The sequence below is a fragment of the Aliiglaciecola litoralis genome (genome assembly GCF_039523355.1).
Classification (GTDB): Bacteria; Pseudomonadota; Gammaproteobacteria; order Enterobacterales; family Alteromonadaceae; genus Aliiglaciecola; species Aliiglaciecola litoralis.
In genome coordinates this window covers 1-220,001 of the sequence record NZ_BAAAFD010000009.1, presented here as the reverse complement: position 1 = coordinate 220,001, position 220,001 = coordinate 1, and the positions used below count along the sequence as shown (strand labels likewise).

Sequence of the window (220,001 nt, the reverse complement as noted above, 5' to 3'; positions counted from 1 at the left end):
GGAAGATCTGCCCTGCGAACAGCCTCTTTGCGAAAAGTTTCAGTATAAGGTTGTGCTTTCTTTTTGCGTTCCATAAATCACCTCTTATCTAACTATAAGAGATGTCCACTTTTTTTGGGTAAGTTCTACACCTAACGCCCCACTAAGAGGCAAATGATAGTTGGTTAAAATAAGCGACGAAGGAGCAAAAGCCAACTGTTATTTGTCCTACTTGAGTGACTTGTTATGTAGCTATTGTTGCCACTACCTTTTTATCATGATCTAGAATTGTGACATCTTCTTTCGTTAAAACGGAAACACAAGCATCTAAACCGATAATTAAATACTCTTTGTATATATTTGATGAGTGCTGTAATAAAAATCCATCTCTCTTTGATTCTTGCTCAAACCAGCCTCCCGAAGTAACTTTATATAGCCAACCACCTGACATGTTTATAGCTTGCCAGTTTTCACTTAAGTCTGATTCATCCAGTAATCTTAAAGCACAAGGACCAAATTCGTTATTGAAACGCACCTTTAGTTCTTTCTTCTCGCTAGGAGAATAAATATCAATAGTTGCTTCATCAAAATTCCAATTTAAATTGGTAATTTCAACGTTTTCACCTGTAAATGGAATTTCAGTAATAGCTAATGCTTGAATCATACTCTTGCTACATAACGCCTCATTAAGAGGCAAAAAATGGTTGGCTAAAATTAGCGACGAAGGAGCAAAAGCCAACTGTTTTTTGTCCTTTTGAATGACTTGTTATATTCACGAGAACACCAAATCCATTTTTTCACGATCGTAATTTAGCAGCCAATCATTATGCTTATTATACAAAGATATAAGTTCATTTTTACTAGCGCTTATTACATCCATGCCACGATCATCGTATAAATTCACGATGATATTTTTAGATTTATTAATGAAGAAACATTCTCCTGATATTGATGGGGAACGACAACTAAAATCGGTATGAATTAATGAAAGCAGTATATTTTTATAGTTGATAGATTTAAGACTGAGGCTTGGCAAATTTACTCTTTTCCAGCACTCTGATTTGTAATTTAGATCGTAAATATCACGGACATCTGAGTATTTAGCTAAGTCGTTTTTAGTAGGTTCTATTTGTTTAAAGATAAAACTACCTTTCCTGATTTTTTTACGGCCATCAGAATATTGTTGATAAATTAATTCTATTTCATCGTTGTGGCCAAATACAGATTCGAAAATTGAAACTGCACGTACATGCGCAGCATTAAAGTATTCGTCACTTGCTTCTAATTCATCTTGCCCAATTTCAAATCTTAAACCGATAGGCCAATTGTAGAACAAAGGCTTTTCAATTTTTAACTTTGGGAAATTTTCATCTAAATATGAATTCATAGCATCCTGCTAGCTAAGTGAATATAACGCCCCTAATAGACTGCACAAACACGTGGCCTACACTTTGTGAGGCACGAACAATGGCCGCGAGTTTGTGTCAGGTTGATTGGATTGTTATATGTCATGTGCGCCACGTTTAGACTTGCGTAACAAAAGCACCGCTAATACTAATAACAAAACACCGAGAGTATAAAAAACAATATCTCCATTAAAACCGTCTTGTGCGATTACTACTTTATAATAAACATCTTCGCCTGAAGTTTGATTAAAAAAATCAACTGGCATAACGTCACGAACAATTTGGAAGTAGCCCTCTAAGAGTAAAGCAATTCCAGCAATAAAAAGTGCTTTAACTTTAAACATAATAAATAACCAAACCTAGTGACATATAACAGCTTATTATGTAGGTACCTTCGTATCTCCAAGCCACCTACAGTTAATATTTTTTCTAATCTAACCAATTATCAATACATTGCAAAGTGATCTAAGTACTAAAGTTATTTTTCTTTGCGGGATTTACTATGAAGTATTGGTATTTCATCGGTCTGTTTAATCATTAAATTAGCCAAATCAATACCCTGACTTAGCCATTCTACTTCTATTATTGATGTTACTAAGTCTTCTTAGTAATTCATGGAATAAATGATAAGGATATTTTTATGGTACTCTCTCCCTTTTTGGAAAGCATTAGACAGATATTGCGTACGAAGCACTATTCAATTCAAACTGAAAAAGCGTACTTAGTTTGGATAAAGCGATTTATTTTATTCAATAAAAAAAAGCATCCGCAGGATATGGGGGAGCACGAAGTTACCAACTTTTTAACCCATTTAGCCGTTGATCGTCACGTTACTTCCTCAACTCAAAATTTAGCGTTGTGTGCCATTGTGTTCATGTACAAACATGTTTTACATCGCGAATTAACATTGCTGCCCGATACGGTAAGGGCGCGAGCGCCCAAGAGGATGCCAACTGTCTTATCCCACGATGAGGCAATGGCGCTGATTAATTTAATGTCTGGTCACTATAAACTTATGTTCTCTTTATTGTATGGTTGCGGTCTGAGAAAGGCTGAGCTATTGAGGTTGCGCATTAAAGATATCGATTTTGACTCGAATAATGTCTATGTATTTCGAGGTAAAGGTGGCAAAGATCGCGTAACCATCTTACCCGATAGTCTGATTGAGCCACTTAAATCCCAAATCGCAAAGGTTCGCAATATCCATGATAAAGATATTGCTGAAGGTGAAGGCAAAACCAGCCTTTCTTCTAGTCTTGCAAAAAAATACCCCTATGCTGTTGTAGAGTTCAAATGGCAATACCTTTTTCCATCTACGGTAAGAAGTAAACATCCCATAGAGGGTTACTATTGCCGTCATCACCTACACTGGACGTCGCTGACGAAAGCACTAAGGAAAGCGGTAACACAAACTGGGATTTGTAAGCACGTCACCGCTCATACTTTTCGCCATTCATTTGCCACTCAACTGCTCAAACGAGGAACGGATATCCGAACAGTTCAAGAGTTGCTAGGGCATACAGATTTAAAAACAACTCAAATTTATACTCATGTTATTGGTCAACACTCATCGGGCACAACAAGTCCGATAGATAAAATCTATTGAAATTAAGTCAACCGGATACCAAGCAAAATCGCTTGATGGTCATACTACTTCACCATAACAAAGTGTTTTGTTCGCACCTCCGGTTTTGCAAAGCATTATTCCAGTGCGATCAAAGTACAGAAAAACGGACAGTTTTGCTTAAGTCGATTGCTAATACCTAGCCCTGCGCCTAGGATCATTATTATTGAAACTAACAATAGGACCGTGTTTTGGAACAGGCAGACAAGGAATTACTTAGCCAAGTTTTTGGGTTCAAAGAATTCAAATTAGGCCAACAACTAGCAATAGAGACATTGTTAGCCGGCCATTCATGCCTAGCTATCTTTCCCACCGGTTCGGGCAAGTCTCTGTGTTACCAATATACCGCGTTAAAATTGCCTCATTTGACCTTGGTCGTTTCTCCACTATTGGCGTTGATGCAGGATCAATTGGATTTCTTGCACAGCAAAGGCATTGCGGCGGCGAAAATTGATTCAACGCTGAGCTATGACCAAGTGCGTGACATTATGGCACAAGTTAAAGCCGACCAGCTTAAGATACTGATGGTGTCGGTTGAGCGCTTTAAAAATGAACGTTTTAGACAATTTATTCAAGCGGTGAAAGTGTCACTGTTGGTGGTTGATGAGGCCCATTGCATCTCTGAGTGGGGCCATAATTTTCGTCCGGATTACCTCAAACTGCCTGATCACCAGCGTACTTTGGGTATTCCGCAAGCGTTGTTACTTACTGCCACGGCAACCCCTGCAGTCAAGCAAGACATGGCGCAAAAGTTCGCCATCAATGATGAGCACGTTGTACAGACGGGGTTTTACCGCGAAAACTTACATTTGGCCGCTGAGTCAGTTGCGGAATCTGAAAAAGCACAGCGTCTGACCAGCCTATTAAAACAGTTTTCTGGGGCCGGTATTGTTTATGTAACCTTGCAAAAGCAAGCGGAAGAACTCGCGGCCTTGTTGCGCCAGCAAGGTATCAATGCAAAGTGTTATCACGCTGGACTTCCGGATAATCAGCGCTTGCAAGTACAACAGGCTTTTATGCAAGATACGTTAGATGTCGTGGTAGCCACTATTGCTTTTGGTATGGGGGTAGACAAAGCCAACATTCGCTTTGTGGTGCATTATGAGCTGCCAAAGTCGATTGAAAGTTACAGTCAGGAAATTGGCAGAGCAGGGCGCGATGGTAACCAGGCCGACTGCGTTACCTTGGCAAATTTAACGAATTTAACCAGATTGGAAAACTTTATATTTGCCGATACGCCAGAACCGCGGAGTATCAAACACCTATTGCAGATGGCCGATAATGAAACCATCGCCGAGCAATGGGAGGTGCAACTTGTGCCGCTTTCAAATCAGACAAATATTCGGCCATTGGCGTTAAAAACCTTATTAGTACAATTGGAATTAAGGCAAGTAATTGAACCCTTGTTCGGCTATTTTTCATCTATTCGATTTCGCTTGATAGCATCACAGCAGGAAATCGAGGCACAATTCAGTGATGAAAGGCTAACCTTTGTACAAGCGATTTTTGCCCATTGCGAGCATAAAAAAGTCTGGTCAGTGTTGGACCAAGGTAGCTTACAAAATCACTATCCGTCTTATCGAAGCAGGGTGTTAGATGCGTTGGAGTTTATGCATCAAAAGCAGTGGATAGAACTGCAATCTCAGCGGCATACGGATGTGTATAAAGTCAATCAGCAAAAATTAACAGAGCCGGAACTTGCCACCCATTTACAGCAATACTTCAAACAACGTGAGGAAGCTGAAATCGACAGGATTGGGAAAATGGTTGCGTTTTTTCAAAGCCCACAATGTTTAAGCAGACAATTGAGTGAGTATTTTGGAGATACTAGCCAAACTCAAGATTGCGGTCATTGCAGCGTTTGCAATGGTAATATAATCAGCTTGCCGAAACCGCAAAATAATAATCAAATTAATAGCCAGCAATTGCATGAAGTAGGCACTCGCCTTCATCACTCACTACTAAGCGCTACGGGATATGGTCTTTCCGCTGAGCTGTTTAGTCGTTTCTTAGCTGGCATGAGCAGCCCATATTTGACAAAAATAAAGGCCAAAACTTTGTCAGGTTTTGGCCTTTATGAAAGCGTTCACTATCGACAAATGCTCAAGGTGTGTGAAGTGGTCTGTGAGAGTGTTGTTACTGATGACAGCCCAACACCTCAAGCTTCTACCTAAGCCCTTGGCCGTTAGTTCTTAGCGTTGGTACTTTCGAATATTTTATCCGCAGAGGTGGCAACAAACCCTTGGTACAATTCACCGTTAGCCATTTTATAGCGCTGAGCGAATTCGTAGAAACAGCTAGGAATACGCTTTTTAGTATCTGAGAACTGTACTTCAATGTGATCTGCCATGGTTGAAGATTGCGCTAGGTGCACTTCAGGTCCACCTTTAATCTCACCACCAGAGGTATTGAGCACAAAACCCGCTTCTTTAAGTTGGCTATTCACGTCGGCCAGCACTTGAAAGTGTTGTAAGTGATTTACCGAGACCGTGAAATGATTGGCTCTAAAGCCCCACGCTGCCATCCATGCTGCATATTCAGACGCGTCTAACAAGGTCTCGTAGTCTTCACTAGATACTTGCCAATGCGTTCCTGAATACAGAAAGTCATCTTGCTGAGCAGCGTTAGGATCAATATTCTCTACCATGCGATGAATAATTGATTGGACGTTTTCAGGAAACGCATCCACCAAAAGTTCACTGATGAAGACCTTTGGTTTGTTAGTATCGGCATGTTCGAAATGCTTAGCCTTTAACTTCTTTTGCTCAAAATCGTACTGACCTTTCTCTTCATAACCGAGGGCTAAAAAGTGTTTGGCCAGTTTGTCGAGATTGATTTTGTCAATATTGAACGTTCTGAAAGCAACATGATCGTTGATCAGCTCTGCCTGTCCGGCGAACTCACCTAATAATTCATGGACCTTTTGCGCCGAAGGCGTAATGGCAACATAATCTTGCCAAAGGTTGGCAAACAACGTGTCTATATTCGTGTGCATAAAACAGCTTAATCTCTGAGTAGGGTTACTAAAGGGTTAGAGCCATAGGGATAGTTCCCTATGGCGTCAAGTTTCATTAAAAAGTGAGTCCTGGACTCAAGGTTCCAGGTAAGGTGACCTTGTCCAATTCAACAGACGCCACTGGGAATGCACAGTAGTCTGCAGCGTAGTACGCACTTGCTCTGTGATTACCGCTATCACCAATGCCACCAAAAGGTGCGGCACTGCTGGCGCCAGTAATAGGGCGGTTCCAGTTAACAATACCGGCCCGGATCCGTTTGAAAAAGTGTTGGTAGTCTTCTTGGCTATCACCTAGAAAACCAGCACTTAAACCAAAACTGGTGTTGTTTGCATGATCAATCGCTGCATCAAAATCGTCGTAACGACACACTTTCAGAAGAGGTCCAAAGTGCTCTTCATCTGGCATGCTATCGATGATCTTAGTAACATCAATGATCCCTGGCGAAACAAAGCCCGATTCAGTATCCATATGTTGCAGCTCAACCAATGAAACGCCACCAAGTTGTTGCAGTTCGGCTTGTGCTTTTGCCATGCCGCTGGCAGCTTGTTTGGAAATCATTGCGCCCATGAAGGGTTGTTCGTCATCGTCATATTGACCAACTTTAATCTGCTTAGTCACTTCAACTAAACGATTCAGTAATGCGTCGCCTTGAGCATCGTTTTTAATGAACAAACGGCGAGCGCACGTACAGCGTTGTCCTGATGTGACAAACGCAGACTGCACGATGTCATGAACCGCAGCATCAATATCTTTTACATCCTTCACGATCAATGGGTTGTTACCGCCCATCTCCAACGCAAGAATTTTACCTGGATGTCCAGCAAATTGTTCATGCAGTAATTTACCCGTGCGCGAACTGCCAGTAAAAAACAAACCGTCAATATCATGGTGAGCAGCGAGCGCTTTACCGGTTTCCACTTCACCTTGAACAAGGTTAAGCACGCCTGCAGGCAACCCTGCTTGCTCCCATAGCTGCACCATTTTTTCAGCAACTAACGGGGTTAAATCACTGGGTTTAAAAACAATCGTATTCCCCGCTAATAATGCCGGAACTATGTGGCCATTAGGCAGGTGGCCGGGGAAATTGTAGGGGCCAAATACTGCCACAACGCCATGTGGCTTGTGTCGAATAAAGGCTTTGCCAACAGGCATAGGATTCTCAACCGTGCCGGTACGATCCTGATAGGCTTTTTCTGAAATGCCTATTTTACCAATCATGGCAGCAACCTCAGTTGCTGTTTCCCACAATGGCTTTCCAGTTTCTTGTGCAATCGCCAATGCTAACGCTGGCTTGTTGTCGGTCAGTAACTGCGCATAACGTTTGGCAATACTTAAACGCTCTTCAAAGGTCGTATCACTCCAACCAAGAAACGCTTGTCTTGCGCTTTTAACCGCAAGATCAATTTGTTCGCTGGAAGCTGATTTTGCGCTCCATATTACGGCTTTCTTAGCCGGATCAATCGATTGGATATCATGACCAAGGCCCGCGGTCCATTGACCCGCGATAAAATGTGCTTGTGTGCTCATAAGATGTATCCTGTATTAACTTGAACAGTCTAGACGTGTTGGCGCAAAGCGGATGCTGTCACCGTTCTCAACCAGTAATGCTTGTGCGCACTTTTGTGATAAATAAGCAACCTGCTGCTCTTTATCAACGGCAAGGGCAGTCGTTTTTGCACGAAACTGTTTGATATGTGTATTGATTACGTAATAAAGCGGCGCTTCTTCGGCCTTTTTATCATCTATTACCACCTGCATTTTGCGACTGGCTTGGGCGGTACGGATATGTTGAAGGTTTGCCTCAACGGTAGGTCCGGCATCAAAGATATCGACATACCCTTGGCAACTAAACCCTTCTTGTTGCAATAACTTAAGCGCTGGCTGAGTTTTTTCATGCACTTTACCAATAACCGCCTGCGCTGCTTTGCTCAACAGGCTGACATAAATTGGGTATTTGGGCATTAACTCGGCGATGAATACTTTGTCTCCAATACCCGTTAAATAATCGGCAGTGGGAAAGTCCATTGAGAAAAAGTGTTCTTCAAGCCATTGCCAGAATGGCGATTGACCATTGTCATCGCTCACGCCGCGCATTTCAGCAATAACAGTCTCAGCAAATCGAGTTTGATGCTCCATCATAAACAAGAATCTGAATTTGGACAGCAGCCTACCGTTGCTGCCTTTTCTGGCGCTTTCTCTTAGAAACAAGGTACAGATTTCAGACACGCCAGTGTAGTCATTGCACAGGGTCAAAATATCAACGGTGTTGTGCACCTTCAATTCACGTGACGCATGCACAACTTTGCCCAAATGATAATGGTAAAACGCATCGTCGAGGCCGACGGTGGCTTCTATGCCACTGGTACCAACCACTTCTCCGGTTTCAATATCTTCCATTACAAACAGGTAGCCCTCATTGCCAGGTTGATCCACCTGTTTGTCAAATGCATGTTCAGAGCGCTCTATTTTACTGCGAAGCAAAGCCTCATTAACGGGCAATGAGGTAAATCCGATCCCTGATTCCACGGCAAAGCTATGCAATGCTTGATAATCAGTTGACGCAATTGGACGTATCACTTTCATCGTGGCGTACTCTCTTTTGAAACTACCAAAAATTAGGCACTCACTACCTGTGCAACCGCTTTTTCAAATCGCGCTAATCCTTGTTTGATATCTTCATCAGGAATAACTAACGACGGAGCGAAACGTACTACATTTGCGCCCGCTACCAAGCACATTAATTTGTGTGAAGCTGAGGCAACTAGGAAGTCTCTCGCTCTACCTTTATACTTTTCATTCAGTGCACAACCAAGCAACATGCCTTTACCACGTATTTCATCGAACACATGATATTTGTCATTAATTGCTTTTAGTCCATCGCGAAATAATTGCTCTTTATGCAATACACCTGATAAAACTTCAGGTTGATTGATGATATCTAGTACTTTTTCCGCTACCGCACAGGCGAGAGGGTTTCCACCATAGGTACTACCGTGAGTTCCGGGTTTGAGACTCGCGGCAATTTTAGCCGTGGTCAACATAGCGCCGATTGGAAAACCACCACCCATTGATTTTGCCGTGGTAAGAATATCGGGTGTTACGCCAAATCCCATATAAGCATATAAATGACCAGTGCGGCCCATGCCTGATTGAACTTCATCAAAAATAAGCAGGGCATTGTATTTGTCACATAACGCGCGAACGCCTTCAACAAACTCTTGTGTTGGGCTAATAATGCCACCTTCACCTTGAAGAGGTTCCATCATTACTGCACAGGTTTTGTCAGACATCATGGCTTCTAGAGCACTTAAGTCGTTGAAGTCTACGTGCTCCACTGCGCCAGGCTTAGGACCAAATCCATCAGAGTAGGCAGCTTGGCCACCCACAGTCACGGTGAAAAATGTTCTACCGTGGAAACCTTGGTTAAACGCAATGATTTGATTTTTATCTGCAGAGAAGTGGTCAATGGCATAACGACGAGCTAATTTAAGCGCCGCTTCGTTAGCTTCGGCACCAGAATTGGCAAAATAGACGCGTTCTGCAAAGGTTGCCATTGTCAGCTTTTTAGCTAAACGGATAGCCGGTTCGTTGGTGAACACATTACTTAGGTGCCATAGGGTTTCGCCTTGTTCTTTCAAAATAGCGACAAGCTCAGGATGACAGTGGCCTAGCGAGTTGACCGCGATACCACCGGCAAAGTCAATGTACTCATCCCCATTTTGATCCCAAACACGAGATCCCAAGCCCTTAACTGGCACAATAGCCGCAGGGTTGTAATTGGGTACCATTACTTCGTCAAACGTTTCGCGTGTTACTTGCATTTTTATACCTCACTGTTGTTCTGGTCTGACACTACTGGAAAGCCATGTTGGCTTGAAATTAGTCATCATTAGTGCAGAAATACGACCGATTTGGACGGCGTATTATGCCAGAATGCAAACAGTAAGTCTCTATCAACTACAGCGTAACGCCTTAAAATTAAAGGGCTTAAGCTATTTTTGCAGTAAATATGAATAACTATTTAGTTTCACATTGAGGCAATTTTGTCTCGCTTGGAATGGGTGTCTCGGTAAGCGGAAAATAGGGTGTTGACTCTACGCTCGATTGATTAACAGGCAAACAGCAGTGAGCGGCTGGCTCCCCCCATTGAGGCGCATAATCGGGCCTGCATTTGGTTGTCAATTTAGGTCGTTGAAAAATGTCAGATTGAGTTATTAGCGGATTGTTTAGCTAGGAGTAACAAGCCCTGCACAAATAAATCGCCGAGCTGGGTTTTAACCTTGCATGAATATGTAAAAATAATGTAGAAAAAAATGTCTGATTTTGTCCTGAAAACGAAAAACGAGCCTCAGAAAATATCCATATTGATATCTAATTCGCGCAAATCGGTTGTTTTTAATACAGATAAAGCGCCTTTCGGGAAATGAAATTGGCTCAAAAAATCTTTTGCTTCATCGACACTGATCATTCGGTGTTGTTTTAACGTGCGATATCGGTTGTAGGCGACTGCTTGAGTTAAAAGTTTGGCCAATGGCGACATCTCATTAAGCGCTTTTTGCTGTGCAAATTCTTGCATTGGAGCAGCAACAAACAATCGTTTAAATCGCATTTTATGCACCAGTTCAGCAGACAGAGCATAACCATATTGCTCGATAATACCCATCAGATATTCATCCGAGGGCTCTATTTCTAGCAATGCACTGTGCTCATCTCGCTTTCGTTCATTTTGTGCTTCAGCAATAGCTTCACGTTGTACTTCATCAAACAAGATGAAAAACAAACGTACGATCACCGCTTTGCCAATATCGTGCAAAAAGCCCAACATAAAACAGGTGTATTCATCTAGTTCGCTAATGCTTGCCAATTTTTTGCACGACATCGCTGTGCCAATGGCCGCATCAAAAATACGGGTTTTAATTTCTGGAAATGGGTCGGTAATTTGCGGCAAGCTGCGCCTTAGCGCTATAGATGGAATGATCATTTTGAGGTTTTCGATCCCCAAATAACTCAACGCTACTCGTAAACTATCTACATTAACAACTTTGCCTTTATTGTCCATGCGACGATATTTCGGTGTGTTGATCAGTCTAATTAACTCATCATAAAGCCAAGGCATGCTTGCGGCTATGGGTTCAATGCGTGAAATCGAACTCGCTCTGACTGACAGCAAATCCAATAACTCAGGAAGTCGACTATCGAACCCGAGTACGTGGTAGTAGAGGTGATCTGGGTTGCGCAGTTTTTCTTCTAATCGTTTGGTGATTTCGAGATGCAGCATTTCGCGAATACTGTTGACGAAATTGATATGAGACCGCTCATTGAGCGCCTTGTCTCGAATCGCTTGTTTCTCTACGCGCAGTAATTTCCTGCGTGCGTCACCTTGCTCGGTTTGCTCAAACGTTAAGCTTTCCGTTGCCAACCCCATTGCACGTTGTGCTAGTCGAAGACTGACGGTCATGTGATTGAAGCGAGATGTTATCTCATTTTTTAATTGTGAATGATCAGTCATGAAACTTAGTCACGCCTTTTCTTATAAAGGGCAGCCTTACGATAAGGTATCAGTAAGTCTGTGAAAATTAAACCTTAAGTAACTCTATTATCAGAACTTTGATACCAGCTATCGGCCAGCGAGATAAAATTTTGTAGAATTTTATGTCCATCAGGCGTTAGCAATGACTCTGGATGAAATTGCACCCCAACAATAGGTAAGCTTTTATGTTCAATTGCCATAGGTTCAATGTCACCGAGTTCATCACACCAACAGGTCATCTGAAATTGCTCCGAAATACTTGCCGCATCGAGTATTAATGAGTGGTATCTGGTGGCTTGAAACTGTGTCTCAATGTTGTTAAACAGCGGGCTATTACTGTGCTGTAACATCGACGTTTTGCCGTGCATGATGTGGCGCGCAACAATGACATTGGCACCAAAAACTTGACCTATTGCCTGGTGTCCTAAGCACACGCCTAACATTGGGATGTTGCCCGCAAACGCCTTCACTGCACTGAGTGTTACGCCGGCTTCATTAGGCGTGCAAGGTCCAGGTGAAAAAACCAAATACCGTGGTGCGATCTCAGCAATTTGGGCAACAGTGATTTGGTCGTTACGGACTACTTCGACCTGCTGTCCTAGCTCGCGAAAATAGCGAGCTAGGTTATGGGTGAAGGAATCATAGTTATCAATTAGTAACAGCATGCAGCCTTTACTCAGCCCTGTTTAAGGTTTAGCTAAAAAACCCACAGCTTGATAGACGTTTTGTAGGGTTTGCTGTGCACGTTCGCTGGCTTTTAGCGCGCCATCTCGCATAACCTCATCAAGATATTGACGATCATTACGGATCGCGTGATATCGTTCTTGCATTGGCTCTAACAAGGCAACCACCGCATCGGCAACATCGGTTTTCAAATGCCCATACATCTTGTCTTCATACGCCGGAACTAAAGATTCAATGGATTGACCCGTTGCACACGACAACAATGATAATAGGTTAGAGACGCCCGGTTTCTCTGCGACATCGAAATAGATCCGTGCTTGCTCATCAGAGTCGGTGACTGCTCGTTTAATTTTCTTCGAAATTTTCTTCGGCTCTTCTAATAAACCAACGAAGTTGTTTGGATTGTTATCTGACTTTGACATCTTTTTGGTTGGTTCTTGCAAACTCATAATGCGGGCACCAAACTCTGGAATATAGGGATCAGGGATGGCAAATACGTCACCGTAGATGTTATTAAAGCGTGTTGCTACATCACGGGTTAACTCTAAATGTTGCTTTTGATCATCACCCACTGGCACCTGATTTGCCTGATACAACAGAATATCCGCAGCCATTAACGTGGGGTAACTAAACAAACCGACATTGATGTTAGATACGTTCTTAGCTGACTTATCTTTAAATTGCGTCATGCGATTTAATTCACCCATTTGCGTATAGCAATTGAGTACCCAAGCGAGTTGCGCATGCTCCGGCACATGGGATTGCAAGAAAATAGTGCTTTGCTTGGGGTCAATACCACAGGCTAAATACAGTGATAAACCGTCTAAGCACGCGTCATACAACGCCTTGGGATCTTGGCGAACCGTGATGGCATGCAAGTCGACCAACATGTACAAACAATCGTAAGAAGGTTGCATATCAACCCACTGGCGCAGTGCTCCCATATAGTTGCCGATGGTAAGTTGTCCAGATGGCTGACAGCCGCTCAATACGATGGGTTTGTTCATAGTTTTAATGTTCTTCTGGTTATAAAAATAGGTTTATGTATTATTAACTTGGCTGATTTAAGCCACCGATATTTTACTTAATTCAGCACGCATTTGGTCGATAACGTGCTTGTAATCCGGTTGATTGAAAATGGCTGAGCCGGCGACAAAGGTATCTGCCCCTGCTTCTGCAATGCTGCGAATATTATCGACTTTTACGCCACCGTCAATTTCAATTCGAATTTGCTTACCTGATTCCTGTATGCGTTGCTTGACTAATCTTATTTTGTCTAAGGTGTGCGGGATAAATTGCTGCCCGCCAAAGCCCGGATTGACCGACATAAGAAGCACAAAATCCAGTTTATCCATAACATGCTCTAAACAATCCAAAGACGTTGCTGGATTGATCACTAAACCGGCTTCACAACCATTATCGGTAATTAATTGCAAACTACGATCTACATGGCGAGTGGCTTCAGGGTGAAAACTAATGCGGTTAGCCCCTGCAGATGCGAAGCTTTCAATCATTTGATCAACGGGCTCTACCATCAAATGCACATCAATCGGTTTGCTAACTCCGTAATCCACGAGCGATTTACATACCAATGGACCAATGGTTAAGTTTGGCACGTAATGGTTGTCCATCACATCAAAATGGATCAAATCCGCACCTGCTTGAATGACCTTGTCGACTTCCTGACCGAGAAAGGCAAAGTTGGCAGAGAGGATAGATGGCGCAATAAGAAAAGGTAACATGCTTGACTCCGTGGTTTTTGCGCACACTTTAACTAAATTCGAGTAGAGACTAAAGCGCTTCCAACGCACCAACTTAGTGCTAGTGGCTCACAGTGGTGCGATACGTCGCTGATTTAGCTGAGTGTCCGATTTTAAATAATGCCTTAAAATAATTTTAAAACCAAATAAAACAATATGTTAGTCAGTTTTGTGGCAGATTTTCATTAGCGGCATTAGAATTGCCTTAATTAAGGCAGCAACAGAAAATAACTCACAATAATAATTACTAATATATTGATTACACCAAAAATTCGGAGAACACGTATGAAATCTATGAAATTGGCCGCGTTGGCTGTAGCGGTATTATCTGCTTCCAGTTTTAGTTCAACTGCATTGGCTGGGGTTGAAGCCAATATAGGCGTAACGAGCAACTATTTGTGGCGCGGGGTAAGCCAAAGTTCAGACGATGTGTCTGTATCTGGTGGTATCGACTATTCCCATGATAGCGGGTTTTACGCAGGTACTTGGATCGGCTCGATTGATTTTGGTTCTGGCGCTGGAACGGAGAATGACTACTACTTAGGTTTTGGTGGGGAGTCAGGTGATTTCGGATATGACCTTGGATACATTTATTACGCCTTTCCTACCGATGGGTTTGAAGATTCAAACTTCGGCGAAGTCTACTTTAATGGTACCTACAAAGCGTTTGGTTTTGGCGTCGCATACACCGTTAACAGTCAAGTAGCAGAAGGCTCAATTTTTGACACCGGCGACTTATACTACAGTGTCAGTTATGGCTTTGATCTCCCAGAGGAGTTTTCACTGGGGCTGAGTTATGGATACTATGATTTCGACGCGGGTAGCGATTCAGATTATGGTCATTTCCAATTAGATTTAGCCAAAGGTGATTTTACCTTTACTATTTCTAAAGCCGATGAAGAAGCGGCAGGGGCAGGCAAAGGTGATGACACTAAATTTGTGGTCAGCTGGGGGACAAGTTTCTAAGTTGAGCCAAGTGAACAAAATATACCCAAAGCCAGCTTTTGAGCTGGCTTTTTTTCATTTACAGCGTACAATTTGGCCAATCATGCGATAAATGGCAGGATACGAAGTTAACAAGCGTTGCTGGTTTTTTAAACAGGCGTATACTAACTTCATTAGAGTGTAACTAAGAGTGAGCATATGAACAGGAAGTTAAAAGCCAGTGTGTCAGTATTTGGCAGTGCCCTATTTGCCGTTCTCGTAATGGCGCAAACACAGTTTGCCAGTGGCGATGGATTTTGTGCGAACGTTGAGCAAGTTGCCTTTAACGCGAGTTTCCCAGTGAGTCACCCAATGAATCGCTGTGCATTCAATAAACCAGAAACTGGCGTCAGCTGGACTAAATGGTTCTCTGGTCGCTCACCGAGTTTTCAATTCCATTATTTAGATTTGCTTGAATTATTGTCAAGAACCACTGAAGATTCAAACGATCACCGTAGCGGCAATCAGTAAGTTGTCGCAAGGTAAATCAAATAACTCCCTTTGGAACGTGTTCAAAAGTGTCGCCGCCAGCGTGTTTGGGGTGCAATCTCAGCAAAACTACCAACATGATTTTCAACAAAAATCGTTCGTCCCCTATTTGATAGTTGGGATAATCTTCGTTGTTGGCTTAGTGGTAAGCTTGGTCGTTTTGGTTAAACTCGTACTTCCTTAATTGTCCCTTTATCGTTTTTAATCCCCATATTTCCGGAGCAAGGTCATATTTACTGCACGCCTTTTACAGTGACTATGAAGGCAAATACAAGGCTAATAATTCACCTACCTTATTACGAGTCCCCGCATTTTGACTGATGGTGCGGCTGACCATAATTTGGCTCATATCTGACTGACTATAAATTTCCCGAGTGAAGGGGGTATCGTGATTGCTTATCAGCACAGTTACTTTCTTTTTATTGGCATTATGTTCAGCCAATTTGGCCAGTATTAGTTGCTCATCTAGCGAAAAACCATTGATACTGTAATTGGTAAAGTTCGCCGTCAAACTAATGGGAGCGTAAGGGGGATCGCAGTACACCAAATCGGATTTTCTGGCGCGCTTAAATGACTGTTGAAAGGGTTCACAGGTAAAGGTCGCTTTTTGTGATTTTTCGGCAAAGTAATAGAGTTCTTTTTTAGGGAAATAGGGCGCTTTGTACCGGCCAAATGGCACGTTGAAACCGCCAGATAGATTGTAGCGACATAGGCCATTGTAGCCGTGTCGATTCAGATATAAGAACAATAGGGATTTGAGTTGGCGATCTTGGGTTTGGTTAAATTCCTTGCGAAGTTCGTAGAACCGTTTTTCCTGATTATTGGCCGCACAAAACAGCTTTTCAGCTTCGCAGATGAAGAACTCAGTGTTGTTTTTAAGCTCAGTGTAAAGGCCGATCAAATCTGGATTAATATCATTTAGTATGTAGCGCTCATAGTCAGTGTTAAGAAACACCGAACCTGCACCCACAAAGGGTTCGATCAGCTTTTTACCTTCTGGCAGTCGGCGGCAGATTTCCTCAACCAAACCGTACTTTCCACCCGCCCACTTCAAGAAGGCTCTGTGCTTGATTTTCTTCATTTATTCACTCGTAATTCAGCCGTTTCATCTCACTGTTGTGGAGCGTCGGCTAATAATTCTTGCTTAATCTGTTGGCTAGATTTAGCGAAAGGTTGGCTTTGATCAATGGTGCTTGGTAAGGATGAAATGTAACTCCTTGCTTGGGCAACGCTTTCAAAGGTTTGCGCAAACAGTATCACATGCCAATCGCCACCAAACCTTTGGGTGGTGTATGTCCAGCTGTTGTCCTCAAGAGCGTGTTCGACAATGTAGTCATCTCTTATATTACTATCACCCATAGCAGCCAGTTGTAACAGGTAGCGCCCATCGGGGAGTGACAAAAGCGGATTGGCATCGGACAGCTCGGTTGGTTGGGGGTCTTCCGTAACTTCCTGTGTTACTTGTTTAGGTTTAGTTTGTTTGATTTTATCGACTTCGGTTTTCCAGTCAGTCACCAAGGCCTCCGATTGGGACGTTAGATCCTGTGTGTCTATCTTAGTTTGTGCTTGACTCTGTGAGACCTCAATATTTTGCTTAGTGTCGTCAAGTTTGTCACTGGGCTCAGTTGATTTAGTTATCGCCAGCGTGTTGTTAGTTTTGCTTGTATCTTTCTCTGCGATATTGCTACTGGCTTGCATTTCATGCTCAGTGGACTCTGCATTGATATCGTTTCTAGTGCCAGGTTCATCGCTTAAAGCTGATTGCTGCACACGCTCACTATCGATGTCTTGTTGCTGAGTTTCGGTAAAAGACGGTTGTAAGAAACGCGATATTTCTTGAGGATATTGCCAGAATAAAATGGCACCAAAAAGGCCAACAAACAGCAGCATTGCAAGTAACTTGAACCAGCCTTGCTGGATCACTGAATTGCTCGTTTCTAACTCGTCCGTTGCTGAATTGGATTGGGCCTGCAGCTTTGCCTGAATTCGTGCGCGATTAACGCTAATCGATTCATCTAACGGCGATAAGCCAGTTTCAGATGAAACTGTCTCAGTGCTCAATAGAATAGGGATGTGGGCGTTTCTTTCAGATAAATTAATTTTGGCATTATGGGTCCATTGCGCGTCACCAAAAAGCAATACATTTAAATGCCGACCATTGCCGTATTCTTTGTTTTGGATGACTAAATCCCAAAGTTCACTGACAATTAAATCGGATAAGTGTTGCGCAGCACAAATACAGATCAAAACAGGTCCTGATTGCTCTGGAAGTGTTTTTATTAAATGCGCATTTAACGGTGACTGTGAAAATCCGGTCTGATTGAGCAGTTGTTGATATATTTGTGCCCGGCATTGTATGTCAGTGAATTCCGCATGCGCATTGATGTAGGCGACATCGACGTTATCATGCTGACTGGATAAAAATTGTTGTAATGCATTCTGTTGTTGAGAGGCACTGTCGCAACCAATAAAAATAAGTTGAGAAGAATAGGAAACTAAATATTCAAGTCTACTTTGCAACTCATTCATCGCCATTGAATTTGCTCTCGTTATCCAAGTAGTGTGCGCAGAATCGACTGCTCAACATCCTTGGTCACCACGGCACAACCGATACCCTGAGGTATGATAAAACGAATTGCGCCTGCTAGCACTTTTTTGTCGTGTTGCATATGCTGCATGAACGTATCGCAGTCCATCTGTGCAGGTGGTGTTATCGGTAAATTGAATGACTCGGTAAGGGCAATAATACGGTCTAAATCCTGTTGTGATAACCAGCCTTTGTGAAGTGCCACTTTAGCGGCAATGACACTGCCACAGGCTACCGCTTCACCATGCAGCCAGTTACCATAACCTTGTTCCGCTTCAATCGCGTGGCCAAACGTATGACCAAGGTTTAGCAATGCTCGAACCCCTTGTTCGCGTTCGTCTTTGGAAACAATTTCTGCTTTAATTTCGCAGCATCGTTGAATAACATATTTTAAATGTTCTGCTGAGTAGGCTTTGAGTTGCGCTGCGTGTTCTTCCAACCAGGTGAAAAAGTCAGCATCATAAATAATGCCGTACTTAATCACTTCCGCCATACCTGCGGAAAACTCCCTTTGCGGTAAAGTCTTGAGTGTGTCGATATCAATAATCACAGACTTTGGTTGATAAAACGCGCCTATCATATTTTTGCCAAGCGGGTGATTAACCGCTGTTTTTCCGCCCACCGAAGAATCCACTTGAGACAGCAGGGTAGTCGGAACTTGAATAAATGGCATGCCTCGTTGAAAACTTGCCGCCACAAAGCCTGTTAAATCACCAATAACTCCGCCACCTAATGCAATTAATGTGGTGTCGCGTGCTGCTTGTTGGCTAAGTAGTTCTGTGATGACGTATTCAAATTTGCTGAGGTTTTTATGCTGTTCGCCATCAGGTAAGGTGATGACGCTGACATCGATCCCTTCGAGGGATGCTAGAAGGGCTTCTGAATAAAGCGGTGAAACCACGTCATTGGTTACCACTACTGCACGTTTACTTGGAATATCGGCGCTAAAAGATCCGGGACGGGTCAACAGGCCTGCATCAATGTGGATAGGATAACTACGCTCACCCAACTCGACTTTTACTGTTGACATGAGCGCTTCACCTCGACGTTATCAGAATTACAGACCGATTTTTTCTATGATTTGGTTTGCCACCGCGCGAGCACTTTGGTCGTCGGTATCTACAACGTAATCAGCTACTTCTTCATACAAAGGATTACGCGAGCCGGCTAAATCTCTTAATACGGCTTCAGGATCATCATTTTGTAACAATGGACGACGTTTGTCTCTTTGAGTACGTGCCACTTGCTTGTCGATAGTCGTTTGCAGATATACCACGATACCTCTTGCTGACAAACGGTTACGGATATTTTTGCTGACGACTGAGCCGCCGCCCGTTGCCAATACGATCCCTTGTTTATCGGTCAAGTCGTTGATCACACCTTCTTCTCTCAGGCGAAAACCGTCTTCACCCTCAAGGTCAAATATCCAAGCGATATCAGCACCTGTGCGGCGTTCAATTTCCTGATCTGAGTCAAAAAATTCAAGATGAAGTTCGTCGGCGAGATGCCTTCCTATCGTGCTTTTGCCAGCTCCCATCGGGCCAACAAGAAAAATATTACGTTTTTCAGCCATTTTTGCTTTTATCACAACTCAAGTTCATTGGGTTTTCGTGCCCAATTTTGAAAGATACCGTTCCGTTTCATTGTAGAACGGTGTAAACCAAACCTCGTCGAAAATTTCGAGAGCGGGATTATCTCAGTTAAAGGCAGAAATTTGCAAGTTTTGTTGTGCAGTAGTGGCAAGTCTTTGCAAAAAAACACCGATTCGACGTGTTTAACGACGACGGATCGGTGTTTTGGAGGATGTTTACAGGTTTTCTGCGAGGATCTTCGGTGTTACAAAAATTAATAACTCACGCTTTTCGTTAATTCGTTGAGTGTTTTTGAACAAATGTCCAACTACAGGTAGATCACCCAGTAATGGCACTTTAGCAACATCGTCGGTGGAGGTTTGTTGGAAAATACCGCCAAGCACGATTGTCTCGCCATTCTCAACCAACACTTGAGTACTAATTTCTTGAGTATCTATTGCGATGGCAGGTCCAGTTGATGTGGATACCGTTTCGCCACGTGTATCTTGAGTGACAACCAAATCCAAAATGATGCGGTTATCAGGAGTGATATGTGGTGTTACTTTCAAGCTTAATACCGCTTTTTTGAATTCGACTGATGTTGCACCACTAGAGGTGGCCTGCACATAAGGAATTTCAGTACCTTGTTCAATATAGGCTTCGCGCTGATTCGCCACCGTGATACGCGGACTAGCAATGATTTCACCTTTGTTCTCAGACTCCAACGCACTGAGTTCCAAATCAATGATGGTACCATCGACTAAACGTGCAATTTGCAATCCGATACGTCCTGCTGGGTTCGAAACCGGTAGATTTACGTTAAGACGGTCCGATAAAGAAGGGAAACTGCCGCCTGCGACGCCATCTGCACCTTCCAATGAACCTGATACGCCGCCATCACTTGTACGGTCGCTGAAACCCCAGCGCACGCCCAGTTGCTCGTCAACGTTGTCACGCACAGTTACCATGCGTGATTCAATTAGCACTTGTCTAATTGGAATGTCCAATGCTTCGATCAGTGCTCGGGCTTCATCAATCGAAGCTTGAGTATCGCGCAGTAACACCGTATTGGTGCGCTCATCGATTGCCACTGAGCCTCTCGGGCTAAGGATACTAGAATCAGCCGATTTTAATATGCTCGCCATCTCTGATGCTTTGGCATAATTGATTTGGATATTAACCGAATTAAGCGGCGCTAAATCAGCAACCTGTTGCTGCGATTGCAATTGTTGAGTCTCTCTTGCGGTTAGCTCTTCAGAGGGCGCAATAAGTAAAATATTACCTTCAAGTCGTTTGTCTAATCCCTTTATTTTCAGGATCATTTCAAGCGCTTGATCCCAAGGAACACCAGACAAACTAATAGTAACATTACCCGACACTGTGTCAGTGGTGACCAAATTAAAGCCGTTTACTTGCGCAATAATCTGCAGCACTTGGCGCACAGGTACATCTTGGAAATCTAATGAAATAGGCTCACCGCTAAAGCCGTTGCTTGATGTGCTGGCCGTTTCTTCAGGGGCTTTTTCAATTTCTATAATTAAACTATCGTCGTTTTTCTTGTGGGAAAATACCGCTTTGCTCAGCAAGTTAAATTCCACGCGACTGCCATTAGTATCTTGATAAGTTTCTATTTCTGTTACCTGAGTTGCAAAATCAGCGACGTCTAACTTGAACAACTGATCGGCACCTAATTTTACCGCAGGCAATGAAAGGATCAGTCGATTCGCCGTTTGCGAAATTTGCATTTGATAGTCAGTATTGCTGAAATCCAAGGTCACTCGTGCACCACCTGTGGATGTGCGCTTAAAATCCAGCTCAGTCATATTTGAGCGAAAAACACTCGCGACTTGCTTGTCAGTATCAACGAGCACGACCTGAGTTTCTTGACTCAAAGACTTAAACGATACAAATGACATTCCAACCACGGCTAACGCAAGCCAATACCAGGTGCGATTCGCTTTGTTTAGCTTTTTATTAAAGATAAAACGTTCAGACATTGTCATTTTCTCCTGCCTGTGAGGACATGCTCAAAGTTGCGTTGTTTTCCTGCCAGCAACCGGCGCCATCGGGCAGCATTTCAGTTATCGAAATTTTGCCATCATTGATTGATGTAATTTTTCCAAAAAACAAACCTAAATAATCTCCTGAAGTAACGCGATGTAGCGACCCATCGTTTGCCGTTACCAATGCCCATTGTCGCCCTTTACTTGTAAAAGTGCCTGAGATTGATAATGCATCCAGGCCAAATGCCTCGAGGGGTTGTTTCTTTCTATTAAAATTCGGTTGCAAGCAGTTGTCTCGCTTAGCCTCTGTAGTTTGCACCGCAACATTTCTAGGCCGTTTAAATGGGCTACGCAAATCACCAGCCTTGTATTCAAAAGCCGGTTGAGTTTTAAACTCTGGATAAGGTTCGATACTTACCGGCGTACTTTGTTTCACTTCTACCACATAGGTGACCAAATCATCGGTTTGCGCTTCGCAGCCACAAAGTAAAGCAGCAGCGATAATGACGGTTAACTTTTTCATTTTGACTGCTCCGATACCGCAGTGCGATAAGTTTTTGCTTGTAGTTGGAGCTTCAATTGACCACCGTCTCGGGTAATATCAAAATTATGCAGGGTGACGATCCGCGGTAGTCCGGCAATATTTGACACAAATTGACCAAACTCATGATAACTGCCAGTGACTTCCATCTGAATTGGCAGCTCGGTATAAAATTCCTTAGGGATCTCATTTTGCCAATTTATCAGTCTAAACGTCAGTCCTGCGGTCGTGCCTACAAAGGTAATATCGTCTATTAAACCAGGGGTCTCATTGCTAGTAGGCAATGATTTTAACATCGACGAAAAGTCGTCTTGGATGCGCTTAAGTTGCTCTTCATAGGCCTCAAGGTTTACCGCAATCCGATATTTCGCAGCAAACGTTTGCTTTAGTTCTGCTTCTTTAGCTTGTACTTTGTCGAGTACTGGAAGCTTAGAAGAAATTAAACCGTAATAACCGCCAACTGCTACTAACACAACGATAAACAACGTCACTACTGTTTTAACTTCAAACGGCCAATTAGCCACTTGTTCGAAGTCGAGTTCGTTCATCTCTTTGAGTTTATTTACATCAAACTTCATTTCTGAACCTCCTGCTCGGCTTCAGAAAAATCAGGAGCCACTTCAGAGTTGATAGAAAATGTCAGCTTGAATTCACTCACCGCATCTGTTGCAGAGGTATCGGCAACAATCGAAGATAGCTCGCCATTGCCAAATATTTTAGATTCTTCAATGTTTCGCATGAAAGAAGACAACCGATTGTTCGATTCGCTCACACCGGAAACCTGAATGATATTGCCTTGACGCGAGAACGAACGGAATGAAACGCCTGGTGGCAACATTCTGGCAAGTTCGTCAAATACAATTGGCGCGACATTTCTGCTGGTTTGCAGTTGTTCGATCAACGCCATGCGTTGTTCGATGGCTTTCTTACTCTCTTTGATATCTTTAATCTTGGTGATTTCTGCATCTAATACCGCAATCTGTCCTTCAAGGAATGAATTACGCTGGTTTTGATTAGCGATTTGGCTATCTATTAACATGCCTACCAGCCATACGAGGATCATCACAAACAAGGCAACCGCGAAAAGCAGAGTCAAAAACTCTTTTTTCTGTTGCTGGCGCATTACTTCACGCCACGGTAATAAATTTACATGTGACATGGATTGAAGCTCCTTGACGCTAAACCTGCTGCTATGGCAAGTTGCGGGGCTACTTTATCAAAGCCTTGCTGAGCCGCTTTTTCTGACACTTGCATATTTGCAAATGGATTAAAGATACTCACGCTGACACCCAATTCATTTTCTAAGTCAGTGGCAATTTCTTCAATATTGGCACCACCGCCACATACTAAAATATGTTCAGGGCGATCTGCATGAGTTGAGCTGATATACATCTGCAATGCGCGGCTAATATGTTGATTCAAATTGGCTAAAAAGATAGGGAAAGTGTCTTGACGCCAAGTCGCAGGTAACTCTCCTGCGACCAGCTGTTGCTCTGTTTCTTGTTTATCTAAGGTATGAATAATACTTAAGTCCTGGATCAGGCTGTCCATACCAAAGCTGTGCTCTTTGCTATAGATCACTCGGTCGTCTTTTACCACGCAAAGTTGCAGTTGAGATGCACCTATATTAATGCAGACACTGGCTTTGCCTTCTTCTGTGTTAGCAAATTCACGCACTGCATTGCCTAATGCATATCCTTCTATGTCCATTACTTTGGGTTCGAACTCTACTTCCCTTAATAAGGTAATGCGGCTATCGACCATATCTTTATGAGCAGCACTCAGTAGCACATCGACTTTACCAGTGTGCGTTTTGCTTTCACCGATTTCTTCGAAGTCCATGTAAACTTCTTCTAGCGGGTAGGGGATTAAGCTGTCGGCTTCGATCTCGATTTGGCTCTCTAATTCGAAATCTTGTTGATCTGGATCCATGAAAACGACTTTACTGAGCACCGAAGAGCCTGACACGGCAACAGCAACATCTTTTTTCTTGGTTTTCAATGCCAGCTTCACTTTTTTAAGCGCATTGCCTACTGCATCGAAATCTCTTATCTCTCTGTCAGTAAAGGCATTGCCGTTTATCTGCTCGCATGCGAAACTCTGTACCTTAATTTGGTCACCTTCGCTTTCAAACAGCACGGCTTTTACATACCGTGTGCCGATATCGAGACCGATAATTTGAGATACCTTTTTCTTGAAAAGTTCTTTAAACACAATTAGTTCCGAACCATCTTAGTTGCCTTAGTTTTACCATTATTACTTATTTTTTAGTTTTTTATGGTTCTAATAACGGTACATAGGTATAAAATATAAATCATTTCGTCAATTTTGCTCTGGTAGTATTAATTTTGTGAAGTACATCAAACTGTTATTTATAATGAGTATAGCCGCATTTTTCGTTGGTACGATAGCGATTGTGGGTATGTATTTTTATATCAAACCCGATCTGCCCAGTGTAGACGTCCTTAAAGACGTGCGCTTGCAGACGCCAATGAAGATCTACACAAAAGACGGTAAGCTAATTTCCCAGTTTGGCGTGAAGCGTCGTATCCCGCTGCAACTTAAAGATGTACCTCAATCCCTCGTCAACGCTGTCCTTGCTACAGAGGATAGTCGATTTTACGATCATCCTGGTATAGATCCTATCGGCATGGCGAGAGCTTTTGTTAATTTGCTGGTGACCGGCGAAAAAGGACAGGGCGGTAGTACGTTAACCATGCAACTCGCGCGTGGGTTTTTTCTTACTCGAGAAAAGAAATTCATACGTAAGATCAAAGAGATATTTATTGCGTGGCACATGGAAGGTTTGCTAACTAAAGACGAGATCCTTGAGTTATACCTTAATAAGGTAGAGCTAGGACATCGAGCGTTCGGGTTCGGTGCGGCTGCTCAAGTCTATTATGGCAAGTCGGTTAACGAGCTAACCTTAGCTGAAATTGCAACTATTTCAGGGCTACCTAAAGCCCCATCAACGCTCAACCCTATTAGTAACCCCCAGCGCGCTAAACAACGCCGTCGAGTTGTGTTGTTGCGAATGTTAGATGAAGAATATATCACCCGTGCAGAGTTTGATCAGGCCGCTAATGCGCCCGTTATAGCGAAGAAGCACGGCGCCGAAATTGCCTTAGATGCGCCTTATTTAGCGGATTTGATTTACAATGAAATGATTGAGCTTTACGGCAAAGAAGAAGCGGAAACTGGCGGCTATCAGGTTTATGCAACGGCGCCTTCAGACATGCAATTAGCCGCTCAACAAGCGGTTACACTCAACCTTCACGATTACGACGAGCGTCACGGTTACCGAGGGCCAATTCGAGTACTATGGCAAAAATTGGATGCGACGCAGCAATCTGCTGCAGCGCAATTAATTGACCAGCAAGGAGCTCAGGTGTCTTATGACACAGAGGCATGGACGCAACAGCAAATCCTTGATTTATTGCAAACCTACAATCCTATCGGGGCTCTATATCCCGCGGTTATAACTGCTGTGGAAGAGCAAAGTATTCAAGTCCTGGATCGCCAAGGCGAGACCCTTACGATCGACTGGAAGGGGCTGCATTGGGCTCGTTCTTTTATCGATGATAATCGCCAAGGTCCAGATCCTAAACTAGCGACTGATATTGTTAACGAAGGCGAACTCATTTGGATCCGCTTTAATCAAGAAGCCCAACATTGGCAGCTTTCCCAATTACCGCAAGTCAGTGGCGCATTTGTCGCGTTAGATCCAAGCAACGGTGCTGCTCAAGCTGTTGTTGGTGGTTATAGCTTTTATCAAAGTCAATTTAATCGAGCGACTCAGGCCAAACGACAAGTGGGTTCTAATATTAAACCCTTTATTTATTCTGCAGCATTGGATAATGGCTACACCATTGCGAGTATCATTAATGACGCTCCTATCAACCAATGGGACGCCAACACAGGTGTCGCGTGGCGTCCTCAGAACTCTCCCGCAGTTTATGATGGACCAATCCGCATGCGTGTTGCTCTAGGTAAATCTAAAAACGTAGTGTCAGTGCGTTTATTAAGGGCGATTGGTATTGAAGCGGCGGTAAACCATTTGACTAAATTTGGTTTCGATCGTGACGAAATCCCCAAGGATGAAACCTTGTCATTAGGGTCAGGTTCTCATACTCCTTTAGAAGTGGCGACTGCCGTAGCGGTGATCGCTAATGGTGGGTATTTCGTTCGTCCACACTTTATTCAACGCATTGAAGATGAGACTGGAACGCTGCTATGGGAAGCAAATCCAGCAGTGGTATGTGAAGATTGTGAGCTGGTTGATTCTGATGACGCTGTTGAACAGCAATCGACCACTATTGAGAATGATGAATTAACAGATAAACAAATTGAAGCATTGCTGGCGGCCGAATTGAACGGCTTAACTGAACCTAAAGAAGAGGCACAGCCTAAAAAGCCCAGAATACTCGCACAGCGTGTGATATCTGCTCAAAATGCCTTTTTGGTGGGCGAGATGATGCGCACTGGTGTGCGAGGTAATGGACGTTGGAGTAACGATCCTGAGCGCAACACTTACTGGTTAGGCACTGGGTGGCGAGCTAGAAATATTTTAGGAAGAACAGATTTAGCCGGCAAAACCGGTACAACAAACGATTCTCGAGACGCATGGTTCAGTGGTTTCGCTCCGGGTCTGGTTGCCACGTCATGGGTAGGCTTTGATGATATGAGCCGGATGTTGGGCAGAGCTTCGCGCAATCAAAATTTGATCAACGAGAATCCTGAGAAATTTAACTGGATGGGGAATGCAATGATCGGCGCTGAGGATGGAGCCAAGGCATCGCAACCTGCTTGGATACGATTTATGCAAGTTGCGTTAAGCGATGTACCGGAAACACCCAAACCCATTCCTGAAGATATTGTGACAGTGAGAATCGACCGTGATACTGGTAAGTTGACCACACGCACTGACTATACCTCAATGTTTGAATATTTTGTTGCCGGTTCTGAGCCAGAATCTTCGGTTAAGTCTGATTCAGTAATCAATCCTTTTGAGACGGAATCAGAGAGCAAAGTTGAGCCAGAAGATATTTTTTAGTCTGATTGTCGCTAAGCACCTCTGACCAGATAAATTGATACTGAGTTTCTTGGCACATCAGCTACACTTGCGCGCACATCAGCGCTTTACATTTTTTCGCAATACACTGGCTTTGCACTATAGTGTGTTGACGCATTTTAGTTAAGATTTGCATCTTTTATTTGACTAACTTTAATTACGGGTCCTATGAGTAATACATCAAAATATCTATATATTCCCCACGCAGGTCCTGCACTGCTTGAAACGCCGCTGCTTAATAAAGGCAGTGCGTTTACCGCCAAAGAAAGGGAAGTTTTCAACTTAACTGGATTACTCCCGCCAAGATATGAAAGCATCGAAGAACAAGTTGAAAGGGCATACATGCAGTATTCGAGTTTTACTGCCCCAATCAACAAGCATATCTATTTGCGTGCCATTCAAGACAATAACGAAACCTTATTTTATCGTTTGGTGCAATCCCATATCGACGAAATGATGCCAATTATCTATACCCCAACGGTAGGAGATGCTTGTGAGCAATTTTCCGATATTTATCGCAGCTCTCGAGGCTTGTTTGTGTCTTACTCTGAGCGCAGTCAAATGGACGATATCCTCAGAAATGCCACCAAGCGAAAGGTTAAAGTCATAGTAGTGACAGACGGCGAACGCATTTTAGGTTTAGGTGATCAAGGGATCGGCGGTATGGGGATCCCTATTGGTAAATTGTCTCTATACACCGCGTGTGGGGGCATCAGCCCAGCCTATACGTTGCCCGTTATGCTGGATGTTGGCACCAATAATCAAAAGCTACTTGATGATCCTATGTATATGGGCGCCAGACACAAGCGTATTGAACAGGACGAGTATAACGAATTTGTTGATACCTTTATTCAAGCAGCACAACGTCGTTGGCCCGGTGTCATGATCCAATTCGAAGACTTTGCTCAACCTAATGCAATGCCATTGTTGGAGCGTTATCGAGACCAAATTTGCTGCTTTAATGATGATATCCAAGGTACCGCGGCCGTTACCTTAGGTTCGATTCTGGCGGCATGTCGCAGTAAAGGTGTGCAACTTCGCGATCAAAAAGTGGTATTTGTTGGTTCGGGATCTGCAGGTTGCGGTATTGCCGAGATGATAGTCAGCCGCATGTGTTATGAAGGCTTAACCGATAGCGAAGCACGCCAACAGGTCTTTATGATCGACCGCTATGGTTTGCTTACCGAAGGTATGGAAGGCTTAAGAGATTTCCAGCAAAGATTGGTTCAGCAACCTGACAATATGGCTGATTGGTCTTACAGCGGTCAATGGGCCTCATTATTAGATGTGATTAACTGCGCCAAGCCAGATATTTTAATCGGCGTGTCAGGCCAAGCCGGTTTATTCACGGAAGCGGTAATTCGTGGCATGAAACAAAATTGTGAGTTGCCCATCATCTTTCCATTAAGTAACCCCTCAAGACAAGTGGAAGCGCGCCCGGAGCAGGTCATTGAATGGACTGATGGCAAGGTGATTATCGCGACTGGAAGCCCGTTCCTCCCAGTAGTATATAAAGGTAAGACTTACCCAATTGCCCAGTGCAACAACAGCTATATCTTTCCAGGTATTGGGCTAGGGGTGATAGCTAGCAAAGCTAAGTTGATCAGCGAAGAGATGTTAATGACCACCTCTGAAGCCTTGGCGGATGCTTCTCCTTTGGCAAATGGCGGTGACGGAGCGCTATTGCCTCCGCTAACCGAAATAGCTAGCTTAAGTCGTAAAATTGCCTTCGCTGTGGCCAAAGTCGCTCAGCAACAAGGACACGCATTGGAAACCACTGACGAAGCGCTCAAAGCCAGTATTGACAGTAATTTCTGGCAACCTGAATACCGTGAGTATAAGCGTGTGAGTCTTTAACTAAATCGATTTGAACGCAGTGCGTTTACTCACTTCATAGCCCGACTCGTTCGGGCTTTTTTTGTCGTGAATTAAGACCGAGGTTGACTGGTATTCAACACCAGTCTCAGGTGTTCGAATTCAGCAATTAAAGTGGGTGTCCTTGTAATTTCGCCCGACTTGCTCGGGATTTTTTTTATCGCAAATTTAGGCTGATTCTGAGTGATATTCAGCACCACACTCGGGTGTTCGACTTCAACAATTAAAGTGGGTGTCCTTGTAATTTCGCCCGACTTGCTCGGGATTTTTTTTATCGCAAATTTAGGCTGATTCTGAGTGATATTCAGCACCACACTCGGGTGTTCGACTTCAACAATTAAAGTGGGTGTCCTTGTAATTTTCGTTTACTCACTTCATAGCCCGACTCGTTCGGGCTTTTTTTATCGCAAATATAGGCTGACTCTGAGTGGTATTCAGCACCACTCTCGGGTGTTCGACTTCAATAATTAAAGTGGGTGTCCTTGTAATTTCCCACTCGGGTGTTCGACTTCAACAATTAAAGTGGGTGTCCTTGTAATTTCTTCGAATTCAGCAATTAAGGTGGGTGTCCTTGTAATTTCTTGTTAGCGAAGTGTAGGGTTATTTTACACTTGGAAAATTAACCCTTGGATCTAAAGCTGAGCTTTTTTATAGAGTGTTTTATTAGTCGAAGATAAATAAAAAAATAATCGGTGTTAGAGTGCTGCTTAGTTGTAGTTTGGCTGTATAAGCAAACTCAATCCTTTGATTATATAACGTTTTTTGGTTTTGTTATGTAAATTTCAAGCGTGTCGTCCTTTGGTTTTTTGCCATTTTATGGAAGTTAACTATCAATATTGTATGTTTGAAAAAGTAAATTTTTGGGTGTTTAAGTTACCCTGTGTGGCTAATTTTGTCGCATTTACACTGTCAGGAAAATTTACACTTTGCGCAATTTTCCGCCTATAAAAACACCCGCAATTTTACAAGTGGTTAAAATATAGCCATTTTGTTGTTCGGGCTTATTATATGCATATCCATATTTGCTTGAGTCTATATTTTTAAAGAATACCAGAGGGTGTTGGTTGTAGCTGGTACATAGTTAGTTACTTTTCAAAGGGAAATTACGATGAAAAAATTGATGAAAACGATGCTGTTACTGTCCAGTATAACTTGGACAACAAGCGCATTTTCAATGCCTTTTTCTGTTCTATGGTGGGATTCTACGCCTACCTATGGCAGTCAGGCTGCTGACATACTCAGACAGGAAATGTCTGACTATTTGACAAACTTTAATGGCGGTGGGGTTTTCAACTCAACTTATGTAAGCAGCGAAGTTCCTGGTACTTTAGCCACTCAACTTGGTAGCAATAGCTATGACGTAATTGTGTTCGATGCAACGAGTCAGGGGCCGAAATTCAATGCGAGTGATTTAACCGCAGTGCAAAATCACTATGCGTCTAAGTCAAATCTATTGCTGGACGGTTCACTGTATATTCGCAGTATTGCGTACAATGCTACTACCGACTTTCCCGGACCAAACGGTGCCCTTGGGGGACTCACTGTAAATGAAATTAATCAATTAGCCACACGCGGAGGCGGAATCATGATTGGTACTGATCATAATTGTTGCCAAGTTGATGCTAACCAAATCCTATCAAGTGTTGTACCTGGAGCAAGCTTTAGCGGCTCCACGATCCCGTCTACCGACGGCGTATTTTACGGGGGTGATATGCTCAATGACGCAGTAGCCATTGCTGCGGTTGATGTGTTTAATCATTGGGATTCGGTACCTTCACAGGCTATCGCTCCTACTGGTGATTTCACTGATTTCTTTGGCAATGATATTACCTTGTATAGCCAAGTTGACGTGGCAGACAAGCCCGGTGGTGGACCTAAGTTTTCTTACATTTCTACTAGTTGGGAGCCCGGCTCAGGTACAACCGATGTTGACGATGACACTATCGGCGGTGATTCAGGTGATCCTGGGCAAATACCCGAGCCATCTGTTGCCGCGTTAATGATGTTAGGTGTGTTGTTACTTAATCGAAAACTTAGACATAAAAGCGAAACAATCTAATCATTAGGTTAGACAAAACTGATTTTATCTGTGGTTATTGCGCCTCACATCAGTGAGGCGCAATTTTGTAAACATACAAGGAAACGTGTCGATGAATAGAATTCGGGTACTTGGTGTAATCTTGGCTTGGTGCATGTGTATCCCAGCTTACGCTGGCGTTGTCGGTGAAAAATCCTTCGACCTGATCTTTGACCCTAATCATGCAGATACTAAAACTATTGAGTTAGTTATTGAAGGACTAGAAGCATTAAACCAACACAAATATCGCCAAGCAAAAACGCATTTTCGTCAGGCTGCTGAACTGAATGAACAAGATCCTATTCCGATGCTGGGGCTGGCAAAAGTTGCCATGTTGGAACAACAGCAAGGCATGGCCAAACGATACCTTAACCAAGCGTTAACGATTGCCCCCCAATCTCCTGAAGTGCATGCGTCATTAGGGCGATTCTATGCGTTGCAGAGCAATTATGAAGAAGCACAACGTCACCTTTCCAAGGCTGTAGATCTGCATGCAAACTCACATAGTGTATTTAGTGATCTCGGATTTCTTTATTTAAATCACCTTAGGGAGCCAGAAAAAGCCAGGAAAACCTTTACAGACGCACTTGCAGTGGCATCTGAAAATCCTCAATTGCATTATGGGTTAGCACTGTCATATGCAAACTTAGCTCGCTTTGCAGAAGCTGAAGCTGAATTATTAATTGTCACTCAATTATTGCCCAATGACGCCACCGCCTATCAAACGTTGGGGCGACTCTATGCTCAACAACACAAATTCACTGCATCGTTAGCTACAATTGAGCGCGCTATCGAATTGAACGATGCTTTCGTGCCACTCAAAATGGACAGAGCTGATGTGCTAGCCGCAAGTGGCAAGCTCGACCATGCGATTGACCAATACAAAAAGATCGTCAAATTGACACCAGATAGCGCATTGCCATTAGTCCGCTTGGGTGCATTGTATGAAGCAAAGCAACAACAATATGATGCAATTCAAGCTTATCAAAAAGCCATTGCCTTAGATCCGAATCAAGCAATTGCTTACAATGCGCTTGCTTGGCTTTACGTTGATGATCCGATCAATCGTGCACAAGCTATTCGTCTGTCAAAAAAAGCCGTCGCCTTATCTCATGGGGAACCGGCATTTATAGATACTCTGGCTTGGTTGCATCGAGCTGATGGAAATTTAGTTGAAGCCGAACGCCTTTTAAACACGGCAATTGCCAAACAGCAAACACCCGCCGCTATTCTCTATTACCATTTGGGCTTAGTGCAGCATGAGTTACGTAATACTCACTCCGCGATAGCGTCATTAAACAAGGCTGTTGAGATAGACAGAAATTTTGAATACGCAAACAATGCGCAAGAATTGCTGCGATCAATGCGCAATCAATGACATTTTTGAGTGAATATGATTAGGCTACTCCATTAAGACTAGCCTGATCTCTGGGGAAATTGCGTCGGGCCACAATAATACGCTATTGGCAGCCATTTTGAGTCGTCCAAAACTGCCCAATAATCTTTACCTCAATTCCAGCCGAAATACTTTTGAATTTCGCTGAAAGTTATATAGCTCTTTTTTAGATTGAGGCAATGCACTGAGTTCTGCTTGTATGAAACCCTGCTCTTGAAACCAATGTGCGGTCACAGTGGTTAATACAAAGATGGAGTCCAAACCCTGTTCCATGGCGCTTTGTTTGATGGCTTCCATTAGGCGCTCACCACGATTTTTACCGCGGTAATCAGGATGGGTAGCGACACAAGCAAGCTCACCGGTTTTATCGTCTGGATAGGGATAGAAAGCCGCACAGGCCACAACCATTCCGTCGCGCTCAATCAGGGTGAATTGTTCAATCTCTGCTTCTAATAACTCTCTGGAACGTTTAACCAAAATGCCTTTTTCTTCTAAAGGATTGATTAACTGCAAAATCCCGCCAACATCTTCAATATTAGCTTGTCTAAGTTGTTCGTAGTGTTTCTTGGAAATAAGTGATCCCGAGCCATCGCGGGTAAATAGTTCTTGTAATAAGGCTCCATCTCGTTGGTAGCTAACACAATGGCAACGGGGAATGTCTGCTTCTAGCGTTTGGCTGATTGCAGTTAGCACTGGGTGTTGAGCGTTAAGGGCATCATTGAGCAACAGATCAGCTAGTTGCGTCGAGTCGATATTCCGTTTTAATCGTCCATCTTGGTCAATAATGCCGTCATTTTCGGTGAAAATGATCAGTTTATCGGCTTTTAGTCCTATTGCTGCTTGGGTGGCAACGTCTTCATGGGAGAGGTTAAACACCTCACCCGTGGGTGAGTAACCCATAGGTGAAAGCAACACAATAGAGCCATCTTGCAGGTGACCGTTAATGCCTGTCACATCAATTCGCCGCACTAAGCCTGTGTGTTCATAATCAATGCCATCGCGCACCCCCATTGGCATTGCCATCACCATATTTCCTGAGCAGACACGGATTTGTGAACCATGCATAGGTGAGTTTGCCAAGCCCATAGTTAATAGCGCTTCAATTTGCGAGCGCACTGAACCGGCTGCATCTTTGACCGACTCCAATGTCTGTTTGTCGGTTAAGCGGATATTATTGGCGAAGCGTTTCTCGACGCCTCTTAGCTCAATACGTTGATCTATCTGAGGGCGGGCGCCATGGACTAAAACCAACTTCACGCCAAGACTATTGAGCAAAGCAATGTCGTTAATAATATTGGCAAAGTTTTCATTTTCGATGGCTTCGCCGCCAAACATCAAAACAAAGGTTTTTCCTCTGTGCGCATTGATATATGGCGCAGAGCTGCGAAACAATTTAACGCTATCACTATCCGACATCATCATAAGCGGTGCTCTTTAATTCCTTGATCGGTGTAGCTAGATTTCTTTGAGCGCGGCATCGAGTGCGTCAAATACTGGTTTCGCTCCGGTACCACCTAAAATACTGCGCTTATCCACTAGGTATTCAAGTTCCAGTACGGCATAAACGTCATTATCTATTTTCGCACTGAAGGTCTGTAATTCGGCCAGCGTGAGCTCTTCTATGGCCTTATTTTGCTCAATAGCGCAAAGCACAATCTGACCGGATATATCATGGGCGGTTCGAAACGGAATACCTTTGGAAACTAGGTAATCAGCCATTTCAGTGGCATTGGCGTAACCTTGTTTAGCCGCTTGGGCACAGCGTTGCGCATCAAGTTCAATGGTGTCTACCACTTCGGCGGCAATACATAAGCATATGTGCCACTGATTGACCGCATCAAACGCGCCTTCTTTGTCTTCTTGCATGTCTTTGTTGTATGCCAGTGGCAGGCCTTTCATAGTCACAAATAAGCCCTGCAAAGCGCCAAAAATACGACCACATTTACCGCGTAAAAGCTCTAATGCGTCAGGATTTTTCTTTTGCGGCATGAGTGAGGAGCCAGAGGTAACGGCATCGCCGAGGCTGATAAAACCAGCCTCCCCAGAATTGAAGAAAATCAAGTCTTCGGCCATACGTGACAAATGCATCATGCTGGTACTAGCGCAAAACAGTAATTCGAGAACGTAATCTCGATCCGAAACGGCGTCTAGGCTGTTTAAACAGGGAGAAGCAAAGCCCAATTCATCGGCTATTTTTTGGCGATCTATGTCATATACGGTACCTGCCAGAGCACCACAGCCTAACGGGCTTTGGTCCATGCGCACCAGTAAATCATCGACCCGACTGATGTCACGTTTGATCATCTCGACGTAGGCTAAACACCAATGGGGATAACGTACAGGTTGTGCCCGTTGCAAATGGGTATAGCCAGGCAAAATAACTTGCCGATGCTTATCGGCACTTTGTACCAATGATTTCTTAACACCTAACAGATCTTGCTTGAGGCTTTGTAAGTGTTCTTTGCACCAGAGACGAAAATCAGTGGCGACTTGATCATTGCGACTGCGTCCGGTGTGTAATTTGCGACCTAAATCTCCCAACTTATCAATAAGCGCAGCTTCAATAAAACTGTGGATGTCTTCCTCACTGCTATTATCGAAATCCAGTTCGCCAGACTCTGCTTTTTCAAGCAACTCATTTAAGGCAAATTCTAGTAATTGTTGCTCATTTGCCCCCATCACACCGGCTTTTGCTATAGCGCGAGACCACACAATCGAGCCACGAATATCTTGGCTGGCAAGCACTTTATCAAAGGGCAGGGAGTCATTGACCTGCCGAAACATGTTGCTGCTACCTTGTTGAAAACGTCCTCCCCACAAACCCATTAGCGTCTTTCTCCATTGTTTTTCTTTTCGCCATCCAGCGCAATCGGGTTTTCATTAAGTGCTTTGATGCGGCTAGATAAACTGAATAAACGAATGAAACCTTCGGCATGTTTTTGGTCGTAAACATCATCTTCACCAAAGGTAGCAAAGGCTTCAGAGTACAAACTATTTGGTGAGCGGCGTTGAACAACTGTCGCTTTACCTTTGTACAATTTCACTACGATGTCGCCTGTTACCAGCTTGGCAAAGCTTGCCGCGCCTGCTAGTAAGGAGTCTGACAATGCAGTAAACCAACGTCCATCATACATCACATGCGAAAATTCTAACCCAAGCTGTTCGCGATGTTTAAACGCTGACTTATCCAGTACTAGACATTCAAGTGCTTTATAGGCGGCCATGATCACCGTACCTCCAGGGGTTTCATAACAGCCCCGCGATTTCATACCTACTAAACGGTTTTCAACAATATCGATCCGACCTACGCCGTGGGCGGCGGCTATCTCATTGAGCTTAACTAACGCATTGTAAGGCGATAAATGCTCTTTGTTGACGGCGACTAGTCTACCCTGATCGAAGCTAAGTTGGACGCGTTCGGGTGTATTGGGCGCATCTTCTGGGTCAACTGTCATGGTCCATATTTGCTTGCTGGGTTCACACCATGGATCTTCTAATTCGCCACCTTCGTGGGAAATGTGCCATGCATTTGCGTCTCGACTGTAGATCTTAGTCGCGGATGCGCTGGTTTTAATATTTCGTTTGGCCAGATAGTCGAGCAGATCTTCCCGAGACACCATATCCCATTCACGCCACGGTGCTATCACCTGTAGGTCCGGTGCCAACGCTGCAAATGCGCTTTCAAATCGTACTTGATCATTGCCTTTTCCCGTACATCCATGACAGAGCGCATCAGCACCGACCTTGCGGGCAATTTCAACCTGCGCCTTGGCGATTACCGGTCGTGCCATTGATGTACCGAGTAAATAGTCATCTTCGTATACTGCGCCAGTGGTTATGGTGGGAAAGATGTAGTCAGAGACAAACTCTTCTTTTAAGTCGACGATGTAACACTCGCTCGCCCCCGTTTTAATCGCCTTGTCATGCAAACCTTGTAACTCTTCGTCTCCTTGGCCAACATCTGCTGCAAAGGCCACCACTTCACAATCGTAGTTTTCTTTAAGCCAAGGAATAATGGCTGAGGTATCCAAGCCACCGGAGTAGGCTAGTACCACTTTTTTCACTGTTGGTTTAGACATGCTATTTCCTAATTCTGCTGTTAACTTTTATGTTAGTTAAATATTAATATAAATCTTTTGCGACACAACGCACTCAGTTTAAAACTCAATTGTTATGTGAACACTTACTTACGCCATTAGGCTGGCTAGTATGGCGTTTTGTGCGTGCATTCTGTTTTCAGCTTGTTGCATCAGTAACGATTTATCACTGTCAATCAAGGCGCCACTTATTTCAAGATCGCGATGTGCCGGCTGACAATGCATCACATACTTTGCCCCGCTTAATTGCAGCAAGTTTTCATCCACTTTGTAAGGATCAAAAACCTGCTTTATCTTGGCCAGTGGCGTGTCATCCCCCATTGAAATCCACGTATCTGTGTAGAGCACATTTGCGCCCTTCGATGCGCTTATGTCATGACTTTGGGTAATAGTCGCACCACTTTTTTTGGCGAGCTGGCACGCAACGTCAAATAGCGCTTGGTCTACTTCGTATCCCTCTGGTGTAATACTGATCACGTTGACCCCCAGAATTGCGCCAACAATCAGCAACGAATGCGTCACATTGTTGCCGTCACCTACATAAGCTAATGTCAGATTATTAAGGCTACCGTAGGTTTCACGCAAGGTTAAATAGTCCGCGGCTGCCTGGCAGGGATGATACTTATCACAGAGAGCGTTGATCACTGGCACTTTCGAAGCCTGACTAAATTGCTGTAGGGTTTCATGGGAATAAACCCGAGCGATAATCGCATCGGCCCAGCAGGCTAAATTTGCCGCTGTGTCTTTGGCGTCTTCTCGTCCGGCGAGTTTGCCCGCTTGGCTATCCAAATACACCATATGACCGCCCAATTTATGAATGCCAATATCAAAACTAACTCGTGTTCTTAGCGACGGCTTTTCAAACAGCGCGACCACCGATTTGCCTTTTAGCAAGGTATCGTAGTCAGCGGGCTTAGACTTAATCTTGATCGCTAATGCGAGCAATTCATTAAGTTGCTCGCCAGACCAATCTTTAAATGTAAGCAAGTCCTGTTTCATAGTGCTTTCCTTTCTTCTTTTGATAATGGTTTATCTGGCATTATGGTGGTCCCAGCAAATGCTCTTTGTTTGTCAGCCAATGAACCTAACAATTGAGAATTTCGCCAGCTAGCAATGTGAACCGGTTGACCTATTGCATTGGCCGCATCAAGAGCCGCTATGACTTTTACACTCATGCCGTCTTTAATGGTACCTGCATCTATCAAGTCACTAATGTGTTGATGGGTAAGCTGCGGAATAAGCGCCTTACTATCATCTAATACGCCGGCAACATCGGATAACAGCACCAACGGAGACCCAAGCAGTTTGGCGATCACCACGGCAGCTTGATCGGCATTTACATTGAGAAGCTCGCCGTCTTTATCGGCTCCAATAGAGCTAATGATGGGGAGATAATCTGCGCTTAATAAGGTGCTTAATAAGCGTTTATCGGTACAACTTACCGAGCCAACGTTGCCTAATTGTGGACTGACTTTGGTTGCCTGAGTCATGTTGCCATCAAACAAGCTAAGGCCCACAGGATTAAGTTTGGCCTGCTGTGCCAAAGCGCACAACTGCTTATTAACAGTGCCTGCGAGCGCGCCGACCACATACTGGATTTGTGATTTGGGGGTGACACGCAGTCCGTCTATTTTTTCACTTGGTAACTTTAAATCATTAAACAGTCGCTCGACCGCATTGCCACCGCCATGCACTAAAACTATCTGTTGCTGGCTAGCTCTTATAGCCTCAAAAAAGGCCGAGGCAATGGCCGTATCGTCGAGAAAGGCCCCCCCCACTTTGACAACCAACACATTCATGATTCAGTTCCAGCAATCAGTCCTAGGGCTGAATTATAGCCGAAAGTTAAATTGGCACATTGGATTGCTTGCGATGCTGCGCCTTTAAGTAAGTTATCAATGGCGCTACCAATAACTAAGTAACCGGATTGCGCATCCAGTTTCCAATGTAGATCACAAAATGGGGTTTTGACCACATCGTCTAATTTAGGAAAATGCGGAAGCAAGCGGATCATGGGGTGTTCGGCATAGGCTTGTTGAAACGCGCTGTCGACCTGTTGTGGCGTTACCCCAGCGTGTACTTTAACGGTGATGGTTGCCAATATTCCGCGTTTAAAATTACCCAAATGTGGGGTGAATATAACGTCAGTCCCTAAGTAGGCCGCTATTTCTGGCTGATGTCGATGACCTAAAACGCCATAGGCTTGTAGGCTGACTTCACAAAAGCTGCTGGTGAGTGAGGCTTTGCGACCTGCACCACTGACGCCTGACACCGCGTTGATGACAGGGCGCATTGAGGGATCCAACAATTGGTTTTCCATCAGTGGTTTGAGCGCGGTTAACGACGCGGTAGGGTAACAGCCTGGCACAGCAATGATTTTGGCCTGCTGAATTTGTTCGCCATACCATTCCGCTAGGCCATATTGTGCACTGTGCAACTGTGAAAGATGACGGTGTTCAAATCCGTAATATTGTGAAAAAACCTGTGTATCTTTAAGCCGAAATGCACCAGATAGATCAAATACTTTGGCATTGCCAGTTGTCAATATTGGCATCCAATCGTGACTGGCCTCATGGGGAGTGGCTAAGAATATCGCATCCATGTGTTGGCTTAGGTGAGCTAATTTACTGTTCGTTAATGCCTGAAGTTGACCCTTTACCTGACCATTCAGGTATGGATGCACTTGGCTGACACATTTATTGGCGTCTTCACTGTGTTGTGACACACATAATTCAGCGATAGAAAATTTAGCATGACTGGCTAGCAGTCTGACAAGCTCGGCTCCAGTATATCCACTTGCACCCAATACACACGCTTTTAACATGACTCATTATCCAGATTGATGATTAAAAATAGGGGAACAAAAAAATCGCTCCTCACCTTTAAAGACTAGTTGAAATTAAAGGTGAGGAGCGTGCTACGCGATTAAAAATTTATCTTCGTCGAAATGACGTATAGACGTAGCTAGGCTGGGAGGAAATCGTTGTCATGATTGTCATTAATTCTCTTTTCTATTGTCGTCCAGCAGTGCATGCTGAGATACAATTTAGGTTAATTTGTTTAATGGCCTATGTTGAATTATGTTTCAGCATAGAACCCGATAGACCAAGCATGCCACTAATGATATAAATATGCAATAATTGTGAATAAATATATTTTAAGGTTTTTATGCGAAATTATGCTTTCTTAGAAGCTTATGAAAAAATCATCTCCATACCGACTATCAGTGCCTTGGATGAATCCATGGATATGTCCAATGAACCTCTCATCGGCTGGTTAGGCAACGCTTTTGCGGATCTTGGTTTTAGCATTTCTATTCATAAGGTTCCCCATGCCAGAAATAAGTACAATCTTCTTGCGCAAATTGGCAGTGGCGAGGGCGGCCTGCTGTTAGCAGGTCATTCAGATACCGTACCTTTTGACGAGGGGCGCTGGCAAAGCGATCCTTTTACACTCAAGCAAAAAGACCATCGCCTGTATGGTTTGGGCACCTGTGATATGAAAGGGTTTTTCGCTTTCGTGCTAGAGGCAATAAAAACCGTGCCTTTGGCGAAGCTGCATAAACCCCTCTATATTCTAGCTACTGCCGATGAAGAAACTTCTATGGCAGGAGCACGCTTTTTTGCGCAACAACAATTGATCAAACCTGACATGGCCATCATTGGTGAACCAACCGAACTTCGTCCTATTGGTAAGCACAAAGGACACATGGGCCAAAGTTTACAAATAACCGGTAAAGCAGGGCATTCCAGCGATCCAGACAAGGGCGTTAATGCGATTGAAATCATGTATGCCGCCATTGAGCGCTTGTTAGCCCTGCGAGATCATTTGGCTAAACAGTATCGGGATGATAGTTTCAGTGTCCCGCAAGCAACGCTGAACCTTGGACATATTCACGGTGGCGATGGGGAAAATCGAATATGCGGACATTGCAAACTCAATTTTGATGTACGCTGTGTCCCCGGGTTAACTGACGACGATGCAATAAAGTTGATTGATGAAGCGCTGGCACCGCTGAAACTGCAATATCCACAGCGGATTGATGTGCAATTGATGTACCCCACGTCTCCAGCGTTTTCTTGTCAAAACCAACATGCGATTATTGAACTGGCTGAATCCTTAACCGGATTCGCTGTGCAAAATGCTAACTACGCCACAGAGGCGCCATTTATTAATCAATTGGGATGCGATACCTTGGTACTTGGACCGGGCAGTATTAATCAGGCCCATCAGCCTGATGAATTTATTTCGTTGGATTATGTTGAGCCTACAGTCACATTACTGCGAAATATGATCAAGCATGTATGCTTTGAGACAGCTAAGTAAGGCTTTTGGTGAGAACATTGATCTTATATAAGGAAAATTGATGGCTAATTTTGTAAAAAAGACAATCGCCTTGGTTGCCCATGATCATATGAAGAAAGACTTGGTAGAATGGAGTCGCGATCATATTGAGCAACTTAAGCAGCATGACCTAGTCGCGACAGGCACTACAGGTGCATTGATCGCCGATACACTTAATTTGTCGGTGCATCGATTTAAAAGTGGTCCCTTAGGCGGGGATCAACAGATAGGTGCATTAATCGCTGAGAAAAAACTCGACTGTTTAATTTTCTTTTGGGACCCTCTAAATCCCGCACCACACGATCCAGACGTAAAAGCATTACTACGTCTTTGTTCAGTATGGAATTTACCTGTTGCCTGTAATCGTGCCACTGCAGACTTAATTATTACCTCACCGCATTTTAGTAGTGACGAATACCATAGGTTTGTCCCTGATTATTAAGATAACCTGAATTCAGGTTATCTTAGATAAACACTAAAAGACCCGCATTTAGCAGGTCTTTTAATATTTACAGTTGTTGATGATGCTGGCGATTTCTATCGCGCTTTTTATCCTGTTTATGCTTGCGCTTGTTCTCCATTTTTAACATTTTAGCTTGCTGTTGTTGATCAAGCGTATTCCATATTTGATGGCGAGCATGGGCAACTGATACCGCAAGCTCCATTTGGTTTTGTTGCATCTGTTGATAGGATGCTAACCAAGACGTTTGATCGAACTCATCGTTTTTAATCAGTTGCGCTTGTTGTTGTCTAAATTGGCTTAAGTTTGCTTTAGATAGTTGACGTTGGCTTCTTTGCGCTTCGATTAACGCTGAAATTTGACTGTGTTGCTCGTCGCTTAGGTTGAGACGAGCAAATCGTTTCATCGGATCACGAGCACGTTTATCTTGCTTTTGTTGTCGCTGTTCAAGTACTAATGTATCAAACTGTTGTTGTTGATCTGCTGAAAGCGTATTCCATATCGTGTGCTTGTTATTCGCTCGCGATAACGCTAACTGAGCATCAATATGTTGTTTTTGTTGAATAATCGTCGTGGCTCGTTGCTGATCCCACTGGTCTGCGCGTATGACCTCGTCCATTTGCTGTTTAAGTGATTTAAGATCTATTTTAAAAACTTGCCGGTCTTGCTTAGATTGCTGCATCAATGCACGTAGATCTTGGCGCTGTTGTTGATCTAAATCTAGCTGTTGCAGCATGGCCCGAATTGGCTGCTCGTGACGAGAGTGGGCGGATGCACCGGCCGCACTAAAAAGTGCAGTGGCCGAGACGAAAAATACAATGTTTCTGATACTATTTCTATTTTGCATAATATTAGCCTGTGAATTTGATGAATTAAATCTACGTAATCTGAGTTCAGGATAAGTATAAAGAGGTCAATGCAAAGAAGTGTCTGGCAAGTGTAAAGCTTGTGTAAAGTTAACTGTATTACTAGTCGGGCCATTTAAACTGGTGCAAACCGCTAGAAAAAGAGAATCTATGCAAACCAAATCCATACTCATTATTGACGATGACATCGAACTCACGAAGCTGCTTGTGGAGTACCTCACGCCACAAGGCTATGACATTGATGTTGCCTGTGATGGCGAACAGGGATTAAAAAAAGCGACCAGCGCAGTGCATTATGATTTGATCCTGCTTGATGTGATGCTGCCTATTTTCGATGGCTTTGAAGTATTAAAACGATTACGTACCAGCCATTTAACTCCAGTGCTAATGCTGACTGCCAAAGGAGATGATTTTGATCGTATATTTGGCTTAGAGTTGGGAGCCGATGACTATCTGCCCAAACCATTCAACCATCGAGAACTATCTGCACGGATTAAAGCCATTGTAAGAAGAATGGATTATCTTCCAACGGCTTCATCTCAGCAGATGCTGCACATTGATGATGTGCAATTAACGCCATCAACACAAACGGTGCAATGCAATGGCCACACGGTCGAGCTCACTGCTACGGAATTTCTGATTTTACAAATGCTCATGATTAACCAAGGTCAGATCGTCAGTAAACGCGATATCAGCGAAAAGGTATTAGGCCGCAAACTGGTGGCTTTTGATCGCAGTATCGATATGCACTTGAGTAATATTCGCCGCAAATTAATGCAGCACAGTGATAAAGAAAAAATTAAAACGGTTCGAGGCACAGGCTATTTGTTTGTGACAAGTCAATGCGCTGGTTAACTAAACTCAATCCCATCAACAGTTTGTTTGGCAAAATATTCTTATGGTTTTGGGGGGCCGCCATTTTGTTGGTGTTCGCAGGTGCTTGGATTGCCAAATTAACTAATGACAGTTATTCAGTGCGTCCTTTAGAGGCAAAAGCTGAACAGCGACTTGATAGTATTGCTAAACGCATAGAGCTGGTGGCACAACGTCGGCCCGACGCTGATCTTTCACTATTACTTGGCCGCGCTGGTCAACGCAATAAACAAGCGTTAATGTTGATAAATCCTCGTACTCAAGAATTCATTTACGGCTTTCCTCGTGGACTGGGTCCCTTAAAAGATCCTTTTATTGAACTCATCGCACAACAGCAAGCATTCCGTATTCGTACCGCAGGGGGCATGTTTGATGGCCCTAAGGCGCTGGAGATTGATGGGCAATTATTTTATTTGTTTGCCGGAAAACCGTTTAGCCAAGGGGCTCTGAAACGATTTTTGCGCACCAACCCGATGTTATTGGCCAGTAGTGTGCTTGTGATCAGTGGTATGTTGTGCGCCTTATTAACTTGGTCACTGGTGAAGCCTATTCGTGCGCTACAAAAAAGTACGCGTCAGGTGTCTACAGGGAACCTATCTCAGCGGGTTGAATTTGCCGATACTCGCGGTGATGAATTGGGTGCATTGGGTCGCGATTTCAATGCCATGACCCAACAATTGGAAGTCTTGCTGAGCAGTCAAAAACGTTTAGTCGCCGACATTTCTCATGAGTTACGTTCACCATTGGCACGTTTACAGTTGGCCATCGGCATAGCGCAAAGCCACCCTCAGCCTTTGCCTGAATCCATTCAAAAGCAGCTTGCAAGAATCGAAAAAGAAGCTCAGCAAATTGACTTTATGATTGAACAAGTGCTGAAATTATCAAGATTAGAAGCGAATGCATCGATAGAGGCAAAGCAGCGAGTTGCATTAAGTGAGCTGCTCAGTGAGACCATTGATGATGCATTATTTGAAGCACAAAATCTCGGCGTTGAGATGGAAGTCGCTACAATCCCAGATATCAATGTGGATTGCTTCCCTAATGTGTTAGTCAGTGCGGTACACAATGTGCTGAGTAATGCGATCAAATATTGTGAGACTAAAGTTGAAGTGTCTTTTACGTTAGATGCAGATACACTAACGTTGCTGGTCTGCGATGATGGTCAGGGCGTACCGGAACAAGATTTACACAGTATGTTCGCACCTTTTTATCGCTTATCCGTTTCAAGAAGCCGTGATTCTGGTGGTGTTGGGCTTGGCTTGGCTATCGTCAAACAGGCCATGAAGTTACATAGGGGTAAAGTGTTTGCGACCAATCGAAAAACATCCGGGCTTGCAGTGAGTTTAGTCATTCCTATGCGTGAATAAGAGTAATCTATTGTGTTAGCAGTGAACGAGCAAAAATCGACAGATCAAACCTGTGATGATGACCTCTTAGCCTTGCGTTATGAGCAACATATTGTGCCCTTTTGGAAAAATAACGTCGCCAATGGTTATTTCAGTGGTAAAGGGAATGTGCAAATCGCTTATGCTTATGCAATACACCCCAACCCGATTGGCAGTATCGCTATATCGTCTGGTCGAATTGAAACCTTACTGAAGTATAAAGAATTGGTGTTTAACCTGTTTCATGCCGGCTACAGTGTGTTTATTCACGACCATCGAGGCCAAGGGTTATCAGGTCGCCTGACACCCAATTCGCATCAGGGATACGTTGACAACTTTAACGACTATGTCACCGATTTCAAATTGTTTTTTGATAAAGTGATTACACCCAATAGCCAGCACCAGCCGATATTACTCAGTCATTCTATGGGAGCAGCCATTGCCAGTTTGTATTTGCTTGCGCATCCGGATGATTTTGCTAAATGTATTATGTCTGCACCTATGTTTGGTATTCGACCGGCGTTACCTAATTGGTTAGCGCGCATCATCACTTGGATGTTGCTTGTTGCAAACAAAGTGACAGGATCTTTACCTTGGTATTTTTTAGGACAGGGGAATTACCTCGCCAAACCCTTTGAAACTAATGAATTGACAAGTAGTGAAGCTCGGTATCGACTTTTTCGAAGCGAATATACACAACACCCAGAGTGTCAATTGGGCGGCGTAACCACCAAATGGCTAGCAGCAGCACTTGCCGCAATGCGAACTATTGATAAACATGCGCATACTATTACAACCCCGATTCTGCTGCTTCAGGCGCAAAATGATACTGTCGTGAACAATCACCGACAAAACAAAGTAGCCGCCAAACTGCCAAATTGCAAAATGGTCTATCTGGCAAAGGCCAAACATGAATTGTTCATGGAGCAGGATGAAATAAGGGATAAATGTCTACGAGAAATTTTAGCGTTTCTTAGCTAGTTATGTAACCTGAACTGAACGATAAAAAATACCCCTCAATAACGCCCTTTTTACGCTTATCTGCATTAAGTTTTCTAGCAATTAGCCAGATTGGTCGACACATCTTAGCCAGAGTTCGGGTTATTTGGTGCTGATTATGCGTTTATTTGACACTATTTTGGGTGACTTAGTGGCCCTGCATATTTTTGAAGTGTTCTAGTAATACTCTTGAATAACGCTGCTTATCTTGACTATTTGCCTTGTGCGGTTCGTTTAGATAATTCGAAAACCCGTCTACATCTGCCAATATTTCGGGACTTACTGGTTTGAAGCCCATTTGCCAGTCTGGAAAACTACGTTTTTCAATTGTATCTAGCCATAACATCACGACGTCAGTATGGCGCGGATCGGTTTTAATTTTTTCATACAGTGCAATGACGGCTTCTCTTTCGCCTTCTATTACCTGAATAAACATGTCTATGCCGTTGTACAGGAGTAAACCAGTAATACCTTTTTGCAGGTTGTTTGCTCTTGCCTTCTTTAATAAGTCGGTCAACTCTTGTTCGTTAAAATCCTGAGTTGTCTGACTTAGATACACTAACTCCTGCATATTTCGACCTTTTCAACATCGATATTATTTTTAGTATAAACATTTTGGCAGCTTAGAGAAGTTTTTTGCTAAACTATCCGCCTTATTTTATGACCTGCAAATACCGATGTTAGATATTGTTTTGTACCAACCCGAAATACCGCCCAACACTGGCAACATAATTCGACTGTGTGCCAACACCGGTTACGATTTGCATTTGATCGAGCCATTAGGCTTTGATTGGGATGACAAAAAAGTGCGCCGAGCAGGCTTAGATTATCATGAGTTTGCGCAAGTTAAGCGGCACGCTAATTTACAAGCTTACATAGACAGCCAGCAGCCGAAACGGATCTTTGCCTGCACCACAAAGGGCAAATCCAATTTTACCGACGCACACTTTATGGCTGGTGATGCATTATTGTTTGGCCCCGAAACACGTGGCTTGCCTGACGATATTATCGAAAGTTTACCGCCAGAGCAGCGTTTACGTATTCCCATGCTACCTAACAGTCGCAGTATGAATTTATCAAACGCAGTGGCCGTTTTCGTATATGAATCTTGGCGACAGTTGGATTTTAACGGCGCAGTGTAGCAATGCTTAGCTCAGATGATGGGTATAAAAGGTAAGCTCACGTCGTGAGCTTAACCTTATGTCTCTTGCGCGCGTTAGTTTTCCGCTGTTGGTTGGCGTCCAAGTAGACTAAGCGCTGCTTCCCTGGCGGGCTTACCTTTGTATAACACTTGGTAAATTTGCTCAGAAATCGGCATTTCAACCCCCAGTTTGTCGGCAAGTACTTTGACTTCTTCGGTGTTACGGTAGCCTTCAACTACCTGACCAATACTTTCTATCGCCTCCTCAACGCCCATGCCTTTACCCAAAGCCAATCCAAAGCGTCGGTTACGAGACTGGTTATCGGTGCAAGTCAGCACAAGGTCACCTAAACCGGCCATCCCCATAAAGGTCTCTTGTTTGGCGCCAAGTTGCAGCCCCAGTCGAGTAAGCTCAGCTAATCCTCGGGTGATTAACGCCGTTCTGGCATTGGCGCCAAAACCGAGTCCATCGGCCAGACCCGCCCCTATAGCGATCACATTTTTCACTGCACCGCCTAACTGAACACCAATAAAATCAGGGTTCATATATACGCGGAAGCTCTTTGAACAATGCAGTTTAGCAGTGAATTCTTTCGCTAACGCTGGATCCGTCGCCGAAAACGAAATTGCGGTAGGCAATCCTGCTACCATTTCTTTTGCAAACGTGGGACCGGATAACACTGCCATTGGAATATCATTGCCTAAATGTTCAATCGCTACTTCTTGTAACAATCTGCCAGTATGCGGCTCCAGACCTTTAGTTGCCCAGATTAAACGATGTTCGCGAGTCAGCAGTGGTTTAATTGCAATCAGGGTTTGCGCAAACGCGTGGCTTGGTACTACTACTAGAATATCTTGGCTTTTGCCAATTGCCGCTTTCAAATCGGCTTCTAATATCAAGGCTTCTGGGAAAGTCGCATCGGGCAAATATTTAGCATTACAGCGGCTAATTGCCATATCACTGATTCGCTGAGGATCGCGTCCCCACAAATAGGTGGTAACCCCGTTACGGGCCAAGCAAAAGGCAAGAGCGGTGCCGTAAGACCCCGCTCCTAAAACTGTGACACTAGAACGATCCAGTTCAGCCATTTTCTAATTACGCGTCAAGCTTAGGCGCTTGTCCTTGCTGATTTTGTGCAACTTTTTGCATATATGCATTGAACACTGCATCAAAATTAACAGGCGCAAGGTTTAGTGGCGGGAAAGTACCACGATTAACCAAATTTGAAATGGTTTCGCGTGCATAAGGGAACAAGGTATTCGGACAAAAAGAACCCAAAGTATGCGCTTTATTCGCTTCTGGCATTTCACCTACTAAGAAAATACCGGCTTGTTGTACTTCACACAAGAATGCCGTTTCTTCACCCAAAGTCGCAGTAACGGTAACTGATAGCACCACTTCATATAGGTTAGGTTCTAGTTCCGTGGTCTTAGTATCAAGATCTAGCTTAACTTCAGGCGTCCATTCTTTCTTAAACACAGCTGGAGAGTTCGGTGTTTCGAAAGAGATATCTTTAGTATAGATACGTTGAATTGCGAATTGTGGGCCTTGTTGAGAAGCTTGACCTTCTGCATTTGCTTGATTTTCATCTGCCATGTTGAATATTATCCTATTGGTTTAGCGCGCTATGCGCTTAAAAGTGTGTCTAATTTCTTTTGTGATTCAAGTGCGAACATGTCATCGCACCCGCCGATGTGTAGATCATTAATAAAAATCTGTGGAACTGTGTAGCCACCATTTGCGCGATCTATCATGGTGTCTCTTAATTCTGGCTGCTGGTCAATGGGGTATTCCTCATATGACACGCCTTTTTGCTCAAGTAAGGCTTTCGCTCTATGGCAATAAGGACAGTAACCTTTTGTGTAAATCTCTACTTTGTTCATATTGGTACTCTACTGCTGATTATTTTGCTACAGGTAAGTTTGCGCTTTGCCAGGAACTCATCCCACCTTTAAGCACAGAAACATTAGCAAAACCGTCTTTGAGTAACGCCGAAGCGGTTTTCTTGGCTGACATTCCCATTGCGCAGACTACAATAATGGGTTTATCTTTGTGTTTTTCAAGTGAGGTAAACTCAGCCTTGGTGATTTGCTCAGGTTTGAGTTGTTTAGCCCCTAAAATATGACCTTTCTTGAATTCCGCTGCGGGTCTGATATCCAGCACATAGGCATCTTCTTTATTCATCAATAACGTTGCTTCGTGGGTACCCACTTCTTTAACCGCAGACAAGCTGCTCGCGATAAAGGTATACAAAATTGCAATAACTAGTGCAACCCATATGCCTGCTAGTACTCCATTGTTGCTAGCAAACTCGATAATTTGATCCATTACTTCTTGGCCCCTTGGCGTACAAAAAAGAGTGCAAAGTATATAGAAAATCGAAGCAGAAACCAGTCCCTTAGGGAGCAGAATGTCTAATTGAACGCTAAGCTAAGGGTAACTTTGTTTAAGATGTGGCGATGTGGTGCAAATTTCCGTTGTCTTTCATCCATATAGAGTGTCACTGGCGTATTTTAAAAAGGCAACCAATTCAGATAGTCGCATAATCAAGGGCGCAATCTAATTCAAATATTTTCGAAAAACTGACGGTTTTTACATCAATTTATTCACCATCCCCACAACGAATGCGCTGACAAAGGGTGACTTTGTGCTAATAAACCCATAAGTGTGGTGTTTGAGGGTGCTTAACTGCGTAAATCAGCTAGAAGTGATGTTAAGCACAGGATAGACTACTGGCTTCTGTACCGATTGAATTTACAGCACACTGGGAGTGAATAATGACTGAAGCGAAAAAGACACTGGCACTACTTATTCTAGATGGTTGGGGACACAGCGAAGAGACGCAAAATAACGCCATTGCTAATGCTAATACGCCAGTGCTAGACAAGCTCACTCAAGCATACCCAAATACGCTTATCTCTGGTTCAGGGTTAGACGTTGGGCTTCCGCCTGGACAAATGGGAAACTCTGAAGTGGGTCACGTTAATTTAGGTGCGGGAAGGGTGGTATATCAAGATTTCACTCGCATCAGTAAAGCGATTGAAGATGGCCAGTTTGAGTCAAACCAAGTGCTTTCTACGGCGGTGAAAAAGGCCGTTGATAACGATAAAGCAGTTCACATTATGGGCTTGTTGTCTCCCGGTGGCGTGCATAGCCACGAAGATCATATAGTGGCGATGATCAAAATGGCTGCTAATCAAGGGGCCAAACAAATTTATCTGCATTGTTTTTTAGATGGCCGTGATACTGCGCCCAAAAGTGCTCAAGCATCATTGCAAAAAGTTGAACAGGTTTTCAGCGACATCGGCGTTGGCAAAATTGCGTCTTTAATTGGTCGCTATTATGCAATGGACAGAGATGAGCGTTGGGAACGAGTACAAACTGCCTATGAACTCATTTCGCAAGGTAAGGGTGAATATCAAGCTCAAAGCGCCGAGGCTGGTTTACAGGAATCTTATCAGCGTGGTGAAAATGATGAATTCGTCAAAGCCACGGTGATTGGTGATCCAGTCACATTACAAGATGGTGACAGTCTCATTTTCATGAACTTCAGAGCGGATCGCGCTCGTGAGATCACCCGAGCATTCGTTGAGCCCGATTTCGCTGGCTTTCAACGTGAACATCAGGCATCTCTGAGTGAATTTGTGATGTTAACGCAATATGCTGATTCCATTGACGCACCTTCAGCCTATCCACCAGAGCCATTAATAAATGTAATGGGTGATTGGTTAGCACAACATGGCAAGACTCAGTTGCGTATATCCGAGACCGAAAAGTATGCTCACGTTACCTTCTTTTACAGTGGTGGCAGAGAAGACGAATATGAAGGGGAGCAGCGCATCCTGATCCCAAGCCCCAAAGTGGCGACCTATGATTTACAGCCAGAAATGAATTCCAAGGAGCTTACCGATAAGCTAGTTGAAGCCATCGAATCAGGAAAGTTTGATGCCATTATTTGTAACTATCCTAATGGTGATATGGTTGGCCATACCGGTGTGTACGAAGCCGCGGTTAAAGCTGTTGAAGCCGTCGATGCCTGTATTGGTCGCGTTATTGAAGCCTTGGCTAAAGTGGGAGGGGAGTGTTTGATCACGGCCGACCACGGCAATGCTGAAAAAATGGTCAATCTGGAAACTGGCCAAGCACATACTGCACACACCAGTGAATTAGTGCCGTTTATCTATTTTGGACGAGATGCCACGGTTCGCCAAGGAGGCACATTAAGTGACGTGGCACCCACCATGTTGCATCTAATGGGAATGCAGCAGCCCAAAGAAATGACAGGCACACCCATTGTTACACTCAAGTAAATGGCACTGTGGGCTTCACAAACCCATGGTTTTATAAACTGATGAGTCTGCTTCGTTTTGTCGTCCTTGCGCTTGGCGTTATCGTGCCTCTTTGGTGCGCTAACGCTGATGCCCAGCAAACCGCTGAGCTAGAAGATATTCAGGCGCAAATCAAACAAAAACAGGCTCAGATAGAAAAGCAGTTGCAACAAGCAAAAGAGCTGCAACAACAACTAAAATCTGCAGAATTAAGCATCTCCAACACCGCCAAAAAATTGGATAAAACCCAAAAAGAATTGGCCAGCAATCATGCTCAACAAGCGACCTTAAAACAACAGCAAACGCAATTGCAGGTTAAAGTTGATCAGCAAAAACAAGCGCTTGCTAGCCAGATCCGCAGTATGTACATGGCGGGTGATTCCGATTTCGCCAAAATGTTATTCAACCTTGAAGATGCGGTGAAATTAGAGAGAACCATCAGTTATTATCAATATTTATCCGCGGCCAGAAAACAGCAAATTGACAATTTCACTGCGCTGGTGGCTGAGCTAAGCGCAGTTCAAGCTAGCTTGGAGACTAAACAACAAGAATTGTTGGTTTTAGAAAACGAGCAGCATCAACAGCAACAACAGTTGCTGCAACAACAGCAAATGCGTGAAATCACGCTGGCTAAAATTGAATCCAAAATTGACTCTGAGGCAGCCCAAATAGAGCAACTGCAAATTAACGAACAAGCCTTACTAAAAGCCATTGAAGATGCTCAACGAGAATCGCAACAAGGTCCTGTTACGCTCAGTGGTTTGGCCAAGCTCAAAGGCCAACTGAATAATCCTACCCAGGGACGAATGCGCAATATGTTTGGTCGAACCCGCCAAGGACAAATCAAATGGAAAGGTATTTTATTCAGTGGAAATACCGGTGCTCCGGTAAGGGCTGTGCACGACGGTAAAGTACTTTACGCTGATTGGCTCAGAGGGTTTGGATTAGTCACTGTATTGGATCATGGTGATGGGTACATGAGTTTGTACGGTCACAATCAAGCACTACTCAAGCAAGTAGGCGATAGTGTGCAAAGTGGCGAGACAATCGCTTTGGTGGGGCAAAGTGGCGGTCAAAGCTCCCCCAACCTGTATTTTGAAATACGCCATAAAGGGACGCCTGTGAACCCTAGCCAGTGGTTAAAGCGCTAACAATAGTAAGCCATAACGCACCATTTTGTAGTGCTGAAAATGGGATGTTTTATCGGCAGTCAGCATGTTTAGCATGAAAGGTATAAGCAATATACTCAAGGTGTTGAATCCGCTATCGAAATGCCGTGAAGATTGGTTATACTAGGCAAAGTAAGCTAGATTGTATGCCCTTGTTATTCTAATGATAGCGGGTTGAATTTTCATGATTATGTGTAAATAACAACAATAAGAAGCTCAAATATCGTGACAGTCAGTTCTATTAAATATCTAGTCAACAAAGCCTTTGTGCTGCTATTCACAGTCTTAAGCCTGTGTGTACATAGCGCCGAAATAGCGCTTATTATTGACGATATGGGAAATACTTCACGAGACGCTGCCGCTTTTGAATTACCGACGCAAGTGGCTTTTTCTATTCTGCCAATGACGCATCTTTCTAAACGCTATTCCCGTCAAGCCGCCCTGCAACAACGTGAAGTAATGCTGCATATTCCGATGGAGTCCTTAGCGGGCAACCAATTGGGACCGGGTGCGATTACCTCTGATATGTCGCCTCAATCTATCCGACTGACACTGCTCGAAGCTTTAGCCAGTGTGCCAGATGCCATTGGCGTAAATAATCACATGGGCAGTAAGTTAACCCAGTTAAGCGTGCCCATGGAAGTGACCATGCAGTTCTTGATTGAGCACAATTTATTCTTTGTAGATAGTCGTACTACTCGATTTAGTAAAGCCCAGCGTATCGCTCAAGATAGCGGTGTGATGAGCTTAAAGCGTAATGTATTTCTTGATCATGATGCCACCCCGGAACAGATTGACGCACAGTTTCAACGCTTACTTCGACTCGCCAAAAAATACGGTTATGCAGTGGGAATTGCCCATCCTTATCCGCAAACGGTTAAGTACCTTCGGCAAGCGTTGCATAACATTGAAGAGCAAGGCGTACAGCTTGCAACTGTCAGTGAGTTGGTGGAATTACAACAACTGACTCTGAACCAAAACATGAGTCAAAATACCGGTGCGATTGCACTGGATTAATCTAACTTAAAAAGGATATTTGATGGCCGCTTCCAGTCTATTAGCGTTATTTGATGACATTGCTACGATTTTGGACGATGTCGCTGTGTTGTCCAAAGTGGCCGCCAAGAAAACGGCTGGTGTACTGGGGGATGATCTGGCCTTAAATGCCGAGCAGGTATCAGGCGTAAAGGCCAACAGAGAACTACCGGTAGTCTGGGCAGTCGCCAAAGGCTCTTTTCTTAACAAGCTTATATTGGTCCCGTCAGCATTGGCGATCAGTGCTTTTGCACCTGCGCTTATCACCATATTGATGGTCATCGGTGGCCTATTTCTGAGCTATGAAGGTTTCGAAAAAATAGTCCATAAGTTTTTTCATTCCGACGCTGAATTAGAGCAAGAACACCTTGAAAAACTGCAAGCGATTGCCGACCCCAAAATTGATTTGGTGGCGATGGAAAAAGACAAAATAAAAGGCGCCATCCGAACCGACTTTATCTTATCGGCGGAAATTATTGTGATTGTGCTGGGAACTGTACAAAACGAGCTGTTCAGCACCCAAATTGCGGTGCTATCAGGTTTAGCGATTTTGTTTACCGTGGGGGTTTACGGCATCGTTGCTGGCATTGTTAAACTAGATGATTTGGGGTTGTATTTACTCCGACGTTCAGTAACCAAACGCTTCTACGGTATTCAGCGGGCTGTCGGCAGAGCGATCCTGATTATCGCGCCTAAGCTTATGAAAACGTTATCAATAGTAGGTACTGCAGCGATGTTCTTAGTCGGCGGTGGTATCCTCGTTCATAGTATCGAATTCTTTCATCATATTGTGCATAACATAGTGGCATGGGTTGAAACCACGTTAGGCTCGATGGCGCAAACTATTGCTCCATTTATACTAGAAGGGCTTACCGGTATTTTAGCCGGAGCTGTGGTATTGGCGGTGGTCAGTTTGGTGAAAAAACTATTACCTAAACGTGGATAAAGGAGAAAGGAATGAATTGTCCAAAATGTGATCATGGGAATCTTATACCGAGTTATTTGGAATTGTTTTTTTGCGCACATACTTGCAACCAATGCGGCGGTAACTGGATACTGATTGAAGACTACGTTAATTGGAAAGAGCAGCACCCTGAATACGAATTTGTTGATGTTGAAGTGAATGACGACATTGATGATTCTAAAAGAGCGATGTTGTGTCCCATGTCAGGTCTTATCATGCGTAAACTCAAGATTGCCAAAGAGACCTCACATCGACTCGATTACAGCGCACCTGTGGGCGGCGTTTGGATGGATAAAGGCGAATGGGAGCTGCTGAAGCAGGCAGGCCTAGCCGGTTCAATTAATACCATTTTAACCGAACATTGGCAGCATATGATCCGTGAACAGCGCACGGAAGAGACCTTTGATATGCTGTATCGGGCTAAATTTGGGGAAGCCGATTACGATAAAGTAAAAGAACTTAGAGCCTGGTTAATCGCCCATCCCAAGAAAGCCGATATTCGTTCTTTTTTGCTAGCGAACGATCCTTATTCAGCCAAGCGTTAAAGCGTGTTTATATCCAGCTCCATTATTTTGCTAATATTAACCTTACTGAAGCTGGATTTTGGTGAAAGCTAAGTGTAAGTCAGTTTAGATTCGGCACATGGATCATGAGTGGCTATACTTAACCTAGTGCGATGTATAAACCCACTGGCGAGTTCTATCGCGGTTCAAATAGTCAATTAAGGAGAGCACAATGGATCTAGGACAATTTTCTGTCAGCTTGGCAGTAAAAGACATTGTTGAATCAAAAAAGTTTTATGAGTCTTTGGGATTTGAAGCCCACCCTGAGTGCGGTAGCATCGAAGACAAATGGCTTATTTTGCAACTGGGCACAACGGTCATCGGCTTGTTCCAAGATATGTTCGAAGATAATATTTTGACCTTCAATCCATTGGATGTGCGCACTGTAGAAGCCAAGCTAAAAGAGCAGGGCATTGATATTCAGACGCCAACTAGCGGAGATTCAGGGCCTGCGCATTGTATCGTTAAGGATCCCGATGGTAACGTGATCATGTTTGATCAACACTAATAAGGAAATTCATGTCATGAATCCTACGCTTACTTGTTGGAAATGCGGTGACACGCTCAAAGGGGTTATTTTCCCCGTTTCTCGGCGCGAAGAATGCCCCAATTGCAGCGCCGATCAACACGTGTGCAAAATGTGTAAAGAATACGACGGCCGAGGCGGCTGCAATGAAGAGCGGGCCGAGCGCGTAAGTGACACAGAAAAAGCCAATTTTTGCGACTACTTTTCTCCATCTGGCCAGCAGTTTGAAAAAACCGGAAATCAGAAAGCACAAGACGCCAAAGCAAAATTGGCCGCGTTATTCGGTGAGCCAGCCAGTTCAGAGGAAGTGACGAAGTCTAACGATGAGCTGACCCCAGCAGAAATCGCTGAGCGTAAATTGCGCGAATTGTTGGGAGATTAGCTCAACTTTTCAATTAAAAGGCGGTATTTGACAGCGGCCAACCAAAGTATTTGTCATTATCCTGTTTATTCCTAATATTTTAAGCGCCAAAAAGCGCAAGCGTTTAGGCGCTGTTATTGAGTAACTATCTTTCTAATCCTGCGCTAAAAATCAAAACCTCTACCTTTTAGAATTTCTAGCACTTCGCCATGGCCTAGCAAATAGGCGGAGAGTCGTACTTTGTTGCCAGATTTAAATTTGAGGGTATACCAGTACATAGATGCATTAAACTTGGCTGACATGAGGTCATCCCAATTTTCGTCCTTTGTACCTGTCCATGGCGTGTGGAATTCGATTCTTTGTGAATCAAAATGGCCCTTCACTTTGAAATATTCAGCAAAACATGCAAAAGCGCACAATCCAAAACCGAAAAAAAGCCCTAACACAGATATAAATTCACTAGTGTCATTGTGTATATCTTCAACGGTAAAAAATGCCCATGCGGCAAACATCGAAAATATAAAACAAGTGAGGGCTAGAAAGAAAATGAACAAACCATGTTTAAGTTCACCGTTTGTGGTTTTTCGCTTAGCTGCTTTAGTAATACTTAATCCAATAATGACGGCTATCAAACCCCCAACGATCCCTGATGAAATTCCCGAATCCAAATTAATCTCCTTGACTAAAAATAATTAAATTATGTGGTCCTTACTAATCGTATATCAATTACCCGACAATTTGCGGTGGCAGATAAATAGTAAATTCGTTTATTGGCTCTATTAAAACGCTATAAGGTGAGCTTTGCTCTGATACATCGACAATACCTAAATCAGATAAAAGTGTAAATTTAGCAGACTTCAATTTTGCTGGTTTAACCTTTAGCTGTTTATGCCAAACCCGATATGTTCCCAATTTTCCGTCTCTGCGATGATAAAATCCTGCGAGTGGGTGAGTAAGATATACCAGCGCCGATTCAGTGTCTGGAAAGCCTGAAAAATCAAAGAGATCGTGTTGAGACTGCGTTAACTCGACAAAAGCCGCTGCCCAATCGGACTGTGTCTCCATACGGTACTTTTCATACATTCCGCTGCTTTTGTTAAAAGAGCAGTCAAAATTAACCTTGCCTGCATGCCATGGCAGATTCCATACATATCTTGGTATGGCTAACGTCCAAGAATCTAAGGTTGTGCCTAAAAACCACACGCAGCGTTCATTGGTTTGGCTATCAATGATGTAGATGCGGTAGTTGGTTTGCCCCATGGTAAATTTGGGGAAGGGGAAAACGGCGGAGGTGAAATCCACATCTATAAATGGAACCACGGATATTAGGCCCATTTTTTGGCCTTCGATTTCAACCGTATCTAATTGAAATCGTTCGGGGAAAAGCCCTTGAAAACGATCCTCAGGAACCGCATAGGTGATAATCGCGAAATGTTGCAAACTACAAAGTACATCGATCCCCTTGGGTTTGGGGCGTTCAATTAAGTAGTCTTTCATCTTCCGTGATTTTTGCACAATCCTTCCTTGAATCTTACCGTTTACGCGAATTGTCGCGCTTGTTGTATATTTGCCGCAGACCAGCGCGTGAACTTCCGCACAAAATCGATTGGATGCGTATTATATGATGTGCTTACACTAGCAACTTTAGTCGTTCGCATCTAGGGTAATTGTATGTTTAGTCTCGCTGCTTAGGCGGGCCAAAGCGCACGGTATAGATTTTTTACAACAGCACAATAGTTAGCGATTTACACCATCACTTTTTCAGACCATAGGCAGAGCATAAAAGACCGTCTATAGTTAACGAAGTTTGGATACAAAAGGCAGAATGGAATGCGTATCATCTTTTTTATACTCACTATATTTTCGACGGTCAGTAGCGCCAATGTTGCGCCTGCAGATCTCGTTATCTACAACGCGAAATTATTTATTCAGGATAAGATAAGCACTGAATATGATGCCGTCTCGATTAAAGCCGGGAAGATCAGCGCTATCTTCGACAGCAGCCATTCGCCAGTGTCACCAGCATCAAAACAGATAGATGCACAAGGCCGATTGCTTATCCCCGGTATTATTGATGCGCATCATCATTCTATTACGGCCACTGGGGTTGGTTTCCATATCCCACTGGGCACCATGGATCCGTCCAAGCTGCAACTCGCTGAGGCTCTCAAAGAAGCCGCGGTAAGTAACCCCCCTGGAACTTGGATATTCGCGACCGTTGGAGAGCAAATCGCAGATGATGAATCAATAGACGCTGCTTTTTTAGATAGCATTGCACCGCAACATAAAGTGTGGATTTCGGCTTATTATGGCCATGGTGATATTTTAAATTCGCCCGCGATGGAAGCACTTAACATTCGCGAATTACCGGAGCAAGACTGGGGAGGGCACTATCAACGAAACGCTAATGGGCAGCTAACGGGCAGAATCTTTGAATATGCGCAATGGATCCCCCGCGCCGAATTATTTAATAAGCAGGACGATGAAGCAGTAATTGCTATGTTACAACAGCAGGCGCAGCAGGCTGCGAGTTTTGGCATTACGGGTTGGCACGATATGCCCATGTTAAACTTTTCTCGTTACATAAGCCTACTTCAAAAAGCAGACTTACCTATCAGGGTCACCGCTATTCCAATGCCCTTTATCTCGGTGGCAAAGAACGAGTCTTTACCAAAGCCTCAGAAACTCAATGAAAAAGTGTGGGTTCAAGGCGAGAAATGGATATTGGACGGCACGCCTATTGAACGCGGAGCGGCATTGAGTGCTGGTTATGCTGATCGTCCAGGATGGTCAGGCCGTCTGAATTTTTCCGAACAGAAAGTGAAAGCAATTTTGACTCAAGCAATGTCTAAGCAGTCACAATTACTACTGCATGCTGCTGGTGATAAAACGCTTGATCAAATACTTACGCTGATGGAGAGTATTACTGGCAACTGGGAGCACTTACGAGTGCGCATTGAACATGGCGATGGTTTTAACCCTGAGTTAATCAATCGAGCCAAAAAGCTCGGGGTGATCGTGGTACAAAACCCATCACATATGATGAATCCTGCGATTAGCGCGACCCGTTATAGCGCTGACTATCCGGTGATGTACTTGAAAACATTAATTGAAAGCGGATTGCCCGTTGCACTCGGGTCCGACGGGCCAATGAATCCTTATTTAAATATAATGTTTGCTCGGGTACATGCAATGCGCCCGCAAGAAAGTATTGATGTTGCCACCGCTTTACAACTCTATACTCGAGGTAGTGCTTATGCCGGAAAGGCCGACAAGCTGCGCGGTGAAATTAGAGTAGGATTAGATGCCGATTTGGCATTGCTATCACAAAATATTCTTGAGATCCCCGCTGAAGCACTACCTGGAACTCGCAGCGTGCTGACGCTTGTAGGAGGCAACGTTGTTCATAACGAATTATGAACTAACAGCTACGCGCTGTTCATGTGAAACTCAAGCACTGGAAACTCTTAGCGAAGGCGCAGCATGTTTATCAATGCGGTTATACAGTTAAAAATGCTGCGGACGTTTCATTGTATTTTATTACCGCTTTTCTTAATCGGCTGCGGCGGAAGTCAAAGCAATTCAGTCACTGTTCAACCCGCTGTATCAGTATATGGCATAGATAAAGCGTTCGAAGCGCCGCCGTGGACGGGTGAATACAATGTCGCGACAACAACCTATGCGTGGCTAGATTCTTCACGAGAAGAGCCGCATAGCGCTGATAATAATGATTATCGCGAAGTGCAAGTCAGACTATTTTATCCAACCGATCAAGCGTATACAGACAATAGATTGTCGGTTTTACCTGCTCATTTTTGGCAGCGCCTAGGTAGTGATGAAGCGATATCAGGAAAAAGGTTACGTCAATCTAATTACAGCAACCAAAGGTGGTATGTTGAACTTGATGCTAACATCAGTGCCGCAAAACAAAGTTATCCTTTGATAATCTTCTCTAATGGTTATGGCTTTACCCCAGAAAATCATGTCAACATTGCTGCCGATTTAGCTAGCAGAGGCTTTATTGTAGCGTCGATAAACCACCCTTATGGCTCTGGTGTTTCAACCCTAATGGATGGCAGTACAGTATTCGCGCAAAAACTCCCCGACGATGATCTAGGCCGTGATCTCACGTTATGGTCTGACGATCAATTATTTGTCTTAGACCAACTTCAAAATTTAAATCTTACGTCTGACAGCAAGGTGTACGGCCGTTTAGACTATCGTATCGGTACAATGGGGCATTCTTACGGCGGCGCAGCCGCATATTATTCCGCTTGGCAAGACGATCGTATACTCGCTGTGATTAATCTTGATGGCACTGTATTTGACCGCCAAGGCAAAAACATTCATCAAGCATTTATGTATCTGCAGAACGGCTCTGGCTATGACCTTGATATTTTTGAACAGGTTGAAAATGAAGGATATGCCGTGTTGTTTCATAATCAAATTAGCCACCACTCTTTTGCTGATTACGTGTTGTTTTGGGCATGGGACTTCCCTAACCACAAACCGTTCGGACCAATGGACAGTAAAACGGCACTGGTATTGGTATCAGATTTAAGTGAGCAATTTTTTGGCAAGTATTTTGATGTTAGCAGCGCCCCCCTTTTAGAAGGCCAAGCGCCGCTATCAGAGCAGATAGAAGTTATTCAGTTTTAGACAAGGAAATGCAATACCAGCTGTGTTCATAGGTGTTGACCAGATTAGATTTTAACCCACTATTGTTAATCTTCGGCCAAAATATGAGCCGGTATAATGCAGTGTGTTAGCACCGAAAGCTCTTTGGTATCCTTAGGTACCTTTAAACAGGTCCTTCAGTTTATCACTGGCTTTGTCTAGCAATTCATCCTTTTTCTCATCCAGTTTTTCGTTAAGTTTTCGCTTCGCCTCTTCAGCTAAGCGCTTCTTAGCTTCGGTCTTAGCTGCAGCAATCACGTTATCGAGCATCGCGTTAACCACCGCCACGCCAACTTGATCTGCAGGCAGCCCATTGGGTTGGCCAATTGGCCCGGCATTGAAGGTGGGTAAGGTGATTTCATAAGCTTTTTGATCAATTTTCAGTTCGCCAGTGGATAATTGTTCAAAATTCAATTTTAACCTTACATTACTGACAGTTACACTTTGTACAATCACTAATGGATTGGCTTTATCTTTGTCTGCTGATTCTTTTTCCGACTTAGGTAGATTCACTTCCAAGTTGTTTTTCAAGGCGATTAAGTTGCCTTGGCCGCTGGCGTCCATTTCATAAAGTATTTCAGGCGAATCGATACTTACAGTCTGAACCACATAAGGTTCTTTGAGTACCTCGCCTAAATCCAGGGTAATTTCAGCAACACTGAAAGCGCTTTCATTGCTAAAGCCTTGAGGGTTTTTCACATCTAAATTGTTGATGGTCAAGCGACCCTCCGTCAATGCTAAGTCAACATTTGAAACGGTAACAGTCGCACCAAGGTACTTAGTTCCTTGCTGCTGTATTTGCGCACGAATGAAATCGCCTGCGCCACTCAAAAAATACCAAGCAGCTCCGGCAATAAGTAATATGATAAATCCAAAAATCATCAAGCCTTTTTTCATGGTCTTCTCTTTTTAGCTAGTTGCGTAATACTATTATTGTATCAGAACATATTAATTACTAGGCTAGGGTTAAACTAGTTACCTTGCCACTTTTCAGGATAAAAAGTGTTTACATGCTTTTGAAAATTCTAACTTTTGAATTCAGTAGATTTATTTCTCTTTGTCGTCTGTTCCAGACCAAGCTTTACTGAGTAGATGCATAGCCGCAGCCACACGATTGATCGGGCGGATCAAATCACTGGTATCGGATTGCTGCACATCCACTTTGATGGCTTCAAGCGATTGTGCCATCAAGGCAAGTTGGTTAACGGCCTGCTGAGTTGGGTCGCCGTCAGTCTCAATGCGCTTTTTACTGCTATAGGTGCTGCAAATTTGCTGCCAACGTGCCTGTTGCGCTTCGTCCATGGTGCCGCGCAGTTGCGCTAGCTTTAGTAGGTTTTCTTCGGCGCCAGAGGTTAAGGTTTGCGCCTCACCAGTATAGTGATCACCAATTAACTGCATCAGCTCAGCATGATTCATAATGGCCGACACTTTTTCCGCCATTTTATTCATATTGCGATAACTTCCTTGCAATTTAAACGGTGGTTCGGTGCGATAATCTTCGGCGGTGGCGGCCGATTCAATATACTGTAGGTTAACCTTCAATATCACGTCTTGGATGGTAAATAGGTGCTTAAGTACGCTGGTAATCTCGTTGATCTCGGCACCGCTGTATTGATGATTAAGATCAGTGGCGGCAACTTCTTTACCTTTAGCCATGTCAATTAGCTTGTAAGTATCTTGCATATCGCGCAGGGCAAGGGGAGCTAAAACTGGATTAGAAGTTAAGCTGTTTTCGATATAGCTCAGCGCAAATTGATACTCTTTGCCACCTAGCACATCGCCTAGATTGTAAATATCAGCACGGTTAGCCAGCATGTCGGGTACTTTGAACACGTCGCCTGATTCAGTATAAGGGTTACCAGCCATTACCACGGCAAACTTTTTACCACGCATATCATAGGTTTTACTTTGTCCTTTATACACACCCTCAATGCGTCTGGTGCCATCACACAATGAAATAAACTTTTGCAGGAATTCAGGATGAGTGTGCTGAATATCATCTAAGTACAGCATCACATTGTTACCCATCTCTAAACTCAGGTTCAACTTTTCGAGTTCTTGTTTGGCGGTGGCGTTAGGCGCGTTTTGTGGATCTAACGAAGTAACGTCATGGCCAAGCGACGGACAGTTAATTTTCATGAAAATCAAACCAAGTCGGTCGGCTACGTATTCCATTAACGTGGTTTTACCATAACCTGGCGGTGAGATAAGCAACAATAGTCCCATTAAATCGGTACGTTTGTTGTCGCCCACTGTACCCATTTGTTTGGCTAAATTGTCACCAATCAGTGGCAAATACACTTCGTCGATAAGTTTGTTTCGAACAAATGAACTAAGTGGCTTAGCGGTATATGCATCAAGTTGCAGTTCACTTTTACTTTGCTGCATGTAGTGTTGGCGTAGTTGATGATATTGATTAAATTGACTGACATGATGAAATTGGTAGTGACTTAAACGCTGCATATACTCATCAAGTGACAAATCCATACTGCCATTATCGATTCTGTTATGGTCGCTGATAAGCTCACTAACCTGTGCCCTCAATTCAACGCTGGTCTCACGAAATTCAACTTTTTCCTGACAAATAGCTAGCGCCGCCGCTTCAGGCACATAGTGCTCTGCGCTCACCGATCCCGCTGATGAATTGTGCTGTACTAGCGCCAATAACCACGCATTGGCAAGTTGCCATTGTTCATTTAATCCCGGCAGTTTTTTTGCAGTTAGGCCATCATCATTATGCTCAAACATGTTAGAAAATTGCGCCATGGCAGTTTGAAAATCTTTGCCATGGCCCAAAGTCTCTAGTTGTTTTTGTAAGTCGGTTGATAATGTTTTAGCGGCTTTGCTGATACTAAATGAAAAGCGTGATTGGGCCAGCTCTTGGGCAAGATAGTCTGCCGCTTGTGTAATATCGTTAGTATCGAATTGCAATCCAGCGAGGGTTATAAAATCGCCAATATCTCGTTGCAAATTTGTCAGAAGCTGGCTAAATCCCGCTCGACTATGCATTGCGTTAGCCAGCAATTGAGCGCTGATCGCATGACTTTTCCATACCTTTTGCTGAGCAGGTTGCTTTGCTTTTGGTGCGAAGCTATAAAACAACATGGCTAGGGCACGGTGAAGAGGTGCAAATCTGAGCAAGCCGGCTTTTTGATGAATGGGCAAGATAGCCTGCAATAAGATTACCGTATCATGATCGTGCACGCCTTTCTCATAACCTTCCTGATAACGTTCGGTGACGTAACCTTTCACCAAGGCAGATAACGCTTTTCTATCATCGACGATAGAATACAGGGATGGCAACGACAGGTCGTTCTTCTGCTGCTGCGCGTCATTTATAATCACAGCTGCTAAATACTCTACGCGACTGACTTGGTCATTTTCAGAGACTAAGCTTTGCTGCCAATAAGACTTAAGTTCAAGTAATTGCGGATCATTGATTGCCTCAAAAAAATCAGTTCCAACTAAGTGCCGGTACAAGCCGTCATCTCTGGGTAATAGCGTGAGGTCGAGCGCTTGGGTATTTACGCTGAATTTGTGCTTTCCAAGTTTAATAATCGCCCCGCCGTCTTCGAAGATATCTTGTTTATCCCTTAAACTACGGATGCCCTGTTCTTTGGCCGCTTTAAGCTGGGCTTCGAGATCGTCAGCTTTCAACGGGTCATTAATCTGTTGCAATTGGCCAACAAGCTCACCGACTTTCAAAACCATAGGATCGGAAGCAAAGTAGGTATTTAACTGATCTAAGTCTGAAAACGTTTTGGCGCGCCTGATAATCCCTTTAATGATCCGCTGAGCTGCGCTGAAAATATTTTGTGTCTTGCGCTGTTGCTCTTCAAGTAAACCTTGTTTGCGAGATTCAAAGGCGCTGTGCAATTCCTCACGCTTGCCCATGATGTCGTCTAGAAACTGGTCGTAATCGCTAAACTTGGATTCGAGTTCTTCCAGTTGGATCATCAGTCTTGATAGTTGCTCGTCGGCTTTATCTGGCGTGTCAGCCATGGCTAGTGCGCTATTTATGCTTTGTGAGAACAAGCGAAACTGCGCGGCAAATTCAGCGGTGGCTTCACCTGAGCCGAGCTGTTTGTGGCGGTTTTTGGCTTGTGCTTTGACTTGATTCAGTTTGCTATAAATCTCTGAAATATCATCTAGTATTTGGGTGCGCACGGTAGCGTCATCTACCTTCAAACCATTTAGAATTTCGGTTAATAAATCCAACCCCAACGACAGACTGTCTAGCTCCTCAATCAACGGCTTTATATCGACCACTAAGGATACCTGAGAAAGCGTATTTTCAAGGGTGACAATTTTGTCGTGGTAGGGTTGCAGAGCTGAATCACTGGATAAGAACTCGACGGTTGCGGAGCTGACGTTTTCGAATTGTTCAGTGACCTCCTTATCCATGAGCTGGATAGCCTCTAAGTCAATATATCTTTGCTCTTGCAAGCTAATTAAGTGGCCGCGCTGTTGGCGCAATTCGGTTAGGCATTGCACATACTGTTCAGGAGATAGCCAGTCACCAATCTGGATGTTAGCGAGCACTTCTTGTTGCTTAGTCTGAGCTTTGCTTAGGGCTTTTTGAGCTTGCTTACGAATTTGCTCTACTTTTTCAAACTCATCTATGACTAGCTCGGCCGTCGCGGTGATCAGTTTAATTTGCTCGGACAGTCCGCCAGCTTCAGGCTCATTGAGCCAAAAATAGCTATCAAATAGGGTACGGCAACTTTTGATGAGATCTTCGTACAAGTTTCGATTCGGGTTGGCATGGGTAGCCGCTCTATGCACCGCAGTTAATTCTGAGATGCCCCTTACCAGTTCTTTGTTGCCAATGCGGCTAAAGAAACTGTCTGACGCGGGTTGTTTGGCGGCATGTTCGTCGCTGAAAAATGGTGTTTGCCAGATTTGCATAGGATGAATACGAGTTGCTTCGTCTTCGGCGTTGAAAATCACCGCAATGCCGTTGTCGAAGAAACTAAATCCATGGGCGTAAATTGGGTTTTGCAGTGCTTTGCGGATCAGGTTGTATGAATACAAACCGGCCAATCCTGACTCAGGTTCGTAAAAAATAAACATCACATCCTCACCATTAGGAGAACGGATCATGCGTTTAAATGTGAGGCCGTCAATCTGATCTGGGAAGGATTTAGTTTCACCATTTTCCAGATAATAGCCGCCAGGAAATATGATTCCGTGATCTTCCGGTAAGGACACACAGGCCAAACCAATAGCGTCAATGCGGTTCACTTTTTGGGTTCGCGTATTAAAAACCAAATAGCGATAGTGCTTTTCACGGTATGGCAACACTTTTAACAGAATCAGAGTGCCTACTTTGGCATATTGCACGTCAGCATCCGCTAAGCTTTGGGTGTTATCATCCACCGGCTCGCTGTATATCCCCAGCCCGTCTTCGGTGTTGTTTTCCACCTTAACGGTCAGGTTACCGCTTATGGTTTCTACGAATACTTCATCCAGAATATTAATATGCGGGTGGCTACCCGATTCGTGTTGTTCACGAGTCGCAGTTTGCCATTCGAAATCGTGGGAGGGTGGGTGTTTAATTGCACGCTCACCGCGATTATCAATATAGCTGGCACTGCCATCTTTGTTAACGCGCCATTGAAAAACCCGTACATCTTGGATTTTTCGGCCAATTTGAAATACTGCAAACAGCGTTTGATTTTGTACTTTTAGTTGGCTTAAGCGGGCTTCTTTATAGTAAACGTAGAGTTCTTGGAATTCTTTTACAAACTGTGGATCTTCTAAAAAACTACCGGCAAGAGGCAATGGCTCTAAATCAAATTTGGTTTTATCACTATCATTACTGGTTAAGTTGTAAAGGCTAAAAACATCACTGACTTTAGTTTCTTTCTTCAAACCAATAAACACGTTGTAGCCAAACAACAGGGATCGACCAACAGGCACAATATCACGAGCGATACAGTTGTGTTCGGTGCGCACTCTGACTCTGCCCAGCACGGTCATTTGTGCTTGGCCAAACTCGGCAATACGCGCTTCGTTTAGCTCATCCGTGTGGTTTTTAAGCGCCGTTGCTTGCGCTAGTAAACGTTCGCGAATAACCTCATAAGCGCCACCTTGGGCTACCGCGTTATCTACTTGTTCCTGTGCATCAGCCATATACTGCTCCTCACCAAAATGCGACCATTGCCGCTCATTGGGCAATGGTATTATGCCAATAGATTTACTTGGTGGTTGAATTTTTGCTAGAAGATTGCATCGCGCTACCTAATATCTCTAGCAGTTGCGGATTGTCTTTGCTTTCTTTTAGAAACTTAGCCACCAGAGCAGTAATCGCAGTGTCTTTGGCATTACCGGAGGCTCCGCCAAAGCCGGCTACCAACTGTTTGGCGTCATCGACGAAGCTGGCATCACCGTTGAAATGATCTTTGAACGCGGTGCTTAAAGTTTCGCTCTTGTTGATAGCGCCATCGATGGACTTACCAACCGAAATAGACTTTATGAAACTGTCTAGGTAACCGGTATCACCGCCAACAATATCAATGTTGGCTTCTTTAAGTGCTTCTGAAAGCACAAGCGCTTGTTGCTTGGCAATTTCAACGTTGGTACTAATTGATTCCATTGCTTGCTCGTGATGTTTATCAAGACGCATACGGAATTCTTCGTGATCCCGTTGTTGATCTGACATCGTTGCCATCGCGGCAAATTTCTTGGTCATGCCATCAGCTTCAGCAGCCGCTTTTTTGGCTAATACCTCAGCCTCAGCGACACCGGTTTTCTCAATTGCCTCTGCCATAGATTCTTGCACTCGCACATCCGCCATGCCTTCTTGTTCTTTGGCGGTGGCTTTGGCTTCCATTACTTTGGCTTCGGCTAAACCGGCAGAGGCCAACAAGGCTTCTTTACCTTCAGCGTCTTTGCGACTGGCCAGCGCGCGTTTCTCCGCAACGCCAAGATCCGCTTCTGCGGTTATCGATTTCTCTTTGGCAAGGTGACTTGCTGCTTTTTCTGCGGCTTCGGCGGCTTTAATATCTTTTACTAAGGCTTCTTCGGCTTGGGCTTCGGCAGCAATGATTTGCGCTTGTTTGCTGCGATCTGCTTCAGAGACGACTCTAAGCTCTTTTATTTCCTCTTCACGTTGAGCGACGGTTTTGTCTACTTCCACACGACTGCGGATAACCTCCGCAATTTCACGTTTCTCATGTTCAAGGAGTTTTTCGTTAGCAATACGTTGTAAAGAGGCTTCCTTTTGACGATCAATTTCTTCAAGCTCACGGGCACGGATCACGCGCTCTTCCTCAATGGCAACGGCCCTAAGACGGTTATTCTGCGCTACTTCAATTTCACGTTGCTTGTTTTGTTCTTGTACTTGAATTTCTTGTTCAGCTTGTACTCGGGCTTGTTCAGCTTTGAGCTTTTCTTCGTGTTGGACTCGTTCTGTTTCGGCTACTTCTCGCGCTCTTACGGTTTGTACTTCGCGCGATTGCTTAGCTTCGGCATCTGCTTGTTGGCGTTCTAGTTCAAGTATCGCTTCACGGGTTTCAACGTCTTTACGTTTGATTTTCATCTCTTCATCACGTTGAAACACATTAGTTTGAATGTGCTGCTCGGCGGTTAACTCGGTGATTTTGCGAATACCTTGTGAGTCCAAGATGTTGTTGGGATCAAGTTTGCTTAGCGGTGTTTGCTCTAAATAATCGATTGCGACATCTTCCAATACATAACCGTTTAGGTCGGTACCAATGTTATCAATGATCATGTCGCGAAAATTATCCCGTTTCGCATAGAGCTCTTCAAATTCCATTGACTTACCCACGGTCTTAAGAGCTTCGGAGAACTTGGCGTTAAACAAATCTTCCAATGTCGCGGGATTAGATGCACGTTCACAGCCAATCGCTTGAGCCACTTTAAGCACATCATCGCGGTTTTTGTTTACGCGAACGAAAAATCCAACCTTAATATCAGCGCGGATATTGTCTTTACATATCAGACCATCGGAGCCGCTTCTATCCACCTCAATGGTTTTCAGCGAAATATCCATGATCTCCATTTTGTGGAATACCGGCACAACTACAGAGCCGGTAAAGGTTACTGTGGGCTCGGCGCGCATGGTGTTAACAATCATCGCTTTGCCTTGTTCAACTTTTTTATACAGTCGAGCTAGCATCAATACGATACCAATTACTAGGACGAAAATGCCGACGGCCAAGGATAAGTAAAAAATCACATCGCTTTCTGAGTTCATATAACTACTCCATTACTTCATGTTGCTAATTTAAGTCCGGTTTAACGATCAACTGTGACTTTGTCTTAGGTATTATTATTTAAAATTTTGCTACGGCTACGGTGGGCTAGCTACTGAGCGGTTCGGTTGAGGAAGACATGGCCATGAGCTCCGCCTCACTGACCACTGTGTAGGTATCGGTCACACTATCAAAATCGATTAACGCAACGCGGGCACCTTTTATCATGTCATTTGGTGTGCTTGCTCGCACACTTAAACTCTGCCCATCTTCGGTAATGGCTTGGCCAAAGTCTTCAGTGACTTTACCGGTAGTTAAAGTACAGATATAACCAATCATATGTTGCTTATTAGTACCTTCATGGGTTTCAAAAAAGCGTCTTAGCGGCTTTATGCATAATGCGGCTAAGGGAACCGCGACAACGACGGCTAATAGCGCCATAATACCGCCAATCGCAGTGGCTGAAATGACACCGTCGAACAGAGGTGTAAGGTATTTTCGCATCAAATAAACAAGTGCGAAGGCATAAAGATCAATAAGCGTCAGGGCTACCGTCAGTGGCACACCATCTAAACCAAGGGTTTCTAGAAAACTTGTACCTGAAGCGCTTGCTTTGCCATCAATAGTGGAGTCAGGGTTAATGTCGGAATCTAAATCAAAGATTTCCATATCAACCAGACCTGCAAAGGCGAGTAGCCAAAACAGCATCAACACAATTAACGGGATAGTAAAAATAACGGTTGGGAAGCTAAATACTTCGGAAAGAAAAAAATCCATTTTTGAGTGCTCCTATGTTTTGGTTATACTACTTTAGCAACCAAAATTACGAGTCTGAACTTAGCAAAATAAACGCTTATTTGTCAATCAATATTGGCGGCTTTGCGGCGAAAGCCAACATGAGTAGTTATGGCAGTTAGTAAAGACGCTTGTCGGCAATTCCATTGTTTTCTGGCAAGATAACGAGATCAATCAAACTGGACGATATTATGAATAGCAAGCTTGTTGCGATAGTCATGGGGCTGCTGCTTACACTGAATAACGCATATGCTGAGGATCAAACCGCCGAGGTTGAACGCGTGTTGGACTTACTGCATGAGTCAGCCAGCAAAGCTCAAATGCAACCTTATTTTTCTTTGTTTGCTGAGCATGGTGTTTTTATTGGTACCGACGCCTCTGAGCGCTGGAACAAAGAAGCTTTTGCCGCCTTTGCGAAGCCGTATTTTGACTCAGGTAAAGGCTGGACGTATGTGCCACTTAAGCGCAATGTCAGCTTTTCGAAATCAGGTAAGGTCGCTTGGTTTGATGAAATACTGCAACATAAAACGTACGGAGAATGTCGAGGCACCGGAGTGCTTGAACTTGGCGAGGCTGGCTGGCAGTTAACGCAATATCATTTGACCTTTCCGATCCCCAATGCCATCGCAGCGGACATTACCCAACAAATTAGAGCCCACAAAAAAGCACAATAGTATTTGCAAATTTACTGAAATGTTATAGTATAACGTTCTGTTTCGAGAGAGGCAGGCTTGAATCTATGGCAACGTAAAATGAGTGATTATTAGAGATGATGGTTAAGCAAACTAAAAGAGTAATGGATAGGGTAGGGATCTGGACTTCCAGTCTTTGTGCTTTGCATTGTTTGTTGCTGCCAATCCTTATCCCCATTTTACCTTTCGTCAGTGCTGCTTTTTTTGCCCAAGATTGGTTTGAAAAAATGATCCTTTCGTTATCGATGATCATTGGTTTTTGGGCCTTGCTAGCTGGATTTTATCGTTATCACCGTCAACTTTATCCATTGTACAGCTTACTGCTAGGTGGCTTGATCTATTGGAATAAAGACATGTTCGGTGAAGCCTATGAGCCATTCACGATAGCGATAGGCGCAATGTTGATTGTGGCTGCCCACGTAGTGAATATTAAGCTGTGTAAAAGTTGCAGCGAGTGTCATAGTTGTGAGAGCGAATCATAAATCGCAGCTACGCCGGTTGTTGCAATGAGCTGTTATTTCGAACTAATCTAACCCCAGTGCTAATCTAGCATTACGCGGGTTATTACAAAAAACCGCATCTACGCCCCAGTCTCGCAATGTCATTAAGTCTTCAGGCTGATCAACCGTATACACCCCCATTTTCAACCCCCTTCGTTTAGCATCATAGACAAAGTTTTTGTCGACAAAGGTCACATCCGCATTAATAAATTCGGCCCCTAATAGTTGCGCAAAATTAGCGTAATCTATTGGTTTTCCCGCAGTCAGAGCACCTATGCGTGCCTCAGGCTTGATGGATTTAAGCGCATGCAGTACATGGTGATCGAATGACGAGAATAAAATAGAGTCAAATGATATCTGATAAGATGAGCAGGCTCGCTCAACATAGCCTATTAAGCCTGGTATGTTGCTCACCCCTTTGAGTTCGATATTCATTTCACAGCGTTGACCGATACAGGCCATGGCTTCGTTCAATGTGGGAACATGTTGTCCTTGGCCTGCGTCAAGGTGACGTATTTGTTCAAGTAACAGTGAATCAATAGTGCCAATACCGTTGGTGGTGCGGTGTAACCAGCGGTCGTGAATTAAAATGAATTCTTGCTGATGTTGATAAACGTCGAACTCGATACCATCGGCACGGTGTTCAATGGCCATTTCCAATGCCAGTAGGGTGTTTTCAGGAGCCAAAGCACTGGCTCCACGATGCGCGTATATAAACACAGTGTCTATTCCTCAGACTCTTTTCGACGATGTAATTTTTGTGCGTTTACAGTTTCGTAGATAGCGGCAGAAATTACCAGAATGCCACCTAAAAATGTTTGCCAATTAGGCGATTCATCGAGGATCACAATAGCTAATATGACGCCGTAAAAAGGCTGCATACAAGCCACTAGCGCAAAGGTTTTTACCCTAAGGTGCTTTAAACTGGTGGCTATCAGTGCGTGGGGCAAGGCTGTTAGAAAAATACCTAATACTATTAGCCACATATAAGTATCGCTGGTGGCGGTGAGTAAATTGTCGGATACGAAAAACAACAAACTCACAAAAATGATCAAGGTTTGGTAGGCCATTGCGTGGGCGCCACCATAATGGGAAAAGTATTTTCGGTGGCACAAATTACGCAAGGCATAGAGCACAGCAGAGAACACGCCAATCAATATTCCAAGGGTGACTTCGTTTTCCAATGACACTTCAGGCACGATCAGGATAATGCCAATGAATACTACTAAAGCGGACGCTAAATCTTGCCAAACCAAACGAATGCCTTCAAAGAAGGGTTCCAGTAATACAGCAATCACCGGGAAGGTAAATAGCGCAACCATGCCAACTGATACTGAAGAATATTGCATGGCTGCAAAGTAGGTCACCCAGTGGGCCGACATGAGCACGCCTAAGGCAAGTGCGATAAGGTAGTCTTTAGTGCTACGCAGTCGCATTGACTCACCGCTGAGTTTAACCACTATCACCAGCACTATACAGGCAATAATAGAACGACCAAAGGTGATATCAATGGCGGATAATGGGATGATTTTTGACATCAACGCGGTGGCGCCGAGTAGCGCCACGGTCAAATGCAACGACCATAAACTTCGTTTAACAGGATGCACAGCAATTAGTCTTTTAAGCTGGCAAAAATCTCACCTAATCGGGTTACGTCGCCACTGGACTGGCCATTAAATTCAATCATACCGGGCTCGAAACATGCCACTATGGTGGATCCCAATTTAAATAAGCCCATTTCTTCGCCTTTTTTCAGGCTTATGGTGTTTTCGCTATCTTGCGGGTAGCGCCAATGTTGCACATTCTGTCCGGCAGGTGGGGTCACAGTACCTGCCCAAATTGTTTCAATGCTAGCGACTATGGTGGCGCCAACCAGCACTATGGCAAACTTGCCTTTGGGTGAGGTAAATACACAGACCACACGCTCATTACGAGCAAATAGGCCGGGCACATTTTCGGTGGTCAGAGGGTTTACTGAAAATAACTCACCTGGGACATAAATCATGTCCGTGAGCACACCGTCCAGTGGCATATGAATGCGGTGATAGTCTTTTGGAGATAGATAAATGGTAGAGAATTTGCCGCCTTTAAACGGCTCTGCAATATCAGGATTGCCACCTAATAAGGTGGTCAGGCTGTAATCGTGGCCTTTGGCTTGAAAAATAGTGTCATAATCGATATCGTCAAGTTGACTTACAGTGCCATCAACGGGCATGGCTAGGTGGTTGGGATCTTCACAGATCGGTCGCACGCCTTCTTTTAACTCGCGGGTAAAAAACTCATTGAATGTACGGTAGTAGCCCGGATCTGACTCTTTGGCCTCCGACATATCAACATTATATTGCTTGATAAACATTTTGATCAGCCACGTTGTTAAACCGCCTGCTTCAGAGGCAGCCAACTTGCCGACTAAACGAGACACTAAGTGTTTTGGCAACACATATTGAAATTTTATTTTAAACCAATTAATCAAAGCCAATCTCCACAAAAAAACGCCCGAATTGTACCGTAATTTTTGCGCTAAGTGTGAGAATGAGTCGGTCTAAGCCATACTTTTTTGTTTCACCGGTGCGCAATTGCAGTGAGGCTTATGTATGCGCACCAACAGCGCATAAACGACACGCGTATCATATTTTATTCAGGCTGACTAATGAGGTATCGCACGATTAGGACGATTGTCTTCCATACCGGCTAAAATCTTGTGGTAGCTCTGATAGCGCTGCATGCTGATTTTGCCTTCTTCAGCAGCTTCTCTTATGAGACATCCTGGGTCATCTAAATGCTTACAATCACGGAATTTACAACCGCCCAGATAGTCTCTAAATTCGATAAAACCAGAGGTGACTTTTTCCACTGGCAAGTGCCAAAGTGCAAATTCACGTACTCCAGGTGAATCAATTAAGTCGCCACCCGCCGGAAAGTGCAACAGTTTGGCTGCAGTCGTAGTGTGTTGGCCTAAGCCTGAGTTGTCAGAAACATCACCAATGGCTTCATCTGCATCAGGTAATAATTGATTGATAATACTTGATTTACCGACACCTGACTGACCAACAAACACACTGGTTTTGTCTTTTAGCACATCTTCTATCTGCTTGATGCCCTCGGCGGTGACGCAACTTGTGAGTAGTACTTGATAGCCAATATCTCGATAGATTTGCAATTGTTTTTCTACTTCAACTCGTTCTTGCTGGTCGAGTAACTCCACTTTGTTCAACAGTAAAACGGGTTGGATTTGCACGTCTTCGGCCGCCACCAAATAACGATCGATAATGTTCAAAGAGAGCGCTGGGATCACAGAGCTGACAATAATTATTTGGTCGATGTTTGCAGCAATGGGCTTAACCCCATCATAGAAGTCAGGGCGGGTCAGTACCGATTGGCGGTCATGAACAATGTCGATAACCCCATTCACTGTCACCGTTGCATCAACGCCTGGTCGAAAATCAACGTTATCGCCACAGACTACACTGCCGATGGTTCGACGAATATGACATTTGGTAATATTACCTTCTGTGTCTTGTACATTGGCATGCTTACCAAAGCGGCCTACTACTACCCCTGGACGACTATCGCCAAGTTGGGCATCCGTGTGCGATGAATCGGATGTTTTCATTCGCTTTGTGCGATTGCTAGAAACCTGTCGTTTCTGTTTATCTGTTAGTTTTGGTTTTTTAGCCACATTACTTACTTTATTGAATCAACTGACGGTTACATGGTAACGTCATGCGCAATAATTTGATAATAGTTTATCAGTGCTTATTAGCCTAATAATCAAAGTACCTAAAGGTTTCACTATGACAATGAATAACGATAATCTGGTTTGGATCGATTTAGAAATGACCGGGCTTGAGCCTGAAACAGACGTCATTCTTGAAATTGCTACTATCGTCACTGATAAAGACCTCAACATATTGGCAGAGGGGCCGGTATTGGCGATTCATCAACCGGACGCGGTGTTAGACAATATGGATCCTTGGTGTGTCGACGTGCATGGGAAGTCGGGATTGACCGCTCGGTGCCGCGCCAGTGAGGTAGATGAGCAAGAGGCCGTTAAGCAAACCATTCAATTTTTAGAAAAGTATATTCCCACTGGTGTATCTCCATTGTGTGGCAATACCATAGGACAAGATCGCCGGTTCCTAGTGAAGTACATGCCAGATTTAGAAGCGTATTTTCACTACCGTAGTATCGATGTCAGTACCATCAAAGAATTAATTAAACGTTGGAAACCAGAAGTGCTCGATGGTTTTGAGAAGAAGGGAACGCATCAGGCGCTTGATGACATTCGTGAATCGATTGAAGAGTTGGTTTTTTATCGCAAACAGGTGTTTACTATTTAAGCCACTGATCGCGTTCCGAACGCTGGTTTTACTTGTGGCGGCTATTATTTAGTCGCTTAACACGAGTTTTTACATTAATTTCAAAATAATACTTGCGTCACCCAATTATTTTTGTACAATGCGCACCCGGTTTAGGATGAACCGCAAGCAACACACTCAGGCATGAGAGCAACACCACCAAAATGCGGGAATAGCTCAGTTGGTAGAGCACGACCTTGCCAAGGTCGGGGTCGCGAGTTCGAGTCTCGTTTCCCGCTCCAATTTCTACATCAATAGTCAATACAAAAAAGTCGATGTTTGCGGGCGACCCCTTCGAGTGGTCACGACTGCGTGGCAGCCAGTTGAGTCTCGTTTCCCGCTCCAATTTCTACATCAATAGTCAATACAAAAAAGTCGATGTTTGCAGGGACCCCTTCGAGTGGTCACGACTGCGTGGCAGCCAGTTGAGTCTCGTTTCCCGCTCCAATTTCTACATCAATAGTCAAAACAAAAAAGTCGATGTTTGCAGGGACCCCTTCGAGTGGTCACGACTGCGTGGCAGCCAGTTGAGTCTCGTTTCCCGCTCCAATTTCTACATCAATAGTCAAAACAAAAAAGTCGATGTTTGCAGGCGACCCCTTCGAGTGGTCACGACTGCGTGGCAGCCAGTTGAGTCTCGTTTCCCGCTCCAATTTAGAATTAATATACACGCTAAATAAATCGGCTATTCAACTCTTCATACATGCTTAATCTAAATTTCATGCATCTAAAACTTATTTTATTTTCCCTAAACAATACACCTGCTTATACCTTTTTAACCTGATTTTAATGTTATGTACTAGGTTTTTAGTAGGTTGGCGAGGTGACCATTATTGGTGCAAGCTTGATTGATTTTGGGTAATACCGTGTTTTTTCATCGTTAACTGCTATGTTTTTAATGAAGAGTCTGCACAGCAGCGGTGCGTGAGAATGAACTTAATGCTACTTAATTGGCGATTTTTGCGTATTTACTGAGTGAATAAAGCGTTTTGCTTATTTAATAGACTAAAATGGACGGGTTAAACAAAGTAGATCAGGCACGGATTCTGCTGGGATAAGAAGGGAAATAATAACAATGAATTAAAAAGTATAATTTCAGCAAGGCAGTTTAAAAATATTTTATACGATTAATTGCCAGTGCTCCGGGAGAACACAATGAGAACACAATTGACACCTAGACTAAAACTGTCGGCGCTATCTATGGCGTTTGCAGCTATATCAACTCAAGGGGTGGCTCAGGAAGCCGCTATAGGTGCGGAAGACGATGTAGAGCGAATCGCAATAACCGGGTCGCGCATCGTGCGCGATGCTAATCTAGGCTCGGGAGCACCGGTTCAATCTATCTCCGCAGAAGATATTCGCTCATCGGGTGAGTTTAATATTACCGATGTGGTAAATGACATTCCCGCACTTTTTTCCTCGCAATCAACAGCAGCATCACAATCACTTAACGGCGAGGGGTTTGCCGATGGCGCAAATATTCTAAGTTTGCGCGGCTTAGGGGCGAATCGAACCTTAGTATTAGTTAATGGTAAGCGTCATGTAGGGGGCTCACAAGGTTCCGCGGCGGTTGATATAGGTTCAATTCCGACTAATTTGATCCGCGATGTTGAGGTGCTCACTGGTGGCGCATCTGCGGTCTATGGTGCTGATGCAGTAACCGGAGTTGTAAACTTTATCCTTAAAGATGAATTCGAAGGATTCGAGTTTGATGCGCAAGTGGGCGCATCCACTGAAGGTGATGCTCAGCAACTTAAGCTCAGCGCCTTGTTTGGCGAGTCATTTGACAACGACAAAGGGAATATCGTGATTAGTGTCGAATATGGTACTTCCGATGGACTTCGGGCCTCTGAACGTGATGGTGGAGTATTTGTAGGCTCTGGCAGAGACTGGACCAATCCCGCTAAACGTTTCCAACAAGGTGACATTAGTGCCAATAACATGCCCAACTTTGCTCAATACTTTAGCCCAGATAATGATCGTTCCAATTTCGGTTTAGCCGTGCCTGGCAGTGCCGCGGATTTCATCAATGATTTTAATGCGGCATTTGGTAATGAGCCTAATTTAACTCAGGCAGAATTAGACTTTATTGCAGCCGCGGCAGCAGCCCCACAGCGAGCCGTGCTACCCGGTAGAACCTTTCCTTTTACATCTGGCTATGGTCTGATTGTGCCCGGTAATGGCTTTACCTTTGGTGGGTTTGATCCAGCAACCGATATCGATCTGAACAATAATGGTGTACCCGATTGTTATGATTCTTCCACTGGGTATCAATCGGTGTTCGGTGCTGAATCTTTTGGCGCTATTGGCGGTTGCTGGAACGTTCTAGCGGATGGCAGTGTTAGACCGGTGCAAGATGGTCTCGTATCCAGTGCCACTCAAGGCTTTGGCGGTGACTCTTTCAATACCATTCAACGTGGTGATTCTTACCTGATTATCCCTGAAGAAAAGATAACCATTAATTTACTCACCAGCTACGATATTGGCGACGATTCGCAGTTGTTCGGCGAAATCAAATATTCAGCCCAAGAAGTAAAGAACAACCAACAGCCAACGTCATTTTGGGATTTACTATTGGGTAAACCAGACAACCCTTACTTGCCAGAGTTTATTCGTGACGTCGCCCAAGATACCGGCGGTGTAAGCATCACTATTGATCCAATCGGCATTGGCAGCGGCGACACCAAAAATAAACGCGAAACATTCCGAGTGGTGGGTGGAATAAAGGGAGTTTTAGAAAACGATTGGAATTATGAGATTAGCGCGGTATACGGCCGCTATGATTTTGAAGCCACTCGCGAAAACTCGGTGGTAAATGACCGCTTTTTTGCCGCCATTGATGCCGTGATCGATCCCCAGAGCGGCAATGTTGCTTGTCGTGTGGATGTTGATCCAGACACCGAAGCGCAAACCACGCCATTTAATATTCCCGACTATGATCCTGGCTACTTCAGCTTTACTCCAGGCTCTAATCAGTGTGTCCCGCTGAATATTTGGGCGGGTACATCAGGTATTACCCAAGAAGCGGTCGATTGGGTAACAGTCACCGAAAAAGATAAAATAACCTTAGAACAAACGGTACTGACAGCTAGCTTGGCTGGGGATTCAAGTGAGTATTTCGAATTGCCTGCCGGCTCCATTGCATTTGCGGTGGGTGCTGAATATCGAAAAGAACAATCTGAGGCACGCTTTGATCCTTGGCAACGGGGTGAGATCCCTGAAGGCTCAGTATTAGCGGCAGGCAGCAATATTGCGGATGTGTCCAACAACACCAAGTTGACGTTCAGACCGGCAACCCTAACCGTCGATGAAACCGGTGACTATGATGTCAGTGAAGTGTTTGCTGAGGTATCTATTCCGCTATTAGAAGGTGAATTCTTAGCGGAAGAGCTCACCTTGGATTTAGCGGGGCGCTATTCAGATTATTCCTCTATTGGCACTACCACCACTTGGTTGGCTCGTGCCGTTTGGGCTCCGTATGAAGATTTACGCTTTCGAGTGAACATCTCCGAAGCGGTGCGCGCGTCTAATATTACCGAGTTATTTGGGCCGCGAGTGGGCACTACTTTCCGTCCTGCGGATCCTTGTGATGCGGCTCAACTTCAGGCTTTGCGAGATGGCGGACAAACCGAGTTAGCCAATAACACTCAAGCAAACTGTGTGGCATTTTTCCAGCAAATTGGATTTGATCCAACAGACGGCTCGGGTAACTATACCTTTGCTGATCCGTTAACGGCCTCTTTCGGCGGTATAACGGGCGGTAACCCGAATTTGCAAGAGGAAACGGCGGAAACCACCTCTTATGGCTTCGTGTTCACGCCAAGTTTTATTGACGGTTTCAGCATTAGTATTGATTACTGGGATATCTCGATTGACGATGCCATTAATGCAGTGAGTGGTCAGAATATTGTGGATGGTTGTTATCAAGGTAATAGTTTAAATCAACAATTTTGTACCTTACAAACTCGAAACTCGAGCAACGGTGGATTTAACTTTATTGAGTCTGTTGCAATTAATTTCGCGAAACGTGAAACCAGCGGTTACGACTTCTCTGTGGGATATACCTTTGATGTTGATGCCCATACATTTGACCTTAAAATAAGTGGCACTAAAGTGAACGAGCTGGATGACTTCACTAATCCGCTAGATTTGACTGAAGTCGATCCGGAATTAGGCGAAATACGTCGTCCAGAACTGGCCGGTAACGTCAACTTGTCTTGGAGCTTCGAAGGACTCAAAGTAGCGCTGCAAAGCCAATACGTGGATGAAATGTTAGTCGGCTTTATTGAAATTGAAACCGCTCGCTCACTTTATGGTGATGCAGTGTTTATGGATGAAATGTGGATCCACGATTTGTCGTTTAGTTATGATATTGATGACTCACTGCAAGTGTATGGTGGCCTAAATAATATTACTGATGAAGAACCCTTTATCACTAACTACGCTTATCCGGTCAGCGCCGTTGGACGTTATGCTTTCGTAGGCTTCAATGTCAGAATGTAGACTTTACTGTTGTTAGGTTAGCCCGGCGTGTCCGGGCTTTTTATTACTTGAATAATTTGTGCTAACAGTTCACACTTGCTGGTCCAACCAGATGTGAGAAACCCTATGGCCGTGCATAATCCGCTTAGAAAATTCGTCGATAAAGTAAATCAATATCCACAGTGGTTAAGTCGCTTTTTAATGACCCGTGTTTTTCGTCATACGGTAAAGTTGGCCGGTACCGTTAAACTCGACATCATTGAGACAGACGGCAAGCAAGTCACCTTCAGACAAAAGAACATTCGCAAAGTGCGCAATCATATTGGCACCGTCCACGCTGCAACCATGGCGTTGTTGGCCGAGTCGGCGACAGGCTTTATTGTTGGCATTAACCTGCCAGGAGATAAATTGCCGCTGATCAAAACCATGAACTTAAATTACGTTAAACGATGTAGTGGTGATATTACCGCGGTAGCTTCTTTAACCGAGGAGCAAATCGCCTTAATGCAAACCCAACCTAAAGGTGAAGTGGTGGTTAAAGTACAGATTACCGATGGTGCGAACATCGAACCAATGCTGGCCGAAATGATTTGGGCTTGGGTGCCGAAAAAATAACTTGTGTTGGCGTAAAAATTTGCTAAATGACGGTTATTTAAGTGAAAAATCTAAAGTTAGCGAGATTGGATGTAAATCAGCCTAAAAATGACAGTTAAAATTTATTGACAGCAAGGCCGTTTGGTTCTATTTAACCACTTGAACTTATATTTGTTGTGCATTTTTTTATTTGGGATGTTTACTATGGCAAATGTTACACGCGATTCACTGACTAAACGCAGGTTTAGCGATCCAAAAAACTATCCTTACGGGTTTTCCCGTTCTGGTGATTTTTCTATAAATGAAAGCAATGCATTAGCTCAATATGGAGCACTTTTTGCTGCATTGGTAGATGGTGTCATTGAAGGAGAAACTGAAGAAGACAAGCATTTTTTAGCGACGGCTTTTGGTCAAGCTGAACCTGAGAGCATCGCTGAGCGTGCTTGGTTAAAATATCAAAAACGCATTAATCGTCCAAAGCTCGGCAGCATCTACGGCAACAAGCCAAATGTGATGACCGATGACGATGATGACGTTGAAAGTGATACTGATGACGTCGAAATGGAAATGGACGTCGACTAAAACCTAATACCGCTATTTCGGGTTGTGCCAAAATTAATTTGTTTTGCGCACAGCCTATCCTCCAATATGTGAATTTTTTGTAAAAACGTCCTATAAAAACTTTCTAAAATTGCAACCACTAGGATGCTCATCCTAAAATGTCCATATATTGGGATATGTATCTCACTTTATCCTCGTTTGTTGTTTTATCTTCCTATTTGCTCACGTATAGTCCTAATCAGTAGACTTATTAAACAGCCGCAGGAGGATGTCTAGTGGAAATGATGTCAGGTGCAGCTATGGTAGTTCGCGCCCTTAAAGATTCAGGAGTTACGCACGTGTTCGGTTACCCAGGTGGTGCCGTACTCGACATTTACGATGCTTTATATGCGCAAGAAGATGTCAAACATGTGCTGGTGCGACATGAGCAGGCTGCCGCCCATATGGCTGACGGTTATGCGCGTTCTACAGGCAAAACCGGTACGGTTTTGGTTACTTCCGGTCCGGGGGCTACCAACACCATTACGGGGATTGCAACAGCATACATGGACTCAATTCCAATGGTGGTGTTATCAGGACAGGTGCCATCAATACATATTGGAGAAGATGCCTTCCAAGAATGTGACATGGTGGGAGTCTCTCGTCCTATCGTCAAGCATAGCTTTCTCGTTAAGCGTGCCGTCGACATTCCTATGGCCATTGCCAAAGCCTACTATATCGCGAATACCGGTCGTCCCGGACCTGTGGTCGTTGATCTGCCCAAAGACATTGTTAACGTACTTGAATCGCATCCGTATGAATATCCTAAGGATGTCACAATGCGTTCTTACAACCCGACATTGAAAGGGCACAGTAAGCAAATTAAGAAAACCGTCGACACTTTGCTCAAAGCTAAACGTCCGATTTTATATGTGGGTGGAGGAGCGATTGCCTCTGAAGCATCGGCACTGATTACCGAATTAGCAGAACGGCTAAATGCGCCTGTTACTTCTACTCTAATGGGCTTAGGTGCGTTTTCTGGCGTGCATGAACAATTCGTCGGTATGTTAGGCATGCACGGTACTTTAGAAGCCAATAAAAGCATGCACAATGCCGATTGTATTTTTGCTCTAGGTGCGCGCTTTGATGATCGCGTGACAAACAATGTCGATAAATTCTGTCCTCACGCCACCATCATTCATGTCGATATTGATCCTGCGTCTATTTCAAAAACAGTAGCCGTTCATGTGCCGGTTGTTGGCTCTGTCGATAAAGTTGTTGAACAAGTGTTAGCCCATTTGCGAGTGCAAGATCTGTCTGCCCAAAAAGAAAAATTAGCAGATTGGTGGAAGCAAATTAACCAATGGCGTGAGCGCAAGAGTTTGGCGTATAAAACGGATCCTGAGTTAATCAAACCTCAGCAAGTTGTCGAAGCGGTGTACAAACATACTAATGGTGATGCCTTTGTGAGCTCTGATGTAGGTCAACATCAAATGTTCGCGGCGCTTTATTATCCCTTTGCTAAACCAAGACGATGGATAAACTCGGGAGGACTGGGCACCATGGGCTTTGGATTGCCCGCTGCAATGGGGGTACAAATGGCGAATCCTGATGCGGTTTCACTGGTGATTACCGGTGATGGCAGCATTCAAATGAATATCCAAGAGCTGTCTACCTGCTTGCAATACAATTTACCGATTAAAATTATCTCTCTAAATAATCGCGCATTGGGCATGGTTCGCCAATGGCAAGATATGATCTATAAAGGACGCCATTCCAGTTCTTACATGGATTCAATGCCCGATTTCGTAAAATTGGCAGAAGCTTATGGGCATGTGGGGATTAAAGTCGATCATCCATCACAGTTAGATGAAGCCATGGCAAAATGTTTTGCGACTAAGGACCGCTTAGTTTTCATGGATATTGCTATTGATCAAAACGAACATGTATATCCTATGCAAATCAAATACGGCGCAATGGACGATATGAGATTGAGCAAGACGGAGCGAACCTAATGAAAAGAATTATTTCAGTACTTATGGAAAACGAACCAGGTTCATTGTCACGCATTGTTGGGGTGTTTTCGCAGCGCGGATATAACGTCGATTCCTTATGCGTAGCGCCCACAGCCGATCCTAGCTTATCTCGGCTTACGTTGGTCACACATGGCAACGATAAGGTAATTGAACAAATCACAAAACAAGTAAACAAACTGATTGATGTGATAAAGGTTGCCGATTTAACTGATGGTAGCCATGTTGAGCGTGAATTAATGCTGATCAAGGTGGCCGCTAAAACCGAATTGGTGCGTTCAGAGATCAGTCGTACGGTAGATATTTTCCGCGCGCAGATTATTGATGTGAATGCCAAAAATTACACCATTCAAATAACCGGAACCAGTGACAAATTAGAAGCGTTTGCACAGGCCATGGCGCAACAAAGCGATATTATCGAATCCTCGCGCACTGGCGTATGCGGTCTAGCTCGCGGTGATAAAGCTTTGCGACTATAGTCATATTTGCTCGCTAAACTGGTAGCTATTAACTGCAGCTGTTACGCAGTTATTAATAAAGGGATAGTCCTGTGACTATCCTTTTTTGTTTTTTCACTGTCACTTTTGGTCCTTTATAACCGTTCCCCTTGCAAAATTGTGGATTTGTAACTGTTAGGTTGAGCCTAAATTATTGATTTCATTTATATATCATTAACAATTGGGAAATTTAAGGGTTTAATTTTTACCTATACTGTAATTAAATTACATGTTTTTAATACTGATTAATTATCTACTTATCTTATTTGGATCTATGTGTTTTTATTATAGTTGTTATTTATCAATGCCTTATTCTTTGGTGGTGTTTGCTCTATGTCTAATTAACAAATCTTTCAACTTGTTTAAACAGTAATAAAACAACAAAAAAGTTGTAAGTGCATACAATATATCTCGTCGATTAAGGTTAATCGACAAAGTCACTCTTCTCACTTATGAGGTATTAATATGAAAAAGTTAGTTTTAGCAACAGTACTGTCTATGTCGTTCACTGGTTTCGCGGCAAATGCGCACGATGAAAAGATAAAGTATGCTGGCGATCTGGAATACGCGTCATTTTGTAAAGCCGTCGTCAATAATGATCAAGCTTTATTTAAATCAAGTCTGAATCGTTTCGTTGGCGAGTTAGGTTCAAATAGGAAACAAGTTTTAAATCGTGTTCTTGAAAACGATAGCGTGAAATGTGCGGGTAAAGGATTAGTTAAATTCTCATCTGAGCGTAACGCGACTGAAATTGTCACTTTTTTGAATAATCAGGCGTAAAAGTGCGGCAACGAAAACGAGCTGACGGTTATCAGTAAGTCAGCTCGTTAATTTTCTTGCATGTAAAGGCTATTTGGTCAGTAAGGCCGCCATTCCTCGATTGAAATGTCCCATCCAAGTTTTACAGTATTGTCCTTCAGGTGTTCTATTAATTTCAACCACTGCTTTCTTTTTGGGCTGCTTAACATTACCTGTGTGAGCTCGAAAATGGGTTAAGGCATCAAAACTATCAAGTATTGCCAACAGTTTTGCACCATCGCAAATATCATCTCCTTTCACCCCAAGAGGGTAACCGGTTCCGTCGATGCGTTCATGATGTTGCATGACCATTTTTCTGGCACCATTCCACTGATCTAAGTGCTCTAACAATCGAGAGCTTTTGTACACATGAGAGCGCATCAAATTAAACTCATTTTCGTCTAGGGTGTTTCTTTTGTGTAATATTTTCAGCGGCATAAATGCCATACCAAAATCATGTACATAACAGGCAACAGCAAGTTGATCTGCCGCAATCGGGTTTCCAGCAACGTTATTTATATAAAACGCAAGTTTAGCTATGCGATCACCACGTCCTTCCCAATACATAGAGCGCTTTTCAATCGGTTTCATCAATTCTCGGAAAAACAAAATATCCATTTGTTTTTCATTGCTCAAGCCTTTGGGGATACCGGTGTTGGCTAGGGTAATTGAACGAGAAGGAGTGGACTCTCCTGCGGCATCCTTTTCGGCGCTGGTATCCCCTAAATCAAGGCTAGGGTCCAATAACAACACCGCATCAGCAAGCAGCTTCTCGTGTATTTCGCCATTGTCAGTATTGATTTTTGATACATGATTAACCAGCAATTTAAACAGTTCAGGATCGTATTCCGCTGATCCATTTTTGAAACAGCTTTCGACAAATATTTTGACTCGATCCATGGTCAATAAGACCAAATCGCTCATGGTGCTGGTGTATTTGATCTGGCCTTTACGAAGGTAATCGAGCAAATCTTCCACGTGTTGTAGAAGTGGCATCATAGGCGTGAAATTGACTAAGCCTAAGTCACCTTTTATGGTGTGTACAGAACGAAACAGCGAACGTTGTAGCTCATTATCTTCTGGGCGTAATTCAAGCTCAATGAGTGTCTGTTCGCTGGCTTCATAGAGCTCGTTTATCTCCTCAAGTAAGTCATTAAGGATATCGTCATCAAGATCTTCAGGCGTAAATGTTTGCATCTGAAAGAATTACCTCGGCTTGCTGCTTAATATTTGTGTCATTAGTGTTTATCGACCAAAATTAACCTATCTTCATAAAAACAAAATACTTTTGTGGATAAAATCGTAACCAGTAGGTGTTGAATATAGGCTTGATAATCCGAATCGAAAAACACACTGATCTGACTAGCTTAGGTTAACATTTGGCATTAGCAAGAAACATTGTATACTCAGCGCCCATTTTTTACTTGAGGGTACACGTGTTAGCCATAATTCGGGTTATTTTAATCTTTATATATTTTATCCTAGCAAATGCTTTGCTCATTTTATTATGTCTGGTGAGACCATTTCATCGCAATAACGTCTACACCATCGGAATTGTGTACGGCTTTATGTCGAAGATGCTGGGGTTGAACGTGATTGTTCGGGTGCCTGAGAGCGTCAAAAGCGGTGGTCCCTACGTGTTTGTAGCAAACCATCAAAATAGTTATGACTTGATAACCGTATGTCGTGCCGCGATGAAAGGGGTAGTGACTGTCGGTAAAAAAAGTTTGGTTTGGATACCGGTGTTTGGTTGGCTTTATTGGTTATCGGGTAACATCCTTATTGATAGGAAAAACAAAGGGCGCGCTCACGATACGTTGAAGCAAACAGTGGATAAAATTAACCAAAGACGCTTATCGGTATTTTTCTTTGCAGAAGGGACTCGAAGTCGTGGCCGTGGTCTATTGAAATTCAAAACCGGCGCCTTTCGTATTGCTCAGGCAGTAAGTGAACCTGTGGTAATGGTCTGTACCAGTAATTTGCATAACAAGATAAAAATCAACCGCTGGGATAATGGTACTTTACTGATTGATTTAAGTGAGCCTATTACGCTTGATACCAGCAAAGATGCTAAACATTGGGCAGATGAGATCCGAATTAAAATGCAACAGCGAATCGAAGAGCTAGACGCAGAAGTTGCGCAAATCGAAAAACTTTCTTAAATTGACCAACAGTTAATAATCACATTTTGTGGGGCCCGATATGATAGATGAACAAGAAAAACAAGAATGGTATGAGTTTAATCAAGAGACAATTGAGGCACTGATTGCAGATGGCAGTAATGCTGATGCCCCGCATACCATCGAATATCATTTTGCCCATGCCGATTTTGACATTTTGGAAAAGGCCGCAGTAGACGCATTTAAAGCAGGCTTCGAAGTGGGGGACGCTGAAGAATTAATGTTGGACGATGGCGGTACGGTTTTTTGTTTCGATGCCGTGGTTGAACGTATGTTAGATCCGGATTTAATAAACAAAGATACCGATGCGTTGGTGCAAATTGCCAACAAACATAAAATTCATTATGACGGTTGGGGTACTTACTTTATTGAATAGATCGTCATCGAGTTTGTCTGTATTCGTTTTGCTCGTTGCTAACATGTTTGCTGCAACGAGCAGAGCTCTACGCTTTATATTGCCTTGTAAAGATGAGAATATGGCCTTTAAAGCGCTGCTTTAAATAATCAGTATGAATTGGTTTGTGATGTGTCCCTGCAAAGCCAAATTCGACCATGCGATTGGTTAATTTATTTTTTCTACCCCTTCCCGGATCGACAATAATAACTTCACATGCCGGCTTCGCATGATTTTCTATAAAGCCTGCAAGTAACTCGATATGTTGGTCTTCATACAGCAAATCACTGCCAATTATCACATCAAAAAGACCTAAGGTATCGGTATTATTAGCCCAATCGGTTTGCTCAAACGCAATTTCCTTGCCGCCGTTGAGTAGCGCATTTCGTTGTAAAAATGTTTCTACTTCGGGGTGGTAATCGGTAGCGGTAATGTCTACTGACAGTTTACTCAATAGCAAGCTGGACAGCGCCATACCACAACCAACTTCTAATATTCGTTTAGCGCCAGTTGGATATTCAAACATGAAATGTGCGAGCACGATACTTGAAGGCCAAATGACACCAAAAAGAGGCCAACTTGCGGAGCAAATTCCTAATCGTTTAGCCACTGAGTCAGGATCTTGATATTCCTGCTTATCTCGCAAAGTACAAAGATGGATGTCAGTCGCGCCAAACTCTATGGTTTGGTAACTTAAACGAAGTGTCGTCATTTGGCAGCCTCATTGATTGGGCGCTCGGTCAGGTACCAAGGATAAATGACAAAACGTAAGGGTAAGTCACAGTATAGCTCTAAAGTAACACGACTAGGCACTTATCTGTTGCCGTTTCTAGCTCAGAGCGTAGATACGGCATTAAATTGGGGCGAGCTGACTCAGGTTAGTTAAATTCCTGACTTCGTTCAGGATAGGGGCCTCGATACAGTGGATGGCTTTTACCAATTTGCCACCATGTTGATAGCAATTCATGCATAGTTTGCGCAGAAACATTGCTCGAAATTAAAACCGCTAAAATGGCATTATAGAGTTCTTTTGGCATGCCATGTCCCAAATCACCCTTTGTGTTGTTGAAACGGCTGGGTTCAAAGAAATACATGTCGAATTTGTTGATAGATTTCATATTGCCAGGCAACGAGACGCTGCCCCCTTGCAGTAATTTATTTAATTGCATGCACAAGGTTTGCATAGGAAAAGGCGACCCCATGTGGAAGCTCACAGATACAGAAGGTGTCTTGCCTGGCGAGATAACCTCATGCATGGCCCCAGACGGTATAAACAAGATTTGTCCAGGTGCCATATCAAAGTCAATCGGCTTAGTTGCCATTCTTCCTTCAAAATCAGCGTGATTGAACACCACTTCTTGACGATATTTTTTCGGCAACGGCCACACCCGAACACGTTTGTGACCCGACATATGCAACAAGTAGCCATCAAAGGGATCGCAATGGGCATCGTAACGGTGTTCACCACAACTCATCCACATAGTTGAGCGCACATAACTACCCATTGGATGACGCTGTGTTAAACCCTCACCAAAGTGCGCGTTGTAAATTTGCCAAGCCCAGTCGGCGTTGTTACGCACGGTTCCATCACCGGCACAAAAGTCGATCAGCGGCAGACTTCCATGCACAGGTTGTGCGCTATGGATACGTTGTCTGAATTTTTCAAAGCTGTTGATGTCTGCTTGGTTGAAATACAAAAGTGGAGACTCAGCTCCACCTGATGTGGGATCTCGGTACTGCATATCGGCATCACTGAGATTGGCCGCAAACATATCCAGTGCCCAAGTAATAGGATCCGTGGGTAATGCAATATCATTAGGAAAGTTAGACACGCAAGGCGTGTGTGTTTGCAAAGAGTCACTAAGCTTGGTCATAGTGTTTCCATTGTGGGAGAAATGTTAAACATTTCAAAAAACACTCTGTCGAAACGTTTTGAGAAAGTGAATTGAGCGCTCTAGGTCATTTCCACTAGAACGTTGCGACTTTATCAGAATTTAACGCTTACCAATATAGCAATCAGGTTATTCAGCCTTAAAGTGAAAAGGGCCGAGTTAGTTTTTGTTTAATTAGATTCTTAATATTTTTTGGCAAATTGATGCTGGACTCTATAATCTGGCGTATAAGCAAACTTTAAATTTGAAATTAATTATGAATAAAATAGTCTTCTCAGCGCTAGCTGCACTTGCGTTACTGGCATTTCAAGCGAACGTTCATGCACATCAAGATCCTGAGCAGGCAGGTTATATTGCCGTTGATGGTGGACGAATTTGGTATCGGATAAACGGCTTAAAGCATGTGGGTAAAACGCCCGCCATTATCATGATGCACGGCGGCCCAGGCGGCACTCATCGAGGCAATATGCCCTATGTGGCTCTGTCAGATACCTACCCAGTGATACTTTATGATCAGCTTGGGAGCGGCAATTCAGAGCGTCCTGGTGATCAAAAAAATTGGAATGTAAAACGCTTCGTTGATGAGATCGATCATATTCGTCAGGCTCTTGATCTTGACGAAGTTATTATCGCTGGGCATAGCTGGGGTGGCTCATTGTCGGCTGAATATGCGTCGCGCAATCCCCAAGGTCTCAAGGCAGCAATTCTTTCCAGTCCTCTTATATCAACGCAGCAGTGGAACAAGGATAATCAGGAGTGGGTGGATGAACTGCCGAAAGAAGCACAGGCGACGTTAAAAAAGAACAACTTTGCAGGCTCTTTGGAAGACCCAGAATTTAGGGCTGCAGTTGAACTGTTTTACTCCCGTCATATGTGTCGCACTGATCCATGTAATACTACGTCATATCGCGATGATGGCCCGTCCGGCAATGATGAGATGTATGAAACCATGTGGGGGGTTACCGACTTTAACGGTTACGGTACATTAAAAGATTATGATATTACCGACCAGCTTAAGGACATCAATGTGCCTAGTTTAGTTATCTGTGGAGAATTTGATGAGGCGCGCCCACGCACATGCCGACGCTATGCCGATATGATCAAAGATGCGACAACCGTTATTGTGCCAGACGCCGGCCACGCAACCATGTCAGCCAACGAATCCATGTATATGGAGGCTGTACGCACCTTCCTCGACAAAACGCTAAAATAGTGGCTAATGAGTTCAATGTACAAAGAAGGGGCGGATGACGGAGGGGGCATGCGGGGATGGCACATTTTACCGTCATCCTCGAGGCGCTCTTGATCGAGGATCTCTTTAACACCTGTTTGTATTCTGCTACGTCAGAGGGTTTGCGAGCTCTCCGCTAACAAGGTTAACGTCCTGCCACCGTTTAGTTAAGACTTCCTTCAGCTTTTATTCATCTTAGTCAGTCCAAAATCAATCCTAAATATACAGGAAGATTATTTGGAGGCCGCATGGCTCACTTGACAAAATTTGGTTTATTTTTTCTTATTGCTACACAGTTTGGTTTTCTAGTCCAAGCCGCTAACAGTGAAACATTGTCTAGAATCAGTGTGACCTCGACAGAGTCTCAAGCTGGAAACACATTAGCGGTAGTCAATAAAAAGGGGGGAGTGGGAGAAAAGCGCAAACAAAGTCTTGAAAATAGTGGCGCCAGTGGCGCGAGCAAGCTTGAATTACACCAAGCCAAACAACAGGCTACACCATTATCAAAGCCGTTCTCTGCAGATCAACGCATAACTCCTAATGATCCTGACTTCTGGATCTATGATGCTAGTGTCAGTCTCAATACCGATTACGATTATGATGGCTACTATTCTACTTTCACCCTGGAGTTTGATGCCGACACCGTTTATGTCGAAGCAGAGGTTTATGCGCGGCTTTATTTGGCCCGAGGTGAGGTCTTTGAAGAATATCACACCACCTCATTGTTCTGGATAAATGGCCAGTCTAGCGACGATAGCTTGATTGTTAAAAGCGAACTTTTAAGTGGTTTTCCTCCGGGGGACTACGAACTACTCATCGAATTGTATGATGGATTGGATGATCAGTTAGTGGCGGTTTTCGATGGATTCGATGATGTCGACTTGACCTTACTGACCCTCGAAAGTATGAGCTATGAAGAGCAAGAGACAGTGGTAATAGTCACTGAGCACGGTGGTAGTTTTGGATTTCTTATCTTGTTGTTAGTGCCGATGTTGTTACGCAAGGTAAATTTCAAATCACGCGTATAACGTGACTTAGTTTGCAGATAAGTATCAGCTAAAGATAAGATTTTCGGGGAGCCTTAGCTCCCCTTTTTTGTATTGTTAAATTGCGATGATTGACGTTACTCGAATTTGACGATATTAACTTGGTTTCTGCCACGGTTTTTGGCTGCGTATAACGCTTTGTCTGCAGCTTCGAGTAACGCATCTGGCGTGACAATACGTTGTTCAAAATTGTCTAAATTTGCGCCACCAATACTGATAGTCACGTGGTCACCTATTTGATTGAATTTATGCGGGATTCTAAGGTTGGCGACTGCTTTTCTTAGATTTTCTGCCACAGTGCGCGCACCCATAAGATCGCATCCAGGTAATATGCACACAAATTCCTCTCCGCCATATCGTCCAATAAAATCAATCTCTCTGCGAATCGTATTTTTCAATACACCAGCGATTTTGACCAAGGCTTCATCGCCTTTAGTATGACCAAGGTTATCGTTGTATGCTTTAAAAAAGTCGACGTCCAATAGCAGTACACTTAAAGCTAAATTATGTCGACTCGCTAAATTAAAGCTGCGGACTAGTTCTATATCGAATGCTCGACGATTTGCGATTGAGGTCAATCCATCTTGCATAGCTAAGTCGGAAAGCTCTTTCTTTTGTTGCTCAATTGTATCAAAAAACGTATCAAAGGTGCTTGCTATGTCGGTGATTTCGTCTTCAACACGCATGTTACTCATCTCGGTATTAAGGCTTTTAACACCTGATACTTTTTGATTTAGCAGTAATAGTCTTCTTATTACACGTCGTCTTAGAACCCATGTAATTAGCGCAAATAGACATATTGAAACGATAAAACAAATGCCAAGCAGTTGTAATTGATTCGCGATACGAGCTTGTTCTTGGGCCGCCTCCAACAATATTTGTTCGTTTACAGTGGCGCTTTTAAAATTGATTGACCTAGCAAAGTCGGAGACTAACTTTTCGGTAAAATGTCCTCGTCCAGTTGTTCGTCCTTCCATACGAAGTTGCAATATTTTCAGCGAAATCAGCCCTTTGTTTCCCAATACCAATTGTTCTAGCTGTGAATTAAGTGCTTGGGCTTGTTGTGCTAACTGAACAGGCATTTTCATTGATAGGGCGTTAATAGATTTTAACGTATCGAGGATGTCAGCGTTACTCTTTCGAATTTGATAAAGTTTGTCATAACTTAATACGTTGCCAGCTTGCACTGTGAGCTGTGAGAATTCGTCAAACCAAGCTGAAACATGAGTTCGTGCTGATTGTTGGTTTAGTTTTCGTGCTTCTTCAAATAATTCGTATAAGTCACGTTCGGTATTGTGCAGAGTATCCAAATTGTTCAGTTTTTGCTGCACTAAAGCAGTTAATTCTTGTAACTCGTATTGAATCGCATCGAATTCACGTAATGTCACTGAATCAGTTTTGACCTCGGTGAGCAGTTCCGCGACTTCTATACTACCTTGTAGCACTTTTTCCTTAGCAATCCTTAAAGCAGGTGGATTGGTCGCAGCTGATAGTTGCTCACTAAAAAGCGCAAGTCGAACACTGTTAGTCGCTATCTTGTCGTAGGTGATAATGGTCGGGATAGCTTCTTTTACGGTTAGGTCTAGGGCTTTTTTAAGGCTTATTAACTGTAAATAGCTAAAACTGGTAATCGTCAGAAACACGATAAAGAGAATTGAAAAAGCGACAGTAAACACGTTGCGAAGAGATAGTCTCTTGCGCTTCGTTACAAAGTTCCGTGTCATTCTAGTTTAAGCCTTCCGTTGATGTTTGAATATTGACGATTCGTCCTTGCTTGCTTAGTGACATGTTTTTCGATTTTACAATGGCACTTAACACTATATCTGAGACCATAATATTGCTGTCATATTTACTGGGTATTAAGCGAGATTTATTAAAATAACGGTATCCATCACCGCCATTATAAAGATAGTCGGTGGTGACAACGGTGTAAGATTTGTCCATTTGTATTGGCTTTTTACCTATATGAACTTCCACTAAGCGACTACCCTCAGGACGACTTCCATCAAAAATAACTTTCATGTTACTCACATGTGGGAATTTTCCTCGAAGCAACGGATAATCAGACAGACTATCTTCAAGTGTTTTGATGATATCAGCTCCACTGACTTCAAGCATCGCAGTACGAGTTCTAAAAGGCAGTTCTTCAATTAAGTCTTTGCGGGTGAATACTTGATTGGCAACATATTGTCGATCGCCACGTATTCCTCCACTGTTAAAGATTGCTACGTCAGCTCCTGTAAATTCACGCATAGCATCGGTAATCAAATTAGCAAATTCATTTTCACTGGTTCTAACCTGCTGACGGAAAGTATTGAAGGGCGTTTTGATAATGCTTATCGGGAGTTGCATCAATCTATCTAACCGACGTACATAATCGGCTTCACTGGCATGGGTCTCAGGATCTAAACTCACATCTGCTAATGTCTTTTTCTGCCAATCAATCACGTTGTGACCTTGGACATTTCTAGAAACCTCTACAATGGCAATATCACCTGCACCGCTGATCAGCACTTTATTGGGAATTTCTGAAGATTCGGATAGTGCGATATGGGGCGCAAATGGGTCTTTGACTAGCGTTAAATCAATCACACCTTGTTGTAGTAGATCATCAACCTCTGGAAATAGTGAGCCATGCATCACAATTAAAAAATCTGCACCATTGTCTCGCAGTCGTTTGCTCTGTTCGCGAATACTGTTTTCAATATTTTGTACTATGACGCGCTTCAATAGGTATTGTTGTTTAGCGTTGGGATCGACAACCGCCATTACTCCAATAGTAAATTCGCCTTTTTTTATCAATAACGATTTCACTAAACCATCTTGCATAGTGTCTTGTAAGGGGTCAAATACGTTAGTGGCGATTAATGGAAAAGCCGCTTCGAAGGCGCGCAACGACAGTTGCTCTTCATAGTAACTATATTCGCGTTTGGTGACGCCCATGGCTTCGGGGCCCAGGCCATTTAGAAGATCGATAATATGCGAGCCACTGTCAAACGCCGACATTGGGCTGGGCCCTATGCTATTGCCGCCAAACAAAAACAGCGTATTGGGATGAGTACTACGAGTGAGCTTTACCTCAGTGGCTAGGCTTGCGTAACTTCCCTGATCATGTTGGCCAATCACCGGCATATCTGCCGCAAATAATATGGTTAGTTCCGACTCTAGTGCGAAGCAGGGCAGCGACCACACTAAAGAAATCAAAATAGTAAGGCGTGAAAAAGTTAACTTATAGCTGGTCATAGAATTAATATTGCCAATAACAGACAATGAAGTCTATCAGCAGGTAGTATTTCTTGCCTAATTTTTAACATGAAAATTGTAAAAAGGTCGTGTTTGTTCTTTTAAAAAAATAAACCCCAGCGATTGCCGGGGTTTATATTGAGCCAGTAAATTGATCTAGAGTGCTTCTATGGTTTGTCGTTGCGCTTGCAACTTGTCCATTTGCATCTGGAAATCTTCTAGCTTGGCTTTTTCCTTATCAATAACGGCGGCAGGGGCGTTACTCACAAATTTTTCATTGCTAAGTTTGCCTTTGGTTCGCGCGTAATCTTTGTCGATTTTATCCAATGCCTTGGCTATTCGAGATAGCTCGGCATCTTTATCAATCAATCCGGCCATCGGGATCAAGATTTCCATTTCTCCTACTAAAGCGGTAGCCGAGGCGGGTGCGTCATCGGTTGCCTGCAACTGAGTAATCGACTCTAACTTAGCCATTTTTGCCAGGAAGCTTTGACTCTTATTCAAGCGATTTTGATCGTGCTCACCGACATTCTTCAATAACACCGACAGTGGTTTATTCGGTGAAATATCCATCTCACCACGTATGTTGCGGATCCCGACGATAAACTGCTTAACCCATTCGATGTCAGCCAATGCTTCTTCGTCTTGATATTTAGCGTCTTGCATTGGGAAGGGTTGACTCATGATGCAGTCACCTTCTAGACCACACATGGGGCCCACTTTTTGCCAAATCTCATCGGTGATAAATGGCATGAAGGGATGCATTAAGCGCAGCAAACTTTCTAATACGTTTATCAATGTATGGCGAGTCCCGCGCTTTTGTTGCTCGGTGCTAGTGTCTGAGTTCAATACCGGTTTAGAAAGTTCTAAATACCAGTCGCAGAATTGATTCCAAGTAAACTCATATAGAGTTTGGGCGGCAATATCAAAGCGATAGTCACGTACCGCGACTTCATATTCGGCTAAGGCTTTTTGAAACTTAGCCCAGATCCATTTATCGGCCAAACTCAGCTCTAACTCTCCGCCAGTGGCACCATTGTCTTGCTCTTCGGTATTCATCAATACGAATCGCGAGGCATTCCACAGCTTATTGCAAAAGTTACGATAGCCTTCAACCCGACCCATATCAAAGTTGATATCACGGCTGGTGGAAGCCATTGCTACAAAGGTAAACCGCAATGCATCGGTACCATAAGCATTAATGCCTTCAGGGAATTGTTTTTGGGTGCGTTTAGCTATGGCGGCGGCTTTTTGTGGCTGCATCATACCAGCGGTACGTTTTTCCACTAAGGCTTCTAGGCTGATGCCGTCAATCAAATCAATAGGATCAAGTACGTTACCCTTTGACTTAGACATTTTATTACCTTGCTCATCACGAATAAGCCCGGTGATGTAAATCTCTTTGAATGGGATCTTGCCGGTGAACTTCTTGGTCATCATGATCATTCTAGCTACCCAGAAGAAAATAATGTCAAAGCCAGTCACCAATACCGAACTGGGCACAAAGGTTTCAAGCTCTGGGGTTTCGTTCGGCCAACCCATAGTGGCGAAAGGCCATAGTGCAGAGGAGAACCAAGTGTCGAGCACATCTTCGTCTTGGCGAAGTACTAAGTCGTCAGCCAAATTGTGTTTTTCACGCACTTCAGCTTCACTGCGACCCACATAAATATTCTGCTGATCGTCATACCATGCTGGGATGCGATGTCCCCACCATAGCTGGCGAGAAATACACCAGTCTTGAATGTTGTACATCCATTGGTAATAGGTTTTGTTCCAGTTCTCTGGAACGAACTTAATTTCGCCGCTTTCTACTGCTTCGATGGCTGGCTTTGCCAATGACTCAACCGCCACATACCATTGGTCGGTAAGGTAAGGTTCGATTACTGCGCCACTGCGATCGCCTCTAGGCACTTTTAACTTGTGGTTTTCTACTTTAACCAGCAAACCTGCTTTATCTAAGTCTTCGACAATCTGTTTTCTGGCGTCAAAGCGATCAAGTCCACGGTAGTGCTCAGGTGCATTGTCATTGATTTTTGCGTCATCGGTAAGGATATTGATCATTTCAAGATCATGACGCTTACCCATGTCGTAATCGTTGAAGTCGTGCGCAGGGGTGATTTTCACACAGCCTGTGCCAAACTCAGGATCGACGTAATCATCGGCGACTATCGTAATCAATCTGCCGGTGAGCGGTAATTTAATTTGCTGACCAATATAGCTTTGATAGCGTTCATCGTCTGGATGAACAGCAACGGCGGTATCGCCAAGCATGGTTTCAGGACGGGTCGTAGCAACGATAAGCTCACCACTGCCGTCGGCTAACGGGTAACGCATGTGCCACATGAAGCCGTCTTCTTCTTCATTTAGCACCTCTAGGTCAGACACGGCAGTGTGTAACACGGGATCCCAGTTAACTAAGCGCTTGCCACGGTAGATCAGTCCTTCTTCATGCAGTTTTACGAAAACTTCTTGTACTGCTTCGGAAAGCTCAGGATCCATAGTAAAGGCTTCGCGATCCCAATCAGGTGAAGTACCTAGACGTCGCATTTGTTGGGTGATATTGCCACCGGATTCTTTTTTCCAATCCCAAATGCGCTCAACAAAAGCATCTCGACCTAAATCATGACGGTTTTTACCTTCGGCATTAAGCTGTCGTTCAACCACCATTTGTGTGGCGATGCCCGCATGGTCTGTACCACATTGCCATAGTGTGTTGTCGCCTTTCATTCGACGATAGCGAGTCAATGCGTCCATGATGGTATGTTGAAACGCATGTCCCATGTGGAGATTACCAGTGACATTAGGGGGAGGAAGTAAAATACAGTATGGGTCGCCATGACCACTGGCTTTGAAATAGCCCTGCTTTTCCCAATGTTGGTAAAGTTTATTTTCGATATTGTGTGGACTAAATGTTTTATCCATCAGTTTTCTCATCAATGCTGCTAGCGGGCAAGGTATGCATAGTCATTCCTGCTGCGCGATAGTGTTTGTATCTATCTCGTGCTCGTTGTTTCGCTGACTCTTCAGCGGGCACGAAATCAAATATTTGTCGGTAACTCTGGAGGCGTTCCGGTAGTGCGTCGGCTAGGTTAATCACCGTAGGACGTTGTGCGGTTTCTGCGCTTTGCCAACTGATTTCAACTGGTGCGCCGCCTTTGGGACCTTCACCGGTCAAGTTATGCGGCACAAAGCTATCAAGCGGTTGTTGCCACAACAGCTCGTCAAAGGCTTCGGCACTGGCTTTGTCGGAGCACATAACAATGCACTTTTGGCGCTTGCGATAGCACCGAGCGGCCAGCTGACAGGCAAGCAACCAATGTGCTGGTTGCGCCTCGTCAGCTTTATCAAGCAAGTAAAAGGTGACGTCAGTCATTAATCTTCAGTTTCCAAACCGGCTCGATTCATCAAAAACTGTGACAACATCGGAACAGGTCTGCCTGTTGCGCCTTTATCTTTACCACTTCGCCAAGCCGTACCGGCAATGTCCATATGTGCCCAGTTATACTTTTTAGTAAATCGTGACAAGAAGCACGCAGCGGTAATGGTACCGGCAGGGCGTCCGCCTAGGTTAGTCATGTCCGCAAAAGGGCTTTCCAATTGTGATTGATACTCATCCCACAACGGCAAGCGCCATGCTTTATCACCACTTTGCTCTGAGGCATTAAGTAGTTCATGCGCAAGCGGATTATGATTACTCAATACCGCAGTGGCGTGAGCGCCCAGCGCTATAATACAAGCACCAGTTAGGGTCGCGACATCGACGACTAACTCAGGATCAAAGCGTTCGACGTACGTCAGAGCATCACACAATACCAATCGACCTTCGGCATCAGTATTGAGTACTTCTACTGTTTGACCGGACATAGTGGTTAATATATCACCGGGGCGATAGGCATTGGCATCAGGCATGTTTTCACAACCGGCCAGTACGCCAATCACATTTAACGGCAAGTTTAACGCTGCAATTGCATGCATAGTACCCAATACGCCAGCAGCTCCGCCCATGTCGTATTTCATCTCGTCCATGCCTTCACCAGGCTTAATTGAGATACCGCCAGAGTCAAATGTCAGTCCTTTACCTACCAAGACGACGGGGGCTTGCTCATCACTGGCGCCTTTATGGTGTAAAATGGTCATGATCGACTCATTTACCGAACCTCGGCCCACGGCAAGATAGGAGTTCATTTGTAATTCAGCCATTTGCGCTTCGTTAACAGATTCGACCGTTAAACTACTAAATTCACCTTCAAGCAGCTTCGCCTGATCAAGCAAATATTGCGGATTACAAATATTAGGCGGCATGTTGGCCACATCTTTCGTGGTTTTCATCCCCGCGGCAATTGCTAAACCATGCTCCACAGCGCGTTCGCCAATGGGCAATTCACGACGAGTGGGGACATTGAAAACAATTTTGCGCAATGGTCGTCTTGGCTCACCTTTTTTGGTTTTAAGTTGCAAAAAGGTATAGAGCGTGTCTTGTGTGGTTTCAACGGCTTGACGCACTTTCCAATAGACATCGCGGCCTTTGACATGCAGTTCACTGAGAAAACACACGGCTTCCATTGAGCCTGTTTCGTTCAGTGTTTTAATCGTCTTCGCAATAATTTGCTTATATTGGCGCTCATCTAGTTCACGTTCTTTTCCGCAACCAACTAGTAGTACACGCTCGCTCAAAATATTGGGCACATGATGAAGTAACAACATCTGGCCAGCTTTACCTTCTAAGTCACCGCGGCGCAATAAATTACTGATGTAGCCTTCACTGATTTCGTCTAACTGTTCAGCGACTGAAGTCAAACGGCGGGGTTCAAAAACACCGACGACGATACAAGCACTGCGTTGCTTTTCAGGGCTACCACTTTTTACGCTAAATTCCATGGTGATTCCTCGTTCATATTGAATCGTTAGATGCCTGCGCCTAAGTTAGGCGCACAACATTTTAGGTTAGTTAGATCATGGCAATATTTACGTTCGTTTTCATCAGGATCTCAGAAAATAAATTCGTCCACTAGAATTCGTAACGGTCTAAGCCATGTTATATTGAACCAAATCCTCAAAGACAGGTCAGCCAAGATGCCAAAAAAGGCATTCTATTAGGGCTAGGACCCACTAGATCTTTGAGGGAACAGGTATTAAACTTGTCAAAACGTTAAGTTTACTTAAAATTTCGCATCATGCCACTATAAATGCGACTTTTCCTTTGGACACTCAGTGCTGATATTTCGCTATTTACTTAAAGAAACCATCAAGTCGCAACTCGCTGTCTTTATGGTGATAATGGCTATTTTCCTGACGCGTAATTTCGTACGGGTATTGGCCGATGCCTCTGAAGGTGAAATCCCTGCCAGTTTAGTGTTGGGCTTTCTGGCCCTTAGCATGCCCTATCTTGCATCATTGATTTTACCGTTAAGCTTGTTTCTTGGGATCATGTTGGCTCATGGTCGGTTATACGTAGACAGTGAAATGACTGTCATGCGGGCCTGTGGTATCAGTGAGTGGTACATCACCCGAGTAATGCTGGCTCTGTCAGGGTTTATGGCGGTTTTCACTGCTATATTGACCTTGTGGTTGGCGCCTTTGTCAGTAGAAAATGAGTACCAACTTCAAGAGAAAGCCGGTGCAGAAAGTGGGTTAACCGCGCTGATTGCGGGTCGTTTTCAAGAAACGGCGAATCAAAAAGCGGTTATCTTTGTGCATGACATTGACTCTGATAATGCAAGTTTAAATAAAGTCTTTTTGGCGCAGCATGACAAGGAAGATGAAGATGGTGTGCACATAGTCTATTCCAAAACCGGCACCGTGAGATTAGATGCAAAAGGCTCGCAGCAGCTGGTGCTTGAGAAGGGTGTTCAATACGAAGGCGAAAGAGGAAAAATTGATTATCAGGTAGTGGAATTTGATCAATATCAGATACAAATATCAGAACAACAACCTGAACAAAAACGCCGTAAAATGACTGCGATACCCACAGTCGATTTGCTCGAAGATAACAGTATAGAAGCGGTCGCGGAACTACAGTGGCGATTGGCTATCCCGCTGTCTTTGCCTTTCTTGGTCTTAATTGCTGTGCCGTTAAGTTCAGTCGATCCTCGCCAAGGTCGATTTGGCAAAATGTTTCCTGCACTTTTACTCTATCTAGGTTACTTCATGTTATTGATGGCCGGTCGCAAAGTACTTGAAGACGGCAAAATACCTCCACAGCTAGGCTTGTGGTGGGTACATGCTGTGATTCTGTTGATTGGTATGACATTGATAGTGCGAGGGCGGTCCTTTGGCGTGCGACTCTTTGCAGCATTTGGGCGGGGAAGTTGATGTTTCGTATATTAGATCTTTATATCGCCAGAACACTGTTGGGTACAACAGCAATTAGTTTATCAGTGCTGGTCGGATTGAGTGCCCTGATAAAATTCATTGAGCAGATGAAAAGTGTCGGTCGTGGCGATTATGACATGACCATTGCCGGAATTTACGTGTTGTTGAGCTTACCTCGAGAGTTAGAGCAATTCTTCCCAATGGCGACCTTGCTAGGAGGCTTAATTGGCATGGGCATGTTGGCGAGTAATTCGGAATTAGTCGTGATGCAGGCAGCCGGTCTTTCACGTTGGAATATTACAGTATCGGCGATGAAATCGGCATTTCTGATGGTACTGTTTGTGATGGCCATCGGCGAGTGGGTTGCACCGATAACAGAATCTAAAGCCAAGGAAATTCGCACGCAAGCCATATCAGGCGGGAACCTATTCTCTTCTGACCAACTGGTGTGGGCAAAAGACGGAGACAACTTTGTTAGCATTGGTGAGGTGGTAAACCGCACCAATTTGTTGAATATCAACATCTATGAATTTGACTCAGAGTTGAATTTACGGCAAATCACTTCTGCTAAAACCGCTGAGTTTGTGGATGACAAATGGCAACTCAGTCAAGTTAACTATACCTTTATTGGAGAGCAACGAATTCGTGCACAAGCTAATGATTTGGGTAGCTGGCAATCAACATTAACACCAGATAAATTGGGCGTAGTAACGGTAAAACCTGAAGCGTTATCGATACGAGGACTCAATGATTATGTTAATTATCTAGACAACAACAGCCAAGATTCAGGTCGATACAATCTAGCGCTGTGGCGTAAGATTTTACAGCCATTTTCGATAGTCGTAATGCTACTAATGGCGTTGTCTTTCGTGTTTGGTCCTTTGCGAAGTGTCACTATGGGGGCTCGGGTCATCATGGGCGTGCTTGCAGGATTCGCATTTTTCATCAGTAACGAAACCTTTGGTACTTTTAGTTTGGTGTTCCAAATCCCACCATTCTTAGGCGCAATAGTGCCAAGCGCAGTTTTTGCAGTTATTGCTGGCTTCTTATTGCGGCGTCAATGATGGCGCTTCGCGACGTTAGGCAAAGCTAACTGATGTTGAGGCTAGGTTAAGTCAAAGATATAACGCAGCATAAACACGGTAGCAATGGCATAAGTGAGTAGTGATATCTGCCGAGCTTTTCCGACCCCGACACTTACCCCCACATAAGTGATAAACCCAAGTGCTATTCCCTCACTGATACTAAAGGTTAGCGGCATTGCCAACAATGCAATAGTAGCTGTAGCCAACGAAGGTAAATCATCAAAATCGAGCTGACGGATTGATTCCATCATGAAAATGCCAACCAAAACCAGTGCTGGGGTGGTTGCCATCAACGGGATCACTTTCATGATTGGGGTTAAAAACAACGCTAACAGAAAACATCCTGCCACTACCACTGCGGTTAACCCCGTTCGACCACCCACAGCCACACCTGCTGCCGATTCTACATAAGAGGTAACAGGCGAGGTACCTAACACTGCACCCGCTACACTGGCGGTGGCGTCGGCAGTCATAGCACTGCCCATTTTAGGCAGTTCGCCGTTACTGTCTAATAAATGCGCTTTGCGCGAGACACCAATAAGCGTGCCTATGGTATCGAACATATTGACGAACAGCAGTGCAAAAATCAGGTCCCATGTATGTTCAAAATGGGTTATCGGATACCAAATATCCATTGCCATAAACGTAGCGGAGATTCTTTCTGGTAAGCCAAAAAACGCATCTGGCGTAGCCGTTAAATGGCCATCACCTGTGGGTACAAATAAGCCGATGCACGTGAGCACGACCACCGAAATAAGGATCGCACCAGTAATGTTTTTGGCTATCAATACAATGGTTAAGATAATTCCAAACAAGGCGAGCAGCGCAGTGGGTTGTGCTAAGGATCCTAAAGTGACTAATGTGGCTGGACTATCGACAATCAACCCGGCATTTTTAAGGCCAATAAACGCGATAAACAAGCCAATTCCGCATTGCACTCCAATTTTCAATGCAGCGGGAATTGCTTGTGCAATGCCTTTGCGAATGCCTGTAATGGTAAGTAAAACAAACAAAATACCGTTCCAAAATACGATCCCCAAGGCCGCTTCCCATGGAACTTCACGCGTTATACAGATGGTGAAAGCAAAGAACGCGTTTAAGCCCATACCGGGGGCCATTGCAACGGGGTAATTGGTCATCAACGCCATCAAAAGCGTGCCAATACAAGCGGCGAGTGCGGTGACTGTTATTAAGCCTTCAACCGGCATGCCACTGGCGGCTAATATGTTTGGATTGACCACTAAAATGTAAGACATTGCAGCGAATGTGGTGAAACCTGCGACTACCTCCGTTTTGACATTGCTGCCTTTTTCCGCGATCTTGAAATAGCGTTCAAGCCATACTGACATGTGATTGTCCTTTTCTACTTTCTATCTATCTTGGGCGTTGCTAAATATTTTCCCAAGCCTTGTGATGATTCGCATCTATGCTTAGCACTAACATTTCAGTGTTGGCAATCCTGTCTTGCAATGCTTGTTTATTTTTAAAGTCGAACAACACCAACAAGGTACCTAAACCACCCAACGAGCAGACGATTCTTAATAGCGCACGCCCATAACTCATGGGTTGGTCCGTGGTGCTAAATAATCTTAGTCGCCATGCTCGCATACCAATAGTTTGCCCACCATTTTTCCAAAACCACAGGAAAAACCCCACTATCCACAACCCTACCCATGCTTGCGCTAAGGTATTAAACAATAAGGATTGTTGAAAGAAGTCCATAAAATGCGCGTAGCCTTGTTGGTCTATCCAGCCATTTTGAAAACTGATCAGTGTCACCACTAAAAAAATAAGCCCAGCACACATACCTACAGCAACAGCAACAAGAATGTCATATATCATTGCGGCTAAACGACGAAAAAAACTAGCTCTTGGAAATGAGGGAAGTGATTCCGCATCTCGACTCATTATTGACCCTTAATCGGTGATGTTTTAATCAGGACATTTCCTGATGTGATTGGTTGTATTGACCCATAAATAACTCTGACAGAGTCTACTCGTTTTAAACCAAGAATCGAAGTCATAACCGAACAACCCGTTATTCTTTTCGGGTCGAGCATTAGCTAAATTGCTTCTCGCCAACTGTAGTGGGGGAGAGCTGTATGTGTGTGATATTAGCTAAGAATTGTTTACACTGTGCTCATCTGTTCTTTTTTACTTGAGTGAACGCGACATTAGATGACAAATGACACGGCAAGTAGCTATAACGCAGACATTAAGCTGCGTGAAATTAATAGGCTAAAACAAAAAATCACCTTTAATAATGTTCCTGCGTTTTATCATGCAGTCGCAACATCGTTAGGCTTGGCTGAGGGAATGTTTCGCTATGGCTTTGAAAACTCGCTAGATTTGGTGCTGAATCAGCAAAATTGGAATCCCAAAAAGCTGAAGTGTCAGCAAGGCGAATTCGGTACTTTTAACTTTGAGCAAAGCCCAAGGTTATCTATCTATAAAGTGTTTACCCATCGGGGATTCGAGATCCACTGTATTCCTTGGCTAAACAATCGTGAGGTAGACAGGGAATTCATAAATCATCCTGAAATGGAGTTTAGACGCTGGATCCCCGGATCAATGAAATGTTTATTTCGACTAGCGCAACTCCATACCTTTATTCAATCCTATTTCGATGTGGGTGATGAGGCCGATCTAGAGTTAATTAAGTACGCACACAATATCACCGAAGATTTCGTAGAAGATTTGAAGCAAAGACTTAACGTACAGAAAGTACATGGAATTACCATCAAGGCATTTTTCGAGATGATGGGGAAAAAGCATAAAGCGGGCGAAGATTTTTACCTTCCCAAAGTGTACGACTTTAATAATTAGAGCTTTATGCGCAATTTGTTTACGTCTGTGGATTAAAATATCAGCAGATAGTACCGCAAATTCAACAAAATGCTTGCATGCAGAATTGGCGAAGATATAATGCCTGCCACTCGTTGCACAGCGAGTATACCAAACGCTTAGTCACAATGATTAAACGTACGTTGCCAGAGTGGCGGAATTGGTAGACGCAGCGGATTCAAAATCCGCCGCCAGTAATGGTGTGCCGGTTCAAGTCCGGCCTCTGGTACCAAACTTCAAACCTGCTTATTAGCGGGTTTTGTTGTTTTTGACACCTCAAAAAATAATAAGTCGCCGGACTATATGTGAGGGCGGCACTTCGAGATATTTATTCGCAAAACTTAGATTGAACCCATCCCTGATATCTCACCCAGCCAGCACATCCATGTGCTGTCGTTCGGCTGGGCGCTGCTGCGCAGCTAAAGAGTCCAGCCTTACCCTCTGGTACCAAACAACTTAACCAACTTTTTAGTTGGTTTTTTTGTGCTTGAAATTGACGAAGTCACCCCGGCAATACCCAAACAAAAAGTCATCCCGGTAATGCTCTTGTGCCGGGATCTTCTGGACCCCTGTTTGTATTTTGCTGCGTCACACTGTTTGAGAGATCCCCGATCAAGAGACCTCGGGGATGACGGGGGCGCTCGGGGATGACGGAGTGTGGTGTCACCCCGGCAATGCCCAAACAGAAAGTCATCCCGGTAATGCTCTTGTGCCGGGATCTTCTGGACTCCTGTTTGTATTTTGCTGCGTCACACTGTTTGAGAGATCCCCGATCAAGAGACCTCGGGGATGACGGGGGCGCTCGGGGATGACGGAGTGTGGTGTCACCCCGGCAATGCCCAAACAGAAAGTCATCCCGGTAATGCTCTTGTGCCGGGATCTTCTGGACCGCTGTTTGTATTTTGCTGCGTCACACTGTTTGAGAGATCCCCGATAAAGAGACCTCGGGGATGACGGGGGGCGCTCGGGGATGACGGAGTGTGGTGTCACCCCGGCAATGCCCAAACAAAAAGTCATCCCGGTAATGCTCTTGTGCCGGGATCTTCTGGACTCCTGTTTGTATTTTGCTGCGTCACACTGTTTGAGAGATCCCCGATCAAGAGACCTCGGGGATGACGGTATCCTGTCATCCCGGTAATGCCCTTGAGCCGGGATCTTCTGGACTCCTGTTTGTTGTCTAGTGCGTTAACCGCTTGCCATTGCTTGGTCGAACAATGTGTGAAACCGTTCTAGCCCTTCGTTTAAGTGGGCTTCTGTGATGGTTAAAGGCGGTAAGAAGCGGATCACGTTGGCGTGGAAACCACAGGCCAATAATATGAGTCCGTGCGCTTGTGCCATGCTTATTATCGTTTTGGTAAGCTGTGGGTTTGGCTCTGATGGGGTGCCATCGAGCATCAATTCCAGCGCAATCATAGCGCCGCTGCCTCTGACGTCGGCGATAACATTGGGATAGCTTGCTTTTAACGCCCCTAGTGATTCGAAAAAGCGTTGCTCGATCATTTTTGCTCGAATTATAAGCTGCTCTTGGATAATGATATCGAGTACCGCCAAGCCTGCGGCACAGCCAAGTGGGGAGCCACCATAAGTTCCACCTAAGCCGCCCACCGGGGCGCTGTCCATCACCTCCGCTTTACCTACCACTGCTGAGAGCGGAATACCGCCGGCAATCCCTTTTGCCAGTGTTATGAGATCCGGCTCAATGCCTGACACTTCGGTATAAAACATATGTCCGGTGCGGGCAAAACCGGATTGGATTTCGTCGCATATCAGCATAATGCCATGCTGATCACATAGAGCGCGCATTGCTTGTAAAAATGCAGGTGACGCCACATAAAAGCCACCTTCCCCTTGAATCGGTTCAATAATGATGGCGGCCACATCTCTTGGTGAGATATCGACTTTCAATAAGGTGTTGAGTGCTTGTAGGCTAGATTGTTCAGTTATCCCATGCAATGAATTGGGAAATGGCACGTGATAGATTTCAGCAGGGAAGGGGCCGAAGTGGTCTTTGTAAGGAGTCACTTTGCCGGTCAAGCCCATGGTAAAATTGGTTCTACCATGAAAGCCACCGTTAAAGGCAATAACACCTCGCCTGCCGGTGTGCGCGCGGGCAATTTTGATGGCGTTTTCAACAGCTTCCGCACCTGTAGTGACAAACATGGCTTTTTTGGGGCTGTTGCCTGGAGTCAATTCAACCAGTTTTTCTGCCAATGCTACGGCACTTTCATAGGGATTAACCATGACGCAAGTGTGACTGAAGTTTTCCATCTGTTGGTTAACAGCCTTGATCACTTGTGGGTGACAATGACCGGTATTGCATACGGCAATGCCGGTTCCAAAGTCTAGATAGCGACTACCCTCAACATCCCAGACTTCGGCATTCTTGGCTCGGGCAACATAAATGGGGTAGAGGTTTCCTTGACCGCAGGCGATCACGGCTTGTTTACGTTGTTGCAATGCTTGATTAGTGACCATCTTAATGCGTTCCTATACAGCGATATTGAAGGGATAAATAGTCGTCTAGACCGTACTTTGAGCCTTCGCGACCATAGCCAGAATGTTTGACTCCACCAAAGGGCGCCGCGGGGTTTGAGATGACGGCTTGATTCATTCCCAGCATGCCAAATTGAAGGGCATTGGCCACACGCTGCATGCGCGCATAATTACGGGTGTAGAAATAAGCCGCTAAACCATATTCCGTGGCGTTAGCCATGCAGATGGCCTGCTCTTCAGTGTCGAATGTGCTTAGCGCGACAACTGGACCGAATATTTCTTGATGCATGATGTGCATGTCGGTGCTGATATCCGAGAGTATTACGGGAGGATAAAATGCCGAGTTGTTCCATGTGGTGTCAGTGTGTCGGCGCGCCCCCTTTTGCACCGCATCTTCTACCAGCGCGTGCACATTCGCAGCGGCTTGTTGGCTGATCAGTGGCCCTAAATCAACATTATCTATCCCGTTTCCTTGACTTAGCGTGGCCACTTTATCGCGTAAAGCAGCAACAAACGCATCGGCGATCCCCGCCTGTACTAAAAAGCGATTTGCACACACACAGGTTTGTCCTGCATTACGGAACTTGGCTTGCATCGCACCCTCAAGCGCCGCCTCGATATCGGCGTCGTCAAATACGATGAAAGGCGCGTTGCCACCTAACTCCATAGACACGCGCTTGACCGTTGCTGCACAGTCCTTGATTAACAGCTGGCCTACTTTGGTCGATCCAGTAAACGAGAGCTTAGCCACTTTAGGGGATTGCGTGAGTTCACGACCCATACTTTGCGCATCGGTGCCAACCACCACATTCAAAACGCCTTGGGGAATACCTGCTTGGTGGGCAAGGGCGGCGAGGGCAAGAGCGCTTAACGGCGTGTCTGCTGCAGGTTTGACCACAAAGGTACAGCCAGCAGCTAATGCCGCCGCCGCTTTGCGGGTGATCATTGCATTGGGAAAGTTCCAAGGCGTAATAGCACCCACCACTCCAACCGGTTTCTTAACAACCTGCATGCTCTGGTTAGCATTGACCCCTTCCATCACATCGCCACAGATCCGCTCAGCCTCTGCCGCGAACCATTTAATATAGCCTGCGCCGTAATCGATCTCGGCTCTTGCTTCGGCGAGCGGTTTTCCTTGTTCACGGGTGAGTAGTTGCGCCAGTGCCTCACGATGCTCAGTGATAAGTGTGTGCCAGTTACTTAATAATTGGCTTCGCTGCGCGCCGCTATGGGTAGACCAGATTGGCAAGGCGTTATTTGCTGCATCGATGGCGGCACACATTTGGGCCGGTTGGGCATTTGCCACCACACTGATTTGCGCATTAGTGGCCTTATCAAGCACGCTGAACACAGAATCACTGCTGTGCCACTGACCATTAATATAAGAACCATGCCTGATCAAGGCTAGATACTCAGTTGTCATCCTATTTTTCCTTAGTTGTTCATGTCGCTATTGAATCAAACGCAATAACATCGTTAAATAACTAACATTCAACCTAAAGTTTGATGGAGTGAGACTATTAACATCGCCGGACGTGCTATTACCGAATACGATTTAAAATTATTGAAAGTATTCAAGTCGGTTGTTGAGAACGGCGGCTTTGCTGCTGCTGAAGATGAGTTGGGTATTACTCGCTCGACCATTAGCGTGCACATGAATAATTTGGAAACACGGATGGGGCTGACGCTGTGTCACCGAGGACGAGCAGGCTTCATGCTCACGCCCGATGGACAAGTTGCTTATCAGGCAAGTCTGCCTTTGTTTGCGGCCCTTGGTGAGTTTTCCAATGCGGTGTCACAATTGAGTCAAGAAATTAGCGGCAACTTGGTGATATTGCATGCTGATGTTTTGGATGATGCACGCTTGGCACTGCTAGCTAAAACCGTGCATGAGATGATCACAAAAGCGCCGCAACTGAGGATCACTTTAGACGGAAATCGAATTGAGAATATTGAGCAGGCACTGCTTAAAGATAAAGCGCACATAGGGATTTTCCCAGGCTATCGTAAAATGGCCGGTCTGAGTTACCAAGACACCATGAATGAACCCATCTATTTGTGCTGTGCATCATCTCACCCTTTATTTCAGGTGGCAGATGCGCAAATCGATGACAGCTTAATTGCCGACCATGCGGCTGTGGTACCTGGCGTGGAGATCAGTCAAGAAGGGCGAGAGCAGTTAAAAAAACTCAGTGTCGGGGCCTATGCTTATCAGTTCGACTCTCGTAAGGCTCTCATAGCTTCAGGTAAATTTATAGGCTATCTACCCGGCAGTTATATTAAACAAGACCTGCTAAATGGTGACTTTCGGTTATTATGTCCCACTCGCTATCAGTACAACTTTGCCCAATCATTGGTGCATAAGTTAGTCCCAGCAGAGCCGAAAAAAGTGGAATTTTTTAAGCAAATTCTACATCAGCATATTGCCGTCGATGGGTCATTGCCCAGCTCATTCTAAGATCATTCCTGACTCGATTAGTCGTTGCCTGACCGGCTCTAGTTGCTTGGCAAAATGCTGCCATTGGCCAATGCTACGCGAGTGCATCGCTTGGCGAACTTGCACAGCACTGCCAGTGGTAACACTGCTGGATTGTTGATAGAAATTAAGGCTGTTAGGATCATATTCAATGCCGCAAAACTGAGTTATGCGTTTGGTTTGTTCCGTCGGTGCTGCTATCAAGGCTTCATAATCAACTCTCAGCAGATTATCTCCGAGCAAATTCTCCCAATGTGTCATCAGTTTATGGTAACCCAAGTAATATTCGGCAATTTCCATCAAGTCGTAGGAAAAAGGGTAGGTGTGGCTAAATAAATGTTTGTAAATCGACCATACCGTGTCCATAGGATCACGTTCAATGCGTAATATTCGCGCTTTAGGTAATGCTTTATGAATCAGTCCAAGGTACAGAAAATTAAGCGGCAACTTGTCGGTTAAAAACGACTGGTTGTTTTGATAGTCTGCTGTGGCTTGTCGATAAGCATGTCCTAATGCGTGGAAGTCACATCGGCTACTTTGCGTAATGGCATCGCCCATCGAACTAATCTGCGCTTGCTGGTTAACTTGCGCCATCAGGCAAGACGAAAAAGTATTCAACTCGCCGCCCATAGCAACCTGATCATGTGCGGCCAGCAAATTTTCCACCAATGTTGTGCCACTGCGCGGCATCCCCACAATAAAGATATTGCCTGCTGGGGTGTCACCTTGTTTGGTCGCTTCAAACCACGATTGAGAGAAGGCTGATTCAATTTGAGCAAAGATAGCAGCATCTTGATCTGGATGGTATTTCAGGTAGCGGCGGCGCAGCGATGCACCATTATGAATGGCAGTAAAACTTTTGCTAAATTCTCCGCAATCTTCGTATATTTTTCCTAACGCATACCAAGCATGAACGGTCTGCTTTGGCGGAAGATTTTTTTCAATTAACTGGCGGATTATGGTGGCTCGGTCACCCTGAGTGTTCTGGGTACTCAGTTGTGCTAACAGCCAATGTGCCTCTGCATCATCGGGTGCCAACTGCAAATGCCGCTCAAGTGCGCTTTTTGCGCCATTGATATCACCGGTAATACGCAAGGTCGTGGCTAAATTGTAATGATAGGTAGCATGATCCGGTGCCAGCGAGCAGGCGCGGTGATATAAAGATGTGGCAAGGTCGAAATCGTTAGCTTGGCAGCTCCAATAAGCTGCTTCTGCAAGGATTTCAGCCGTAGGGGCTTTGAGCGTGTGCAGATAGTCTTTAATCGCTTGTCTGGCTTGTGCTAGTTGACCGGCCTCAAGATGAGGCCGGATGGTACTTTCCAATATTACTTCCTCAGAATTGGTAGTGAAGTGACACTCCGATGGTTCGCGGCTGGGTAATATAAGATTTGGATGCATTTCCTAAGAAATTTTCATCTGGATCTGTGCCCATATAAGCTTCTGATAGAACCCCAGTAATGCCTTCTTCGTTAAACAGGTTTTTCACATACACACTAACGCTCCAGTTCTCAGCATGCAATGCTGTACTGATATTCGCTATCCAGAAGGCGCCGAGGTCAATGTTAAACGTCGGATTGTCACCTAGAGCATTGCGACTGTCAGATTGATAGTAAGCACTTGCTCTACTTATTAAATAATAATCACCCTCTAGTTCATAGTAGTGCTCTAAGTTGGCACTGAAAGTGTGCTCAGCGGTGCTCGGTAACCGTTCACCATTGTTGGCGCGCTGTACTTCACTGGGTTCTTCTTGAGTTCCTGCTGGAATGAATAGATCATCGGTCAGTTTAGCATCGGTATAAGCGTACTGAATGCCGTATTGCAAAGTGTCCGTAAGGTAGCCACGGGTTTCTAGCTCAAGTCCTTGAGTGCGAGCCGCTTGACCATTTACTGCAGCATAAAAGCCCCAGTTTGGCGTAGTGACATTTAGTTGCGGATTGTCCCAGTCCATCCTGTACAAAGTGGCCGCATAAAACACTTCGCCAGTATTGCCTTTTATCCCTGCTTCATAATTTGTCACTGAATCGGAGTCGTAACTTAAATATTCCGGGTTTTCGGCAAAACCGCCGGTCAAAGGAACAGCGCTGGTGCCACCGCGTCGATAGCCTTCGGAGACGGTCGCATACAGCATCATTTCATCCGATACATCATAAGACAGATTAAGTTTAAACAAGGTGTCACTTTCTTCTGTGGTTGCGCCTACTTCGGACGCACCCGGATAAATAGGTAACTCGATGATGGTCTGATTAGATATTTCGTTATCAAAACGTCTAACCCCAAGGGTGACATCGAAGTCGGTGTCGATGTGCCAAGTCAGCTCACCAAATACCGATAAATCTTTTACTTTGCCACTGTCCCGATAGAGAAAATCCTGATCGGTGAGAGTACCGCCCCAGCTTGCCAAGGTATCATCAAAACCACTGGCGGTAGCCCACTCAGAAAAACCGGGCATGAAACTGTCTTGCGACGCTTTTGTTTCTTGATCTAAATAGAAAGCACCCACTATCCAATCGACGGTTTCGCCTGGTGTGGAGACCAGTCGTATTTCTTGACTAAAGCCACTGTCTTCATAGGTTCGCTGAGCCTGCGCCATGGGACGTGGTGAGCCACCGTAAAACCAAGCAAACCAGTTATTCTGAGCATAAAATCCAGTGTTGTCACTGATCGAATCACCGCTATGCTCGTAATCGGATGTGCTAGACGACAAGGTGGCGAAACCTAAATTCCATTCCACTTCCAATGTCATTAGATCGACTTTTCGTTGCGAGGGCTCTAGCTGGATCGCGCCGTTTTCATATTCGTTGTAATCTTGCTCGCTGCCAGATACCCAATTTGTCCCAGTGGTAACTTGGCGTCGGCCACCAATATCATCTGATTGGTATTGATATGACAACAAAGCGCTAAAGGTTTCTGAGGGTTTGAAAAGTAGTGACGCACGACCATAATCGATATCCACGGTATCCGCATCTTCGACACTACGAAACTGCGGGCCACCTTCGGCAATATCACCGCCCGCAGCTGTGGGTGCACCGGCCGCATTGAGTTGGTACACATTGGCGTAGTCGACAATACCGTCATTGCGGATCACACCAACATTTGCACGAAAAGCCACAGTGTCACCCAGCGGGATATTGAGAAGTGCATCGTAATTTTGATTAAGACCTTCTGAGCCCTCCGACTGGCTGATTGATCCAGAGACCTTGTCGCTGAATCCATCTAAATCGGGTCGATTCATCCGGTAGCGCACGGTACCAGCTAAGGCACCTGATCCGTACAGGGTGCCTTGTGGTCCGCGCAACACCTCAACGGCGTCAATGTCTTTGAGAATAAAATTAGCAAACAAAGGCGTATCATTAACGTAGGACGAGACGGTGGGGGCCGCGTTCAACGCAAAATCGCCGTTGCCAGAGGAATCGACATTCATACCGCGAATAATAATATTATTCAGTACACCGGAGTTTCGATATCCTCGATCAACCGCTGTCACACCAGCTACATTGCGGATCATCTCTACCGTATCTACAATGTTGCGTTCGTTCAGTTCACTGCCGTTGATGACAGATAAGTTGTAGGGGGTTTCTTCTACGGTGGACACGCGACGTGATGATGTCACTTCTATCCTTTCAACCGTTCGAGCATCTGGGTTTTCCTGTGCTGATACTGTACCTGTGCACAATGTGGCGCCCACGGCTAGCGCTAGGGGGGAAATTGAAAAGTTATTGTGATTTTTATGTTTCATCAGTCCGTTCCTTTTGTCTTGTTTTTATGCTGTTTCTGACTTTACGAATTCTTGTTTATGGGTGTAAGGGCCAGTTACTGGTTTTCGCTCAGGCCAGTTTTTGCGGTTTTCGCAAAGGACCTAAAGCGTCCAGCGCGACTGAGCGGGCGCCCTCGACATATTGGGGATAAGAGATAACATGATCGCGAAAGCTCTTTAGTGGTTGCCCAAGACCTTGCCAGCCTCTTTCACGCACTTGGCGCACGTAATCAAAATCCACGTCAAACACGATCACATCATGCTCACTGACCGATTGATGTATGACCTCACCGCCAGGACCGGCGATGATAGAGCGTCCCACGCCCATAGGGGATGCGGCATTGATATCGACCATGTAGCATTGATTAACTGCAGCGTTGCTGCGCGCAATCGATAATTCAGTGTCACGATCAACGGTATTGGTCAACGTCGGATGGACTATGACTTCTGCGCCTTCCCAACACAGCGCCCTAATGGTTTCGGGAAACCACATGTCGTAACAAATAGATAAGCCGATATTCCCGGCACCTGGGATGTTAAATACGCAAGGTTGGGTGCCTGCAGAAATACCCTCTTCGTAGGGTAAAAACGGAAACATCTTGCGATATCTAGCGACCACGTCACCTTCAGGCGAGAGCACCGAGGTCGTATTGTAAACACGGTCTTCTGCGCGTTCGAACAAGGAGCCATTAACCAGCCACAGTTGCGTTTCTTTGGCCAGCTGTGCATAACGCGATTCAGTTTCGCCCGGTAGGGTTTCGGCATACCGTGGGGCAGGTCCAAAGGTGGCCAGCTCGGAAAGTACCACCATGGTTACATGCGGGAAACGTTTTTTGACGTTACGCACTTGGCTGGCAATCGCCGTAAAGTTATTTTGGTTTGCTGGCAGCGTTAGCTGCAGGCCGGCGATACTCATGACTGTCATGTTTCAATCTCCTGTCAGTCGTGAAACTTTATTTCTGATAGGAATCAAGCGTAAACAGACAAGCTCAGCATGAGTAGGTCCAGTTGGTTTTTTAGTTAGTACCAGAGTTCAGGGTTTAAGGTAGTTTGCCGCGTCGACCAGCTTTCCATCCCGCACCCAGTGGATCCGTGATTCGGTAATATAGATGTCAAACCCTAGCAATTCGCCATACGACCAGTGTTGCCATTGTCGAAACCACGTATTGCCTTTGAGCCACCAAGTGCCGATGTCTTTTTTCTCATCGTTGTGCCCTTCAACGCCTTGCATTTTTCCATCGGCAAACAGCGTAATGGTGTAAGGATCGCCAAAAACCGTATGACCAGTAAAAGCCACGTTACTTAAAAACTGTTTGAGCTCTTGACCTGTTAGGTGACGCCCAAAAGCGGGATCGCCATCAGCACGGATGTCTTCAATTAACTTGGCCAACTGTTCGATGCCCGGTCGGATTTTTTCCTTTGGCAGACTGCGCACACCGAGTCGAAAATAGCTTTCGGGGCGCTCTGAACCGCCATAAAAGCGATCTACCGGTTCAATCAAAATACCTTTTTCCGCTGCGGCAGCGGCGAATTTTTGGCTGTCCAATCCCGGAGGGCCTTTTACCCAACAGGTACCGCCTCCCATAGTTTCACTGGTCACTATGTAGGGACCAAGATAGTGATTCAGTGCTTCGCGCAATTCTTGCCAGCGTTCACTAATGGCTTGGTGTAATCGACGCATGGTCATATCGTAATAGCCGAGGGATAAAAACAGCGCCATGATGCGTTGATTATTGGCAGGCGGATGACGCAGGATTAATGCTCTTAATTGTCGCGCGCGACTAATAAGCGCCGGGTCGGCAACCATAAATCCTAATCGTAAACCCGGTGCAAGTGCTTTTGAAAAACTCGAGATGTAAACAACTCGTCCTTGCGTATCTAAACTTTTCAGCGCCGGGTTTGGGTTACTAATGAAATTCGCTTCGCTCTCGTAGTCATCCTCAATTATTACAAAATCATCCTCAGAGGCTCGTTGCATTAGGGCGTCGCGTTTTTCACGGGACATGGTGACGGCAGTGGGGACTTGATGACTGGGCGTGACATAAAGTAATCGGGTTTGCGCCGAGATCTCTTGTAGATTAATACCATCTTTGGCAATAGAGGCGAATCGAATCGGACAAAGATTTTGTTGAGCTAATTGCCGGATACCCTGATATCCCGGTTCCTCTGTGGTTAACAACGTAGTGGAGTTCATCAATAGACGGCTAACTAAATATAGCGCCTGTTGTGATCCTAAGGTGACCAGTATTTCTTCAGGCCGCGCTTGTATACCGCGGCGCGGCAAAACTTTGGTGCGAATTTCATGGATTAGGCTAGGATCGTCTTGGTAACCGCTATCGCGCGCCCAGCTTTTTATCTCATCGACGTTCAAACTAAGCCGCGAACACTCGCGCCACTGACTTAATGGGAAGAGTGATTGATCATATTGCCCGTCAATAAAGGGGAATTCATAATCTGCCCAATTATCTGGATAAGGTGGTTTTGACGACTCAATCGTACAGGCATTACAGGCTGCATCCCAGTCGAAGGGCTCGACATTTTCATCATCGCAGTTAGCGGCTTGGGCATGTTCATCATATAAATGATCGCTGACAAAAATGCCGCTGCGCTCGCGGCTAAGCAAATAGCCTTCGTCGATCAGTTGCTCGTAGGCAGCAACTACTGTATTGCGCGATACGCCCAACATATCAGCCAGTTTGCGTGACGATGGCATGCGCGTGCCGGCGGCGAAATAACCACTGAGAATAGCGTCAATTAACTTCCGTTGCAGCTGTCGCTGAAGGCTCGTAGTCGCGTTGTCATCAAGGGTGAAAAGGTGCTGCAACATAACCATCCTATTGTCATCAAGCAACCTCATCCTGACCGGATTTATCTAATTTATCAAGTAGCTGTGTCGGGTAAAGACAGATAAGCATACAGCCTAATAATGCTACCGCAGCAATATTGATCAGCACAGTGTAGCTGCCGCCACTGACGAGAAACGAAGCCACCATGGGCCCAGACGCCAGCCCTGTTTTGGAAGCAAAGCCGCCCAGCGCTGCCATTTTGCCGGCTTTATCAAACTCGGCACAGATCCCAAGCAAATAAGCGATACAAAACGCCCAAGTGATCCCCACCAACACATTTGCTAGCCAAAATATGGCTTTGTCGGCGCTAAAATGCAGCGCGATCGTGGCGCCCAAAGTTAGGCCCGTGGCGAAAAACAACGGCCAGGTTCGCCCGAAGCGGGTCGAAAAGACAATCACCATCCAAGCACCAATCAAACCGGCCCAAGCCGAAATTCCTAAAATCGGTGAAATGAAGTCAATTGTCAGGCCGTAGGATTTGCCGAGATCGATAATATAAGCGTACAGCCCCATATTGGCCGCCTGAAACAAAAATACCGACAACAGTGCGACAATCAACGGTCGCCATTTAATATCGCCATTGCCAACGGCTTTTGGGGCATCCTCAACACGATAATCAGGTAATAAAAATAGCATCATGAAGCTAACTGTACTGAATGCGATCAAGGCAAGGAAAAGTGCTGAAGTGCCGTAAATCGGCGCGAGCGGCGGAAGCAACATAACGCCCACCCCCCCCAGACCAAACTGCACAAACAACAAATAACCAAAGGTCTTATGTACTAATGTCACTCGCGCAATAACCGCAAAACTGACACCAACTAACATGCCGCCCATAACACCGTGCAGCCCACGGGTTAATTTCATGGTTAGTGGATCGCTGACCCAAATGGAAATGGCGTCCATCGAAATTAAACCAATTAGTAGCATCGCAGCTAAGGGCTTCCAATATACGCGGGTAATAAGGAATACTGCTGCCAATGCACCAACTGCCGCCCCATAAATATTAAACGAGGCAACTAAACCGGCGTCGGTTCGAGAAAATCCTAAAGAATCGATTAACCCTGACACAATCGCTGGCATAATGTTAACGTAAAAAAGGCCGGCGGTTGCTAGAAAAGCGAGCATGACGCGAACTGCCATGCCATCGGGCGCAATCTTGATTTCCATTTTCATCTGCTAACTACTCATTATACTTATTAGAACCCTTACCCTAACAAGGTGCACTTTAGAGAGATAGTGCCAGTTATGCATTGCCAGTGGCACCAGTTCAGGTTACTCACATATTGGCGCAATTTTGTGTAGCTCCATTAGAGTTTTAACGAACCCATATTGCATATTATCGCTGACGAAATAGTACAGCATATTGTTTGGCAACATGACGACGCCAATGCCACCAAATCCAGACATGTAAGGTATCCAAGTGGCAGTGGAGCAGTTAAATTGTGTTGACGATTTCAGATCAAATGCCCAAACACTGTGTTGATACCGCGCATTACTGCTCACTTGCAGTCCGCCGTTGGTAGATTGCTGTAAAGCCTCACTCAATAACTTGCTATCGAGCACTGTCTGGCCTTGTATTTTACCGTTACTCTGTCCAACAAATTGGCCCAGTTTGGCAATATCATCGGCCAACAATGTCAGTCCATAACCTGCCCATACCTGCTGCTGAACATCATATGTGCGCTTTGTTGAATAAGTCACAGGGCTGAGCATTAGAGGCTTGTATAACTCGTTGACTAAGATATCGGTGAAGTAATCGGCTGTGGGGCCACGTAGCTGTTGTTGATATTGCTGCAACACCCTACTGACAATATAGCTATCTGAAGTGTGGTAAACAAAGGTGCTTCCGGGAGGGCTTTGTCGCGGATAAGCACAACTGTGTTTGATTTTATCTGCGTGAGAGGCACTAACAAAAAATTCATCAATGGTTTTTTGCGCCTTTTCATCAACTAAAGCTTGAGCCGATTGATAGTTTCCGGTGGCCATGTCTAAGGCGTTGAGCAGCGTGACATCTTGCCACTGGCTTCCCTGACATTCAGCGACCCATTCACCTACCTTCAGGTGTTGCAGTTTGTCCGGGTATTTTTGCTCAGCGCGCATCACGGCCAAACCGGCCACTATGGTTTTTGCGATGGAATAGGAGGGAAGTGCCATCACATCACAAAAGGGATATTCACCATACCGCGTTGCACACGGGCCTTGATAGTGAGTCCCATTATAAAGCACACCGTAAGTCGTTAGCTGAGAGGCGGTTTGGTCGCTTCCGATTTGGGTAAGATCAATGCCGGAGTTGGGATAATCTGAGGCTAGGGCCGCCAAGGGTTTAAGCGACAGTCGGTTGGCATATTCTCGACGATAATCATCAATTACCTGTTGGGCATTAGCAATGAGTGCCGGTGTGAAGCTCGCGGCTATTTTACCGTGCAAGTTGAACTTAAAGTAGCGGCAGGTTTCTTGTGCAATTTGGTAGGCAACATCGGAAACGCTCCCGTCATCCTTGAATAAAAACGTCATCACCCCGTTGTGGGTGCAGTTGGCATTAATCTCTTGTAAAGCAAATGGTAGCGCGACTCTGGAATAGCCGTTATCACCGCGCTCGTTCCATACTCTGCCTGGTAATAATATCCACTCCCAAGCCGTGTGACCTGTATTGATTAGCTGCCGCTGAGTCGGTAACACATGCGTACCATATTGCACAAAACTAAACGAAAAAGGTGGTAAGGAATCCGCTGCTATGTAGACACTTGCTAAACTAGTACCTTGTTCTGCAAGCGCACCAGCGGTGATATTCAGTGACAAATGCCCATTGAACGTATTGGTTGGATTGGCCGCTTGCGCAGGTACACCATAGTGAACATAGTCTATTAGCGGCAGTGCGGTTGAGCTTGTTAAGGTTGTAAACGTTAGCTCGCTTCTTGGGTTTTCGCCCGTGCCGGAAAAGCAGTCAAATACGCAATCTGCTGAAGCGCCTTTACTAGCAATCACGAGTAAAAAAGTAATAAGCCAAATACGCATAGGATCTTCTTTAGGAACCGGTCTTTTACTAGCCTAGATTAATCCACGGTAAAGCAAAAGTGCCAATTTATGAAAGGATTTGGCACCAGTTGCTTGGGCCAATGAGTATTAAGTTTAATGGATGATTCACGAACAGAAAGTCATCCCGGCAATGCCCAAACAGAAAGTCATCCCGACGATGCTCAAACAGAAAGTCATCCCGGTAATGCTCAAACAAAAAGTCATCCCGGTAATGCTCTTGTGCCGGGATCTTCTGGACTCCTGTTTGTAGTTAAGAGCGTCACACTGTTTGAGAGATCCCCGATCAAGAGACCTCGGGGATGACGGTATTTCGTCATCCCGGTAATGCTCGAACAAAAAGTCATCCCGGCGATGCTCTTGTGCCGGGATCTTCTGGGCTCCTGTTTGTAGTAGAGCGTCACACTGTTTGTGAGATCCCCGATCAAGAGACCTCGGGGATGACGGTATTTCGTCATCGCGGTAATGCTCGAACAAAAAGTCATCCCGGTAATGCTCTTGAGCAGGGATCTTCTGGACTCCTGTTAGTAGTTAAGAGCGTCACACTGTTTGAGAGATCCCCGATCAAGAGACCTCGGGGATGACGGTATTTCGTCATCGCGGTAATGCTCGAACAAAAAGTCATCCCGGTAATGCTCTTGTGCCGGGATCTTCTAAACTCCTGTTTGTAGTTAAGAGCGTCACACTGTTTGAGAGATCCCCGCACTGCGTGCGCATCTAAGCAAGCCTAAGTAACGCCATTGAGAACTTAAAGTTGAAACCACATTAAAAATCAACTATTTATAAAATATTTTGCACAAAATAATTTACTTTTTAAAATTGATAATGTACTTTCGATTTAGAAATAAAAGCAATTTGTTTGAAAAAGCAATGTCGCAAAACTTCCGAGCTAAGGATTTCAATCTATGCTAGCGGGGCTGCTCTCAATTCAAATAGTAGATGCATGCTCTTGTTAGATAGTTTTAAAGAGAATGGATTCACTCTTATTCAGATTTAATCCCCCTTAGGTATATTCAACTTTGAATTCAAAAACTGATTTTTTGATTTCAATTACGTGCGTGTCCAGTTTTGTTAAATAAACTCATACAAGGGAGATAACATGGAAGCAATCAGCACAGTTAACACAAGTACAGATAATAAAATATTAAAAGAGTTCATTACCACTACGACTGAATCATTAAATGATGTAAAAGACATTCATGAAGTGGAATCATTACTGGATAAAGTAATTGCACATCCTTTTAAATTAAAATTTGATAATTTAAAGCTTTGGTTGCTTTCCACCTTTTTCGTACTGCTCGGTGCCGCATATATCTATTTCATTGCTACCACACGTAACTATGACATGAGTTGGATTGATCTTGGCTCATTCTTAATATTAATCGTTGGTGTCGTCTGGCCATTAAAGATTGTCGGTAAAAGAGCACAGTCAATTCAAAACTTAAATAATCTTTTTATTGTGAAAACGCGCGACTTGTTGTACCGAATAACGTTAAGTTCACAACATTTTCGTGAAACTATTAATAATAAGTTTGTTGACTTTAATCGGGGTAATTACTCACAAAATGTGAGTTGGTGTAAAGAGCTTGAATTTAATTACAACGATAAAAAAATGAAGGTTGATGCGCTCCAACATCATTATGTAGTTGAACGGATAGTTGAAGAAAAAGTAAGAAATGGCAGAGGTGGTTACAAAACCGTTAGGCGCAAGGTATATGACCATTATTATCGTGAAGGGATTGTGTTTCCTCCTATTGCAGAGTTTAAATCACTTGTTATTAGTAACGACAGCCTACACAAAAAATATAGTGAGAGTTTTAAACCAACTTCTATCGTTTTTGATGAACACTTTTATGTGATGGCTGAGTCAGAGTTTTCGGCCGCGAAGTTTCTAGGCCCTTCAGTTGTGCTAGCATTTGAAGATTTAAACAAGAAATTCAAGGGGTTAACCTTCGAAATTGCACCTGATGGCTCGATTTTAATCAATCAAAAACAGACGGGTTTATTGAATACAAATATTAGCACTTCGATAAATACGCCTGTTGAATTTAAACAAGATTTACTAAAAAACCTGACGTTAGATAACGTCAATATTATGTTCGCTTTTATGAACAATTTAATTAAATATCTAGGGAAGTAGTATGGAAATCGCAATTATCGTAGTAGTCGTAATTATCGCTTTATGGATTTTGATTGCTTATAACGAAATCGTTAAAAAGTTTAACTTGGTTAAACGAGGTTGGGCTGATGTAACCGCACAAGAAAGACAAAAAGGCAGAATTATTCCTGAGTTAGAAAAAGTGCTGAAGGATCACAAACAGTTCGAGACAGACTTGTTACCAAAAATTGTCGCTTTAAGAAGCGGGTTGAGCGAGTTGAACGATGCTGAAGTTGATCCATCTAAACTTAAAGATATTACTGCGGCATCTAAAGAATTGAGATCGGGTCTTGAGCTGACTGTAGAAGCTTATCCAGAATTAAAGGCTTCTGAGTCTTTTTCAAACCTAATGACACAAATTACTAATCAAGAAGAAAATGTTGGGGCGGCACTACGAATTTTTAATCAGAATGTAGAAATCTTTAATTCTACAATTCAAGTGTTTCCCAATAATCTTATTAATAGCAGTTTGAACAAGAAAAAAGAGATTGAAGTTTTCACGGATAGTGAAGCCTCAGAGTCATTTGAATACAAACCCAGTTTTTAGTGATTGGAAGAAGCTTTAGTTTGCAGCGCAACAGATGCACAGACTAAAAGTCATCCTGTAATGCTCAATCAGAGCGTCACACTGTTTGAGAGATCCCCGATCAAGAGACCTCGGGGATGACGGGGGCACACTCGGGGATGACGATAGACGAGCACTTGGGGATGACGGTATCCTGTCGTCCCGACGATGCTCAAACAGAGCGTCATCCCGGTAATGCTCGAACAAAAAGTCATCCCGGTAATGCTCGAACAAAAAGTCATCCCGGTAATGCTCGAACAAAAAGTCATCCCGGTAATGCTCTTGTGCCGGGATCTTCTAAACTCCTGTTTGTAGTTAAGAGCGTCACACTGTTTGAGAGTGCATGCAGAAAGCGCTACAATCACTATGCATTAGATTCGCTTCAACTTATTTAATAGCGCTTGTGTTTGCTGCTGATCCCGAAACCTAATATCGGTTGCCTTAATCATTGCTTCTTCGTCTATCAAGAGGGCGTAGGGCAACATTCGTTTGGTGTTACCAAAATCCTGCTGATTCAAATGGATGCTGCCTTGAATCGCAAACCAACTATCTGCGGTGATATTGAGCGTAGACAGTACTTTTTTAGCCTGTTGTATCTCATCATCTAGAGAGACAATCACAATGGACATGTCCTTGTTGTGTTCAGGACCAATCTTATCTAACACAACAAGTGTCTTGTGACAGGGCTTACACCAAGATGCCCAAAAATAAATGACTGCAGGTTTGCCTATCAAGTCATCAAACGACACGGATTGACCATCGCCATTAACCATATCCACTATTTTGATCTTTTTACCGATAAACTCGTTGTCTGCAATTTGCATAACAGCAGGGTTGCAGCCAGCAAGGAAAAATACACAAAGTGCGAGCAATCTTTTCAATACGTTCTTAACGGTAGCCATAGGTTATTGGTATACATTATAGCGATTTTTGCCTTCTTCTTTGGCTCGGTAGAGTGCTTCATCAGCGTGCTGCATCACCGAGCATATATCTTTATCAGAGGTAGGCCGAGCCGTAGCTATGCCAATACTCAAGGTCACAAAATCGCACACTTTTGAAAATTCATGAGGAATATTCAGTGTTTCAATTAGCTTAATGGTGCGCTCTGCCATTTTGATGGCACCTTCTTCGTCGGTGTCAGGCAATATTTGCACAAATTCTTCGCCGCCATAGCGGGCAACTAAATCGGCTGAACGGTGAGGGATATTATTGAGTACATTGCCAATCATTTTTAAACAATCATCGCCCATTCCATGACCATAATTATCGTTGTATTGTTTAAATTCATCAATATCAAAAAACAGCACGGACAGCGGTTCTCCTCGTCTGGCCGCTCTTTTCCATTCTAAATCGAGGGTTTCGTCAAATTTTCTGCGGTTGGCACATGAGGTGAGTGGATCTGTGGTGGCTAACTTTTGCAACTGTTTAACGTAGGAACTTACTCTTATGTGAGTGTTGACACGTGCCTTTAATATCAGTGGGCTAATCGGCTTGATAACGTAATCCACCGCACCTAAAGCAAATCCTCTTTGCTGCTCATTTATATCATCAAGTGCCGATACAAATATAACGGGAATTTGCTGGGTTGCTGAATTTTGCTTAAGTGTTCTGCACAGTTCAAAACCATTTGTACTTGGCATCATGACATCAAGCAAAATCAAATCCGGCATTGGATGTTTTAAAGCCTGACGCAGCCCTTCAGCTGCGGATACGGCAAACTCCACATTAAAATTACTGCGTAATGATTCCGCGATTAATTTGATAATAGTGACATCATCATCAATGATGAGTATGGAATATTCAGGTTTAAACATATCTTCCCTTACAGCAATCATGATTAAAATATATACCAGTACGTGAAGTTGTAAACTAAACACAAGGAAAAATTATGGGCGAGCTTCTCGATTCACTGTTTAGATCAGATTATATGCCCCATGGCCATTGCTATTCGTGGAAGCCGGAAATTCTCTGGCTTAACATTGTTTCTGATGTCTTAATAGCATTTGCCTACTTTTCTATTCCTATCGCCATCTACTACTTTGTACGAAAACGTAAAGATCTCGAGTTTAAGGGGATCTTTATTTTGTTTTCGCTTTTTATTTTGTTGTGCGGAATGACTCACCTTGTGAGTATTTTTGTGATTTGGCACGGTGCTTACGGAATCCACGGCTTAGCCAAGCTGGCCACCGCCATCGTTTCTTGTGTTACTGCTTACCATTTATTTAAATCAATTCCGATGGCAGTCCAACTCCCCAGTGTTGTTGACGTTCAACAAGCCTTTGAAAAAGCAAGTTCAGAGCGATTAGAAAGACTTAAATTGGAGCACGAGCGCGAACAAGATGTCATGCTACGAGAATCGACAGACAGTGCTCACATTGGCATTTTGGTAATAGATGAAGAAGGCTCAATATTGGTGGCTAACGAGGGGGCAGTTAACATATTTAACTATTCTAAGAGTGAATTAGAAGGCCAGTGTATAACTAAACTATTTGCTCAAACCATAGGTGAAAATTACCTTAATCTGCTCAAGTCGACTATGGGGGGCGAACAAGCAAAATCTAAGCGAGGGTCTGGAAAGTTGCTTGCTGGGCGAACCAAATCTGGCATTGAAATCCCCATTGAGGCCAGTCATTCCAGACGAGAATTTGCCAATCGCCCGGTTATTTTTATCTCACTACAAGACATAAGCGCCCGTTTAGCGTCACAACAAGCCTTACAAGCAATTGAGAATATGACCAGCAGCATTATTGACTCTTTGCCCGTGGGTTTGCAGGTTTGGGAATTGCGCGATCAAGATCTGTATTTAACTCGCTTTAATCAGGCTGCTGTGTCGATTTTACAAATAGAATTCGAAGCATTGTTAGGAATGCGTTTAGAGGAAGCGTTTCCAGATGTTAAAGGTTCACCAATTCCTGATGCATACCGCAAGGTTGCTCAATACGGCGGTACTTGGGTTGACGAGTCATATTTATATGACGATGGTGACGTTTCTGGAATATTCGAACTCACCTGCTTTCAAAGTAATCCCAACACTGCCATTGTGTTATTTGAAGATGTCACTGAAAAACGCATGGCACAACAAGCCATTGAAGAAAAAGATATGTTTATCAGCACAGCATTTGATGCGTCTGTTACAGGTGTTTATATCTACAATCTAGAAACGGGTAGCAACGAATTCATTAATCAAAGTTACACCAATATCACCGGCTACAATATGAGAGATTTAGCTGAAATGAGCGCGAAAGAGTTCTTGTCGCTATTTCATCCCGATGACCAAGCTCTATTCGACCAACACCTCACAGCGATTAAACAATCTAGCTCTACTGATAAGGGGTTTGATATCGAATATCGTTTCAAACATAAGCAAGGACATTGGATATGGTGCTGGTCTAAAGATGTCGTATTTGATCGAGATAAACAGGGAAATGTAAGGTCCTTTATGGGCAGTTTTTTGGATATTACTGACTTAAAGGAAATGCAAGCAAACCTTGTAGAACTTAAAAACTCTGCTGAAAAGGCCAATGAAGCTAAAAGCGAATTCTTGGCCAATATGAGCCATGAAATCCGTACTCCGATGAATGCAATCCTTGGTCTTACTAAATTAGTATTAGACATGGAGCTTGGAGAGCAGCAAGCGCAATACTTGAGTAATGTTGAAGCCTCGTCCAAATCGTTGCTCAATGTACTCAACGATATTCTCGATTTTTCCAAGATGGAAGCCGGTAAGCTTGAGATAGTCAACGAAGACTTTGATTTGGAGGAGTTGATAGAAAGCTCGGTTGGACTGTTTAGTTTGGTTGCCGAAGAAAAAAACATTGAGCTTGTGGTCGATATCAACCCTGAAATGAGTCGGTTTTATGTGGGGGATTCAATGCGGCTCAATCAAATATTAAATAACTTAATTGGTAATGCGATAAAATTTACCCCGCAAGGGCATATCCATATTTCTGTTGATGTGGTCAACAACGGACAAACTTGTCTTCATTTCAAAGTTGTCGACTCTGGCATTGGTATGAGCCATGAGCAATGTGCAAGGTTGTTTGCATCATTTTCACAAGCGGACACATCGGTCGTTAGAAAATATGGGGGCACCGGTCTTGGGCTATCTATAAGTAAAGGCCTTGCTAATTTGATGGGCGGAGAAATAGCCGTTGAAAGTGAATTAGGTAAGGGCAGTAAGTTTAGCTTAATTGTACCAGTGACCATCAGTGATCGAACCTACCAACAGTTACATCAACCGTTACGCCCCATGTCAACATTGCTCGTTGAAGATAACGAGTCAGCACAAATTTGCTTAAATAACGTGCTGCAAAGTTGGGGGTTTGAGGTGGAGCTATGCAGTGATGGTGAACAAGCGATGGCTTTACTTGAACAACGCAAACAACACTCTAAACCTTTTGAACTCTTCGTTGTCGATTGGAAAATGGCAGACCTAAATGGATTGGAATTACTGAAAAAAATCCAAAGTGATCCTGTGAAGTATGGATTAAATGACGAGTCACTTTTCATCGTTGCTACTGCGTTTGGGCGACAACATGCCGCCAAACATGCCAAAGATATAAAGATCGATGCATTTTTGGATAAACCCATATTGAACTCGCGCCTAAGCCAAACTATTCAGCGGCTGCAATCTCAAGAGCCGGGATCTGATCAGCAAAATCATTTGCCACAGAAAAGCGACTCACAAGCCAAATATACCGCTAGTTCAGTATTGTTAGTTGAAGATATTATGACTAACCAACTAGTAGCAAAGGAGTTTTTAAAGCGTTTTGGGATTAAGCCTATTGTTGCTAGTCATGGTCAAGAAGCGCTTGAATTGTTCCAACAGCATAGCTTTGACCTTGTGTTAATGGATTTACAAATGCCAGTCATGGATGGTTTGACCGCCACCCGCGAGATAAGGCTATTGAAAGGAGGAGAGTCAATTCCAATCATTGCCATGTCGGCGGCAGTTATGGAGTTAGATATAGCCAGAGTTAAATCTGCTGGCATGAATGGTCATATAGCAAAACCCATTGATATTTCTAAACTTGCTAATGTATTACAGCAATGGCTAACCGAGGATGCTGTAGAAGATGAACATGTCAAAAAAATTGATTTAAATGACAGCACTATTGATGCTAACCAAAGCACTGATGGCGCAATGACGTATCAATGGCCCAAAGATTTTGATGTGGCATTAGCATTAAAGCAATTAGGTAACGACCCAGGACTTTATCAAAAACTACTTCGCATTTTTTATCATGAATTTGTTAAAGCACCCGAAGAAATTTTTGATTTGTGGGAGCGTAAACAAATCGACGCGCTGAAGATTTTAGCGCATTCACTGAAGGGCGTGGCACGCACAATTGGCGCTAATACACTGTGTGACATTGCTGCCTATGTTGAAGAGAATGTAGATAGTATCGATGCAGACGACGTACATAAACTCACTGCAGTGTTGTCGCAAGATATTAACAGTGTGGTAGCTGTGTTGGGTGACGAAACCCTAGACTACTCGACTTTGAAGACGCAGGCGTCAGGTACAGAGCACCGGTATAACAAGTTAATAAGCAGCTTATTAAGCAAACTTGAAGATGGCATGTTTTTAAGTTTGGATAATATTAAAACTGATTTACCTGATTTAGCCGCTTGTTTCAGCGAGAATGAATTTAATCAACTGACAAAGGCGATTGACGATTTAAATTACAGTTTGGCAATTACCATTTTGAAAGGCCGAGTTCCACCTAGCTAATTAAATAAGTCAAGCTGTTGAAGAGATCCCCACTAACAACATGTGGGGATGACAAAATAGAACAGGTGGAGATCCCGGCACTGGTGCGCCCCATAAGAGCATTACGGGGATGACGAAACATCGTCATCCCCGAGTGCTCGTCTACCGTCATCCCCGAGGTCTCTTGATCGGGGATCTCTCAAACAGTGTGACGCTCCTAATTACAAACGGGAGTTCAAGAGATCCCGGCACTGCGTGCGCCCCATAAGAGCATTACCGGGATGACTAAACATCGTCATCCCCGAGGTCTCTTGATCGGGGATCTCTCAAACAGTGTGACGCTCTTAACTAGAAACAGTAGTTCAAGAGATCCCGGTCCAAGAGCAGATAGCGAAGCTGTTGCTGCAAAGTCTCCATAACAAACCTTAGAGATTTTGTGTCACCAATAATTGGCTATCTTCGTTAAAAACCTTCAGCCCAAATAGACTTGCTGCTAGGCTGAATTCTATTTGTCAGGACAAGGAGCTCCCGAGTCAATCCATACGCCTACCGCGCGAATGAAATCTTGGTGTTCTCCAGGTGCTTTTTCTCTCCCCGGGCCAGGAGACCAGCTCCAAGCAACCAAAGGGTCCAATTTGGCGTGATGCTCAAAAAACTCTGTTTTAAAAGTGTCTAAATCGTCTTTGCCGCCTCGGTAAGCTAAGTGACTACTGTTATGCGCCGGGTCTAACCACTTTTTACACAACGATTGTGCTGATATTCCTATAGGGATTGTCATGTTGGGTTGTGGCATATGCCAAACAAACCCAGGCATCGCAGCGGTTGCATTGCCTGGCGGCATACCTTCTTTATCACCGTTAGCGTCTCGATGACACGAGCGGCAGCTTAAAACGACACCCTCAACTTGTTTATATGACTCGCCCTCTTGATATAAAATAACATTGTTAGCGATAGTGATGTTCATCGGATGAGGCTTTCGGTTGGCACCCACGGTAGGATAAAAGCTACCGCTATCATCGACCACTCCGTGACAATTTGCACAGCGTGGATGGGTGGCTACCTGATGAATATATTGAAAAGCAGTCGCCGCGTCAGGGCTATCCATAAAACGTTGATATGGGTCCTTTGCTGCTGCGTTCATGGGTAAGCTAGCGACTAGGATGATTGCAGCTAAAGAGCCAAGTTTATAGAAGTGGATTTGCTTAAGAGCATTCATGCTTGTTCTCCTGCTTTCGATTCTAACGACGTTTTGACTGCCGATGGTGTCATAGGCAGAGACCGCAGCCTGATACCCGTAGCATTGAATACGGCATTACCAATCGCAGGTGCCACCACGGTCGTTCCTGGCTCGCCTAAGCCAACAGGAAACTCATCACTTTCAACAAAGCTTATATCCATCTCAGGCGCGTCTTGCATGCGCAAAGGAAAATAGTTGTGAAGATTATTACTTGCTACTTGCCCATGTTTAAACAGTGTTCCTTCATGCAGTGCCAAACTGACACCCCACAGCAACGATCCCTCTAGTTGCGCCAACGCACCATCAGGATGAACCACAACACCGCAATCCACGACGCATGTCAGTTTCTTCACTTTGACCTTACCCGTGGCAGCATCGACGTCGACGTGCGCTGCTAAAGCAACCCATGTCGGCATATTTCGCTCTTGACCATAACTCAGGGCGATCCCTATCCCTTGGTTCTTGGGCAGTGACTGGCGGGTATCCACCTTTTGGGTCAAAACATCGAGCACGTTTTTCAAACGATTGGCGCCACCCACTGAGTGAGGTTCACTGCCGGATTGACGCCCTTGGGCATCAAGCAATGCGCGCCGAAATTCAACTGGATCTTGACCGCTTTGGTGGGCGACTTCATCCATAAATGATTCAACGCTCCACTGAATCCAGCCAGGTCCAACGGATCTAAGCCAACCTGGAACAAAGGTCTTTTGCGCCAGATCATTGTTGTACACTAGGACTTTGTGACTTGGTAATGAGTACCAATGATCCGAGCCACTGGCAGAAAACATATCAATTTTCTTTTTGCCATCTTTACTGTCTGCTAAAAAACCTGGTGCCATGGCTTTTGTTGGCCAACCTGCCGTAAATCTGTGCTCAATACCAGTCACCCTTTTGTCTGCGTCAAAGGAAGCGTGTAGATGGCTGACACTAGGCGAACGAGGTTGATCAAAATGGGCGTCGTCTTCTCGAGTGAATACCATCTTTACCGGTTTACCCATTGCTTTAGCTGCCAAAGCTGCAGGGATAATGTAATCACCGAATAATCTTCTACCAAAACCACCGCCTAAATAATATTGGTGGATCACTACCATAGAGTCATCGACTTCTAGTGCTTTAGCGACTTGTGGTAGGGTCAATGATTGCCATTGATTGCCACTGTGAACATGCCATTTACCTTGTTTGAATTCGACAACTGCGTTCACCGGTTCAAGTTGAAAGTGCAAAGCGCTAGACGTGGTGTAGGTTGATTCTAACTGTCCTGCGCCGTTTTGTTGCGCTTTGGAGACATTACCCACATCTACCAACAGGGCTCCTTTATCAGGATCCGTTATGAGGGTTTTGCCATGCTCTTGTATCCTGTCTTCGCTGACATTGAGAGCGTCATTTGCTGAGTATTTTACACTTATTTTGTCTGCTGCTTTAATGGCTGCAGGATAACTGTCGGCATACACTGCTACCCAGCCTTCAAGCCAACCACTTGGGTCTGTTAAGGTTTTATATCCTTGGTATCCACCAATATTTTTTGCACCGGTGTCGTCAACCGAGACTATCTTGTTGCCGTATCGTGTTGGCGGCACGATTGGGCGCGCGTACACCATGCCGGGCACCTCCACATCGATACCATAGATCGCAGAACCATTAACTTTTGCTGGAATGTCTAAGGCTTGACTTGGCTTACCAATCACGGTGTGATGCTTGCGCGATTTGATCGGGTAACTTTTAAGTTCCTCTGCGGATATTTGTTTGCTAAATTTTTGCGTGCTAATGATTTTTGCGAAGCTGATGCGCTGCTCTTTGCAGACAACAAAACCATTAGAGGCTTGGCAGTCTTTGGTTGATTTATTTAACGCTTTTGCACCGGCCTCAATTAACAGTTCTCGGCCCGCTGCGCCAGCCTTTGAGAGCGGAACATAGCTTTGGAATACAGACCAAGAACCGCCGGTGACCATGTAGCCCCATTTGGGGTCGGTATCGACATGCTCTATTATCACATCGTCCCAATTGGCACCTAATTCCTCGGCAACAATTTTAGCCAGCGCTGTTCCCACATGTTGGCCCATTTCTGCGCGTACCACATTTACTTTTATCTTGCCGGTATTATCTATTTGATACCAAATTGTCGGCGAAAATGCGTTGTTGGCGAGCATTTTATCTGCAGGTATCTGTTGCGCCATGATGGCAGGAGCAAATGCTACCATTAAGCTCGCACCCAGTGAGCCTATCAACAAGTCGCGACGATTGTGATCAACGAGTCCACTATCTGAGGATTTATTTGTAATACTCATTAGCTCAACTCCTGCTCATTTGGAGTGTAAATTTCAACGCCATTATTGACGATGGTTTCTGTGTCTTTTGCTGCTCGTTTTATGGCTTTCCTTATTCGATGGTAGGCCATACAGCGGCACAGGTTGCCATTCATATGGGTATTGATTTGTTCATCGGTTGGAGATGGATAATATTTGAGTAATGTCGCGGCCTGCATGATTTGGCCTGACTGACAGTAACCGCACTGTGGCACTTGCTCAGCAATCCAGGCTTTTTGCAATGGATGAGAATCGTTAAGTCCCTCAATAGTGGTGATTTGTTTGCCTTGCGCTTGTTTGAGTGGATAACTGCAAGAACGTACCGCCTGACCATCAATGTGGATGGTGCAAGCTCCGCACATCGCGATACCGCAACCAAACTTAGTACCTTTAAAGCCAAGCTCATCGCGGATCACCCAAAGTAATGGCGTGTCATCGGGGGAAGCAGACGCAACCTTCTGTCCATTCAAAGTAAACGTTACCATGTCACTGTCCTTTGCTGATTTGTTTCTGCCTTTAACAATAGTACAAAATGATGGTTTTCGATCATATTCGCTGGTAGGTCCTCTCAACCGAAAAAGTTCTTACCTTTTCATAGAGTATTTCTTCGCGATTGGGCGATAGGATAGTCATGAATACGATCAATAAATTTCGCCAGAGGCAACCGAACTTAGGCCTATTTTCAAGCAATACTAATTTTTGAATCTCAATATGTAGATGTGAATGAGTAACAAATTTTGGAAATTGGGTATTTATTACCTACTTCTGATTCACTCAGTGCAACTTTGACCACTGAGATTACCTATTACAGTAACAGCACGAACACTGAAAATTTGTAATATGTAAGATTATTTAGCATATAAAACAGTATGTTAATTCGTTTGTTGGATGCCTTTTAGCGATGCCGTATCTTCCTTAAGCAAATTCAAATCGACCTATTAAGCTTGTTGCTCATCTGGCAAGTATATTGCTTGGATACTAGTCGTAATTGCTTTAGATGGGGTTAGGGTGTTTAGCAAAACTTGACCGCGAGTCGAAATATTGTAATGGAGTGAAACGATCTCATGTTGGATTCAATCAAGCATAGCCCGGTCAAACAATACGCCATGTGTGTATGGTTGGTCTTGTTACTTTTTGCTAGCGGGTGCTCTACCAATAACAACGAAACAACCAGCGCACAGCAAGCAGCAGACAATAAACAAATTGTTATTAATACATCCCAAGGTGAGCAAGTTTTAACGCCAACGGTTGTCACCTATGATCCGGAACAGTTTGACGATCCTTTGGAATCCATTAATCGTCCTATTTTTGCATTTAACGATGTGCTTTATCGTTATGTACTTATTCCAATTGGTAAAGGATACGATGCGGTTGTGCCTGATCCGGTGCAATCGGGTATTGGAAACTTCTTTAATAATTTGCGTGAACCATTAAATTTATTAAACAACCTTGCTCAGGGAGAAGGCAAAAAGTCGGGAGCTAATTTGTCCCGATTCCTGATTAACTCAACCATTGGTTTGCTCGGCTTATTTGATCCGGCAGATGCGTGGTTCGACCTACCTGAACAGACTGCCACCATAGGTGACACCCTTGAATCTTATGATATTGGCTATGGCAGTTATTTAGTTTTGCCGATTTTTGGTCAATCAGATTTCCGCAACGCCTTTTCTACCTTTGGAGAAACGTTATTAAGCCCCGTTCAGGTTATTTCAAATCCACCACAAACAGGTTATTTACAAGGTTTAGATGGCGTCAATGATTTTTCTCCTAGCGCATTATCCTATGAAGAATTGCACAAACAAGCAGATGATCCCTATACTTTTTTCCGTAACCTGTATTTGCAAAACCTGAAACGAGATGCTCAGTTTAAAGGTACAGGACAACAATTTTCGCCTTCACCTGCTAACGTAAAAAAGAAACAGCAACGAGCAGGAGCTTCCACCACTGAGCAGGATATCCAAAACGGTGAAAAATAAACTCGCACAATTACTGATCCGACACGGAAAATGGACCCTTTTTCTATTTAGCATCATGGCCGTGGTAGCGGCATATTTTACCCAACAATTTAGAATTGATGCGTCGGCTGATACCTTGTTGGTGAAGGATAATAAGCTCTACATAGAAACTCAGGTGATGAATCAGAAATTTTCACCCGATGAATTCATTCTGGTGGCATACCAACCTAAGCAACATGAGCTTTTCTCATCAAAAACGTTTGAAGACATTCAGCAACTCAGTGCCGCTTTTTCGAAGCTGCCCCGTGTCAAATCGGTAACTCATATCTTAAACGTACCTTTGCTCTCTCTTTCATCGTCTTTGAGTGCTGATCTGGATCCCAATAATTACACTTGGGAATCACAGCATTATTCTGCACAGCAAATGAAAGACGTATTTACAGATCACCCCTTGTTTACTGATTTACTGGTTAACCAGGGCCAGACTGCCACTGCTATTCAAATCATTTTCGAAAAGAATCAAAAACTGGTCGATATTCAAAGTGAAATCATTGATATTCAAAGAAATATTTTACAAAGGGAATTGACCGATGAAGAACAGCAAAGAATCGCTGATTTGAAAAGCCAAGCCGACCCTATAGAGCAAGAGTTAACAAAACAACGGCAGCAAGAAATCGACAAAATTTATCAAATAACCCAAGCCTATGAACAAGATTCCAGTTTTTATCTAGGCGGCGCTTATGTGCTAGGTCAACAAATGGTAGATATTATCAAACGTGATCTCCTGATATTCGGCAGTGCTATTGGTGGTGCTATCGTGGTCATGCTGTTTATCTTCTTTAGGCGTTTACGTTGGGTAATACTGCCGGTCGTATCATGCGGTTTTAGTGTGCTATTAACGGTCGGAATATTTGGTATGCTGGATTTGCGTACGACGGTGATTTCATCTAATTTCATTGCCCTCCAATTGATCCTAACTTTGGCAATTATGATCCATTTAATTGTCGAATATCGCCAACTTGCTATGCAAAATAGTGATGCGACTCAATCAGAGTTACTCGAGCAAACCTTGTCGAATAAATTTGCGCCATGTCTTTATGCCGGACTGACAACATCAGTCGGTTTCGGGTCACTAATTTTTAGCGGCATCCAGCCTGTAGTGAGCTTTGGCTGGATGATGATAGTCGCGATGGTTATCTCTATTTTAGTCAGTTTGCTCATGTTTCCAGCGTTTCTGTCATTATTATCAGTAAAAGAAGAGCAAGGCGAAAACCACTTAACGAAAAAGTTTATCAAAGGATTCACGTTTGCGAGTTTAAATTATGCAAAACCGATTGTGTTGGTAAGCTTAACCCTAACGGCACTGGCAGTGGTTGGGATCCTGCGCTTGGATGTGGAAAATAGTTTTCTCAACTACTTTAAGTCTTCTACTCAAGTACATAAAGAATTAACCTTTATAGATCAAGAGTTTGGTGGTTCAACTCCGATGGATTTAGTTTATTCTGTGCCGAATGATCAGCAAGAAAAGCAACTTGTTTTGACCGCTGAGGCAGTGCAAACCTTACAGAAAATACAGGCCGTATTAACCAGTTACGAGGCCATGGGTAATGTGACATCCGTGTTCAATTTTACCCAACTAGCGAGTAACATTAATCAGGGGAAACCGCTCACCGAGTATGAGTTGACGGCCATTTACACTCTGCTTGATAAATCTCTCAAAGATAAACTACTGGGCGCATATTTCGACGCTGAATCTAACCAACTTCGCATCAGCACCCGGATCCAAGACAGCACTCCGGAGTTTAATCGGGCTCAATTTCTGGCTAGTCTGAAAAACGATATGCAGAAAATTGGCGTTGCCGAACAAGATTATGCATTGACCAATTTGTTTGTTTTGTACCAAGACATTTTGCAGCGACTTTTCAAATCGCAAATCCTCACTTTGGGGTTGGTTTTTATCGCGTTGTTTATTGTATTGTTTGCCATCTTCAAGTCATTCAAGATCGCGTTGGTTGCTGTTGTTCCAAATATATTAACAACCTTAGCTATTTTGGGCGTTATGGGGCTTTTTGGTATCCCACTAGACCTAATGACAATTACCATTTCAGCCATAGCAATGGGGATTGCTGTGGATGACACGATTCATTTTGTCCATCGCTATCTGGAATCGAAAAAAGGAGGGTCATCATCTGAGGCAATAGAGGTGACCTTTAGTAGTGTGGGATATGCTCTATTATATACCACCTCAATCATTACCATTGGTTTCGCCTTATTGAGCTTTTCTGACTTTGTGCCGAGCATTATGTTTGGGTTATTGACGGGGTTGGCAATGCTGTTGGCATTGTTTACTGACTCCACTTTACTCCCTGTGTTATTAAAACGATTTATTAAGCACTGATGGAGCTGTATTATTTTTTCCGGGCTGAATCCTATATCCGGTGCTTGACTGAGACAAACCTTGAATTCAATTTAGAACGCAAAGAATGTATCTAAGGGTAGTGTTGCTTCACATGACACTATAGTTAGGGCTAAGACTGACCGGGTATGGTTTTCTTTAACGGGGCAAGAATCCGTGCTAACTCTCCCGAATCAATCATTTTTTGAATTTCATTATTGATTAACGTCATTAAAATTTGATTATCGGGTGTATCTTGACATAAAAAGCTGTCTCTTTGGCTATGAAATAACGAAGCTTCGGTATACACCAAAGGTTTGTCTGGGAGCTTATTAATAATTGCAAACGAATCTGGCAGATAACCTAGAAACGCATCTATGCGATCCCGTTCTATTAAATTTCTGATATCAGCACCACTGTTTAATGGTATTAACTTGTGGTGTGACAGCAATCGAATCTTCCCTCCAAACGTATTACCGTAACGATAGCCTAACTGTAGGGGAGGGTGATCGGGATTCACAATTGCCTCACTTGTCAGCGGGTGTTTTGCGATAAAGTATGCTTTTGCAATGAGTATAGGTGAACTTTCAATAAGTGGCCTTCCAAAGTCCTTTGCTAAAATGCTATTGGGAAATAGGCACGCCATATTATTTTTCGGATCAAAGGTTTCTTTGACGCGCAACGCGTGGACAAATTGATATTCAAATTGAATAGGGATCCGCTGGTCGAGAATTCGTAAAATATTGACGTAGGGGAGATCGTCGCGTTTTGCTTCAAGTACATCCTCGATGTGTAATACAGCGATGCTTACTTTATCAGGTGTAACTGCGTGTGCCGTCAGAGAAAAGAGTATAAAAGTCAGCGATAACATAAAGTTATTTTTTCTCATCACTAATTTACCAGTTCAAAAACACTTCCATATAAAATACATAATTTTGATTAATTTAACAGCGTTAATTTAATAAATGAGCTGAAAAGTGACCAGTGCAATAACAATAGTGTGGACACCCACTCTAAGAGTTTTTAATTAGGACACCCACTCTAAGAATGTTTGTGAGGACATCCATCATTAGCTTTAGCCTGAGGAATAGTGCGGACACCCACTCTAAGAGTTTTTAATTAGGACACCCACTCTAAGAATGTTTGTAAGGGCATCCATCATTAGCTTTAGCTTGAGGTATTTAATAAGGACACCCACTCTAAGAATATTTAATTAGGACACCCACTCTAAGAATGTTTGTAAGGACATCCATCATTAGCTTTAGCCTGAAGCGCAGCAGCGGTTAGCATTAAATTTTTAGTGAGCAGGGACTGACTCTTGTTAACACTGGTGTAGCGAGTTCATCTTCAATTAGAGAATGTCTAAAAATCTGTTTTTGACTGTGGTTGTTGAGGTTGCTCTGGTTCTGGCTGGTTTAAAGGGGCAAGAATTTGCGCTAGCTCTCCTGAGTCATGCATTTTCTGAATTTCATAATCGATAAAATTCACCAATATTTGGTTTTCAAATGTGTTCTGGCACAAAAAACTGTCATTCTGACTATAAAACAAGGATGCTTCATTATATTGCAATGGTTTTTCGGGAATCGCATGGATTACTGGGAACGAATCAGGAAGGTATCCGAGAAACACATCTATTCGATCAAGTTCTATTAACTGTCGAATATCTGCTCCGCTGTTTAAGGGGATCAGTCTATGATGTGCTAGTGTTTTAATTTGCCCTCCATATGTATTGCCGCGTCTAAATCCAATTCTAAGGGAGGGATCCTTATTGGCCAATATTTTTTGGCTATCGTATGTCTTCTTGGCGATGAAGTAGGCTTTGGCAATTTGTATTGGCTTGCTTTCAATAAGCTCACGGTCGGAGTCATAAGCTAATATGCTTCCCGGAAACAAACACGCAATGTTCTTGTTATTGAAAGTCTCAGCAGCGCGTAAGGCATGGATAAATTGATATTCTAATTTGATGGGGATACGTTGATCAAGAAGACTCAAAATTTTAACGTAGGGCAAATCGTTGCGATTTACTTCCAGCACGTCTTCTATCTTATATACCGCAATATCTGCCGTTCTAAGAGGATTTGAATGAGCCGTCAGAGAAGAGAGTGTAAACGTTAGCAATAACGTAGCGCTATTTGTTCTCATCTCTACTTAACCTTTTCAAAACGTTCTTATATAAAATACATAGTTTTAGTTAATTTAACAGCTTTTAGTACCTATAGATTTAAAACTCAATATTAGCGAGTATTAGCGAGGACACCCTCTTTAAGTCATAGTATTAGCGCGGACACTCCAGTGGTCAATTAAATCCGGACACCTTTTTAGCTAATTCTTCTGCTTTAGCCGGTGGTAGCCCATTGTTAAATTGGTGTGGCCTTTCCCAGTGATAGAGAATTAGCGTGGACACCCACTCTATGTATTTAATAAGGACACCCACCTCAACTACGATTTTTATTCGTTGTTTAACTATTATTTGTTTCACGAACAGCGCTAAGCAATAAATCAAAATTTACTCAAGAAATATAAAAAGTAGGTTTGAGATGATGCATAGCAGCACTTCAACACGCAACATGATTAAACTCTATACTTTGCTAGCTAATGAGTTATTTGAAGCTTAGATGGGATTTCTCTGGGCTATTTTGTCAACGTAAAATCGCTAGCTCGCGCTTTTAAAAAATCCACGTTTTTTGTAGCGCAGGCCGTATCCTACTGGAAATTTACTTGACGAGACTGTATCTGATTTGCTTTTTCGTTTTGGTTTGAGAGGATCTACATCTGGACTTGGAGTGTGTGGCCAACTAAATGATAGTTTACCTGTTACTGGAGCGTCTCCGAAAAGTACGTTAGCAATGCCTTGACCTTCTGAGCCTGGTAACCACGCAGCAATAAACGCTTGTGAACGCTCCATTTCAGCTTCTATGAGTAAAGGTCTGCCCGAAATTAAAACCGTTACTACTGGGATCCCTTTGTCGTGTAAGGTGCTAATCGTGCTTAGATCTTCTGGATGCATATTTTGCAGCGCGAGGGATTTAGCGGTCACATCAGTAATACTCATTTGTCCTTGGATCTGCAATCCGGATGCGACTATGGCATCCTCATTATCGCGAATATCACCCAAACCTTCTGCGTAAGGCAACTCTCCAATCACCACCACTGCGACGTCAAATTCACCTTGTTTGACAGCGAGTAAATCGGATTCACCAATAAGTTGTGCATTATCCGCAAGCTGATCAATCCCTTGCCAAATTGAGGTTGCCCCGTTGACATCATGGTTACCTCTTGAACCTTGCCAAGTAACAGTAAACCCACCACATTGACTGCCAATACAATGAGCATTTTTGCCTGTGACCACTATTTTTTGTTGTTTTGATAACGGCAGTAACTCGTGTTCATTTTTCAGTAAGACTAATGACTTTTGCACGGATGAACAGGCTAGTTGTCGATGTTTGCGGGCACCGAACATCTTGCTTCGAGTATAAGGACGTGCTGATGGCGCAGGCTTATCCATTATGCCAGTGGCGACTTTTACCGATAAAATTCTGCGCACCGCATCGTCAATACGCGATATGGGCACAGTGCCAAGTTCGACATGATTGATTAAATGATCGATAAACTGCTTCCAGTTGCCCGGTAGCATGAACATATCAATGCCGGCATTGACGCCTCGAGCCACCGCCTGATAAAAATCATCGGCCAAGTAGTCGATGCCTTGCATGTCGGATAGCACTAATCCTTGGTAACGCATTTGGCCCTTTAACACATCGCTAATTAAATACTTATGGGCATGACATTTTTCACCGTTCCAGCTACTAAAAGACACCATGACGCTCATTGCTCCGGCGTCTAGTGCGGCGTAATAAGGGTAAATATGAATATTGTTCAGTTGCTCCCAATCAAGAACGGTATCACCTTGATCGATGCCATTTTGAGTACCGCCATCACCGATCCAATGCTTCACACAGGCCAACACGCCATTATCAGAAAAATTGTCTTGCAAGCCTTCGACCATTGCTTGTGCAAATTTACTGACCTGTTTAGGGTCTTGTGAAAAGCTTTCATAGGTGCGCCCCCAACGGTAGTCACTGGCCACTGCCAAGTTTGGAGAAAACACCCAATCGACACCAATTGCTAGCACTTCTTTGGCCGTTGCAGCGGCAATGTCTTTGATCAGCGAAAAGTCGTTAGTCGCCCCCAAGCCAATATTGTGCGGAAAGATCACGGCATCTTTGACGTTGCTGTTGCCATGTACAGCATCAACGCCATACATAATAGGAATACCTAAGTGTGCATCATCTTTACGCACAGAGGCATGCCAATAGGCATCGCACATCTCGACCCAGTCATCTACTAGATTGTTTTTGGGGCATGAGCCGGCGCCACTTAATACCGATCCTAAGTGAAAAGCATAGACGTCGTCGGGAGTACAGGTACTGCGCTCAGCTTGAGTCATCTGGCCCACTTTTTGCGCCAGTGTCATTTCACTCAACAAGCGATCAACCTGTTGCTTCACTTGTGAGTTAAAGCGAACTTTAGTCATGTAATAACTCAAATTCCTGTTTTAACGTGCAGGCAGAGCTGCCGCCAACCCAAATATGAAAGTGCCCAGCTTCGGACTGTAATTTCATTTGTCGATTATAAAACGCGAGATCGTCAGCCGTTAAAGTAAAAGTCACTTGTTGCTGTTCACCAGCGGCTAATTTGATCCGGCGAAACCTTTTCAGCTCTTTAACCGGTCGAGTAACACTGCCCACTAAGTCACGTATGTAGACCTGAACTACTTCCTCAGCGTCATATTGGCCATGGTTTTTTAATAAGAAAGATAATGTCAATGAATCGGTTGGAAGAATTTGCCGTTGGTTCAATTGCAATTCACTATATCTAAACTCACTGTACGATAATCCAAAGCCAAATTCGAATAGTGGTGAAAAATGCGTATCCAGATGCGTTGCAGCCATGCCTAAGGATGTTTGTGGCGAGCGCTGGGGAATATCATCAATATAAATGCATTGCGCTTCGGTTGGCGGCTTACCAGAATGCTTTTGATTGTAGTAAATGGGAATTTGCCCCACTTTACGAGGGAAAGTGACCGGTGTCTTACCGGAAGGACTTGTATTACCAAACAACAGGTCACTGATTGCAGGCCCGGCCATAGTGCCAGGATGCCAAGCGTACAAAATACTGTCTACTTTGGGTAAAACCGTCTCGATGGTAAGAGGCCTGCCTGCCATTAACACCATCACTATGGGTTTGCCTAATTTCGATAAGATATCGATAAGCTGCGTCTGATTACCAGGCAAGTCGATATCGGCACGGCAATGAGCTTCACCAGATAAAATGGCTTCCTCGCCAAGACACAATACGATGACATCAGACTGCTGCGCAGCTTCAATTGCGGGGTCAAATAATTCCGTGCTGTGGGAGCGGGAGTGAGACATGCCAGCCTGATAGTTGATCGTTACCGCGTCACCACACTCTTCGCGCATGGCATCCAATAACGTTATGCTATGTTGTGGCTCCCCATCAAAAATCCAAGTACCTAGCTGTTCATATCCATCGTTAGCCAGTGGGCCTATCAGCGCAACATTTTTTATATTGTGTTTATCAATTGGTAAACAATGATTTTGGTTTTGTAACAATACACAACTTTTGGTTGCCAACTCTTTGGCTACGGCAAGATGATCGGGGTGATAAAAAGCGGGTATAAGATCACTGCATAACTCTGGATTATCGAATAATCCCAACTGCTCTTTAAGCGTCAGTATTTTTGCCACACTGACATTAATTTGTTCGATGTCGATGTGTTTGGCGTCAAGTAGTTCGATTAAGTGGTTTCGATAAGTATTACTCACCATTTCCATGTCAATCCCAGCATCAAAAGCAAGGAGCGCCGATTCTTTCGCATTGGCGGTCAAACCATGTATTTGCAGCTGGAAAATAGACTCCCAGTCACTCACTACAAACCCCTGAAATTGCCACTCGTCTCTTAGAACCTCTGTCATTAACCACTTGTTGCCGCTAGCAGGCACGCCATCAAGATCGCTAAACGACGACATAAAAGTCGCCACGCCAGCTTCTGCGGCGACTTTAAATGGCGGTAAGTAGATATTCCGCAGCTCATTTTCAGGGATGTTAGTGGTGGCGTAGTCGCGTCCACTTTCGGATGCGCCATAGCCAGCAAAATGCTTGGCACAGGCTGCCAAGTTTTTACCTGAGCTCATCTGCTCACCTTGAAACCCGCGGACCATCGCGGCGCCTAAAACTGAGCACAGGTACGGATCCTCTCCCAAACTCTCGGCAATTCTGCCCCATCGTGGGTCGCGACTGATATCAATCATGGGAGCAAAAGTCCAATTAATACCAATCGAAGACGCTTCTTGAGCAGCAATAGCCGCAGCTTGCTCTACCAAGTCTGCAGACCAGCTAGCAGCTTGACCTAACGGGATTGGGAAAATGGTTTTAAAGCCGTGGATCACATCACGACCTATCAGCAGCGGAATACCCAAGCGACTCTCGTTTATCGCAATGTGTTGCAAGTGCTGCAGGGTCTTAGGATCAACTTCATTAATAACTGAACCAACCCAACCTTGTCTTATCTGGTTAGCCAAGTCATCACTAACATGCCCCTCGTTACCAGAAACTTGACATAGCTGGCCAATTTTTTCATGCAATTGCATGTTAGCAAGCAGTGTTTTAACTTTTTCAGACCAAGGCTCAGACCCCATGGACGTTGTTTTGAAATGAACTGCTTTATGCATGGAGTAGTTCCAAAATAGAGATAACACAACAGCGTGCTGATTAATGATTGAATTCGTTTGGCTGAGTTTGATTAAGTTAGCCACTACCTGAACCTTAATTCGCTTGCGAAACAATTCAAATTAAATAAGCCAGAGCGGACCTATGCAAAGCTAAGCGGGATTGTAAGCGGCCTTAGGCATTCATGAAGATTAACTTGGCGTTAACATTGATAAGGATTGTCTGAAGAACCGCTTTACCGCACCCACTGTGACTTTTCGTCGTATTAACGTTGCTGTGTTAGAAATACGGTGTAACGTTGATGTTAATAAAATAAGTCGACCACATTGTTGGGCACGCGTATTGGGAAAAACATGACAGATCCAGAACATCATCAAACTGCGCCACAAGATCGTATTTCACTGCTCAACAAGTTTATTTACGGACTAGGGGCGCTGGTAAATAATCTGTTAGGTGCCGCGATTGGTGGCATGGTGATTGTATTGAATCTTGGTCTTGGGATGAATCCCGCATTGGTTGGTTTGGTAAGTGCTTTGCCACGTTTAACGGATGCTATTACCGATCCATTAATGGGTTACATTAGCGATAATACACGCAGTAAATGGGGTAGAAGACGTCCTTATATTTTTGGCGGTGCTATTGCTGCAGGGATATTATTTGCTGCTCTGTGGCAACTTCCTAGCGACCAAAGTGAAACTTTCTATTTTTGGTTTTTTCTTATCGGCTCGCTGATTTTCTATCTTGCCTACACTGTTTTTGCTACGCCTTGGGTGGCATTAGGCTATGAATTAACGCCAGATTATCATGAGCGTACTCGACTTATGGCGGTGCAGAATTTTATGGGCCAAATGGCGTATTTGATTGCGCCCTGGTTCTTGTGGTTCATGCAAAATGACAATTTCTTTGATGATATGTCACAAGGGGCAGGTTGGTTGGCAATTATCATCGGTGCCTTTACAGTTTGTGTGGGTATTTTACCGGCCATTTTCCTCAAAGAACCCAATCAACACATAGTAGACAAACCCACAGCTAAAGATACTGAAGCGCTGGCTCCTGGCGTAAAAGGCTTTTTTAAAGGGTTTGCAGATACAATCAAATTTAAACCGTTTTTGTGTTTGTGCGGCGCCACTTTTCTGGTTTTTAATGGCTTCATGATGGTCTCGTCGTTCCAATTTTACGTGATTATTTATTACGTATTTAACGGTGATACTAATATGGGGTCTGAGTATGCTGGTTGGGCAGGAACCCTTTCCGCCATAGCCACATTCTGTGTGATATTTATTGTCACTAAGATCTCAACACATTTCGGCAAACGTAGAGCATTTTTCTTTGCTATCGGTATGTCAATTATTGGCTACGGTTCCAAGTGGTTTTGCTATCACCCAGACTATCCATTGCTAATTCTAGCTCCTGTTCCTTTTATCGCCTTTGGATTAGGAGGCTTGTTTACGTTAATGGGCTCAATGATAGCTGATGTATGTGATTTCGATGAATTGAAAACGCATAAACGCCGTGAGGGTATGTATGGCTCAATCTTTTGGTGGGTCGTCAAATTAGGCATGGCGGTTGCCTTAGCGGCTGGCGGAGTACTACTTAATGCCACCGGCTTTGATGTCGCTCTTGGCGGCGAACAATCCGAATCGACTATTTTTTATATGCGGTTATTTGATGCCGTGGTTCCTATGGTGTTTTCTGCGATCGCTATTTGGCTAGTGATGCTATATCCCATTACCGAAGAAACTGCTTACCAAACGCGTGCCAAGCTTGAAGCACGTCGAGGAGCGGTTTAATCAACAGATCTGCCGATCTGATGATAAGTATACGAATTAACTTTAATCCTGTCTGAAAGACCACCTGCGGTGGTCCTTCGCAGACAGGCGGTGCGCTTGGGCGCTTTTTCTGGGATATATTATGAAATACAATTATTTAGCGTTACTTGTCGTCAATGCCATGCTGGTTTCTGGATGTGGAGGCGGTGGTGGCAGTGACCCTGCGCCTATTCCAACCCCGACACCAACGCCCACACCAACGCCGACTCCAACGCCAACACCGACGCCAACACCGACGCCAACTCCAACACCAACGCCCACACCAACGCCAACGCCAACTCCGACGCCCACACCAACGCCGACGCCAACACCGACACCAACGCCAACACCAACGCCAACCCCAGGTGATGTTGTGCTTTATGGTAAGGGGAGCGTGGCAGAGCAATTTAATCCGGATGGTTATAGGTGTACTGAGGACTATGGTTTCTGGGTTTATAATGCAGGAGTAGTCGAACCTGGAGTCAATGGTTGTACCAATGACGACAGACCAATAGGCTCGATCACAGCGCGTTTTCCTCAAGTTGTTGGCGCGGCTGCGCAAAAGCCTTTAGCCGCACACCGATGGTGGGGCTCGGTGTCTTTTCTTGGTGAAATGCAAATCGACGATCCGAACAACGCGGCTTATATTACACCCGATCCGATAATTGCACGGATAACCAACAAGGGCGTCCGGGTAATGGGGATCCCCGCGGGTTTACAGTCGATGGATGACATTAATTTTCAGTATCCGATCCCTGATCCGTTTAGTGAAGTCTTCGATGGTATTGCGGTGGCTAATTCTGCCCACGGTGAACTGGAGGGGTTTCTAAAAGACAGTAGCGATGGCTCAGTCACCGTCGAGTGGCACGCACAGGGCGAAGCAGTGATGCAAGCCACCTTTGTGCATGGTTCTCCTTATGTATTTTTCACTTCATACAGCGGTGATTTGGTATTAAGAACCTTGCGTGCCGATGGTGGCGAAAAAGGACATTTTACTGTTCAGGACAATATCTTAGGGCTATGGACCAATGTTGCAGGCAACAGAAACACCTATTTAGCGGTGGGTGATGAGGGCACAACCTTTAGCAATATTAGTTCAAGCGAAATTGCTATCGATAGCCCTACTAATTCTTTTACCTTAGTACTGATGCCCAGTGGTGAAGAGGCAGTGCCTGCTCAAGGGGTGATTGATACCTTTAGTGAACTTGCTAGAAATGAGGTGGCTGCCGTTAACATTGACTATCAAGTGGACGCCAACACTCAAGCGGTGACGGTCACTCACAGCTATAGTGATGCTAGCGGTCAAGCCGTCCAAACGATGGCAGGTTTACATCCGCTACATTGGAAAAATAGCTTAGTAGCTACCACCGACTACTCGGTTCGAAGTGCTAGGGGGACGGTGAAGTTTAGTCAAACCAGTGGATTTGAATATAGCCTACCTCATGTCGGTGTATTGCCTTACTTGCCAGCCATTCCTAGTACCATGGAGTTGTCGCAATTAACCCAATATATCGATGAATTCATTGCCCAAGGTCCAGAAAGTTGGAATACCTTTACCGATACCTATTGGTCAGGAAAAGCCTATTCTAAAGTGGCTGAACTTGCAGCGATTGCGCGGGCGAATAATCTCAATACCCAAGCCGATATCTTTGTTAATTGGCTCAAATCCGAATTAGAAGATTGGTTTACTGCAAAAACCGATGATCAACTAGACACTGATAAATATTTTGTTTATGACCAAGATTGGTACACGTTATTAGGTGTGACTGAGTCCTTCGCTTCTCATCAAATGCTCAATGATCATCACTTTCATTACGGTTATTTTGTGCGAGCTGCAGCGGAGATTTGCCGAGTTGATAAAAACTGGTGTGCTGACGATCAATACGGTCCCATGGTCGAACTGCTGATCCGAGACTACGCTGGCGACAAGAATGACGATATGTTCCCGAACTTGCGCCATTTTGATCCCGCCAATGGATTCTCATGGGCCTCGGGCATGGTGAATTTTGCTCGCGGCAATAACAATGAATCCACCTCTGAGGCGGCCAATGCTTACGGTGCCATTATGTTGTATGGATTAGTCACCGGCAACGATCAATTAGTTGAGCGCGGCACCTATCTGCATGCTTCTACAGCGGCTTCTTATTGGCAGTATTGGAATAACATTGATCATTTCAACGGTGAGCCAGAGGAATACAATAACTTCCCTGCAACTTACGACAAGATCACGACCTCAATCATTTGGGGCGATGGTGCCGTATTCTCTACTTGGTTTAGTCCGCTTAAGGCGCATATTTTGGGGATCCAAGGATTACCGATTAATCCATTAACGATGCACGTAGCGCAATATCCCGAGTACATGCGTGATTACATTACCCTTGGGTTATCCGAGTCAACCAATGGTAAGCCCTCTGGGCTAGGTTCAGACGAATGGCGCGATATTTGGTGGAACTTATTGGCGATGAACGATGCTGACGCCGCCATTAACGATTTCAACTCAGTATCAAATTATACGCCAGAGTTTGGTGAGACTAAGGCCCATACTTACCATTGGATACACACGCTTAAACAATTAGGGCAGTTAATCAGTGGCACCGGCGCTATCACCGCTAATGATCCAGGCGCAATGGTGTTTGAAAATGGCGATCAGCGCTCTTATTTGATTTACAATTTCTCCGATCAAACTAAGACGGTTGAATTTAGCGACGGTATTAGCTTTGAAGCGCCAGCGTCGGTGTTTACAGTGCGTACTACCGCCGATCTTGAAACCGATGACGATCAACCGCCATCTACCGTGAGTGGCTTAGCCGCAGCGAATATTCGTCAAACTCAGGCGGATATTAGCTGGAACGCAGCAACTGACAATGTGCGTGTTGCCAGTTATCTGCTTGAAATTGAACTTGCAGGCGAGCAAGTGAGTAGCCAATCAACTCAAGCGACTAGCAGCAGAATTAGCGGATTAACGGAAAATACCACTTATGACGTATTGGTGAAGGCAGTCGATGTGGCAGGTAACCAATCTCAAGCGGTCACTGTGACATTAACCACAGCACAGATAGGTCAAGACTTACCGCCGGTCATGAACGGTATCATTGGCATTGATAGCACCACAACCGACGGTTTTACGGTTAGTTGGTCGGCAGCAGAAGATGACGAAGGTGTTGCTAGCTACAGGGTGAGTGTCACTGGACCAAATGACTATCAGTTAGATACCACTACCACTGAGCTGAGCTTTACATTGGACAATCTTGCCGAGCAATCTAGCTACACTGTAACGGTTTCAGCACTGGATACCAGCAATCAAGTCTCTAACGAGCTGCAACGACAAGTCACTACCGCGGCTTCAACGGCAGCGCTAGTGCTACTTGGTGATGTCCTCGCTGAAGGCTACGTGGCTGGAAACTTCCCCGGTAATAATGAAGCAGATAACGACAGCATTTCGGTTGAGTCGGGCGTGCTTAGCGCAGACTTTACGGGGACAGGTAATGTGTATCTTACCGCGCCCTCGGCGTTAGATTTAAGTGATTATGCCAATGGTTATTTGGTGTTTGAACTGGCTATTGTTAGCCTTGGAAGTCATAGTGACATTTTGGTCAAAATCGATAGTGGTTGGCCAGCAGTGTCGGATCTTGATTTGTCCATCTATGGCGGATTGCCCTCTGAAACTAATCAGTTTGTGGCCTATCGAATTCCCATAGCGGACTTTGTCGCGGCATCGAATCGCTACGATCCCGGTAGTACAATGGACATCAACTCCGTTATTAACCCAGTGGTATTTGAAGGAGACAGTGCCGGCAGTGATTTGCATATTGAAGTGCAGGGGATAAGGTTCGAAGCGCAGTGATAATGTGAGCTGCTAGCGGCATTAGCTGCTAGCTTTTCGCTGAGTCAGTATATTATTCTGCCTTTTGTCAATTTTCCAGAGTTCAGGTTAACTAGCGGTTTAGTTTATTGATTAAGGTGGCGCGCAATTGACGCGCTCTTTGTTCATCCAAGGGATCCAGAATACCTTTGCGATGCGTTGGAATATGGTCTGTGTCCATCGGCGAGAATACGTATTTTTCGAACATGTTTTGCCAGTTTTCACGTTGGGCTTTGGGCAAGTCACGAATGCTTAAAATGGCGTGATTGAGCGCATCCATCGGTGTGCCCATAAAATGTGGCACTTGTCGCCACCAATAATTCACGAGCACATTAAACCCAGCCAAACCTTCTACATGGTGCCACCACATACTTGGAATAAAGATCGCATCTCCAGGACCTAGCTCAACGATCGAACAATGTTGCAGTGCTAGTTTAAATTTCGGGAAACGCGCAAAATCAGGCTGATAAAAATCTACTAAGCTCGCGGGGGGGCCGGCAGGGGTGAAATCCAAAGGGCCAATGTAGAGATTTTCTAATTGTTCGGGGGGAAACAGCGTAAATCGCCTTTTTCCTACTGCGCAGCAGGCAAGGTTGTCAGGCACATCAAAGTGCGCGGCAATGCGCGATTGAGCGCCAGCCCAGATACTAACCAAAGGCGCATTTGCCAGCGCAGGGACGTCATTGTGTTGGCGAAAACCTGGCATGATATGATCAATTGAGGTAGAGCCCAGATAACTACAAGGTGCTTGCTCGTCATTGATTGACGCTAAGATTTCGTCTAATACCCGATCTAAGGTGGTGTTCTTAGGTTTAAAGTTAAATCCGTCTAACTGCTCATTATAGAAAAAACGACCTTGCACTTCATGCGGCGCTTCAAAAGCTTGCACCGGCTTGCCGTTCGACCATTGTCTTATATAATCCGCGCCATGAGACGCAGATTGTTGACCCGCCTTAACTAATGGCCAGTCGCGTATCAGTCCCCTGAACACAATAGGCACTGTTGAGCTAAGTCTGGCTGGCGTTAAATCTTCAAAAGTGGCATTGGCAACTTCTTCAACACTCACGCTAGAGGAAAATGCGAGCATATTGATGTCTACAACTGCTGATTTTTCTTTTCAATCAATACCGACAAATTCGACATTGAGGCGTCCATCATATGGATCATGCGCAGGTAACCTTGCTGATGTAATTTTTGCAGGTCATCGCCATCTAAGGCTGCCACTTTTTCTTCATTGATGGTGTATAAACTGTTAAGTTCATGTTGGCTGTTATCATCGAGTGCTACTTTGATACTCACCGACTCAATCAAATCTAATGCCAGCAGAGCGTCAATAAATTCGTTAGTTTGCTGATGTCCAAGATGTATCGATTGCAAGATGGAGCTGATGTTTTGTAAGTACTCACTTTGTCCACCTTGATCTAAAAATATGGCCTGGCCATTTTCTTGGTTGACTCTTGGGCTGTCCATGTCGATGAACACTACCGGCTCTTTTTCGAGTACGCCATCTTTTTGAATATTTTGAAATCCAATTAAAAAAGGTCGTCGTTGAATACTCAATGGAATGTAATTGGCTTGCCATCCTTGGTCGTTAAGGTATAAGTTTTCTTGCTCACCAAATCCAAACAGGGCGATAGCTTCAAACTTGCCTGTTTGTGAGTGCTTGCGGAAGAACATCGGATAGCAGCCTTGCGCTTGACGAAACTCAGAGACAAACACATTGGTAAAGCTGATGTCATCTCCCCTGCCTGGACGCATCTGAGTATCTACTTTTACATCCTTGTGAGTTACGTTATCCAATAATTGATGATTGGCCATTAATTTTCCTTGTTGTTATTTTTAAACGGCATAAAGGGGCCGAAAAATGTTTCATTCTAGTATTTATAGCACGCCTAAATTCGCTGTAAACCGTACTCTTTGATCTTGTTGATTAACTCACGATTGGTCGGTAATCCCTTGAGCAGTTTATTGGTTAATTGCTGATTTTTGGCTAAATTTTCCATCGCTATTTGTCGATTACTAGAGCGACGCATGGTTGCAGGCATTTGGGTTCTAAAGCCCATTCCGTACAATACATACTGATAACTAGCTGATGGAAAGACTTCATCAATTTGGGTGAAATCACTGTGCCAAGGGCTATGATATTTCCACAGTTCCAATTGTTCTTGTAAGTCTTGAGGGATGGACTCTGCTTTGCAGTTGTCGACCCAATAAGGCGTGTCCTTGCGTTTGGTCAAAATGTAGTGCAGCTTTAGAAAATCAATGATGCGATCCCATCGATAACGAAACTTATCGTTAAAGCGCTTTGCCACTATGTCCATAACACCGCGGGTTGCGGGCAACTGTTCGCTTATCATAGCAGCAGATAATTCGACCAATACCAAAGCCGAGGCTTCCAAAGGCTCTAAGAATCCAGCAGATAGCCCCACTGCCACACAGTTTTTGTGCCAGAAAGTCTCACGGTGACCGGGGGTAATTGGAATTTTACGTATGCTGAGATCATCGACTTTGTCACCAATGGTGGCGCGAATATAATCACGCAACTCAACTTCTGCTTGTTCATCACTAATATGGGCGGACGAGTAAACATGTCCCACTCCTCGGCGCGAGGGTAGGCCGATATCCCAAATCCAGCCAGCACTTTGTGCTGTGGAGATGGTGTGTGACGCAATCGGGCTTTGCTCTGACTCATAAGGCACGTGCACTGCCAGTGCCGCATCATTGAATAAAATATGGCGTTTATCAATAAAAGGGATTTGGTAGTGTTCGCCTAACAATAACGATTTAAAGCCCGTGCAATCGATAAATAAATCGGCTTCTAGCTCGCCATTAAGCTTGGTATTTAAAGATTTGATATCACCATTGTCATGACTATTTATGCCTGTGACGTGATCTAATATATGGGTGACACCCAATTGTTCGGTGCAATGCTTTTGCAGCATTACGGAAAACTTGCCCGCATCCAAGTGATAAGCATAGTTGGCCACGTGAGCATATTCAGGAGTGGTATTTTGTTTAGGGGCTAGACCTCGTTCACACAGATGTCCTTGAAATGACACGGCATCGGCAAATGGGACTTGCTCAGCATGCTCATGCCAAAAAGGCGCTAAATTAATTTGTTCGTAACCTTGTGGCAACACCAGCGGGTGATAGTAGGCGTCATCATCTGCGCCGGTCACCCATTTAGCAAACTTAGCGCCTTGCTTAAACGTTGCGTCACATTCACGGATAAATTGAGTTTCGGTAATGCCCATTTTACGCAAGGTACCACGCATCGTAGGCCATGTACCTTCACCCACACCGATAGGCTTCACATCAGGCGACTCGATTAAGGTGACCTTGATACCTTCAGCTGAATTTGCCATATGCTCAGCGGCAATAACACCTGCTGTTAACCAGCCGGCAGAGCCGCCGCCAACAATCACAATCTTGCGAATAGGCCTATCATCAACCACGGTTTACTCCTGAAATATTTACTCAATAAAACAATAACAAAAAGCCGCTATAAAAGCGGCTTTTTTCGTAACTTGTTACCGCTAGAATGTATAGCGAGCACCAAGGTTGTAACGCGTACCATATTGGCGGGCGAACAAGAATTGCTCGACGTAACGACCATAACCCTCTTCGGTTTCGTTGGTCAAGTTAAGACCTTCGAAGAACACGGTAATGTTGTCATTGATATCGTAGTTAATACTCAAATCAGTTTGTGCGTACTCTTTACCGAATTGAGGAGGCGCTTCAGCAGAACCTTGCGCTTGTCCAATACCAATGAGGTAATCATCACGCCATGCATAAGTGATTTTTGCTGATAATCCATCTTTTTCATAAAAGAGTTGGAAGTTAGCAGAATCACTCAGTCCATTTAGCACCGACTGTACCGCAAACACCTCTGGGTTGTATTTCACGTCACCATCAACGATGGTCGCGTTGAAACCAGCACCAAAGCCACTTTCGCCAAACATGTGCTGCACTGTAAACTCAAATCCATCAACGGTTTTCGAATCACCATTGGTTGGCTGGCTTACCAACCATTCTACCAACGGATCTTCTGGATTCTGGCGCACAATTTGGGTTTCACAACACGCATCATCAACCCCACCACCATTGGCTATAATCTGTTCCCAGATCGCCGTTACAGTAGGCTGGTCGCCACGAGCAACTACGTCTGCTTCAGCTTGTATAGCACGAGGTCCAATAAACGGGTCTCTTAAGCCATCAACGGTAATCGTGGTGAAAGAATTTTCGATGAAGTTTTTCACATCCTTACGGTAATACCCTAAAGACACATAACTGCCTTCGTCGTAATAGTATTCCAAACTTAAATCAAAGTTGGTTGATTCAAATGGCAATAAGTTAGTATTGCCAGCTGAACCTGTGCGGCTACCAGGCTTAGGACTGCCTGACAATGAACGAGCACCCACTAAGTTACCCAAAGGTGCACGGGTAATGGTTTTACTGGTAGAGAAACGGGCAATAATATCGTCAGTCACTTCTACCTTGATGTCTAAATTAGGTAATACCACATCATGTTCACCGGTAAAGGACACGACGCCACTGTCACTCGGTCTGTAACGTAATTGCCATTCGGTCGGATTTGACCATACTAAGAAATCTTCGATGTCTTGCTCGACTAAACTGGTTACATCGGTTTTCTCATAGCGGACACCGACATTGACGTCTACAGCCATCTCACCCAATTCAAAAAACATATCTGCTGCCAAATACGCACTTTGAGTGTCTTCGGTTAGATCAGCTGTATTTAGCACACCGAAATCAGGATCCAATGGATCAGTTGGGAAGCCGAAGAACGACTGCATGCGCGCAACTGCTTCTGCATAGTCAAACGAATAATAGTAATCAGTAGTCAGATTAGCACCGCCGTTGGCGAATTCGTCTAACAAGTCGCCAGTGTTAGTGCGGGTAAACATGCTATCAGGGAAAATCGCCTGGTTGCCATTGTAACCATTAGGGCCCACATTTCCGTTGTTGGCGGAATAACCACCAAAAAATTGTTCGGTATTGGCAAAGCCTGCACGTACTTTGGTTAAGAAGCTATCTTCAGGGTTAACCCATTCGGCATCTAACTGGATCTGTTCAATGGTGGATTCCCCAACGCTTCGACCGAATTGGGCAAACAAAGGATCAAAGTCAGCTGGACTAGCTTCTTGTGCACCATTTGGCCACACCATGCTGAATTGAGGGATGCCGCCTTGTGAGAAATCATAGGTTTTGTTAACAATGTTGTTTGGTGCCAGGATAACGTTTCCTGAGTGACCAGTACCGTCATCTGCGCCGTTATCAGTGGTAGTTTTCGAATCATGATAATCGAATTCAACACTGATATCGTCGGTAGCATGCCATTCAAAGTTGAAACCGATAGAGTCGCTTTCAACCAGCAATGTTTCTACGTTAGCAGAGTGAGCATAGTCGTTGTTAGACTCATTAAAACGAATCGCAGTACCACGTTCGTCCAATTCGTAAGAATTTACGTTACCACCAAAGTTAAACCAAATACCAAAGCCCAAACCTGAGGTCGCAGTTTCTGCTTCAGAATAGACATAATCTAGTGTAAAAGTCATGTCGTCACGAGGAGCATACTGCAAAGTTGCTTGGCCATTAAAACGTGACCGTTCAACATTGTTAATGTTGTAAGAAATTTGACGTGGGAAGTAGGTGTGACCTGCCTTACCATCAGCTGTTGCACCATCAGCAATGTCTTGTTCTTCACTGGTGGCGTCAGGGCGCAAATCGACAATATCGGTGGCGGAACTGAACGGGCCTTGGTCTGCTTGCCAACCAGGTACATTGGCACTTTGTTGTTGGAAATCCCGTTGTTGCATTGATAGTGAAATTGCCACACCAATTGTATTATCAGCGAAAGTATCACTGTATAGAGCCGCTAGCTCTGGCGTAACATCTTCACCCTCGACGTTAGATTCGTCGTAAATGCCCTTAGCCGAAACCACATATTTAAGGCCTGGAGAATTAAGCGGTTTAGCAGTGATAATATTCACTGTTGCGCCTAAGCCACCAGACGGTATGTTTGCACGGCCAGTTTTGTATAACTCCAGAGCACTGACACCCGCAGATGATAAGTTTTCGAGATCAAATGAACGAGTGTTACCCGTGCCCGGCATTTGTCGACCGTTTAAGGTAACCAAGTTAAAATCTGGACCGAAACCACGCACAGTGATTTGACTACCTTCACCATTTTTACGGCTGATGGTCACACCTGGGATACGTTGTAATGATTCCGCTAAGTTAGTGTCTGGAAACTTACCCATCTCTTCAGCAGAGATGGCGTCTACCACCCCTTGTGCGTCACGCTTCATATCCATGGCGCGCATTAAGCTGCCTCGAATACCTCGAACCGAAATCACTTCAACGTCATCAGCGGGGGCGGCTGCGTCTTCTTGAGCATGCACTGCCGGAATGACCGACGTGCCCAACAGCAAAGAGACCGATGCTGCTAAATATTTTCTATTGAAAGTCATGTGTTTCATAGTGTTCCTACTTATTATTCTCTCAATTCTTTGATTTGCTCATCCCTCACCTTGTGGCTATTCGCCGCACCGATGAGGGATGAAATCGTGTTATGCAATATCGTCTTATGCTTACTGAGACGTGATCATCGCGTTGTCAATCAAGTAGGTGGCGCCGCCACCCGTTGCCCATGCTGGGAATACCATCACAACATCTATCTCTGTTAAGTCCAGCCCTGCATCTGACAGAGCAAGCAAATCAAAGGTGTAGGTCTGCCATTGGCCTACTACTGGATCCTGACCTTCATTACTGGTGTTAAGGTTTAGCTCGGCGAAAGACGTGTTGCCGCCTGCTTCCACTTTCAATAACCAGTTAGTTGGGCCATCTGACGGATTTGACACAATTTTCATTTCGAAAGTTAGGGTGCCGGTTGCCAGATAATCTTCAGCATTAAAAGGAGTACCCGTATCACGACTGTAGAAGCCAAGGACAGTGCCACCATTATCCAGAATCTGGAATTGTGCCACTTGACCATGCTCTGCATCATCTGCGACTGCGGTTGGCGTTGTACCGCCACAGCAATCCCACAGAGGCCACTGGGCGTTTTCTTCATTTGCAAAGAAAGTCAGTACCGCATTCGGGTTGGCTGGAGTTTCAGTGCTTGGGTTTCCTATAACCACATTGTCAACACGATAGACTGCACCTTCACCTGTTGCCCATGCTGGGAATATCATGATGACGTCAATGGCACTGATATCCAAACCTGCATCGGCTAAATCGGTAAGATCAAAGGTGTAGGTCTGCCATTCACCGGTGACCGGATCAAGCCCTTCATTACTGGTGTTAAGCGCCACCTCAGCGAAAGAGGTATTGCCGTCGGCTTCCACTTTCAGTAACCAGGTAGTTGCGCCTGGAGGGCTGACCACTTTCATATCAAAGCTTAGTGTACCTGTAGTCAATAATGCTGACGCGTCAAACGCTGCACCATTATCAGGTAAACGACTGTTGAAGCCCAGTACTGTACCGTTGTTATCTAAAATAGAGAACTCTGCAACTGCACCATGCTCGGCATCGTCAGTTTCAACCGTTGGCGTTGTACCACCACAGCAATCCCATAACGGCCAATTAGCGTCTGCACCATCGGCAAATACCACCTCACGAGGGCCTGTTGGGCCACCTGTGGTTGCATTCGGATTGAAGATTTTAGCATTATCAACACGATAAACTGCGCCTTCACCGGTTGCCCAAGCTGGGAATATCATTATTACGTCAATCGCGCTGATATCTAGCCCTGCGTCAGATAAATCAGATATGGCAAAGGTATAAGTTGCCCACTCACCAGTGACTGGCGCGTTGCCGCCATTACCGTCGGCTAAATCAAGTTCAACCGCCGAGGTAGTCCCACCGGCCTCAATCTTGAACTTCCAAACTGCATTGTCAGCCGTTGGTGCGGTAACCACTTTCATGTCAAATTGCACGACACCTTCAGTAAGTAGCGCTGAGGCGTCAAATTGAATACCTGAACCGTCAGCTGGTTTGAAGCCTAACACTGTGCCGTTGTTATCCAAAATCGAGAATTCTGCGACCACACCGTGTTCAGCATCGTCCATCTCTTCTGTTGGCGTGGTTCCACCACAACAATCCCATAAAGCCCAATCTGCGTTTGCTTGGTCTTCAAACAACACTAGCTCAGGGAACGTCTGTCCACCTGGCTCGGCAATGGTGAGATTGTCAACACGATAAATTGCGCCTTCACCGGTAGCCCACGCTGGGAATATCATGATGACATCAATGGCACTGATGTCTAATCCGGCATCTGCAAGCGCTTGTAATGGGAAGGTATAGGTTTGCCATTCACCTGCTACCGGATCGGCACCTTCAACACTGGTGTTTAACGCAACTTCAGCGAACGAGGTATTATTGTCTGCTTCAACTTTCATTAACCAAGTAGTAGAGCTAGAAGGTGGGTTGACCACTTTCATCTCAAACGACAAGTTACCTGTGGTTAACATGGCTGATGCATTGAATGGTGTACCACCTTCAGAAACATCCGAGCGGCTATTGAAACCAAGCACTGTGCCGTTGTTATCGAGGATCTTAAACTCTGCTACTGCACCATGTTCTGCGTCATCAGTAACCACTTCAGGTGTGGTTCCACCACAACAATCCCACATTTTCCAAGCTGGGTTTTCGCCGTCTGCGAAAATTGTGATCGGCACGGCAACTTCTGGTACTGGTGGCGTTGGCGAAGGCGCTTTACCTTCAACTAGAGTGTCTTCGTCTTTATAGCCGCCACGAACTGTTTCACAGCCTTTGCCTGTAAGCGGATCAATTGAACATTCGTAAACACGCACGTAATCAATTTCAAAGGTTTGACCATTTTCAAAGGCTGCAGCGTCTATACCTCTATTATTGACATTTTCCGGCCAGTCTCCACCAACAGCAAGGTTCAAAATAATGTAGAAGTCTTGGTCAAAAGGCGCCGTATTCCACTGAACTTCTTTTTCGCCCGTGGCGATATTGAAGTATTCAGCAAACCAACCCCGATGTTTCAAACCGACCGCTTCGCCTTTACTGTTGTAACGTACTTCAGAGGCCATTTGCGTAGCATATAGATAACCATCCATATACCAGCGAATTTCACCCTCTTGCCATTCTATGGCATAGGTATGGAAATCGTCTGCGGGATTTGATTCCGGTAGGTAAGATTTACCTGATTCTTCATTATTCGGCCATAGTCGACCGTAATGTAAGGTACCGTGAATATAACCTTCTTCAACACCTTCTTCATTGGCAACTTTTAGATTGACCGCTTCCATTATGTCGATTTCACCGGATCTCGGCCAACTACCGTAAACTTCATCGGTAGGCATCATCCAAAACGCCGGCCAAGAACCCTGTCCAGAAGGGAGTTTAGCGCGCATCTCAAAACGACCATAGGTCCAGTCGCCTTTATATCTAGTTTTCAATCGAGCTGAAGTGTAAGGCTGTTCAGCACCTTCTTCTGCGGGTTTAGCGACAATATTGAGCTTGCCATCCGCCAAAAAAGAGTTTTCTTCTGAGTCGGAGTAACATTGCTTCTCATTGTTACCACCGCCATCGCAATCGACCTCGTGAGTCCACTTAGACGAGTCGATACTACTCCCATCAAACTCATCGTTCCAGACCATTACCCAGTCTGAAACTGGAGCTGAAGTATCGACCGCTTTCAAATCAGTATTTGAGTTTGAACCACCACATCCTGTCAGCGAGAGTGCTAAAACAACTCCTGCTGAAAGAGACAGGCGACGCGTCGTGTGAGTAACGCTTTTATTTCTCATTGTGTTCTCCGAAATAACAAAATCTAAGTGACTTTGCCTGGCGCTTGACTCTGTGCTTCTACGTTATTTCATCGTAGTGAATCACACAGTACCCGGCCAGATGTTAAATGCCTGTTTTAATTTGTAACACAAGGGTTAACAGCTGCACTACTAAATACGGCAAGACGGGACTATCAAGAGATGGAACGGACTTGCACCTTCAATCCGGCTTTTTCAAGCCGCAATTAGGCCGAAAAAACTTTTTAATATTCGAGGTTACAAACCGCTAAATTCGGACTGTTCGGTCAGTTTATGCCAGATTGCCGCAGGCTCAGTCCGCTTGAGCTTGTTTACGTTGCGCGGGAAAACCGTTTGCATAAGGTTTAGCTACTTTGAAAACAATTGCAAAGATAAGTAGCCAAGGCTGACACATGAAAACGTTATATTTTAATCTCATTCATCGCCTGAGTTTTTTGTCTACGGTCATTTTGATAATGACTGCATGCACTCCTCAACAACCAATGTCGAGAAGTGAGATAACCAGTGAGAACCTAATGGCGAAACCCAAGGTGTTAAAAGATACCCAGTACCAACAATCGGTAGTCTTGGCGATCAATGTAGGCGGTGATGAATACGCTGGGTTTGACGGCATCCGTTACATTCAAGATAGATTGTCAACGCAAGCGCAAAAAGCACAATCCGATGGCATTAAAGGCTCACAAGATCCAACCCTATATAAAAGTTATCGGGTCGGTGATATGGAACTGGCGATCCCGCTGGAAAATGGTCTCTATGATATTACCTTTAAATTTGCCGAACCTGACAATCTAGATGTCGGTGAGCGACTGATTAATGTCTATGCTCAAAATCAGCCGGTGCTACGCAATCTCGACATACGCATGGCACGAGACGGCAAGGTGCTGTCTGCATTAGATAGAACGGTCACTAACGTAAAGGTTGCCGAGGGACAGTTGCAACTCAAACTAGCCTCAGTAAAAGGTCAGCCTGTGTTGCATGCGTTGATCATCAGACGCAAGTTTAACGATGCCGAAAACTGGGAATTGGTCTGGCAGGACGAATTTGACTACACCGGAAAGCCCGATCCGACTAAGTGGAGCCACGATGTTTGGCCAGCCCGAAAGGTCAATGACGAAGATCAAGTCTACACTGACAGAGAAAAGAACGTACGAGTTGAAAATGGCCACTTGATAATTGAGGCCCACAAAGAACCATTCGGCAATGGTGAATACACTTCTGGCCGGATTCACTCTTTAGGTAAAGGCGACTTTTTATACGGTAAAGCACAAGTGCGTGCCCGTATTCCTGGTGGGCAAGGAACTTGGTCGGCGATTTGGATGTTGCCAAGCGACCCCTACAAGTACTCAACGAGTTGTGAACCCGGTGAAGATTGGCAGGGTAGCTCAACATGCGATGCATGGCCTAACTCAGGCGAAATCGACATCATGGAATATGTTGGATTCGATCCCACCACCATTCATGGCACAGTGCATAACAAAGCCTACTATTGGATGAACTGGGAACAACGTAAGGGCAGTATCGAAGTGGATCAGTCCGTCAATGACGAATTTCAAGTCTATTCAATGGAGTGGGGACCTGACTATATTGCGGTATCTATGAATGGCACGCCCTATTTTTACTATGCCAATCAAGGCGAAGGCTGGCGCGCTTGGCCGTTTGATCACCCTTATCACCTGATCTTAAATTTAGCCATCGGCGGTCAATGGGGTAGAGCAGGCGGACCCATTGATGACCGTCTTTTCCCGGTACGCATGGAAGTGGACTATGTGCGGATTTACCAAGCTAAATAATGACGCAATTTTGGGCGTATTTAGCCCCAAAATGAATGAAATTAACTAACACTATCAGCAGAAAATGAGTATGAAAAACAACGAACAGAACAATGTAACAGGACAATTTGTTACCTTTGATGATGAAAGGTATTACAAAATTGAACATGTTGACAAAATGGCACCTTTTTTCATCAGCTTGATCTCTAGCAGCGATCATTGGTTATTTGCATCGTCCAATGGCGGTTTGACGGCAGGTCGAGTATCGCCAGAAACCGCACTGTTCCCCTATGTAACCGTGGACAAAATCCATGAAAGCACTTCTCATACGGGCTGTAAAACAATTGTATTGATCACCGATGGTGGTCAAACGACGAGTTGGGAACCCTTCAACTATTTGCGTGAGCAACGCTTTGAATTATCGCGCCATCTGTATAAAAGCACCTTGGGCGATAAATTGTGTTTTGAAGAGGTGAATCATACCTTAGGTCTGCGATTTAGCTATGTCTGGACCACCAGTGATGATTACGGATTCAGTCGACAGGTAAAAATAGAAAACCTACAGTCGCAAGCTAGACAGATTGAAGTGCTTGATGGATTAATCAATGTGCTCCCTGCAGGCACTCCTCGATTTACTCAGGCGCAATCTAGTAACCTAGTGGATGCCTACAAGTTTAATGAATTGGATGAAAGCACAGGGGTTGGTATTTACTCATTATATTCGGGTATCACCGATCGGGCAGAGCCAAGTGAATCCCTGCGTGCCAACACCATTTTTGTGCTTGGACTTGACGTTCAAAATGTTCTGCTATCAGAACGTCAGCTGCCAACATTCAAAGCAGGTCAGCCGATAGAGACCGAATCTAGCTGTCGCGGTATTCGCGGCGCCTATCTGGTCTCAAGTAAATTAGAACTTGACCCGAATGGCGCTAACCAGTGGCAAATTGTCGCTAATATCGAACAGGATCAGAGTCAAATCACTGACTTACTGGAACAGTTGAATAAGCCTCTTGAATTGCAACAAAAACTGACTGACAACGTTGCTCAAGGTAGCCAAATGTTAGCCAATATCATGGCGTCCAGTGACGGCTTTCAGGTAACGGAAGATGAAGCGCTCGATGTTCACCACTACGCCAATACCTTATTTAATGTGCTGCGTGGCGGTATCTTTAATGATCAATACAGCATCTCAGCTACTGACTTTAAGCAAACATTAAAAGGCTTTAACGCATCTGTTTATCAGCGCAACAAAGACTTTTTGGCTGGACTACCAGAATCACTCAGTGTGCAGTCATTACAAGCTCAAGTTGAGGCGCAAAATGATCCTCAATTAGCTCGCCTTGCGCTGGAGTATTTACCTATTACTTTCGGTCGTCGTCATGGTGATCCAAGTCGCCCTTGGAATCAATTCGCGATTAAATTGCGTGACAGTCAAGGCAATCCCTTGTTGTCTTATCAAGGTAATTGGCGTGACATTTTCCAAAATTGGGAAGCGCTGACATTTAGCTATCCGTTGTTTATTGAAAGCGTGATTGCAAAATTCGTTAATGCATCAACTATGGACGGCTATAACCCGTATCGGATCACCAAAGAAGGCATTGATTGGGAAGTCGAAGAGCCCGATGATCCATGGAGTTACATTGGCTATTGGGGCGATCACCAAATTATTTATTTGCTGAAAATGCTCGAATTATCGCAGCAATTTCATCCGCAAAAACTCAGTGACTTATTACATCAACCGTTGTTTTGTTATGCCAATGTACCTTACCGCATCAAACCTTTTGAAGACTTGGTGAAAGACGCTAAAAGTACGGTTGATTATGATCAAGCGCTTGCTGATGAAATAGAAAAACGCGTTGAGCACATGGGCGCAGATGGAAAACTCGTATTAACCCAAGATGGTCAGGTGTATCAGGTAAACTTGCTGGAAAAACTACTGGTGCCGTTGCTTGCCAAGCTCAGTAACTTTGTGGTTGACGGTGGAATTTGGTTAAACACCCAACGACCTGAATGGAATGACGCTAATAACGCCTTGGTTGGTCAGGGCTTGTCCATGGTCACCCTTTATTACATGCGCCGTTATGTGCATTTTATGCAGTCGCTTTTGGCGTCTCAATCGCAGGACGTAGAGCTGTCCGTGGAGGTAAGTGACTGGCTGGTGGCAACGAGCACTATTTTGTCAGATACCGTTAAACAACTCGAACAACAAGAACTTAGCGATGAAATCCGCTTTGAAATTGTTAGTAAATTAGGAAGAGCCGGTAGTGATTATCGTCAGCAGGTTTACGCAAACGAAGGCTTCAGTGACAAAACCACACAACCAATCAGTACATTGACCAAATTGCTAGACAGTGCGATGCAGTGTATCGATCGCAGTATTGAGCATAATCATCAATCCAATGGTCTATACCATGCTTACAATTTATTGAGCTTGCGCGACCAAAAAGCACGGGTGGCTAATTTATATCCGATGCTCGAAGGGCAGGTCGCTGCCTTGAGCAGTGGGGCAGTGACGGGCAACAAAGCCATAGACGTAGTTGAAGCCTTGTTTAATTCGGATATTTACCGAGCTGACCAAGATACCTTTATGTTGTATCCCGATCGCAAACAAGTCGCCTTTCTAGACAAAAACACCGTTTCCTTGTCAGCACTAAATTCGGCTCCGGTGCTCAATCAAATGATCATCAAACAAGATAATCGCTTGATCCAAAAAGATAGCCGCGGCGTGCTGCGTTTTAATGCCGATATTAAAAATGCAGGTGATTTAGAACGTTTGATTGACACACTCTGTACTGAATATGGCAATGAACTCAGCCAGCAAGCTCAACAGATTTTGGATATTTACGAGTCTGTTTTCAATCATCAAGCTTTTACCGGCCGTTCAGGCGGTATGTTTGGCTTTGAGGGCTTAGGCAGTATTTACTGGCACATGGTGTCTAAATTACTATTGGCGGTGAATGAGCAGTTTTTCCATGCGGTTGAAAACGAGCTAGACCAAGAGGTGCAGCAGCGTTTAGGCGACCTTTACTATCGCGTTCGTCACGGCATTGGATTTAATAAAACGCCAGAACAATACGGTGCATTCCCGACCGACCCCTATTCACACACACCTAAACATGCTGGTGCTCAGCAACCGGGCATGACTGGTCAAGTCAAAGAAGAAGTGCTAAGCCGATTTGCCGAACTGGGAGTGCGCGTTGTTGAGGGGCAAGTCAGACTATGTCCTGCACTTCTGCGTCAATGCGAGTTTACCCAAACGCCAAGGGATTTCGACTATCTCGATGTTCACAATCAGTGGCAGAAATTGGCCCTTGCAGGATCCTCGATTGGGTTTACTTGGTGTCAAATCCCCTTCGTGTATCGCTTAACTGACGATAGTCAGCCGCGATTGACTATCACCTTTGCTGATGGTCAGCAATTTACCAGTGACTCCTTAGTACTGACGAAAGAGCACAGTCAATCTGTGTTCAACCGAACCGGCCAAATAGTGCGTATTGACGCGACTATTAACGCTTCTATGTTATTTAACGGATCAGTGTAGGAACAATGCATGTCTAAGAATCATTATCGCTCTCGATCGTTTGCGCTTGCTGGGATTGATTTCTCAACCTACAGCGACGAACAACTAAAAGTGCTTGTTACTGAGCGTTTGCAGCAAAAAATTCATGGCATTTCGTTCAGCCCATATACGGTTGGGCAAGGGCCTGGCTCCCCCATATCTGAACAAGATATTGCCGACAGATTGTCGGTTATCTCTCCTTATGTTAATTGGATAAGAACCTTTTCTTGCTCGCAAGGAAACGAATTTATCCCAAGCGTCGCTAAGCAGCGAGGTTTAAATACTATGGTTGGCGTTTGGTTAGATGGCGATTTGGACAAGAATCAGCAGGAAATTGATAAAGCCATTGAAATTGCCAATCAGGGGCATGCTGACATGTTAGGTGTGGGTAATGAAGTCTTGTTGCGCGGTGAATTGACCCCAGAGCAATTGGTCGGTTATCTAGAGCAAGTCAAGTCTGCCGTGACTGACGTGCCCGTGGGTTACGTGGATGCCTATTTCGAGTTTGAAGACTATCCGCAAGTTACCGATGCATGCGACATAATATTTGCAAATTGCTATCCCTATTGGGAAGGTTATCCCAGCGAACATGCCCTGATTTACATGAAAGATATGTATCGCCGTGCGCAAAAAGTGGCCAAGGGTAAACCGGTGATTATTAGTGAAACAGGTTGGCCCAATGTAGGTACTGCCGAGCGTGCAGCGCGTCCGTCATTTCGTAATGCGATTTCTTATTTTCTAAATGCCTACCAATGGGCCGATGAAGAAAATATCGACATGTTCTATTTTTCTTCCTTCGATGAGGCTTGGAAAATAGCGGACGAGGGAGACGTTGGTGCTTATTGGGGACTTTGGGATGAAGATGGCAAAGCTAAGTATGGTAACTACAGTGGGTAAACCAATGTCAGACTTTTCGGCACAAAATGCAGTTTGTTATTCCGGCTATCGACTGGGTCAGGATCCCCGCCAAGGGATATTTCCTTCTTATGAGCAAGTTAAACAGGATCTAAAAATTCTTGCTCAGCATTGGTCTTTGCTTAGGTTGTACGATTGCAGTCACCATGCCCAGCTTGTGCTTAACGTCATTCGCAACGAAAATCTGCCTTTAAAAGTCATGCTAGGTGCAGATTTAGGCGCTGAGGTCAGTAACCCAAATTGTCCCTGGGGGGCTCACTACAGTGATAAAGTATTGACCGCAAACCGTTTACGTAATCAACAACAAATTAGGCAAATGATTGACTATGCTAACGCGTTTCCTGAGTGGGTATTTGCGGTCTCGATTGGCAATGAGGCCAGTGTGGATTGGAACGATCATATGGTTCCGGTTGAGTCATTAATCGAATATGCCCAGCAGGTGCGCAAAGCGATTGAGCATCCGGTGACCTTTTGTGAGAACTACGTTCCTTGGACAGATAAACTCATTCCTTTGGTGCCCCATTTAGATTTTATTTCAATCCATACCTACCCCGCGTGGGAATATAAAGACATCAGCGAGGCGATTGCGTTTACCGAGCAAAACTATCGACAGGTCGCCGATGTCTTTCCTGACAAACCCATTGTAATAACCGAAGCCGGATGGGCAACCAAGTCAAATGGGCAGGGCATTGATAAGCAGCAAGGTAATTGCGTTAATCAAGCGCAGTATTGCCACGACCTAGTCACTTGGTCACGGAAAAACGAGGTGCTGAGTTTCGTGTTTGAGGCTTTTGATGAACCTTGGAAAGGGTCAGATGACCCTTTCGAACCCGAAAAGCATTGGGGACTGTTTTATGAGGATCGCACGCCCAAACCAGTTGTTGAAACACTGCTGGGCGCACCACGGGCGATCGCTAGTGGTGGTTCATAATGATGGGTAGTGATACGCACTAACTTTTCGTATTGGTGCGCTAGTTGCGCACCAATATTGCTTCTAATTGCTCCAAGGTTTTGCCTTTTGTCTCCGGCAGTAGCGCGTAAATAATCACTAAACCAATCACAGCGAAAATACCGTACATGGCGAAGGTCAAAGCTACACCTAAAGTCGCTAACTCCCATGGGAAGATAAGCTGTACTAAAAAGCTGGTCGCAGAGTTAATCAAGCCGACAAAGGAAATTGCGATGCCGCGAATTCGATTGGGGAATAACTCTGAAAACAGCACCCACATTACCGGTCCCAAAGACATCGCAAAACAGGCTACAAAACCAAGCAAGCTAACAAGCACCAGATGCTGATTTACCTCAATGGCGGCGGCAATCAAGGTCGATTCATGCTGTTGGGCTTGTTGCTGACCAAGATTGCTTCTAAGCGCCGACTTGAACGTTAAGTCGTCTTGGTAAACTACGTCTTGCATTGGACTAAGTTGACTTGATGTGATGCTGTCTGGCAGACCACTCATAGCCGCTTTATCCAATGTGTAAGTTGCTTGAGCAAATTGCAGTGCTAAGCTAAACATGCATACCGCAATCCCCCCAACGCCAAATATAAGCAGTGCTTTACGCCCGATCCGGTCAATCAGGGCAATGGCAACGATAGTGAAAACTAAATTGGTGATACCGACAAAAATAGCTTGCATGAACGCAGCGTCAGTTCCCATGCCGGTTTGTTCAAAAATCATCGGAGCATAGAAAAATACGGCATTAATCCCAGTGATTTGCTGCAAAATTGCCACTGAAACACCAATGATCAATACCAGTTTCATTGCAGGTTTAAATAAGGAAACTAATGGAGCGGTGCTGTTATTCTCGTCCTTAGTTAAACTTTCTTTGATTTGGCTAATCGCAGGCTCTACTTCCTCTTCGGGCAAAGTGGTTGCGATAATTTTTCTGGCCTGTTGCTCATCTCCTTTGAGCATCAGCCATCGCGGGCTTTCTGGCACTAGCCATAACGCTAAAAAGTAGATCAAAGCAGGAAGGGCTTCGATGCCTAACATCCAGCGCCAATTCCACTGCGCTAACTGAAACGATTGTAACCATGCAGCATCTGATGTTGAGAGCGACAAAATCAAATAGTTACTGAAAAAAGCGACGGTTATACCGATCACAATATTGAGTTGATTCAGTGATACCAAGCGCCCTCGATAACGGGCTGGGGCAATTTCAGCGATGTACATTGGCGCAATGATAAGTGCAGCCCCAACACCAAAACCGCCGAGCATGCGAGCTAAAACCAATAACGTAAAAGAAGGTGCTAGTGCAGATAAAACCGCGGAGATAAAGAACAGCGCAGCGGCCATTTTCAACACTGCCTTTCTACCAAATTTGTCAGATAAGGGCCCGCTTATCATCATCGCCAAAGTCGCGGTCAAAGATAAACATGCAACCGCCCAACCCAATTCAATTTTAGTGAGCTCAAATTCAGGCTCGATAAATTTCACCACGCCAGATATGACTGATGCATCAAATCCCATCAAAAAACCGCCTAATGCGGCGATAAATGAAATATATATTACGTGATACATGGATTGGGTAAGCCTTTTGGACATGCTGGCATGCTCCTTATTCAGTGTTCGATTTGGCCTGTTAATGCTGCGTGCGTCAACACTTTATACGCTAACGTAATGCTAAACGAATAAACTCTTTAATACGATAAGACGGACCGAATAACGGTTGACTAGGACAATCACACTAGCCGATAAAGTTAACAGCGTGTAAACTAATTCGGCTGTCTCAAGGAATATTATGGCATACAGAATTTACGGCGCCGTTAAACGCTATACAAACAGTCACCCTACCCGCAAGTTTTGGATGTGGCAGACAGGGTTCTGGCTGTTTGTCAGTATCACCAGCTTCCTTACCCTTACTTTGTGGTATGGCCCCTATAACTGGATGCACATGTTGCACATTGTTATTCAGGCTGCCCTAGGGTTAGGGTTGTCACTCGTCATGTATTGGTTATTCATGGTGACTTGGGACAAATCTCTGCGCTACCGAGCGTGGGTAGGAGTCATTACGGTGATACTTGCCGCATTTTTGTGGACCATTGCGCGCTTACAAACCTTTGTCATTCTTACCGGTGAAACTGAGGAGTGGCAACAATTAGGCGGCTGGCACTTTGCCAGTATTTTTATTTTTCTGTGTTGGACCGGACTGTTTTTTGGGATCCGTTACTACGAGTTGTTGCAAACCGAGCATGGCATTATGCTACGAGCTGAATCGGATGCCAGAGAAGAACAACTCAAACGCATGAAGGCACAAAATGTCGCCCGAGACGCACAACTGAAAATGTTGCGATACCAACTCAATCCGCATTTTTTATGCAATACGCTCAATGCGATTAACTCCTTGGTTGAAGTCAACGAGACCGAGAAAGCGCAAAATATGACGGTGCAACTCAGCAAGTTTTTAAGACACTCATTGGACAATAATCCCGACACAAAAATCACTTTGGAAAATGAGGTTAAAGCACTAAATCTGTATTTGGAAATCGAAAAAACCCGCTTTGAAGATCGACTTAAACTTGACTTTCATATTGACGAAGCCGCAAAACAGGCGTTGGTTCCTAGTTTGTTGCTGCAGCCGATCATCGAAAACTCGATGAAGCATGCCATTGCGCAAAGTGAAGAGGGCGGCACCATAAGCTTGGATGCCTCAGTGAGTGATGGCAAATTGATATTAAAGCTCAGTGACACTGGCTCAGATAAGAAAATTGAAAAAAGTAAAGTGCAAAGCTCAACCAGTCGAGGGGTCGGATTGCGCAATACAGACGAAAGATTAAAAGCGCTATACATTAATGATTACGACGTCGATATTCGCTTTTTACCAACCGGCGGGTTGATAACCACCATTATTATCCCGTGTGAATATCATCAAGAAGCCATCATAAATATACATAGACAAAAGGTTGTTTCATGAATCATCTTACTGCTGTCATTGTCGACGATGAACCATTAGCGTTAAAACTGTTGCGCTCAAAATTGGCCAATATTGACGGCTTGGAAGTCATCGGCGAGGGCCGTAATGGCCGTCAGGCAATAGATTTGATCATGGACTTATCGCCAGATTTGGTTTTTCTGGATATTGAAATGCCTGGTTTGAATGGCTTCGATGTGGTCAAAAACTTACAGAATGATGTGCTGCCGTTGATTATCTTTACTACTGCTTACGAGCAATATGCGCTGGATGCCTTCGAAATACACGCCGTGGATTATATTTTAAAACCCATTGATAACGAACGCATCGAGCGAGCTGTAGAACGAGCAAAAGAACGCAAACGCGGCGGCGATGCAAGTAATAATAAGCCACGATTAATCAATGCTATTCACAGCATTCATCAATCTAAGCAGAATACATCCCCCCATATGCAAGAACGATCGGCCTCATTTGCCGGTAATGTGGGTGATTCGCAAGTAGAGCATAAAATCGTGATCAAAGAGCGCGACGAAATTACCTTGCTCAAACAAGCCGACATTAAATGGATCGATGCTGCAGGAGATTATGTCTGTTTGCATGTAGATGGTGAGACGCACATTAAACGCAGCACAATGAAAGAATTATTAGATGAATTAGACGCCAGTCTTTTCAAACGGATCCATCGCTCCACCATCGTTAATCTTAATTATATTGAAAAAGTAATTCCGCACACTAAGGGCGAGTTTTTCTTAGATTTAGGCGAGTATGACCGGATTAAGGTAAGTCGGAACTATAAGGAAGCTATCAAGGCATTTTTAACTGAGCGTTAAGTTAATCACGCTCTGCTATTCTAATCGCTAAATCTTTACCTTGTGCTGACACTTTGTTTAATAACAGTGTGATAGCATTGATCGAAAATAGCGGTTATTTAGTAAAAAACCCATAATCTGATTAGCTGAAACTACATGAAACGTCTGAATCAACTCCATATCATTGTATTCCTATTGGTTAGCACATTGTTTAGCGTGCACGGCTTAGCACAGTCTCGGGGCGGACAAGGCCCAACTAAAGTGATCGTAGAGCCTCTGACCTTTGAATCACAAGAAACTACAGTCGAGGCCGTGGGGACAGCGGAAGCGCTCAAGTCAGTTGATATTTTTCCCGCCACCTCAGATAAGGTGATCGAAACTAATTTCATACCCGGTCAATGGGTTGAGCAAGGTCAAGTACTGTTGAAGCTCGATTCACGTCGCCAACAGGCTGCGCTTAAACGCAGTCAAATCATGTTGAAGGATGCGCAACGCACGCTAACGCGTTTGCAGCAAAGTAGTGATGGTGGTGCCGTAGCGCAAAGTGCATTGGATACGGCAAAAATTGCCAAAGAGCTTGCGGAAGTTGCGGTTATGGACGCGGAAATCGACTTGGCTGACCGGACACTAATCGCGCCCTTTAGCGGTTATGTGGGCCTTTCTGATGTTGAGGTGGGTGACAGGATCACTACGCAAACGTTAGTGACGACTTTGGATGATCGTAGTCGTTTGTTTGTTAATTTTAGAGCGCCTGAGTCGTCTTTGGCAGCCGTCACTAAAGACAGTCGGGTTACCCTTCAGCCGTGGTCTGATAGAAACACGAAACTTGACGCCAAAGTCAGTCAGGTAGACTCACGGCTGAACGCTGCGAATCGCACGATCCGAGTAAGAGCTGAATTAGTTAATGAACAGGACAGTTACCGCCCTGGAATGAGTTTTCGCGTCAATCTCATCATGCAGGGACAACGCTATGCAGCCATCCCTGAATCTGGCTTGTCGTGGGGAGCGTCAGGTGCCTACGTGTGGAAAGTAGTCGACAACAAAGCCACCAAAGTTGCAGTAGATATAAAGCAGAGATTACGCGGCAGAGTGCTCGTCGAAGGGGACTTGCAGCAAGGAGATACGCTTGTCGTTGAAGGCATTCAGCGATTAAGGCCGGGACAGGAACTAGACACCCAACCGAATAACAGGAACTAGCCATGAGCCTCCAATCGTCCTCAGCTAAATCGTCTGGTCAAGCTAATCTGACTAACGATCTACCGTCACTTTCAGTGCGACGCCCAGTGCTTATTGTGGTCGTTAACCTGCTGATCATGATCGCTGGCTTAGCGGCACTCAGTGGCTTGGAAGTCAGAGAATTGCCGGACGTTGATCGCCCTCGCTTAACGGTTACCGCTAACTTCCCTGGAGGTTCGCCAGAAACCGTAGACACCGAAGTCACCAGTCGTTTAGAAGGGGCTATCGCTCGGGTCAGCGGTGTTACTTCTATACGAGCCCAAAGTGAAGAAGGATTTTCCCGCACTGTCGTTGAATTTCGTCCTGGGGTGAACTTAGAAGATGCTGCCAATGAAACACGAGAGGCGGTGAGTCGTGTGCAGCGGGAGTTGCCCGATGACGTGGAGAGATTATCGATCATTAAAGCCGATAACGATGCGCAGGCGGTGGTTAATCTGGCGGTGTCGAGCGATGCAATGAGTATGGAAGCCCTGACCGAGGTTGTAGAGACCGATGTAGCGCCCTTGTTTTTAAGTATTCCTGGGGTTGCGGATGTGCGTCTCAATGGCGATCGCGAGCGGGTGTTAAGAGTGACCTTAGATCCATTGCGACTCACCAGCTTTGGTCTGTCGGTGACCGATGTGGCCGCTGCGTTGCGGTTAGCGCCCTTTGATGTGCCTGCAGGGAGTCTGCGCTCAACAGATCAAACCTTGATAGTGAGGGCGGATGCCACCTCGGTGACCGCACTTGATGTTGAAAATATTGTAATCGAGGGGGATACCCGCATTGGTGATGTGGCCAACGTTTATTTTGGTCCGGCCGATGCACAAAGCTTGGTGCGCTTAGATGGAACACCGGTTATCGGTTTAGGTATTTTGCGTCAAGCCAGTTCAAACACGATAGAAATATCCAATGAAGTCTTAGCCATGGTCGAAGACTTGCAACTGCGTTTTCCTGATTTGACTATCACAGTCACAAGCGATGATGCAGAATTCATTCGTGGCTCGGTTGAAGAAGTCATTACGTCTTTGGCATTCACTATTGCGCTGGTGGTGGCTACGTTGTGGGTATTTATCGGTTCAGGCCGCGCCACTATCGTTCCCGCATTTGCCATTCCGGTATCATTGGTCGGGGCCTTAGCAGTGATCTGGATGCTTGGCTTTTCTATTAATATTCTGACCTTATTGGCGCTGGTCCTAGCCACTGGCCTTATCGTTGATGACGCCATTGTTGTATCAGAGAATATCCAACGTCGCCGAGGCATGGGCTTAGGCGCTCGAGCGGCCGCCGTGGTAGGCAGTCGAGAGGTATTTTTCGCTGTTGTTGCTACCACTGCTGTGTTGGCCGCGGTGTTTATTCCGATTGCATTTTTGCCCTCCACAGCAGGACGTTTGTTTAGAGAATTTGGCGGCGTGCTAGCCAGTGCCGTGATCATTTCTTCGTTTGTCGCCTTGTCGCTTGTGCCTGCGTTGACCGCAAGATTACCGCTGAAAAAGAACGCCAAACATTTTTTGGGTGGTTTCGGTAACGCATGCTTATCGTTTTATCGTCGTACGCTAAATTGGAGCCTTAGGTTCGGCTGGTTAGTGGTGCTATTGAGTTTAGTCGCAGCAGGTGGTGCAAGCTTGCTATACCAACAATTGGACAACGAACTGTTACCCAGTGAAGATAGAGGTAATATTCGGATTTTTGCCCGTGGTCCGGATGGTGTTGGCATTAATTTCATGGATCGGCAGGCGGATAAAATGGAAAGTGCGTTACTGCCATTTGTTGAATCTGGCGAGATTAAATCAATTTACACAGTAGTCGGTCAATGGGACCCGAATATTGTTTTCATTCAAGTCCCCCTTGAACCGTGGGAGAAACGTAGCCAATCTCAGCAAGATATTATCAATAAATTGAGCCCTGAAATCGGTTCTATTCCGGGGGCACCTGGTCGTGCCTTTGGCTCCAATAGTCTCAATTTGCGTGGTCAAGGTGGTGGATTGGAATTCGCCTTAACAGGAGAGAATTACACCGACATTTATCAAGCCGCACTGACCTTTAAAGAAGCAATTGAACAGCAGCTGCCAGACTTTGGCAATGCTAGGATCTCGTATCAGCCTACTCAGCCTCAGCTTAGAGTGAATATAGATAGACGCCGCGCAGAAGAGCTGGGCGTCAATTTTTCTGATATTTCCAGTACCTTGCGAGCCGCGATCAACGGTGACGATATCGCCGATTTGAATGTTGGTGATCAATCGATCCCGATTATTTTACAAGCATCAAGTGCCAATTTGAGTAATCCATCTGATTTAACAAACTTATATGTTTCGTCTAACAACGGTGGCTTGGTGCCATTGTCGAGCTTGGCTTATATCACCGAAGAAGGAGTTGCGGCCGAGTTAGAGCGTCATGCTCAGCGACGCGCGATCGAGATTGATATCGAATTAGAAGAGGGCGCATCACTACAACAAGCTGTAGACAGTCTGCGTGCGCTCTCGCAAGAAGTGCTGCCCAGTGGCATTGGCCTTGTGTTTTTAGGGGAAGCTAAAACCTTTCAAGAAACCTCTAATCAAGTCACGTTGACCTACGTATTGGCTTTTGTCATTGTGCTGTTAGTACTTGCAGCCCAATTTGAAAGTGTTAACAGTGCGGTCGTGGTGATGCTCACCGTGCCCTTCGGTATTGCAGCTGCTATTTATGCGTTACACCTGACCGGAACATCGATAAATATCTACTCTCAGATTGGTCTGGTGATGCTAATTGGTTTGCTGGCCAAGAACAGTATCTTGCTGGTGGAGTTCGCAGATCAGCTGCGTGACCGCGGACACTCTGTTAAAGAAGCGATTATCCAAGCGGGTGAAGTCCGTTTGCGTCCGATTATGATGACCTTAGTCTCAACTGTGCTGGGCGGTTTGCCGCTGATCTTATCTACCGGTGCAGGTGCTGAAGCGCGCAACGCAATAGGTTGGGTGGTCTTTGGCGGTTTGGGTATTGCCGTGGTCTTTACCTTGTACCTCACGCCGGTACTGTATTTCGCACTGGCACGATTCAGTAAGCCAAGAGCTGACGAAGCTAAGCAATTAGAGCAGGAACTGGCAGAGATATAAAACAAGGCAGGTTGGGTGAAGTGGACTTGAACTAAGAGATCCAACGTTATTCAACCTGCCTTTTTGACGTTGTTTGATTGTTTTGTAAAACAGTGACTAACGACCACTTTGAAACGCAACGATTACCGGAACTCTTGCCGCTCGCCATGCAGGGAAGAATCCACTGATAAACCCGATGATCAAAGCCATGGTAGCCCCTTGCACGAACAAATCAGAGGTCAATTTAAATTCGAATACCACTTGAGTAAAGCTACCGCCCAAGGTCGCAGCACTTAACCCATCAAAAAACACAAAAGCAGCAACAGAGCCAAGTAGGCCACCGATAACTGACAACACTAAAGCTTCCACTAAGGTACCAACGAATGCCGAAAAATGGCTAAAGCCAATCGCTCTTAGTGTGGCTATTTCACCGGCACGATCTGACACCGAGGTATACATAGTATTGAGCGCACCAGCCAGTGCACCTAATGCCATAACGGTAGAAATCACGCGACCAAAGAGCGCCATGTAGCTGAGTCCCTTGCCTTGCTCTGAGAAATAACTTTGTTCACTTTGCACATCTTGATTTAAACGGGGATCGTTTTCAATGTAGGCTTTGATCGCTTCAATTTGATCTGGTGCGGTTAACTTGGCTCGCACTGATTGGTAGCTACTGCCACGATTGTATAAGTTTTGTATTACTTTGGCGTCGGCCCAAAGCTCACTTTCAAACACGTTTCCACCGGTCGTGAAAATTCCCACCACGGTCCAACGATTTTTACCTGAACGGATCTCAGCGCCTAATTCAAATCCGTCGAACTGGTTGAGAATACCCTGCCCGACAATGAGCTCGTTGGTGCCAGTGGCAAACATGCGGCCCTCAACGAGTTTAAAATTTTCTCTCAGTGCGATGCCTTGTTGATTTAGTCCGCGTAATGGAATGTTGGCCTTGGTTTGGCTGGTTTTTTTGAGCCCATCTACAATCACATATAATTCCGGCGAGATAATAGGACCGTTGTCATTGGTGGCAATGCCAGGCGCGTTGCGCAATAAGTTGACTTGCTCGTTTGACACTGAACTATTTAGTTCAGCACCAGAACTTATCCTTAGGAAAAACGCAATATCGTCACTTCCCGCCCCTTGCATGGTCGTTTCAAACCCTTTGGCCATGGCTAAAAAAGCTAAAAGAATGGCCACAACCACGGCACTGGCAAACACCATAGCTGCTGACATCCAAAATCGACGCGGTAGACTGCGCAGGTTCATTACGATAACTGCAGTACTTTGTGATACTAAACTCATGATCAGGCTCCCTGAAATCCGCTAATGATATTTTGCCTTAAGGCTCTAATAGCAGGCACTATACCGGTCACTAATCCCAGCAAAAGCATGTAGCCTAACGCTTGCAAAACAATGGATTGATCGAGTACCAAGTTAGGTAAAAATCGCGCCATTTCATGTGACGCACCTTTAACAATCACATAGGCTGCGCCTAATCCCAGCAAGCCGCCGATAAATGACAATAAGCAGGATTCAATCAGGATCATTTTGAATATTCGAGGAGATGAAAAACCTAAGGTTTTGAGCACGGCTATTTCGTTGGTGCGTTCTCGAATGGCTAATACCATAGTGTTGCCTACCACTATTAATATGGTAAAAAACGCCATGAATACCACCCCAAAAATGATCAAACCTATATTGCCTATTTGCTCAATAAAGGCCTTATTAAATGCCGCTTCGGTACTGGTTTCTGTTTCTGCAGCAGAGTTTGCGAAATTTGCGTCGATTTGGTCAGAGACTTGTTGATTAAGCGCCGAGTCGGTGGTGTTAACGATCAGCCAGCCAACATTGTCACCGCCCCACGTTTGGGTTTCCATAAAGTACTTATAGTGAAACACGATATAGCCGGTATCGGTCTTTTGGTCTTGTGCGCTAAATATGCCGTCGATCTGTAATTGCCAGGTTTGGGTGCCGTCGGTATTGGTGAAAATATTAGATTGTATGGGAATAGTATCACCCACTTTCCAGTTGAATGTCTTTGCAATACGATCGCCAACCAGCATGCCGCGACGATTGCTTTGCCATTGACTTAATTGGCCCTCGGGCAAAATGAGTTCTTCATAAACGGTAAAGTAGGTGTCGGGATCCACCGCCATTGTCATTATTTGATTTGCAGGTTCTTGGTAAAATCCCCCAAACCAATTGGCGTAACTTACCGCTTCGACCCCTTCGATACTCTTCACTTTATTGACGTAGGAAAAGGGTAATGGCTGCGTGAAGTTGATTTTATTTACCGTTATTAGGCGGTTGTCAGCCGACATCTCAACACCGGAATTCAATGCGCCTTGCAAGGCGCTTATGGCACCGAAGATAAGAAAAGCAATGAAGATCGCAAAGCAGGTCAGAAATAAGCGAAGCTTTTTGCGTGTCAGGTTTTTATAGATTAAATAAAAGTCTTTCATTTGACCCCCTGTGTTGCTCCGGTATCTGCTTGGGTTACAAACTCACCTTTATCTAAATGCAAAGTGCGCTTGGCATATTTTGCCGCCGAGGGGTCATGGGTAACCATCACTATGGTTTTTCCAAATTCGTTATTGAGTAACTGCAATGTCTCGAGGATTTCATCGGCAGTTTTTCTATCCAGATCACCGGTCGGCTCGTCGCAGAGTAATAATTTTGGATCTGACACAACCGCTCGTGCGATTGCCACACGCTGCTGTTGCCCGCCTGACATTTCATTTGGCATGTGCTTAGCTCTGTCCGCCAGATTGACTAGCTTCAGTGCGTTTTCGACTCTTTTGGCTCGTTCTTTACTGTTTAAATTGGTCAACAGTAAAGGTAACTCTACATTACGGAAGGCGTTTAACATCGGCATCAAATTATAGAATTGAAAAATAAAACCTATATTATTTGCTCGCCACTGGGCTAGCTGGCCTTCGCTAAGCTTATCAATGCGTTTCTGGTCAAAGCTGATTTGTCCACTGGAGGGTTGGTCAACGCCACCCAAGAGATTCAGCAGCGTTGTTTTGCCTGATCCCGATGGACCCATTATGGCGAGGAAATCCCCTTCATTAATCTGCATGTTTAGGCCATCAAATATGGTTATTTGTTCTTTTCCTTTGACGAATTTCTTTGAAACGTCTTTTAAATCAAATAACACTGCATCGCTCATGTTGTTCTCCTCGCTATTTTTGGAAGGCAACTTTCACACCCATGTCGGGTAATATTTTAGGATCGGGTTGCTCTATCTTTATTCGCACTTGCACCGTAGCTTTTGCTCGGTCAGCGGTAGGGATGATGGCGATGACTGAGGCTGGAATAGTCCAATCAGGGTAGGCATCTAATTGGGCTTCCACTGGTTGTCCAGCGTATACCCGACCAATAAAGGATTCATTCACGTCTACCTCGATTTCCAACGATTCCATGTCCACTATGGTACATATTCCGGTGCGTGTAAATCCGCCACCAGCCGAACTAGGGGCAACAATTTCACCCGGTTGCGCTGCTTTCACCGTCACCACACCTGAAAAGGGGGCGCGAATGGTATGATCATCGAGACGCTCTTTTTGGCGACGCACATCAAGATGGGCGACTTTCAGATCAGCCTTAGCACTTTCTAAATTGGCTTGCAGGCTGCGCATTTGCGCCAGCGCTTTGGATTTTTCTGAAGCACTGGAAAAGCTGTTGCTTGCAATCCGTTGATTATTTTCTTGCGCTTCAGTCAAATTGGCTTGAATACTATTGATGCGCGCCTCTAATACTTCAAGTTGCGCTACGGCAAGCTCGTAATTGGTTTTTGCTAACGTAGAATCTAGCGTGGCCAGTATTTGACCTTCTGTCACCGTCATTCCTTCTTCAACAGTAACCTCAGTTATTAACCCCATTACCTGGGCCGATACCGTGGCCATTCTTCTGGCGGTGATATAACCAGATGAGTTGAGAATTGCGCTCGCCTCCGACAAGGTTGGCTGCGTTGAATGTGGTTTTTTGTCGCTTGTATCTGATGTTTTTTGCACGGCAGTGTTGGCTAGTTTGTCATTTTTTGCCGTGCTAGAGATAGAAGATGAGGATGTTGGCGGTGTTGCGAATTTAAGCGTAGCCCAAATGGTTATTGCAATGCTGATGATGACAATCAACAGCACTTTCCACAACGCCATACCGGAAGGCTCAGGTTGCTCTGTGCGATCAATTTTAAGGCTTTGTAATAATTCGCTTTTATCTGACACTGTTATTCACTTCCAATGTTTATTTGCATCTAGCTTTAAGAAAATGCATAGATTTAACTCAGTCTGACACAAATTATCTAAATTGACATAGCGCTAAAACGTATCTTCTGCCTTTTTTAATTTGGGGATCAAGGCTGGGGTAGTGGACTTGTATTTTTGATAGTCTGGATTGTTGGCCCATTTTTCATCGGCACGCTTTTCTAACATTGGAATCCCGCTTACTTTTGTTAACAGTAATATGATAAAAAGAGGAGAACTTAAGGTAATTAGTTGCCAGCCCTCAAGGGCGGGGTAAGCCGCGATCGCCACACCAATCCACAACACAATTTCGCCGAAGTAATTAGGGTGGCGAGAATAGGCCCAATTACAAGGACACCCACCTTAGTCCTAGAAAATTACAAGGACACCCACCTTAGTCCTACAATAAATTACAACAAAATTACAAGGACACCCACTCTAAAAATTACAAGAAATTACAAGGACACCCACTCTAAAAATTACAAGGACACCCACCTTAGTCCCCTCAATAGAATTACAAGGACACCCACCTTAGTTCCTTCAATCACTGAAACGGCGAACGGTAACAGTCAATAAATTAATTGCTCAAACTGCTTGTAATGAAATAATTTAACTTCTAACAGCGTGTCTGCACTTAGTGAGTCAGAAATTTAGCTATTACTGTGAATTAAGCCTGAGCTAATAAGCTGCTCATCTTTATGAAATAGTAGGCATTGATAATTCATTTAACCATGAAGTCTTTGGTGATTAAGTATTTGTTCCCTATAATCCAATTAGCTTGTTTTTCTTCTTTTTAGGGATTGTCTATTGTCATGGGGGGAATGTTGTTAATTTTTCGGTGGCTAATGTATTTAGCTTGCTTAACCCTTTGCTTTTCAGCCAAAGCAAAAGTTAACGTACACAAGCTCTTTTTGGACGGAGACGCTATTAATGCTTATTGCCATGCCATAGTGCAAGACAATTCAGGTTTTTTATGGATTGCCACAGATAATGGCTTAAAGCGGTATGATGGATACCAACTCAAGGGGTTTAAGCAACACTCAAATGCCCCGGCTTCAATTGAATCAAATATTCCTTCCTTATTACTGGATACAGACGGTTCACTTTGGATCGGTGGTACTGAGTTAATGAACTATATTCCAGAACAGGATAGGTTCGTTACTTATGCAGTATCTGATAACACCTTTATTTGGGCAATATTTCGAGATGATAACAACATTCTGTGGATAGGTGGAGAGGGGTTTGGTCTTCGAGGTATCGACCTTTCCACTGGTAATGTTGTCTATCAGTTTTTTACTGAACCTAAGCAATTATTTATCAATCAAATTGAGCGCCATGGCTCCACTTCGTCAGTGTGGATAGCGTCTGGCAATGAATTGTATTTATTTAACACACAATCTCAGCAGATTGAAAAGTATCCTTGGCATGGTGGAGGGATTCTGGATTTGATCGAAACTCGCGATGGACGGGTTTGGATTGCTACCTCGGATGGGGTTTGGAATTTAGACCCTCTAACGCGCAAATATACCCATTATCCTGCCCAACCGGGTGTGTCAGGTGCCATTCAAAGTAAAGTAAATCAATCACTCTTTGAGGATTCTAAGGGGCAGTTATGGATTGGGAGCGATAAGCTAGGGGTACACAAATACCTGCCAGATACCGATAGTTTCAAGCATATTGCTGCCTCTATTGACGAAGATGATAGTTTTCCCCCTGGTGCAGTTTCCGACATTTTTGAGGATAAAGATGGCTCCATTTGGTTTACGGTTGCTCATTTTGGCGTATTCAGGATCAGTGAACATCTTGAAAAATTTAGTATCTTGACCCACAACCGCAATTCGGCGCAAAGTTTAGGTTTTAATAATGTGACCGACATACATCAGGATCAATCAGGCAAAATTTGGATTGCCACAGACGGCGGTGGATTGGATCGCTATGATCCCGAGACTGGTTATTTTAAACATTTTCGGCATGATGAAAATAATCCCAATAGCATTGGCAGTGACTCTGTTTTGGCCATCGCAGAAACTTCTCAGCAGGATATTTGGTTGGGTACTTGGGGGGCAGGTCTTAGTAAATTAGACCGTAAAACAATGATGTTTGAAAATATTACTCGGGACACACAGAGCAATGAAAATGTAGGGTTAGCTGACATCAACATCTATAGCATCGAGGTTGATAGACGAGACCGGATGTTGTTGAGTGTTTGGAATAGTGGTTTGCAAATTGTGGATCCTGTTAAAGGTCAGTTTCAACAATTTGTTCCTGGCGGCGTTGGGCAAAAGTCAGGCATATCCAACTTTGCAATTAACGATATCGAGTCAGCAGGAGGCGACCGTTATTGGATTGGAGGTCAACGAGGGTTGGAGTTATTCGATGCCCAATCAGAAACTTTCGAATTCATACCTCTTGACAATCCTGGGAATATTTTAGGTCTTTATTTGGCAAGTTCGGGAATGCTGTGGATTGCCGCAGAAAATGGCCTATTAAGCTATGAACCAATAAAGCAAGCGTCTCGGAAATATGACTCGATTAATCACTTTGTAACATCAGTTGAAGGAGACCAACTAGGTTTTTTATGGTTAGGCACGCGAAATGGCTTAATTCGCTTTAACCCCGCCACAGAGAAGGTGCAGTTATTTGATAAGTTTGACGGTTTAGCTGGAAATCACTTCAATCGCAATAGTCACTTGTTGTCGTCAGACGGAATTATGTATTTTGGCGGAACAGATGGCTTGAGTGTTTTTAACCCAGCCAACATACCCTTAAATGAAGCCGATCCCAAAGTACATCTTACCCGCGTTGAGCTTTTCCAAAAAACCATCAATTTGCATAATTCAACTTTGCTAAATCGCACGCTTATCCAGCTAGAAGAATTAGCGTTACCTCATAATCAAAACCATTTGGCTTTTGAATTTACTGCAGTTAGCTATGTTGCACCGATGAAAAACAGGTATCGCTACCGTTTGCTCGGGCTTCAACAGGATTGGATTGAAGTGGATAGTAGCCGACGACGTGCCAGTTACACAAACCTAGATCCAGGACACTATACTTTTGAAGTGATAGCAGCCAATAACGATAATGTTTGGAGCCTTCACCCTCGACGGCTTGAAATTCATATTCTACCTGCTTGGTGGCAAACGTGGTGGGCAAGCTTTTTATTTATCTTGATAGCGGTAGTATCGGTGTATGGCTTTATTCGCTGGCGCCTATTTCATAATCAACAAAGACAAGCCGAACTGCAAGGTTTAGTTGAAGAAAAAACCACGGAGTTGGCCAGTGCCAATGCCGCGGTTTTACAACTCAATATTGAGCTGGAGCAACGTGTTGAAAAGCGCACTAAAGAGCTGACAGTAAAGGAGAAAGAAAGACGCGCAGCCGAAGCGAAGCTTTTCCATATGGCGTTTCACGATCCCCTTACCGGATTACCTAACCGACCTTGGTTATTGCAGAAACTAGAGCAGTGCATTTCAATGGCTCATCACCAGCAGGGTGGATTTGCAATGATGTTCCTAGACGGTGACCGGTTCAAGAAAGTGAATGATACTCATGGTCATACGTTAGGCGATAATTTGTTAATTGCTGCCGCAAAAAGATTAGTTGATATCCTACCGTCAAACTGTCATGCAGTGAGGTTAGGTGGTGATGAATTTACCGTGTTGATTCAAAAACCCGCTTCACATGAAGCGTTAGTCGCGATAGTGAATGAAATCATCCAAGCGTTTAACCAGCCATTCCATATTGACCAATTGAAAATTTTCTTCCGAGTCAGCATTGGTATTGTTAACTGTCAAACTCAATACTCCAAGCCTGAAGAAGTGCTTCGGGATGCTGATATTGCAATGTATAAAGCCAAGGAAAAGGGCCGAGGGTGCTTTCAGATGTTTGATACGCAAATGCGTGAGCAGAAAATAGAAATTACAGCACTTGAAAATGATTTGAATGTGGCAATGGAAAGAAAGCAATTTTTTGTTGTCTACCAACCAATTATTGCGTTAGACACTGGGCACTTGGCCAGTTTCGAAACGTTGCTAAGATGGCTACACCCAGAACAAGGCTTGATCCCGCCAGACCGTTTTATACCGCTGGCGGAAGAAAATGGACAGATATTTGAAATTGGCATCTGGGTTATTCGTCAAGCTTGTACACAATTACGGGAATGGCATGACCTAATAGGAGAAGCTAACTTGCCAACCATAGCTGTGAATCTATCAGCATTGCAACTTAATCAGCCGGATTTAATTGAGCAGATTGATGTCATTTTAGCGGAAACACAGATTCAAGGTAAACATCTGAAACTTGAAATAACAGAAACGGCACTGATGGAGTATACCGAAGAAGTTAATACCTTATTAGATAGTCTACGACAACGTTCGATAGAACTGGCAATCGATGACTTTGGCACCGGTTACTCGTCGTTAGCTTATCTGGATAAGTTACCTGTTCAGGTTTTAAAGATAGATCGCAGTTTTGTGGACTCTTTGATTAATCGGCAAGAAGAGCATGAGGGGACTCAAGAAATTGTTAAAGCGACGATTTCGTTGGCCCATAGTCTCAATATTAAAGTCGTCGCAGAAGGCATAGAGGCACAAGAACAATGGGATTTTCTGTTGGCAAATCAATGTGACTTTGGTCAAGGATATTTTATCGATTGGCCATTAACATCACAAGATGCGACAAACCTTATTAAATCAAATTTAAAGAGCGACTGAGTTGTTGCTAAGGGCAAATTGAATATTCTGATATTGTAAGTAACCCTAAAACCCAAATAATGGAATATTCAACCCCATCGACAGTTAATTCTGGGGATTAAAACGGGCGTAGTGGTAATATATTTTTGATAGTCTGGATTGTTGGCCCATTTTTCATCGGCACGCTTTTCTAACATTGGAATCCCGCTTACTTTTGTTAACAGTAATATGATAAAAAGAGGAGAACTTAAGGTAATTAGTTGCCAGCCCTCAAGGGCGGGGTAAGCCGCGATCGCCACACCAATCCACAACACAATTTCGCCGAAGTAATTAGGGTGGCGAGAATAGGCCCACAAGCCAGTTTGAATAAACTGCCCTTGATTTAGAGGGTCTTGTTTAAATCGTGTTTTTTGTTGATCGGCAATTACTTCAATTGCAAAGCCAATTAACCAAATAGCAACACCTACCAGCGTCAGCGCATCAATGCGCGCTGCTTGTGGCGAGCTGATCACTGTCAGCGCAGCGGAAGCCATAATCAATATCCATAAACCTTGCAAAGTCCAAGCTGAAAAAAAACGATATTTGTCGGGTTTGATATCATCAAAACGACCGTCAACTCCGGTGTTATTGATCCTTAAAAACAAGAAAGTGCCAAGCCGCGCCGCCCAAGCAACGACCATCGCGGCTAACAGAATTGAGGTTATCGATACAGTTTGCTGGCTGTTGATAGCAACGAATATCACAATGATGAAGGTCAAACTTCCGGTTAGATCATATACTCGCTCTGTTTTTAGCAAATAGGATGGGATAAACACGCACCATTGGATCACAAAGGTCACTATTGCGCAGATGGCAAACGTCGAAAGCTCGGGCAAATTATTGTGTCCCGATTGGGCTATGAAGGTCAGCAGCATGGCCAGTAAAACAGCAGTAACCAAAACCAGTAGCGCTTTCATTTTGCTATTTCGCACCTTGTGACTCCCCATTAGTTGACTACCTTAATAGTAGATGTTGAATCGCTATCCACCACGCTGACAATGTATTACCGATGCCTTATGCTATTGAACTGGCGTTTAGAGATAAACGCGTTTATACCTCTATCTCAAGATGGTAACCGGCGTATTTACGCATGTTGATCACTCTGTCATTATCAAGCAGCCAATACTGGCCTTTGATGCCGTTAAGTGTTCCTTCAAACTCTTGTTCTTTGTCCAGATTTATCGATTTCACTTTATCCGGGTAGGCTTGTACAGGATACGTAATCTCAACCGGCTGCGCGTCGATCATGCTCAGTGCTTGGATCCCATGTTCACTACTGATCATATCTAGTTCGCCTTCGACCTGATTGAATAATTGCTCTCGCAGACTAATTAGATCCACTTGCTCAGGTGCCCCTTTAAGCATGGTGCGCCAATTGGTTTTATCGGCAATATGTTGTTTAAACACGGTTTCTACTAAACCACTGACAAGTCGACTTTTTACTCTTAAAATGGCTAACGCCTGAGTAGCTCCTTGGTCAATCCAGCGACTGGAAATGCCATCGGTGACATGGCGCGTGATGCCTATTTTAGTCGTTCCGGTATTCGCCAAATACACAAAATGCGATTGCATACAATTTTCTTCGCCCCACTTGGGCTCTCGACAAGTCCCCAAATGATAGTGACAGTTTTCAGGTTTAATAATGCAAGTGTCGCACTGGGCTAGTTTGATCAGGCAGCGGTAGCAATAACCTTGATTGAAACTCTTTTTGGTTTTTGTTTGGCAATGGATACAATGAATTTGTTGGCTGTGTTTTACCCGAATTGACGAGCCAACTAAAGCCGTCATATCTATCTGTTCGTCACCTATGGGTAAGCTATATTTAACTGCTTCGCCTGGTTGTGCTGCAACCTGCATTTTTCGTATGTTACCGCTATACAAGACAGTGGCGCTCCAAATCTAATTGATAATAATGGCCATGATAACCTGATGTGGAATAGTGAGAAAGGCCATTGCCTATTTCTCTTATAGGGTATTAGAGTTTCTTGTTGAACCTGCGGATCAAAAATAGCTAAGAAATGAATAGCCAAATACTCCCTTACCTAAACGACACGCTACGCTTTGCTCGATTTTGCTATACTGACAAGCTTAACTGCTAAGGAATGACATTGATGAAATGGTTGATACGCGCGTTATTCGTGTTGTCTTTTAATGCCCAAGGCTATGAGTTGTATCTAGTCCGACATTTTGAAAAGCAAGCTGATAGCAAAAATCCAAGTCTTACCGAGCAAGGAATGGCACGAGCCCAGTCACTCGCCACCTTGTTAGCCGATAAAGACATTCAACATATTTTTAGTACCGACTATAAGCGCACACAACAAACTGCGCAGCCATTATCGAAGCAACTTGGTATTAACATCACGTCGTATTCTCCACGTGATCTCAATGGTTTTGCAAGTCAATTGCTCAATACTAAACAAACGAGTCTAATTGTAGGACACAGCAATACGACGCCTGAGCTGCTCGCGTTATTAGGTGGAGACGCTAAGCCCATCGCAGAAGACCAGTATGGTGAACTTTTCATCTTGATCGTGCTACTAAATACCGTAACTACGCAAAGCGTCCGCGTAGGTAATCCGTAGAGGGAATGGATCGTCACGTGTCAAAAGATGCGCATTAGTCACGCTTCAACCCATGGCATTGAGTATCAAATTTTAGCTAAGCTAATCAAGCTCACTCTGTTTAGCTTGCCTAGCAGCGTGTATACTTTCAGCTATTATATTTTATGAAGGTGATGCGCCGTCGATGGGTGGTCTGCAACAGGGTTTTATTCTCACCCGACGACATTTTGAACGACAGGGCAAAACCTACTTAGAATTTTGGCTAAGCACGGCACAAGGCCCGTACAAAATGACTACCGATGCCCAGCAGTCGGTTTTTTTTGTCGCCCAGACAGATACGCAAACCGTGCAAGATCTGCTTAATCATCACGGCATTGTGGTGCAAATTGAATCGCTGAGTTTACGCACTTTCGAGCATGCACCCGTTAGCGCCGTTTACTTTGCCAGTATCGCGCATTTTTACCGAGCGCGGGATATCATCAAAGATGCGCACATAGCTCTTTATGAATACGATATTCGCCTATCAGAACGGTTTTTAATGGAACGCTTTGTGTATGGCAGTGCTGCCTTTACTGGCCGCATCGTCAATCACAAACAGCCAGTAAAATATCAACAATTAACCCATGCCAAATTAAAACCCACTGACTATACGCCCCAATTAGCCCTGCTGTCTCTGGACATAGAGTGCAGCCTTGAAGGTGAGCTTTATTCCATTGGGCTTAGCAGCGAAGAGTTTAAAAAAGTCATCATGATTGGTGATAAGCAAGGCGATGAGGATTGGATTGAGTGGGTTGCCGATGAAGCGAGTTTGCTAACTCAAACAGTTGCTTCGATCGGCGATTTTGATCCCGACATTATTATTGGTTGGAATATTGTTAATTTTGACTTTAGGGTGCTGGTGACACGCGCCAATCTGCATAATATCAAGTTAAACTTAGGTCGAGACCAAAGTGATGTGGTATTTCGCGATGGCCGCAACGACAGTAATCAGGCTTTTATCAGTATCGCAGGGCGACTGGTGATTGATGGCATCGACAGTTTAAAAACCGCCACCTATCAGTTTGACAATTTCACCCTTGAGCATGTTGCTATGTCACTGTTTGGCGAGGGGAAAGACAGCGATGATGTAGACAATCGAGTCGCCGCCATCACCCATGACTTTCATCACAATAAAATCAAACTGGCCAAGTACAATTTGCAGGATTGTGTTTTAGTTGAGCGCATATTCGAACACACTAAGCTTATCGATTATTTGGTATTTCGTAGCCAAATAACGGGCTTAGAGTTAGACCGAATGGGCGGCTCGGTCGCGGCTTTCATCAACTTATATTTGCCCAAATTACATCGCGCGGGTTATGTTTCACCGAATCGCCCGCATGACGGCGGCCTTGCCAGTCCCGGGGGCTACGTTATGGATTCACGGCCGGGATTATATAACAACGTATTGGTGCTCGACTTCAAAAGCCTTTATCCCTCTATTATTCGCACATTTAAAATTGATCCTATGGGACTGATTGAAGGATTGGCTGATCCTGATAAGGCGATACCGGGTTTTCGCGGCGCCGCGTTTTCGCGAGATAAACACTTTTTGCCGGATATCATTGCCAGCTTGTGGCAGCAGCGTGACCAAGCAAAAAAGAATCTAGACTCTGCGCGCTCGCAAGCGATTAAGATCATTATGAATTCGTTTTATGGTGTACTGGGTTCGGGTGGGTGTCCTTTTTATGATACCCGCTTAGCAAGCTCGATAACCCTGCGTGGCCACGAAATAATGCAGACTACCGCGGGCTGGATAGAAGCTCTAGGTTACAAGGTAATTTACGGTGATACTGATTCAACATTTGTGTGGCTTGAGAATATTCAAACAGCACAGCAAGCTAAACAAATTGGCTTAGATTTACAGAAATTGATCAATCAGCGTTGGCAGCACAAGCTAAAACACGAATTACAACTTGAGTGTTTCTTAGAAATTGAATTTGAAACTTTATTTTCGACGTTTTTAATGCCCACCATTCGGGGCTCTGAAATGGGCAGTAAGAAGCGTTATGCAGGGATAAAATGCAAAGAAAACGGCGAATCAGAATTAGTATTTAAAGGGCTAGAGACGGTTCGCTCAGATTGGACACCGATGGCTAAATCATTCCAAACAACCTTGTATCAGATGGTCTTTGATAAACAAGATGTCAGCGCTTTTCTCAAAGACACGATAGATTCAATTCGCCAAGGGCGTAACGATGAGGCCTTAGTTTACCGTAAACGACTAAGGCAACGTTTAGACCAATATACTAAAAACGTCCCCCCGCATGTCAAAGCCGCGCGATTAGCAGATGAAAACAATCAACGCTTGGGTAAACCGCTGCGGTATCAACATAAAGGCTGGATCCATTATGTGATCACTATTGATGGTCCACAACCAGCAGAATATGTAACCTCACCATTAGATTATGAACACTATATTGAAAAGCAAATCAAACCTATTGCAGAAGGTATATTGCCATTTATCAATCTATCTTTTGAACAAATGACCAGCAAACAGATGGGACTGTTTTAGCCAGCTTAAAATTACCGAGGATGATAGGAGTCGTCGCTAAAATCAGGATAAGTATCTATGCCTAATATTCGATAGATTAGGCAAACGCCAAAACTACTTGATACGAATAATACGGTTCCGAGTAGCGCCAATATAATGTTGACGGTATCGCTATAGAATCCTTCCAAAGATATTGCCAGTAAAGCGCAGGCTAGAATAGAGCGAATTGCTGTGTCTAATATTCCGACATTTTGTTTCATCATAATCTCCAAAGTTAATGAGATTATCTTAGTGGTATCTATGACATAGCGTATTGATCTGAATCAAATGGCAGTAAATATCCTTCAGTTTAGGTTAATTATTAAAAGGGGATGTTCAAACCATTTGCCAAAGGGTATATTTATGCGCATTAGTTTATTGATTTGAGTACTCTGTATTGCATAATATTCTTGTTATCGATGATGATGTAATTACTTTGGAACTGCTTCAATTAATTCTCGATGAATTTATTGAAGGTGAAGTCTGCACTATGTCTAATAGTTCTGAAGCCATTCGCTATATTGAAAAGGATGGACTAGAGGGGACGGACTTGGTCATTTGTGATTGGCAAATGCCTGAGCACGATGGATTAGAAGTATTGGCCGCTATTCGCAAAAAAAATCAACAAGTACCATTTCTATTGCTAACCGGTAACGCAACCCGCGATTTGGTGATTGCAGCAAGGAAAGCGAAGGTGTCTGATTTCATTGCAAAACCATTTAAAAATTATGATCTGACTGAAAAAGTTAAGCGGCTTCTTGATGCTTAAGTAAGCATCCATCGAACCATTGTTAGCATCTGTTTTAAGGATATTTCATGCAATTTGACGAGATCATTGATCGATCTTCTACCTATTCTTTTAAGTGGCAAAAATACAAAGGTAAGGACGTTTTACCTATGTGGGTTGCAGATACTGAGTTTGCTAGCCCAGGCCCTATAGTACATGCCTTACAAAAGCGTGTTGAGCATGGACTTTTTGGTTACACACTGCCAGCCCAATATGAACCTGCCAATAACGCAGTAAAACGTTGGCTTGCTGATAAACACGATTGGCAGATTGAAACTAGCTGGATCGTCTGGACGCCAGGCGTTGTGCCTGCGTTTAATGTGGCATGCAAGGCTTATTGTAAGCTTGGCGATAAAGTGATGCTGCAAACTCCCAATTATCCTCCACTGCGCGCCGCCCCATCTATCAATGGGTTAGAGCGCGTCGAAATCAATACAGTGGAAGTGGCAGGGCGCTGGACCTTAGATTTCGCACAATTGGAACAGCAGGCGGCCGACCCTAAGAGCAAATTGCTTATTCTGTGCAACCCGATGAACCCTGTAGGCTCAGTGCTTAGCCAGAATGAACTGGATCGTGTTTCGGCGATATGTCGGGCCAATGATGTGGTTTTGTGCTCAGATGAAATTCACTGTGATCTGGTGTTAGATGAGTCGAAGAAGCATTTGCCAGCAGGCAAAATTACGGGGCTTGAAAATAATTCGGTCACGCTAATGGCTGCGAGTAAAACCTTCAATATAGCTGGTTTAGCGACGTCTTTTGCGATTATTCCCAATGCGCATTTACGCACGCAGTTCATGTCTGCAATGCAAGGCTTTGTGCCTTGGGCGAATGTGATGGGCTTGGTTGCCACTGAGGCGGCCTTTACCCAATGTGATCAATGGCACCAGCAATTGCTTGATTACCTTCGTGGTAACCTTGACTATATTCAGCAACAAGTTGACAGCATACCCGGCCTTCGGCTTTTAAAGGTCGAAGCAACTTATTTAGCATGGATTGATGCCACTGGACTCGAAGTCGACAATCCCCAAAGCTATTTCGAAGCACGGGGTGTTGGTCCTTCGCCGGGCATTGATTTTGGTAACAAGCAATATGTTCGGATTAACTTTGGCTGTCCAAGAAGCATGCTGGTTGAGGCCTTTGGTCGACTTAAAGGGTAATTTGCTGCGGGTAAGTTGATTAGAAAAATAAACTAATCAACTTATATAGCCCCAATGCGGAGACAAATACCACGATAGCGCCTCCCAATGTATTACTAAAAATCCCGTTTTTGTACTCACCCATTAAAGCTCGGTTATTCAACGCGACAATTAAAAACACGGCGATTACCGGCAGCAACAAGCCATTGGTCGCTTGGGCAAACAGGATAGCCGCCAGTGGTTTGATGCCTAAACTGGCAAACACCACGCCCGCGATCATCACCGTCAACCAAATTGCTTTAAAACGTTTATTATCTAATTGAGTAGGCCAATTCATGGCACCAGATACGGCATACGCTGCTGCCAGCGGTGCGGTAATGGCGCTAGTAAGACCCGCCGCGAATAAGCCACTGGCAAAAAAGAAATTGGCGTAGTTGCCTAACAAGGGCGTTAGCTGATGCGCAATATTGCTGGTCTCTACTTGCGTCTGAGTGGCGAAGAAGGCTGTGGCAGCACAGGACAATATGGCTAATGTTATCAGGCTTCCCAGTCCAACTGACAACCCAGTATCAATCCGATTGTCGAACACCGACTGTTGTAAATTGTCAGATTTTGTCTGCTTTGCCACTATGCTGGCATGTAAAAATAAATTGTAGGGCACAACGGTTGTGCCGACCAACGCAATGATCATTAGGGTACTGCCAGAAGGAACCGAAAAAGACACCAAGCCAGTCATGAGTGCCGACAAATCTGGACCCGCCATGATCATGGTAATAACAAACACCAAAGACATTAAAAACACTAATGCAATCAATGCAATTTCGATCACCTTGTATTTGCCGCTGATCAGTAATCCCGTCGACACAGCCGCCAGAATCCAAACCCAAATGGTCAGTTCTATTTTGGATATTGCCGATAACCCCAAAGCGGCACCGGTGAGATTGCCAGCTTGATAGGCAGCGTTGCCTATGCCAATTGCGCTTACGACCAGTCCGATGACGAGCAGTTGGCTGATCCCTGAAAATTGCCCTCGAATTGCTTCAGCCAGCCCTTTACCGGTAACCAACCCTAATCGAGATGCCATTTCTTGTAATACAAAAGTCGCGATGGCGGAGAACACTAATGCCCAAACTAACGCATAACCATAACTTCCGCCTGCGAGTGTTGCCGTGGTGACGGTGCCCGGTCCAATAAAGGCGGCGGTGACAAGTAGGGCAGGACCAAATTTTTTCATCGACGTTTTAACTCAATCGTTTCAAGTTGATAAACAAGACGTTAGCAAGCTTGTCGATAAATTGGTAGCCCAACGCAATGGCAAAAGAGTTCGCCATTGCTAATGTGGGTTAAAACTGCAGTCGCGCGCCTACAACAATCGAACGGCCAGGCAAAGGCGCATCATCTTTGATAAAAGACGCGTGCACTCGCGCTTCTTCGTTGGTTAGGTTGTTTCCTCGCACAAATAACACTAACTCGTTGTCGGCTACATCCATATAATAGCTAAACGCTGCATTAACCAGAGTGTAACCTTGGGTAAGGGTTTCAAATTCGGCGATATCATCTTGTTTCGCATAATATGTTGCGCCCAATTCGGCATGCCAATGGGTGTTTTCCCAGTGAAGTTCCGCACCAATACGCAACGGCGGAATTCGCGGCACGTTTTGCCCATCTTGCAATGTAGCTCTGGTTGAATCAGCAAAAGTTTCTAATCGCACGCTGTCGTTAAAATGCCAGTCAACTTCGGCTTCAAATCCGTATATGTCAGCATCTTGCTGCTGAAATACAAACACCGGAAGTCCTTCCTCGAGTTCGTGTCCGTGTTCCTCAGCTTCATCGTGGTGTTCCTCGACGAAGACTAACCCAGTATTTTGCTGAAAAAGGTAATCGTTGATCTGATTATAGAAAAGACTGAAGGTCGCTTCCACTTGGTCACCGGTGTAATGGTAGGTAAGATCGATGTTGTTTGATGTTTCCAGCTCGATAGTGCGCGCATTTTTGATGATCTCAAATTCGTCATTATCCTCGCCAGGTATAACGTCAAAGCCAACCCCTAACTCGTAGGTATTAGTGGCAATGTGTAAACCGTTGGAGAAGATTTCTGCCGCTGAAGGTGCTCTTTGCGAATAAGCGTAATTAAATGACAAGGTGTCAGTGTCCGATACTGTCCAGACTGAGCCGGCCGATAAACTGACGCCTGTAAAAGACTGTTGGTCAAATTCAAATGAATTGGCTTGCTCCGTAGTGACGAAAAAATCATTGTCGACGGTGATCTGAGTTTTCTCAACGCGAGCCCCTAATTGCCATAAAAATGCACCAAAAGGCTTCTCTTCAAGCGCAAACACCGCAAAGGATCGCGATTCGGAAGCCGGTGTAAATGCCTCGTCTCCTAAGGCTGAAAAATCACTGGCCAGATAGTTAAAGCCCAGCACGCCTTCCCAGCCTTGTTGCGGCGCATGCTTAGCCCAAAATCGGCTTTCTAAGGTTTCATTAGTGAACGTGGTGCCGACTTCGCCATCTTCAATTTCACTGTGCGTGTAATCGGTAAATGCACTTCTAAACCTGACTTCAGAGATAAAACCGTCTAAGTCAGTCCAATCAGCAAGTACTTGATAGCGGTCTTGTTTCAAACGCCCATAAATGGACTCTGCCATTTCTTGCGCGTGTAATTCTTCTTGGTGCTCTTCCTCTTCTTCGTGCTCTTCTTCATGAGCATGGCCTGGCACACCGTATTCGCTTTGCAAGGATCCAATAGAAACCGCTAGATTAAGATTATTTTTAGCCCAACCAATCCCGCTACTAAAACCATGCGCTGCGATGAATGAGTTGTCTAATATGCCACTGGTATCACTGCCACCTAACTGTGCTGGACCTGGGATCTCGTAGTTTTCAGTTGACCTGTCAAACGCGTCTAGGTGGAATAGCCATTGTTGATGACCGGCATCTAGACTTAGATTAATTAAATCTTCACTGGATACACTGTCGTGCAAATAACTGACCTTGCCTTGTAATTCATCCATTTCACGAGTGGGTAAGCGATTGTCTACTACGTTAACCACACCACCAATGGCACCACTGCCATACAATAAGGTTGCAGGGCCACGAAGTACTTCGATTTGTGAGGCATTGGCAGTTTCAGTGGAAACAACGTGATCAGGACCAATGCGAGATGCGTCAGAGACATCTAATCCATTTTGCAATACTCGAATTCTAGGGCCGTCTAGTCCTCGAATAATGGGGCTGCTAGATACCGGGCCAAAATAGGTGCTGTGTACGCCCGGCACATTCTTTAAGGTTTCCCCAAGGGTCGGTGCGACCCGTGATTCGAGATCTTCACCAGCAATAATAGAAACCGGTGTGGCAGATTGTAAGATGGTCCGATTAAGAGGATTAGAAGTAATAACTAACTTTTCGATTTCGTGTTCGTCTTTTTGTGACGGTTTATCTTGACTAGTGTCTGCTTGTGCCAATGCCGAGGTAGCGAAACCTAAGGGTAAGGAAAGGCTAGACAGTAGCAATAAATAATTGGAATTGAACACAGTGACCTCTACCTATTATGAAAAATGGAATGTTATACTATAACAATGCTGGGCATTATATCCTGTTCAATCGAAGTACTGTCAATAGTTTTTACTAAGTTCACGACCAAAACACTTAATTATTCGATAAAGCTGCTATATGCTGGTGGCAGTTGAATTATTTGTCGGTTAATACGAGTTTATTTTGCCATTTGCTACGCCCCCCCATGTTTTACAACTCCAACAATTGTGTGATCTAGAGTTTAAATCTACTCTGCACTCAAGTGATTATGTCGGTGGTTTGGTGTTTTCGGTCTGTGCGGCACCCGAAATTCCGATGCCCGATGAATGGTTAAACTGGGTATTCAATCAACATGGTCAATTAGCCAGTGCGCAAGACGCCGATAAGATAGCTGAAACTTTAATGAGTGTGTTGCAGCAACAACTTACCGAAATGCGCTCTGAGACATTTCGCATCCCCATGCAAGGGCAGACCTTACCTGAAGATCCAAACTCAAATATGCCGGTCAGCAAATGGTTAAAGGGCTTGCTGGTTGGACATAGTCAATTGGAGGCGGTTTGGCAACGATGTTGGCAAGAGTTAGTGGAAAAGCAACCGGAAAAACTACCGAGCTTAAAGCGCAATCTTAAACATTGTTTAATGATGTTTAGCACCTTTGCCAATGTACCTATGGCCGTAGAGCAAGCGCAGCGGGCAGGAAATCACAAATTGCTGGATAACATCGATAAAATCTATGCCTCGTTACCTGATGCGCTCAAAACCTACGTGGAAGTTTCCGGCCAGTTAGCGCAGCACTTACCGGAGCAATTTGAAACTTTTCAAAAAACGCCTGAATAGCTGTAGTCTTAACTGTTTGCTTAAAAGTGTTAGCTTTCTAAGGGGCGTTTTGCGCTGCGCACCGCTTTAGGGTGCATGAGTTTTTCTAAATCTTGCATGCACTGGGCGATTTTCTTGTGCTTAGATTGATCATCTGTGATCGCATTGTACAGCCAATGATAGGCATCTTCGTAATCGTAAGGGCTTCCGAAGCCATCAATAAATAATTCGGCAAGATGGATTTGGGCATTGAGATTGCCAAGCGCTGCGGCCTCACGCAAATAAATTACCCCGCGCTGCTTGTCTTGCTGCACCAGCTTGCCTTGCGCATAGTAGCGACCGAGCTGCTCCAATGCAGGTGCTAACCCTTGATCCGCAGCTTCCTTCATATAACTAATTCCGCGAATGGGCTCAGCATCAACACAGACACCCCAGGCTAACATATCGCCCCATAAGAATTGATAGGCTGGTACCTTCAATGTATCGGCGCGCGCTTCAATGTCTTGTACAAGCTGACAGCGGTCTAATACAACACGATCCAAATGCTGATTGTCATTGATCATCTTCAATAGCTCATCCTGAGAGTACAGCTCAACGGCTTTGATTGGCTCAGCTGCATGTGCATTACTGCAATAAAGACAAACTAAAGTGGCATAAGTCAGAGCATTTAACAGGCGCATTACTAGGTATCCATTGAGAATCAGTCGAATAAGTTCATATTTAGTGTATCGACAATTGCCGAGATTACTAAATTTAATGAGCAAATTTTATTGTTAGCCTATGGATAAATTTACCTTATTTGAGAGTAGACCAATTGCTTTTTAACAAAGGCTGATGATTAACCGGTCATCAACTAATCTTCAACAACGTGTATTTAGCGACAGGCTATATGAGGCGCATAGGCATGACGTCAAAACAGGGTCAAAGGTTTCTATTCAGGCGCGTTTGAATCGACCTCGCAATATGCTAACGGGTAACTAGCTCTCGCCACCGTGCATGGCTGAGAAATTAACTGTGAGTAAGCGCCGATTGTATTACTTGCGCATGCTCGGCAAGATCATGGCCTAGATCGGTTAAATACCCCCCATCTGGCTGGCTGACAATACCTTTGGCATAGAGTCGTTTGGCCGCATCGATTATCGCAGGATCCGCATCATGATGAATCTTTAGGCCTTGCATAAGACTTTTATTGGGGAATTTTAATAGCAGATTTAGTTCTTCGGTGAGTTCTTGATTAAATGGCATAGAGACCTCTAAGTTTAAATTGGTTTGATCGTTATTTTTTGCGTTTTACGTATTTACCATCGAACAAAGTTTTCCAGCTTTGACCCTTGTCATTACTTGATTGCCAGTGTTGTCTGACGCTCTTATCGGGCGCGGGCTTCCATGTTATACGGTGCAGTACAAAATAACCAGAAGGGGACAAAGTTGTACCCGATAACACCATCGCAGTGCCGTCGAACTGACCTTCCAAGGTAAGCAATAAACCGGAGTTGTCGACCCAAGTTTGATGCCAGGAATCTGTGCCCGGTTTATATATATTGAGACTCTGTCCTGCATAACCTGAAGGGGTAAGGTACTTTTCTTCCAGAACACAATTATTTAATTGTTTGGTAATCGAATTCGTGCCAGCTAATTTGCCCTTTTGATTGAACACATTCCATTCGCCAATCCAAAAGTCAAATTGATTGAATTTTGCTGAATCGCAAGCGGCAAAACTCGATGTACTGAATAGACTTAAAAAAAACAGAGCTAGTCTAAATCTCATTGTGAAAACCTTTTTGAGCAGACAATAGCGTAAGACTATCCCCGAATGAAAAAAATTACAAAATATTAACAACTAATTTGTGATCGCTTAAACAAATAGGTAATTAAACGCTCAAATTGCAATATCGGCGAACTATTAAGTCTTCTGGCTCGTATATCTTCGCTACCCTGTTTATACTTACTGGCTAACATCAATGAGCGGTTCGATATGAAATACAAAGACTTACGCGATTTTATCAAGCAACTAGAGAAAATAGGTCAACTCAGGCGAGTAACCCAAGAAATAGATACGCATCTTGAGATGACTGAAATTGCTGACCGTACACTGCGTGCTGGTGGTCCGGCAATCTTGTTTGAAAATCCCAAAGGTCATTCTATTCCAGTATTGGCCAATTTGTTTGGTACGCCAGAACGCGTCGCCATGGGCATGGGGCAAGAGTCAGTTGAAGCGCTGCGTGAAGTAGGAAAATTACTGGCCTACCTGAAAGAGCCTGAACCGCCAAAAGGGCTAAAAGATCTGTGGGACAAACTGCCGGTGTTAAAGCAAGTGCTCAACATGCCTGCCAAGGAAGTCAAAAAAGCGGTTTGTCAGGAAGTGGTGCTAAGCGGTGACCAAGTTGATTTATCGACACTGCCGATCCAACATTGCTGGCCAGATGATGCTGCACCTTTGATCACATGGGGGCTAACCGTAACTCGTGGGCCCCATAAAAAGCGACAGAATCTCGGTATTTATCGACAACAAGTGTTAAGTAAAAACAAAGTCATTATGCGCTGGCTGTCGCACCGCGGCGGCGCATTGGATTTCAAAGAGTTTTGTCAAACGAATCCAGGCGAAAACTATCCTGTTTCGGTGGCCCTAGGGGCAGATCCTGCGACTATTCTAGGGGCTGTTACGCCGGTTCCTGATACCTTGTCTGAATATGCCTTTGCTGGATTACTTCGTGGCGACAAAACAGAAGTAGTGAAATCCATCAGCAATGATTTACAAGTTCCGGCCAATGCAGAAATTGTGTTAGAGGGCTATATTGCACCAAATGAAACGGCACCAGAAGGCCCCTATGGCGACCATACAGGGTATTACAATGAAATAGATGAATTTCCGGTGTTTACTGTCACCCATATTACCCATCGTAAAAATCCTATTTATCATTCAACTTACACTGGCAGACCCCCCGATGAGCCAGCAATTTTGGGCGTGGCATTAAACGAAGTGTTTGTGCCCATCTTACAAAAACAATTTCCTGAAATCGTCGACTTTTATTTGCCACCAGAAGGGTGTAGCTATCGCTTAGCTGTGGTGACCATGAAAAAGCAATATCCGGGGCACGCTAAGCGTGTAATGATGGGTGTTTGGTCGTTTTTACGCCAGTTTATGTATACCAAATTTGTCATTGTCTGTGACGATGATATCAATGCCCGAGATTGGCAAGATGTGATTTGGGCTATCACCACGCGGATGGATCCTGCTCGAGATACTACCTTGATCGAAAGTACCCCCATCGATTATTTGGACTTTGCTTCGCCTGTTTCTGGGCTTGGTTCTAAAATGGGAATGGATGCTACCAATAAGTTGCCGGGCGAAACTGATCGAGAATGGGGCCTGCCAATTGAGATGGACAAAGATGTAAAAGACCGCGTTGATGAAATCTGGGACAGTCTAGATTTAGATCCTAAAGAGTAAATAACCTAAATTGCTTAATTCAGGTTAATAACTGGAACCAACTGAATATGATACCGATTAGCTGTAAAGTAGAATCCATAGAACCATTGACGGGTGTCGTCAGTAAAGTCTTGCTGGCACCCGCGTCACCGATGGATTTTAAAGCCGGCCAATATTTGCAGGTGTGCATGTCTGAAAAAGATAAACGCCCATTTTCAATTGCCAATGCTCCTAGAGATGATGGCAAACTAGAGCTGCATATTGGCGCCGAGGCAGGTAACAACTACGCTGCAGAAGTATTGGAAAGAATGCGCCTGCACCAGACCATTGACGTTGACGGTGGTCATGGCTCAGCTTACCTGCGTGAAAATAAAATTAGACCAACCATATTGTTGGCCGGAGGTACTGGGTTTTCTTATACCCATGCTATTTTGCAACGTCGATTAGCAATGCCTAATAAAGATCCCGTATTTTTGTATTGGGGGACACGTACGCTCAAAGATATGTATGCCTATGAGTCACTCAAAGCACTTGAGAAAACACATCCCAACTTTAGGTTTCATCCAGTAGTTGATTGTCCTGATGACAATTGGCGCGGCAAGAAAGGCTGGGTGCACTTGGCCGTGTTGAACGATTTTGTCAGCTTGGAGCCTTATCAAGTGTATGTTGCCGGACGATTTGAGATGGCCGGGGTTGCGCGTGAAGATTTTCACAATAAAGGCTTATTGCTCGAAAATTTGTACGGGGATGCGTACCAGTTCATCTAATCCAAACTGAGCATTAATTCAATGGCTACACATTTGGACTACTGCCAATGTGTAACGCGATTGCTCCCCTAGTTTGAGTGTGGTTACGTTTTTCGTTCTTCAATTAGCGAATAACCTTTTCAGCTCTTCCCCCTGTGTATTCCCTTCCTCGCCAGCCATTGTCGGGGAAGGTTCTACCCCCAGCGAGTTAATAAAAATCAACGAAATCAGTGTTGTAGCAAAGCCATTTGGTCTCGAGTAATTTTTTTCACATCTAGGGGGAAACCCCCATTATAAAGTTTTAATAGCTCTGCTTTACTTAGCTCCCTTGGTTAAATTTTGTACCAAGAAACTAAAAACTATAATAAGGGAACCTAATGAAATATATAAATAAAAAAACCTTTGTAGCAAGTTTGGTAGGAGCAACACTACTAGGAAGCCAGGCATTCGCCGCAGGCGATCCTAACGAAAGGAATTTTCGCGTTATTGTGCAGTTGAATCCAGAAAGCTCAGTTTCTGCTTTGCAAGCAACAATAGCTCCACTTGGCGTATCCTTGGTGGAAGTCAAAGATGTAGCCACGGGTGCAACCGTGGTTGAAGTTCAAGGAACTACGGACACTGCGATTAGAGATAAAGCCATTGCGTTAATGAATCAATCTGGATTAGCGCAATTTGCCGAACTGGATTTGATCTTAACGCCGCAAGCCACTCCAAACGACACTCGCTATAACGAACAGTGGCATTATTTTGAATCCACCGCTGGCATTAACGGACCGGCGGCATGGGATATCACCACAGGCTCAGGTGTTACAGTGGCAGTTATTGATACTGGCTACCGTAATCATGTTGATTTAAATAGCAAAATTCTACCGGGCTATGACTTTATCAGCGATGCAACCATGGGTAATGACGGCAATGGACGTGACTCAGATGCTCAAGATCCTGGTGACTGGGTAGCGACTAACGAATGTTACTCTGGTTCGCCGGCAAGTAACTCTAGTTGGCACGGAACTCATGTGGCAGGCACGGTAGCAGCAGAAACTAACAATGGACAAGGGGTCGCAGGGGTAGCGTGGAACGCCGATATTCTACCAATTCGGGTGCTGGGTAAGTGTGGTGGTTACACTTCAGATATCGCGGATGGTATCATTTGGTCATCCGGTGGTTCGGTTTCGGGCGTACCGACCAACAATAATCCTGCACAAGTATTGAACCTCAGTTTAGGTGGCAGTGGAAGTTGTCCTTCAACCACTCAATCAGCTATCAATACTGCACGAGCCAACGGTTCAACTGTGGTAGTTGCCGCTGGGAACTCAAATCAAAATGCCGCTAATTTCACTCCTGCTAGCTGTAGTGGTGTAGTGACTGTGGCTTCAGTTAATCGAAGTGGTGATAGAGCATACTATTCAAACTATGGCAGCGTTGTTGATATTGCCGCACCGGGGGGAGAAACCAGCGTCTCTAGCAATGGGGTACTGTCCACGCTTAACTCTGGTAGCTCGACACCAGGTTCTGATAATTACTCTTTCTATCAAGGCACCAGTATGGCTGCGCCTCATATCGCTGGTGTGGCAGCTTTGATGTATGCCGTTGATCCTTCGATTACACCGGATGAAGTTGAATCTGACCTAGTATCAACTGCGCGTTCTTTTCCTGGATCATGCAGTCAATGTGGCAGTGGCATAGTTGACGCGGCGGCTGCGGTTGTAGCAGCACAAGGTGGTGGTACGCCGCCTGCTAGTTGCCCCACTGGTTACACTGAATATGCGGGTAATCTAACGGGAGCAGGCGATAATAATGTCGAACCAAATGGTACCTACTACTATTCAGGTGCAAGTGGTACTCATAGTGGTGAGTTAACAGGGCCGGGCGGAACAGATTTCGACTTAGGTTTGTATAAGTGGTTGAACAGTCGTTGGACACAAGTGTCTAGTTCAACATCGAGCTCGTCAGTGGAAGAAATTAACTATTCAAGCGGTGCTGGTTATTTTTACTGGGATATAAATTCTTACTCTGGTTCTGGTAACTATACATTCTGTTTAAAAACGCCATAGCCTTACCTTATGGATAATCGTGCATGGTGCTGAATTGAACTGTGCAGGCAATCACCCTCAACGCAGCGTTGGGGGTGATTTTTTTGACCGTTATGAAGTACCTAATTGTTTTGCTGTGTGGGGTAACGTTGCACCTTAATTGGAGTGCAAGTTAATGGTCCCAGCGCTAAAAGTCTGGAATTTTTTTGTCAGAACCTTGAATTTTACCGGTTAATTCCTACCCTTGAGTGAATGTTTGAATAAAATCTGCGCAATTAATCAAAAAAACATAGTTTCGTCACAATCAGCGGTTATAATGCGAGTATGAATATAAAAAACAAAAAACACTTAGAAAAAGACGACCCTCAATTCCAACGCGAAAAAGACAAATACGAAAACCCAGTAGCCAGCAGAGAATATTTGCTACAAATACTGGAACGCGAAAAAACCCCTCTTACCTTTCTTGAAATTTGCCAGCTTGTAAAAGCCAAAGATGAAGATAGCCGCATTGGTATACAGCGCCGTTTAAGAGCAATGGAACGCGAAGGTCAAGTGGTCTTTAATCGCCAGAAAAAATATGGTCTGGCAGAAAAAATGGAACTCATTAAAGGGCGAGTTATTGGTCATCGCGACGGCTTTGGATTTTTAAAGCGTGAAGACGGACAAAAAGACTTATTCATTCACCAAGGTCAAATGCAACTTTTACTGCATGATGATGTGGTTTTAGTAAAAGAAAGTGCAGGCGATAATCGAGGCCGTTCTGAGGCTAAAGTTGCACGCATTATTGAGCCTCGTTCGGAGCCCATAGTCGGCCGTTTCTTTACCGAACACGGCGTGAGTTTGGTGATCCCTGATGACAGTCGTATTACCCATGAAATAATGATCCCCGCTGAAAACGTCAATGGTGCGCGACAAGGCAATGTGGTGGTCGTTGAGATTGTACAGCGGCCCCGAAAAAGAGTGAGCCCGATAGGTAAAGTCTCTGAAGTGTTAGGTGAGCATATGGCGCCTGGCATGGAAATCGAAATGGCTTTGCGCACCTTTGATATTCCCCATGATTGGCCCAAGGCAGTACTTAAACAAGTAAATGGTTTAGATGAGCAAGTCCCGGAAGATTCGAAACAAGGTCGTGTAGAGTTGCGAGACTTGCCGTTAGTAACGATTGATGGCGAAGATGCCAGAGATTTCGACGATGCGGTTTTCTGTCAACCTCTTGATGAAGGTGGATGGCAACTTTGGGTTGCCATTGCTGATGTCAGCTCCTACGTTAAGCCGGGCACTGCATTGGATGATGAAGCTCAAGTACGCGGTAATTCGGTGTATTTTCCAGAACAAGTGATACCCATGCTGCCTGAGGTGCTGAGTAACGGCTTGTGTTCGTTGAATCCTGATGTCGACAGATTATGTATGGTCTGCGATATGATTGTCGGTGCGGATGGCACGTTGAAGGAGTACCAATTTTATGAAGCGGTAATGAACTCCAAGGCGCGACTGACCTACACCAAAGTTGGCGCCATTTTGGATGGCGATCCTGAACTGAATAAGCGTTATGCAGAGCATGTTCCGCACTTGCGTGATTTGCACGCAATGTACAAAGCGTTAAAACGCAGCCGCAATAAACGCGGAGCCATTGAGTTTGAAACCCAAGAAAGTAAGTTCGTATTTAATGCTCATCGTAAAATCGATCATATCGTGCCGGTAGTGCGCAACGATGCGCACAAGCTCATTGAAGAATGCATGATCTTGGCAAATGTATCTGCGGCACAGTTTTTAGAAGAAAACAAAGCCCAAGCACTTTATCGGATCCATGATGAACCAAACGAAGATAGGTTAACGAGCTTTACCTCTTACCTTAAAGAAGTGGGTATTGAACATCGAATTGGTCAGCAAGCCAAACCACAAGATTTTACCGATTTAGTGGCGAAAATTCAGGGCAGACCTGACCAAGAACTGATCCAGACCATGTTGCTACGCTCCATGAAGCAAGCCGTTTACGCTCATGAAAATATAGGTCATTTTGGCCTCGCTTTGGAAGCGTATGCTCACTTTACCTCGCCCATTCGCCGTTATCCTGATTTGGTCGTGCATCGGGCAATTAAAGCTATTTTAGATAAGCAAGCCAGCCGCAAAAGTAAAACGGGCGGTAAGGCTTATTCGGTAGAAGAGGTTGAAGCGATTGGTGAGCAGTGTTCAATGACTGAACGCCGAGCTGATGATGCGACCCGCGATGTTGCCGATTGGCTTAAGTGTGAGTTTATGCTTGATCATGTTGGTGACGTGTTTGAGGGGGTCATTGCCTCAGTTACCGGCTTTGGATTTTTTGTGCGTTTATCCGAGTTTCATATCGACGGTTTAGTGCACATTTCGTCATTAGAAAATGATTATTATCATTTTGATGAAGTGAAACAGTGTCTGGTCGGCGAAGCCATGGGCAAACGTTATCGACTAGGTGACCCATTGAAAGTAAAAGTGGCCGCGGTCAACCTTGATGATCGTAAAATTGACTTTACTTTGGATGAGCCCAAAGGTCGTGGCGCTCGAAAACAAGCCGGTAAAAAATCCAAAAAGCGTGATGGCGAAAATGCCGAATCTGCTACTAAGCCTGCAGCTAAAAAGCGCTCAGATAAAAGTAAAACGAGTAGCTCAACTAAACCAGCGACAAAAGCGAGAAAACCCGCGAGTCGAAGTTCAACTAAGAGGAAAAAGTAACTATGGCTCAGCAAGAATGGCTTTACGGGATTCACGCATTAGAATCAGTTGTGCAAAGAGAGCCCGAACGTTTAATCGAATTGTTTGTGCTCAAAGGACGTGAAGACGATCGTCTGCTGAATATTATCAATCAAGCAAGGCGTTTTGGCATCGCGGTGCAGTTTTGCCAACGTAAAACCTTGGATGACAAGGTTGATGGTGCGCAGCATCAAGGGGTGGTCGCACGCGCCAAGCCCGGCAAGCAATACAACGAAAATGACCTAGACACTATCGTCAGCCAACATGGACACCCATTTTTATTAATTCTAGATGGGGTTACCGATCCTCATAATCTGGGGGCCTGTTTACGTACCGCTGAAGCTGCCGGAGTGCACGCAGTTGTTGTGCCTAAAGATAATTCTGCGGCACTTACGCCTACAGTGCGAAAGGTGGCAAGCGGCGCTGCGGACGTGATCCCTTTAGTGCAAGTAACGAATTTGGCTAGAACAATACGTGATTTGCAACAAGCCGGAGTGTGGATCATTGGCACCGCTGGTGAAGCCAAGCAAAGTCTCTATGAATGTAAATTGTCTGGCCCCGTTGCTTTGGTTATGGGAGCGGAAGGCAAAGGCATGCGCAGACTAACACGCGAACATTGTGATGAGCTGCTCAAGCTGCCAATGGCCGGCACTGTGACAAGCTTAAATGTGTCAGTAGCAACAGGCGTGTGTTTGTTCGAAATTGTCCGCCAACGCGCGCTCTAGACTTTTACAAAGACACCCACTTTAAAGTCCAGTTTTACTGAGACACCCATGTTATGAATGGTTAAACGGCCATTTTGTTCTATGCTTTAGGGTAATCAAACAACCAAGGATGGTCTGTTATGCCCCAACCACGCAAAAACCAAATCAGTTTAATTGACACCCCTTACTACCATTGTGTTTCACGCTGTGTTCGTCGCTCTTTTTTGTGTGGTGAAGATTCTTTCACTGGACAAAGCTTTGAGCATCGCCGGGCGTGGGTAGAGAAACGTTTGTTATTTTTAGCGTCAGTGTTCGCCATTGATATTTGTGCGTATGCGGTGATGAGTAATCATACCCATGTGGTGCTGTGTGTGGATAAAGACTCCGCGGATAGCTGGTCGATGACTGAGGTGATTAGGCGTTGGCATCAGCTGTATCAAGGCACCTTGTTGAGTCAACAATATCACAAAGGCGAGCCGCTCAGTGACGCTGAGCTTGTGACTCTGGAGCAAACGGTCACTATCTACCGGCAACGCTTACACGACATCAGTTGGCTGATGCGCAATCTGAACGAGCACATCGCCCGTGAGGCGAACAAAGAAGATGACTGTACGGGGCGATTTTGGGAAGGACGCTTTAAATCTCAAGCCTTGTTAGATGAAAGTGCGCTAGTAGCCTGTATGGCCTATGTCGACTTAAACCCTATTCGAGCCAACATGGACAGCACTCCTGAAACCTCAAAACACACCAGCATTCAAAGGCGTATCCATGCGCTTATCAAGGGTGAACAGCCCCGCACCTTAATGCGGTTTATAGGCAATCACAAAAAAGACATGCCCAATGGTATCGCGTATAGCCTAATTGATTACTGTGAGCTGATTGAGAGCACGGGCAAGTGTATTCGTCAGGATAAAGCCGGTCATATCAAGCCGCAACACAGCTCCATTCTAAACAGTCTTGGTCTTAATGCAGAGCAGTGGTTAACCCTAACGACCGAGTTTGAACAACACTTCTACACCGCTGTAGGCAATGAACACATGCTTCAACAATTCAAACAACACACAAAGCATCAACGCATACGAGGGATGGCAAAGGCCAGAGCCTTATTGCAACACGCCTAGAAACAATCCACTCCAAAATAAACCCCCATCAACTCAATGTTGCTAAATCCGGCTGCCTGCCATTTGAGAAATAAGGCGGTTATTACCATTATCTCACACGAAATATGAAAGCAGCTAATTAACGACCAATTTTGAATGATAATTCAGCACAAATTCATACGTATCTGGGTAGCATACCTATAGCATTTTAGTGATGAGTGTCTTTATTTGCTTTTAGTTTTTAAAGTGGATGTCCATGTTTTAGCCTGCCATTTGAGAAATAAGGCGGTTATTACCATTATCTCACACGAAATATGAAAGCAGCTAATTAACGACCAATTTTGAATGATAATTCAGCACAAATTCATACGTATCTGGGTAGCATACCTATAGCATTTTAGTGATGAGTGTCTTTATTGGCTTTTAGTTTTTAAAGTGGATGTCCATGTTTTATCATGTTTTACTAAGTGCCTTTTTGTTTTGCTACCTTGACACAATTACGGCCTGACTTCTTTGCTTCATACAAGGCGATGTCAGCTTGCTTCATCACGCTTTGAAAATCGCTATGGAGTTTAGTTCTGTGCGCTACGCCAAAGCTGCTGGTCACTTTGACTATTTTGTTTTTTGCCGCTTTTTGGGGTTTACTGTTTGGTTTTTTGGCTGGTCGAGGCTGGGTACGCAGGGCAATATCGTAGTCAGCTATGATGGTTCGTATCGCTTCAATATGAGGAACAACCTGTTCAGGGATCTTATTAGGATAAACAATCACAAACTCTTCGCCACCAAACCGAAATGCGTGACCGCCACCGGTTACTTTGGACAGTTTGCTGGCCACTAGCTTTAATACTTCGTCACCCACATCATGACCATAGGTGTCATTAAACTTTTTAAAATGGTCGATATCTGACATTACTATGGTGTATTTCCGACCCAAAGTTTCCACTTTTTGCATTAGGGCCCGTCGAGATGGCACGCCGGTGAGTTCATCTTTAAAAGCCATTGCAAAGCTGTCACGAATAACTGCATAAGTAATAATAATAGCAAGCAGACTGACCACCAAATGATTAACGGTCGCATTGGCATAAGCTGTTATTAGCAGATAACTTAACCAACTTATTACTAGGGTCATTTGGCTGGTGTTTGGACGTTTTATAACAAACACCAGCGCTAATATTCCACTGAGCATAACCAGCAATAACTCGGTCGCTGTGTACCATTGACTGAGAGCGGGCCAGAATGAAAACAGCCAAGATGTGCTAGGTTTCAGCAGTATTTGTTGAGCTGGTTGAAAAGCGCTGACCATAGGTAATAAATAAACGCTGATTAAACCCAAAGTGATAATAGTTAGTATGGAGTAACTTAAATTTCTTGGTGAGAAACCGCTGTCTTTGCTCAGCATCAACCAGCTAAACATTAACACCATAAAGCTATGCAGACCGAGCCCGAAGCCATCAATGTGGATCCAGCTAAGAGCGTTTGGCTGAATAACGGCAAGCAATAAAATACACAGCCATACTAGACGACTCCGACCGAACAACCATGAAATAATCGCAGCTATGCCTAGGGAAATAGTGGCAAGCCAAGGTAAACGAATAAACATACTGTTAATTAATTGTGGGTGCCAATAATACAGCAGCCAAGCGGCGAAAAATAAAATCAAAGGGAATAAGGCTAAATTCAGAAACCGAGATAAACCTTGCAGGACAGATACGAACACAGCTAATTACTACTCAAAACTTAACTAAGGGGCGGCTATTGTAGGTGAAATAGGAAAGCGAAGTCCAAATTCAAAATCAATTTTTTGACAACAAGCAATTAGGTTGTGAGTTTTTTGCATTTATTGCGTGCTGCAAATCCCACAGAATCCCGCAGGCAAGCTGAATTTCGTCACTGCAAATGGGGGGATTCTATTAACCTGAGAGATGAAACTTTAAAAAACGGTATGAAGGAGAGGAGTTCAGTCTATACTAAAGTGCGGCAAATCGGTTTCTAATAGGGTATTTTGATGTTAAAAATTCGCCAAAGTACATTCGTCTTTTTAACCTGTATTTACCTTAGCGGTTTAATGGTTGGGAAGGCAGCTCACGCTGATACTTTTGTGGTGGGGGTCGAAGATTTGAATTTTTACCCTTATTTTCACTTCACCAGTAATGAAAGGACGTTTGCTCGGGCGTTACTAGATCAGTTTGCCAAAGACAATGGCCACCAAATAAAATACCTTACTCTACCTATCAAACAATTCCCACATTGGTTATTCAAAGAAAATATCGATTTTAAATTTCCCGATAACGAAAGATGGCAAGAGATCAACAATATCCACCACTTAAAGATAAGCTACAGTGACGATGTAGTAGGGATGACTTCTGGCACCTTAGTACTAGCAAAAAATAGCCATAATCCTATAACGACAATAAAAAGTGTCGGCACAATAACTGGTTTTCACCCGACGCTGTGGCTTGACAAAATATCAAAGGGGGAGGTGGCACTTTTAGAAGATCCTAGCCCCACAATATTGGTCCAAAATCTAGTTAAGGGTCTAGTCGATGGATTGATTATCGACTTAGCCGTAGCCAACAATGAGTTGAAAAGGCTGAACTTAGAAGAAAAGATTGTGTATAGCCAGCAAATACCTCAGGAGATATACGCTTACAAACTGTCAACGGTGAAGCACCCCCACATTTTGCAACAATTTAATCAATGGCAAATACAACGACGAGACTTCATAACCGCACTAAAATCCGAGTTTGGCATTTTGGCAATTGAACCCCAAAAAGCCCAGTAAACGCAATAGTGACAATTGGCACTTTTCATCAATTATGACCACAATAATACTGTTCATTTCTTAAATTAGTTGCTCTCGCCGATTAACACTTTCATTGGCAGGGGATTGTTTATCAACTTTCAATAGCGATGCATAATAGGAAGATAGAAGTTAAATTCTTAATCTTTACTGTACAAAGTTTACATAGCATTAGCTTTTTGATTCTGACAATATTAATCTGAGATAGTAAGACATATATTCTATACCAAATAGCCTTTCGACCGCCCAAGGTTAATGCAATGCCGATTATATTAAGGTAATAAAATGACAATAAAAACGCCCTTGGAAATGCTTTATCACCAAGTTGAAACCCGTCCTGACGAGTTGTTTCTTGTACAGCCTAATAACGGTAACACTACTCAATACACGTGGCGACAATTCGATAGGCAAGTGAGAAAAGTTGCCCAAGGATTGGTAAACTTAAACCTGCCAAAAGGCAGCCATGTGGCTTTGATATCGAAGAATTGTGCTGAGTGGTTTATCACCGATTTAGCGATCATGATGGCCGGACATGTCTCTATCCCTATTTTTCCAACGGCGGGTCATGAAACGATTAGCTACGTGTTAAACCATGCGCAATGCCCAGTCATATTTGTAGGTAAGTTGGAGCATGCCGATGAACAGCTTCAGGCCATACCCAAGACCGTAAAAAGTATTGGTTTTGCGTACCCTGGTGCAAATTGTGATCTAAGTTGGGAAGACTTTACCAGTCTAGAGCCATTCGACGGATATCCTACCCCGGCCCTAGATGATCCCATGACTATCATTTATACCTCTGGGAGCACCGGCAGTCCAAAAGGTGTGATGCACAATTATTCATCTATTAGTTGGACCGCAAGCAGCTCGCTTGATGCTTTGTCTGTCAACGCGGATGACAGAATTTTGAGTTATCTACCCTTGGCACATATTACCGAACGGATTTTGGTGGAAATGGCGTCGCTGTATTCGGGCATGCAAATTTATTTTATTGAATCCTTAGAGACGTTCAAAACGGATATACATCGTTGCCAACCAACGCTATTTATATCCGTCCCTAGGTTATGGACTCGTTTCCAAATGGGTATATTGGCCCAGATGCCACAGAAAAAACTGGATATATTACTGAAAATTCCAATCTTAAGCGGGATAGTGGCGAAGAAAATTCGTAAAGGTTTAGGTTTAGATCAAGCCAGACTTTGGGCCAGCGGTTCAGCTCCTATTTCCCCAGCGACCATTCATTGGTTTAGTAAAATTGGTATTGATATTTCAGAAGGATGGGGAATGACTGAAAATTGCGCTTATGGCACCAGCAGTGTGCCCTTTCGCAAAGATAAAGTGGGCAGCATTGGCAAAGCCTATGAAGGAGTTGATATTCGGATCTCCGATGAAGGTGAGATTCAAGTAAAAGGTCCATGCAACATGCAAGGCTATTATCTAGAGCCTGAAAAAACAGCCGAAGTGTTCACCGAAGATGGCTATTTGTGTACCGGTGATAAGGGCGAAATCGACTCTGAAGGCTACGTCAAAATTACCGGTCGTTTAAAGGACATCTTCAAAACAGCCAAGGGCAAATACATAACTCCCGTGCCAATCGAAGCCAAATTGATGGAAAATGCCATCATCGAACAAGTTTGTGTGACCGGCAGTAGTCTCAAACAACCTATTGCACTGTTGGTGCTTTCTCCAGAAGCCAAGCTAAAGCCAAAAGAACAGCTCGAATCCTCGTTGCAAGATACACTTAATAACGTGAATGCCAGTTTGGAAAGCCATCAGGTGCTAGACCGTTTGTTAGTCGTGGAAGAAGACTGGACCATTGAAAATGACTTTCTCACGCCAACACTCAAAATTAAACGCCACGTTTTAGAGAAAAAATACCAAGATGTGATCAATGCATCTTACAAACAAAAGGTGGTTTGGTTATCATAGGCGCAATAATCGCCAGTTTTTTGGGTAATATGAAAAGAATGAACTTAGGTTTGAACTTTTATTTAGTGAATGAATCCTAAGTTCGTTATAGAATCCCCCGCAAATTGGTTTGCGCTTGTAATGTAAGGAACGTTTTTTAATGCGAAGTAAAGTAAGTATGGCCCTGTTTGGGTTGGTGTTAGCCTCTGTGTTAACCGCCTGCAGTAATTCAGATGATAGTAACCAACAATTTGCCAACGCTGGTTATGTGCAGTTTTATAATGGCTCATCAAACAGTGCACAAACTATTATGCGTGGCACTGAAAAAACTCAGATTTTAGGGGCAGCGTCATACGGTGATGCGACAAGCTTAATTCAAGTTGAAGGCGGCGTGACGGAAATTGAATTCTATCGCACCGATTCAGACGACGAAGAAGTGATTATCGAAACGCGCGACATCGATATCCCTACAGGGCAAAAAACCTTGTTAATGCTAACTGGTGATTTTGCTAATCCTACGTTCAATGAGTTTCGTTTTAATCGTGAAGAACTAGAAGATCACTTCCGCTTATTTGCAGTGTCAGTGACCGACGACCAAACTAGCTATGATGTGTACATGAGTGATTCAGGTGCGCCTTTCAGCGCGGCTAATTTATTAGGTACCGTAAATTATGAGAGCTTTGACGAGTTAGAATACTGGGCACCTGATAGTGACAGTGATGACTTCGATGAAGGTAGCTACACCATTTACCTTACTGCACCTGGCTCGCAAGATGTCATTTTTGAAAGTGATACTATTTCGTTCCGTTTTGCGACTGAATATGTATTAGTCATCAGAGGAAGCACAGGCGCACTGCAAAGTGGTGTTGAAGTGGATCTAGTATTGAACTCATCAACCGTATCTAATTATGACGATATCAACGCCAGTGCTCAATACCGCATCTATAACAGCTTAGATAATGACACAGTGACTGTGAGTTTAGATGGAAACGATGATGTTAGCCCTTCTGTTGAATTGGCACCTAACAGTAAAACCGATTTCACAGAGGTAGAGTTTGGTGACTATCGTTTATCTGCTGAGTCATCTACCAACAGTGAATTAACGTTCAATAACCGTTTGGTAACCCTGAATCAAGGCGAAAGTAAAGCGATTCTGATTTATCAAAATAAGGATGATGTGCTTACTTCTGTTTCGTTTAACGAAAGTACTCAACCACAAGTGTTTGACAAGCAAGTTGCGGCAGCGAACTTAGTCTCAGACTTTGCAGACGTTGATTTATACTTTGTGCGCAAAGATGAAACCATTGAATCTGCCCAGTTTTTAATTGCCAGTATCGATCCAGGCGAAGTTAAAGGTGTGACTTTACCCAGTGATTTTTATGAATTGGTTGCGGTCTTTGATGACAATGAAGACACCCAAGTACTTTTGGACCGTACCCAGTTACTTGGTCTAAATGAAGAGCAAAATTACATTATTACGATTGAAACATCAGATGGATCGCCGACGGGTTATAAAATCTCGGTGTTGTACTAATCAATTGAAAGTAAGAACATAATAAAAATCGGCCTTGATGGCCGATTTTTTTTGCTAAAAAAACTACCAATCACTTAGCTAACAGTGAGTTGCATCATAGGATTACGCCGCATGATGTTACACCATTTCGGTAAACTCATTGTTAGTGTCGCCCACTGTCTAATTTATTTTCAATTAGCGCTACCGCCGCGGTTTAATTTCTGTTATAGTTTCGCGCCCTTTTTATAGGGGTATGTATAAAAAGTCAGCGGCGTTTTGGTGTTAAAACCTAACAATAACTGTCTTTTTGCAGATTAAACGACTCGTGAGAGTCTTAAATTTAACAGCGGAGCACTAACATGATCCAAATGCAAACTAACCTGGATGTTGCCGACAACTCCGGCGCTCGCAGGGTTCAGTGTATTAAGGTTCTTGGTGGCTCGCATCGCCGTTATGCACATATCGGTGACATCATCAAAGTTACTGTCAAGGAAGCAATTCCTCGTGGCAAAGTAAAAAAAGGTGACGTTCTGAATGCAGTGGTGGTGCGTACTAGAAAAGGCGTTCGTCGAGCTGATGGTTCTACTATCCGTTTTGATAACAACGCAGCTGTTTTGCTTAACGCAAACAAGCAACCAATTGGTACGCGTATCTTTGGCCCGGTCACTCGTGAGCTTCGTGGAGATTCTTTCATGAAGATCATTTCATTGGCCCCAGAGGTACTATAAGGAGTCACGATAATGGCTAGAAAAATTCGTCGTGATGATGAAGTAGTCGTATTAGCAGGCAAAGACAAAGGGAAACAAGGCAAAGTCCTTAAAGTACTAGCGTCTGAAGACAAGCTAATCATAGAAGGTGTGAATTTGGTGAAGAAACACCAGAAGCCTAATCCTCAATTGAATGTCCCTGGTGGCATCATTGAAAAGGAAGCAGCAATTCACGTATCGAATGTAGCGGTTGTTAACCCTAAAACGGGTAAAGCAGATCGCGTTGGTTTCCGTTTCGAAGATGAGAAGAAAGTTCGTTTCTTCAAATCTGACGGCGAACTAGTTTAATTAATTGGAGTGTACGATGGCGAAACTGCATGATTTCTATAAAGAAACAGTAGTGGGAGAACTTGCGAAGCAGTTCAACTACAAAAGCGTCATGCAAGTCCCTCGGATCGAAAAAATCACCTTAAACATGGGTTTAGGTGAAGCGATAGCGGACAAGAAAGTTTTAGAAAACGCGCAGGCTGATATGGCTGCGATTGCTGGACAAAAACCGATTGTTACTGTTGCTCGTAAGTCCGTTGCGGGTTTTAAAATCCGTGAAGGTTATCCGATTGGCTGTAAAGTAACCCTACGTGGCGAACGTATGTGGGAATTCTTGGAGCGTTTGATTTCAATCGCAATTCCTCGTATCCGTGACTTCCGTGGCTTGAATGCGAAATCATTCGACGGCCGTGGTAACTACAGCATGGGTGTGCGTGAGCAAATTATCTTCCCTGAGATCGACTTTGATAAAGTGGATAAAATTCGCGGTATGGATATTACTATCACTACTAGCGCAAACTCAGACGATGAAGCAAAAGCGTTGTTAACAGCGTTTAACTTCCCGTTTAGAAAATAAGGTGTAGGGTTATGGCAAAAGAATCAATGAAAGCGCGCGAAGTAAAACGCGCCAAGCTGGTAGCAAAATACGCCGAAAAGCGTACTGCGCTTAAAGCGATTATCAGCGATGTAAACGTGACTGATGAAGAACGTTTCGATGCTGTTCTAAAGCTACAACAACTTCCACGTGACTCTAGTCCTGCGCGCCAGCAAAACCGCTGCCGCATTACTGGTCGTCCACATGGGTTCCTACGCAAATTTGGCCTGAGCCGTATCAAACTGCGTGAAGCAGCGATGCGCGGCGAAGTCCCTGGCCTTAAAAAAGCCAGCTGGTAAGGAGTAGCCAATATGAGCATGCAAGATCCTATCGCGGATATGTTTACCCGCATTCGTAACGGCCAAATGGCTAGTAAAGTAACAGTGGCAATGCCTTCTTCAAAACTTCGCGTTTCTATTGCGAAAGTATTGAAAGATGAAGGTTATATCACTGACTTCGCTGTCAATGGTGACGTTAAGCCTGTTATCGAAGTTACCCTTAAGTACTTCGAAGGCAAAAAAGTAATTGAGAGCATTGAACGAGTCAGTCGTCCAGGTTTGCGCATCTATAAGAAAAAAGATGAGCTTCCTAAAGTGATGGGTGGTTTGGGCATTGCTATCGTGTCTACCTCAAAAGGTGTGATGACTGACCGTGCAGCGCGTAAAGCTGGCATGGGCGGTGAGATCATCGGTTATGTAGCATAACGGGAGATAGAATATGTCACGTATAGCAAAAGCTCCTGTGGATATCGTTTCTGGCGTAGAAGTAACTATCGCCGGTCAAGAAATCACAGTGAAAGGTAAAAATGGTACCCTAAGCCGCGTATTCAATGACGCAGTTGAAGTTGTTCAAGAAGAGAACCAATTGAAAGCCCTTCCTCGTGAAGGTGTTGCTAACAATTGGGCTCAAGCTGGTACAGCTCGCTCTATATTGAATGCAATGGTACAAGGTGTATCTCAAGGGTTTGAAAAGAAATTACAACTGAATGGTGTTGGTTACCGTGCTCAAGCACAAGGTAGCAAACTTAACCTAACGTTGGGCTTCTCTCACCCAGTAGTTTATGAAATGCCTGCTGGTATTTCTGTTGAAACTCCTACTCAAACTGAAATCGTCGTTAAAGGCGCCGATAAGCAGCAAGTAGGTCAGGTTGCAGCTAACATCCGTGGATACCGTCCGCCAGAGCCTTACAAAGGTAAAGGTGTTCGTTACGCTGATGAAGTTGTGCGTCGTAAAGAAGCTAAGAAAAAGTAGGTAGGTGATACGATGGATAAGAAATCAGCTCGCTTGCGCCGCGCTACCCGCGCCCGCAAAAAAATTAGTGAACTGGCCGCGCATCGCTTGGTTATTAACCGCACACCTCGCCACATTTACGCGCAGTTAATCGCGCCAAGTGGTTCAGAAGTGTTAGCGGCGGCTTCTACTGTTGAAGCTGATCTTCGCAAATCCCTCAAAGCGACGGGAAATGCAGAAGCAGCAGCAGCAGTAGGCAAAGCGATTGCAGAACGAGCTATCGAAAAAGGAATCAATACGATTGCTTTCGATCGCAGCGGTTTCAAATATCACGGTCGAGTTAAAGCATTAGCTGACGCTGCTCGTGAAGCAGGCCTTCAGTTCTAGGAGTTAGTTATGGCTAAAGTAGAAGTTCAACAACAGGGTGACCTGTTAGAAAAGCTAATCGCTGTAAACCGTGTATCAAAAGTAGTTAAAGGTGGTCGTATCTTTAGCTTTACTGCTTTGACAGTAGTTGGTGACGGAAATGGTCGTGTTGGTTTTGGTTACGGTAAGGCACGTGAAGTTCCTGCTGCTATCCAAAAAGCTATGGAAAAAGCACGTCGCAATCTTGTGACTGTTGATCTTAACGGCAACACGCTACAGCATCCAATTAAAGGACGTCACTCAGGCTCCAAGGTTTACATGCAACCTGCATCAGAAGGTACTGGTATTATCGCCGGTGGTGCAATGCGTGCAGTTCTTGAAGTTGCGGGTGTACAAAACGTACTTTCAAAATGCTACGGCTCAACAAACCCAATCAACGTTGTTCGCGCAACTATAAATGCTCTTGTGGAGATGAACTCTCCTGAAGGCATTGCTGCGAAACGTGGATTGCCTGTTGATCAGATTTTGGGGTAATTGAACATGGCAACGATTAAAGTAAAGCAAACTAAAAGCTCTATTGGTCGTCTTCCTAAGCACAGAGCTACTCTGACAGGCTTAGGTTTACGTCGCATCGGTCACGTTCGTGAGTTGGAAGACACCCCATCTGTACGTGGCATGATCAACCGTGTTTATTACATGGTTGAAGTAGTGGAGGAGTCATAGATGAAACTTAATACACTAGCTCCTGCACCTGGAGCGAAAAATTCTGGTAAGCGCGTAGGTCGCGGTATCGGTTCTGGTCTTGGTAAAACTGGTGGCCGCGGTCACAAAGGTCAAAAGTCTCGCTCAGGCGGTTCTGTAAAACCTGGTTTTGAAGGCGGACAAATGCCAATCCAACGCCGTCTACCTAAGTTCGGTTTCACATCACGTGTTTCTATGGTCTCTGACCAAGTGACACTGGCTGAAATCGCCAAGGTAGAAGGTGATGTGGTTTCACTTGAAACTTTGAAAGCAGCAGGTCTTGTTAAAAAAGAAATGCTTAACGTCAAAGTAATGAAAAGCGGTGAAATTGCACGTGCAGTTACTGTAAAAGGTTTAAAGGTAACTAAAGGCGCACTTGAAGCAATTCAAGCAGCTGGCGGTAAAGTAGAGGAATAAGCTAGATGGCAAAACCAGGACAGGATTCAAGCGCTAAAGGCGGCTTGAGCGAGCTTAAATCAAGACTGTTGTTCGTACTCGGTGCGATTGTTGTATTTAGACTCGGTTCATACGTACCTATTCCTGGTATTGATGCCAATGTGCTTGCTCAATTATTTGAGCAGCAAAAGGGCACCATCGTGGAAATGTTTAACATGTTTTCAGGTGGTGCGCTTGAGCGCGCATCGGTTCTTGCCCTAGGTATTATGCCGTATATTTCAGCTTCAATTATTATGCAGTTGCTTACAGTAGTGCATCCGCCAATGATGGAGTTGAAAAAAGAAGGCGAAGCTGGACGTCGTAAAATTAGTCAATACACACGTTATTTCACGTTAGTGTTGGCTACTTTCCAAGCAATTGGAATTGCGACAAATTTGCCAAACCTAATCCAAGGTTTAGTAATAGCCCCGGGCTTCGGTTTTTACTTTACAGCGGTAGTCAGTTTGGTCACCGGTACCATGTTCTTAATGTGGTTGGGTGAGCAGATTACCGAAAGAGGTATCGGAAACGGTATTTCTATTTTGATCTTCACTGGTATTGTTGCCGGTCTTCCTACAGCGATTGGACAGACAGCGGAACAAGCTAGAACGGGTGATTTGAATGTACTATTGCTTCTATTGATTGCAGTGATCATAGTTGCCATAACGTATTTTGTAGTGTTTGTAGAGCGTGGCCAACGACGTATCGTGGTTAACTACGCGAAGAAACAGCAAGGCCGCAAGGTGTTTGCAGCTCAGAGTACGCATTTACCACTTAAGGTAAATATGGCAGGTGTTATTCCACCAATCTTCGCATCAAGTATTATTTTGTTTCCTGGAACTATCGCAAGTTGGTTCGGTCAAAATGAGTCATTTTCCTGGTTACAGGATGTGGCGTTGATGTTGTCCCCAGGGCAACCTTTGTATGTGATGTTGTACGCTGCGGCGATTATCTTCTTCTGTTTCTTCTATACTGCGTTGGTTTTCAACCCTCGCGAAACGGCAGATAACTTGAAGAAGTCAGGTGCTTTTGTACCAGGAATTCGTCCAGGTGAACAAACCTCACGTTACATCGATAAAGTAATGACACGCCTTACTTTGGCCGGCGCACTTTACATAACTTTTATTTGTTTGGTGCCTGAGTTCATGTTGATCGCTTGGAACGTACAGTTCTATTTTGGCGGCACATCACTACTTATTATTGTAGTGGTAATCATGGATTTCATGGCGCAGGTGCAGACTCATTTGATGTCACATCAATATGAATCTGTTCTTAAGAAAGCGAATCTTAAAGGCTACGGCCGCTAAGATAAGCGTTTACGGAGTGGTGATATGAAAGTTCGTGCATCCGTTAAAAAGATTTGCCGTAACTGCAAGGTCGTAAAACGCAATGGCGTAGTACGTATCATCTGTAGTTCTGACCCTAAGCATAAGCAAAGGCAAGGCTAATCAAAATGTGGTATTTGGGTGGATTTGGTCATACTACCAATTCACCCAAGCTTAATTTGCAATTTGGTCATCGGGTAAGTATCCTATCGGGCTTTTTAGGCTGATGACAATAATTTAAGAGGAGTGCTGTTAATGGCCCGTATCGCTGGCATTAACATCCCTGAACACAAGCACGCTGTGATTGCAATACAATCAATTTACGGCGTAGGCGCGACACGTGCGAAAAGCATTTGTGAAGCTGCTGGTGTTACAGAGTCAACCAAGATTAAAGATCTTGATGAAACAACGATTGACAAGCTTCGTGACGAAGTCGCGAAATTCATGGTAGAGGGTGACCTTCGCCGTGAGGTGTCAATGAACATCAAACGTTTGATGGACCTAGGTTGCTTCCGTGGTATTCGCCACCGTCGTAACTTACCTCTACGTGGACAGCGCACTAAAACAAATGCGCGTACCCGTAAAGGTCCTCGTAAGCCAATTAAAAAGTAAGCGAGGTTAGTTATGGCTAAAGCACCTACTAAGAGCACGCGTAAGCGCGCAAAACGTCAAGTTGCAGACGGTATGGCTCATATCCATGCGTCTTTCAACAACACAATAGTGACAATTACAGATCGTCAAGGTAATGCCTTGGCTTGGGCAACATCAGGTGGTTCTGGTTTCCGTGGTTCACGTAAATCTACTCCTTTTGCTGCGCAAGTAGCTGCTGAGCGTGCAGGCGTTGCTGCTCAAGACTACGGTTTGAAAAACTTAGAAGTATTCGTTAAGGGTCCAGGTCCAGGTCGTGAATCTGCCATCCGTGCCTTGAATGCTACTGGTTATAAAATCACTAATATTACCGATGTGACACCTATTCCTCACAACGGATGTCGTCCACCGAAAAAGCGTCGCGTTTAATCGACGGACAGTTGGAGAAAGAACATGGCTAGATATTTGGGCCCCAAACTCAAGCTTAGTCGTCGCGAAGGAACAGATTTGTTTCTTAAAAGTGGCGTTAGAGCAATTGAGTCTAAATGTAAAATAGATACTGCTCCTGGTCAGCATGGTGCCCGTCGTGGTCGCTTGTCTGATTACGGTGTGCAGTTGCGTGAAAAGCAAAAAGTACGTCGTATGTATGGCGTATTGGAAAAGCAGTTCCGTAACTATTATAAAGAAGCGGCGCGTCTTAAAGGCAACACAGGTGAAAACTTGTTACAGCTTTTAGAGCAGCGTCTTGACAATGTCGTTTACCGTATGGGTTTTGCGAGCACACGTGCTGAAGCGCGTCAACTTGTAAGCCACAAAGCAATCATGGTTAATGGTAAGGTTGTTAATATACCTTCTTATAACGTTTCTGCTGAAGACGTTGTATCCGTTCGTGAGAAGTCAAAGAAGCAAGCTCGTATTGTTGCAGCTTTGGAACTAGCGGACCAACGTGAGAAACCAACTTGGATTGAAGTAGACATCAAAAAGATGGAAGGCGTTTTCAAACGTGTTCCAGAAAGAACTGATTTGTCTGCTGAAATTAACGAACAGTTGATCGTCGAACTTTACTCTAAGTAAAGCATAATCAAGAGAGGATACAATGCCGGGTTCTGTAACTGAATTCCTAAAACCAAGGTTAGTGGAAATAGAAAACTTATCACCAACACGCGCGAAGGTCACACTTGAACCGTTAGAGCGTGGTTTTGGTCATACTCTTGGTAACGCGCTTCGTCGCATTCTTTTGTCGTCAATGCCTGGATGCGCTGTGACAGAAGTTGAAATCGATGGTGTATTACACGAGTACAGCACCAAAGAAGGTGTACAAGAAGATGTCATCGAGATTTTGCTTAATCTGAAAGGATTGGCAGTAAAACTTGAAGGCAAAACTGAAGCTACCCTTACTTTAGTCAAGTCTGGTGCGGGCCCTGTTACTGCTGGAGATATCCAGCATGATGGTGATGTTGAAATCGTAAACCCTGACCATTTGATTTGTACGCTTACTGGCGATGCCGAGATAAGTATGCGTGTCAAAATAGAAATGGGTCGCGGTTATGTTCCAGCATCAACTCGCCGTTCCTCTGAAGAAGATGATCGACCTATCGGTCGTTTGTTAGTGGACGCGTCATACAGTCCTGTTGAACGTATTGCTTACAATGTTGAATCTGCTCGTGTTGAACAACGCACAGATTTAGACAAGTTAATCATCGATATGGAAACCAATGGTACATTGGATCCCGAAGAAGCGATTCGTCGCTCTGCAACTATTCTTGCTGAACAGCTAGATGCCTTTGTAGAACTTCGTGATATCTCTGAGCCAGTGGCTAAAGAAGAGAAACCGGAATTTGATCCGATTCTTCTTCGTCCAGTAGATGATTTAGAGCTTACAGTACGTTCAGCTAACTGCTTGAAAGCGGAAGCTATCCAGTACATTGGTGACCTGGTGCAACGCACCGAAGTTGAGCTGTTAAAAACGCCTAACTTGGGTAAGAAATCTCTTACTGAGATTAAAGACGTGTTGGCATCTCGTGGTCTTTCTTTGGGAATGCGCCTTGAAAATTGGCCCCCAGAGAGTATCGCAGAAAAAGATTAATCAGGTCGCAAGATAAACTGATTTGTAAAGAAGGATAGAGCTATGCGCCATCGTAACAGTGGTCGTCAGTTAAATCGTAACAGCAGTCATCGCCAAGCCATGTTTAAAAACATGGCCGGCTCTCTAGTTAAGCACGAAGTGATTAAAACTACGTTGCCTAAAGCTAAAGAACTGCGTCGCGTAATCGAGCCTCTCATCACACTTGCTAAGCAAGACAGTGTAGCTAACCGTCGTTTGGCGATGGCACGCACTGGTGATAAAGAGGTTGTAGGTAAATTATTCAACGAACTTGGTCCGCGCTATGAAGCTCGTCCAGGCGGTTACATCCGTATTTTAAAATGTGGATTCCGCACAGGCGACAAAGCGCCAATGGCTTATGTTGAGCTAGTTGACCGTCCAGTTACTGAAGAAGCTGAAGAAGCAGAAGTAGTAACTGAGGAGTAATCTCCGCAGAAGTACTAAAAAAGCCGAGCATTAGCTCGGCTTTTTTGTTTATGCAGTACACTAGTCAATAAGGTAGTTGCCGCTTAACCTGTCAGTTAAAGAGTGGTGATATAGGCAAGTTGTTCTTCGCTGGCCCCTGCATTTTTAGCATATTTGGTTAACTCTTCTTGGCTTATACCCGCATTCATTGCAGTCACTAAAATTCTACGCACACTATCTTGTTCTGCTGATGATTCTCGAAGCGCTGTAGTGACCACTTGTTCTGCTTCATCTGGAAATGCTGCGAGCAGAGCGTCTACCACATACTCACCTACAAATGGCATTGCACGAACTGCGGTTCTAATAATTTCTACCATTTCATTGGGGTGGGACCGTGACAGAGTCTGCACTATGTTATCTGCTGAGTCAGGTTCTGTTTCTACTGCTATTCTAACGATTTCATCCAAATCTTCGGGGGTAGCATAGGCTGCTGCACGGACAACAAAGTCAACATAACTAGGTTCAGCGTTAATTGCGGTCTTAACGATACTGGCACAACTGCTGATACCTTTTTCAATGGCCAAAGTGACTACTTCACCGGTTAGTGCAGGTTCTGCTGAGATCGCAGCATGAATGATTTCTTTGTATTTTTCGGGATAAAGATCTAACGCAGTACTAATCACTACTATAGAGTCTCTAGGGTAATGACTAATAATACTCTTGATCGCTCTACCAACAGACATAGATTGCTCAACTTGTCGTTTAACAAATGCAACTGTTTGTTGGTTATCTTTATCTTTCTCGTCGCCATTTACATTGATGGCATACAATGGCGTACTTAAAATCGAGACCGCAATAGCGAATGGAACTAACTTCTTCATGATTAACACCTAAGATTACGTCATTTCACGCTTACTTCGACATCCATATCGCAAAAGAGTTTAAAAGTAACAGTAATTTAACAAAAATAACACTTAATTCACCGAGTGGTCAATAATCAAACGGATTATCCAAAGCATAGAATAAATTGCATTTTTTTACGGTATAGGGGTTGACCTAAAGTTATAAATCTCTACAATGCGCCCAGCTTTAAAGGACCTGACAACAGCTTGGTACACCAAACTTAAGTTAACCTTAAATAAGCATTAAAAATCGAATCAAAAATTAATAAAATAATTCGTTGACAAGATTTCCAAGGCGTGTAGAATTCGCGTCCCGCTTGAGACAGACCTCTGGTTCCTCAAGCCGCTCACTAAGAGCAACGTTCTTTAACAATTTGCAACAAGACAATCTGTGTGGGCACTCA

176 protein-coding genes, 2 tRNA genes, 2 pseudogenes and 1 riboswitch are annotated in these 220,001 nt (G+C 44.3%); of the genes and pseudogenes, 90 read left to right on the top strand and 90 right to left on the bottom strand.

Features of this window, described 5'->3' with window-relative positions; translation table 11 throughout:
• Positions 1-223: 223 nt before the first annotated feature.
• The 3 genes from ABD036_RS15190 to ABD036_RS15180 form a co-directional block, all read right to left on the bottom strand.
• Positions 224-643, bottom strand: coding sequence for a hypothetical protein (locus ABD036_RS15190; protein ID WP_343861410.1), 420 nt, complete (start codon positions 641-643; stop codon positions 224-226).
• A 108-nt stretch (positions 644-751) separates the two neighbouring features.
• Positions 752-1,366 carry a DUF3885 domain-containing protein gene (locus ABD036_RS15185; protein ID WP_343861408.1) on the bottom strand — a complete coding sequence of 205 codons (615 nt, stop codon included), beginning with the start codon at positions 1,364-1,366 and terminating at the stop codon, positions 752-754.
• Between the two features lie 114 nt (positions 1,367-1,480).
• The gene (locus tag ABD036_RS15180) at positions 1,481-1,729 is read right to left on the bottom strand and encodes a hypothetical protein (protein WP_343861406.1); all 249 of its coding nucleotides are present in this window, start codon (positions 1,727-1,729) and stop codon (positions 1,481-1,483) included.
• A gap of 296 nt (positions 1,730-2,025) precedes the next feature.
• Here ABD036_RS15180 and ABD036_RS15175 point away from each other — a divergent pair, with 296 nt between their 5' ends.
• Positions 2,026-2,991 carry an integron integrase gene (locus tag ABD036_RS15175; RefSeq protein ID WP_343861404.1) on the top strand — a complete coding sequence of 322 codons (966 nt, stop codon included), beginning with the start codon at positions 2,026-2,028 and terminating at the stop codon, positions 2,989-2,991.
• A 209-nt stretch (positions 2,992-3,200) separates the two neighbouring features.
• Positions 3,201-5,183 (top strand): RecQ family ATP-dependent DNA helicase, encoded by a 1,983-nt coding sequence (locus tag ABD036_RS15170; protein WP_343861402.1) that lies wholly within the window; start codon positions 3,201-3,203, stop codon positions 5,181-5,183.
• A gap of 11 nt (positions 5,184-5,194) precedes the next feature.
• On the opposite strand, the gene ABD036_RS15165 is transcribed toward ABD036_RS15170, so the two are convergent.
• The 8 genes from ABD036_RS15165 to rpe form a co-directional block, all read right to left on the bottom strand.
• On the bottom strand, positions 5,195-6,004 hold the full coding sequence (locus tag ABD036_RS15165) for a DUF1338 domain-containing protein (RefSeq protein WP_343861400.1): 810 nt from the start codon (positions 6,002-6,004) through the stop codon (positions 5,195-5,197).
• A gap of 76 nt (positions 6,005-6,080) precedes the next feature.
• Positions 6,081-7,553, bottom strand: coding sequence for a succinylglutamate-semialdehyde dehydrogenase (gene astD / locus ABD036_RS15160; RefSeq protein ID WP_343861398.1), 1,473 nt, complete (start codon positions 7,551-7,553; stop codon positions 6,081-6,083).
• A 15-nt stretch (positions 7,554-7,568) separates the two neighbouring features.
• Positions 7,569-8,609: an arginine N-succinyltransferase gene (astA, locus tag ABD036_RS15155; protein ID WP_343861396.1), complete on the bottom strand. Its 1,041-nt coding sequence runs from the start codon at positions 8,607-8,609 to the stop codon at positions 7,569-7,571.
• Positions 8,610-8,641: 32 nt separating this feature from the next.
• Positions 8,642-9,847, bottom strand: coding sequence for an aspartate aminotransferase family protein (locus ABD036_RS15150; RefSeq protein ID WP_343861394.1), 1,206 nt, complete (start codon positions 9,845-9,847; stop codon positions 8,642-8,644).
• Between the two features lie 527 nt (positions 9,848-10,374).
• Positions 10,375-11,535: an HDOD domain-containing protein gene (locus ABD036_RS15145; protein WP_343861392.1), complete on the bottom strand. Its 1,161-nt coding sequence runs from the start codon at positions 11,533-11,535 to the stop codon at positions 10,375-10,377.
• Between the two features lie 74 nt (positions 11,536-11,609).
• On the bottom strand, positions 11,610-12,221 hold the full coding sequence (locus tag ABD036_RS15140) for an anthranilate synthase component II (protein WP_343861390.1): 612 nt from the start codon (positions 12,219-12,221) through the stop codon (positions 11,610-11,612).
• Between the two features lie 21 nt (positions 12,222-12,242).
• Positions 12,243-13,247 (bottom strand): tryptophan--tRNA ligase, encoded by a 1,005-nt coding sequence (gene trpS / locus ABD036_RS15135; RefSeq protein WP_343861388.1) that lies wholly within the window; start codon positions 13,245-13,247, stop codon positions 12,243-12,245.
• Between the two features lie 57 nt (positions 13,248-13,304).
• Positions 13,305-13,982 carry a ribulose-phosphate 3-epimerase gene (gene rpe / locus ABD036_RS15130; RefSeq protein WP_343861386.1) on the bottom strand — a complete coding sequence of 226 codons (678 nt, stop codon included), beginning with the start codon at positions 13,980-13,982 and terminating at the stop codon, positions 13,305-13,307.
• Positions 13,983-14,285: 303 nt separating this feature from the next.
• On the opposite strand from rpe, the gene ABD036_RS15125 reads away from it, so the two are divergent.
• From ABD036_RS15125 to ABD036_RS15115, 3 genes are all read left to right on the top strand, one after another.
• On the top strand, positions 14,286-14,966 hold the full coding sequence (locus tag ABD036_RS15125) for a TorF family putative porin (protein WP_343861384.1): 681 nt from the start codon (positions 14,286-14,288) through the stop codon (positions 14,964-14,966).
• A 177-nt stretch (positions 14,967-15,143) separates the two neighbouring features.
• Positions 15,144-15,455, top strand: coding sequence for a hypothetical protein (locus ABD036_RS15120; protein ID WP_343861382.1), 312 nt, complete (start codon positions 15,144-15,146; stop codon positions 15,453-15,455).
• The gene (locus ABD036_RS15115; protein ID WP_425542583.1) at positions 15,448-15,657 is read left to right on the top strand and encodes a DUF2970 domain-containing protein; all 210 of its coding nucleotides are present in this window, start codon (positions 15,448-15,450) and stop codon (positions 15,655-15,657) included. Before ABD036_RS15120 ends, ABD036_RS15115 begins: the two co-directional genes overlap by 8 nt.
• Before the next feature lie 72 nt (positions 15,658-15,729).
• On the opposite strand, the gene ABD036_RS15110 is transcribed toward ABD036_RS15115, so the two are convergent.
• The 9 genes from ABD036_RS15110 to pilM all read right to left on the bottom strand — a co-directional run bounded on the left by ABD036_RS15110 (position 15,730) and on the right by pilM (position 24,389).
• The gene (locus ABD036_RS15110) at positions 15,730-16,554 is read right to left on the bottom strand and encodes a Dam family site-specific DNA-(adenine-N6)-methyltransferase (RefSeq protein WP_343861378.1); all 825 of its coding nucleotides are present in this window, start codon (positions 16,552-16,554) and stop codon (positions 15,730-15,732) included.
• A 29-nt stretch (positions 16,555-16,583) separates the two neighbouring features.
• On the bottom strand, positions 16,584-18,008 hold the full coding sequence (locus ABD036_RS15105) for an SPOR domain-containing protein (protein WP_343861376.1): 1,425 nt from the start codon (positions 18,006-18,008) through the stop codon (positions 16,584-16,586).
• Positions 18,009-18,022: 14 nt separating this feature from the next.
• Positions 18,023-19,090, bottom strand: a complete 1,068-nt coding sequence (gene aroB / locus ABD036_RS15100; protein ID WP_343861374.1) for a 3-dehydroquinate synthase — start codon at positions 19,088-19,090, stop codon at positions 18,023-18,025.
• 27 nt (positions 19,091-19,117) lie between these two features.
• Positions 19,118-19,633 carry a shikimate kinase AroK gene (gene aroK / locus ABD036_RS15095; RefSeq protein ID WP_343861418.1) on the bottom strand — a complete coding sequence of 172 codons (516 nt, stop codon included), beginning with the start codon at positions 19,631-19,633 and terminating at the stop codon, positions 19,118-19,120.
• A gap of 234 nt (positions 19,634-19,867) precedes the next feature.
• A complete protein-coding gene (locus ABD036_RS15090; protein WP_343861372.1) occupies positions 19,868-21,628 on the bottom strand; it encodes a type IV pilus secretin PilQ in 1,761 nt (586 codons plus the stop codon).
• The gene (locus tag ABD036_RS15085; RefSeq protein WP_343861370.1) at positions 21,621-22,157 is read right to left on the bottom strand and encodes a pilus assembly protein PilP; all 537 of its coding nucleotides are present in this window, start codon (positions 22,155-22,157) and stop codon (positions 21,621-21,623) included. The genes ABD036_RS15090 and ABD036_RS15085 overlap by 8 nt, the downstream gene beginning before the upstream one ends.
• Positions 22,154-22,753, bottom strand: coding sequence for a type IV pilus inner membrane component PilO (locus ABD036_RS15080; RefSeq protein WP_343861368.1), 600 nt, complete (start codon positions 22,751-22,753; stop codon positions 22,154-22,156). The genes ABD036_RS15085 and ABD036_RS15080 overlap by 4 nt, the downstream gene beginning before the upstream one ends.
• Positions 22,750-23,334 carry a PilN domain-containing protein gene (locus ABD036_RS15075; RefSeq protein ID WP_343861366.1) on the bottom strand — a complete coding sequence of 195 codons (585 nt, stop codon included), beginning with the start codon at positions 23,332-23,334 and terminating at the stop codon, positions 22,750-22,752. Before ABD036_RS15075 ends, ABD036_RS15080 begins: the two co-directional genes overlap by 4 nt.
• The gene (pilM, locus tag ABD036_RS15070; RefSeq protein ID WP_343861365.1) at positions 23,322-24,389 is read right to left on the bottom strand and encodes a type IV pilus assembly protein PilM; all 1,068 of its coding nucleotides are present in this window, start codon (positions 24,387-24,389) and stop codon (positions 23,322-23,324) included. Before pilM ends, ABD036_RS15075 begins: the two co-directional genes overlap by 13 nt.
• Before the next feature lie 136 nt (positions 24,390-24,525).
• Between pilM and ABD036_RS15065 the strand changes: the two genes are divergently transcribed.
• From ABD036_RS15065 to ABD036_RS15050, 4 genes are all read left to right on the top strand, one after another.
• Complete coding sequence (locus tag ABD036_RS15065) at positions 24,526-27,228, top strand: penicillin-binding protein 1A (protein ID WP_343861363.1); 2,703 nt, start codon at positions 24,526-24,528, stop codon at positions 27,226-27,228.
• Positions 27,229-27,414: 186 nt separating this feature from the next.
• Positions 27,415-29,103 (top strand): NAD-dependent malic enzyme, encoded by a 1,689-nt coding sequence (locus ABD036_RS15060; RefSeq protein ID WP_343861361.1) that lies wholly within the window; start codon positions 27,415-27,417, stop codon positions 29,101-29,103.
• 1,126 nt (positions 29,104-30,229) lie between these two features.
• Positions 30,230-31,180, top strand: coding sequence for a hypothetical protein (locus ABD036_RS15055; protein WP_343861359.1), 951 nt, complete (start codon positions 30,230-30,232; stop codon positions 31,178-31,180).
• A 91-nt stretch (positions 31,181-31,271) separates the two neighbouring features.
• Positions 31,272-32,576 (top strand): tetratricopeptide repeat protein, encoded by a 1,305-nt coding sequence (locus ABD036_RS15050; protein ID WP_343861357.1) that lies wholly within the window; start codon positions 31,272-31,274, stop codon positions 32,574-32,576.
• Between the two features lie 126 nt (positions 32,577-32,702).
• Here ABD036_RS15050 and argA read toward each other — a convergent pair whose 3' ends face one another.
• The 6 genes from argA to argC form a co-directional block, all read right to left on the bottom strand.
• Positions 32,703-34,016, bottom strand: a complete 1,314-nt coding sequence (gene argA, locus ABD036_RS15045; protein ID WP_343861356.1) for an amino-acid N-acetyltransferase — start codon at positions 34,014-34,016, stop codon at positions 32,703-32,705.
• A 33-nt stretch (positions 34,017-34,049) separates the two neighbouring features.
• Positions 34,050-35,420, bottom strand: coding sequence for an argininosuccinate lyase (gene argH / locus ABD036_RS15040; protein ID WP_343861354.1), 1,371 nt, complete (start codon positions 35,418-35,420; stop codon positions 34,050-34,052).
• Positions 35,420-36,673 carry an argininosuccinate synthase gene (locus tag ABD036_RS15035; RefSeq protein ID WP_343861352.1) on the bottom strand — a complete coding sequence of 418 codons (1,254 nt, stop codon included), beginning with the start codon at positions 36,671-36,673 and terminating at the stop codon, positions 35,420-35,422. Before ABD036_RS15035 ends, argH begins: the two co-directional genes overlap by 1 nt.
• 108 nt (positions 36,674-36,781) lie before the next feature.
• Positions 36,782-37,690 carry an ornithine carbamoyltransferase gene (locus ABD036_RS15030; protein ID WP_343861351.1) on the bottom strand — a complete coding sequence of 303 codons (909 nt, stop codon included), beginning with the start codon at positions 37,688-37,690 and terminating at the stop codon, positions 36,782-36,784.
• A complete protein-coding gene (gene argB / locus ABD036_RS15025) occupies positions 37,687-38,490 on the bottom strand; it encodes an acetylglutamate kinase (RefSeq protein ID WP_343861349.1) in 804 nt (267 codons plus the stop codon). The genes ABD036_RS15030 and argB overlap by 4 nt, the downstream gene beginning before the upstream one ends.
• Positions 38,487-39,515, bottom strand: coding sequence for an N-acetyl-gamma-glutamyl-phosphate reductase (gene argC / locus ABD036_RS15020; RefSeq protein ID WP_343861347.1), 1,029 nt, complete (start codon positions 39,513-39,515; stop codon positions 38,487-38,489). Before argC ends, argB begins: the two co-directional genes overlap by 4 nt.
• A 344-nt stretch (positions 39,516-39,859) precedes the next feature.
• Here argC and argE point away from each other — a divergent pair, with 344 nt between their 5' ends.
• Complete coding sequence (gene argE, locus ABD036_RS15015) at positions 39,860-41,017, top strand: acetylornithine deacetylase (RefSeq protein WP_343861345.1); 1,158 nt, start codon at positions 39,860-39,862, stop codon at positions 41,015-41,017.
• 40 nt (positions 41,018-41,057) lie between these two features.
• Positions 41,058-41,477, top strand: a complete 420-nt coding sequence (locus tag ABD036_RS15010) for a methylglyoxal synthase (RefSeq protein ID WP_343861343.1) — start codon at positions 41,058-41,060, stop codon at positions 41,475-41,477.
• 67 nt (positions 41,478-41,544) lie between these two features.
• Here the strand turns inward: ABD036_RS15010 and ABD036_RS15005 are convergent, their stop codons facing one another.
• Complete coding sequence (locus tag ABD036_RS15005) at positions 41,545-42,342, bottom strand: Spy/CpxP family protein refolding chaperone (RefSeq protein ID WP_343861341.1); 798 nt, start codon at positions 42,340-42,342, stop codon at positions 41,545-41,547.
• Positions 42,343-42,511: 169 nt separating this feature from the next.
• On the opposite strand from ABD036_RS15005, the gene ABD036_RS15000 reads away from it, so the two are divergent.
• The 3 genes from ABD036_RS15000 to ABD036_RS14990 are packed head-to-tail and all read left to right on the top strand — an operon-like array spanning position 42,512 to position 45,600.
• On the top strand, positions 42,512-43,216 hold the full coding sequence (locus ABD036_RS15000) for a response regulator (protein ID WP_343861339.1): 705 nt from the start codon (positions 42,512-42,514) through the stop codon (positions 43,214-43,216).
• Entirely contained in the window at positions 43,204-44,601 is a 1,398-nt protein-coding gene (locus ABD036_RS14995; RefSeq protein WP_343861337.1) for an ATP-binding protein, read from the top strand. The genes ABD036_RS15000 and ABD036_RS14995 overlap by 13 nt, the downstream gene beginning before the upstream one ends.
• 12 nt (positions 44,602-44,613) lie before the next feature.
• Entirely contained in the window at positions 44,614-45,600 is a 987-nt protein-coding gene (locus tag ABD036_RS14990; protein ID WP_343861335.1) for an alpha/beta fold hydrolase, read from the top strand.
• A gap of 166 nt (positions 45,601-45,766) precedes the next feature.
• On the opposite strand, the gene ABD036_RS14985 is transcribed toward ABD036_RS14990, so the two are convergent.
• Entirely contained in the window at positions 45,767-46,189 is a 423-nt protein-coding gene (locus tag ABD036_RS14985; protein WP_343861334.1) for a BLUF domain-containing protein, read from the bottom strand.
• Positions 46,190-46,295: 106 nt separating this feature from the next.
• Here ABD036_RS14985 and trmL point away from each other — a divergent pair, with 106 nt between their 5' ends.
• Positions 46,296-46,760 (top strand): tRNA (uridine(34)/cytosine(34)/5-carboxymethylaminomethyluridine(34)-2'-O)-methyltransferase TrmL, encoded by a 465-nt coding sequence (gene trmL, locus ABD036_RS14980; protein ID WP_343861332.1) that lies wholly within the window; start codon positions 46,296-46,298, stop codon positions 46,758-46,760.
• A gap of 74 nt (positions 46,761-46,834) precedes the next feature.
• On the opposite strand, the gene gpsA is transcribed toward trmL, so the two are convergent.
• Genes gpsA through ABD036_RS14960 form a run of 4 tightly spaced genes read right to left on the bottom strand, consistent with a single transcriptional unit; the run spans position 46,835 to position 49,088 of the window.
• Positions 46,835-47,848: an NAD(P)H-dependent glycerol-3-phosphate dehydrogenase gene (gene gpsA / locus ABD036_RS14975; RefSeq protein WP_343861330.1), complete on the bottom strand. Its 1,014-nt coding sequence runs from the start codon at positions 47,846-47,848 to the stop codon at positions 46,835-46,837.
• Positions 47,849-47,855: 7 nt separating this feature from the next.
• Positions 47,856-48,356 (bottom strand): protein-export chaperone SecB, encoded by a 501-nt coding sequence (gene secB / locus ABD036_RS14970; RefSeq protein ID WP_343861328.1) that lies wholly within the window; start codon positions 48,354-48,356, stop codon positions 47,856-47,858.
• A gap of 29 nt (positions 48,357-48,385) precedes the next feature.
• Positions 48,386-48,643 carry a glutaredoxin 3 gene (grxC, locus tag ABD036_RS14965; protein WP_343861326.1) on the bottom strand — a complete coding sequence of 86 codons (258 nt, stop codon included), beginning with the start codon at positions 48,641-48,643 and terminating at the stop codon, positions 48,386-48,388.
• 19 nt (positions 48,644-48,662) lie between these two features.
• The gene (locus ABD036_RS14960) at positions 48,663-49,088 is read right to left on the bottom strand and encodes a rhodanese-like domain-containing protein (protein WP_343861324.1); all 426 of its coding nucleotides are present in this window, start codon (positions 49,086-49,088) and stop codon (positions 48,663-48,665) included.
• Positions 49,089-49,537: 449 nt separating this feature from the next.
• Here ABD036_RS14960 and gpmM point away from each other — a divergent pair, with 449 nt between their 5' ends.
• The 7 genes from gpmM to ABD036_RS14925 all read left to right on the top strand — a co-directional run bounded on the left by gpmM (position 49,538) and on the right by ABD036_RS14925 (position 55,727).
• Positions 49,538-51,070 carry a 2,3-bisphosphoglycerate-independent phosphoglycerate mutase gene (gene gpmM, locus ABD036_RS14955; RefSeq protein ID WP_343861322.1) on the top strand — a complete coding sequence of 511 codons (1,533 nt, stop codon included), beginning with the start codon at positions 49,538-49,540 and terminating at the stop codon, positions 51,068-51,070.
• 41 nt (positions 51,071-51,111) lie between these two features.
• On the top strand, positions 51,112-52,239 hold the full coding sequence (locus tag ABD036_RS14950) for a murein hydrolase activator EnvC family protein (RefSeq protein WP_343861320.1): 1,128 nt from the start codon (positions 51,112-51,114) through the stop codon (positions 52,237-52,239).
• 243 nt (positions 52,240-52,482) lie between these two features.
• Positions 52,483-53,274, top strand: a complete 792-nt coding sequence (locus ABD036_RS14945; RefSeq protein ID WP_343861318.1) for a divergent polysaccharide deacetylase family protein — start codon at positions 52,483-52,485, stop codon at positions 53,272-53,274.
• A gap of 22 nt (positions 53,275-53,296) precedes the next feature.
• Positions 53,297-54,238, top strand: coding sequence for a DUF808 domain-containing protein (locus ABD036_RS14940; protein WP_343861316.1), 942 nt, complete (start codon positions 53,297-53,299; stop codon positions 54,236-54,238).
• A gap of 11 nt (positions 54,239-54,249) precedes the next feature.
• A complete protein-coding gene (locus ABD036_RS14935; RefSeq protein ID WP_343861314.1) occupies positions 54,250-54,801 on the top strand; it encodes a TFIIB-type zinc ribbon-containing protein in 552 nt (183 codons plus the stop codon).
• Between the two features lie 190 nt (positions 54,802-54,991).
• Complete coding sequence (locus ABD036_RS14930; RefSeq protein ID WP_343861312.1) at positions 54,992-55,327, top strand: VOC family protein; 336 nt, start codon at positions 54,992-54,994, stop codon at positions 55,325-55,327.
• A 16-nt stretch (positions 55,328-55,343) separates the two neighbouring features.
• A complete protein-coding gene (locus tag ABD036_RS14925; protein ID WP_343861310.1) occupies positions 55,344-55,727 on the top strand; it encodes a hypothetical protein in 384 nt (127 codons plus the stop codon).
• Positions 55,728-55,870: 143 nt separating this feature from the next.
• On the opposite strand, the gene ABD036_RS14920 is transcribed toward ABD036_RS14925, so the two are convergent.
• Together ABD036_RS14920 and ABD036_RS14915 are read right to left on the bottom strand one after the other, a co-directional pair.
• Positions 55,871-56,374 (bottom strand): hypothetical protein, encoded by a 504-nt coding sequence (locus ABD036_RS14920; protein WP_343861308.1) that lies wholly within the window; start codon positions 56,372-56,374, stop codon positions 55,871-55,873.
• 58 nt (positions 56,375-56,432) lie between these two features.
• Complete coding sequence (locus ABD036_RS14915) at positions 56,433-57,221, bottom strand: DUF2071 domain-containing protein (RefSeq protein WP_343861306.1); 789 nt, start codon at positions 57,219-57,221, stop codon at positions 56,433-56,435.
• A gap of 315 nt (positions 57,222-57,536) precedes the next feature.
• Here ABD036_RS14915 and ABD036_RS14910 point away from each other — a divergent pair, with 315 nt between their 5' ends.
• Positions 57,537-59,126 carry an amidohydrolase gene (locus ABD036_RS14910; protein WP_343861304.1) on the top strand — a complete coding sequence of 530 codons (1,590 nt, stop codon included), beginning with the start codon at positions 57,537-57,539 and terminating at the stop codon, positions 59,124-59,126.
• Between the two features lie 63 nt (positions 59,127-59,189).
• Complete coding sequence (locus tag ABD036_RS14905; protein WP_343861302.1) at positions 59,190-60,365, top strand: alpha/beta hydrolase family protein; 1,176 nt, start codon at positions 59,190-59,192, stop codon at positions 60,363-60,365.
• Positions 60,366-60,497: 132 nt separating this feature from the next.
• On the opposite strand, the gene ABD036_RS14900 is transcribed toward ABD036_RS14905, so the two are convergent.
• The 4 genes from ABD036_RS14900 to ABD036_RS14885 all read right to left on the bottom strand — a co-directional run bounded on the left by ABD036_RS14900 (position 60,498) and on the right by ABD036_RS14885 (position 69,379).
• Positions 60,498-61,280: a DUF748 domain-containing protein gene (locus tag ABD036_RS14900; RefSeq protein WP_343861300.1), complete on the bottom strand. Its 783-nt coding sequence runs from the start codon at positions 61,278-61,280 to the stop codon at positions 60,498-60,500.
• Positions 61,281-61,430: 150 nt separating this feature from the next.
• The gene (locus tag ABD036_RS14895) at positions 61,431-66,518 is read right to left on the bottom strand and encodes a DNA repair ATPase (protein WP_343861298.1); all 5,088 of its coding nucleotides are present in this window, start codon (positions 66,516-66,518) and stop codon (positions 61,431-61,433) included.
• 64 nt (positions 66,519-66,582) lie between these two features.
• On the bottom strand, positions 66,583-68,604 hold the full coding sequence (locus tag ABD036_RS14890) for a flotillin family protein (protein WP_343861296.1): 2,022 nt from the start codon (positions 68,602-68,604) through the stop codon (positions 66,583-66,585).
• A gap of 106 nt (positions 68,605-68,710) precedes the next feature.
• Positions 68,711-69,379: a hypothetical protein gene (locus ABD036_RS14885; protein ID WP_343861294.1), complete on the bottom strand. Its 669-nt coding sequence runs from the start codon at positions 69,377-69,379 to the stop codon at positions 68,711-68,713.
• A 209-nt stretch (positions 69,380-69,588) separates the two neighbouring features.
• Here ABD036_RS14885 and ABD036_RS14880 point away from each other — a divergent pair, with 209 nt between their 5' ends.
• The gene (locus ABD036_RS14880; RefSeq protein ID WP_343861293.1) at positions 69,589-70,071 is read left to right on the top strand and encodes a nuclear transport factor 2 family protein; all 483 of its coding nucleotides are present in this window, start codon (positions 69,589-69,591) and stop codon (positions 70,069-70,071) included.
• Between the two features lie 95 nt (positions 70,072-70,166).
• Entirely contained in the window at positions 70,167-70,571 is a 405-nt protein-coding gene (locus ABD036_RS14875) for a MerC domain-containing protein (RefSeq protein ID WP_343861291.1), read from the top strand.
• 42 nt (positions 70,572-70,613) lie between these two features.
• Here the strand turns inward: ABD036_RS14875 and ABD036_RS14870 are convergent, their stop codons facing one another.
• From ABD036_RS14870 to rsgA, 4 genes are all read right to left on the bottom strand, one after another.
• Positions 70,614-71,309, bottom strand: a complete 696-nt coding sequence (locus ABD036_RS14870) for a glycerophosphodiester phosphodiesterase (RefSeq protein ID WP_343861289.1) — start codon at positions 71,307-71,309, stop codon at positions 70,614-70,616.
• A 5-nt stretch (positions 71,310-71,314) separates the two neighbouring features.
• On the bottom strand, positions 71,315-72,196 hold the full coding sequence (locus ABD036_RS14865; protein ID WP_343861287.1) for a DMT family transporter: 882 nt from the start codon (positions 72,194-72,196) through the stop codon (positions 71,315-71,317).
• A 5-nt stretch (positions 72,197-72,201) separates the two neighbouring features.
• Positions 72,202-73,062 carry an archaetidylserine decarboxylase gene (asd, locus tag ABD036_RS14860; RefSeq protein WP_343861285.1) on the bottom strand — a complete coding sequence of 287 codons (861 nt, stop codon included), beginning with the start codon at positions 73,060-73,062 and terminating at the stop codon, positions 72,202-72,204.
• A 174-nt stretch (positions 73,063-73,236) separates the two neighbouring features.
• The gene (gene rsgA, locus ABD036_RS14855) at positions 73,237-74,268 is read right to left on the bottom strand and encodes a small ribosomal subunit biogenesis GTPase RsgA (RefSeq protein ID WP_343861283.1); all 1,032 of its coding nucleotides are present in this window, start codon (positions 74,266-74,268) and stop codon (positions 73,237-73,239) included.
• A gap of 115 nt (positions 74,269-74,383) precedes the next feature.
• Here rsgA and orn point away from each other — a divergent pair, with 115 nt between their 5' ends.
• The 8 genes from orn to ABD036_RS14815 all read left to right on the top strand — a co-directional run bounded on the left by orn (position 74,384) and on the right by ABD036_RS14815 (position 83,873).
• Entirely contained in the window at positions 74,384-74,929 is a 546-nt protein-coding gene (orn, locus tag ABD036_RS14850) for an oligoribonuclease (RefSeq protein WP_343861281.1), read from the top strand.
• A 184-nt stretch (positions 74,930-75,113) separates the two neighbouring features.
• Positions 75,114-75,189, top strand: a tRNA-Gly gene (locus ABD036_RS14845).
• 913 nt (positions 75,190-76,102) lie between these two features.
• Positions 76,103-79,450 carry a TonB-dependent receptor domain-containing protein gene (locus ABD036_RS14840; RefSeq protein WP_343861279.1) on the top strand — a complete coding sequence of 1,116 codons (3,348 nt, stop codon included), beginning with the start codon at positions 76,103-76,105 and terminating at the stop codon, positions 79,448-79,450.
• 105 nt (positions 79,451-79,555) lie between these two features.
• Complete coding sequence (locus ABD036_RS14835) at positions 79,556-80,044, top strand: DUF4442 domain-containing protein (RefSeq protein WP_343861277.1); 489 nt, start codon at positions 79,556-79,558, stop codon at positions 80,042-80,044.
• A 183-nt stretch (positions 80,045-80,227) separates the two neighbouring features.
• Positions 80,228-80,605: a MaoP family protein gene (locus ABD036_RS14830; protein WP_343861276.1), complete on the top strand. Its 378-nt coding sequence runs from the start codon at positions 80,228-80,230 to the stop codon at positions 80,603-80,605.
• A gap of 254 nt (positions 80,606-80,859) precedes the next feature.
• The gene (locus tag ABD036_RS14825) at positions 80,860-82,578 is read left to right on the top strand and encodes an acetolactate synthase 3 large subunit (RefSeq protein ID WP_343861274.1); all 1,719 of its coding nucleotides are present in this window, start codon (positions 80,860-80,862) and stop codon (positions 82,576-82,578) included.
• Positions 82,578-83,075, top strand: a complete 498-nt coding sequence (ilvN, locus tag ABD036_RS14820) for an acetolactate synthase small subunit (protein WP_343861272.1) — start codon at positions 82,578-82,580, stop codon at positions 83,073-83,075. The genes ABD036_RS14825 and ilvN overlap by 1 nt, the downstream gene beginning before the upstream one ends.
• Before the next feature lie 483 nt (positions 83,076-83,558).
• On the top strand, positions 83,559-83,873 hold the full coding sequence (locus tag ABD036_RS14815; protein ID WP_343861270.1) for a hypothetical protein: 315 nt from the start codon (positions 83,559-83,561) through the stop codon (positions 83,871-83,873).
• Between the two features lie 69 nt (positions 83,874-83,942).
• Here the strand turns inward: ABD036_RS14815 and ABD036_RS14810 are convergent, their stop codons facing one another.
• The gene (locus tag ABD036_RS14810; protein WP_343861268.1) at positions 83,943-85,088 is read right to left on the bottom strand and encodes an HD domain-containing phosphohydrolase; all 1,146 of its coding nucleotides are present in this window, start codon (positions 85,086-85,088) and stop codon (positions 83,943-83,945) included.
• Between the two features lie 239 nt (positions 85,089-85,327).
• On the opposite strand from ABD036_RS14810, the gene ABD036_RS14805 reads away from it, so the two are divergent.
• Both ABD036_RS14805 and rraB read left to right on the top strand, forming a co-directional pair.
• Positions 85,328-86,053 (top strand): 1-acylglycerol-3-phosphate O-acyltransferase, encoded by a 726-nt coding sequence (locus tag ABD036_RS14805; RefSeq protein WP_343861266.1) that lies wholly within the window; start codon positions 85,328-85,330, stop codon positions 86,051-86,053.
• A gap of 40 nt (positions 86,054-86,093) precedes the next feature.
• The gene (gene rraB, locus ABD036_RS14800; RefSeq protein WP_425542581.1) at positions 86,094-86,447 is read left to right on the top strand and encodes a ribonuclease E inhibitor RraB; all 354 of its coding nucleotides are present in this window, start codon (positions 86,094-86,096) and stop codon (positions 86,445-86,447) included.
• Between the two features lie 67 nt (positions 86,448-86,514).
• Here the strand turns inward: rraB and ABD036_RS14795 are convergent, their stop codons facing one another.
• Positions 86,515-87,177 carry a class I SAM-dependent methyltransferase gene (locus ABD036_RS14795; protein WP_343861264.1) on the bottom strand — a complete coding sequence of 221 codons (663 nt, stop codon included), beginning with the start codon at positions 87,175-87,177 and terminating at the stop codon, positions 86,515-86,517.
• Between the two features lie 166 nt (positions 87,178-87,343).
• Positions 87,344-88,339: a JmjC domain-containing protein gene (locus tag ABD036_RS14790; protein WP_343861262.1), complete on the bottom strand. Its 996-nt coding sequence runs from the start codon at positions 88,337-88,339 to the stop codon at positions 87,344-87,346.
• 274 nt (positions 88,340-88,613) lie between these two features.
• Here ABD036_RS14790 and ABD036_RS14785 point away from each other — a divergent pair, with 274 nt between their 5' ends.
• Both ABD036_RS14785 and ABD036_RS14780 read left to right on the top strand, forming a co-directional pair.
• Entirely contained in the window at positions 88,614-89,570 is a 957-nt protein-coding gene (locus tag ABD036_RS14785) for a proline iminopeptidase-family hydrolase (protein ID WP_343861260.1), read from the top strand.
• Between the two features lie 266 nt (positions 89,571-89,836).
• Positions 89,837-90,616, top strand: coding sequence for a choice-of-anchor H family protein (locus ABD036_RS14780; protein WP_343861258.1), 780 nt, complete (start codon positions 89,837-89,839; stop codon positions 90,614-90,616).
• Positions 90,617-90,711: 95 nt separating this feature from the next.
• Here ABD036_RS14780 and ABD036_RS14775 read toward each other — a convergent pair whose 3' ends face one another.
• The 5 genes from ABD036_RS14775 to pepA form a co-directional block, all read right to left on the bottom strand.
• Positions 90,712-92,358, bottom strand: a complete 1,647-nt coding sequence (locus ABD036_RS14775; protein ID WP_343861256.1) for a diguanylate cyclase — start codon at positions 92,356-92,358, stop codon at positions 90,712-90,714.
• A gap of 1 nt (position 92,359) precedes the next feature.
• On the bottom strand, positions 92,360-93,877 hold the full coding sequence (locus tag ABD036_RS14770) for a bifunctional metallophosphatase/5'-nucleotidase (protein WP_343861254.1): 1,518 nt from the start codon (positions 93,875-93,877) through the stop codon (positions 92,360-92,362).
• A 156-nt stretch (positions 93,878-94,033) separates the two neighbouring features.
• Complete coding sequence (locus ABD036_RS14765) at positions 94,034-96,799, bottom strand: valine--tRNA ligase (RefSeq protein WP_343861414.1); 2,766 nt, start codon at positions 96,797-96,799, stop codon at positions 94,034-94,036.
• Positions 96,792-97,250 (bottom strand): DNA polymerase III subunit chi, encoded by a 459-nt coding sequence (locus ABD036_RS14760; protein ID WP_343861252.1) that lies wholly within the window; start codon positions 97,248-97,250, stop codon positions 96,792-96,794. Before ABD036_RS14760 ends, ABD036_RS14765 begins: the two co-directional genes overlap by 8 nt.
• Positions 97,250-98,755 (bottom strand): leucyl aminopeptidase, encoded by a 1,506-nt coding sequence (gene pepA / locus ABD036_RS14755; RefSeq protein WP_343861250.1) that lies wholly within the window; start codon positions 98,753-98,755, stop codon positions 97,250-97,252. The genes ABD036_RS14760 and pepA overlap by 1 nt, the downstream gene beginning before the upstream one ends.
• 333 nt (positions 98,756-99,088) lie before the next feature.
• On the opposite strand from pepA, the gene lptF reads away from it, so the two are divergent.
• Positions 99,089-100,189, top strand: a complete 1,101-nt coding sequence (gene lptF / locus ABD036_RS14750; protein WP_343861248.1) for an LPS export ABC transporter permease LptF — start codon at positions 99,089-99,091, stop codon at positions 100,187-100,189.
• Positions 100,189-101,253 (top strand): LPS export ABC transporter permease LptG, encoded by a 1,065-nt coding sequence (lptG, locus tag ABD036_RS14745; protein ID WP_343861246.1) that lies wholly within the window; start codon positions 100,189-100,191, stop codon positions 101,251-101,253. The genes lptF and lptG overlap by 1 nt, the downstream gene beginning before the upstream one ends.
• 41 nt (positions 101,254-101,294) lie before the next feature.
• Here the strand turns inward: lptG and ABD036_RS14740 are convergent, their stop codons facing one another.
• Complete coding sequence (locus ABD036_RS14740) at positions 101,295-102,623, bottom strand: NCS2 family permease (protein ID WP_343861244.1); 1,329 nt, start codon at positions 102,621-102,623, stop codon at positions 101,295-101,297.
• Between the two features lie 40 nt (positions 102,624-102,663).
• Positions 102,664-103,182: an RDD family protein gene (locus ABD036_RS14735; protein ID WP_343861243.1), complete on the bottom strand. Its 519-nt coding sequence runs from the start codon at positions 103,180-103,182 to the stop codon at positions 102,664-102,666.
• Positions 103,183-103,452: 270 nt separating this feature from the next.
• On the opposite strand from ABD036_RS14735, the gene ABD036_RS14730 reads away from it, so the two are divergent.
• Complete coding sequence (locus tag ABD036_RS14730) at positions 103,453-104,100, top strand: hypothetical protein (protein ID WP_343861241.1); 648 nt, start codon at positions 103,453-103,455, stop codon at positions 104,098-104,100.
• 163 nt (positions 104,101-104,263) lie between these two features.
• Positions 104,264-104,350 (top strand) — tRNA-Leu (locus ABD036_RS14725).
• 953 nt (positions 104,351-105,303) lie between these two features.
• On the opposite strand, the gene gabT is transcribed toward ABD036_RS14725, so the two are convergent.
• Positions 105,304-106,593: a 4-aminobutyrate--2-oxoglutarate transaminase gene (gene gabT / locus ABD036_RS14720; RefSeq protein WP_343861239.1), complete on the bottom strand. Its 1,290-nt coding sequence runs from the start codon at positions 106,591-106,593 to the stop codon at positions 105,304-105,306.
• 1 nt (position 106,594) lies between these two features.
• Complete coding sequence (locus tag ABD036_RS14715) at positions 106,595-108,034, bottom strand: NAD-dependent succinate-semialdehyde dehydrogenase (protein WP_343861237.1); 1,440 nt, start codon at positions 108,032-108,034, stop codon at positions 106,595-106,597.
• A 141-nt stretch (positions 108,035-108,175) separates the two neighbouring features.
• Between ABD036_RS14715 and ABD036_RS14710 the strand changes: the two genes are divergently transcribed.
• On the top strand, positions 108,176-109,069 hold the full coding sequence (locus tag ABD036_RS14710; protein WP_343861235.1) for a LysR family transcriptional regulator: 894 nt from the start codon (positions 108,176-108,178) through the stop codon (positions 109,067-109,069).
• Here ABD036_RS14710 and ABD036_RS14705 read toward each other — a convergent pair.
• The 6 genes from ABD036_RS14705 to ABD036_RS14680 form a co-directional block, all read right to left on the bottom strand.
• Positions 109,061-110,410 carry a tetratricopeptide repeat-containing sulfotransferase family protein gene (locus tag ABD036_RS14705; RefSeq protein WP_343861233.1) on the bottom strand — a complete coding sequence of 450 codons (1,350 nt, stop codon included), beginning with the start codon at positions 110,408-110,410 and terminating at the stop codon, positions 109,061-109,063. The genes ABD036_RS14710 and ABD036_RS14705 overlap by 9 nt on opposite strands.
• A 10-nt stretch (positions 110,411-110,420) precedes the next feature.
• The gene (locus tag ABD036_RS14700) at positions 110,421-112,823 is read right to left on the bottom strand and encodes a TonB-dependent receptor (RefSeq protein WP_343861231.1); all 2,403 of its coding nucleotides are present in this window, start codon (positions 112,821-112,823) and stop codon (positions 110,421-110,423) included.
• Positions 112,824-112,911: 88 nt separating this feature from the next.
• On the bottom strand, positions 112,912-113,766 hold the full coding sequence (locus ABD036_RS14695) for a carbon-nitrogen hydrolase family protein (protein ID WP_343861229.1): 855 nt from the start codon (positions 113,764-113,766) through the stop codon (positions 112,912-112,914).
• A gap of 108 nt (positions 113,767-113,874) precedes the next feature.
• Positions 113,875-115,668, bottom strand: a complete 1,794-nt coding sequence (pdxR, locus tag ABD036_RS14690; protein ID WP_343861226.1) for a MocR-like pyridoxine biosynthesis transcription factor PdxR — start codon at positions 115,666-115,668, stop codon at positions 113,875-113,877.
• A 16-nt stretch (positions 115,669-115,684) separates the two neighbouring features.
• On the bottom strand, positions 115,685-116,854 hold the full coding sequence (locus ABD036_RS14685) for an MFS transporter (RefSeq protein WP_343861224.1): 1,170 nt from the start codon (positions 116,852-116,854) through the stop codon (positions 115,685-115,687).
• A gap of 105 nt (positions 116,855-116,959) precedes the next feature.
• Positions 116,960-118,702: a serine hydrolase domain-containing protein gene (locus ABD036_RS14680; RefSeq protein ID WP_343861222.1), complete on the bottom strand. Its 1,743-nt coding sequence runs from the start codon at positions 118,700-118,702 to the stop codon at positions 116,960-116,962.
• A gap of 857 nt (positions 118,703-119,559) precedes the next feature.
• Positions 119,560-119,645: riboswitch (cyclic di-GMP riboswitch) on the top strand.
• Between the two features lie 174 nt (positions 119,646-119,819).
• On the opposite strand from ABD036_RS14680, the gene ABD036_RS14675 reads away from it, so the two are divergent.
• Together ABD036_RS14675 and ABD036_RS14670 are read left to right on the top strand one after the other, a co-directional pair.
• Complete coding sequence (locus tag ABD036_RS14675) at positions 119,820-120,860, top strand: hypothetical protein (RefSeq protein ID WP_343861220.1); 1,041 nt, start codon at positions 119,820-119,822, stop codon at positions 120,858-120,860.
• Between the two features lies 1 nt (position 120,861).
• On the top strand, positions 120,862-121,425 hold the full coding sequence (locus tag ABD036_RS14670; RefSeq protein WP_343861218.1) for a LemA family protein: 564 nt from the start codon (positions 120,862-120,864) through the stop codon (positions 121,423-121,425).
• A 389-nt stretch (positions 121,426-121,814) separates the two neighbouring features.
• On the opposite strand, the gene ABD036_RS14665 is transcribed toward ABD036_RS14670, so the two are convergent.
• Together ABD036_RS14665 and ABD036_RS14660 are read right to left on the bottom strand one after the other, a co-directional pair.
• On the bottom strand, positions 121,815-122,267 hold the full coding sequence (locus ABD036_RS14665) for a TlpA family protein disulfide reductase (protein WP_343861216.1): 453 nt from the start codon (positions 122,265-122,267) through the stop codon (positions 121,815-121,817).
• A gap of 81 nt (positions 122,268-122,348) precedes the next feature.
• Positions 122,349-123,257, bottom strand: a complete 909-nt coding sequence (locus ABD036_RS14660; RefSeq protein WP_343861214.1) for a diguanylate cyclase domain-containing protein — start codon at positions 123,255-123,257, stop codon at positions 122,349-122,351.
• Between the two features lie 74 nt (positions 123,258-123,331).
• On the opposite strand from ABD036_RS14660, the gene ABD036_RS14655 reads away from it, so the two are divergent.
• Complete coding sequence (locus ABD036_RS14655) at positions 123,332-127,177, top strand: response regulator (protein WP_343861212.1); 3,846 nt, start codon at positions 123,332-123,334, stop codon at positions 127,175-127,177.
• A gap of 484 nt (positions 127,178-127,661) precedes the next feature.
• On the opposite strand, the gene ABD036_RS14650 is transcribed toward ABD036_RS14655, so the two are convergent.
• Genes ABD036_RS14650 through ABD036_RS14640 form a run of 3 tightly spaced genes read right to left on the bottom strand, consistent with a single transcriptional unit; the run spans position 127,662 to position 131,181 of the window.
• A complete protein-coding gene (locus tag ABD036_RS14650; protein WP_343861210.1) occupies positions 127,662-128,372 on the bottom strand; it encodes a hypothetical protein in 711 nt (236 codons plus the stop codon).
• On the bottom strand, positions 128,369-130,678 hold the full coding sequence (locus ABD036_RS14645; protein ID WP_343861209.1) for a xanthine dehydrogenase family protein molybdopterin-binding subunit: 2,310 nt from the start codon (positions 130,676-130,678) through the stop codon (positions 128,369-128,371). The genes ABD036_RS14650 and ABD036_RS14645 overlap by 4 nt, the downstream gene beginning before the upstream one ends.
• Entirely contained in the window at positions 130,678-131,181 is a 504-nt protein-coding gene (locus ABD036_RS14640; RefSeq protein ID WP_343861207.1) for a (2Fe-2S)-binding protein, read from the bottom strand. The genes ABD036_RS14645 and ABD036_RS14640 overlap by 1 nt, the downstream gene beginning before the upstream one ends.
• Before the next feature lie 579 nt (positions 131,182-131,760).
• Here ABD036_RS14640 and ABD036_RS14635 point away from each other — a divergent pair.
• Entirely contained in the window at positions 131,761-132,672 is a 912-nt protein-coding gene (locus ABD036_RS14635) for an MlaA family lipoprotein (protein WP_343861205.1), read from the top strand.
• The gene (locus ABD036_RS14630) at positions 132,662-135,049 is read left to right on the top strand and encodes an efflux RND transporter permease subunit (protein WP_343861203.1); all 2,388 of its coding nucleotides are present in this window, start codon (positions 132,662-132,664) and stop codon (positions 135,047-135,049) included. The genes ABD036_RS14635 and ABD036_RS14630 overlap by 11 nt, the downstream gene beginning before the upstream one ends.
• Positions 135,050-135,179: 130 nt before the next feature.
• On the opposite strand, the gene ABD036_RS14625 is transcribed toward ABD036_RS14630, so the two are convergent.
• The 4 genes from ABD036_RS14625 to ABD036_RS14610 all read right to left on the bottom strand — a co-directional run bounded on the left by ABD036_RS14625 (position 135,180) and on the right by ABD036_RS14610 (position 141,798).
• Positions 135,180-135,935 carry a hypothetical protein gene (locus ABD036_RS14625; protein WP_343861201.1) on the bottom strand — a complete coding sequence of 252 codons (756 nt, stop codon included), beginning with the start codon at positions 135,933-135,935 and terminating at the stop codon, positions 135,180-135,182.
• 473 nt (positions 135,936-136,408) lie between these two features.
• On the bottom strand, positions 136,409-137,188 hold the full coding sequence (locus tag ABD036_RS14620; RefSeq protein WP_343861199.1) for a hypothetical protein: 780 nt from the start codon (positions 137,186-137,188) through the stop codon (positions 136,409-136,411).
• 511 nt (positions 137,189-137,699) lie between these two features.
• Positions 137,700-139,580, bottom strand: coding sequence for a glycoside hydrolase family 3 protein (locus ABD036_RS14615; protein ID WP_343861197.1), 1,881 nt, complete (start codon positions 139,578-139,580; stop codon positions 137,700-137,702).
• On the bottom strand, positions 139,573-141,798 hold the full coding sequence (locus tag ABD036_RS14610; RefSeq protein ID WP_343861195.1) for a glycoside hydrolase family 3 N-terminal domain-containing protein: 2,226 nt from the start codon (positions 141,796-141,798) through the stop codon (positions 139,573-139,575). Before ABD036_RS14610 ends, ABD036_RS14615 begins: the two co-directional genes overlap by 8 nt.
• Positions 141,799-142,149: 351 nt before the next feature.
• Between ABD036_RS14610 and ABD036_RS14605 the strand changes: the two genes are divergently transcribed.
• Positions 142,150-143,586: an MFS transporter gene (locus tag ABD036_RS14605; protein WP_343861193.1), complete on the top strand. Its 1,437-nt coding sequence runs from the start codon at positions 142,150-142,152 to the stop codon at positions 143,584-143,586.
• Between the two features lie 121 nt (positions 143,587-143,707).
• Complete coding sequence (locus ABD036_RS14600; protein ID WP_343861191.1) at positions 143,708-147,448, top strand: glycosyl hydrolase; 3,741 nt, start codon at positions 143,708-143,710, stop codon at positions 147,446-147,448.
• A gap of 91 nt (positions 147,449-147,539) precedes the next feature.
• Here the strand turns inward: ABD036_RS14600 and ABD036_RS14595 are convergent, their stop codons facing one another.
• The 5 genes and pseudogenes from ABD036_RS14595 to ABD036_RS14575 all read right to left on the bottom strand — a co-directional run.
• Positions 147,540-148,553 (bottom strand): cupin-like domain-containing protein, encoded by a 1,014-nt coding sequence (locus tag ABD036_RS14595; protein ID WP_343861189.1) that lies wholly within the window; start codon positions 148,551-148,553, stop codon positions 147,540-147,542.
• 8 nt (positions 148,554-148,561) lie between these two features.
• Positions 148,562-149,284 (bottom strand): SapC family protein, encoded by a 723-nt coding sequence (locus ABD036_RS14590; protein WP_343861187.1) that lies wholly within the window; start codon positions 149,282-149,284, stop codon positions 148,562-148,564.
• Positions 149,285-149,358: 74 nt separating this feature from the next.
• Positions 149,359-150,921: a tryptophan halogenase family protein gene (locus ABD036_RS14585; protein WP_343861185.1), complete on the bottom strand. Its 1,563-nt coding sequence runs from the start codon at positions 150,919-150,921 to the stop codon at positions 149,359-149,361.
• An 81-nt stretch (positions 150,922-151,002) separates the two neighbouring features.
• Complete coding sequence (locus ABD036_RS14580; protein ID WP_343861183.1) at positions 151,003-153,969, bottom strand: TonB-dependent receptor; 2,967 nt, start codon at positions 153,967-153,969, stop codon at positions 151,003-151,005.
• A gap of 642 nt (positions 153,970-154,611) precedes the next feature.
• Positions 154,612-157,269 (bottom strand): annotated as a pseudogene (locus ABD036_RS14575) (family 16 glycosylhydrolase); the annotation flags it as partial.
• A 410-nt stretch (positions 157,270-157,679) separates the two neighbouring features.
• On the opposite strand from ABD036_RS14575, the gene ABD036_RS14570 reads away from it, so the two are divergent.
• From ABD036_RS14570 to ABD036_RS14555, 4 genes are all read left to right on the top strand, one after another.
• Positions 157,680-159,077, top strand: coding sequence for a malectin domain-containing carbohydrate-binding protein (locus ABD036_RS14570; protein ID WP_343861181.1), 1,398 nt, complete (start codon positions 157,680-157,682; stop codon positions 159,075-159,077).
• A 70-nt stretch (positions 159,078-159,147) separates the two neighbouring features.
• On the top strand, positions 159,148-162,597 hold the full coding sequence (locus ABD036_RS14565) for a hypothetical protein (protein ID WP_343861179.1): 3,450 nt from the start codon (positions 159,148-159,150) through the stop codon (positions 162,595-162,597).
• A 9-nt stretch (positions 162,598-162,606) separates the two neighbouring features.
• Entirely contained in the window at positions 162,607-163,512 is a 906-nt protein-coding gene (locus ABD036_RS14560) for a glycoside hydrolase family 17 protein (protein ID WP_343861177.1), read from the top strand.
• Positions 163,478-164,461, top strand: coding sequence for a glycosyl hydrolase family 17 protein (locus ABD036_RS14555; protein ID WP_343861175.1), 984 nt, complete (start codon positions 163,478-163,480; stop codon positions 164,459-164,461). Before ABD036_RS14560 ends, ABD036_RS14555 begins: the two co-directional genes overlap by 35 nt.
• A gap of 40 nt (positions 164,462-164,501) precedes the next feature.
• On the opposite strand, the gene ABD036_RS14550 is transcribed toward ABD036_RS14555, so the two are convergent.
• The gene (locus tag ABD036_RS14550; protein ID WP_343861173.1) at positions 164,502-166,076 is read right to left on the bottom strand and encodes a sugar porter family MFS transporter; all 1,575 of its coding nucleotides are present in this window, start codon (positions 166,074-166,076) and stop codon (positions 164,502-164,504) included.
• Between the two features lie 196 nt (positions 166,077-166,272).
• On the opposite strand from ABD036_RS14550, the gene ABD036_RS14545 reads away from it, so the two are divergent.
• The 4 genes from ABD036_RS14545 to ABD036_RS14530 all read left to right on the top strand — a co-directional run bounded on the left by ABD036_RS14545 (position 166,273) and on the right by ABD036_RS14530 (position 172,558).
• Positions 166,273-167,445, top strand: a complete 1,173-nt coding sequence (locus ABD036_RS14545; RefSeq protein ID WP_343861171.1) for a sensor histidine kinase — start codon at positions 166,273-166,275, stop codon at positions 167,443-167,445.
• On the top strand, positions 167,442-168,272 hold the full coding sequence (locus tag ABD036_RS14540) for a LytR/AlgR family response regulator transcription factor (RefSeq protein ID WP_343861169.1): 831 nt from the start codon (positions 167,442-167,444) through the stop codon (positions 168,270-168,272). The genes ABD036_RS14545 and ABD036_RS14540 overlap by 4 nt, the downstream gene beginning before the upstream one ends.
• A gap of 135 nt (positions 168,273-168,407) precedes the next feature.
• A complete protein-coding gene (locus tag ABD036_RS14535; RefSeq protein WP_343861167.1) occupies positions 168,408-169,448 on the top strand; it encodes an efflux RND transporter periplasmic adaptor subunit in 1,041 nt (346 codons plus the stop codon).
• Between the two features lie 2 nt (positions 169,449-169,450).
• Positions 169,451-172,558, top strand: coding sequence for an efflux RND transporter permease subunit (locus ABD036_RS14530; protein WP_343861165.1), 3,108 nt, complete (start codon positions 169,451-169,453; stop codon positions 172,556-172,558).
• 96 nt (positions 172,559-172,654) lie between these two features.
• On the opposite strand, the gene ABD036_RS14525 is transcribed toward ABD036_RS14530, so the two are convergent.
• From ABD036_RS14525 to ABD036_RS14505, 5 genes and pseudogenes are all read right to left on the bottom strand, one after another.
• A complete protein-coding gene (locus ABD036_RS14525; protein WP_343861163.1) occupies positions 172,655-173,839 on the bottom strand; it encodes an ABC transporter permease in 1,185 nt (394 codons plus the stop codon).
• Positions 173,840-173,841: 2 nt separating this feature from the next.
• Positions 173,842-174,999 (bottom strand): ABC transporter permease, encoded by a 1,158-nt coding sequence (locus ABD036_RS14520; RefSeq protein ID WP_343861161.1) that lies wholly within the window; start codon positions 174,997-174,999, stop codon positions 173,842-173,844.
• Positions 174,996-175,709, bottom strand: a complete 714-nt coding sequence (locus ABD036_RS14515; RefSeq protein WP_343861159.1) for an ABC transporter ATP-binding protein — start codon at positions 175,707-175,709, stop codon at positions 174,996-174,998. Before ABD036_RS14515 ends, ABD036_RS14520 begins: the two co-directional genes overlap by 4 nt.
• Positions 175,710-175,722: 13 nt before the next feature.
• On the bottom strand, positions 175,723-176,763 hold the full coding sequence (locus tag ABD036_RS14510) for an efflux RND transporter periplasmic adaptor subunit (protein WP_343861157.1): 1,041 nt from the start codon (positions 176,761-176,763) through the stop codon (positions 175,723-175,725).
• A gap of 93 nt (positions 176,764-176,856) precedes the next feature.
• Positions 176,857-177,114: pseudogene (locus ABD036_RS14505) on the bottom strand (DUF1295 domain-containing protein); the annotation flags it as partial.
• 488 nt (positions 177,115-177,602) lie between these two features.
• Here ABD036_RS14505 and ABD036_RS14500 point away from each other — a divergent pair.
• Positions 177,603-181,493: an EAL domain-containing protein gene (locus ABD036_RS14500; RefSeq protein ID WP_343861155.1), complete on the top strand. Its 3,891-nt coding sequence runs from the start codon at positions 177,603-177,605 to the stop codon at positions 181,491-181,493.
• A 68-nt stretch (positions 181,494-181,561) separates the two neighbouring features.
• Here ABD036_RS14500 and ABD036_RS14495 read toward each other — a convergent pair whose 3' ends face one another.
• Positions 181,562-182,443: a DUF1295 domain-containing protein gene (locus tag ABD036_RS14495; protein ID WP_343861153.1), complete on the bottom strand. Its 882-nt coding sequence runs from the start codon at positions 182,441-182,443 to the stop codon at positions 181,562-181,564.
• A gap of 118 nt (positions 182,444-182,561) precedes the next feature.
• Positions 182,562-183,368 (bottom strand): DUF2797 domain-containing protein, encoded by an 807-nt coding sequence (locus ABD036_RS14490; RefSeq protein WP_343861412.1) that lies wholly within the window; start codon positions 183,366-183,368, stop codon positions 182,562-182,564.
• A 254-nt stretch (positions 183,369-183,622) separates the two neighbouring features.
• Here ABD036_RS14490 and ABD036_RS14485 point away from each other — a divergent pair, with 254 nt between their 5' ends.
• Together ABD036_RS14485 and ABD036_RS14480 are read left to right on the top strand one after the other, a co-directional pair.
• Positions 183,623-184,093 carry a SixA phosphatase family protein gene (locus tag ABD036_RS14485; RefSeq protein ID WP_343861151.1) on the top strand — a complete coding sequence of 157 codons (471 nt, stop codon included), beginning with the start codon at positions 183,623-183,625 and terminating at the stop codon, positions 184,091-184,093.
• Positions 184,094-184,256: 163 nt separating this feature from the next.
• Positions 184,257-186,623 carry a DNA polymerase II gene (locus ABD036_RS14480; RefSeq protein WP_343861149.1) on the top strand — a complete coding sequence of 789 codons (2,367 nt, stop codon included), beginning with the start codon at positions 184,257-184,259 and terminating at the stop codon, positions 186,621-186,623.
• Between the two features lie 11 nt (positions 186,624-186,634).
• On the opposite strand, the gene ABD036_RS14475 is transcribed toward ABD036_RS14480, so the two are convergent.
• Positions 186,635-186,862: a YgaP family membrane protein gene (locus ABD036_RS14475; RefSeq protein WP_343861147.1), complete on the bottom strand. Its 228-nt coding sequence runs from the start codon at positions 186,860-186,862 to the stop codon at positions 186,635-186,637.
• Between the two features lie 176 nt (positions 186,863-187,038).
• Between ABD036_RS14475 and ABD036_RS14470 the strand changes: the two genes are divergently transcribed.
• Positions 187,039-187,410, top strand: a complete 372-nt coding sequence (locus ABD036_RS14470; RefSeq protein WP_343861145.1) for a response regulator — start codon at positions 187,039-187,041, stop codon at positions 187,408-187,410.
• A 47-nt stretch (positions 187,411-187,457) separates the two neighbouring features.
• A complete protein-coding gene (locus ABD036_RS14465; protein ID WP_343861143.1) occupies positions 187,458-188,585 on the top strand; it encodes a MalY/PatB family protein in 1,128 nt (375 codons plus the stop codon).
• A 19-nt stretch (positions 188,586-188,604) separates the two neighbouring features.
• Here the strand turns inward: ABD036_RS14465 and ABD036_RS14460 are convergent, their stop codons facing one another.
• Together ABD036_RS14460 and ABD036_RS14455 are read right to left on the bottom strand one after the other, a co-directional pair.
• Complete coding sequence (locus ABD036_RS14460) at positions 188,605-189,798, bottom strand: Nramp family divalent metal transporter (RefSeq protein ID WP_343861141.1); 1,194 nt, start codon at positions 189,796-189,798, stop codon at positions 188,605-188,607.
• A gap of 109 nt (positions 189,799-189,907) precedes the next feature.
• On the bottom strand, positions 189,908-192,097 hold the full coding sequence (locus tag ABD036_RS14455) for a TonB-dependent receptor (RefSeq protein WP_343861139.1): 2,190 nt from the start codon (positions 192,095-192,097) through the stop codon (positions 189,908-189,910).
• Between the two features lie 184 nt (positions 192,098-192,281).
• On the opposite strand from ABD036_RS14455, the gene ABD036_RS14450 reads away from it, so the two are divergent.
• Positions 192,282-192,935 carry a UPF0149 family protein gene (locus tag ABD036_RS14450; RefSeq protein ID WP_343861136.1) on the top strand — a complete coding sequence of 218 codons (654 nt, stop codon included), beginning with the start codon at positions 192,282-192,284 and terminating at the stop codon, positions 192,933-192,935.
• A gap of 29 nt (positions 192,936-192,964) precedes the next feature.
• On the opposite strand, the gene ABD036_RS14445 is transcribed toward ABD036_RS14450, so the two are convergent.
• The 3 genes from ABD036_RS14445 to ABD036_RS14435 all read right to left on the bottom strand — a co-directional run bounded on the left by ABD036_RS14445 (position 192,965) and on the right by ABD036_RS14435 (position 194,682).
• Positions 192,965-193,594: a tetratricopeptide repeat protein gene (locus ABD036_RS14445; RefSeq protein WP_343861134.1), complete on the bottom strand. Its 630-nt coding sequence runs from the start codon at positions 193,592-193,594 to the stop codon at positions 192,965-192,967.
• Positions 193,595-193,922: 328 nt separating this feature from the next.
• Complete coding sequence (locus ABD036_RS14440; RefSeq protein WP_343861132.1) at positions 193,923-194,159, bottom strand: TIGR02647 family protein; 237 nt, start codon at positions 194,157-194,159, stop codon at positions 193,923-193,925.
• Between the two features lie 31 nt (positions 194,160-194,190).
• A complete protein-coding gene (locus tag ABD036_RS14435; protein WP_343861130.1) occupies positions 194,191-194,682 on the bottom strand; it encodes a hypothetical protein in 492 nt (163 codons plus the stop codon).
• 207 nt (positions 194,683-194,889) lie between these two features.
• Here ABD036_RS14435 and ubiD point away from each other — a divergent pair, with 207 nt between their 5' ends.
• From ubiD to ABD036_RS14405, 6 genes are all read left to right on the top strand, one after another.
• Positions 194,890-196,365, top strand: coding sequence for a 4-hydroxy-3-polyprenylbenzoate decarboxylase (ubiD, locus tag ABD036_RS14430; protein ID WP_343861128.1), 1,476 nt, complete (start codon positions 194,890-194,892; stop codon positions 196,363-196,365).
• Positions 196,366-196,412: 47 nt separating this feature from the next.
• A complete protein-coding gene (fre, locus tag ABD036_RS14425) occupies positions 196,413-197,111 on the top strand; it encodes an NAD(P)H-flavin reductase (RefSeq protein WP_343861126.1) in 699 nt (232 codons plus the stop codon).
• A 356-nt stretch (positions 197,112-197,467) separates the two neighbouring features.
• Complete coding sequence (locus ABD036_RS14420) at positions 197,468-199,144, top strand: S8 family peptidase (RefSeq protein ID WP_343861124.1); 1,677 nt, start codon at positions 197,468-197,470, stop codon at positions 199,142-199,144.
• 303 nt (positions 199,145-199,447) lie between these two features.
• Positions 199,448-201,832: a ribonuclease R gene (rnr, locus tag ABD036_RS14415; protein ID WP_343861122.1), complete on the top strand. Its 2,385-nt coding sequence runs from the start codon at positions 199,448-199,450 to the stop codon at positions 201,830-201,832.
• A gap of 2 nt (positions 201,833-201,834) precedes the next feature.
• On the top strand, positions 201,835-202,575 hold the full coding sequence (gene rlmB / locus ABD036_RS14410; protein ID WP_343861120.1) for a 23S rRNA (guanosine(2251)-2'-O)-methyltransferase RlmB: 741 nt from the start codon (positions 201,835-201,837) through the stop codon (positions 202,573-202,575).
• 119 nt (positions 202,576-202,694) lie between these two features.
• Positions 202,695-203,675, top strand: coding sequence for a transposase (locus ABD036_RS14405; RefSeq protein ID WP_343861118.1), 981 nt, complete (start codon positions 202,695-202,697; stop codon positions 203,673-203,675).
• Between the two features lie 442 nt (positions 203,676-204,117).
• Here the strand turns inward: ABD036_RS14405 and ABD036_RS14400 are convergent, their stop codons facing one another.
• Positions 204,118-205,371 (bottom strand): GGDEF domain-containing protein, encoded by a 1,254-nt coding sequence (locus ABD036_RS14400; RefSeq protein ID WP_343861116.1) that lies wholly within the window; start codon positions 205,369-205,371, stop codon positions 204,118-204,120.
• Positions 205,372-205,659: 288 nt separating this feature from the next.
• On the opposite strand from ABD036_RS14400, the gene ABD036_RS14395 reads away from it, so the two are divergent.
• The 20 genes from ABD036_RS14395 to rplQ all read left to right on the top strand — a co-directional run bounded on the left by ABD036_RS14395 (position 205,660) and on the right by rplQ (position 218,716).
• Entirely contained in the window at positions 205,660-206,436 is a 777-nt protein-coding gene (locus ABD036_RS14395) for a hypothetical protein (protein ID WP_343861114.1), read from the top strand.
• 303 nt (positions 206,437-206,739) lie between these two features.
• Positions 206,740-208,380 carry an AMP-binding protein gene (locus ABD036_RS14390; protein ID WP_343861112.1) on the top strand — a complete coding sequence of 547 codons (1,641 nt, stop codon included), beginning with the start codon at positions 206,740-206,742 and terminating at the stop codon, positions 208,378-208,380.
• Between the two features lie 139 nt (positions 208,381-208,519).
• Complete coding sequence (locus ABD036_RS14385; protein WP_343861110.1) at positions 208,520-209,893, top strand: DUF4397 domain-containing protein; 1,374 nt, start codon at positions 208,520-208,522, stop codon at positions 209,891-209,893.
• Positions 209,894-210,231: 338 nt separating this feature from the next.
• Positions 210,232-210,600 (top strand): 50S ribosomal protein L14, encoded by a 369-nt coding sequence (rplN, locus tag ABD036_RS14380; protein WP_008846203.1) that lies wholly within the window; start codon positions 210,232-210,234, stop codon positions 210,598-210,600.
• Between the two features lie 12 nt (positions 210,601-210,612).
• Entirely contained in the window at positions 210,613-210,927 is a 315-nt protein-coding gene (gene rplX / locus ABD036_RS14375; protein ID WP_343861106.1) for a 50S ribosomal protein L24, read from the top strand.
• A gap of 16 nt (positions 210,928-210,943) precedes the next feature.
• Complete coding sequence (gene rplE / locus ABD036_RS14370; protein WP_216049649.1) at positions 210,944-211,483, top strand: 50S ribosomal protein L5; 540 nt, start codon at positions 210,944-210,946, stop codon at positions 211,481-211,483.
• A gap of 11 nt (positions 211,484-211,494) precedes the next feature.
• The gene (gene rpsN, locus ABD036_RS14365) at positions 211,495-211,800 is read left to right on the top strand and encodes a 30S ribosomal protein S14 (protein WP_343861102.1); all 306 of its coding nucleotides are present in this window, start codon (positions 211,495-211,497) and stop codon (positions 211,798-211,800) included.
• A 12-nt stretch (positions 211,801-211,812) separates the two neighbouring features.
• On the top strand, positions 211,813-212,205 hold the full coding sequence (gene rpsH, locus ABD036_RS14360) for a 30S ribosomal protein S8 (RefSeq protein ID WP_343861101.1): 393 nt from the start codon (positions 211,813-211,815) through the stop codon (positions 212,203-212,205).
• Positions 212,206-212,218: 13 nt separating this feature from the next.
• Positions 212,219-212,752, top strand: coding sequence for a 50S ribosomal protein L6 (gene rplF, locus ABD036_RS14355; RefSeq protein ID WP_343861100.1), 534 nt, complete (start codon positions 212,219-212,221; stop codon positions 212,750-212,752).
• 12 nt (positions 212,753-212,764) lie between these two features.
• Positions 212,765-213,118, top strand: a complete 354-nt coding sequence (gene rplR, locus ABD036_RS14350; protein WP_343861098.1) for a 50S ribosomal protein L18 — start codon at positions 212,765-212,767, stop codon at positions 213,116-213,118.
• Between the two features lie 9 nt (positions 213,119-213,127).
• The gene (rpsE, locus tag ABD036_RS14345; RefSeq protein WP_343861096.1) at positions 213,128-213,631 is read left to right on the top strand and encodes a 30S ribosomal protein S5; all 504 of its coding nucleotides are present in this window, start codon (positions 213,128-213,130) and stop codon (positions 213,629-213,631) included.
• A gap of 6 nt (positions 213,632-213,637) precedes the next feature.
• Complete coding sequence (rpmD, locus tag ABD036_RS14340) at positions 213,638-213,820, top strand: 50S ribosomal protein L30 (RefSeq protein ID WP_425542580.1); 183 nt, start codon at positions 213,638-213,640, stop codon at positions 213,818-213,820.
• Positions 213,821-214,255, top strand: a complete 435-nt coding sequence (rplO, locus tag ABD036_RS14335) for a 50S ribosomal protein L15 (RefSeq protein ID WP_343861092.1) — start codon at positions 213,821-213,823, stop codon at positions 214,253-214,255. It abuts the gene before it with no gap.
• A gap of 5 nt (positions 214,256-214,260) precedes the next feature.
• A complete protein-coding gene (gene secY, locus ABD036_RS14330) occupies positions 214,261-215,580 on the top strand; it encodes a preprotein translocase subunit SecY (protein WP_343861089.1) in 1,320 nt (439 codons plus the stop codon).
• 24 nt (positions 215,581-215,604) lie between these two features.
• Positions 215,605-215,721, top strand: a complete 117-nt coding sequence (gene rpmJ / locus ABD036_RS14325) for a 50S ribosomal protein L36 (RefSeq protein ID WP_343861087.1) — start codon at positions 215,605-215,607, stop codon at positions 215,719-215,721.
• Between the two features lie 132 nt (positions 215,722-215,853).
• Positions 215,854-216,210 (top strand): 30S ribosomal protein S13, encoded by a 357-nt coding sequence (gene rpsM / locus ABD036_RS14320; protein ID WP_343861085.1) that lies wholly within the window; start codon positions 215,854-215,856, stop codon positions 216,208-216,210.
• 12 nt (positions 216,211-216,222) lie between these two features.
• A complete protein-coding gene (gene rpsK, locus ABD036_RS14315; RefSeq protein ID WP_008846191.1) occupies positions 216,223-216,615 on the top strand; it encodes a 30S ribosomal protein S11 in 393 nt (130 codons plus the stop codon).
• 24 nt (positions 216,616-216,639) lie between these two features.
• Positions 216,640-217,260: a 30S ribosomal protein S4 gene (rpsD, locus tag ABD036_RS14310; RefSeq protein WP_343861080.1), complete on the top strand. Its 621-nt coding sequence runs from the start codon at positions 216,640-216,642 to the stop codon at positions 217,258-217,260.
• A 22-nt stretch (positions 217,261-217,282) separates the two neighbouring features.
• A complete protein-coding gene (locus ABD036_RS14305) occupies positions 217,283-218,272 on the top strand; it encodes a DNA-directed RNA polymerase subunit alpha (RefSeq protein ID WP_343861078.1) in 990 nt (329 codons plus the stop codon).
• A 42-nt stretch (positions 218,273-218,314) separates the two neighbouring features.
• Complete coding sequence (rplQ, locus tag ABD036_RS14300) at positions 218,315-218,716, top strand: 50S ribosomal protein L17 (protein WP_343861076.1); 402 nt, start codon at positions 218,315-218,317, stop codon at positions 218,714-218,716.
• Between the two features lie 95 nt (positions 218,717-218,811).
• Here the strand turns inward: rplQ and ABD036_RS14295 are convergent, their stop codons facing one another.
• Positions 218,812-219,576 carry a hypothetical protein gene (locus ABD036_RS14295; protein ID WP_343861074.1) on the bottom strand — a complete coding sequence of 255 codons (765 nt, stop codon included), beginning with the start codon at positions 219,574-219,576 and terminating at the stop codon, positions 218,812-218,814.
• Between the last annotated feature and the right edge of the window lie 425 nt (positions 219,577-220,001).

Bases quoted from the DNA above. Each gene is read 5' to 3' on its own strand.
- ABD036_RS14885 (WP_343861294.1), bottom strand. From the start codon at position 69,379: ATGGATTTTTTTCTTTCCGAAGTATTTAGCTTCCCAACCGTTATTTTT.
- ABD036_RS15185 (WP_343861408.1), bottom strand. From the start codon at position 1,366: ATGAATTCATATTTAGATGAAAATTTCCCAAAGTTAAAAATTGAAAAG.
- ABD036_RS14655 (WP_343861212.1), top strand. From the start codon at position 123,332: ATGGGCGAGCTTCTCGATTCACTGTTTAGATCAGATTATATGCCCCAT.
- ABD036_RS15035 (WP_343861352.1), bottom strand. From the start codon at position 36,673: ATGTCTAAACCAACAGTGAAAAAAGTGGTACTAGCCTACTCCGGTGGC.
- ABD036_RS14660 (WP_343861214.1), bottom strand. From the start codon at position 123,257: ATGTTTAAACCTGAATATTCCATACTCATCATTGATGATGATGTCACT.
- ABD036_RS14525 (WP_343861163.1), bottom strand. From the start codon at position 173,839: ATGAGTTTAGTATCACAAAGTACTGCAGTTATCGTAATGAACCTGCGC.
- ABD036_RS14760 (WP_343861252.1), bottom strand. From the start codon at position 97,250: ATGACTGACGTCACCTTTTACTTGCTTGATAAAGCTGACGAGGCGCAA.
- ABD036_RS15080 (WP_343861368.1), bottom strand. From the start codon at position 22,753: ATGAAGTTTGATGTAAATAAACTCAAAGAGATGAACGAACTCGACTTC.
- ABD036_RS14735 (WP_343861243.1), bottom strand. From the start codon at position 103,182: ATGAGTCGAGATGCGGAATCACTTCCCTCATTTCCAAGAGCTAGTTTT.
- rpe (WP_343861386.1), bottom strand. From the start codon at position 13,982: ATGTTACCTTTTCTTATTGCGCCATCTATCCTCTCTGCCAACTTTGCC.
- ilvN (WP_343861272.1), top strand. From the start codon at position 82,578: ATGAAAAGAATTATTTCAGTACTTATGGAAAACGAACCAGGTTCATTG.
- ABD036_RS14680 (WP_343861222.1), bottom strand. From the start codon at position 118,702: ATGCGTATTTGGCTTATTACTTTTTTACTCGTGATTGCTAGTAAAGGC.
- rraB (WP_425542581.1), top strand. From the start codon at position 86,094: ATGATAGATGAACAAGAAAAACAAGAATGGTATGAGTTTAATCAAGAG.
- ABD036_RS14795 (WP_343861264.1), bottom strand. From the start codon at position 87,177: ATGACGACACTTCGTTTAAGTTACCAAACCATAGAGTTTGGCGCGACT.
- ABD036_RS14645 (WP_343861209.1), bottom strand. From the start codon at position 130,678: ATGAGTATTACAAATAAATCCTCAGATAGTGGACTCGTTGATCACAAT.
- ABD036_RS14840 (WP_343861279.1), top strand. From the start codon at position 76,103: ATGAGAACACAATTGACACCTAGACTAAAACTGTCGGCGCTATCTATG.
- argE (WP_343861345.1), top strand. From the start codon at position 39,860: ATGCGAAATTATGCTTTCTTAGAAGCTTATGAAAAAATCATCTCCATA.
- rplX (WP_343861106.1), top strand. From the start codon at position 210,613: ATGGCTAGAAAAATTCGTCGTGATGATGAAGTAGTCGTATTAGCAGGC.
- ABD036_RS14790 (WP_343861262.1), bottom strand. From the start codon at position 88,339: ATGACCAAGCTTAGTGACTCTTTGCAAACACACACGCCTTGCGTGTCT.
- ABD036_RS14530 (WP_343861165.1), top strand. From the start codon at position 169,451: ATGAGCCTCCAATCGTCCTCAGCTAAATCGTCTGGTCAAGCTAATCTG.
- ABD036_RS14940 (WP_343861316.1), top strand. From the start codon at position 53,297: ATGGCCGCTTCCAGTCTATTAGCGTTATTTGATGACATTGCTACGATT.
- ABD036_RS14730 (WP_343861241.1), top strand. From the start codon at position 103,453: ATGACAAATGACACGGCAAGTAGCTATAACGCAGACATTAAGCTGCGT.
- ABD036_RS15005 (WP_343861341.1), bottom strand. From the start codon at position 42,342: ATGCAAAATAGAAATAGTATCAGAAACATTGTATTTTTCGTCTCGGCC.
- ABD036_RS14480 (WP_343861149.1), top strand. From the start codon at position 184,257: ATGGGTGGTCTGCAACAGGGTTTTATTCTCACCCGACGACATTTTGAA.
- ABD036_RS14515 (WP_343861159.1), bottom strand. From the start codon at position 175,709: ATGAGCGATGCAGTGTTATTTGATTTAAAAGACGTTTCAAAGAAATTC.
- ABD036_RS14685 (WP_343861224.1), bottom strand. From the start codon at position 116,854: ATGGAAATCAAGATTGCGCCCGATGGCATGGCAGTTCGCGTCATGCTC.
- ABD036_RS14785 (WP_343861260.1), top strand. From the start codon at position 88,614: ATGAATAAAATAGTCTTCTCAGCGCTAGCTGCACTTGCGTTACTGGCA.
- ABD036_RS14295 (WP_343861074.1), bottom strand. From the start codon at position 219,576: ATGAAGAAGTTAGTTCCATTCGCTATTGCGGTCTCGATTTTAAGTACG.
- rplN (WP_008846203.1), top strand. From the start codon at position 210,232: ATGATCCAAATGCAAACTAACCTGGATGTTGCCGACAACTCCGGCGCT.
- ABD036_RS14905 (WP_343861302.1), top strand. From the start codon at position 59,190: ATGTTTATCAATGCGGTTATACAGTTAAAAATGCTGCGGACGTTTCAT.
- ABD036_RS14770 (WP_343861254.1), bottom strand. From the start codon at position 93,877: ATGACCAGCTATAAGTTAACTTTTTCACGCCTTACTATTTTGATTTCT.
- astD (WP_343861398.1), bottom strand. From the start codon at position 7,553: ATGAGCACACAAGCACATTTTATCGCGGGTCAATGGACCGCGGGCCTT.
- ABD036_RS14560 (WP_343861177.1), top strand. From the start codon at position 162,607: ATGTCTAAGAATCATTATCGCTCTCGATCGTTTGCGCTTGCTGGGATT.
- ABD036_RS14875 (WP_343861291.1), top strand. From the start codon at position 70,167: ATGATGGTTAAGCAAACTAAAAGAGTAATGGATAGGGTAGGGATCTGG.
- fre (WP_343861126.1), top strand. From the start codon at position 196,413: ATGATACCGATTAGCTGTAAAGTAGAATCCATAGAACCATTGACGGGT.
- gpsA (WP_343861330.1), bottom strand. From the start codon at position 47,848: ATGGCTGAACTGGATCGTTCTAGTGTCACAGTTTTAGGAGCGGGGTCT.
- rplR (WP_343861098.1), top strand. From the start codon at position 212,765: ATGGATAAGAAATCAGCTCGCTTGCGCCGCGCTACCCGCGCCCGCAAA.
- ABD036_RS14950 (WP_343861320.1), top strand. From the start codon at position 51,112: ATGAGTCTGCTTCGTTTTGTCGTCCTTGCGCTTGGCGTTATCGTGCCT.
- rnr (WP_343861122.1), top strand. From the start codon at position 199,448: ATGAATATAAAAAACAAAAAACACTTAGAAAAAGACGACCCTCAATTC.
- ABD036_RS14590 (WP_343861187.1), bottom strand. From the start codon at position 149,284: ATGGCCAATCATCAATTATTGGATAACGTAACTCACAAGGATGTAAAA.
- ABD036_RS14610 (WP_343861195.1), bottom strand. From the start codon at position 141,798: ATGCATAAAGCAGTTCATTTCAAAACAACGTCCATGGGGTCTGAGCCT.
- rlmB (WP_343861120.1), top strand. From the start codon at position 201,835: ATGGCTCAGCAAGAATGGCTTTACGGGATTCACGCATTAGAATCAGTT.
- ABD036_RS15165 (WP_343861400.1), bottom strand. From the start codon at position 6,004: ATGCACACGAATATAGACACGTTGTTTGCCAACCTTTGGCAAGATTAT.
- ABD036_RS14775 (WP_343861256.1), bottom strand. From the start codon at position 92,358: ATGACACGGAACTTTGTAACGAAGCGCAAGAGACTATCTCTTCGCAAC.
- trpS (WP_343861388.1), bottom strand. From the start codon at position 13,247: ATGAACAAACCCATCGTATTGAGCGGCTGTCAGCCATCTGGACAACTT.
- ABD036_RS14565 (WP_343861179.1), top strand. From the start codon at position 159,148: ATGAAAAACAACGAACAGAACAATGTAACAGGACAATTTGTTACCTTT.
- aroK (WP_343861418.1), bottom strand. From the start codon at position 19,633: ATGGCTGAAAAACGTAATATTTTTCTTGTTGGCCCGATGGGAGCTGGC.
- ABD036_RS14830 (WP_343861276.1), top strand. From the start codon at position 80,228: ATGGCAAATGTTACACGCGATTCACTGACTAAACGCAGGTTTAGCGAT.
- ABD036_RS14650 (WP_343861210.1), bottom strand. From the start codon at position 128,372: ATGAATGCTCTTAAGCAAATCCACTTCTATAAACTTGGCTCTTTAGCT.
- ABD036_RS14490 (WP_343861412.1), bottom strand. From the start codon at position 183,368: ATGCAGGTTGCAGCACAACCAGGCGAAGCAGTTAAATATAGCTTACCC.
- ABD036_RS14520 (WP_343861161.1), bottom strand. From the start codon at position 174,999: ATGAAAGACTTTTATTTAATCTATAAAAACCTGACACGCAAAAAGCTT.
- ABD036_RS15090 (WP_343861372.1), bottom strand. From the start codon at position 21,628: ATGTCTGAACGTTTTATCTTTAATAAAAAGCTAAACAAAGCGAATCGC.
- ABD036_RS14600 (WP_343861191.1), top strand. From the start codon at position 143,708: ATGAAATACAATTATTTAGCGTTACTTGTCGTCAATGCCATGCTGGTT.
- rpsM (WP_343861085.1), top strand. From the start codon at position 215,854: ATGGCCCGTATCGCTGGCATTAACATCCCTGAACACAAGCACGCTGTG.
- ubiD (WP_343861128.1), top strand. From the start codon at position 194,890: ATGAAATACAAAGACTTACGCGATTTTATCAAGCAACTAGAGAAAATA.
- ABD036_RS14620 (WP_343861199.1), bottom strand. From the start codon at position 137,188: ATGAGAACAAATAGCGCTACGTTATTGCTAACGTTTACACTCTCTTCT.
- ABD036_RS14670 (WP_343861218.1), top strand. From the start codon at position 120,862: ATGGAAATCGCAATTATCGTAGTAGTCGTAATTATCGCTTTATGGATT.
- ABD036_RS14405 (WP_343861118.1), top strand. From the start codon at position 202,695: ATGCCCCAACCACGCAAAAACCAAATCAGTTTAATTGACACCCCTTAC.
- ABD036_RS14390 (WP_343861112.1), top strand. From the start codon at position 206,740: ATGACAATAAAAACGCCCTTGGAAATGCTTTATCACCAAGTTGAAACC.
- ABD036_RS14465 (WP_343861143.1), top strand. From the start codon at position 187,458: ATGCAATTTGACGAGATCATTGATCGATCTTCTACCTATTCTTTTAAG.
- ABD036_RS14420 (WP_343861124.1), top strand. From the start codon at position 197,468: ATGAAATATATAAATAAAAAAACCTTTGTAGCAAGTTTGGTAGGAGCA.
- ABD036_RS15180 (WP_343861406.1), bottom strand. From the start codon at position 1,729: ATGTTTAAAGTTAAAGCACTTTTTATTGCTGGAATTGCTTTACTCTTA.
- grxC (WP_343861326.1), bottom strand. From the start codon at position 48,643: ATGAACAAAGTAGAGATTTACACAAAAGGTTACTGTCCTTATTGCCAT.
- ABD036_RS14615 (WP_343861197.1), bottom strand. From the start codon at position 139,580: ATGACTAAAGTTCGCTTTAACTCACAAGTGAAGCAACAGGTTGATCGC.
- ABD036_RS14880 (WP_343861293.1), top strand. From the start codon at position 69,589: ATGAATAGCAAGCTTGTTGCGATAGTCATGGGGCTGCTGCTTACACTG.
- ABD036_RS14605 (WP_343861193.1), top strand. From the start codon at position 142,150: ATGACAGATCCAGAACATCATCAAACTGCGCCACAAGATCGTATTTCA.
- argC (WP_343861347.1), bottom strand. From the start codon at position 39,515: ATGTTAAAAGCGTGTGTATTGGGTGCAAGTGGATATACTGGAGCCGAG.
- aroB (WP_343861374.1), bottom strand. From the start codon at position 19,090: ATGTCAACAGTAAAAGTCGAGTTGGGTGAGCGTAGTTATCCTATCCAC.
- rpsD (WP_343861080.1), top strand. From the start codon at position 216,640: ATGGCTAGATATTTGGGCCCCAAACTCAAGCTTAGTCGTCGCGAAGGA.
- ABD036_RS14445 (WP_343861134.1), bottom strand. From the start codon at position 193,594: ATGCGCCTGTTAAATGCTCTGACTTATGCCACTTTAGTTTGTCTTTAT.
- ABD036_RS14890 (WP_343861296.1), bottom strand. From the start codon at position 68,604: ATGAACTCAGAAAGCGATGTGATTTTTTACTTATCCTTGGCCGTCGGC.
- ABD036_RS14700 (WP_343861231.1), bottom strand. From the start codon at position 112,823: ATGAAACATAAAAATCACAATAACTTTTCAATTTCCCCCCTAGCGCTA.
- ABD036_RS14545 (WP_343861171.1), top strand. From the start codon at position 166,273: ATGGCATACAGAATTTACGGCGCCGTTAAACGCTATACAAACAGTCAC.
- ABD036_RS14595 (WP_343861189.1), bottom strand. From the start codon at position 148,553: ATGCTCGCATTTTCCTCTAGCGTGAGTGTTGAAGAAGTTGCCAATGCC.
- ABD036_RS15190 (WP_343861410.1), bottom strand. From the start codon at position 643: ATGATTCAAGCATTAGCTATTACTGAAATTCCATTTACAGGTGAAAAC.
- rplF (WP_343861100.1), top strand. From the start codon at position 212,219: ATGTCACGTATAGCAAAAGCTCCTGTGGATATCGTTTCTGGCGTAGAA.
- ABD036_RS14895 (WP_343861298.1), bottom strand. From the start codon at position 66,518: ATGGCTGATGCACAGGAACAAGTAGATAACGCGGTAGCCCAAGGTGGC.
- ABD036_RS15050 (WP_343861357.1), top strand. From the start codon at position 31,272: ATGAATAGAATTCGGGTACTTGGTGTAATCTTGGCTTGGTGCATGTGT.
- secY (WP_343861089.1), top strand. From the start codon at position 214,261: ATGGCAAAACCAGGACAGGATTCAAGCGCTAAAGGCGGCTTGAGCGAG.
- ABD036_RS15120 (WP_343861382.1), top strand. From the start codon at position 15,144: ATGAACAGGAAGTTAAAAGCCAGTGTGTCAGTATTTGGCAGTGCCCTA.
- ABD036_RS14815 (WP_343861270.1), top strand. From the start codon at position 83,559: ATGAAAAAGTTAGTTTTAGCAACAGTACTGTCTATGTCGTTCACTGGT.
- rplE (WP_216049649.1), top strand. From the start codon at position 210,944: ATGGCGAAACTGCATGATTTCTATAAAGAAACAGTAGTGGGAGAACTT.
- ABD036_RS14635 (WP_343861205.1), top strand. From the start codon at position 131,761: ATGTTGGATTCAATCAAGCATAGCCCGGTCAAACAATACGCCATGTGT.
- ABD036_RS15140 (WP_343861390.1), bottom strand. From the start codon at position 12,221: ATGCTGTTACTAATTGATAACTATGATTCCTTCACCCATAACCTAGCT.
- argA (WP_343861356.1), bottom strand. From the start codon at position 34,016: ATGATGATGTCGGATAGTGATAGCGTTAAATTGTTTCGCAGCTCTGCG.
- ABD036_RS14485 (WP_343861151.1), top strand. From the start codon at position 183,623: ATGAAATGGTTGATACGCGCGTTATTCGTGTTGTCTTTTAATGCCCAA.
- ABD036_RS14395 (WP_343861114.1), top strand. From the start codon at position 205,660: ATGTTAAAAATTCGCCAAAGTACATTCGTCTTTTTAACCTGTATTTAC.
- ABD036_RS14715 (WP_343861237.1), bottom strand. From the start codon at position 108,034: ATGACAACTGAGTATCTAGCCTTGATCAGGCATGGTTCTTATATTAAT.
- ABD036_RS14910 (WP_343861304.1), top strand. From the start codon at position 57,537: ATGCGTATCATCTTTTTTATACTCACTATATTTTCGACGGTCAGTAGC.
- ABD036_RS14435 (WP_343861130.1), bottom strand. From the start codon at position 194,682: ATGAGATTTAGACTAGCTCTGTTTTTTTTAAGTCTATTCAGTACATCG.
- ABD036_RS15145 (WP_343861392.1), bottom strand. From the start codon at position 11,535: ATGACTGATCATTCACAATTAAAAAATGAGATAACATCTCGCTTCAAT.
- astA (WP_343861396.1), bottom strand. From the start codon at position 8,609: ATGAAAGTGATACGTCCAATTGCGTCAACTGATTATCAAGCATTGCAT.
- ABD036_RS14810 (WP_343861268.1), bottom strand. From the start codon at position 85,088: ATGCAAACATTTACGCCTGAAGATCTTGATGACGATATCCTTAATGAC.
- ABD036_RS14550 (WP_343861173.1), bottom strand. From the start codon at position 166,076: ATGTCCAAAAGGCTTACCCAATCCATGTATCACGTAATATATATTTCA.
- ABD036_RS14985 (WP_343861334.1), bottom strand. From the start codon at position 46,189: ATGCAGGAGTTAGTGTATCTAAGTCAGACAACTCAGGATTTTAACGAA.
- ABD036_RS14930 (WP_343861312.1), top strand. From the start codon at position 54,992: ATGGATCTAGGACAATTTTCTGTCAGCTTGGCAGTAAAAGACATTGTT.
- lptG (WP_343861246.1), top strand. From the start codon at position 100,189: ATGTTTCGTATATTAGATCTTTATATCGCCAGAACACTGTTGGGTACA.
- rpsN (WP_343861102.1), top strand. From the start codon at position 211,495: ATGGCAAAAGAATCAATGAAAGCGCGCGAAGTAAAACGCGCCAAGCTG.
- ABD036_RS14500 (WP_343861155.1), top strand. From the start codon at position 177,603: ATGTTGTTAATTTTTCGGTGGCTAATGTATTTAGCTTGCTTAACCCTT.
- ABD036_RS15105 (WP_343861376.1), bottom strand. From the start codon at position 18,008: ATGGCGATGAATGAGTTGCAAAGTAGACTTGAATATTTAGTTTCCTAT.
- pdxR (WP_343861226.1), bottom strand. From the start codon at position 115,668: ATGTTGCAGCACCTTTTCACCCTTGATGACAACGCGACTACGAGCCTT.
- ABD036_RS14475 (WP_343861147.1), bottom strand. From the start codon at position 186,862: ATGAAACAAAATGTCGGAATATTAGACACAGCAATTCGCTCTATTCTA.
- ABD036_RS15000 (WP_343861339.1), top strand. From the start codon at position 42,512: ATGCAAACCAAATCCATACTCATTATTGACGATGACATCGAACTCACG.
- ABD036_RS15175 (WP_343861404.1), top strand. From the start codon at position 2,026: ATGGTACTCTCTCCCTTTTTGGAAAGCATTAGACAGATATTGCGTACG.
- ABD036_RS14765 (WP_343861414.1), bottom strand. From the start codon at position 96,799: ATGGATAAAACATTTAGTCCACACAATATCGAAAATAAACTTTACCAA.
- ABD036_RS15075 (WP_343861366.1), bottom strand. From the start codon at position 23,334: ATGTCACATGTAAATTTATTACCGTGGCGTGAAGTAATGCGCCAGCAA.
- ABD036_RS14570 (WP_343861181.1), top strand. From the start codon at position 157,680: ATGAAAACGTTATATTTTAATCTCATTCATCGCCTGAGTTTTTTGTCT.
- ABD036_RS14540 (WP_343861169.1), top strand. From the start codon at position 167,442: ATGAATCATCTTACTGCTGTCATTGTCGACGATGAACCATTAGCGTTA.
- argH (WP_343861354.1), bottom strand. From the start codon at position 35,420: ATGGGTTTGTGGGGAGGACGTTTTCAACAAGGTAGCAGCAACATGTTT.
- rpsE (WP_343861096.1), top strand. From the start codon at position 213,128: ATGGCTAAAGTAGAAGTTCAACAACAGGGTGACCTGTTAGAAAAGCTA.
- ABD036_RS14835 (WP_343861277.1), top strand. From the start codon at position 79,556: ATGGCCGTGCATAATCCGCTTAGAAAATTCGTCGATAAAGTAAATCAA.
- trmL (WP_343861332.1), top strand. From the start codon at position 46,296: ATGTTAGATATTGTTTTGTACCAACCCGAAATACCGCCCAACACTGGC.
- ABD036_RS14900 (WP_343861300.1), bottom strand. From the start codon at position 61,280: ATGAAAAAAGGCTTGATGATTTTTGGATTTATCATATTACTTATTGCC.
- ABD036_RS14625 (WP_343861201.1), bottom strand. From the start codon at position 135,935: ATGAGAAAAAATAACTTTATGTTATCGCTGACTTTTATACTCTTTTCT.
- ABD036_RS14535 (WP_343861167.1), top strand. From the start codon at position 168,408: ATGAAACGTCTGAATCAACTCCATATCATTGTATTCCTATTGGTTAGC.
- gpmM (WP_343861322.1), top strand. From the start codon at position 49,538: ATGACTGAAGCGAAAAAGACACTGGCACTACTTATTCTAGATGGTTGG.
- ABD036_RS14580 (WP_343861183.1), bottom strand. From the start codon at position 153,969: ATGAAACACATGACTTTCAATAGAAAATATTTAGCAGCATCGGTCTCT.
- ABD036_RS15060 (WP_343861361.1), top strand. From the start codon at position 27,415: ATGAGTAATACATCAAAATATCTATATATTCCCCACGCAGGTCCTGCA.
- rplO (WP_343861092.1), top strand. From the start codon at position 213,821: ATGAAACTTAATACACTAGCTCCTGCACCTGGAGCGAAAAATTCTGGT.
- ABD036_RS15150 (WP_343861394.1), bottom strand. From the start codon at position 9,847: ATGCAAGTAACACGCGAAACGTTTGACGAAGTAATGGTACCCAATTAC.
- ABD036_RS14555 (WP_343861175.1), top strand. From the start codon at position 163,478: ATGGCAAAGCTAAGTATGGTAACTACAGTGGGTAAACCAATGTCAGAC.
- rpsH (WP_343861101.1), top strand. From the start codon at position 211,813: ATGAGCATGCAAGATCCTATCGCGGATATGTTTACCCGCATTCGTAAC.
- ABD036_RS14935 (WP_343861314.1), top strand. From the start codon at position 54,250: ATGAATTGTCCAAAATGTGATCATGGGAATCTTATACCGAGTTATTTG.
- orn (WP_343861281.1), top strand. From the start codon at position 74,384: ATGACAATGAATAACGATAATCTGGTTTGGATCGATTTAGAAATGACC.
- pepA (WP_343861250.1), bottom strand. From the start codon at position 98,755: ATGGAATTTAGCGTAAAAAGTGGTAGCCCTGAAAAGCAACGCAGTGCT.
- ABD036_RS14675 (WP_343861220.1), top strand. From the start codon at position 119,820: ATGGAAGCAATCAGCACAGTTAACACAAGTACAGATAATAAAATATTA.
- rpmD (WP_425542580.1), top strand. From the start codon at position 213,638: ATGGCAACGATTAAAGTAAAGCAAACTAAAAGCTCTATTGGTCGTCTT.
- ABD036_RS15030 (WP_343861351.1), bottom strand. From the start codon at position 37,690: ATGAAACAGGACTTGCTTACATTTAAAGATTGGTCTGGCGAGCAACTT.
- ABD036_RS14740 (WP_343861244.1), bottom strand. From the start codon at position 102,623: ATGTCAGTATGGCTTGAACGCTATTTCAAGATCGCGGAAAAAGGCAGC.
- rplQ (WP_343861076.1), top strand. From the start codon at position 218,315: ATGCGCCATCGTAACAGTGGTCGTCAGTTAAATCGTAACAGCAGTCAT.
- ABD036_RS15125 (WP_343861384.1), top strand. From the start codon at position 14,286: ATGAAATCTATGAAATTGGCCGCGTTGGCTGTAGCGGTATTATCTGCT.
- ABD036_RS14305 (WP_343861078.1), top strand. From the start codon at position 217,283: ATGCCGGGTTCTGTAACTGAATTCCTAAAACCAAGGTTAGTGGAAATA.
- ABD036_RS14640 (WP_343861207.1), bottom strand. From the start codon at position 131,181: ATGGTAACGTTTACTTTGAATGGACAGAAGGTTGCGTCTGCTTCCCCC.
- ABD036_RS14695 (WP_343861229.1), bottom strand. From the start codon at position 113,766: ATGACAGTCATGAGTATCGCCGGCCTGCAGCTAACGCTGCCAGCAAAC.
- ABD036_RS14780 (WP_343861258.1), top strand. From the start codon at position 89,837: ATGGCTCACTTGACAAAATTTGGTTTATTTTTTCTTATTGCTACACAG.
- ABD036_RS14385 (WP_343861110.1), top strand. From the start codon at position 208,520: ATGCGAAGTAAAGTAAGTATGGCCCTGTTTGGGTTGGTGTTAGCCTCT.
- secB (WP_343861328.1), bottom strand. From the start codon at position 48,356: ATGGCAGATGAAAATCAAGCAAATGCAGAAGGTCAAGCTTCTCAACAA.
- ABD036_RS15055 (WP_343861359.1), top strand. From the start codon at position 30,230: ATGAAAAAATTGATGAAAACGATGCTGTTACTGTCCAGTATAACTTGG.
- ABD036_RS14665 (WP_343861216.1), bottom strand. From the start codon at position 122,267: ATGCAAATTGCAGACAACGAGTTTATCGGTAAAAAGATCAAAATAGTG.
- ABD036_RS15110 (WP_343861378.1), bottom strand. From the start codon at position 16,554: ATGAAGAAAATCAAGCACAGAGCCTTCTTGAAGTGGGCGGGTGGAAAG.
- ABD036_RS15010 (WP_343861343.1), top strand. From the start codon at position 41,058: ATGGCTAATTTTGTAAAAAAGACAATCGCCTTGGTTGCCCATGATCAT.
- gabT (WP_343861239.1), bottom strand. From the start codon at position 106,593: ATGGTCACTAATCAAGCATTGCAACAACGTAAACAAGCCGTGATCGCC.
- ABD036_RS15085 (WP_343861370.1), bottom strand. From the start codon at position 22,157: ATGAAAAAGTTAACCGTCATTATCGCTGCTGCTTTACTTTGTGGCTGC.
- rpmJ (WP_343861087.1), top strand. From the start codon at position 215,605: ATGAAAGTTCGTGCATCCGTTAAAAAGATTTGCCGTAACTGCAAGGTC.
- ABD036_RS14925 (WP_343861310.1), top strand. From the start codon at position 55,344: ATGAATCCTACGCTTACTTGTTGGAAATGCGGTGACACGCTCAAAGGG.
- ABD036_RS14960 (WP_343861324.1), bottom strand. From the start codon at position 49,088: ATGGATCAAATTATCGAGTTTGCTAGCAACAATGGAGTACTAGCAGGC.
- ABD036_RS14440 (WP_343861132.1), bottom strand. From the start codon at position 194,159: ATGCCATTTAATCAAGAACTCACCGAAGAACTAAATCTGCTATTAAAA.
- ABD036_RS14995 (WP_343861337.1), top strand. From the start codon at position 43,204: ATGCGCTGGTTAACTAAACTCAATCCCATCAACAGTTTGTTTGGCAAA.
- ABD036_RS14460 (WP_343861141.1), bottom strand. From the start codon at position 189,798: ATGAAAAAATTTGGTCCTGCCCTACTTGTCACCGCCGCCTTTATTGGA.
- rpsK (WP_008846191.1), top strand. From the start codon at position 216,223: ATGGCTAAAGCACCTACTAAGAGCACGCGTAAGCGCGCAAAACGTCAA.
- argB (WP_343861349.1), bottom strand. From the start codon at position 38,490: ATGAATGTGTTGGTTGTCAAAGTGGGGGGGGCCTTTCTCGACGATACG.